Here is a 230,686-nt window from a genome sequence, read left to right on the forward strand (position 1 = left end):
GTCCGAGGGTTTCTGGAGACTCCGCAGGATGGCAGCGCGCCGGAGCGAATGCGGCCGGAACACTTCCGTGACCTGGATGCGGACGAACACCGCCCCGGGGAGCAGTACTGGCGATTCGAGGGCGATCCGCAGACGCGGGCCGAGAACGAGACGATGGCGCACGCACACGGTTTCGCGGGAGATTCGAAGCCGAGCCCACTGCCGCACGCCACTGCCGAGGCGATCGGCGGTCGGAGCGAGACGCGACCCTCCGGTGCCGAACCGGTGCCGATGGACGTGACAGCGGCCGGCGATCGCCTGATCGAACAGCTGCACGTCGATCGTGGCGCGGTGCGCGATCATTTGGCGGAAACCATTGCTGACCAGCGATATCGAACGCTACTGCGGGCCGGTGCGGTGGAGGCGCTCGACGCCGTCGTCGCGCGTCACGCCGCCGCGACCGATCCCGTGCATCGCGCTCAGATCGAGGAGGTCCGTGATATGTGGTCGAGCCTGCTCGACCTATCGGCCACCGACCTGACGCCGGATCGGCTGGCGGACACGATGACCCGGCTGCGGGCCGAAACCATGGACCGGGCGGTCGCTGTCACCGAACTCGCCGATACCGCGCAGCTGGCGCGCGGGGAATCGACTGCGCCCGGCGAGTCACCGCGTCCCGGCGCGTCGCGACGTTACGACATCGAGGTCGATGGGCAGCGGCTACCGGTACGGCTGGAGGCCGACGCGGCCGATGGCTGGCGAGTGTCGCACGCCGAACGTCTGCTCGCCCCCGACGTCGTCGTCGAACCCACATCGCGGCCCACTCACACCGAAACGAAGCCGGTGGGCGCTTGGAAATGGCTCAAAGAAGCGCTGCTCGACCACGAAGTCAACCCGCAGCATCCGCCGTCGCAGCTCGTCCCGGAGGGCCAGACCGCCGCGCTGCACGGCCTCGGTGCATGGACCCATAGCGACTATCTCGAGCACATATCCACGATCAGCCCCGCCTTCACGGTGCGCGAGGTGGTGAACCTGTGGCGCGCGCGACAACGATTCTTCGATTTCCTCCGCGGCCGGACGAACGCGATCGATGTGGCGACGCAGCAGGATCGGCACGGCCACGACTACCGGCCCTGGGTGACGGAAGTGGCCCCCGAAACGCTGGTGGAGATGCGTGAGCACTTCGAGCGCACCGGTCAGCTGGACCGGCTCGCCGAATTGGAGCAGGACGTCCGGCACCCGTTTGCCGCCGACGAGGCGCCGGTGCGCTCGCCACTGGAAGGCCGTGCCGGGGTCGAGCGTGATGTGGTCGCGCCGGTAGCGGACGCAGTCTCACACGAGTCGGCGGCAGCAACCCGAGATGCGCTGTCGGCGAAGGGAATAGAGCTCGGCGACGCCGCAGATCACCGGGAGGCGACCGGCAAGGCCCTGTACGAACTGGCCGACGAAATCGGCGTGACACTGCCGGATCTGAGCCCGGATTCGGTCCAGCGGGCCGCCGGCGAGCTGCGCTACCGGCTGGTGCGGCAGGCGGCGATCGCGGAAATGATCGTCGATGTGGGTCACCGGTTCAACGCCGAGGATGCGCATATCAAATTCAGCGAGCCGAATAAGTTCCGCGCGTCCGACCCGCTGGGAACCTTCGAACGAGAGGCGGCCGGGCGGGGGCCGCTCAATGCCCGCCTCCTGGGATGGGACGGGGTGAACAATAGGAGCGTGCCGGGTCATCCGTGGTGGGATTTGGCACATCGCGATACGCCGAATGGCCGCAAGTTCTTCGAGCACGCGTTGCGGCGCACCCAGCTCAGCGCCGAGCGGGCGGCGTGGTCGCACATGCTCGGCGAGGACCCGGCACTGCTGCATGCCGAGCAGCCGCATGCGCGGGTGATCGACGAGTTGTACGCCGGGGAACGCGAATCGGCCCGGCTGATCACGGAATTCGATGCTCGGGCCGAGGCATACCGCGCGGCCGATACGAGGTTCGGCGATATCGCGGCGGAAATGAAGGACCACGCCGCACAGGAATGGATTCGGTCCCAGGGCGGGCAGCCGGTGGCGGGTTCGCCGGGCCTCGCCCGGTTCGCGAATCCGTCGCGACTGGTCGTTGTCGATAGCGGCCACAATCACGATCGCCTGCTGGCGGACGCGCTGGCCGATCCCCGCAATGCCGAACTCGCGAAACGACTGACGCGCGGCGAAGTGGAACTCGAGTATCGCATCGGGTGGGCCGACCGGGCCGGACAGGTTCATGTCGCGGAGGTGGCGGCGCCGCAGGTACGGCACTTCTCGGGCGAGGTGAACGGCCGCAACCTGGAGGTGACCGCAGTGCGTGCCGGTGACGGTCCGTGGCGCGTGATCGCTGAATCTGCTGCGGCGGAACCTGCTGTGCAGCAGGCGAAAACGAATGAAATGGAGCTCACCCCGGCACAAATCGACGAGGCCATGCGCGAGTTGGCCGCCCATTTGGGGAGCTCGCCCGCGGACCTGGCGCCCGATCGGCTCGCTTCCGCCATTACCCGATTGCGGCTCGGGAACGGCTTGCGTTCGGCCAGGGTAGAGGCGCTGGCCGAATATCTGGGCACCATGCACGACATCGACGTCTACAACAGCGTGCAGAACCGGCTGAGCAAACTGGACCTCGATCGGGACGCGCTGCGGTCGGATCCGCAGCGAACCCTCGCGGACTACAAGCTGAAACATCCGGGCAAAGCCGTTGACGTCGACGCACTCGCCGGGCAATTCCGCGACCGGCCCGGACTGCTGGACTGGGATCCACGGGTAGTCGATCGGGAAATGCCGGTGCGAGACGGTGATTCGTGGCGACAAGTGGCGGACGTATTCGGAGACCTGCCGACGATCCACAATCTCGACCAGTTCCTCGACGCCATGCACGACTCCGCTCCCGACAACTACGGCGCGACCGAAGTTCCTGTCCCGGACCGTGATTGGTTACGGATGACAGGTGTCGAGCTCGACGCCGGCTCCCCAGCTGACTACAGGGACATCTACGAGGCATTCCGCGACGGAGACTACGACACACTGGTGGTACGCGAGCGCGCGCAACTCGAAGCCGTTCACGAACAGTTGCGAGCCGAGGTGCGCCAGGTTGCTTCCGAGATCTCCGTGCTGGAGGAACTCGGTGAAAGGCGCGATCGCAATAGCTCCGAAACACCCGGCATGCAGGCGAACGCCGGATACGGCGAGGCGCGTACGCCGCCCGACCCGTCGCACCGGAACACATCGACGCCGACCATCGGCGATGGGACCACTGAATCCTTTGGTGTGCACGGTGATTCGCCGCCCGAGGCGGCGCCGGTGAACAGGTGTGTCCCGGATTCGCTGGACCGGCTGAATTCGGCGCAGGGCGACGTGGTGTCGGTGCCGTCGCTGGATCCGAACAGCGCCTCGGGTGTGTCGTGGGGCCAGGTGCGTCCACATTTGCGTGGCGTCCAGTTGGAGGGGTTCGCCGCCGAGCGGGGTTCGGCCGGCGACAAGACGGTTGCCCGGGGGCTGATCGAAACGGGTGACGGTGCGAGTGCGTGGGTGCTGGAGCAGCGCGTCACAGTTGACGAGCAGGGCATCGGCTCGCATTCGTACACCGTGACCTACGAGGGCCGAAACCCGGACGGCTCACACCGTTTCGACGTCGATGGTGAGCAGGTGACCTACCACGAGGATGCCGCGCAGGGCCGCGAGTGGTTCACGACCGCTGCGGGCCGCGAGGTCTCCATCACCGAAATCGCCCGGGGGACAAGGGAAGAGACTGCGGTTACCTGGGCTGCGGTGTGGCGCGACGGACAGGTTGTCGAGGGCGTCGGTGATCGGGACGCGGTCGCGCCGTCCGACGACCTGCACATCGGCCAGGACCCGGAGCGCGACGGTGGTTCCGGGCGCGGCCCACAGGAGCCGTCGGTGCACGCGCCGCCGCAGATATCGGGCGGGGAGCATGGGCGATCGCCGAGTTCATCGCGTATCGCGAATCCGCTGGGTGAGGTCGAGCGGTTCTTCGGGGAAGCCCCGGAGTTGCGCACGGGCAGCGCGGATCCGCTCACCGTCGCCGAGCGCGATTACGTGCACGCTCTCGCCGACGCGCTCGGTGTCGGCGCCGAATTGAGCGGCCTGCGTGATCCGCTGCTCTCGCTATCGGATCTGGCGCAAATGGCCTGGGTAAGGGACTTCCTCGAGCCCGCTGCTGACGGTGCGCCGTCGCATATGCGGTATCCTGCCGATTTCCAGCCGCTCAGCGGCCCGGAACAACATCCGGGTGTGCAATATTGGCGCTTCGAGGGCGATCCGTTGACGCGTGCGCAAATCGAGGCCACCGAGCGTGCGCAAGGTCGTGCGGACCTCACCATGCCGGAGTCGCTGCGTCCGGCGAATACGGACGCGATCGGCAGGCGCACGGGCACTACGGCTTCCGGTCCGGAACCCGTGCCGCACTCCGCGGAGGCGGTCCGTGATCGACTGACGGCTCAGCTCAGGGTGGATCACGCCCAGTTGCGCGATCATCCGGCCGAAACCATTGCCGATCAACGGTATCGGACGCTTTTGCGCGCTGGCGCGGTGGAAGCGCTCGATACCGCCACGTACCGGCACGCCGACGTGATCGATCCCGTACACCGCGCGCAGCTCGAACAGGTGCGCGATAGCTGGGCACGCCTGCTTGATGTGCCCATTGCGGAATTGGCGCCGAATCGCCTGGCGGACACTATCACTCGGCTACGCGCCGAAACCGTGGCACGTGCGGTATCGGTGCGGGACCTCGCCGATACCGCACAGATCGCCCGGGCGGCGGAACAGGCCCGGACCGGCGGCGCGGTCGAACCCGTCGATTCGGTGCGTATCGATCTCGATATTCAGGGCGAGCGCGTGCCGGTGCGGCTGCTCGTCACCGAAGAAGGTGGGTGGCGGATCGTTGCCGCAGAGCGCCTACCCGCGCCGAAAGTGGTTGAACCGCAACAGATGTCTGTCGAGTCCGTCAGGTCGACCGGGTTCCGGCAGTGGCTGACCGACGCCCGACGCTTCCACAAGACCAACCCCGTGTATCCGCCGTCGGAGCTGGTGCCCGCCAGTCAGGCACACACCATCGAGTCTCTCGGCGAGATTCTCCACATAGAGACACTCCAGCACGAGAATTTGTATTCCGGCGATTCCAAGGCGTACAAAGCCAGCCCACTGATCACCGTGCGCGAGATCGTGACGTTGTGGAAGTCGCGGGAACGATTCATCGATTTCCTGCGCGGCCACGTAACCGCCTCGAATGCGTTGGTATTGCGGACAACCGACGGTGCCGAATATCGGTATTGGGAGATCGACGCCGATCCGGCGCTGGTACGGGCGGAGGTGGGCAGATCGGGCCTGGAGGATCGTTTCGATCCGAAGAGCATGCCGGATGCCACGACTCCGCATCCGCCGGGCGCGACGGGAGAGCGCCCCGGCGTCGAGCGCGATGTGGTCGATCCGGTTGAAGGTGCTGCGGCGCACCGGACTTCGGGCGAGACCGAGCAGGTACTCGCCGACTGGGGCCGGGAACTCGGTGCCGCCATCGAACAGCGTCGGGCCGCAGGGGAAACCCTGTACGAGCAGGCCGCCCGCCATGGCATCGAACTGCACGAGCTGAGCCCGGACTCGGTGCTGCGTGCGGTCGACGAGATGCACTACCGCGCGCTGCGGCGCGCTGCGGCGGTCGAGGAATTGGCCGGCGCGGTACGCCGCTTCGAGGCAGAGGACAGCCGCATCGGATTCCGTGAGCCGAACAACCTCCTCGGGGCCAACCCACTGGAGCGCTTCGAGAGGGAGGTTGCGCGTGCCTTCGGTCCGGGGCTGACCATCCTGAGCTGGGAGGGTGTCAATAACCGGAGCCAGCCGGGCCATTTCTGGTGGGATCTCGGACATCGGGACCATCCCACCGCGCGGCAATTCTTCGAGGACGCGTTGCGGCGTGAGCAACTGCGCGCCGAACGCGGTAGCTGGGCCGAAATCCTCGGTATCGACCCGACGGCTGTGCGTGCCGAGGACCTGGCGGAGCACCGTGCGCAGGCACGTGAAATAGCCCGCGTCGCAGACACATTCGAGGACATGGCCGCCGCGTATCGCGATGCGGACACGGCTTTCGGCGCGCATTCCGATGCCATGGCGGCCATGGTCGGCGAGGAGTGGGTCCGGTCGCAGGGCGGCGAGCCCATGACGGGTGCGCCCGGTCTGGCTCGGCTCGGTGAGTCCCGGTTGGTGGTGATCGATACTGGACTCAACCATGACCGAGTACTGGCGGACGCACTGGCCGATCCGCGTAATGCCGAGCTGGCACGGGAATTGACACACGGGGAGGTCGAGCTCGAATATCGGGTGGCCTGGGCGGATCGGGGCGGTCAGGTGCATGTGGCCGAACTGGAGTCCCCGCAGGTCAGGCACTACTCCGGTGTGGTGCAGGGTAAGTCGCTGCATGCGACGATGCTGCGCGAGGGTGACGGGCCGTGGCGGGTGGTCGATGATCCGGCGGCACCGGAATCGGCGCCACAGCCACCCCGGCCGAATGTCGAGAATATGCCACGCGATGAGGTCGAGTCGGGGCTCGATGCGCTGGCCGGGCAGCTGGGCGTGGCGCGTGCCGACCTGGAACCGGGACGCCTGGAAGCGACCGTCGAGAAGCTACGGCTGGAGAACGGCGTCCGTGCCGTCCGTGTCGAGGCGCTGCTCGATCAGGCCAGGACGGCGATTGATTTCGATGCCTTCGTGAAGTTCCACGACCTGGCCGACGCTCGAACCGCACTGTCGCGCAGCCTCGGCATCGAGGTCGAACACCTGACACCCGAGCGGCTGGCGGAGGCGATCGCCGCGCCGGCGCAGCGGAATTCGGCGCGCCTGGGAAAGATCGACGCGCTGGTCGAATACGCCAAGGAACTGCGTGGCATTGATGCCAGTGCGGTAGACGTGGCTCGCGACCGGCTGGCGAAGCGGCTCGGCGTCGATCCCGGCGAGCTCGCGCCGAAGAAGTACATCGTGGACAAGGTCAGCGGAAACCCTCGCTACCAGCTGGATCTGACGTCGGTCCACCCCGGCAAACTCAACCGTGCGATCGCGAATCTGGTGCATCGGAGCCATGCGCGAACCGGACTCTTCGACACGCTGACCGACTATGCGCGTGAGTTGAGTGCGGTGGACCCGTACACCGAGGAGTTGCGCGCCAATTCCGATGCCGCGCCGCGTGATCCGCGTATTGCCGACGGCGAACTATCGGTCCGGGAGGTGCCTGCGGACCTACGCGAAATCATCGGCGATCGAGACCGATTCCTCACCGACATCCAAGACCGAGGTGGCGAACACCTCGATCCGACCGATCTGCAAGAGCCAGGCGGTGATTGGCGCCGGGTCGCCAGTGTCGGACTCGAGGGCGCGACGCCGAAAGAGTACGCGACCGTGTTCAAACAATTCCGTACCGGAAACTTCGACAAACTGGGCGTGCGAACTCCCGGGCAACTCACCGCACTCCAGGAGCGGTTGCGCGACGAGGTGCGCGATACCGCAGCCGAAATCGGTAGCCTCGAAGAGTTGGCCGGCCACTACAACCGCACCTACCTCGAACCGTCCACGGATTCGGCGGCACCCGACGCCCGCCGCGATCGAGAAATTGGCCCCGAATCACGCACCGTGACCATATCCGAAGCCAATCGTGCCGACCCGCAGGAGCTCGCCGCGACGGAGGCGGGCGCGGCAGCATCGATCGAGACCGAAAAGGTGGAATCCACTGCCACAGAGTCGGCACGCGACAGGCAACCAGATCATCTGCCTCCGGAATCCGGTGCAACCGTTGCTGATTCAATGGCGCACTGGCCGGTCGAGGGGCACCGCGAGACAGCCGCCGAGCTGACGGCCGCATTCGAACGAACCGCAGGGGATCGGCCGGTGGTGGCGCACGACATCTCCGGTGCGCCGGGCGAACGCTGGGTGCGCGGCGCGGTGACCGATCGCAGTCGCGAGCTGCCGATGCGCGATGCGCCCGACAAGCAGACCGGGCGGGTCGAACCGACCGAACCGGGCCTGCTCACCGAACTTTTGGAGGCGAACGCCGGCAGCTGGGGCGTCGAATTCGGCAGTGACGGAACGAGAACCAGATGGTTCCAGTTATTCGAAGCGGCCGGGCCACACGACCCATCGAAGTTCGCGGCAGAACCGGTCATTGACCTGGCCATCCCACCCGACGCGTTCCACGAGGGCATTTCCGAGTTCAGACAGGCCGTCGTCGATGTGCTGATCGAAGCTGGGTGGCCGGAGCCCCGGCGCGAGGACGTCAGGCTGCTCGTATCCGAGTTGCTGACCAACGTCGATCGGTACGCACCGGAAGGCGATGCGCGGCTGCGGGTTTGGCTGACCACTGATGGCGCACGCGTCGAGGTCGGTGACTCGAGCCGGGCGCTGCCGACCTGGCGGCCGGAGAGCGAGTTCGCCACCTTCGATATCGATGCGATCGAAATCGACTTGAATGCATGGGATTTGGGCGAGTTGGTCGCCGGTTCGCACGGCCGGGGTATCGGGCTGATCTTCGAACTCGCCGATAGGTGGGGCATAGACCTGGAGCGGGTAGGCGGCAAGGGGATTTGGTTCGAAGTTCGCCGCGAGTAGCGGGCCGTGATTCTTTACCATCCCTTAAGGAGCGTTTCGCCTGGATCGGCCGAACCGACCGCTCGGGTCCGGGACAATCGGGCAACGGGGTATCGCATGGAGCACCGCATCATCTATGCCGAAGTGCAAGAGGATGATTCGCGGTCGGCATCGATTTGTGAGGAGTGTTTACAGTGAGCGACGAGGATCTGCCGAATCTGGGCCAGATACTGGGCGGTTATGCGTCGACCGACGGCGGGGGTGACCGGCTGACGCTGCCAGACGGGCAAGGAAACGCCTGCGCCGAGGTGGTGGCTAACGTGCTCGCGGCGGTCGAGTCGGTAAGGAAACAGGCGACCGACGCGAATCTCGCCACGGTGAAACCGGTCAGCAGCCTGCACTCCGGCCGGTTGCTTGCCGATAAATTCGCCCGACGTGGTGCCGAACTCGATGACATTCTGGCCGATCACGTCAAGATTCTCACTGATCTCGGCGAGGCATTTGTGTTGGCCGACAAGAAATACCACGGGCAGGACGACGACGCGGCAGAGCAGTTCAACGAGATCATGAAGAACGCGTCCGGGGACGACTACATGAGTCCCAAACCGGACCCCTACGCCTGGTTTGGCCCGGGTATCAATTGGAAATGGAGCGGGAACTTCGATACGGCCGATGAATTCAAAGACAAGCCGCCGACTTCCGAGCAATTGGACAGTAAAATCTATGAGGTAGACGGTCAGTACATTCCCATCGAACCCGGAATGTCGGTCGATTGGCGGACGGAATACGAAACCTTCGCCTCCGGCGAGTCGTTCAGTGGCCAAACCGAGCAATCTCAGACATGGTGCTGGTTATCGACGGAACTGCAGAGCGCATTCGGGGCGGTATCAGGTCAACTCAACTCGGTGAGCCACCAGTGGCAAGGGCGTGGGAAAGAAGCCGCGATGTCGGCAAGTACAACGTATGCGCAGGCTACCGAGCCCTTGACGAACCAGATGAACTGGTTGGGCGAGACGATGAATTTCATTGTCGGCCAGGTGGCCAAGGCAGGGGGCCAGATTCATGAATCGCTGGCTGGTATTGTCGACGGCAGTTCCACGCAGGCTTTAAACGATACTGCGGCTCGCAGCGAGGCTGCCGCGGCTATCGATACAACCTATAAATCGGCGTTGAATGACGTGACCAACGCAATCACCGTACTAGTAGGCCCGAAAAGCCCACTTGGCTCGAAGACCGACATCGGTCCCGACGGCCCACCGGCAACTGGTGGTCTGCCCGGCGGGTCAACTGTCGGCGGACCGGCAATCGCGGCCCAGCAGGCCGATTTCATGAAAGCGCAGCAGGATGCCATGCGGCAGCAGCGCGAACAGCAGCAACGCGCGGCCGCCGATCAAGCCGCCCAGCAACTACAGCAAGCAGCGCAGCAAGGCTTGCAATCCGCTCAGCAGGCCGTGGAGCAAGGTGCGCAGGCCGCCCAGCAGGCGGCACAGGACGCGATGGCCAAAAATATGGAGACAGCGGGCTTTTCGGGCCTGCCGTCGCTGTCGGAGTTGGGAAAGGACGCACTCACTCCGGGTGGCGGCGCTGGTAGAGGCGGCGGTGGAGGTGGCGGTCTCGGAGCCGGAGCCGGTCTCGGTGCCGCGCCGAACCCCAAGCTGTTCCCGCGTGCGGTGCTGCCGGATTCGATCGCTGCCGCCGTCGGCCGCGCGGGGCTGGCGACTTCGGGTGCCGGCACGCCGGGTTCGCCCGGTGGTATGGGGCCCGCCGGTCACGGTGCGGGCGGCCAGGGCGGGCAGAAGGGGCACAAGCGGGCCGCCTACCTGGACTCGACCGAACATCTGAAGGACGCGTTCGGCGACGCCCCCGCCACGGTGCGACCGGTCATCGACGATGAGTAGGGCCTGGAAGTTCACCGACCTCGAATTCCTCGTGCTGTGGGAGGGAATCGAGAAGGACTCGCTTCCGATGCCATTGTCGATCGCCAGCAATCTGAGCAACTGGGATGAGCTCAATGAAGCGAAGGCCGAGGCCAAGGATCGGGTGTGGCCGACACGTGACGGCGAGCTCGACGTGGCCATGGCGGCTATCGCGCGACCAGACATCCGGGTGGTGCTCGCTGCCCGAGCAGGCGACGACCCGGAGAAACCGGAAGGCAGTATCCGGATACTCGGCGTGCGCCGGGCCGGCCGTGGTTACGTGGTGAAGCAGCTGCCGGGCGAAACAGTCTGGCACAGTGCGGGATTCGTGATCACCGAATGTGACGCGATCAAGCTCGCCGATGCGGTTGTGCAGGAATTGCCCGAGGCCCCGGCGGGCACCGGGTCCGGCATTGTCTTGGTGCCGGACCGACGCGCGCCCGGCGACGCCACGGACTATTCGTATGGCCGCTCGCGGATATTCGACTCACCGGAGGAATCCGTCCGCAGCACGTCCGCGCAATTCCTCGACAGGCCCGCCTCGACCGTCGGCGCCATCGAAATCCGGCAGGGCGACTCCCGATTCGGTCCGCGCGGCGTGGTGCGCCGCCGATTGCACTGGCGTGACGTGATCGACGACGGCCGGTACGCGATCACCACGGACACCCCGCCGACGGCGTCGGGTGTGGACGCGCGGCGGCTCACCGCGATGATCAATATCGAGCTCGCCACCGTGGTTCGCGCGATCCGCGACGAACGCGCATGAGATCTGACCTGCGGATACTCACCTATACCGGAGTGTAAGAACACGATTCACGATCAATACACCGACTATTCACGCAACTCATGAATCATCGCCACCATTGGTGCGATTGAGGTGGGTGTTGTGGCAGCGATCTGGTGCGGTCCAGGCAGCAGTGCGATAGGCGGGAGTTGACCGATGGCCCCAGCAGATGGCAAGCCCAATCCGTGGCAACTCTCCGGAGACGACGTCGGTAAGGGCGACAAGCTGACCGTCAAACAGCAGGCGTTGCAGACGCTGGCGGATGACGCCGTCGACGTGTGGCGGATCCTCGACATCGTTTCGGGCTATACCTATTACCTGGAGAAGATCGACGGTTTCGGGAATCTGCCTTCCGGCATCGCGCTACAGGAGAAGTTCCGGCATGCGGGCCGTGACCTGACCGACCGGGTGAACAGGCATAAGGAAACCCTCACCGATTTGGGCGAGACCTTCATCGCCGCAGGCAAGCTGTACGCCAATTCCGAGGAGTCCTCGAAGGAGGCGTTCGAGCGAATCAAGGTCGACCGTTTCGTGCACCTGCCCGACATCAAGTCGGCGCCGAGGGACGGCGAGACAAAAGTACCGGATTGGGGCGGCAAAATCGGCCGCACCGACAAATACCCCGGTACCTCCGACAAGCTCAAAGCCCTCGCCGAACAGGACTCCGGGCGTTACACGGAGTCGGTGGGTGCCGAGCCCGCGGACATCTTGGATTACCCCACGGCCTACAGCCTGCACAACTCGCTCATCAACACAATGGGACATATCTCCGATGTCTCCGGAATGTGGCGCTGGATGGCCGATCTGATTATTCCGAGGCACACGAATCTGGGCAATCAGATGTCGACGGTTCAATCCTGCGGCGGATGGGACAGCGACGGGGCAGCCAAGGCGGGCAAGGCCGTCAGCGCCTATGTCGCCGGTCTGAAGAAGATGACCGACACCATGACCACGATCGCCGAGAACCTGTCGAATGCCGATGGTTGGGTGTACACAGTCCAGTCCAATACTCCGAACATCCCGCCGGACCAGGTCGGTACCGACTACGCCCGCCAGGAGGTCGCTACTGCGAAAAGGATCTATACGGACTGGTATATCCCGGGAATCAACGCATCAAGCGACGCGATTCCCGTCATACCCGAAGTGGTGAATCCCCTTGCCGCACCGGCATCTCCGCCGCCGGACAACAAAAAGACAACGACCGACCAGAATGGCGGCGGCGGTACGAATCAGGGCGGCGGTGGCGGCGGTGCTGGAACAGGTGGTGGCGGTGGTGGCGGCGGAGACACTTCCGCGGCCATGCGGCAGGCACAACTGAACGCCGCCAAACAGAACCAGGAACTGCGGAACGCGCAGCAGAGGGCGGAGCAGGAAGCCAACCAGCGCAGCGCCGTGTACGAAAAGCAACAGAGACAGGCCGAACTGCAAGCCAGGCAGCGGCAGGCCGAACAACAGCGTGCCGCCGCCCAGCAACAGACCCAGCAGACCGCGCAGCAATTGCAGCAGGCGGCTCAACAGGGCATGCAGTCCGTGCAGCAAGCGGTCGAGCAGAGCATGCAGTCCGCTCAGCGAGGCGCTCAGGAAGCGATGGCGAAAGGCATGCGGTCAGCGGGTCTTTCCGGGTTGCCCGGTGCGCTATCGGAATTGGGCAAGGACGCGCTCACGCCGGGTAGCGGACTCGGGAAGGGCGGCGGTGGCGGCGCGGGTGCGGGCGCCGGCTTCGGCAGTGCCGCCGCGCAGCACGCCAAGCTGTTCCCACGTGCCGCACTCTCCGATTCCATTGCCGCCGCGGCGAATCGGGCCGGGCTGGCCGCGCCGGGCGCCGGTACGCCCGGATCGCCCGGCGGTATGGGGCCCGCCGGTCATGGCGCGGGCGGTCAAGGTGGGCAGAAGGAACACAAGCGCGCCGACTACCTCGACTCCATCGAACACCTCGATGACGCGCTCGGCGACGCTCCGGTCGTCGCCATACCTCTTGTGGACCGATGAGCCGTACCTGGAAGTTCAGCGATCTGGAATTCATGGCGCAGTGGGAGACGCTGAAGCAGGACTATCTGCCGGATCCGTTCGTCTACACCTGCCGAACCTGGAGCAATGAGGACTACGTCCGTGAGAAGGCCGACGCGCTGGCTCGCGTTCGCCGCGCGCGCGACCGCTCCTTCGATGATGCGCTCGAGGCAGTGGCCTACCCGGATATCCGCATCGTCGCCGAAAGCTGGGACGAGTGCGAACCGCAGCGGCTCGACAGGCTGATTCGGTTGCACGGTGTGCGGCAGGGGGAGCGCGGGTATGTGGTCTCGGAACTGGCCGGGGAATCGTTCTGGCATTCCGGCGGATTCACCGTCACCGAGTGCGATGCGGTGGATCTCGCCGCAGCGGTGGTGCGCGCATTGCCCGAGGTTGCTGGCGGCTCTCGCGCCGAGGTCGTGTTGTCTACTCGTGACGAAGGCGCGGAACTCGACTACTTCTATGGCCGTTCGCATGTGCTCGAGTCGTTCGACAGATCCGGTGCCGATCACTCGACGAGCTTTCTGGATTTGCCGACCTCGCGCGTCGGGACGATCGACGTGATCCAGGGCAGGTCGCGTTTCGGGCCGCGCGGCATCACTCGACACCGGCTGGAATGGCGTGATGTGCGCGATGATGGCCGTTACGTGATCGATGATCGGACCCCACCGGTCGCGGTCGGCGCCGATGCGAGTCGCCTGATCGGGACCATCAATTCGCGGGTGGCCGCGGTGATCCGCGCCATCAAGGACGAATGGGTCTGACCCACACCGGTTTTGCTGACCCGACCTGCGAGTATTCGACGTATCTTCAAGAGCCTCTGGCCGGATTGCTCCAGGTGTGGATAATTGGCACCAGGGCGGTGTCGACAGCAACGCTCCGACAACCACCTATGCTAAAGAGCAAGACGATGATTCACGAATTGTGACACCGACTGTTCATGCGGCCCATGGGATGGGGCTTCATGTGCGGGGGTGAGTGCGGTACGAATTGTCGTGCGTCTCGCGGTGTCACTGTGTCGTGTCAGGCAGGAGTCGACCGATGGCTGGACCGAAGGATCCTTGGAAAGGGATCGCCGGCACCGACGTCAGGCTGGAACCGGGCGCTGCGCGGGCCGCCGCCGATCTGGCCGCCGCCGCGCTCGTCGCCGTCGAGCGGGTGCAAAGTCAGCAGACTTACATCAAAAAGCACACCGGGCTGGCAAACCATGCCGGGTCGGGTCAGCTGTTGGCGGACAAATTCGATGATGCCGCAGTCAAATTGGAGGAGATCCTCAGCGCGCAGGTGAAGATCCTCACCTCGATGGGCGAGACCTTCGTGTGGGCGGGCCACCTGCTCGAAAAGCAAGACAAGGATTCCGGTGCGGCTTTCACCCGCTATAAGCAAGCCGCGCAGGCCAGGGCCGATCTGCCGCCGGTCCCACCCGCCGGTTCGACGCAGGTGCCGAAATGGCCGGAGGAACGAGCGCCTGGTTTCGATGCCAAGTACAACCTGGACAAGCTGAGTGCGGCCTCCGGCTCCAAGCCTGGCGCGGACGGCAAACAGGGGTTGGACAAGCGGCCGACCAATCCGGAGAACCCGACCGGCCAGGCAGGCGAATGGTTCGCCGCCGTATCCAAGTCCATCGATACCGCGAAGGTTGCCGACCAGGGCGCCATGTGGAGTTGGATGTCCGGGGTGTTCGGCAGCGCGGTCGACAATCTGGTCACCAACCTGACACGGTTGAAGGACCGGAAAATGTGGCAGGGGCACGCCATAGATTCCGCCATCACGGCGACTGACTCCTATCGCGCCGACGTATCGCAGTTGAGTAATAACATGGACGTGCTCGGTAAGAATCTGAACTATGCGGCCGGTTGGCTTTCTATCACCAAGGGCATGCTGCCACCGGAGTGGTACGCGCAGACCTACAACGCGAATCCGCAGCGAAAGCAGCAAATTCTCAACTATGCGATCGACGGGTGGGAACGCTGGTACATCCCCGGCATGAACCACTCCAACACCGCTATCCCGTTCCTAGTGGACCCCGATGACCCGCTGAAGCCGAACGGGGATACACCTCGAACACCCGGGTCGCCGGGCCCGGTTACTACACCGAGCCGTGGCGGCCCGCAGTCTGACGCGCTGAAGCAGACGCAACTGGCCGCCGACGCGCAGAACAGGAAACTGCAGCAGGCACAGCAACAAGCCAACGCCGAATACCAGCGGCAGATGCAGCAAGCCGCGCTACGGCAAGCCGCGCAACAGCAAGCCGCGCAACAGCAAGCCGCGCAACAGCAAGCCGCGCAACAGCAGGCTGAGCAGCAGCAGGCGCAGCAGGTCGCCCAGCAGTTGCAGCAGGCGGCGCAGCAGGGTATGCAGACCGCGCAGCAGGCCGTCGAACAGGGCATGCGGTCGGCGCAACAGGCCGCGCAGGAGGCGATGGCGAAAGGCATACAGGCGGCCGGTCTTTCGGGTCTGCCCGACGCGCTGTCAGGATTGGGTCAGGACGCGCTCAAGCCAGGAGGCGGAAAGGGCGGCGGTGGTGCGGGAGCAGGCGCAGGGCCGGGTACGGGGCCAGGAAGTGCCGCCGCCCAGAATGCCAAGCTGTTCCCGCGTGCGACGCTGGGCGACTCCGCCGCCGCCGTCGGGCGAGCCGGTCTGGCCACATCGGGGCAGGGGACGCCGGGTTCTCCCGGTGGCATGGGACCGGCGGGTCACGGTGCGGGCGGGCAGGGGCAGAAGGAACACAAGCGCCCGGACTATCTCGACTCCGTCGAGTACCTCGAAGACGCGCTCGGTGACGCGCCGGTGGTATCTAAGCCGGTCGTGGAGAAATGAGCGGAACCTGGACGTTCGGTGATCTGGAATTCAAGGTCATGTGGGAGATCTTGGAGGAGGACTTCCTGCCGTGGCCGTTGGTGTTCACCAGCCGAACCGCATTGTGGGAGGACTACTTACAAGAGAAGGCCGAGGTCAAGGACCGGCTGCGCCGCACCCTTGACCCGGCTTTGCGTGAAGTGCTCGAAGCGATGCAGTTCCCCGACATTCGTCTGGTCGTATACGGATGGGACGACCGGGACGGACTGAACCCCGATTTCTGCCTGCGGGTGCTCGGTGTGCGGCGTGCCGATCGCGGACTGGTGGTGAAGCAGCGATGTGGTGAAACCATCTGGCACAGTGCAGGTTTCGAAGTGACTGAGTGTGGTGCACTGGAACTGGGCGAACGCATCGTGTCGGCCCTGCCGCCTGCCGCGGCCGGGCGGATGGCCGATGTCGTCCTGCTCACCGAGGCTGACGGCGATCTGGACTACACGTTCGGAGACTCGGCGGTGCGCGATTCCTTCGCGGACTCGGTCGTGCATCGCTCCGAGGCCTTTCTCGGTAAGTCCGCTGCGAGTATCGGGACCATCGAAATCATCCAGGGACACTCGGTATTCGGTCCGCGCGGCATAACCAAGCACGTTATCGGGTGGCGTGACCTGCAGGACGACGGGCGCTATGCGATCGAGGATCAGTATCCGAAGGTCGCGGTCCCAGCCGATCACAAACGAATGACCACCATGGTCAATACGAGGATCGCGGCCGTCATCCGCGCGATCAAGGATGAACCCGCCTGATCGGGCTACCGGCTACATTTGATTCGAAAGGGGTCAGACATGGACGAGCAACAGGTGCCGGCCGAATGGATGGCGACCTCGCGCACCGGTGCGATCTCGGTCCGCACCACCGAACAGGGGTTGCCGCTCGGGATTTCGGTGGAGCCCGCGGAACTGCGACGTGACCCGGCCGGTTTGGCGGCCGAGGTGCTGCGGTTGTGTAAACAGGCGGCCGGGCGGGCCGGACTGGCGCGGCGGGCGGAGCTGGAGGCGGCGGGGCTGTCCGCCGATATGCTGGCACTGATGGGGTTGCCGACCCCAGAAGAAGTGGCTCGCAATGAGATTGTCGAAGAGGAAGAATACGAGACGGAACCCCGGAGTTGGCTTCGACAGGTATAGACCTGGAGCGGGAGAGGACGGCGTTTCATGTACGAGACCATGGACGAGTTGATGGCCAGTGTGCAGCGCCGGCTGTACCGGATGCGAGATCTGGCCGACGACATGGCGGGGGTGCGGGCTCGCGAGACCGCACCGGACGGGTCGATCACCGCCGAAGTGGACGGTAATGGCGCGTTGCTGAATTTGGAGTTCTCTCAAGCGATTTCGCGAATGAGTCCGACCGAATTCGAGAGTACTCTGGTGGCTACGGCAGGCGCGGCCGCGCGGCGGGCGTTCGAGCAACGGGGGCAGGTTGTCATCGCATTCAACGAGGAAGTCGCCGAGTAGACATCCGGCGTTCAAGTTGGCCAGATAAAAATCTTGATAGGAACCTTAAGTTTCTGCAAACTTCCTTTCGGGCTATACCTATACCTAGGTATGTTCGATGAGTAGGTCAATTGCATTACCGGATGGGGGATTACGATGAGTGATGTCGTTGCTGCACCTGATGCGATCCGTCAGTACGGCGCCGCCTCGGCCGCGATGGCGACCGGTGTCGCCACGGCCGGTACCGTCGACCAGGCCGCGACCGTTGCGGCCGCTGTGCCGGTCTTCGGTCTGATCGGCCAGGACTTCTTGATGTCCTTCGCGTTTGCGCAGGGCAATCACATCGCATCGGTGCTCGAACTGGCAGGTGTGCACGCGGGTACCGCGCTGACGGCGCACGAGGGCGCCGCCGCTTACGAGGCGATCGAGGCGGCGTCCATCACCGAATTCGGTGCCGCCAGCCGATCGCAATGAATCCGCCCTTGGATCCGACGATCGTGGATCTGTTGCGCGGCAGTGCGATGGCCCCGCTGATCGATCGTCCGGTCAACGACATTCTGAAAGATATGGGGCTGCCGCCCCTTCCGGATATTTCCGGGCTGCCGCCGCTGCCCGAGCTGCCGCCGTTGCCGACCATCGACATTTCGGCGCTGGCACGTCCGCTCACCGACCTGGCGAGCAGCTTCGGCACCGGTGCGCTCAATACCGGTGCGGCAGGCGGCGTCGATCCGACGCAGATGCTCTCGGGCATCACCTCCGCCTTGCAGACCGCGATGTCGCTGGGCACCACGGCCGTTCAGACCGTCATGTCGATCTGGCAGGGCATGGCCGCGATGCAGGCGGCGGAAAAGGCCGGGCAGGCACAGCAGGATGGCGGAAAGGTAGCGGCCCAGGGAACCCAGGAGAAGGCGGTACTCGGCACCGCGGCGACCTCCGTCGCGACCGGCGGTGCGCTGCTGGCCACGATTATCGCGAAATACATCGCGAGCATGGTTGCCAGCGCGCCATTACTCGGTACGCCCGGCGGACAGCTGTTCATGGTGGCCGCGACCACCGAGGCGCTGACGGAGGCGACCGCCGTGGTGGCAAAGACCAGGGTCGAGATGACCGCGCATTCGGCGAACATGACACAGACCGGTCAGAAGGTGCCGATCACCAACGCGCCCAAGGGCGTCGACTCGATGCAGCAGATTTCGCAGATGATGCAGATGATCACGCCGCTGATGACGATGGCAACCACGGGCGTGCAGACCGCGACCCAGCTCGCCACCCAGGGTGCCGCGCTGTTGCCGAAGCCGGTTGATGCCGCAGCGAAAACGAAGGAAGACGAAGAGCGCAAGGCGCGCGAGGATGATGCCGCGAAAGCGGCCGGTGGCGGTGCCGGTGGCGGCGGTATCGGTGGCGGTGGCGGTATCGGTGGATTCACACCGGCCGCGACGCCGCTGAGCCCGTACGCCGGTGCTCGAATTCCGACCGTCGGCGCTGTACCGGGTGTGAATAGCCTCGGAACCGGTCCCGCGGCAACGGAAGCCGCAGGTGCGGTTCGTCCCACCGCCGCGTCTGGCAGCCCCGGCATGATGCCCTACGGCGGTGCGGCGGGGGCTGCGGCAGGCGCGCGCGGGGCGGGTGACGCGGGCAATGACCTGCCCGGGTTCCTGGTTTCCGGCCAGCACGGTGACGAAGTCGTCGGCAACATCGCTGGGGTCTCGCTGCCGGTGGTCGGCGCGGCCGAACAGGTGTCGGAACCACCGCCCGACAAGGAACTCACACTCTGACGCGTATGCGGCACGGTTAGATCTCAGGAGGGTTGCCATGGCAAGCAATGGTGCGGATTTCAACGGTGTGATGTTCGATCCGGTCGCGGCGCGTGACGCGGCCGTCCGGCTCGACGGGATGGCCGACCGGCTCGAACGCGAGTTGCGCGACAGCGAGGTGTCGCTGAGCGTACCGCCCGCCGGTACGGACGAGGTGTCGGCGCGGGCGGCGCAGACAATGAATGATGTTGCCGCCTCCTACACCCAGAGCGCGTCGGCCGGAATTCTGGAACTGCGCAAGCTGGCCGCGACGCTGCGCACGCAGGTCAATCAGTTCGGTCGCTCCGAGAGCGATAGTGTCGCCGATTTCGGCGGGCACGCGGGCATCGCCGGCTCGGCTTGAGCGTCGGTGCGAAACCACACGGAGCAGTGATGATCGAACCGCCGCAGCCCGGCTTCACCGGAGTGGTGTGGGAAGCGCGCGAGCCGGATCGTCTGGCACGCGAGATCTCCACCGGTCCGGGCGCGGTGCCGATGGCCGAGGCAGGCGCCGCGTGGGGAAGGCTGGCCGCCGGATTCGGTGCGGCGGTGGCCGAATACGAGTTTATCGTCGCGTCGATGCGCGGTGCGTGGCAGTCCAATACGAGCGGGCCGGTGCTGGACCGGGTTTCACAGCTGCGTGACTGGCTGACCGACGCGGCGACCGCGGCGGGCAATAACGCCGTGCACGCCGAAACCCAGGCCGCCGCCTACGAACTCGCCCGGCTGACCATGCCGCACACCGCGGAGATCGAGGCGATCCAGGCGGTGCAGCGCATGCTCGAGCAGATGACCGGTGCCCTCGGTGCGCCGCTGAAAGCGGTTGCCGCACAAAATGACGCGGACACCGACCTTGCCAAGGCGGCCGCGTCGCGAGTGATGCGCAGCTATGAGGCCGCCACCGAGCCGCTGGCAATGCCATGGATTCAGCAGGACCCACCGCAGATCGCGACCGCTGTGGCGCTGGAGGCCGAACAGGCCAGCGCATCGGCGGCGCAGGTGACCGCAGCAACGGCGGCTATACCCGCCGTTACGCCGGGGATGTTCCTGCCGGGTGGGTATGCGACCGCCGCTGCCCGGACGCTGACCGCCTACCGCGCACCGGCGCCCGCCCCGGTGGTAGAACCCGTGGAAACGACTGTGCCGCAGCCAGTTCCGGTGCCGAACTCCAGCACTAGTGCAATGCCGTTGGTGCCCGGAGCGATGGCGGCGGGTTCCGGTATGGCGCAGCAGGAGGACGAGGCGTATCAGCCGCGCGCCGGGGATGCCGGTGTAGACGCGCTCGGACCCGATCTCGGCATTGTCTCCGCACCCGCCGTGCTCGGCGCGCCGGAACCGCCACCGCAGGTCGCGGGCCGGGCGGTCACCGGGGGTGCGCCGTGACGGTCATGACCAACGACGGTGTGCTCGCGGTGGCCGAGCGATTGGGCGTGCAAACTCTCCCGCTCGTGCTTTCGGTCGGGCCGCGACAGGATTCGTTCGAGGAGTGGACCGCCGCGCAGCAGCGTGCCGTTTCGGTGTTGGTCGGGTCCGGTGTGATCGACGCCGACGGCGAGGTCGACCCCGACCTGGCCGTAGCGATGCACACGCTGGCGCAACCCGATGTCGAACTCGTGGCCCGGATCTTCACCGGCTCCGAGTCGATTCGGGTCTGCCTGGCTCGCCGTGTCGAACGGCACGCGCTCGCGGTACGTACCGGTGACAGCTTCGAGATTCGCCCGGTGTGGTCCGACGGTTCCGGCGCCGCCCTGGTACGGCCGCTGCTCGATCTGCTCGGCCAGGGAAAGCCAGCGGAGGTAGTGAACTTCAGTGCGCCCGCATCGGAGTTGAGTGAACGCTTCGCCGCGGCGAGGACGTCCGCGGACTACACCGATGCCGTCTACGCGCTCGGCGTCGCCGATCGGGACGCGGTCGCCTACGGGATGGCGTTGGCCTCCTGCCACAGCTTCGCCGAGATCGTGGCCTACGCCCATCTCGACGGCCAGACCACCCGACCGCCCGGCGCGGTCGCGGTGTACGACACCGGACGTGGCCGGATTGTGGCCGCGCCCGGGATCGCGTCGGACCAGCAGGTGTGGTCCACGGTTACACCGGGCACCGATCACCGGATCGGACAGGCGATTTCGGCTTTGATCGAATCGCTGCCTGGGGGAAGGTGGCTGCCGCAGTAGACCCGAAGGGCGCGCAGTAGCTCGCCAACCTTCCGGCGATGCCGACCGGCATCGTTTCCGGGCATTTCGAATCACGATACGAAAGGTTTGATCATGAGTGATGGTGTGTACGCCGATCATGCAACCGCGAAAGGCGCCCAAGGCGACATGGCGGACGCGGTGGCGGCCATGAAGTGGACGATCCAGCAGATCTCCGATGAGGTGCACTCGGCGTCCGGCTGGTCCGGCGACGCCCGTGGCGCGTTCATGGAGGCGACGGCCGCGTGGGACACCGAGGCGACCGAGCTGAACAGGAAGCTGGATGCGATCAGCCAGCAGGTCGGCACCGGCACCGTTGACTTCCAGCGCACGGATACCGAGGGCGAAGACGAGTTCAAGATGATCCGGCTCTGAGCCACTCAACAATTCATCATCTGATCCGAAGGAATTCATCATGTCGGAAATGGAATACAGCAAAGCCAAGATGATCAGCCTGTTCCAGGATCTGCAGGGCTTCAACAAAGCCCTCGCCGATCGTGCGCAGGACATGAGCGACGCGCGTGGCAACCTCAACAAGGCATGGAACGGCAACGAGGCGTTCGTTCAGTTCGATCTCAAGTACAACGACTGGCACGGTGAGCACGAGAAGATGCTGCACGTGCTGGACAAGGTCGCCGGTGCGGTGGAGAACTCACTGCACCGCGCGCTTGGCACCGACGGCAAGATCGGCGACGGCTTCGCAGGTATCTGAGCCACCGGGCAACGGCCGGTCGGAAGCGCATGCCTCCGCCCGGCCGTTGCGTGTTGTGTCATTACCTTGCGGCGGTGAGTGATTCGCCGATATAACGCATCTCGTCCGGTGTGGTGACCATATTGACAGTCGCGCTGGCGCTGGAGGTTCGCACCGTGATGAGGTTCGGCGCGGCCGGGTCCTGGCTGAGCACGACATCGGCGTTGAAGTGCTCGGCGGGCTGTTGCGGCGCGCGTACGTGCACGATGGTCGCGCCACCGGTGAGCGCGGTCGGTGCGATTCGGTCGAACACCACGACGGTCGCGGCGGGTATCGGCGTGCCGGTCGGCGCGGGCGGCGGTACCGGTGGATGGGCCGCGGTCGGGTAACGCGATGCGAGCGAAAGCAGGTGCGGCGCATTCACATTCACGACCATGGTGTGCCACGCTTCGGGGCGATCGGTATGCACGATGGTGTGCGCGCCGAGCGCGATGGCGCGCAGGATCACCTGCTGTGCCAGATCGAGCGCGCCGATGACCTCGAGATGCCGTGTCCCGGCGCCGATCAGCGGCACCGCGATACCCTGCCCGATGTTGTCGGCGCCGATCAGCTGTCCGCACCCGGCCGTGGGGACCGCGATTCCGTCGAGGGCTGACAGCGGCCCGCGATAGTCGCCGGCACCGTCGGTGCCGTGCCCGGCGCGGATCGGCAAGCAATCCACCAGCGCCCGAAACTGCTGACCCGACAGGGCACGAAGCCCTGGAACCGGTGGTTCGCCCGGAGCGAGGGCGGTGTCGAAACGAACAAGAGCGCCGAGCGTCACCGCGGGCGACGCATCGCCGCGCGCCCGGTCCGGCCGCGTCGCGCCGGGGCGCAACCGCACGGTCAGCGTGGTGTTCAGGCTCGGTGTCGCCCACAGGTCGGCGAATCCGTTCGACCCGATCAGCTCGGGACCGATTTCATAACTGGTGAGGTGAACACCCTCGTACACAAGCGATTTCGGTGTTTCGGTCAACTCCTCCAGCGTGGCGCCGCGACTGAGGGTGCGCATCGCGGCGTTCATTTCACCCGCGGTGAGCACGGAAATCGAGATGTCGCGCGCGGCCAGCCGGTTGGCCACCCGGCGGGTCGCGATGATCGCCGTGCGCAGGGCGCCCGCGCCAGCGCCGCCGCGATTGTCGACCGCCTGGGCGTTCACCAGCGGATCCAGCCGCAGCACCAACCACACCGTCCGGTGTGCGATGGCGGGCAGCGGGCCGAGGATGCGGTCATACAGCTGGGCGACCGCGCCGACGCTCGCGGTGCGCGCACCGGTGCTGATCACCTCGATCGATGCCAGGTTGATATCGAATTGTTCGAGGCAGCGCGCGATTTCGGTGAGTTCGACCACCTGATCGGTGGACAGTGATCCGCGCCGCAACAGGGTCATCGCGTCCGGCGGCGGATCGATGCGCAACATGGTGGTCAGCAGGTCGCCGTCCCAGTGCACGCCGTAGCTGCCGCCCTCGGGCAATGGCACGTCGAAGGCGGCGGGACCCTCGCCCGCGGGCCCCGGTCGGGAGCGCCGCCACCGATAGGCGAGTGCGCGCGCGAACATGCCCGCGAGATTGCGCGGATTCCGTTTACGGACCGGCGCCGCCCCCGCGACGATTACGACGACACCGATCGCGATCACCGCGGCGATCGGTGCGTTCAACGCGAGCGCGATCCACATCCCGGCGGCGGCAAGCAGTGCGAGCGGAACCATGAGTCGCAATGGAATTTGACGCAGCATCCAGAATTCGGGATCTCGCAGTGTTGTGTTCGTTACCTGCGATGTGTTCACCGTGTTTTCATTTCCGGTTTCTTTGCGCGCGTTCGCTCCGGAGTCGGTTTCCCGTTCGTTCACAGCCCCATCCACGATAATCGCCCCTGGCGTGCGGCGTTCGAACGTTCTTCCGCCCGAGCGCTTGTCGAATTACAGTACCTTGTAACGAGGGTGTTCGTGGCGGGTAGTTAGTTTGCCGCACTGTTGCCAGATTGACAGGACAGTCTCGGCGGATACTGTAATTTTCGTTGGAATCGAAACACTGTCCATGCCGTAGTTCGATGGAGACCATGTGCCGGCTCAGCTCACCACCAAGGCTCAGGTCAATGGATACCGATTCCTGTTGCGCCGCCTCGATCACGCGCTGGTACGCCGTGACGTCCGGATGCTGCACGACCCCATGCGTTCTCAGCTCCGATCGCTGCTCGTCGGCGCCGTCCTCGGCCTGCTGGTAGTGGCGGGCTGCGCGATCTTGGCCTTCCTGAAACCGCAGGGCTCGATCGGCAACGCCAATATCGTGATGGGCAAGGACAGCGGCGCACTGTATGTCGTTGTCACCGACGCCGAGAAGAAGCAGACCCTCAATCCGGTGCTCAACCTGGCCTCGGCCCGGCTGATCAGTGGCAGCGGCGAGTCGCCGACTTCGGTCAAAGACTCGAAACTCGCTGCCATGGCGCGTGGTCCGCTACTCGGCATTCCCGGCGCGCCCGCCGCGCTGCCCGGCTCGAAGCAGGGGGACCGGTCGGACTGGTCGCTGTGCGAGTCGGTCGAGCTGTCGATCACCGGCAGTGCGGCGTCGGCCTCCGGCGTGACCACCACGGTGTTCACGGGTGCGCCCCAGCTCGACGACCGCGTCCGCACCTCGGCCGCCGCGGATTCACTATTGGTGCGCCACGGCGCCAAGACCTACCTGATCTATGAAGGCAAGCGCGCGGAGGTCGATCCGGCCAATTCCGTGATGGCGCGGACGATGACATTGACCGGGCTTCGGCCGCGCCCGGTGGGCACCGGGCTGCTCGACGCCGTCACCGCGGTGCCCCCGCTGGTCGCTCCGGATATCCCGCAGAGCGGCCAGCCCGGGCCGGGCCGCCTGTCCGATGTGCCGGTCGGCGGCATCATCGCCGTCGGCGGCGGCCGCGACGATCACGCCGAGTTGTACGTGGTGCTCGGCGATGGCGTGCAGCCGATTTCGGAGTTCACCGCGCAGGTGTTGCGCGCCGCGAATTCGCAAGGCATGCGCGAGATCAAGTCGGTGCCACCGGATGTGCTGACGAACATGCCGGTGCTGCACCGGATTCCGGTCGACCACTTCCCGAAGACCACCCCGAAGATTGTGTCCGCCGAAGATGCCCCGATCGCCTGTGTCGCGTGGTCGAAGACCAAACAGGGCGGTGACGACGCCGTCGACGGCCCGGCCGATCGTTCGGCGGCCAGCCTGCTGCTCGGCACCAAACTGCCGCTGGCCGATTCCGCCGTGCCGGTGGAACTGGCCACCGCCGACGGCACCGGCGATCGGGTCGATGCCGTCTACGTTCCACCGTCATCGGGGGAGTTCGTGCAGGTCACCGGGACCGAAGCGGGTAGCCTGCGCCGTGGACCGCTGTTCTACGTGGCAGACAACGGAATCCGTTACGGCATCCCGGATATCGACACCGCGCAGGTGCTCGGTCTCGGCAAGGATCCACATCTGGCACCGGCGGCCATCGTGAGTCAACTCGTCGCCGGACCCACACTGTCCAAACAGGACGCATTGGTCAAACGCGACACCGTCGCCGCGTCGAAGTAAGCCGCGACGGGGCAAGGCCCACCGCAGTGGTCAGGAGACGCCGAGCGAGGAGAGCACCACCTCGAGGGCGGCCTCCATATCGGCGGCCTCGATGCGCATGAGGACGGACGCGTCGACCGCTGACAGATCAAGCGATTCGTCATTGGCCAGACGGAACTCGCGCTCTTCCTCGGCGGACTCGATTACGTTGCGGATGAACCGGCCGTTGCCTGCCAGGTCGATACCGCGACGCGGCTCACCGTTCTGGTCGGCGCGCTCGGAGTTGTAGAGCTGGTCGCAGGCGCGTTCCAGCAATTCCACTGCGCCTTCGGACAATTCGGAGTCGCGCGATTTCGCGATCAGCTGGCCGATCTGCCCCAGCTCGGATGGGGTGTAGGACGGGAATTGCAGCCGCTTGGCGAATCGTGACGCCAGACCGTCATTCGAGGAGAGTAGCCGGTCGATCTCGCCGTCGTAGCCCGCGATGATCACCACCAGCCGGTCGCGATCGTTCTCCATCCGGGCCAGCAGCGTGTCCACCGCCTCACGGCCGAAGGCGTCGCCGCCGGAAAGGCCGGTCTGGATGAGCGTGTATGCCTCGTCGATGAACAGCACGCCGTTCATCGCGGTGTCGATCAGCTTGTCGGTCTTGATCGCGGTGCTGCCGAGGTGCTGGCCGACGAAGTCCATGCGCTTGGCCTCGACCACCTTGTCGGTCTCGAGAAGGCCGACGCCGCAATAGATTTTGGCGACCACCCGAGCGATCGTCGTCTTACCGGTACCCGGTGGTCCGGTGAACACCAGATGGTTGCCACGGGCAATGCTGGCCATGCCCTTCTCGGCCCGGATCTTCGCTAGCTGCGCGGTCGCCTGTAGCTTGGCCACCTGAGTCTTCACCGAGGCCAGGCCGACCTGCTTGTCCAATTCTGCGCGTGCCTCCGACAGAATCCGCTTGGCTCGATCCTCAGCATCGGCGCTGCGCATCTGCTCGACCGACGGTGCGGTAGCCGGATCCCAACGGTCGGTGCGGATATCAATGGATTCCCTGGTGGTCACGGTGATCCGGTAGGTGCGATCACGCATGGCCGCGGTATTCGCGGCGAAATCTGGTGCCTGCGAATACACCTTCTCGAAGAGGGCCTGGGCTTCCTCCTCGTTCCCGGTCTCGCGCAAGCACAGACCACGACAGAACATAGCCGTGGTGCGCGCGAGCGGAATCGGCCCCGCCTCGGCCTGTTCCATGCGGCGGATGGCCTCGCCGAACAGCCCCAGTTGGGCGCACGCCGAACCAACCATCACGTGCGCGCCCGAGGCCAGATACGGGTCGTCCCACTCGGCCGAACCCGCGAGCACCGACATCACATCGGGCCATCGCTGGGTATTGAAATGGAGCACGCCACGGATGTATGCGCTGATCCGGTCGTCGATCTCGCGATCGGTGTCCGAGAGCATGGAGCGCCGATAGGCGGCGAGTTCATCGAGCACGCGCTCGGCCTCGTCGTATTCCTTCTCGGCGATCAGCTGCGCGGCCTGCGCCAGCCAGATCTCGGTGTAGCCGGCCAGCGGATAGTCGATGTACAGGCCGGCGAGGAAGCGACCGGCGAGCGCGCGCGGCTTCAGACCGAGCCTGCGCTGCTCTCGGAAAAGTGTTGTGCTGCTCGTTTTGTGGAGGTTGTAGAGCACCTCGGTGGTCACTTCGCCCGCCGCGGCGCGGCCGAGCCAGGCATCGCACATGGTGGGGTCCCATTCGGTGGCCCGCTGGAAGGCCAGCTTCGCGTACTCGAGGTCGCGGGCCGATTCCTGTCCGTCGATGGTCAGGCCCAGCGACAGGATTCCGGCGTCGAAGGCGCGTTGTGCTTGGCGGTTGCCGGTCATTGCTGTCAAACCCCGAAGTCTTGGTTGGAGCTACTCTTTTGTTGAACGATTGTCTACGTTCATCTTCCGGCCAGCTTAGCGATCGCGTGTGCACGATCCGTCCGATACATTAGGTTTTACGGCCGGTTGGTTGCAACGCGAAACGACAGCCGCTACCCGCCTTTGCATGACGAGTGCGCGTGCATGACGAGTGTGCGTGGTGGGTGGAGCAAACGTTCTGATTTGGTGGGACAGGTAGGTTGCTGAAGCAAGTGTCTGGGTCATTCGGAATAGAGTTGGGGTCGCGGGGCAATTGACCGAGTCGTTGAGTAGCGGCTCACGAGCCGCTGAACCCGAACTGTGCCGGGTGTCTGTCATCGGGGGAAATACCCAGCTCGATGTCGGCCTCCCCGCGACGGTCCCGATCGCCACTTTCATCGGCGATCTGGTCACCCTGATCGAATCCCGCAACCCGGACGTCGTGGAAAGCGATGACGGCGACACCCCGCTGCACACCGAGCACTGGACCCTGGCCCGCCTCGGTCGCGATGCCATCGCGCCGAGCCGCAGCCTCGCCGAGGCCGAGGTGTTCGACGGGGAACTGCTTGTCCTGCGGTCGGTTACCGCGAAAGAGACACCAGCGCTGTTCGATGACGTCATCGACGCCGTCTCCCGGCTCACCGCCGACGACTTCCGTGGCTGGTCGCCCGGCGCGGCGCGGTGGACCGGCCTGATCGCATCGACGGTGGCGGTGGTGCTCGCGCTGGCGTTGCTGGCCATGGGGCGGACGCATTCCGGCGGCTTGGCCGCGCCGTTCCTGGCGACGGGGGTGGCGATCATCGCCACCGTCGCGGCGGGATTCGCGGCACGCAAGTACGCCGACCAACTGACCGCCACCTGGCTTTCGCTGTGCGCGCTGCTGCTGTTCTTCGGCGGCGCGGCGCTGTTTGTGCCCGGTGAAATGGGCAGTCCCCATCTGCTGCTGGGCTTTTCGGTGACCATCGTGGCCGCCGCCGCCGTCTATCGCACCACCGCGACCGGAGCGACACTGTGCGCGGCGGCCATCACCGTCGCCTTGTTCGGCGGCATCTCCGCGCTGGTGCGAATGATCTGGGACCCGGCGCTGCCGAAGATCTCCGCCGGACTGCTCGTCGCCGCGATCACGCTGATCTCCGCGGTGCCGAGGCTGGCGGCCGTGCTGGCTCGGCTGCCGGTCCCGCCGGTGCCGACCGCGGGTGGCGCTATCGATCCGGCCGACCATGAACCGCGCCCGACCATCGAGGGTATCGGCGCGATCGGCGCCACCGCGCTGCCGTCGGCCGTCGGCCTCGGACAGCGGGCGCGTGCGGCCAACCATTATCAGACCGGCATGCTCGTCGGCTGCTCGATCGCGGGTGTCGTCGGTGCGCTCGGCGCGGCGGATCCCTTGGGACCGGCACCCTGGCAAGGCATTACGCTCGCCGCGATCGCGGCGGTGATTCTGTGCCTGCGCGGCCGCTCGTTCGCCGATCTCGCCCAGGCGGGTGTCCTGATCTCGGGCGGGTGCGTCATCGTGCTCGGCCTGGTGGCCGGCCTCGCACTCGGCGACGCCGATATGGCGCTGCGCTCGGGTCTGCTGTTGCTCGCTTTCGCTGCGGCGGCAGTGGTATTCGGCGTGATCGGACCGCATCTCGAGGTCACCCCGGTGACCAGACGGGCCATGGAGATCGTCGAATATCTGCTGATCGTCGCGTTGATACCGCTGGTGCTCTGGATTATGGACGTGTATTCGATGGCCCGGAACCTATGACCGCTCGGGCGCTCATCGGCCTGCCGAAGTCGGTATCGGTGCCCGGATGGCGATGCTGGGCTGGAATTGCCTGCACCGCAGCAATACTCGGCGTGTCCGCGTTCGGTGGGTCGGCGCGGGCCGGCGCCGTGCCACCGCCGAGTATCGACCCCGGCGCACTCGGTATCGCGCAGGCGCTCAGTGGCGTGGCGGCACCGCCGGAGCCGACCGAGCAGGCGCAGGTCTGCACCGAACCGATGAATTCTCATGGTGCGCCGGTCGATTCGCCGCTGGCACAACGGGTGCTCGACCTGCCGGCGGCCTGGCAGTTCAGTCGCGGGGCCGGCCAGAAGGTCGCGGTTATCGACACCGGAGTCAATCCGCATCCCCGCCTGCCCGCGTTGCGGCCGGGTGGCGATTACGTCTCCGACAGCGACGGCACCAAGGACTGCGACGCGCACGGCACGCTGGTCGCCGGGATCATCGCCGCCCGCCCGAGCCCGGACGACGCGTTCGCCGGGGTCGCACCCGACGCCGAAATTCTCACCATCCGTCAATACAGCCTCGCCTATCAGGCCAAGGAACGCAGCGGCGACAAGGCGCCGGGAACCCTGGCCAGCACCGGCTACGGCAACGTGCTCACCATGGCCGCCGCAGTGGTGCGCGCGGTCGACATGGGCGCGACTGTCATCAATATTTCCGAGGTCTCCTGTACGTCGGCGGGTGGCGACACCGCCGACGCAACCCTCGGAGCCGCAGTGAAATACGCCTACGATCACAATGTCGTCGTGGTCGCGGCGGCGGGCAATGTGACCCGCGACGGCGGCTGCGACAAACAGAATGACAACCCCGGCTGGTCCTCGGTGCAGACCGTCGCCAGCCCAGCCTGGTTCCACCCCTATGTGCTGTCGGTGGCCTCGATCGATCCCGATGGCATGCCTTCACAGATTTCGCTGCACGGGCCATGGGTCGGCGCGGCCGCCATCGGCAGGTCGATCGTGTCGCTCGACAGCAGGCCGGGTGGCACCGGGCTCGTGGACAGTCAGCAATATCAAGACGGCCCCGGGCCCATTGACGGAACGAGTTTCGCGACGCCGTACGTGTCCGGGCTGGCCGCACTGATTCGCGCCAGATTCCCGGAACTCACGGCTGGGCAGGTCATCGACCGGATTACCCGCACCGCGCAGGCACCGGGCTCGGGCCGCGACGACGCCATCGGCCACGGCCTGATCGATCCGGTGGCCGCGCTCACCGCAGAACTGCCGGATCGTCCGGTGAGCGAGGGCGGTGCTGTGCCGCGACCGATAGCCGCCCCGGTGCATCCGCCCGGACCCGATCCACTTCCGCGTCGGGTCGCGGTCATCGGTTCCATCACCTGCCTTGTCGTACTGGGACTCGGTGCGGCCGTGTCGGTTCCGTTCCGTAGACGCCGCGCCGACGCGGACCTCGATTCACCCGCAACAGAGGTATAGAACCCATGGTTACCGAAGGTTTCGTGCGCCGACCCCGCATTGCCCCGCCGCGCGCGCCCGGCGGTGAGGTCGCCCTGAACTCGCCGCCGGAGATCCAGCGGGCCATGCCTGGCCCACTGCTGATGAAACTGATGCCGGTCATCATGGTGGTCGCCGTCGTCGGCATGATCGCGATGATGGTGATGATGGGCCGCAACCTGCTCGCCAATCCGTTCATGATGATGTTCCCCGTGATGATGCTCATGTCGATGGGCGGCATGATGATGGGCATGCGGGGCCAAGGCCCCAAGGGCGCGGGCGAGCTCAACGAGGAACGCAAGGACTACTTCCGCTACCTGGACCAAATGCGCAGAGATGTCCGGCGCACCGGTGGCAAACAGCTGGAAGCCTTGGTCTGGAGTCACCCGGAGCCGATCGACCTGTCCTCGGTGGTCGGCACCCGGCGAATGTGGGAACGCCGCCCGGCCGACCCGGATTTCGGCCATGTGCGCGTCGGGGTGGGCAGCCATCGGCTCGCGACCAAGCTGGCCCGTCCGGAGACCGGACCGCTCGAAGACCTGGAGCCGGTCTCCACGGTGGCGTTGCGCCGGTTCGTGCGCACCCATTCGGTGGTGCACAAGCTGCCGACCGCCGTCTCGCTGCGCGCCTTCCCTGCCATCAATATCGGTGGCGTGCCGGAGGAGGCCAGGATGCTGGCCCGAGCGATGCTGATGGAACTCACCGCATTTCACGGTCCCGATCATCTCGCGGTCGCCATCGTCTGCGCCGATCCCGACGGCGCGGCCTGGGCGTGGGCCAAATGGATTCCACACCTGCAACATCCGACCGTGCGGGACGGAATCGGTTCCGCGCGAATGATGTACGGCTCGCTCGGGGAACTCGAGACGGCATTGTCCTCGGAACTGCTCGAACGCGGCCGGTTCATGCGCAACCCACAGCCGACTCAGGGCAGGCTGCACCTGGTGGTCATCATCGATGACGGCTATGTCAACGGCACCGAGCGGCTGATCAGTGAGTCCGGCCTGGACTCGGTCACCGTGCTGGACCTGACCGCGCCGGAGAATGGTCTTGCCGCCCGGCGCGGCCTGCAATTGGTCGTCGGCGGCGGCGAGGTGAGCGCCAAGAGTGCCAGTGGCACCGAGAAATTCGCCGTCGCCGACGCGGTGAGCGTCGCCGAGTCCGAGTCCTTCGCTCGCGATCTGGCCCGTTTCCGGATCGCCACGGCTGCCCAGATCGTCAGCCTGGGCGACGATACCCGCGCCGATCCCGGCCTGATGGCGCTGCTGAAGATCCCGGACGCCGCGCAGATCGACCCGGCCAAGGTGTGGCGGCCTCGTACCGCACGCGAACGGCTGCGGGTACCGATAGGCGTGACACCGGATGGCACACCCGTCGAGATCGACATCAAGGAATCCGCCGAGAACGGCATGGGCCCGCACGGATTGTGCATCGGCGCAACCGGTTCCGGTAAGTCGGAGTTCCTGCGCACCCTGGTGCTTTCGATGGTGACGACGCATTCGCCGGACGCGCTGAACCTGGTGCTTGTCGATTTCAAGGGTGGCGCGACCTTCCTCGGTCTCGACTCGCTACCGCATGTCGCCGCGGTCATCACCAACCTCGAGGAAGAACTCTCGATGGTCGACCGCATGAAGGACGCACTCGCCGGTGAGATGAACCGCCGCCAGGAATTGCTGCGTTCGGCCGGAAACTTCGCCAATGTCACCGATTACGAAAAGGCGCGCGCCGCGGGCGTGGCGCTCGATCCGCTGCCCGCGCTGTTCGTGATCGTCGACGAGTTCTCCGAATTGCTGTCGCAGAAGCCCGATTTCGCGGACCTGTTCGTGATGATCGGCCGACTCGGCCGCTCTCTGCACGTGCACCTGCTGCTTGCCTCGCAGCGACTGGAAGAGAACAAGCTGCGCGGCCTCGATTCGCACCTGTCCTACCGGATCGGCCTGCGCACCTTCTCCGCCAACGAATCCCGTGCGGTGCTCGGCATTACCGACGCCTACCACCTGCCGGGTATCCCCGGTTCCGGATATCTCAAGAGCGACGCCGACGATCCACTGCGGTTCAACGCGACCTACGTGTCGGGACCCTACGTATCACCGCGTGGTGCCAAGCAGGTCGACGGCCGGGCGATCGGTGGTCAGTCGCCGACGGTGTTCACCGCGGGGCCGGTCGAGGTGGCGGCCCGCCCCGAGCCCGAACCGGGCCAGACGCGGATGGGTTTGCCGGATCTGCCGCCGCCCCCGTCGGAAGTCGTTGAGGACGAAGGCATTCCGGAAACGCTGCTTCAGGTGGTCGTAAATCGTCTCAACGGACACGGCCGTCCGGCGCACGAGGTGTGGCTGCCTCCGTTGGATGAGTCGCCGACGGTGGATATGCTGCTGCCCGACCCGGATTGGCGTTCGCCGGTAAACCGGCACGGTCAGCTGTGGCTGCCGATCGGTGTCATCGACAAGCCCTACGAACAGCGCCGCGACGTGCTGACCGTCCAATTGGCAGGTGCCCAAGGCAATGTCGCGGTCGTTGGCGGCCCGCAGTCAGGCAAATCGACGACGCTGCGCACCATCATCATGGCCGCGGCCGCCACCCACACCCCCGAACAGGTGCAGTTCTACTGCCTGGACTTCGGTGGCGGCAGTATGGCGGGGCTTTCGGGGCTGCCGCACGTCGGTTCCGTGGCAGGCCGCCTCGACGGCGACCGGGTACGGCGCACCATCGCCGAGCTGACCAGCCTGCTGCGCCAGCGTGAGGAGCGCTTCAGCGAACTCGGCATCGAATCAATGGTGGAATTCCGTCGCCGCAAATACGCGCAGACCGAGGCCAGACTCATCAACGGGACGGCCGCGGCGCCCAACGACCCGCTCGCCTCCGATCAGTTCGGCGATGTCTTCCTGGTTGTCGACGGCTGGGCGGCATTGCGCGAAGAGTTCGATACGCTCGAACCGCTGATCGTCGCCATCGCGGCGCAGGGGCTTTCCTACGGCATCCACTTGATCCTCGGCGCATCGCGCTGGGCGGAGATCCGGCCGAACGTAAAGGATCAGATCGGCACCAGGCTGGAGCTGCGCCTCGGTGACCCGTCCGACTCCGAAATGGGCAGGCGCACCGCGGGTCTGGTGCCGGTCAGCAGGCCGGGCCGCGGCCTGACCCCCGACGAGTTGCACATGCTCATCGCGCTGCCACGCCTGGATTCCGATTCCGATCCGGCCACCGTGACCGATGGTGTCGTGCAGGCGAAGACACAGCTCGAGCAGCTCTACGGCGGCCGCCGCGCCCCCGAAGTGCGGATGCTGCCGCTCGAGATCAGCCGCGATCAGGTCCGCGAGATCGCCAAGGAGCACGAGGTCGAACTCGGCCCGACGAAGATCGTGGTCGGACTCGGCGAGAACGAATTGGACCCGCTGGTCCTGGATTTCGGTGCCGAACCGCATTTCATGGCGTTCGCCGACGTCGAATCCGGCAAGACCACACTGCTTCGCAATATCGTCATGGGCATCACCGAGAACGCGACGAGCGAGCAGGCGCGCATCATCATGATCGACTACCGCCGCACCATGCTCGGCGTTGTCGACGAAGACCAGCTGGCCGGCTACTCCACCTCATCGCAGACCTCCGGCCCGATGATCACCGAGCTGGCCCGCTACCTGTCGCGGCGCATCCCGGCCTCCGACATCACCCCGCAGCAACTGCGTGAGCGCAGTTGGTGGACCGGCCCCGAAATCTACATCGTGGTCGACGATTACGACATGATCGCGGGCGGCGGCATGAACAACCCGCTGCTGCCGTTGCTGGAATACCTGCCGCAGGCCCGCGATATCGGCATGCACCTGATCGTCACCCGCCGCACCGGTGGGGTGTCGCGGGCGCTGTATGACCATGTGCTCGGCGGTATGAAGAACCTGTCGGTCGACACGCTGATCATGAGTGGCCCGAAGGACGAGGGCAAGCTGATCGGCGATGTCCGCCCGACTAAACTGCCACCCGGTCGCGGCATCCTGGTCTCGCGCAGTCGCGGCCAGGAAATGGTCCAAATCGCCCATCTCCCACCGCTGTAGGCGAACCCGGCCTGCCACCTCGGCGATCCAGGTCTCGCCCGCGCCCAGCGCCCGCCCGACCGCCCTGGCGAAGATCTCGATGGGCAGCCCGCGCCCGGCCACCGTCTACTGATCGCAACCACGGGCGGTAAGCCACGAGGTGCGCTGAATACGCATGCGGCAGATCGCGCCGAGGTCGCCGAATGTCGCCGGGCGGATCGCGGCACTCAGGGCAACGAAACGCCCGGCCGATAAGGGATTCCGAGCGTATGCCGGATGACCGAGGTGCCCTCCTCGTCGCCGAGTTCGTAGGCGAGCCGGTTGCGGGTGGCGATCGAGCGGTGCCGGGTAGCCCTGGTGACCCGCTCGTGGTCAGCGCCGATGCGCAGGTGGTCGAGCAGGATGGTCCCGGTGGCGACACCGAGGACGATCGCTTCCTCCGTGCCGGCCGGTCGCGCGACCAAGGTGTCGCGATGCGCGGTCTCGGCGTGGCCGTGGTCGGCCAACCTGCGCGTAGTGCCCTCGGGGATATCGTGCGGCGAGTCGATGCCGATGGACTCGGCGAGGTCCCCCGGGTAAAAGCTCACCTCCCACGACCACGGCTCGTTATCAAGGTATTGGACGACCGTTCTGGCCAGCACCCAGGAGTTCGGCGGTACGCCGAGCCAGCAGGCGACCTCAGGGCTCGCCGGTTCCATTCGCGCGCTGAATTCCTTGGCGGGCGCCCGGTCGGCGGCGCGCGCGATCTCTTCGAAGATATCGTGCGCCGATTGTGGCCGGTCGGGGCGAATATGGTCGGTGACAACCGATTCCAGGGTTTCGTGGTTTCGAACGATGGTGCCGCGGGAAGTAGCTGTATAGACCAGATTTTCGGTCACAAGTACTTGAATAGCGTTGCGGGCGGTCGTGATCGAAACCTGCATTCGATCAGCCAGCTCGGTATGGCTGGGCAGTCTGTCACCCGGATTCCATTTGCCTGCGCGGATCTCCTCTCGGAGGAGGTCCGCGATCCGGTGATACCTAGGACCGTCCGCCATCTTGCTCCTCGGTTGGTCGGGTAGGTAACGAAGTGCATTCTTCGTGACTCCCTACGGCCCGGTAACGCTTGACAGGTGCCTTCAGAGGTTTATTGTAATGAACGTCCTGATCCGGTGTTGTGCGGCGACGAACGGCGAGGCAACGTGGCAGGTTCGGAGATTTCGACAGTCGTTATGGCTCTCCCCGGCACACCGCGGTGTGTCGATTCGGCAGTGCAGTCTTCAATCCCGGGACTACTGCCTTCCTCAGATGTACTTGTCCGGGCGTGTCGCGGTCACCGCGTTGTCGGCGGCCCGCTGCTCTGGTTCGCCCGCGATCTCGCGGTGTTACATGAGCGGCGGCTGGCCGGTCGCGGCGGCCCGGTCGCGATGGATCCGGCCGTGGTACTCGAAATCGATCGCCGCAGAACCGAATTGGTCATGGCGATCGACGACTGGGTGGCCCGCAGCGTGCCCCAGCATCGGCTCGGTGCCACCCTGCATACCGAGACCGTTGGCGCGGTCATCGACCGTCTCGCCGAATCGTCGGTGCGCGCTCACCACGCGCTGATGACCCTCGATGCGAACAATGACCAGTTGCACGGTGCCTGGCATCATCTCGCCGAGCTCGCCGACGCCTACGACGATCTGGTTCGTGACCTGGTCGCGGGACGAAGGCGTCTGCCGGAGTGGTGAATTCGCCACGCATGATCCCCACATCGTCATAAACCCCACCGCGCCGCGCACGACAGCACCGCAATATCCGGGTTCCGGTCGTCGCCCATCTCGGCCAGGACTCGGGCGCCAGCCCGGCCGGATGTCGATCCCGGTGGGCCCGGTTGGCCGATCAGTTGAAAGTCGGTGCGGCACAGATCCGTTCGTACGGCAAGCGGGCGCAGACGCACGCACCGGCTACCTGGACTGCTTCACCGACGCCACCGGAAAGCAAACCCGCACACCGGAACTCAAACGCAACCTGATCGCCGTGCTGCCTGGCGTACTCGACGAATCTGGGTTTGACCCGCATGACCGACGCGTGCGGGATCTCCTACGACATCCTCGCGTTGACGCCGGAATGGTATGTGCGGGAGGAGACGCTGCGGTCGGCGAACCTGGCGCTGATCCACAACACCAGAGACTTCCGCTCACCGCGGTATTCGGCGGTGGCAGCCTGTCCTCCTCGGACGGGCAGCGGTTCCCGACCCGCGGCAAGTCGCTCACCGCCCGGGCGATGAGCCGATACTTCGCCGAGGAAGGCCTGTCGACCGGCGAAAGAGAACCGCGTGTGCAGCGCTGAGGCGTTCGGCTTCGCTGCGTCTTGTGTAATTGCCGGATATCTGGTCGGCCCAGTCGAGCAGTCGGTGCACGTGGGGGCCGGTGGCGGCGGTCCCGATGGGTGGGCTTCCGACGGTGATCTCGCCGCCGGTTCCATCGATGGCGATGAGGGTGCCCTCGGGGATTGCGCGCCGACCGATTCGCATCGAGGTGGCGTCGACAGTCAGCTCAGCGACTCCCACGACAGCAGGTTTGCCCATCGCTCGCGCGACGACGGCGGCGTGGCAGGTGGGGCCGCCGTGGGCAGTGAGGACTCCGGCGGCTGCGGCCAGGCCGCGCATGTCCAGCGGAGAGGTGTCGGGCCGCACCAGTATGACCGGACCATGTACGGCCATGCGGACCGCCTTGTCGGAGGTGGTCGCTACGCGGCCGACCGCGACACCCGGGCAGGCGCCGTGGCCGCGGGCGAGGATGTCTGCCTCGCTGTCGAGGATCATTCGGGGTGTGCGGGTTTGTTGAAGGTGCTGTGCGGTGATTCGTAGCAGTGCCTCCTGGTGTTCGATCACGCCCTCGTCGGCGAGGTCGACGGCGACGCGTACGGCAGCGGCTGCGGCGACTTTGCCGCGGTGTACTTGCAGGATCCAGAACTCACCGGCTTCGAAAGTGAACTCGATGCAGCACGAGTCTCGGTAGTGTCCTTCGATGCGGTCCAGGGCCGCTACGAGGTGGGTCCATACGGTCGGCTCTCGGTCGGCCAGTTCGTGCAGCGGCAGCGTCGGCGATCTGCCGGACACGACGTCGTCGCCTTGGCTGCCGAACAGGATGTCGCCGAAGGGGACCCGTTCGCCGGTATTGGGGTTGCGGCTGAACGCGACGCCGGTCCCGCTGTGCTGGTCACGATGTCCGAAGACCATCGCCTGCACGGTCACGGCGGTCCCGAGGTCCTGCGGGATATCGTGGATCGCGCGGAACGTGCGTGCGCGCGGGGTGTCCCACGAGGAACACACGGCTGCGATCGCCAGCTCCAGCTGCCGGGACGGATCGTGCAGGACTTGCTGTCCGGCCTGTTGCGAGACGAGGGCCTCGACAACTCCGATCGCGTGATGGATGCCTGATTGCGCGCCACCGAGGTTCTGCTGGATCGCTTCGGCCACAACCGGTTCCGCGCTCGCTTCGCCGGTGTTGGTGATCGCGGACGCGAAGCTCGACAGGAATCGCAGCCGGGCGATGGACGCGAACTGCGGATTGCCTGTCTCGGTTACCAATCCGCGCGCGGTTGTGGCGGTGAGTCCGAGGTTGAGGACGGTGTTCATCATGCCGGGCATCGACACACCGGCCCCGGAGCGAACAGACACCGTCAGGGGCTTTTCGGAGTCGCCGAGGCTGCGATGCGTGGCAGTTTCGAGGTCACCGATAGCGGCTGTGAGTTCGGCGGCGAAGTCCTCGGGAAAGCGCCCGTCACGCAGGAAAGCGCGGCATACCTCGGTGCTGATGACGAAGCCGGCGGGCACGGGCAAGCCCAGGCGTCGCAGCACGATGAGCCCTTGCGCCTTGGCGCCCAGGACTTCCGCCGTCTCCTCGACCTCTGCTGAAAGTGGGTGAATGTATCGCATCTTCAGAATCTCGGGATGCCCAGAGTCGCGAGGAGATCTTCGTGAAGCTGAAACCACACCGTGTGGTACGACGAGGTGCTGGTCGCCACGTACTCCAACGCGCCGGACCGCGCTCGAATGAGCGCGTCGGCAAGACGGAGACCATACCGCCCGAACCTGGCAATCGCCGCGGACAGCTGTGCGCAGACGACCTGCGCGCGATGGTCGAAGTCGGTCAGCCGCTCGAGAATCCGGGCGTCGTAGCCGGGGTCGGTGTGGTCGTTCGTGGTCATGACACCATGGACGGACCGCATCTGCCATGCCGCGCACAGGTCGAGCAGTTCCGGGTTGAGCGCGAGAAATCTGTGGTAAGCATCGGTCACGGCGGTTCGAGCTGCTGCGTTCTTCAGTTCGTCGGTGATTCGTTCCGCATCCAGAGCGCGACCGGCGTCCGTGAGACCCCACCCTCCGAACTCCCCGGGCGTATGCGTGACATTTCCGCCCGCGGCGTGGGCGATCAGCTCGGATTCGACGACAGGCTCCGGCAGGCCCGTCGCTGCCGCCACTCGGGCGACGCTCGCGTGGCCGACGCAGCGAAGAGAATGCAGTACCTGCAAGTCGGCGTCGGCCGAGTTCCGCGAATCTGCCCAGGTCACGATCTCGTTCCTTCCAGTCATGAAGTTGCTGCCGCACGCCCCGCGACCCGAGCCGCGAATCGTTTCTGCGCGGCTTGCCTCGACACACCGAGGCGGGCACCGATTTCTGCCCAGGGCACGCCTGCTTGCCGTGCCTGGTCCACGAAATGGTCGAGCAGACGATCTGCCAGCTGCAACCAGTGTGCCGCAATGATCGCCGCTTCCGACAACTGATCCAGAGTGCTACCAGGATGTGCCAGCTCGACCGCGACGATCACGTCGCGTAGTGGCACCCGACGATCCATTCGTCAACTGTAGGTTGACGATCGCATTATCGTCAACTAATAGTTGACGATAGCGCGAGGGTGCAGTGCCTGGCTTTCGCTGACAACGGACCGATCCAGGAGTGGTAGTGATGGCAATCGACAACGCGGCGCCGGGTGCCGCTGGGACAGAGATGAAGCGGGTAATGGTCGTGGGCGCCGGTATCGCCGGCCTGGCCGCCGCGCTGCGGATGCATCAGCACGGCTGGGATGTCGTCGTGGTCGAGCGCGCGCAGGCCCGGCGCAGCAGCGGCTACCTGGTAAACCTGCACGGACCCGGATATGACGCCGCGGAGCGGCTCGGGCTGCTACCGACGCTGACTCCGCGCGATATCGGGTTCTTCACCTCGATCCTGGTTCACGCGGACGGCCGGGAAAAGTTCGCGATTCCGGCCGCCGTCGCACAAGCCGCTGTCGGGGATCGGGCACTGAGCCTCTTCCGCGGCGACCTGGAGTCGGCGCTGTACCACGCGGTGGCCGATCTCGCCGACATCCGTTTCGGCACCACCGTGCAGGCGGTCACCCAGAACGCCGGCGAAGTCGTCGTCACCCTCAGCGACGGCACCCGCATGCAGACCGAACTTCTCATCGGCGCCGACGGCGTGCACTCCCGAGTCCGTGAACTCGTATTCGGCCCCGAGACCGACTACCTGGTGGACCTGGGCCACATGGTGGGAGCATTCCCGCTCGAACGGATTCCCGAGCACATTCCGGAAGGCGTCGGCACGACATTCCTCGGGCCCCGGCGCACAGCCGCGGTGATGAACCTGGGGCCAGGTCGGTCCTCGGCGTTCTTCACCTACCGCTGCCCCGATCCGAACGCCGAATTGGCTCTCGGCCCCGCACCCGCGCTCACTCTGGCGTTCGGAGATCTCGGCCGAGGCGTCGCCGATGCCCTCCGCCAACTCGAGGCCGACCCTGCCCCCGCCTACTTCGACTCAGTCGGCCAAGTCGTCATGGACCGCTGGAGTTGCGGCCGAGTCGTTCTGCTCGGCGACGCGGCATGGTGCGTGACCGTATTCGCCGGCTACGGGGCGGCCCTCGCCCTCGACGGCGCCGACCGACTCGCCGCCGCCGTAGCAGCACACAGCGGCGACATTTCCACCGCACTCGACGCCTGGGAGGCGTCGTTGCGCCCCGAAGTCCGCAAACGACAGGCATTGGCCCGCAAAGGAATAAGTCGGTTTGCCCCGCCGTCACGCGCTCACGTCTGGGCCGGCGAACTCATGCTCCGCGCTATCCAGCTCCCCGGCATCCGTGGCCTGGTCCAACGCGCCATCCAACGCGCCAACAACTAGGCGGGGTGCCAACTGGCTTGGCAACCGTCATGCGTCCCGCCACACCACCACCAGCACCCGCCGACGCACTCGTCTGCCGCAAATCGCGCGGTTGATAGCACTGCCCGGTCAGTCCAAGGGCGCCAAGCTCTGCACCCGCCGGTGCCGCTCCTCAGTTGTGGTAGCGACGGTGGTCGATGCCGAACTCGTCGGCAACGGTCGCGGCGAGTTCCACATAGGCGCGCTTGGTGGTCTTGTGGAGGCGGTGCAGGTCGATCTCGGCGCCCTCGGATAGATGGTTGTCGAAGGGGATGATGTGCACCGCGCGGCAGCGCGACAGAAAGTATTCACGCAACTGCTGAATGCCGACGTTCGGTGATCCCTCACGTGGCAGATTGATGACCACTACCGCATTACGGACCAGATGATCATGGCCGTGCAGTGACAACCAGTCCAGAGTCGCCGCGGCACTACGGGCGCCATCGATCGCGGCCGAGGAGATCAGCACCAGCGAGTGCGCCAGATCGAGCACGCCGCCCATCGCCGAATGCATCAGGCCGGTACCGCAGTCGGTGAGGATGATGTTGTAGAACCGCTGCAGGATGCGCGCAACGGCCCGGTACTCGTCGTCGTTGAACGCCTCTGATGCGGCCGGATCACGCTCGCTGGCAAGAACTTCCAACCTGCTCGTGCCCTGCGAGGTATGCCTGCGCACATCCGAATACCGCTGGATGGCGTGATCGAGCAGCAGGTCCCGAACGGTCGAGCGGGTCTGCAGCGGCACCCGCTGCGAGAGCGTGCCGAAGTCGGGGTTGGCGTCCACCGCGATCACCCGGTCACCCCGGATGGATGCGAAGATCGAACCGAGACCCATTGTGGTGGTCGTCTTTCCGACGCCACCCTTCAGCGAGAGCACCGCGATTCGATAATCACCGCGCACCGGCTGCCTGATCCGCGCGACCAGTTCCTGTAGCCGCATCTCCTCCGCGGAAAGGCCGGGATTGATCGCACCGCCGGAGACATGGTGCACGGCCTTGCGCCACCCGCTACCCGGTGCCTTCTTCGCGCGCTTCAATGGAACGTTGTCGAGCGATGGTTGGATGGCGTGCTGGTTCGCCTGTCCCTGCTGGAATTGCGTCGCACCACCGTGCCCCTGCGGACCGGGCCAACCGCCCTGCTGCTGGTCGCCTGGCGCCTGCGGCATCGTCTGACCGCCGCCGGGCCCACGCTGGGGCTGCTGCCCGTATCCGGGTCCCTGCCACTGCTCGGCGCCCGGTGCTTGCGGCGCGGCCGGAGGTTGTTGTCCGAGTTCGGAATTGGGCCGCTCACCGTTGCCGGACGGGTATTGCCACTCGACTCCCGGCGTCCGCGAACCACCGGGCGCCTGTTGCCCATACCCGGCGCCCTGCCACTGACCGGGCGCGGCACCCTGGTCGCCGCCCGGCGCCTGGGTCGGCAGCTGCCCCGGGGCGGGAACTTGTGGCTGGTTGCTGGAGAGATAGGTCGGGTTGTCGCTGGGGGCCTGTGATCCGGCGTTGCCTGGCGCCTGCCACTGTCCAGGTGCGGCAGCGTGGTCGCCGCCCGGCGCTTGCGTCGGCAGCTGCCCGGGGGCAGGCGCCTGTTGCTGGTTGCCGGAGAGATAGGTCGGGTTGTCGCTCGGTGCCTGCGATCCGGCGTTGCCTGGCGGCTGCGCGGCCAGTGGCGTTCGTGGTTGTGCCGGGTCGCCGCCGAGTGATTGCTGCCCGTGGCCCGCCGTACTCTGCCATCCGTCGCCACCTGCCTGTTGTTGCGGGAGTTCAGGATTGGGCTGTTCGTGGTCGCCGGTCGAATATGGATGACCGCCGTAGCCGGCCTGCGGGCCAGTAGGGGGTTGCTGTCGGTAATCGGATCGCTGATCGCTTCCAGCCGGGTACTGCTGATCACCGCCGGGGGAGTGGGGGGCGTTCGCCGGTTGCTGGGCGTGGCCGGTCGGGCTCTGCCGCTGGTCGCCGCCGGTAGCCTGCGAGGCTGGGAGTCGTTGTCCGCCTTGGCCATGCCAGTTGTCGCTCGCCGGTGCCCGAATGGGCATCGGGGGTTGTGCGTAGCCGTTCGGTGCCTGCGGTCCCGTGGCGGGCTGCGCGAACGCCGAAGGGTTCTGCCGCTCACTCGGTCCGGGCTGGTCGTTAGGCGGTTGCTGGCCGGACGTCGGGGGCGGAGGTTGGTGGTCCTCACGTGTCGCGGCGATTTCCGCTGCGGCAATGTCCGACAGCAGACGGTGGCTGCCCGCGCCGGGGTCATCCGCGCTGCCCGGCTGTGTTGTCCGCGTGGACGTTTCGTCGCGATCGGCCGGCCGACCGGATTCTGATGCGTCCGGCCGTGGTCCGGAGGGCGGCGTCGCACTGCCGTTTGATTGCGGGGACCGGCCCGCGCCGCGCGAACCGTGTCCGGCGGCCTCGGGCGCCGGACGTTCGGGATTCGTCGGACCATCGGTGAATTCGCTGGGGCGCGGCGGGAGTTCGGGGCGGTCCGACCTGGGCGCGCCGGGTTCATCGGCGGCCCGCTGACGATCCTCGGCGGCGGGTCCGCTGAGCCATGGCGGCGGCGCGTCCTCGCCCCGTTGCGTCGATTGTGGTGGCTGCGGGGCGAATTCGCCGCCGGGGTGCTGCCCCTCCGCCGGATGTGCCGATCCGTCCGCAGTGCTCGGCGGCGCAGCGAGGGGTGCGGGCCGGTGTGGCTCGGCCTCGGATGCCGTTCGGCCGGAATCGGATCCGGGCCCCGCCAACCATGGGGGCGGCCCGTCGAGATCCGGTACCGGCGGCGTTACCGGAGGGTGGGCCCCGCCCGGCTGATCGGTGGTCGACTGTTCGGCGGCAGGACGCGACGGGGCGAGCGGTGTGTACCCATGTGCCGCAGCATGATCCGGAGTCTGGGTCTGCGGTGGCAGATCATTCTGCGTTTCGGGCGACCGGGCGCCCAACGGCTGGAATCCCGACGACGGCTGGCGCGGATTGCGGGTGGGCAACGGCGCGGCCTGCCACGAGCTGTCCTGGTGTGGCGGCACCTGACCGGCCGCGTCCGGCCACTGCTGCGGCGACCGGGAATCGTGCCCGGCGCCGGGCTGTGGTGAACCGTGCCCGCCCGGATCATGCTGCGGCTGGGAGCCGGGGCCGCGGTAAGCCTCCGGTCCGCTATCGGACTCGGGTGCCCGCGGTTGCGGCGCGGGCCCGCCGTGAGACTCGGGCCCTTGATAGTTGCCGGGTTCGCGATGGGCCGCGGGCCCCGGTTGCGATTCGGGTCCACCCGACCACGACAAATCCGGGCGCGGTCCCTGACCCTGGGAGACGGGCTGCTGTTCCTCGGCCGCTTCGTCCTTATCTCTGCGCCAGCCCTTGCGGCGCTTGTCTCGGCGCGACGGATTCGAGTCGGGGCGCTCGCCCTCGGAGGAGCGGGACTTGAAGCGGCCGCGGCGTGCGGGCGCCTCATCAATAAGGTCTTCTTGCGGCAGGTTCTGTACCGGGGCTTCGTAGCCGGCCTGCGTGACGTCGCTCTCCGACAGCCATGGTGGCAGCATGGGGAGGCCGTCGTTGTTACGGCTCACGGCACCTGTCCCCCTTGGATCTGCTGGAGCATTCCTGGACGGCGGCCAGTTTACGCGACGACCACTCGCCGCCGCGGGGCAGGGAGTGGCCCGTAAATACCACTTCACGAGGGGGGCATTTTTGCCGGATCCAGCACCTCCCGGTAAGCTTGAGCGACGGTGCACCTACGCGCCGACTGTTTGCATGCCGCCTGTCGGTTCGGCTGACGGGTACATACAAGCAGACACGAAGCAATCAAACCAGGTTTGAGCGTAAACCAGGATCGCGGAGGACATGGCGAAGAAAGACGGGGCCATCGAGGTCGAGGGTCGAGTAGTCGAGCCGCTGCCCAATGCGATGTTCCGGATCGAGCTCGAGAACGGTCACAAGGTTCTCGCGCACATCAGCGGGAAGATGCGGCAGCATTACATTCGTATCCTCCCCGAAGACCGTGTGGTCGTCGAGCTTTCGCCCTACGACCTGTCGCGCGGCCGCATCGTTTACCGCTACAAGTGATCGCGCCCGCCCTCTCATGGGTGCGGCGCGAACGCCGAGCCGCGAGGCTCACTACAGAGACTTCCCCAGCCGTCGGCTGGGGAAAAACTGTGTTCACACTCGTGTGAACCACAACAAGATTGGACGGACGTGAAGGTTCAGCCGAGCGTCAAGAAGATCTGCGAGAAGTGCAAGGTGATCCGCCGTCACGGTCGGGTCATGGTGATCTGCGACAACCTGCGCCACAAGCAGCGTCAGGGCTGATCGGACTCTCCGGAGTTGATCTCCAGGAGTCGATCACCAGCCGGGCACCGATCACTGATCGGCTTGGCCAATAAAAGAAGACCTCCCAGCTCCAGCCGCACACAGCGGTTTCCGGGTCCGCCCGGATGTGTGCGCGCCAACCACCGGTACGGAGGCCGGTGCCCCACAAGACGAGGGGACGGACGGGGAGCAGACCTCCGCAACAGTAAGGAACCTGCCACATGGCACGTCTCATGGGCGTCGATCTCCCGCGCGAAAAGCGCATGGAGATCGCGCTGACCTACATTTTCGGCATCGGCCGTACCCGCTCCAAGGAGATCCTCGCGGCCACCGGCGTCAGCCCGGACCTGCGCAGCAAGGACCTCAGCGACGACCAGGTGACGCAGCTGCGTGACTACATCGAGAGCTCGCCCGAGCTCAAGGTCGAAGGTGACCTGCGCCGTGAGGTGCAGGCCGATATCCGTCGCAAGATCGAGATCGGCTGCTACCAGGGTCTGCGCCACCGTCGTGGCCTGCCCGTGCATGGTCAGCGCACCAAGACCAACGCTCGTACCCGCAAGGGGCCGAAGCGCACCGTCGCCGGCAAGAAGAAGTAGGGATAACCGATGCCTCCGAAGTCACGGGCCTCCGGCCCGAAGAAGACCCAGAAGTCGCGTCGCCGGGAAAAGAAGAACGTCCCGCACGGCCACGCGCACATCAAGAGCACGTTCAACAACACCATCGTGTCGATCACCGACCCGGCCGGCAACGTCATCTCGTGGGCGTCCTCGGGCCACGTCGGCTTCAAGGGTTCGCGCAAGTCGACCCCGTTCGCCGCGCAGCTCGCCGCCGAGAACGCCGCCCGCAAGGCGCAGGAGAACGGCGTCAAGAAGGTCGACGTTTTCGTGAAGGGCCCGGGTTCGGGTCGCGAGACCGCGATCCGTTCGCTGCAGGCCGCAGGCCTCGAGGTCGGCACGATTTCCGATGTCACCCCGCAGCCGCACAACGGCTGCCGTCCGCCCAAGCGGCGTCGCGTCTAGCGGGAAAGGATTAGATAACAAATGGCTCGTTATACAGGCCCCATCACCCGCAAGTCGCGTCGTCTGCGTGTCGACCTCGTCGGAGGCGACCAGGCGTTCGAGCGTCGTCCCTACCCGCCCGGCCAGCACGGCCGCGCGCGGATCAAGGAGAGCGAGTACCTGCTCCAGCTGCAGGAGAAGCAGAAGGCTCGCTTCGCCTACGGCGTCATGGAGAAGCAGTTCAGCAGGTACTACAAGGAGGCCAATCGCCTCAAGGGCAAGACCGGTGACAACCTGCTGCGTCTGCTCGAGTGCCGTCTGGACAACGTCGTGTACCGCGCGGGTCTCGCGCGTACCCGTCGTCAGGCTCGCCAGCTGGTCAGCCACGGCCACTTCCTGGTGAACAACAAGAGTGTGAACGTTCCCAGCTTCCAGGTGACTCAGTACGACATCATCGATGTCAAGCAGAAGTCGCTGGGCACGCTGCCGTTCCAGGTCGCTCGCGAGACCGTCGGCGACCGTCCCGTTCCCGGTTGGCTCCAGGTGATCCCGGGCCGCCTGCGCATCCTGGTTCACCAGGTGCCCGAGCGCGCCCAGATCGATGTGCCGCTGCAGGAACAGCTGATCGTCGAGTACTACTCGAAGTAAGGCTTTAACGCCGCTGGTGGGTGATCGCCGTAGTGACTGCTTGCAGGTCGCTCGAAAAGGCCAGTCCGTAATGCGGGGCGATCACCCACAACCCCTAAAACGAGGCGTCAAATAGCGGGCGCCCAAACAGGAGGATGATCCATATGCTGATTTCACAGCGTCCGACACTCACCGAAGAGGTCGTCGCCGAGAACCGCTCGAAGTTCACCATCGAACCACTCGAGCCAGGTTTCGGTTACACCCTTGGCAATTCGCTGCGTCGTACCCTGCTGTCCTCGATTCCGGGGGCCGCGGTCACGAGCATCCGCATCGACGGCGTTCTGCACGAGTTCACCACCGTGCCCGGCGTGAAGGAAGATGTCACCGACATCATCCTGAACCTGAAGGGTCTGGTCGTGTCCTCGGAGGAGGACGAGCCGGTCACGATGTACGTGCGCAAGCAGGGTCCCGGCACCGTCACCGCCGGTGACATCGTGCCGCCCGCCGGTGTTGTCGTGCACAACCCGGACATGCACATCGCCACCCTGAACGACAAGGGCAAGCTGGAGATCGAGCTCGTTGTCGAGCGCGGTCGCGGTTACGTTCCCGCCGTTCAGAACAAGGCGTCCGGCGCGGAAATCGGCCGGATCCCGGTGGATTCGATCTACTCGCCGGTGCTGAAGGTGACCTACAAGGTCGAGGCAACCCGTGTCGAGCAGCGCACCGACTTCGACCGTCTGATCCTGGACGTGGAGACCAAGAACTCCATCAGCGCACGGGACGCGCTCGCTTCGGCGGGCAAGACCCTGGTCGAGCTCTTCGGCCTGGCCCGTGAGCTGAACGTCGAGGCCGAGGGCATCGAGATCGGCCCTTCGCCGGCCGAGGCGGATCACATCGCCTCCTTCGGTCTGCCGATCGAGGATCTGGACCTCACCGTCCGGTCCTACAACTGCCTCAAGCGCGAGGGTGTGCACACGGTCGGCGAGCTGGTCGGTCGCACCGAGTCGGATCTGCTGGACATCCGCAACTTCGGCCAGAAGTCCATCGACGAGGTCAAGGTCAAGCTGCACACGCTGGGCCTCTCGCTCAAGGACAGCCCGGCGTCGTTCGACCCGTCCAGCGTGGTGGGTTACGACGCGAGCACCGGAACGTGGAGCGACAGCGGCACTTTCGGTGACACCGACGGTGGCGAGCAGGACTACGCCGAGACCGAACAGCTCTAGGCCGGATGCGGGGTAGGCACCCCGGCCCGGCCTCGCACCCGTGGCGTGAGCGACGTGCCCGGAGGCGGTAGCGGAGCGTAACCACGCAGGGCGCCGGGAGCGCCGCAATAAGACACAGGAGAACAACAATGCCCAAGCCCAAGAAGGGTGCCCGCTTCGGCGGGTCGGCGTCGCACCAGAAGGCGATCTTCGCCAATCTGGCGACGGCGCTCTTCGAGCACGGTCGTATTTCGACCACCGAGGCCAAGGCCAAGGCGCTGCGCCCCTACGCGGAGAAGCTGGTCACCAAGGCGAAGGCCGGCACCCTTGCCGACCGTCGTGAGGTGCTCAAGGTGATCCGTAACAAGGACGTCGTGCATGAGCTCTTTGCCACGATCGGCCCCTCGTTCGAGGGTCGCGAGGGTGGCTACACCCGCATCACCAAGACGCTGCCCCGCAAGGGTGACAATGCGCCGATGGCGATCATTGAGCTGGTCCGGGAGAAGACCGTGACCAACGAGGCCGATCGCGCGCGCCGTGTCGCCGCTTCGCAGAAGGTCGAGGCGCCGGTCGCCGAGACCGTCGTCGAGGACGAGGCAGTCGCCGAGACCGTCGACGCCCCGGCAGCCGACGAGGCCGCTGAGGACAAGAAGGACGCCTGAGCTTCGCGTTGGAGTTCTGAATGAGCCCGCCGCCCCCCGTGGGTCGGCGGGTTCATTCGTTTCCGACCGAGATCGCTTCAATGGCAGCGGGTTTCGCCCGCATATCTGGCAGGAGAGCACTGTGACGGTGGAGCATTCGGCAGCTGAGGTCGCGCAGCCACAGCCCATCGAGTCAGCGACCGATGCGGTATCGGCGCCGACCCCCGCCGCGGCGCCGGAATCGGTGCGGGTTCGCCTCGATATCAGTTACGACGGTACGGATTTCACCGGTTGGGCGCGACAGCCCGGCCTGCGCACCGTGCAGGGCGTGCTAGAGGAAGCGCTGAGCAAGGTGTATCGCGAGCCGATTCAACTGACCGTCGCCGGCCGCACCGACGCGGGTGTGCACGCCGAAGGGCAGGTCGCGCATTTCGATACGACCGCCGAATTCGACTCGGGCAAGCTCGTGCATCGGATGGCGCGCTTTCTGCCAAAGGATGTGCGTATTAAGGACGCTCGCGTCGCACCGCCCGAATTCGACGCTCGTTTCTCGGCGATTCGTCGCCACTATGTCTACCGGCTCACGACCGCCCGCTACGGTGCCGAGCCGTTGCAGGCTCGCGGCGTGGTCGCCTGCCGCTGCGATGTCGATGTCGACGCCATGCGGGAGGCGTCACGAAAACTGCTCGGCCTGCATAACTTTGCCGCGTTCTGCCGTCGCCGCGATGGCGCTACGACGGTGCGCGAACTGCAGCGCTTCGACTGGGATCGCAACGGCGACGCGTTGATCGCGTATGTCAGCGCGGACGCTTTCTGCTGGTCGATGGTGCGCAGTCTGGTCGGCGCCGTGCTCGCGGTGGGGGAGGGTCGCCGCACCCCCGAATGGGTTGCCGGTCTGTTGAACGAAACCGAACGATCCAGTTCTGTCACGGTCGCTCCCGCGCATGGGCTGAGCCTGATCGCCGTGGACTATCCCGCCGACGCCGACCTCGCGGCCCGCAATTCCCAGACCCGTGAAATGCGAACCGTCCCAGCGGCGGGCGAGGGCTGCTGCGGCGGCTGAGCCGATTCACCGGGGAAATATTCTTCGCACCACACCGGTTCGTTCCAAGCATGGCAATCGAGCAGCTCGGACGGTTCGGAGTATGGCGCGGTTATACCGGGTTCACGCCGCAGCAGGCGCGGGAGTTGGAGGAGCTCGGCTACGGCACGTTGTGGCTGGGCGGATCGCCACCCGCCGAGCTGCCGGAGGTAGAGCCGCTGCTGGCGGCGACCGAGTCGCTCACCGTGGCCACCAGCATCGTCAATATCTGGTCGGCACCCGCGAAGCAGGTGGCGGAGTCGTTCCATCGGATCGAGGCGCGCTTTCCCGGCCGCTTCCTGCTCGGTATCGGCGCGGGTCATCCCGAACACGTCGGCGGCTATCGCAAGCCTTATGACGCCTTGGTCGAATACCTCGACGAGCTGGACCAGGCGGGGGTTCCGAAGGACCGGCGCGCGCTCGCCGCGCTCGGCCCACGGGTACTGAAGCTGTCCGCGGATCGCACCGCGGGGGCGTTGCCGTATCTGGTCACGCCCGCGCATACCGAGCGCGCGCGCCAGGTGCTCGGTCCGGACGCGATACTCGCGGTCGAGCACAAAGTGGTGCTGGACGCTGACCCGGTGCGGGCACGGGCGACGGCCCGTCCGCGCGTGGAGATGTATCTCGGTCTGCGGAACTATGTCGCGAATCTGCGCCGGCTCGGCTTCAGCGACGAAGACCTCGCCAAGCCGGGCAGCGACCGGCTGATCGACGCACTGGCGGCACACGGCACCGCCGATTCGGTTGCCGATCAGTTAGCGGCGCATCTGCGCGCCGGCGCCGATCACGTCGTCGTGCAGATACTGGACGACGACGCACCGGCCGTGCTGCGCGCACTCGCACCGAAGCTGGCCGCCCTGGCCTGAATCGGGCAATCCACACGTTCGTGTGGCCGGGAACATCGATGCGCACCGATTGTCGCCGTCGGGTAACCCGAAGCCCAGAGCAGCCCGCCGATTCTGCGCTTATGGGAGGATCGGCGCGTGCGGTTGGCGGTAGTCGAGGATGACGACGGCGTAGGTGACGCGCTGGTAGAGGCACTCAACGCGCGCGGCTTCCAGGCCGAACGTAAGCGCCGAGGCGCCGATCTGCTGGTCGCGCATCGTGGGTATGACGCGGTGATTCTCGACCTCGGCCTGCCCGATGCCGACGGGCTGCAGGTGCTTCGGCAATTGCGCGAGGTGAGTTCGGTCCCGGTATTGATCCTCACCGCGCGCAGTGACGAACGCTCGATCGTGCGCGGGCTGCGCGGCGGCGCCGACGACTACCTGGTGAAGCCGCCACGCATCGCGGAACTGATGGCCCGACTCGAGAACGTCATGCGCCGCGCGGCTGCGGCGGCCCAACCAGCACGCAAGGAAGTGGTCACCGGTGACGTGCGGGTGGATTTGGCGGCGCATGTCGTCGAAGTCGCCGGTCGGCCGATTGCCTTGACTCAGAAGGAGTTCGAGCTGGTCGAGGCGCTGGTGGAACGCCCGGGGGCGGCGGTGAGCCGCCAGCAACTGATGGACCGGATCTGGGGCGATGCGTTCGTCGCGGTATCCCGCTCGCTGGACGTGCATATGACCGGATTGCGCGCCAAGCTGGATCGGCCGGGTTTGATCACCACCATCCGCGGCTACGGATATCGGTGGGGGCAGTGAACCCGGCCCGAGGAACGGAGCTGCGATGCGGCGGCGGCTGCTGATCGCGCTGACCGTGTTCGCGGCGATCGCGGTATTCGCCTTCGCCGGTCCGTTGGCATTGACCTTTGCCACCAGCCGCACCCAGGAGTTGATGATTGGGCGCTCCGGTGACGCCGACCGCTTCGCGGCGCTCGCCGATGCGGCCGTGGCAGACGCGGACAGCCGGGCGCTGGCCGACGAGGTCGAGCGATACCACGACCTCTACGCGGAGAATGTGATGATCGTCGATGCCCGTGGCGCGACGACGGTCAACGCCGGGGTCGACACGATCGACCCAACCATTGTCGCCACGGTGGCCGCCGCACGCCGCAATCAGCGCCCGCATCCCGCCGATCGCCTCACTCCGTGGAGCGCGCCGACGGTTCTGGTCGCACGCCCGGTCGGAACCGGGGTGCAGGTCAACGGCGCCGTGGTGATCGAAGCGTCCACCGCGCGAGCCCGCACCGATATCGCCAGGGCATGGGCGGTGATCGTGGCGGGCGCGGTCGGCGCCATGGTGGTGTTCACTCTCTTGGCGCTGACGTTGAGCCGCTGGGTGTTGCGTCCATTGGCCGCGCTGTCGAACGCGGTCGCCGATGTGACCGCGACACTGCCGAAACCGCGCGCCGCGGCCACGCCGGCGTCGATCGCGCGTCACCATGGCGGGCCACCCGAAATGCGGGCGGTCGCGGAATCGTTCGACGCGATGGCGCTCGCGGTCGTCGATTCGGCCGATGCGCAACGTCAGCTCGTCGCCGACACCGCGCACGCCATGCGTAATCCATTGGCGGCATTGATGATTCGTATCGATTCGCTGGAGCCCGCGATTCCGGAGAGCGCGGCGGTGATCTTCCGACGCGCGGGTGCCGAGGTCGAGCGCCTGACCGCGCTGCTGGATGGTCTGCTCAGCCTGGCGGTCGCCGAGACTCCGGTCGCCTTCGAGGCCGCGCACACTCCGGCGGAGACCGAAAACCATTGCGACGCGGTGCCGGTGATTGCCGATCGGATCGACGCCTGGCACAGCGCCTTCGATGACGCGGGCGTGGAGCTGAGCGCAACCTCCGGCATCGCCCATGCCGACACCGCGGTTTCCGCTGACGTGCTCGCGCAAATACTTGATGTGCCTCTGAGCAATTCGTGCCGCTATGCCGGCCGGGGCGCCCGTACCGGAGTCACCGTCGCCATCGAACCGGGGTGGGTGACGGTCACCGTTCGCGACAACGGCGTCGGCGTCGGCTCGGAGGAGGTCGGCAAGCTCACCACCCGCTTCTATCGTGGTGCGGCGGCCCGGGCGGGCGGTTCCGGTCTCGGGCTGCCGATTGCCGCCGCCCTGGCACAGGCCCGCGGCGGCACCCTGATCGTCGAGTCGGTTGCCCCGACCGGCCTCGCGATTCATATCCGGTTGCCGGCGGTGCGACGATGATCGATCGGCGGAGGTTCTTGGCGCTCACAACTTTCGGTGCGGCTGCGGCGGCTTCGGGATGTTCCTCCGACGGCGGGCCCGTGGTCCGGCTGGCCTCTGGGGAGGTCGGCGGCTTCTACCACGCGTTCGCGCAGCTGCTCACCGCCGTCGCCGTGGAGTCGGGCGGGGTACGGATCGAACCCGTGGCCACCTCGGGGTCGCAGGAGAATCTGGAGCGGTTGGCCGACGGCGAGGTGGACGCCGCGCTGGCACTATCGGATTCGGTGACCGAGCGTCACCGGGTGCTCGCGCTCGGCCGGGTCTACGAGAACTACCTGCAGTTGGCGGTGCGCGCGGACGGCCCTATCCATCGGGTCGCGGACCTGCGCGGTACCCGGGTGAACCTCGGCGCCGCCGGCTCGGGCGCCGCGGTGACCGGCGAGCGGTTGCTGTGGGCCGCGGGCATCGATCCCACGGCCGACGTGGTTCTCGGGCACCGTCCGCTATTGGATGCGGTAGCCGCGGTGGTCGCCGACGACGTCGACGCGCTGCTGTGGGCCGGTGGCGTCCCCACCGGGGTGCTGGATGTGCCGCGACGAATGCGCCTGGTCGATCTCGGCGAACTGGCCGCGCCGATGCGCGACCGATTCGGCTACCTCTACGAAAGGGTCGAAATTCCGGCGGACGCCTATCCTGGCGGCCCGGCGGTGCACACGATCGGCGTCGCGAATCTCCTGCTCGCCGCGCCATCGCTGTCCGAAGCGGCTGCCGAAGCGATCGTCGATCTGCTGGTGACGCGCGCGGATGCGCTGGTGCCAGCCGAGGCGGCGGGAACACAATTCTTGGATACCCGGTCTCTGATCGGAACCGGGTTCGTGCCGCTACATCCCGGCGCGGCGGCGGTCTATCGGCGCAGCCACGGTTAGCGTCCGGTCAGGAACGGACCAGTCTGGCGATGGCGTCGGTGGCCTCTTTGATCTTGGCCTCGGCCTCGGGGCCGCCCGCGACCGCCGCGTCCACCACGCAGTGGCTGATGTGGTCCTCCAACAGGCCCATCGCGACCGCCTGCAGCGCCTTCGTCATCGCGGAGACCTGGGTGAGAATATCGATGCAGTACTTCTCGTCCTCGACCATCCGCTGTAGTCCGCGCGCCTGGCCTTCGATCCGGCGCAGCCGCTTGAGGTAATCGTCCTTGGCGGTGATGTAGCCGTGTCCGGCGTGGTCGTGTCCGGCGTTGGTTGTGGCCGCCGCGGTGTCGTCGTGCGACGTGGTGGATGCCACCGGCTGTCTCCTCGCTGCTCGCCGGATTTCCGGCCTGACCGATTAATACCCCCCTAGGGTACAACGGATCGGGTGGATTGTCAGGTTGGCACCCGTCTGGCCGCCGCCAGGGATGAGGCGGGAGAATCATCGGCATGAGTTCGCACGCACGGCCCGCGCTCGCCGTCATCGGCGGCAGTGGCTTCTACGACTTCTTCGACAACGAGGCGACCACCGTCGAGGTCGACACACCATACGGCAAGCCGAGCGCTCCGATCGCGATCGGCGAGGTAGACGGGCGGCCGTTGGCGTTCCTGCCGCGACACGGTAAGCAACACGAATTCGCCCCCCATACGCTGCCTTACCAGGCCAATATGTGGGCACTGCGTTCACTGGGCGTGCGACGGGTTTTCGCGCCGTGCGCGGTAGGCAGCCTGCGCGCTGACTGGGGGCCCGGCACCGTAGCGGTGCCGGATCAGCTCGTCGACCGCACCTCCGGCCGTCCCCAGACCTACTTCGACGGTGGTGGCGTGCACGTCTCCTTCGCCGACCCCTACTGCGACGAATTGCGCCGCGCCGCAATAAAGTCCGCGACCGACGCGCTGCCGATGAAGTCCACGGGAACCATGGTCGTGGTGCAGGGGCCGCGTTTCTCCACCAGGGCGGAGAGTCATTGGTTCGCAGCACAAGGCTGGGAGCTGGTGAATATGACCGGACATCCCGAGGCTGTGCTGGCCAGGGAATTGGAAATGTGCTACGCCGCAGTCGCTTTGGTGACCGATCTAGATGCCGGATTGGAGGAGGGCAGCGGCGTGCACGCGACCGATATCTTCGCCGAATTCAAGAAGAACCTCGAACCGTTCAAGCAGCTGATCCGCCGCGCGGTGTCGGCGGTCGACGGGACCGGAAACTGTGATCGGTGCCGGGTGCACGCGGGCGTGTCATTGCCCTTCGAATTGCCCTGATCCCGAATTGCCGTGGTCCGAGGTCAGTCGCGGTCGCCGACGTTCAACTGGACCAGAGCGAACTCTGGTGCCGTCGAGCCCAGCGTCCCGCCGGGCAGTGGGGAGATCTCGAGGTCGGAGATGATCCAGCCGCCGTGTTCGGTGGCCAAGCGCACTCCGGTCAGCGATTCGTGTGGCGCTCCGGCCAGAATCGCCTTGCGCGCGGCCATGATTCGGGTGCGGTCGGCCGGGTGCGGCACGGTGCGTTCGTCGGTGCCGCACCCCCAGCGGACCTCGGGAAGTGGCTCGGTGACCCATCGGATCAACCGGACCTGCGTCGTATCGACAATCGCCAGATAGAGATTCGGCTGCGTGCCGTGAAGTAGGTCGAGGGTGGTTGCCTCGAATGATTTGCGTTGCGGCGGCACGCTTTCGGTGACATCGACCGCCACGCCGAGCCAGCGCTGCCGGTCCGGGACGTGATCACCATTGCGGGTGCCCATCAGTAGTGAACGCGGGCCCCGCGTCGAGCGCACCGTCGCCGTGCCCAGCCAGCGAGTGCCGGGTTGCGAGTGGGCTATCAGGGCCATGAGATCCAGTGCGCCGTCGAATCGTTCGACCATCTCGAACGATTCCGCACCGGCCCAGTGCGTGCGGGGAGTCTCGAAATCCGGTCCGAGGCCGTCGGTGTTCGACTCGATCCGTCTGGTCTTGGCATCGGAAACGAACGGGGCGACCCCGACCTCGGGCGGCGGATCCCCATCGCCGACCCAGAGCTTGACGGCATGTACATTCTCGCCCGGTCCGACCACCGGCACGGCGTGTAAACGTCGGCCCGACCACCCCAGCCGAGAAAGCGGCAATGTCTGATCCAGTGCTGCTTTCGATGCGTGCACCTCGGCCACGAGCGGTTGCAACCGACCCGGCACCGCTCGCGGAAACGACTTCCACGCGCGTGGCTGCGTCCCGACCGCGAGAACCGACCAGGTGTCGGCGCGGCCGAGTGTCTCGATCAGTAGCCATCGCCCGATGATCACTCCATCCCCTCCCGACCTCGATCTGAGTCACCCGCACGGGCTGATAGCCAGTGAATATGGTGCATGAGCCGCGGTCGAGGAGGTCGGGGAGGGGGGTCGTCATCGCTATTCACCGAGGTCGCGGCTCGGCGGTGCCGCCAACCCGCGCGCCCACTTCGGCCGCGAGGTCGGCATCTCACCCAGCGAATACCGCCGCTCGCACCGCGCTTCCCAGCATGAGGCCATCACGGGACGAGCCGGCCACCGCGTTAGGCTCTGGTCGTGGATACCCCGCTGCGGCTAGAGGTCATTGTGGCCAGTGTGCGTCCGGAGCGGTTCGCTCCCGTGGTCGCAAATTGGTTCCTGCGGATGGCGCGGGCGAGTATCGAATTCGATATCGGCGTCATCGATCTCAGGGATACGCCGTTACCGGTCGAGCTGACCGAGACCGACGCGGTGGCGGACTACCGGGCCAGGCTGGCGGCGGCGGACGCCTTCGTCGCGGTCACCTCCGAGTACAACCACGGCTATCCGGCATCGCTGAAGACCGCGTTCGACTGCGCGAAGCACGAATGGCGGGCCAAACCGATCGGATTCGTCTCCTACGGTGGGCTTTCCGGTGGTCTGCGCGCGGTCGAACAGCTGCGACAGGTGGTAGCCGAGATCCATATGGTCTCGATTCGCGAGACGGTCAGCTTCCACCAGGCCAAGAGGCAGTTCGATGCCGAAGGGCAAACCCAGGACGGCGCCGCCATCGACTCCGCCGAACGGCTACTACGCCAACTCGCTTGGTGGGCAACAACATTGCGTGCCGCCCGCTCGGTCGCCCCTTATCCGGGCTGATCCGCCATGGCCCTTCGGCCACGCGGGTTACCGATGTAGGTGGCCTCACGGGGGATGGACACCAGCGTGAGGTCGACCTGTGCGGTGCCGGTGCGCAGTACCACGTGGTTGCCGATCGCGCCGGGCTGATGGATCGAGAGGTCCGGCCGCGTCGCGGGCCAGCCCATCGGATCACCGGTCACATAGATCGTTGTGACACCGGCGTGCGGTGCGGGCGCGAGCACCCCGTCCACCACGGTCGCGGTGAAACCCGCGTCGGACTGGTGCGTTTCGACCGCGATGGTCAGCCGCTCCGGATTCGAGATGGTGTTCACCAGGTTTTCCCAGGCGTGCGCGCGGTCGGTGCGCACCAGGATGCGCTCGCCGACCGCCAGCGCGCGGAACACCAACTGCTGTGCCAGATACAGCTCACCGGCCACGTACACCGTCGAGATGCCGGTGCCGACGATACGGACCGCGACACCCTGTCCCTCGTCATCCGAGCCGATCAGCTGACCGCAACCCGAGGACGGCAGATGCAGCGCACCGATCACATCGATCGGATATTCGGCCACCGGGACGGTGTTGTCCAGTGCCGGAATGGCAAGTGGCAGATGGGCGAGCAGCCCATCACGATGACGACCGTTCATCGAGATCAGGCCCTTGAGCTTGATCCGCTCGGTCAGTTCGCGCGCGGTCAGTCGCCAGGCCGCGCCGATGCTCACCGACTCGGCCGAGCTGCCCGGACGCAGCCGCACCGCGACCGTGGTGCCGCGCGAGGGCGCCACCCACAGCTGGGCGAGCAGGTCCGAGCCGAGCCGTTTCGGGTCGACCGCGCTGCCGATGTTCACATTCCTGCCGATTTCGGCAAAACGCCAGCGGTGCGTCAGCGTGCGCGGGTCGAAGCCCGCGGTGATCTGCAGGATGGCCTTACGGATTTCCGGCGCTGTGAGGATTCGAGCGCCGCAGTCGGCGTCTTCGAGGGTGCGCATAATCCGTTGCGTGGCAATGGTTACCGCGCGCGAGGCGCCTTCGCTGCCGCCGCCGCGCCTGGCCGCGGCGTCGGGGCAGGCGATGGCGTCGAAGCTGATGGCCAGCCACACGGTGCGATGCGCCGTGGCGGGCAGCGGCCCGAGCAGCGATTCGTAGATCTTGCCCGCGGGCGTACCCGAGCGGCTGCGGTGGCCGTGACTGATGATGTCGATGCCGCTGAGCAGGATGTCGTGCTGGTTGAGGCATTTCGCCAGTTCCGGCAGCGGCAGCAGGTGCGAGGCGTGCACGGTGGTGCGGGCGATGCGGGTCAGCCCGCCCTTGGGAGCGAGCACCTCGACGACGGTGACGACTCTGGTGCCGTCCCAGTACAGCCCGAGCGAGCGGCCATCGGTGCCGCGGAAATCGACGGTGTCGCCGATCTCGTAATCACGGTGAGTGATATAGCGCCACCAGGTCGCGATCCAGTCGAGCAGTGTGCGCTTGGCGATCGGAATCAGCGGGATCGCCGCGGCCGCCACGGCGACCGCGAGCGCGGGCCAGCCAGGGACACCGGCAACCAAGGCGATCACGCCGGCTACCAGCCCGATGATCTGCGCGACCAGCAGATTTCGCAGTGAGATGCGTCCGAGAAGCGGACGTGGTCCCGCGCCGGCTGATTCGGCCATCATCGTCCCCCAAGCACCCGATATCGGCCGCTTCCTACCGGCCGAGCTGAACAAGAGTCCTCGGGAACTGTACTGTGTTCCGCGAACGTGAGCACTGTTCGGGGGAGGAAACATGCCTTCAAAACCCACTACTCGCTGGCAGGTGAGCGGCTACCGCTTCCTGGTGCGGCGGATGGAGCACGCCCTGGTGCGCCGGGACGTGCGAATGCTGCACGACCCGATGCGATCTCAGTCGCGCGCGTACGCCGCCGGACTGGTGCTTGCCATCATCGTGCTGGCCGGTTGCGGCGTGCTCGCGCTGTTGCGCCCACAAGACAAGATCGGCGACAACAAGATCCTGGTGGGTAAGGAATCCGGCGGCGTCTACGTGGTCATCGACAATGTCGTGCACCCCGCGCTGAATCTGGCCTCGGCACGGCTGGCCGCGGGCGAAGCCGCCAAACCCGCCGTTGTCAAGGAGTCCGAGCTCGGTAAGAAGGCGCGCGGTCAGCTGATCGGCATTCCAGGCGCCCCCTCATCGCTGCGCTTCGGCACCGACGACAAGGGCCGCGTCTGGAGCGTGTGCGACCAGCTGAAGAACGACGGCAGTAAGGATCTCACCACCTCGGTGGTCGCCGGTGATCCCGAGCTCGGTGAGAAGGCGTCGGTCATGGGCAACGACAAAGCGTTGCTCGTGCAGGGTAAGGACTCGACATACCTGGTGTTCGGCAACAAGCGGGCCAAGGTGAAACTGACCGAACGCGCCGTCACCGACGCACTCGGCATCACCGGCGAAACCGCGCGGCCGATCGGGGAGGGGCTGCTCAACGCCATCCCCGAGGTGCCGGAGATCAAGGTGCCCGAAATCGACGATCCAGGTGGTTCGGTGAACTACTCGGTCGGCGGCCATCGAATCGGCGATGTGGTGGAGGTGCCGACCCAGCCCGATACCCATTACGTGGTGCTCTACGACGGCCTGCAGCAGATTTCACCGTTGACCGCCAACATCATTCGCAACCGCTACAAGCCGACGTCGGCGACCACCACCATCGATCAGGCCGATAAGACCGACGCGCCGGTCTCGCACGCCTTGCAGGTCGACTCCTACCCGCCGAGCGCGCCGAAGGTCATCGAGTCCAAGGATCAGCCGGTCAGCTGCCTGTCCTGGGAGCCGATCGCCGCCGCCGCGGACAACAAGGACGGCAACCGGGCCACGCTGTCGGTGATAACCGGTGTGGCGCTGCCGATTCCGGATAACGCCAAGACCGTGCCGCTGGCCCAGGCCGATGGTTCCGGCGGTAACGCGGACTCGGTGTACATTCCGCCGGGTACCGGAATGTACGTCCAGAGCACCGGCATCGAACCCGACAGTCGCCGCAAGGACAGCTCGTTCTACATCGCCGACACTGGCGTCCGTTACGGCATCAAGAACAATGAATCGGCAAAGGCACTCGGGATGGACTCGGAGAAGAATGTGAAGCCCGAGCCCGCGCCGTGGCCGATCGTCGGACTGCTCGCGCCCGGCCCGAGTATGGGCCGCGAAGAGGCGATGGTCGCGCACGACGGTGTCGCGGCGGATCCGTCACCGTCGAAACAGCCTGTCGCATCGGCGAAGTGAGCTCGTAGCGTCGCTCGATACGGTGATGGTGCGGGGGTGGGTGGCCGAGTAGGTCACCCTGCGGAATTCGCTTGCTGAAATCGTCCACTCGAGGTGAAACCGGTGCTGGACAGCGGTTTTCATTTTGACGTCGGGTCGGCGTCGGGTCGGTATGGTGCGCGCCGGGGTGGGGACGCGGCTCAGTATGCGGACGCGCGTCAGCGGCGCACGTAATGTCCGTACGCGCCGCTGAATTCACATGTCGTCGGAGGTCATTCCGAACCGGCGCCGTATCGGGAACGAGGCGAGATAGCCGAGAATCAGGGCCGTCACGATGACCCCGGTACCGATCAGCGCGACATTGCGGGCCCGGTGATCCGGTGCGGGCGCCGGTGCGGGCACCGCGAGCTGACTGCTCTTGGCCGGGCTCGGGCGCTTGGGTGGTAGCGGACCGGTTACCTCATTGGTCAGCGCCGCGGTCGGGTCGACCGCGCCGTATCCGATGTAGGGGTTCCAGCCCTCGGCGGGCGCGTGCGCGGTGGCCTGAATGCGCTTGATCACCTCCAGCGCGCTCAGCTCGGGGAAACGCGCGCGAACCAGCGCGACCACTCCCGACACGATCGGGGTGGCAAAGCTGGTGCCGTTCATTGTCTGTTGCTCGCCGCGCGCGTTGACCGAGCCCGTGGCGGTACCGCTCCCGCGCGGGTCCAGCGAGGTCATGTTCTCACCGGGTCCGGCAACGCCGAGCCATGGACCTGGCACGGTGAATGAGGACGGCGCGCCGTTGGCATCGATGGAACCGACCGCGAGCACGTAGTCGTCCCAGCGGGCCGGGACGACATTGACCTTGACCTTGCTCCATGGATCGCCGGTCGGATCGAGCGGATCGATGACCGGGTTGTCGGTCTTGCAGGTGCCATCCTGATTGCCCGCGGCGACCACCACGACCGCGTTCTTCTCCACTGTGGCGTACTGGACCGCGGCGCCGATCGATCCATCGACGTCACCCGATGTGCCACACCAGGTTTCGGAGATATTGATGACGCTGGCGCCGTGGTCGGCGGCGCGCCTGATCGCCGAGGCCATGGTCGGCAGGTTGCCGTAGCCCTCGGGAAGGTCGTCGGGATTGCGTTCTCGCGAGCGGCCTTCCTTCTGATACATCTTGCTCGTCTGCCGGATACTCATGATCCGCGCCTCGGGCGCAACTCCCGAAAAGCCTTGACCCTCAACCTGTGTCGCGGCGATCAGGCCCGCGACGAAGGTGCCGTGAGCGTCGCAGTCATCGGTGCCATCGCCCGAGTTCGCGACGAAATCGCCCCCGGCCTCGAGGGCGGGCAGCCGGGGATGAGGGGAAACACCGGTGTCGATGACAGCGACCAGCTGCCCCTGGCCCTTGGAGAACCGCCACGCGCTGTCCAGATCGAGCGACCGCTGTGCGGCCGGGATCGTGGGTCCCGCCCCGCCGGAGACGGTGGAGGAGCACACGGAGTTCGCCGGCACCTCGGTCTTCTCGGGCGGCGCGGCGGGGTCGCCCGCGGGCAGCAGGCTCGGGTCGACCGGCGGTGGCCGGTCGGCATGCGCTACACCCTCCCCGGCGCCGAGCCCGAAAGACGCACTCAGGCCGAGTGTTACGGCCACGGCCGCGACGCGCACGGCCGAGACACCCACTTTCACAGCCCGCGGACGAGAGAGTAGAGCGAGGCCACCCAGAAAACCAGCGGCAGCACGGCGGCGACGAAGGTGTACTCGAGCAGCTCCACGCCGCGACGCATCGGCGGCGTCGCCGACTGGTTCGGGACGATGATGCCGAGGATGAGCGCGGCGACCAGCATGACCATCGCCGCGCCGAAAACGGCCAGCGGCTGCTCCATATTGATTCCGGCGACCACCAGCATGACCAGCACGATCGCGGCACCGCCCGCGATCAGCACCACCGCCTGTTCGGCGCCGGCATAGGTGCGGCTGCGGAACATCAGCACCGTCGCGCAGACCAGGGCCAGTGCGATGCCCTGCCAGTACGGGCTGCTGTCGCCGGGGTCGGTCGCCGTCAGCGCGCCGACCACCGTGACCAGCGTCGTCGCCGCGACGAGGCCGCCGAGATACATCCGGGCCCGCTCCGACTTCACCCGCAGCGCGTCCATGGTCGGCAGCGCGCGGTGATCGTCGGGATCGTCCTCGGTCGGGTCGATCGGGGTGCCAGGTGAGGGCACCGGCGGCAGCGGCAGTTTCGCGAGCAGCATGGAAATACGGGGCGCCAGCGAAAGCCCGGCGAGTCCGAGCGCACCCGCGACCGCGCCGATCGCGCGCACCGGCTGGTCGGTGAGCAGACCGACAAGCGCGGCCGGAACCGCGTACACCGCAAGGGTGCTCGTGCCGATGAACAGGGCGAGGCCGACACCGGTCACGCGCCATGCCAGGATCGCGGTCGCGCCGAGCAGCGCCGAGCCGAGTAGCAGATGCGCACAACCGTAGTGATCGGGCACGAGCAGCATGCCCGCGGTGAACGCGGCCGGTAGCGCGCAGCCGCCGAGTACGAGTGCCGTCGAGGTGTCGCCGTACATGCGGCTGAGCACCATGCCCGCGACAACCAGCAGGATTGCCACGGCCAGCGCGATCGCTCCGGTTATGTACCCGGGCAGCGCGTCGTGTGAAAGCAGTAGGCCCGCACAGCCGACGATCATCGTGATGGCAGCCAGGACCGAGCCGGTTATCCGCGCGACCTTCGGGGTCCAGCTGCGGTAGTGATCGGTGTCAGCGATCGCGACGTTGTACATGATGTCGTCGAACAGCGGCGTCGGCGCGGTGTGCGAGGCGCTCTCCAACATGAGCAGCTCGCCGTCGCGTACGCCGTGCTCACCGAGGCTCAGCGAGTTGGAGAACGGGGGATGACCGATCCGGGCGAGTACCCATTCGGCGGGCTCGAAGCGTTCGCCCTCATTATCGAAGTCATTGGTGCGGCTGTGCTGAGCGACCATATCGACCACACTCGGGATCACAAGTGCGACCGGCACATCGACCGGGATCGCCATATCCACCTGGGTGTGCTTCGCCAAAATCGTCACGCGGGCGAGATCTGGCGCCCGGACGATCCCCCGCGAGGATTCCTCGTCGATGTGGTCAAGTCGCGCGTGTGTCAAGCTTCCCCCAACTCGGTCTTCTACCTCGTGTTTCCGCAACTGTCATACCCGGGGGGCGAGCTTGCGAACCCACGGTTCGGGCAGCAGAATGCTGGTCGAACTGTACGACATGTCAGCTGCCGGCTCTACACTGAGCCCGAAAGTGCAGTTGTGAAGAGGGGGGATTTTTCATCCGATGAGCACCGTCCGGTTCCAGCGCCGTGCGCGTCGTGAGATGCCGCGTACCCCCGGCGGCGAGGTCACGCTACAGCCGCCGCCCGAGATCCCCCGGGTGACGCCGGGCAGCTTGATCAGCAAGCTGATGCCCGTTGTCATGGTGGTCGGTATGGGCGGGATGATGGCCCTGATGTTCACCCAGGGTGGTGGCATCGCATCGAACCCGATGTCGATGATGTTCCCGATGATGATGGTCTTCTCCATGGTCGGCATGTTCGCAGGTCAGGGTGGTGGCAAGGGGGCGAAGGCCGCCGAGGCGAACGAGGACCGCAAAGACTATCTGCGCTATCTCGATCAGGTGCGCAAGGACGTCGACGAGACCGCCCAGCAGCAGCGCTCTTCGGTCGAGTGGAGTCATCCGGAGCCGGGTCTGATCTGGATGCTGGCGGGTACCAGCCGTATGTGGGAGCGTCGCGCGGGCGACAAGGACTTCTGCCACGCGCGCATCGGCATCGGCGGGCAGCGATTGGCCACCCGCCTGGTCGCGCCGGAAACCGGCCCGGTCGAAGAGCTGGAGCCGATCGCGGCGGTGTCGCTGCGCCGTTTCGTACGCGCGCACTCGACCGTCCCCGATCTGCCCACCGCGATCGCGGTGAAGGGCTTCGCGACCATCGCCCTGGACGGCGATCGCGGCGAGGCCAGGGAAATGACGCGCGCAATGCTGTTGCAGCTGTGCATGTTCCAGGCGCCGGACCAGGTGCTGGTCGCCGTCGTTTGCGGCCCGGACACCACCCGCGAGTGGGAATGGACCAAATGGCTGCCGCATACTCAGCACCCCGACGCGCAGGACGGCATCGGCACCCAGCGGATGTTCTACGGTTCCATTCGCGAGGCCATGGCAGGCCTGCATCCATTGCTGGCCAACCGCGTCCGGTACTCGCGTAACCAGCCGGCGAACGCCAACCTGGTCCATATCGTCATCGTGGTCGACGGCGGTCTACTCGAGGCCGAGGACGATCAGCTGCGCGAATCCGGTTACGAGGGTGTCACTCTCATCGACTTGTGCGGGTACGCCCCACGTTTAGCGGTCTCGCGCGGCATCAAGATGATCGTGGAGAACGGTGAATGCGTCGGCCGCGGCGCCACCGGCAACCAGGAACGTTTCGCGCTGATCGATCGGATCACCCCGCAACAGGCCCAGCAGGTCGCGCGGCGGCTGGCGCCCTATCGCGCGGCGACACAACGCAGTAGCGATGTCGAGGTCGACGACTCCGAGGTGATCTCGTCGTGGTCGCAGTTGATGAGCCTCGGTGATATCGGCACGTTCAACCCCGAACACGCCTGGCGGCCGCGCTACGGTCGTGAGCGGCTGCGCGTCCCGTTCGGTGTCGGCGCCGACGGCCTCCCCGTCGAACTCGACATCAAGGAAGCCGCCGAGAGCGGTATGGGTCCGCACGGATTGTGCATCGGCGCAACCGGTTCGGGTAAGTCCGAGTTCCTGCGCACCCTGGTGCTGAGTCTGCTCGCCACTCATTCGCCGGATCAGCTCAACCTGGTGCTCGTCGACTTCAAGGGTGGTGCGACGTTCCTCGGTCTCGACGGGGTGCCACACGTGGCGGCCGTCATCACCAACCTCGAGGACGAAGCGGACCTGGTCGATCGGATGCGTGACGCCCTGGCCGGTGAGATGAATCGGCGCCAGGAAGTGCTGCGTCAGGCGGGCAACTTCGCCAACGTCTCCGAGTATGAGAAGGCCCGCGCGGCGGGCGCCGACCTCGACCCGCTGCCCGCCCTGTTCGTCGTGCTCGACGAATTCTCCGAATTGCTCACCCAGCACCCGGATTTCGCCGAACTATTCGTAATGATCGGCCGCCTCGGCCGCTCGCTGCATGTGCACCTGCTGCTGGCTTCGCAGCGACTCGAAGAAGGCAAACTGAAGGGCCTGGAGAGTCACCTCTCCTACCGAATCGGTCTGAAAACCTTCTCCGCCAACGAATCTCGCCAGGTGCTCGGTGTCCCCGACGCCTACAACCTGCCCGGTGTGCCCGGTGGTGGTTATCTCAAGTCCGACTCCGGTGAGATCCAGCGCTTCCAAGCGTCCTACGTTTCGGGCCCCTACGTCGGTGGCGGTTCGCAGCGCGAGGTCACCAGCGCCGGGATCGCCGGTGGTGAAATCGACGTGAAGGCACGTCGATTCGCCGCAACCCATATCGATTTCCGGCCCGCCGACCGGATTCCATTGCCCGCGGTGCCGACCCACGAACCCGAGCAGCAGTCCGAAGACGGCGAGCAGGTCTCCAACCTGAATATGCTGGCTTCCCGCATCAGCGGTCACGGCCGCCCGGCGCACGAGATCTGGCTGCCACCACTGGACGAGGCGCCCACCCTCGATCAGCTGATTCCGCGCTCCATCCTCACCGGCGAATACGCCGCCGTCGCGACGCTGCGCGCGCCCATGGGAATTGTCGACCGGCCCTACGACCAGCGGCGCGATCCATTGGTGGTCGACCTGTCCGGCTCGCGCGGCAATGTCGCGATCGTCGGCGGCCCCCAGTCCGGCAAGTCGACGGCGTTGCGCACCATGATCATGGCGCTCTCGCTGACCCACACCGCCGAACAAGTGCAGTTCTACTGCCTCGACTTCGGTGGTGGCACCCTGGCCAGCCTGCAGGGCCTGCCGCATGTGGGTTCGGTGGCAAGCCGATTGGACGAAGACAAGGTCCGCCGCACCATCGCTGAGATGAACACCATTGTCCGTTCGCGTGAGGCCCGCTTCCGCCAGCTCGGCATCGAATCCATGGTGGAGTTCCGTCGCCTGCGGGCCATGGACCCCTCCAGCAGCCCGGCCGCGGCCGGCGCCCACGAGGACGCGTTCGGCGATGTATTCCTGGTGATCGACGGTTTCGGCTCCATTCGCCAGGACTTCGATCCACTCGAGCAGCCGATCATGAACCTTGCGGTGCAGGGCCTTTCCTATGGTGTACACGTCGTCATCGCCCTGGCGCGCTGGGCCGAGGCACGTCCGGCATTGAAGGACCAGATCGGGACCAGGATCGAGCTGCGGCTCGGTGATCCGATGGACTCCGACCTGGGTCGCAAGTTCGCCGCGCTGGTTCCGCAGGGTCGTCCCGGTCGCGGTATGACACCGGAGTGCCTGCACATGCTGACCGGTCTGCCGCGCATCGATGGCAGCTCCGACCCCGACAATCTCGGCGCGGCGGTGGGTGACGCGGTCGCGACGATCGCCCGCCTGACGCCGGGTAGGCACGCGCCAGCGGCGCGCATGCTGCCGGAGATGTTGCCTCGCGAGCAATTGCTGCAGCTGGCCGGGAACTGGCCCTCGCAGCTCGATCCGGAAACCAAGAACATGCGGATTCCGCTCGGTATCAACGAATCCGAACTCGCACCGGTCTATCTCGACTTCAACGAGAGCCCGCACTTCATCGTCTTCGGTGACACCGAGTCCGGTAAGACCACACTGTTGCGTTCGATCATCGAGGGCATCGCGGCGGCGAACACCCCGAACCAGGCTCGCTTCATTCTGGGTGACTATCGGCGCAGCATGCTCGGTCTGGTGCCCGATGGCTACCTCGCGGGTTATGGATCGACCGCACCCCAATTCACCCAGAACATGGCCGATCTCGCCGCTTATGTCAGCCAGCGGACACCGGGGCAGGATGTCACACCGCAGCAGTTGCGAGACCGTTCCTGGTGGAGCGGGCCGGAACTGTTCGTCATCGTGGACGACTACGACCTGGTCGCCACCTCGAGTGGTAACCCGGTCTCGGTTCTGGTCGAACACCTGCCGCACGCCCGTGACCTCGGTTTCCACCTGATCATCTGCCGCCGTTCCGGTGGCGCGAGCCGCGCCATGTACGAGGCCACGGTGGCACGTATGAAGGACCTCGGCTCGGCTGCACTGATCATGAGCTGCAACAAGGACGAGGGCGTACTTATCGGCACCACGCGTCCGGGCATCAAGCCGCCGGGCCGCGGCACCTACGTCACGCGCAACAGCGAGGATCTGATTCAGCTGGCGTGGATGTCGATGGAGGAATGATGCGTGCCGTTGACCTGGTAGTCACCGATACGCGTATCTGGGCGCGCGGTGCGGCGACGCATTGGGATGTGCCGCCGTCGGTGGTGCTCGGAAGTGATGGGGACCTGGTCGTGGGCGAGCCACTGACGCCGCCGACCCAGGTCAGCTCGGCCGTCGCGTTCATCGCGGGGGAGCGGATCGCGCTATTACCGCGCGTCCCAGCGGTTTCCGAGGCGATGACCTCGGTCATCGGCACGGTGCTGCGGAACCTGAACGTCGAGACCCCGTGCGACCGGGTCACGGTCGTGTGCCCGACCGAGTGGGGTGCACGCAAGCGCGGTGTGCTGGATGCCGCAATTCGCCGTTTCGCGGGCGATGTCGTATTCGAGGACATGGCGATTCGCGCGGTGGCGGTCGACGAGGGCACCGGTCGCAGCCGGCGCACCGTGGTGCTGGAATTCGGTTCGCTCTCCACCACCGCCACCGCCGTGGTGCGTGATCATCAGGGTGCGCATATCGAATCCTGTGAGTACGAACCGAGTCTCGCGCTCGCCGACCTCATTCCGGATTCCCGTGGCATCAATGAACTGGCTGCCCTTATCGGTCGGCTGCTCGCGGGCCAGCCCGCCGATGTCGTTCAGACGGTGGGTGTTTCGGATCCAGCGAAGCTCGATCTGATCCGCGCGGCGGTTCAGCCTTCCGGTGGGCCCGCCATCGAAGTGCGGCCGATCGCTGGCGCCGATCTGGTGCGTGGACCGCAGCCCCAACCCGGCTACCGGCCCGACGCCGCCCCGGCCCTGCCTGCCACGGAATGGATGCAGCCGCTGCGTCAGCGCGCGGCCGCCCAACAGGCGCCCGCCCGGCGCAGAAACATCTATATTGCCGCTGGTGCGGCGGCGGTGATCGTGGTGACCGCGGCGGCGATCGGTGTCGTCATCGCTACCGGCTCCGACGACAACCCCGCCGCGGTCGCCGCCACCTCGACGCCGGTACCCGCTACGCTCCGGCCGACGGCCGAGGCAAAGCCGTCACCGAGCATCGCGCCCAACTCGTCAACGGAAACCATTGGGCGAGTACGGTTCCAGATCCCACCGGGTTGGCGCACTGCCCAGGTGGCCGATCCGGGTAAGCCGCGTGTCGACCTGGTCCCCGAAGACGGCAGCCGCATGCGGATCACCGTCACCCAGACTCCGGTGGTCACGGGAACCGGCTACGAACAGGTCGCCGCGAACCTCGAGACGCAGCTGCGGCAGAAGCCGAACGGCACGCTGACCGACCTGAAACGAGACCAGGTTTTCGGCGGCAAGTCCGGACTGTCCTACATCGAACACCCCACCGACGGATCGACGGTGCGCTGGCATGTGCTCGTCGAACACGGTATGCAGGTCAGTACCGGGTGTCAGTACGTCGATAACTGGGAAGCGATCGCGCCGCCCTGCGAGCTGGTCGCGTCGTCGCTGATTGTCGCTCCGTAAACCGTTGTGCCAGTGGGACATTCAGATGTTCCGCCGGTTCGGGTCGCGTTGGTGATCGCAGGCTATACAAATAACTCGTGCCCCCGGCGTTTGCCGGGGGCACGAGTTGGTCCGAGTCTCGGCTCAGAAGATGTTCGACAGCGCGACGTCGGTGCCCTGCAGCTCCGAGTTGCCGCTGCTGACGAGCTGACCGGCACCCACCAGGGTGGCGTGCAGCTGCTCGGACATCTGGTTCCAGTTCGCCTGGAAGGCGGCGAATGCATCGTTCGCCGCACCCTGACCGTAGGTGTTGACGTACTCTTCGACCTTCTTGTTGAAGGACTGGAGTTCGGAGGAGATCCCCTCGGCGCGCTTGATGATCTGCCGAGCGCCGTCCTCGACGCCGTCGAAATGAGCGGAGATAGGCTTTGACATTATTCAGGCTCCTTATTCTGTGATTCTGGCGGACTAGACGGCAGGCAGGTCGAGGCTGGAAACCTGGGCTTGGACCTTGCGAGAGAACTCGTCATCCTGGCCCTCGAACGACGTCCCCATCTTGACGAGCTTCTCGCCGGTCTCCGCCAGCTTGTCGTTCATCTTGTCGGCCTGGTAGTAGTACCGCTCCATAAAGGCGTTGAACGCATCACGTGCCTGGCCCTGCCAGTTGGCGCCGTTGGTCACGTTGTCTTCGTCGGTCTTCAGCTGCCTGATGGCGAGCATCAGGTTGTTGTGCTGCTCTTGGAATTCCTTCGCCTTGGCGTCGATAATCGTCTTATCGGCTACGAGCTTGCCATTGCCGGACATTGTGGCTCCTCCTGCTCTTGGTCAACATCCCTGAGTGTCAGCTGACTCGTTCATATGGTTGGACGCGCCCAATACTCGATCGGTTCCATCCGGTTCGGAGGAATCTGCCGGATCTAGCGCGTCCCTATGGCCCTCAATGCGTTGTCGACTGCCTACGTCACGGTCGGAGGGTCTGATGAGATCCCCCGGACATCTCCGGACCGCGGTGTCGTCGCGTCGGTCGCTGCCAGCACACGGCTCCCCTCCTTCCCCCTGCTCGCTACCACCTGAACTGGCGAGTGGGCTGGCTGCGAACACCCTACCGAACCGTGAGCTGCCCCGTCTACCAGCGGAACACAATCGGCGTGGGCCGCGGCGGCCGGATCGAGCGCTACTTGACGACTTTCGCGATGACCGGAACCATCTTGTCGGCCAGCGTGTCGTTGGACTGTCCGGTCCACACCTGGAATGCCTGAATGGTGGATGGATCGTCGACCACAACGACCTTCGCCGAGCTGTTCAGAATGCTGCTCGGCAATCCGCGTAGACCGCCGTTCCCGGCCTCACTGTCGGTACGAAGCACGATGATGACCTCGGTGTCGTTGTCCGTCGAATAGCTGGTCGGCGACAGCGTGCGAGGCGATTTCTCGTCACCGACAGCTTTGTATTTCGGGTTGTAAACGAACCCGATGTTCTGCAGGAACTTGGCCTGCTCACTGGGATTCAGCACTGCCGACAGCGTGGAGTTACCGAAGTTGAAGGCAGTGACCGTCTTTCCCGAGAATTGCGGGTTCGCATTGCGAACCTGAGCCAGTTTGTCGCTGCCACCACCACCTCCGCCGGACCCATTGTTGGTGAAGAAGACCGTTCCTGCCGCGACGGCGATAGCGACGACGACGGCAACGATCGCTGGCACCAGAAACCGGCGCAGGGGTGAGCGCGGGTTGCCATTGCGCTGCGTCGTGACCAGCCGCTGGTCGCTGTCCGTGCGCGGCGGCTGCTGGTATCCGGCGACCGGGGTACGGGGATCGGTGCCGTACGCGGTGGCCGGAGTTGTGTGTGCGGTGTTGCCGTATCCGGCGACCGGGTTGTGCGCGGCGGTGCTGTACCCGGCGATCGGTGTGCGCGGGTCGGTCGAGTACCCGGTCTCGGGGGCCCGATACTGATTGCCGTGCAGCGCGGCCTCGGCCGCCTGGACGAACTCGCGGCAGGTGTTGTATCGATCGGCCGGATCCTTGGCCATGACCTTCTCGATCACACCATCGAGTGCGGCGGGCAGGCCGGGGCGAATCGCACTCAGCTTCGGCGGCGGCTCGTGGAGGTGACCCATCATGACCACGGCGGGCAGGGTCGACGGATAGGGGTTCTGGCCGGTGAGCAGTTTGAACAACGAGCAGCCGAGACTGTAGATGTCGGTGCGATGGTCGAGGCTGGTGCCGACCAGCTGCTCCGGTGAGGCATAGGCGACGGTCGCCATGAAATTGCCTGTGGCCGTGAGGTCTTGGCCGTCATCCGACGACTTGGCGACGCCGAAGTCGGTCAGCAGAATCCGTTCTTCGTCATCGTCGGCGTCGACGACCTGGATCAGGAAGTTGGCCGGCTTCACATCGCGATGCAACAGTCCGCGCCGATGGGCGTAGTCCAAGCCTTTGCCGACCTCGGACACGATGCGCAGCGCGCGCTGCGGCGTCATCGCCGTCGGCCCCTTCTTAGCCTCTTCGGCGGCGTCGGTGCCCTCGACGTACTGCATGGCGATCCACAGCTGACCGGTCTCTTCGCCACGGTTGTAGACCGCGACGATATTCGGGTGGTCGAGCCCGGCCGCCAGGTTCGCCTCGCGCTCGAATCGGGCGCGGTATTCGTCGTCGGTGGACAGATCGGCGCTGAGAACCTTCAGGGCGTCGCGACGCGGCAGAATCGGATTCTGGGCCAGATATACGGTGCCCATACCGCCCGCGCCGAGGACCTGTAGTACCCGGTAGCCGCCTACGATTGCGCCGGGCCGCAACGCCATTCGGTCCTCCTCAACGATGTCGAATGCCCGAGCAAGCGAGCCTTCCGGAAAAATCTAGCAAGTCACCGCGAGGTATTCGACTCGCGTCCGTCTCGCATCCGCCAGTGCGCGACCGGTGTTTCGCGCCCACGGATGAACGAGGTAGTTCAGCATCCTGCGGGCCTCGAGGTCCTGGATGTTCTGCACGCGATCGCCGTCAACGACTCTGGAGCAGTGCGTACTGCGCGGAGATCTTTTGGTGCAGGTCTTGGACCTGCTTGCCGAATGCCTGCACAACGTATCGGTCGACCTGGAAGATGCAGACATTCATAATTGTGGTGACGGTGTCTCCGGACTGGGATGTATCCGCGTAGCACTCGACATGATCACCGACCCCGGCCGGGACATCGACGGACTTCCTACCCGGCTTGGACCTTGTCGACGGCTGCCACTTCGCGTAGAGATCCTCCGCGCCTTTCGATGTCTTGCTGCGGAAGACCACCGCGTCGCCGAATGAAATCAGATCGACCCCGTGGTTCTCGATATTCGACAGCGTTTCCGGGCTGCTGTTGAGCAGTGTCAGTGCCCCGCGGCCGGTGAATACGCCATCGGGCTCGGCGCGAATGGGCTTCTCCGGATTGCTGGGGATGGTGCGCCCGAGCAGCCCCTGCGGGTCGAGCGGGACACGTGACAGTTCGCCGGCCGGTGTCGGCTGGAATTTGTCGAGCAGGGGCAGCTGCACGTCGATCATTCTTTCGACCTGGTTTGTCAACGCGGGCAGGTCGGGTGCGGAGGTATCGTCCACGACCTTGATGTAGATGACATAGCGATCGTGCACCGTCCACGCGCCGACCGAAGAGATGTCAGGGCGCCAATGTGCCGTGGTATTCGGCTTGTTGATCGGCACCGGCTGGTTGTCGTGGTTGTAGGTGAAGTCGTCATGTTCGAGGGTCGGGCCGACCTCGCCTGCGGTCTTCGCATCCGGAAACATCAACACCGCGATATTCAACGTGCGCCGCTTGGCATCCCGTTCGCCTCCGGTCTGCCAGGCGTTGACCCACCCCGCCACCAGGTCCTTGGCGACATCGTCGAAGGTGTCGTTGATGACCAGGCTGCCCAGGGTCTTCCGATTCAGCACGACGTGCGGACTGATCCCCCAGGCATCCTCGGCATATGACGGGTCGGCCTCATAGGGCAGGGCGACGAAGTCCGCGAGCCGCTGCGCTTCCCGGGCCCGAGCCTGCTTGTCGCTCTTGGCATTTCCCACTTCGCGTGGCTTGGTTTGATAGTTGCCGACGTCCAGCTTCGACACGTCGGGCTCCACCCGTGTCGCGGTGCCGGGCACCGCCGAGCCACAGGCGACGACGCCGAGCGTGAGCGCTCCGGCTGCGAGCAGGGCCGACGCGGCACGAATCGGTTTGAATTTCATGGCGAGCGTCATGCCCTCCCCTTTTGTTCGCATAGTGCTGCGGAATTCATTTCACCGCACGATCGAATTGGCGTCGGCCTATCTTCCGTAGGTCAGTAGTTTGTACTGCGCTGCCGTTTTCTGGTATAGCTCCTGAACGTTATTTCCGTGCACCCACGCGACGTATCTATCGTATGTTATGTAACACGCCGGGGGATAGTAGTAGGTGTCCGCCTTGGGGTCCGATCGATCGATGCACTTTACGCCGGGCATATTGGGTGGACTATCCATCGGCTTGAAGTTGTCGGTGTCCTGACTTGATAATGCGGCTGCCAATCTGATCGCGCTATTGGAATCCTGGGTGCGATACAATCGCGCCCCAGCGATTGCGACCGAATCGACGCCCGCATCGTCGAATGCGGCCTTCGCGAGGTTAGGATATTTCTCGGTGTGTATCGTTGCCTGTTTCGGTGCGGCCATCGACGGGTCGAAATTTCCACTGTACTTGTCTTTTTCTTCGATCGGCAGCGTGCGGGCGAGCAAGCCGTCGGCATCGATCGGCAGCGATCCGAGCTGATCTGCGGGCGTGGGTGAATAACCCTTCAGCATTTCGACCTGTTTGTTGAATGATTTTCGCGTCAATTCAATGAGTGGCGCCGTATCGACTGGCTCGCTGATCGGATCCGTGACGTGTACCAGCAGCAGCATTGTGTCGTGTACCAGCAGTGAATCCAGGTATTTCTTACTGATCGACCATTTTGCGAGAGCCTGCGGGAAGTCCGGGATCGTGACGGGTTCACCCGGTGTGTCCTGCGCCTGGCGATCGCCTATTTTGCGAGCTGCTGTCTCGGCTTGTGCGGCCGTCGAGAATCGCAATGATTGTAGGACCATCTCGGTGCCCAGGCCCGCTTGTCTACGGCGTTCACCGTTCGTTTCCCAGCCAGCGACGAATCCTTCGGCCAAGTCATCGAATTCACTTGCCTCGTTCAATGAGTAGACGTACGGCCGCATTCCGGGCATCACGCGACGTTCGGTCGATCTCAACCGCTGAAAAATGAACCGGCTGTCCACGTCGATAGGGAGCGGGCTGGCATTTCCTATGCGGATTGCTTCCAGTGCTGGACCAGAATATTGCGTCCTGACTTGTTCGGAATCGCGGGGTGTTGTCGGGAAGTTGCCGGAGTCGAGCTTTGAAACATCGATGGTGGGAGTTGTGACGTCCGGGTCTGAGTCGCCACATCCGGTCGTCATCGCAATTGCGGCAGCAACGACAATGCACAGGCTGTATCGGAATCGCATTTTGGACTCACTCGCTCTTCGCCAGGATCGCGTATTGGGCGGCGGCGCGCTGATACAGTGCCGAGTCCAACCGTGTTCCCAGTGGTGTTCTCGCCAATACCACGGCGACGTACCGTCCGTACACGACAGCGCAGAGTTCATTGAAACCTCTGGTGTCATCGTTCGCATCGAGATTTAAGCATTGGGCGTCTGGAATTCCCGGGGGTGATGAAATGGCTTCATCATTCTTTCCGGGCTTGGTCAAAGCGGTCTGTAGGCGGAATGCGGCTGCCAAATCGCGTGTGCGGTAGACGATCCCGCCGCGACGCCCGACCAGATCGACCCCGCTCTCCTCGAACGCTCGCTGGATCTCGATCGGGTTTCTTTCGAAATGCAGTTCCCCGGACGGCTCGAAGTAGCCGAAGTCGCTTTTGCTGACGAATGGGTCACTGTAGTCCAGTGCTGGGGGCAGTGCCCGCCGCATGATGTTGTCCGGATCGATCGGCAGGTCGAGCAGGTCGTCCAAGGGGATCGGTTTCTGCTGATCCAAGCGAGCGATCTGTAGGTCGAGTGTTTTGCGGATATTGCTCGCGAGACCGGCTTGGTTCGGTTGTGGGACACCGGTATTGGTCACGATCACGTACGGTCCGTGAGCGACGAACGATATGGCGGTAATGTCGTCGGCGGACGATGCTCTGGCATCCGGGTATCCCTCGACCGGAACCGGATGGCGTTCGGGTGTGCCCGTGATCCGATCGAATTGATCGGCAGCCTCTTTGCCTGCGGCGTCGGTCGGGAAGCGCAGGACCGAGATGATCAATTTCCTGCGGTTTCGCAGATCGTAGTTGAGACCGGAAACGTACACTCCGGCGAGTAAGTTGTTGTCCTGTGCGACAGGGCGGTACTTCTCCGGGAATTGCTCCTCGCCGATCATCGAGTCGACACCGGACATGAATTTCAGATTGCTGCTGGTGACGATTTCGCTATCGACCTCGAAAGGATGTACGAGGTAGTTGAGCATCCGACGGGCTTCGATCAGTCGTACATCGTCGTAGCTGTCGATGTCCGGGTCATAAGCACTCGGCTCAGGCGTATAAGCCCCCACTTTCAACGCCGCCAGATCCACCGGTGTCAACCCCGGCATCGCGGTGCCCGTCACACTCGTCGAGCAGCCGGCCACCGCGGTCGCGGTGAGTACCGCGACCAGCCCGCCTTTGAATCTCATTCTTCCCCCGTTCCGGCGGACCTTTCGCCATTGCCCGTTCGTGAGTGTCGGCGCGGGGCGGCAGGTCTCGTACCCACCCCGCTGTTTCCCACAGTTCTGGCGGGATCCTACTTCACCCCGATACCTGTGCCCGGTGTGTGCGGACCCCGCATTCCGGTAGCCTGCCGCGGTCACGACGGCAACCGAAGACTTCCGCCGGTTGTGCACCGGCCCCTCCCCGAGGTCGATCCGGTCCACGCGGATTCTATGTCACAGTGCCCAACCGCGCAGCCGCACACAGTCGTTCGACGCACGCGCCGAAGGTCGTGGCGTCACAGACTATTGGCTAACAGTGCGTACTGGGCCGCCACTTTCTGTCGCACGTCGGGTTCGGTGTCACTGGTGACAACGCCGACGTACTTCTTGTACGGCACATAACACCGGTATTTGTAGTCCTTATCCGGATTGCCGCTGCTATTGAGCTGCAAGCACTTCGAGTCCGGGACGTCATTGGGGGCGGTGATCGGGTCGAACGTGGCGCTTACGCTGCTGATGAGTCCGTCGATGAGTCGCCCGGCGGCGACGGAATCGCGCACGCGGGTAACGGAACTGGCGTCGACAATGGCGACTCGGTCGGCGCCGGTGTCTTGCAGCAGGCGTCGCCGGACGGTTTCATCGTCGGCGGCGTTGATCAGGTAGTTCGCGCCGTAGACGGCGAATCTGTCGCCATCGGGGGTGTGGTCGCTGCGGTCGGACACCGCGACACGGGCCAGCAATCCTTCGGGATCGACCTTCAGGCTGTCGATCTGGTTCTGCGCGGTGGCCTGGAATTTGTCCAGTTCGGGAACCTCGACGGCGAGCGTGCGATCGACCCAACTGAGCAGGTCGGCGTCGTCGGCCTTGGGGCGTTTGACGAAAAGCGAGATGACGAACTGCTTGTACGACATGAAGGTACCAATGGTGGGAATGCCTGGGCGCCAATGGTTGTAGGAGTCCGGGTACTTGTTCGATGCGACCTTGCGGTTGTCGGGGGAGACCGCCATGTCGGTGTCCTCGAGTTCCTTCGCGGCGAGTTTCGCTGTCGCCTCGTCGGGGAAACGCAGGACGACATTCGTGACCGAGGTGGCCTCCGCCGACGGACGGCTTTGGCCCGCCGGGTCCGGCCGGTCCGCGCCGATGGAGGCGAATCCGACGACCATCTTTCGGTTTTCCAGAACCGGTTTGGAGACGTTGGCGAGGAAGTCGATGGCATCGTCGGGTGTTGCGATCAGGGAGCTACCACGGCCGTAGGTGAGCGTCGGGTCGATCTGCACGGCGGGGGCCACCGCATCTGACATGCGCATACCTTCGAGTAATGGTCCGTGGGTGCCCGCATCCTGGTGGTACTGGTGGCGATCGACCTGATAGGTACCGACCTCGAGCATGCGCACATCCGGTTCGCCCGCGGTCGGTGCCCCCGGCACGCTGCAACCCGCCAACACTCCCACCAGTGCGACACCTGCCGCGGTAAAGCCGAGACGCGACATTCGAACCATGACAGGCCCCTCATTCCTCCCGTACGTGCACAGAAAGTTACCCCACGAGCGCCGCGATGGTTCGGCCGTTTCTGTTGCGGAATGCACTTGATGACAACAGACACAGAGTTGTCGCTGTGCAATACCCTGGTGTGCGTGCCGACGAACCTGTACCTTGTGCCCGCCGGGGGCCGATACCTTTGAAGGATCGTCAGGTCGAGGTTGTCGTCGGTGCTCACGTCGTCGCACGGGTCGCGGGTGCGGTGGTGGTCGTCGCGCATCGTGGGCCCGGTCGGCCGACCCCGCAATCACCCGCTGTAGTAGCCCTGCAATCGCTCGCCGAACTGATCCGCGAGACGTCCGAGCAAGAACCGAGCGGTCCCGGTGCGCTGATGGCGCGGCAGGCGACACGATGGTTGATGAAAGACGCGGAACAGATCAGCCCGGGTGAGCCGATCGACTTCGGGATCCTGTCCACGGCCCGTGGTGGCGGCACAGCGATCTTCCTGCACGGCTCGATTACCGCGGTGCTGGCCGGTGACGGCACCTATGAGCAGTATCGGGGCAGCGACGCCGCGTTCACTGTCGATCGTGTTGCGGCGGTGCCCGATACGGCGGTCGCATTGTTCGTCGACGACACCACGGGCCGCATTCCCGAGCTGCCAGGGGAACGGGGGATCGGCTGGCTGGTCGAGGGCATCGCGCTAGCGGGCGGGGCGATCGTCTGGTCCGACGAGGTGCGCAATCGGTCCGCGGCCGGTGGCCCAGGTGGCGCGCACTGGTCGCCGCCGCCGACCGCCCGCATCGATTCGGAGCCGGTGCGATCGGAGGAACCGGCGCGAACGGCGCAACCGGAAGATCCGTATCCGACCGGGACACAAGCCTCGACCGCGATGCTCGATGCCACCGGGAATCCATCCGATGACCTGCATCACGCGCCGACCCAACAGGGCGGCACCAATCCGGCCCCGGCGCCGGATCCGAGTTTGCAGCGCAGGCTGGAAGCGACCGCGAAGGCCACCACCATCGCAGTGAAGGTGATGGGATTCAAGTGTGCGCGAGCGCATCCCAGCGATCCGCGCTCGGCGTTCTGCACGGTTTGCGGTATGCCGGTGGACCAAACGCAGCCGCTGATCGAGGTGGTTCGCCCGCCGCTGGGCATGTTGATCCTCGATGACGGTATGACCTACATGCTGGCCGCGGACGCGGTGGTCGGTCGCGATCCGGAGCATTCCGAGCAGGCCAGGCGTGGGCTCATCCCGCTGAAGGTCGAAGACTCCTCCGGCGGCATGTCCCGTGCGCACGCCGAGGTTATCCTGGTGAATTGGGATGTGACCGTGGTGGATCGGGGATCCACCAATGGCACCCGAACCCGCCCGCCCGGCTATCGCGATTGGGTGCGGCTGACCCCCAATCAGCCGGTGCAGTTGGCCCCGGGTGCCGAGGTGATGATCGGCAACCGGGTGCTGCGATTCGAGCCCGCGGCTCCGCCACCATTCGGGTAACGGGCCCCATTCGGGTCAGCGGCGTCCGGCCGATCAGGAATACCGTGACGTGCAGGTGTTTTCGCCGTTGAGTACGCCCGCGCGAAATGCGTCGACGCGGGAGAATCCGCTCGGCACCGTCTTGCCCTGGACATCACTGGCGGCGAGTCCGTCGGTGAGCAGACCGGATACCGCCTCGTCCAGATCGCCGGGGGACAGTGTGATATCGCCTTGTGAGACGGGCCGATTCGGCTCAGCGAGTTTGCCGGTTGCCACGCCGGACAGGCACGCCGCGCGCAATCCGGTCTTCGCGCCGACCAGCGGTTGGCCGTGGCTCTGCTGGACGGCGAGGGTGTAGCGGGAGATGAATACGACGTAGCCGTTGTAGTCGCCGGTCACCTTCAACGGCAGCGGATCGTCGGCATCGGCATTCGAGAGGCCGCGCTGGGCCAACTCGGGAACATCGGTCGCGATGGTGTTCTTGTCGGGGCAGTAGGAGACGGGCTCGGTGGTTACGCCGTTGCGGCAGTCGATCTTTGCGCCGGAGTAGTTGTAGGACGGTGCGTTCCGGACCGGCAGGATCGCGGCCAGCGCCTTGCTGAGCTCGACCAGGTTGTCTTTGGTGATCGTGTATTCGCCGTGGCTCTGGTCGCCGGCGAAGCTCTGTGGCAGGTTGCCCCGCCGCTGCGCGATCTCATCGATGTTGATGCTCTTGCAGCCCTTTGGTCCATCGGTGAAACCGATCTGGACGGCGGTTACTCGTTCGAATGCCGAGCCGTGCACGCTCTCCGGGTCGTCGGGGTTGGAGTCGCGGATGGCGACGGTCGCGGCGAGCACGGAATTCAGGCCGTCGGAGGTGTTGATGGTGAAGTGCTCGGCATTGCCTTCGGCCACATGCCGAATGAACGCGCCCGCGAAGCAGTCGGCCTGCTGTTCCTTGACGATCACCGGGTCTTTGGTGCCGACGATCTTGGCCATGCTTTGGATGGCGTGTCCGTATTCGTGGGCGAGCACCATCACCACCGACATTTTGCCGAAGGTTTCTTCCATCGTCGGCAGCAGTACCGACCGGTCCCAGCCGATGGAGTTGTCCAGCCTGCAATAGGCGGCGTTCACCAAGCGGTAGGTGGATTCCTTGCAGAACTCGTGCGACTGGCTCTTCGGCGCCTTCGCACTCCATGACAGCAGCTTGTCGACCGGTTTGAACTCGCCCGGAAATTCCTTGCCGAACTCGGCACGCCAATAGGTCTGGATGTCGTCGACGGCGTTGAGCGCGAGCGTGTCGGTCGCGCTGCCATCGCCGTTGGTCGCGGTGAGGGTGGTGTCGGGGATATCCGAGCGCGGGCCACTCGGTCCGTTGGTGGTCGGCAGCCCCGCCACTTTGAACGGGTCGTCGTATACCGAAACCGCGCGCCCGTCCACCAATCTGGTACAACCCGCCAACAACGTCACAGCACACAGCACGGCCGTAATGACCGTGGTCGCTTGGAGTTTCGGCAAGGCTCCCCCTCGTCGGCCGGTAGCGCATTCATATCGGTCGCCGGATCGGGGCAAAGGCGCATCGGGGGCACCGCCTATGTCCGGGTGATGGAATAGTATCCGCTGCATGTCTTCACCGGGGGCGCAGACCATCACCGTGCGCCATGATGGAACTGAACGGGTATTCGAGGCGAATCAAAAGATCACCATGGGGCGCGCGCCCGAGGTGACGCTGTTCGTTGATAGTCCGCTCGTATCGCGGGTGCACGCGACACTGACCTGGCAGGGGAGTGCCTGGGTACTGGCCGACAATGGCAGCACCAACGGCGTTTTCGTCGACGCGCGCAGACTGAGTCAGCCCGTGCCGATCGATCGGCCGACTCAGGTGCGGCTCGGCGACGCGATCACCGGGCCGCTGCTGCATCTGCTGCCCGTGGTGCCGGTGGACCGCCAGGCGCGGACCCAGATGATGTCACCACAGACCGAGCTGCGGCAGGCGCCGATCCGGACAGGGCTTCGACCGCCGCCCCAACAGCCGGATGTGCCGCAGCAGCCCAATGTCAACATGACCACCAGAGCCGATAGTTCGTCATTGCCGCCGCTGCGGGCGCGGGCGTCCACCGCGCCACTGGCCAGGGCCGATCGCCTGCCACCCGGCGGGCTCGGAATCGGACGCACCAGCGACAACCAGATCGTCGTCAATGATCCGCTGGCTTCGCGCAAACATGCCCGCCTCGTCGCCGCCAATGGCGGCCTGACGATCGAGGACCTGGGTTCCGCGAACGGCACCTTCGTCAACGGTCGCCGCGAGCAGCGGGCGGCGCTGCGTGAACGCGACACCATCACCATCGGCAACATCGACTTCGTCGTCCAGCAGGGCACTTTGGTGCACCGGCAGAAGCCGGTTGCCGAACAGGGCCTGCACGTGCACGGGGTCGGGTTCACCGTCGAGGGCAACAAGCAACTGCTCGTCGATGTCAATATGCAGGCGGGGCGCGGCACACTCACCGCGTTGATCGGCCCCTCCGGCGCGGGCAAGTCGACGCTGTCGAGACTGATCGCGGGTTCGACGCAGCCCTCTGGTGGCGTGGTCACCTTCGAGGGACGCAACTTGCACGCGGAGTACGAGGCGTTGCGTTCCCGTATCGGCATGGTTCCACAGGATGACGTGCTGCACCGGCAGCTCACGGTGCGTCAGGCCCTCGGCTACGCGGCCGAGCTGCGACTGCCGCCAGATAACAGCAAGGAAGATCGCCAGCAGGTGATCGACGGTGTGCTGAAGGAGCTTTCCCTCACCGAGCACGCCGACACCAGGGTCGACCGGCTCTCCGGCGGTCAGCGTAAGCGCGCCTCGGTGGCGTTGGAACTGCTGACCGGTCCGTCGCTGCTTATCCTGGACGAACCCACCTCCGGCCTGGACCCGGCGCTGGATCGTCAGGTGATGGTGATGCTGCGCGAGCTCGCCGACGCGGGCCGTGTGGTCATCGTGGTCACCCACTCGGTGGCCTGTCTGGACATGTGCGATCAGGTGCTGTTGCTCGCGCCTGGCGGTAAGACCGCCTTTTGCGGTCACCCCGGCGGTGTCGGTGGCGCGCTCGGCACTACCGACTGGGCGGAGATCTTCGCCAAGGTGGCCGCCAATCCCGACCAGGCATTCGCCGCGTACCGATCCAGGCAGACCTTCATGCCGCCGCCGCCCGCACCGGCGCGGACCGGGCCGGTGGGCAGCCCACCACAATCCGGCGGCGGTAAACAGTTCTCCACCCTGACCCGACGGCAGGTGCGGTTGATCTTCGCCGATCGCGGCTATTTGGCGTTCCTGGTGCTCCTGCCGTTCATTCTCGGTGTGCTGTCACTGGTGGTGCCGGGGGCAAACGGGTTCCAGAGGGGCGCGTTGCAGGCGCTACCGGACGGCAGCTTCGTGCCGAGCGGCGGTGGTGAGACCCAGCAGCTGCTGGTGGTGCTGATCCTCGGCGCCTGCTTCATGGGTTCCACGCTGACGGTGCGTGACCTGGTCGGCGAGCGTACGATCTTCATCCGCGAGCGCGCGGTCGGACTCAAGCCGTCGGCATATCTGACCGCGAAGATCGCGGTCTTCAGCATCACGGCCTTCCTGCAATCGGCGGTGTTGGTCGGCATCACGCTTGCGGGCAAAAAAGCCCCCCGCGACGGTTCGGTGATTTCCAACGGCAGTATCGAGCTGTATATCGACATATCGCTGACTGCGGTGTGCTGTGTGGTCTTCGGCCTGTTGCTTTCGAGTGTGGCTAAATCCAATGAGCAGGTCATGCCGATGCTGGTGGTGATGATCATGGTTCAGCTGGTGATGGCGGGTGGTCTGATCCCGGTCACCGGCCGGGTGGTGCTCGCGCAGCTGTCCTGGTTGTTCCCGTCGCGTTGGGGTTACGGGGCAGGGGCGTCGACGGTGAATATTCGTGAGGTATTCGCCAGTGCGCAACCCGACACGTTGTGGAAACACGAGCCAGGAATCTGGGCATTGGACGTCGCGATGCTGTTGGTGATCACACTGATCCTGGCGGTATTCACCTGGCAGCGGTTGCGGTTGAAGAAGTCGGCGATATGAAATCCCGCGCTCTAGTCGGCTTGGACCGGGGAATCGATGGTGTCGTCCACATTCAGGGGGCCCGATGTCGAGCAGGTGTCCAACTCGATGCGCCGAGCATGTCGGACGCGTACCAGGCACACTTATGACTGTGACGGTGCGAGTAGGGGCAGTGCATCTGGGTTGGGATGTGGTGTCCGTGGCCGCGGGCGGCGGTGGCACACCGATACGCCCGGTGCAGGTGGAAGGTACATATACGCCGCCGGCGTATCTGCTGGCGGATGCGTCGGGGCGGCTACATACCGCGGGTGTGGAACGGCAACGGCCGGATCTCGGGATGGCGATCGCCGACGTGCGCGACATCCTCGGGCATCCGCAGATCGTGATCGCGGGCGCGACCTGGCCCGCGGAATTGGTGATGCGGGCGCGCATGTACAACCCACTCGCCGCGATCGGCAAATACCTGCGCGGGAAACCGGACGTGGTGGCCCTGCCGTTCCCGGACGGTTGGCCCGACGAGAAGGTCGAGGTGTACGCGGAGCTGGTCGAACAGCTCGATGTCACCGTCGAGCCGTTGCCGGAGAGCATCGCGCTGTCGGGCTACGTGCGCGCGCTCGGGCTGGTTCGTGCTCCCGATGAGCGCAATCCGCACGGCATCGGCGCGACCGGAGTGTATTCCGACGGCCGGACGATGCTGGTTGTCGCGGTGCACGGCGACGACGAGCAGCCGACCGAATCCGTCGATGTACCTGTCACCGCCGAGTCGATGCGTGACGCGCGATCGGCCGACAACGTGGTGATCGAGGTGATGGCCGCGGCCCGCTCGATCGGTGCGGACACCTCGACCGTGCTGCTGTCGGGCAATGTCTGCTTCAACGACGCGCTGCGGCTGGCCTTCCAGAACCACCTCGGGCACCGTTTGCAGGTCGCCGACCATCCGATGCACGCGCTGGTGCTCGGTGCCGCACATCTGCTGGCCACCGACAACGAGAACGGCGAACCGGAATCCGGCGGCAGGCATGCGGAACCGGCGCCCGCACGAACGCCTGCGCCGCCGCCACGACCGGCGCAGCGTCCGGTGGAAGCCGCCGAGTACCAGGCAGAACCGGCTCGGCAGCAAGGCATTCCAGCGCAGCGACCGGCCGAATCGGCACCGCGTCAGCCGGATCAGGCCCAGCGTCAGCCGGATCCCGCCCAGCGTCAGCCGGACCGGTCGCAACCCCAGTCGCCCGTCCAATACGGACCCGGTTACCCGACGGCAGGGCCCGAGCCGAGCCACGAACCAACCACCCGGATCTCCCGCGACAGTCTCCCACCCGGCCTCGCCGAGTTGGGTAGCCGCTTCACCAGACCACCTGGTCAGCAGCCCGACGAGCAGCGCGAACATCCACCGGGGCCGCCGCAGGCATCGCCTCCCGGCAGTCCCGCCGCGAGCTCTCCGGTGCCGTCCCTCGGCTCACGAACTCCGTACGGTGCGCCCCCGGCCGGTTCGCAACAGCAACAGCCGGGAGCCTGGCAGGAGCACGACTCGGAGGACGACGACGACAAGCCGCGCAAGGGCAAGCGGTGGAACAAGCTCAAGGACAACCTGTTCGGTGCGCACGTGGTGATCGGTGCGGTGGCGCTGGCCGTGTGCGCCATGCCGTCCGACGGTGATCGGACCCCGCCGGAGATCGCAGCGGTCGGGCTGGTGTCGATGTTCTGCGAACTGACCCCGCAGGTCACCAACGAGCACCGGCCGGGCATAGCCTCGGTCCGAGGATTCCCGGCGGGTTCGTTCGTGCGTGACGATTCGGCCCGGGACACCGATGCGGCGGATTGCGCGTCACCGAGCATCGACACCCTGCGCTATCGGGTTCCCGGCCCGGCCGGTGCCGTCGACCCGGGCCCCCCGATCGAAATCTGACCGGTTTCGGTTCGGCGCTGCCCGACTGGTATCGTTGCCCGCTGGCGTGTGGAACGTTCGTCGAGTCCCGGGTCTCCACCGGCCGCCGGGATCAACTCGACCGCACGCTTGGCCGGCAACACCGACTACAGACAGGGAAGCACTGTGCCTACGTACAGCCCCAAGGCAGGTGACGTGACCCGCAAGTGGTACGTCATCGACGCCACTGACGTAGTGCTCGGCCGTCTTTCGGTCCAGGCAGCGAATCTGCTGCGTGGCAAGAGCAAGCCGACCTACGCACCAAACTTCGATGGTGGCGACTTCGTCATCATTATCAACGCCGACAAGGTTGCCATCTCGGGCAACAAGAAGTCGGACAAGCTGATCCACCACCACTCCGGGCACCCGGGCGGCCTCAAGTCGCGCACTGTCGGTCAGGTGTTGGAGTCGCGTCCCGATCGCCTCGTCGAGAAGGCCATCAAGGGCATGATCCCGAAGAACAAGCTCGGCAATGCGATTGCGACCAAGCTGAAGGTCTACGCGGGCCCGACGCATCCGCATGCCGCCCAGCAGCCCATTCCATTCGAGATCAAGCAGGTGGCCCAGTGACCGCACCCGAGGAATACACCGAAGAATTCGTCGAGGAAGCTGTTGCCGAGGACGGCAATGCCGAGGTCGTGGAAGAGGAATACGGCTACGACGCCGAGCCCGCCACCTTTGCCCCAGTCCTGATCGACCGCCCGGTGCAGACCGTCGGCCGCCGCAAGGAAGCCGTCGTTCGCGTGCGCCTCGTGCCCGGCTCCGGCAACTTCGTGCTCAACGGCCGCACCATCGAGGATTACTTCCCGAACAAGGTGCACCAGCAGCTGGTCAAGTCGCCGCTGGTGACCGTCGAGCGCGGCGAGTCTTTCGACATCCACGCCCGCCTCGTCGGCGGTGGCCCCTCGGGCCAGGCCGGTGCGCTGCGCCTGGCCATCGCCCGTGCGCTGATCGAGGTCACCCCGGACGACCGTCCCGCCCTCAAGCGCGCCGGCTTCCTCACGCGTGACCCGCGTGCCGTCGAGCGCAAGAAGTACGGCCTGAAGAAGGCCCGTAAGGCGCCCCAGTACTCGAAGCGCTGATTTTGGCTACGTCGGCCGCCGTCTTTCAGTCATCCTGGTATGTCGAAGACGGTTCGGTCGGCGCGGCACCTGTGCGAGAGCAGGCTTCCAGCACGGCTGGGCGCCTGCTCTCGTGCTATATGAAACCTGCGGCGTTCGGCGGAGCCCTTTCGTGGTCACACAGGCTGTCGCCTCGGCCCGTTGCTCGCGCCGCGGATCAACCGATGAGGGGCGAGGTATGGGACGTTTGTTCGGCACCGACGGAGTCCGCGGGCTTGCGAATGATTCGCTGAGTCCGGAACTGGCGCTAAAGGTTTCAGGTGCGGCGGCACAGATTTTGAGCCGCGGTAAAAAGCGCGCGCTCGCGGTGGTCGGTCGCGATCCGCGCGCCAGCGGGGAGATGCTGGAGGCCGCGGTTGTCGCGGGCCTGACAGCGGCGGGCGTGAATGTCCTTTCGGTAGGCGTGCTTCCGACACCGGCCGTCGCCTACCTCACCAGCCTGTACGACGCATGCCTCGGCGTAATGATCTCCGCCTCGCACAATCCCATGCCGGACAACGGAATCAAGATCTTCGCTGCGGGCGGTCACAAGCTCGATGATGCGATCGAGGACCGGATCGAGGCGCTCATAGCGACCGGGTCGCTGCTGCGGCCGACCGGCGCCGGAATCGGGCGGGTGCTGAACGCGTCCGGCGCACGTGATCACGGGCTGGTCATACCCGATCAGTACAGCGTGGCCGGTACCCATGAACGGTATGTCGAGCATCTGGTCGAGGCGACCGGGCAGGACCTGTCCGGGCTGACCGTCGTCGTCGACTGCGCGCACGGTGCCGCCGCCGAGGTCGGCCCCGCCGCCTACCGTGAGGCGGGCGCGACGGTGATCGCTATCAATGCCGAACCCGACGGCCTCAATATCAACGACAATTGTGGATCGACACATCTCGATTCGGTGAGCCGCGCGGTTCGCGAGCACAGGGCCGACCTCGGAATCGCCCATGACGGTGACGCCGACCGGACCCTCGCTGTCGACGCCGATGGCACCGTCGTCGACGGTGACGCTATTCTCGCGATCATCGCCGTCGCCATGCACGAGGCCGGCGAGCTGGCGAAGGACACCCTGGTCGCCACCGTCATGAGCAACCTCGGTCTGCACATCGCCATGCGCGAGGCCGGAATCACCTTGCGCACCACCGCGGTTGGCGATCGCTATGTCCTGGAGGAGCTTCGGCGCGGTGGCTTCAACCTCGGTGGTGAACAGTCCGGCCACGTGGTCTTCCCCGACTTCGGCACCACCGGCGACGGCATCCTCACCGGCCTGAAACTCATGGCCCGCATGGCCCGCACACGGCGCACCCTCACCGATCTGGCCGGCGTCATACAGACTGTGCCCCAGGTCCTGATCAATGTTCCCGTTGCCGATAAAGCACTGGTCGCCACCGCCACCGTGGTCCGCGAGGCAGTCTTGGAAGCCGAACGAGTTCTCGGCGATTCCGGCCGAGTCCTGTTGCGCCCCAGCGGAACCGAGAGCCTGGTCCGGGTCATGGTGGAAGCCACAGATTCGGTCCGAGCCCAAGAGCTGGCCGAGGATCTCGCGAAGCGGGTCGCCTCGATCTAACGTCGCCCCAAACCGCCGCACCTAATAGGAGCCAAACCCCCTGGTGCCGCACCTACCCACATTCGCACCCACTGGGCGCAACACCAGTTTTGAGTCGAGCAGGACCAACTGGATCGCCAAATCCTGGGTGCCGCACGTCCCTCATAACGTGCCCACTGGGCGCAACACCAGTTTTGAGCCGAGCAGGACCAACTGGATCGCCAACCCCGGGTGCCGCACGTCCCTCATAACGTGCCCGCTAGGCACGACAACAGTTTTCGAGCGTAGCGAGATCGAGCACTAAAGTTCGCGGCCGGCTCGCGTCCGAGGGGCAAATACGATGCGACGAAGGAGCAAGTATTTGCCCCTCGGACGCGAGCCAGAGGGGGTCGCGAACACGCAGCGCCGCAGGCGCTGCCAAACAACACAGCCAAACAACACAGCTTATTCCTCGGTGAGGTGTCCGTTGGCTACGTGCCAGCGGCGGGTAGCGTGGACCGAGTCCAGCATGCGACGGTCATGGGTGACGAGAAGCAGTGTGCCGCTGAAGGATTCGACGGCTTGCTCCAGCTGTTCGATGGCGGGCAAGTCGAGATGGTTGGTCGGTTCGTCGAGGACGAGTAGGTTGACGCCGCGGGCTTGCAGTAGAGCGAGTGCGGCGCGGGTGCGTTCGCCGGGTGAGAGGGTTCCGCAGGCGCGCGTGACATGCGGGCCACGCAGGCCGAACTTGGCCAGCAGAGTGCGGACCTCGGCGTCCGGCCAATCCGGCATTTCGGTGCCGAAAGTGTCTGCCAGCGGGGCGTTTCCGCGAAACAGGCCACGAGCCTGATCAACCTCGCCGATCTCGACACCTGACCCGAGTGCCGCAGTTCCGTTGTCGGGAGCGATCTTTCCGAGCAGCAGTGCCAGCAACGTCGACTTGCCGGATCCGTTCGCGCCGGTGACGACGATCCGGTCGGCCCAATCCACCTGCGTGGTAATCGGTCCCAGGGTGAAATCACCGCGTGCGATGATCGCATTCGAGAGGGTGGCGACCACCGATCCACTGCGCGGTGCCGCCGCGATCTCCATCCGCAACTCCCACTCCTTGCGTGGTTCCTCCACCACGTCGAGCCGCTCGATCCGGCGTTGGGTCTGGCGGGCCTTGGCCGCCTGCTTCTCGGTGGACTCGGCGCGCATTTTGCGGCCCGCCTTGTCGGAGTCGACCTTCCTCGGGTCACGCGCCTTCCGGCGGGCGTTGCGAACCCCGTGCTCGAGCCAATTCCGCTGCATCTGCGCCCGCGCTTCGAGTCCGGATTTGGTGTCCGCGTAGTCCTCGTATGCCTCGCGTGCGTGCTGGCGGGCGATCTCGCGCTCCATCAGATATGACTCGTAGCCGCCGTCATACGCGCCGACCTGCTGCTGCGCGAGGTCGAGTTCGACAATTCGATTTACCGTGCGCGCCAGGAACTCCCGGTCGTGGCTGATCACCATCAATGGCTCGCGTACCCCGGTGACGAACTGTTCGAGCCTGGCGAGTCCATCCAGATCCAGATCGTTGGTCGGTTCGTCCAGCAGCAGAATGTCGAAGCGGGACAACAACACCGAGGCCAAACCGGCTCGTGCCGCCTGTCCGCCGGAGAGCCCGGTCATCGGCGTATCCAAGCCACTGGCAAGACTTTCGGCCAGACCGAGATCGGTGGCCACCTCCGCCGCGCGTTGATCCAGATCCGCGCCACCGAGCGCCAGCCACCGCTCCAAGGCGGGCGTGTAATCGTCGGGCCCGCCGTCGGCGAGCCGTTCGGCGGCGTCATCCATCGCCCGCTGTGCTGCGGTGACATCGGTTCGGCGGCCGAGGAATTCGAGCACGGTCTCCCCGGGAACCCGTTCCGGTTCCTGCGACAGATATCCGATGGTGGCATCGGGTGGACTCAACGTGATGGCGCCGGTGGCACTGTCGCGATCGGCCAGCATGCGCAGCAGCGTCGATTTGCCCGCGCCGTTCACGCCGACGAGCCCGATCACATCGCCGGGCGCCAGCGTGAGATCCAGGTCCTCGAAAAGGATGCGTTCGCCGTGACCTGCTGACAGTCCACGCGCATGAAGAGTGGTGCTCACCTACATAGTCTGCCGTGTCGAGTTTTCCGGGCGGCTCGGGGTTCGACCCTGATACTCGGCCAGTAGAAATCAGGGTGCGGATCGGTACCGTGACCGATGTGCCTGGCGGTGATCACGCGGAGAGTAGAGGGCATGAACGCACTGACTCGCCGCCTCACCCGCTCCACGTCCGACAGCTGGATCGCCGGCGTCTGTGGTGGCATCGCCGAATACTTCGGCTGGAACGCCAACGTCGTCCGACTCCTGTTCGTCGTGTCCTGTCTGCTCCCGGGCCCCCAGTTCATCATCTATCTGGTGCTGTGGCTCATCATCCCCAAGAAGTGACAAACCTCAACAAGAAGCAAAAGGGGGCTGCGTCGGGGACTCGCGGATGACAGGATGGAGCGGTACCCGTTGTCCGGGTGAAAAGCCGCACCAGCACGCGAGTTCCGATGAGGAGGAGTCATGGTCGGTTCAGGAGAATTCCCTGGTCTCGATCTACCCGGCATCGATGCGTCCTCCTCCCTGGAGGGCCTAGGCCCCGTAGACCTTCATCACCCCACCCAGGACATCGACGCCGACGGTACCCTCGACACCCTCACCACCACCGGCCCCGAAGCCATGCAGGTATGGACCGACTACGACCACGACGGCATCGCTGACCAGGTGTCCGTGGTCGAGAAGGACGGGGATTACGCCGCCTGGGAGTTCCATCACCATTCGGATGGAACTACCGAGTGGGTTCGTACCGATCAGGGCAAGATCGGCGAGTAGCGCATCCGCTGCGCACTGGCCGCGAGGAAATGCCAACGCCGCCGATCGGTTGAAGCCGATCAGCCCCACCAAGTAGATTTCTCCTGGATACGACGTGGGGTGGCGGAGCTGGATCCGATGGAACCGAACGCGGACCGCGTACGTCGAAGAAGATAAAGGGGCGGCACTGGGCGCGTTGCGAACCTGTGGCCGGTCATCGGATCGTAAACCCGGAGGGGCGTATGGCTCAGTCAGTGTCGGGCAGCATCGTGGTCGACCCGGCCGCGCTCGCGGAGGCCGCTAACGATCTTCGTCGATCCGCAGCCACCGTGCGGAACTACATCGGCGACGTTACGAACAATACGTTCGGCGCCGGGAGAAATGGCGCCGAGAGCGAAGCCGGTCGTCATTATGTCGAGCAGGGTAAGAAGGTCGGTGAGGCCATGGAGCGTATAGGTAATTGGCTCAATATATGGACCACCGCGACCGAGGACACGGCGGATGCCATGGGTAAGGCCAGTATCGAGCTGGCCAATGTAGACGAAAACAATGCTAGAAAAACGAATAAAGCCGGCTGATGTCCCGGTGGTGTACAAGCGAACTGCATGCCGGACATCAGAAGGGTAGAACATAATGGGAGTGCAGGATAGCTTCTCTCAGCAAATGAGTAACCAGTCGGTCGACGATATTCTGAAAGCGGGTAGCCCCGGCCTTCAGTATTGGGTTCAGCTCGCGCCCCGATACAAGCGGGCATTTGGCGGCGATGGCGGCAATACCGTCGAAGATCTGGAAGCTCGATATGACGAGCAACGGGGCATGAACCTGGCCAATCTGGAGGCTGCCGCGGACGGGCTCAACAAAATGTTGACCGCTGCTGATGAGCAATGGAATATCCAGGACCAGTCGACGAAGAAACTCGGATCACTATGGCAGGGCGCTGCTGCCGAGGCGGCCCTCCGGATGCTTGGTCAGCAGGTCACCCTCGCTGCGGACGATCGCAAGAAGGTGCGGGCCGCAATGGATGCGATGCGGGCATCGATCGGCCCGTTTCGAGATGCTGTGGTGAAGAAGGCGGAGTTGACCCTCAATCTTTTGAAGGGTGCGTCGGACGTGCGGGTCGACGGGAAGACTCCTGGGGATATTGACAACATTATTTCTGGAGCGCATTCCGGAGATTTGGCCAACCCGTTATTCGGAGGCGGCACTCTTATTGGTAAGCTTACTGAGATATTTCCGGATTTGTCGCCATCGAATAGTCCGGTTAATCTTATCCAGGCAGGGCTTGCGGGAAATTTTGTGGTTTCCCTGTTTCAGGGTGATGCCACCTGGCCGGGGTTGATGGGTGAAGACTCCGCTTATAATCATAAAATACAAACTCGTTGCCGGGATTGGCTGAATGACATATTCAAGGTCGAGTATGACGGGGCGTTGCAGAGTTACAAAGATCAGTGTGTGAGCGCAGACGCCAGCTTTCAGGCTCAATATACGATTCTTGAAGCTGCCATGAATCAGGTAGAAGACGACGCGTATCCGGCGCCGGCGGGCGAGCCCAAGAAGCCGACCGGCAATGATCCGAGCAACAACGATTCACCGGGCAACAACAATTCGCCGGGCAACAATAACTCGCCGGGCAACAATAACTCGCCGGGCAACAATAACTCGCCCGGCAACAACAACTCGCCCGGCAACAACAACGCCACCACGCCCGCAAGCAGCTCCACGCCATCCAGCTCGTTGAGCGGACTCAGCTCTCTCACGGACGTGGCGACACAATTGTCATCGCTGGTCAGCACGGTAACCCAGGCTGCCAACCAAGGGTTTACCTCACTGACCTCAGCCATCACCGAGGGCATCGAGAACTTCGAGAAGTCGATCGAAAGCAAGGCCGACGCGGACAAGACGGATGCGGACAAGAGCGGTGATGACCAGAAGGACGCAAAAACGGCGGAGTTCGATCTGGCTGGTAAACATCTGAAACTCGAGATGGGGGCGGACGGACAGCTGAAGCTGGTGGCGACAGACGCGGATGGTACGTCACACGACTACAGCATGAAGCTGGATGAGCACGGTGTTCCGATAATCTCCGACAACCAGCCCGGCGAGGAAAGCGAGCCCGACAAGGAGGCCGAGACACCAGGCGAGTCGCCCGCTGGCGAGTATGAGCCCCCCCAGGCATCCGATGACAACGCCGGTGGTTCCGCGGCAACCCCCGGCAAGCCGTCAGAAAGACAGCAGGAAGAGGATAACGAGCACATTCCTCGAATTGCGCCACCCGAGGATGCGGAGCATGAGGAGCCGTTCGATAGCGGCGCCCTGTTGGCCGAGGCTGGTCCGCTATGAGTCGGGTCGTGTGCGGTTACGTCGCTGTTGCCCAGGGAGGCGAATAAAAATGGTGAATTACGCGGCGGAAATCGAGCGCATCGCGGAGGAAGCCCGCCGTCGTTCGGCAATCCTGCTGGAAGAGCTCGACGATGTCCACCGTCGTACCGCCGAGCGTAGTCACGCGCTCGCGGAACAGTCCGCAACCGAAATGCGCCAATTCTGGGAGGAAAAGGCGGGGGAGTTGCAGAAAGCAGCGGCGGATGCCGAGGAGACAGAGCGTCGCGAAGCCGAAGCCCGTGCGGAAAGGGAACGGCTGGAGGCTGAAGCTCGAGAGCAGCGCGACGCGATCGTGCGGTCGATCGCCGCCCGGAAGGCCCACGGCTATGTCACTCCAGTGGATGAGGATGACGATCCGGAAGGCGAGTACTACCGCCGCAAGAGCTGGCTGATCTGATTCGCTGCCCGGTGTGGGCGTCGGCTACTTGCGGAGCAGTTTGGCGGCTTGGCCTACCGTCAGCTTCGGGTGTTCCTTCTCGCGGGGGAGGTCGGGGTCGATGAGGGTGGTGTGGGGGATGGCTGCTTCGGGGTCGGCGAAGGGGGCGTAGGTCTCGTCGGCCAAGAGGGTGGCGAGTAGGTACCCGGTGAGCAGGGCTCGGGTGGTGCGGGACGTTTTGGCCTCGTGTTTGCCGACGCCGAAAGCGGCCAGGGTGCGGCGGCCTTCGACTATGCCGTTGTGGGAGGCGCCGTCGATTTGGCGGAGGATTGTGGGGCCGTACCAGGCGGAAGCCAGTGGAACGGCGTTGGAGCTGACGGCGTCGATATCGGTCGAGCCGGCGAGGATCAGTGCGGGCGCATCGATGTCGGCGGCCAAGGGCTCGGCGGCTGGCGCGGTGGGGGCCGGGAAAAGGGCGATGACGGCGGCTACGCGACGCTGTGCGGCGGCGATGACCGCGGCGCCCGCCCCCATGCCGTGTCCGGCCAGGGCAAGCCGGTCGGGGTGCACGCTGATGGTGCCGTCGCCGAGGCGGACACCGGTGCAGATGTCGAGCGTGGTGAGCAGGTCGGTGGCCAGGTCGAGGTGTGACGGAATCGGTCCACGTTCGGTGTCGGGTGCGGCGGCCACGATTCCCCAGGACGCGAGGTGTTCGAGTAGCTCGCGATAGTTGGCGGCGCCGGTCAGCCAGCCGTGGCCGAACACGACGGCGGGCAGGCTCAGTCCCGATTCAGGGGTGTACACCACCCCGGGTTGACCGGCGATGGCCAGGTTGCCGCGCAGCACCCGATGCGGGCCTTTGCTGGTCAGGGTGCTCAGAAGTGATTTCACAGACGCCGACACGACGAGAACGTTATCCGATAAGTACTCTGGTGAGCCATGTGCGGAATCGTGGGGTACGTCGGATACCGGGACGCCCTCGGCGTTGTCGTCGACGCGTTGCGCCGCATGGAATATCGCGGATATGACTCCGCGGGTGTCGCGATCCTGGATGCGACAGGCGCGATCGCGGTGGAACGCAAGGCCGGGCGCCTGGCAAATCTCGAGGCGGAGCTGGCCGAAACCGGTGTTGCTCGCTTCGCCGGAACCGCCGGGATGGGTCATACCCGGTGGGCTACGCACGGGGCGCCGACCGACCGCAACGCGCATCCGCATCGGGATGACTCCGGCAAGGTCGCGGTGGTACACAACGGCATCATCGAAAACTTCGCGCCGCTGCGTCGCGAGCTGGAGGACGCCGGCGTCGAACTACGCAGCGATACCGACACCGAGGTCGCCGTGCACCTGGTTGCCCGCGCTTACGCGACAGGCTCGACCGCTGGTGATTTCGTGGCGAGCGCGCTCGCGGTGCTGCGCCGGCTCGAGGGTGCTTTCACGCTGGTCTTCACCCACGCCGACCATCCGGACAAGATCGTCGCCGCGCGGCGCTCCACCCCACTGGTTGTGGGTGTCGGCCAAGGGGAGATGTTCATCGCCTCCGATGTCACCGCGTTCATCGAGCACACCCGTGAGGCCGTCGAACTGGGGCAGGATCAGGCCGTGGTGATCACCGCGGACAGCTATCAGGTCACCGACTTCGATGGTGCGGACGTGAACGGCCGCACCCGCCCGTTCACCATCGACTGGGATCTGGCCGCCGCCGAGAAGGGTGGCCACGACTACTTCATGCTCAAGGAGATCGAGGAGCAGCCCACCGCCGTAGCGGACACTCTGATCGGTCATTTCACGCAGGACGAGACCGGTTCCGGTCGGATCGTGCTGGACGAGCAACGCCTCGCCGACCAGGAGTTGCGGGACTTCGACAAGGTTTTCGTCGTCGCCTGTGGCAGTTCCTACCACGCGGGTCTGCTGGCCAAATATGCGATCGAGCACTGGACCCGGCTACCCGTCGAGGTAGAGCTCGCGAGCGAATTCCGTTACCGCGACCCCGTTTTGGATCGTTCGACACTGGTGGTTGCCATCTCTCAATCGGGGGAGACCGCCGACACGCTGGAGGCGGTGCGGCACGCCAAGGACCAGAAGGCGCGCGTGCTCGCGATCTGCAATACCAACGGCGCGCAGATTCCACGTGAGTCCGATGCGGTGCTATACACCAGGACCGGCCCGGAGATCGGGGTCGCCTCGACCAAGGCGTTCCTGGCGCAGGTGGCCGCGAACTATCTGGTCGGTTTGGCCTTGGCGCAGGCGCGTGGCACCAAGTATCCGGACGAGGTGGCCCGCGAGTTCGCCGAGCTGGAGGCGATGCCGAAGCTGGTCGAGCGAGTGCTGGAGACGGGGCCGCAGGTCCGCGAGATCGCCAGGCAGTTGGCGGGCGAGTCGACGGTGCTGTTCCTCGGCCGCCACGTCGGTTACCCGGTAGCGCTAGAGGGTGCGCTCAAGCTCAAGGAATTGGCGTATATGCATGCCGAGGGCTTCGCGGCGGGTGAGCTCAAGCATGGCCCGATCGCGCTGATCGAGGAGGGGCTGCCGGTGATCGTGGTGATGCCCTCGCCGAAGGGCCGGGCGGTGCTGCATTCCAAGCTGCTCAGCAATATTCGTGAGATCCAGGCTCGTGGCGCCCGCACCATTGTGATCGCCGAGGAGGGCGACGAAACGGTCCGCCCGTTCGCCGACCATCTCATCGAGATCCCGTCGGCGCCAACGCTATTCCAGCCACTCCTGTCGACCGTCCCGCTGCAGATCTTCGCCGCGGAAATCGCGCAGGCCCGCGGCTACGACGTCGACAAGCCCCGTAACCTGGCCAAGTCGGTCACCGTCGAGTAAGCACCCGTGATGCGACGCACCGGATCGGCTTGTGCCGACGCGTTTCAGGCGCTGCCCGGTGCGACTATTCGACAGTGACGGAACCGCGCATCTGCGGGTGCAGCGAGCAAAGGTAGCGGTAGTTGCCAGGGGCGGTGAAGGTGTAGCTCCATTCGCCCTTGTCGAAGATCGGGCTGTTGATGCCCATGGCCCGGTCGCCGATGCCCTGCACGGTGTGCGGCACTTTGTCGCTGAATTTCCAGGTCACGGTGTCGCCGACCTTGATGGTTACGTCGGCGGGAGAGAACTTCATGTCGTCCACATCGACGGTTACCGCAGCGGATTTCTTATCCGCGGACGCGGACGCGCTCGAGGTAGCCGACGGCGCTGCTTTCGTCGTTGTCGCGGGGGCGGTGGTCGATTTGTCGGAGCCGCAACCGGTCAGCAATAACAGCGCGGCGAACGTGAATCCGGCTACGACACGGGTGGACCTCGCGCAGCTGACCATCGACATGACGGCCAAGCGTAGCCTTCCGGTTATTCGGCCTGTGTCTGCCATCGATGGTGAGCATTCAGCACCTCCTCCCGCAGCGACAGCGCGGCAGTTCGATGGCGCGTCGTCGCCTCGGCTGAGTGATGTCGTCGCATGGTGGGGTCAGTCGCATGGTGGGAGTTCAATAGAGCCGTCCGGTCCACAGCAGTTCCGATCAACGCGATGGAGGCGAGTTAATGTCGGACCAGCGGGGATACTTCACCGCCGACGAGGTGCGGGCGGCCGAAGCCGAGCTGTTCACCCGAGTCCCGGACGGGGTGCCGATGCAACGCGCCGCGTACGGTCTGGCCACGATCGTCGCGAGGGAATTGCGCGCGAGAACCGGTGGGATTGCCGGACGATCGGTCACACTGCTGGTCGGCTCGGGTGACAACGGAGGCGACACCCTGTGGGCCGGATCGATGCTGCGCCGCCGCGGCGTCACCGTCACCGCCGTGCTGTTGAATCCCGAACGCGCACACGCGGCAGGGCTCGCCGCGCTGCGAAACTCCGGTGGGCGAGTGCGATCCGAAATCGGCGATCCCGACCTGGTGGTGGATGGCATCGTCGGCATCTCCGGGCGCGGAGCGCTGCGACCCAATGCCGCCGAACTCGTTGCGACGGTCGATGTTCCGATTATCGCGGCGGATCTGCCCAGCGGCGTCGATCCGGATACCGGTGCGGTCGATGGCCCGGCCGTGCGAGCTGATGTCACTGTCGCATTCGGCGCCTACAAGCCGGTTCACGTCCTGGCCGCACCGCATTGCGGGCGAATCGAATTGGTACCCATCGGCTTACGCTTGCTGGAACCGAACCTGGCCGCGCTGGAACCCGCGTCGATCGGTGCGAGCTGGCCGGTGCCTGGTCCCGCCGACGATAAATACACCCAGGGTGTCACCGGTGTATGCGCGGGCAGCGCAACGTATCCGGGCGCCGCGGTCCTGTGCACCGGAGCCGCGGTCGCGGCGACCTCGGGCATGGTCCGCTACACCGGTGCCGGCGCGGCCAGCGTACTGGCACATTTCCCCGAGGTCATCGCCGCGCCGAGTTTCGCGCAGACCGGTCGAGTCCAGGCTTGGGTATTCGGCCCAGGGGCGGGCACCGACGCCGACGCACAGGCCCGGCTCGCCGAAGTCCTCGCCACCGATGTTCCGGTTGTCATCGACGCCGATGGTCTCACCATGCTCGGCGCCGATCCCAGCCTTGTCCGCGGCCGTTGCGCCGCGACCGTACTGACCCCGCACGCAGGGGAATTTGCCAGGCTGGCCGGACGCGACGCAGGTCAGGATCGAGTTGGCGCCGTCCGCGCGCTCGCGGACTCCTGGCAGGTCACCATCCTGCTGAAGGGCCGCGCCACCCTTGTCGCGGCCCCGGGCGCACCGGTACTCGTCAACGAAGCGGGCGGCTCCTGGGCCTCGACCGCGGGCGCGGGCGATGTCCTCGCCGGCCTCATCGGCGCCCTACTCGCCGCGGGGCACAACCCCGCCTGGTCCGCCGCTGCCGCCGCCCGCGTCCATTCCCTCGCCGCGAACCTCGCCGCCTACCAAAACCGCCCGGCCGCAGCCCCCATCTCGGCGACTCCACTACTCGAATACATCCGCTCCGCCATCGGCAACCTGCGAGCTCTCGCCGTCGACTGACCTGCGCCAGCCCCTCGTCGGTGGCACCTGCTTGCCGCATTACCGCAAACCGGTTTCAGTCAGAATTCGGCGCCCCCATTACACTCATGCCGAAGCCAACGCAACACATGGTTTCATAACGACATGGGCAACTCGCCGGGTACGCCCAAAACTTGGCCGAATACTGTCGGTCGCCAACGCTGACCATCTGGTACCCGGTCTGGCCAAAAAAACGCGGAGAGGCGGGATAGTGCAGGTTGAGACGGTCGTCGATCTGGACGCCATTGCTCACAATGTGCGCGTCCTGCGTGAGCATGCCGGTGACGCCGCCGTGATGGTGGTGGTGAAGGCCGACGGCTACAACCATGGTGCCGTCGAGGTCGGGCGGGCCGCGCTGGCGGCAGGGGCGGCCGAACTCGGTGTCACCACGATCGATGAAGCGGTCGCGTTGCGCGCCGCGGGCATCGAGGCACCGATCCTGTGCTGGCTGAACAACTCCGACGCGGACTTCGGCGCGGCTATTTCCGCCGATATCGAGATCGGCGTGTCTTCACTCGCACACCTTCGCGCCGTCGAGGCGGCCGCGCTCCGCGTCGGCCGCTGCGCGATCGTCACCCTCAAGGTCGATACCGGCCTCAACCGCAATGGCATATCGGCGACCGAATATCCGCAGGTGCTCGCGGCGCTGCGCGCCCTCGTCGACGATCATGTGGTGCGGTTCCGGGCGGTCTTCTCCCATCTCGCGCACGCCGACGAACCTGATCATCCGATGATCGATATGCAACGTGATCGCTTCCTCGAAGCCATCGCCACCGCCAAGGAATATGGCCTGGAGCCCGAATTGGTACACCTGGCGAATTCGGCGGCCACCCTGACCCGCCCCGATCTGGCGTTCGACATGGTGCGCCCCGGTATCGCCGCGTACGGACTGACCCCAGTTCCTGAGGTCTCCGATTTCGGATTGCGTCCGGCGATGACCTTCCAGGCCAGGGTGGTGCTGGTGAAGAAGGTCGCCGCGGGGGAGGGCGTGTCCTACGGTCACCAGTGGATCGCGCCACACGACACCACCGTCGCGCTCGTCCCGGCCGGATACGCCGACGGTGTATTCCGCAATCTGAGCGGTCGTTTCGAGGTGCTGCTCGGCGGGGCGCTGCGACCCAACGTCGGCCGGGTCTGTATGGACCAGTTCGTCGTCGATATGGGCGACAACGCGGCGGGCGTCGTGGAGGGTGATACCGCGGTCCTGTTCGGCGGCGCCGATGGCGAACCGCGCGCCCAGGACTGGGCCGACGCGCTCGGGACAATCCACTACGAGGTCGTATGTTCTCCGCGCGGCCGAGTGATTCGACGGCATATGGGTGGCATCGGATGAGTAGATCGAAACTGTTGGAATGTGGTGGTGCCATGCTGCGCGGCGGAATGGCGACCGCGGGCGCGGTCGGTGCGCTGGCCGGTGTACACGCGCTGCGGCGGGCGGGAGCACAGGTGCTGTGGCCTGCCCGCCGCGACGAATACCGTGACGAGAATTTCGCGCTGATCGACGAGGATCGCGGGAATGTGGTGCTCGCCGAGGACGGGGTGCGGCTGGCCACCAGGGAATGCGGTCCCGAGGACGCGCCGGTCACCGTGATTTTCGTGCACGGCCTCTGTAACAGCATGGCGTCGTTCCACTTTCAGCGACGCGACCTGGAAAAGCGTTGGGGCCCACTGGCTCGCCTGGTGTTCTTCGATCAGCGTGGCCACGGTGATTCCGGCACGCCGGCCACCAAGAGCTGCACGGTCGCCCAGCTCGGCCGCGATCTGGCCGCGGTAATCGAGTCGCGCGCACCGGCGGGACCGGTTGTGCTGGTTGGGCATTCGCTGGGTGGGATGGCTGTGCTCGCCGCGGCCGCGCAATTCCCGGATCTGTTCGCCGCGCGCGTTATCGGTATCGGTCTGCTCTCGACAGCGGCCGCGGAGGTCACCTCGACCGGGATCGCGCAACTACTCCGTCATCCGGCGGTCGATGGATTTCGGCTCGCCGTGCACACCGCACCGGCACTCGTCCAGGCGAGTCGTGTCATCGCACGGCATGTGATCACGCCGATTCTGCACGTCAGCTCCTATTGCGGACCGGTGAGCCCGACTCTGTCCCGATTCACCACCATGATGATCGATCGCACCCCGGTCGAAACGATCGTGAAATTCCTCAAAGCGATCGAGTTGCACGATGAATCGGCGGCCCTGCCGATCCTGGAGCGGCGCCCGGCGCTGGTCGTCGGTGGCACCCACGATCTGGTGATCCCGTTCCGCAACTCCCGCGCACTGGCGCGCGCGCTGCCCGAGAGCGAACTCATCCGTCTCGACGGCGCCGCGCATATGGCGCACCTGCAGTTCCCGGACATCGTCAACGACGCGCTGGATCGACTACTGGTGCGGGCCTGTGCGATCGAGCGCGCGGCTACCGCGTCGGAGGCACTCGGTGGCTGAGCGGCGACAGCGCATCCTGCCTAAGGTCGAGGACACCGAAGCGTTTGGGCGTGAACTCGCCACCGAACTGCGTGCCGGTGACCTGGTGGTGCTCGACGGTCCGCTCGGTGCGGGCAAGACAGCGCTGACGCGTGGCATTGCCGCCGGACTCGGCGTGCGGGGGCGGGTCAGTTCGCCGACGTTCATCATTGCCCGCCAGCACCGGGCCGGGCAGCGCGAAGGCGCAGAACCGGTGCCGCTGGTGCATGTGGACGCGTATCGGCTCGGCGGCGACCTCGACGAACTGGATGCCCTGGATCTAGACACGGATCTGCATCACGCGGTCGTGGTCGTGGAGTGGGGCAGCGGTGTGGTCGAGCATCTGGCCGAGCGTCACCTGTACGTGCTGTTGTCGCGGGAACCGGATTCCGAGGTGCGCACAGCCATCTGGGAATGGGTGCATTAGCTACTGCATAGCTCCGCGCCGGTCGCACCTACCAACCGGTATCGTTAGGCCAATCATGCTTGTACTAGCCGTCGACACCGCGACACCCGCCGTTACAGCGGGATTGGTGGAACTGGAGCAGGCCACCTCGGTGGGGTCGGCCGGGGTGGCCACCACGGCCGGCGTGCGTACCCTCGCGTCTCGCGTGCGGGTCGATCCCCGCGCGCACGCCGAGGTGCTCACTCCGCAAATCCTCGAATGTCTCACCGAGGCAGGCCGTTCCAGGTCCGATATCACCGCCGTTGTGGTCGGTATCGGCCCCGGCCCGTTTACCGGTCTTCGGGTCGGAATGGCCACCGCCGCCGCATTCGGTGATGCGCTGAACATTCCGGTGCACGGGGTGTGCAGTCTCGACACGATCGCCGCCGACGCCGCGGCCGATCTCGCCGCGGACAGCGAGCTACTCGTCGTCACCGACGCGCGCAGGCGCGAGGTGTACTGGGCGCGCTACCGCGACGGTGTGCGCGTCGCAGGGCCGGATGTGACCAAGCCCGCGGACCTGGACGCACCGCACGCCACCGTGATTGCCGGATCGGCCTCGCACGTCGACTTCTTCGATCTGCCGGTGCTGCCGGTGGAAACTCCTTCGCCCGCCGGGCTGGTGCGCGTCGCGGCTGATGAGTTACTCGTCGGTGCCGCGCCGCGACCGCTGGTCCCGATGTATCTGCGCAGGCCGGACGCGGTCGAACGCAGCTATCGCACCCTCGACCCGACGGGAGCGTGAGATCGATGACGATCCGAATCGAGCCGATGGACGGCGTGGACATCGAGCGCTGCGTCGAACTCGAGCAACTGCTGTTCCCCGAGGACGATCCGTGGCAGGCGGTGTCGTTCCGATCGGAGCTGGCCGCGCCGCATAACTGGTACATCGTCGCTCGCGACGATGACGGGCGAATGGTCGGTTACGCGGGCGCCGCCCTGCTCGGTGACGAGCAACACCCCGAGGCCGAGGTGCATACCATCGGTGTCGATCCGTGCTGCCATCGTGCTGGCGTCGGCACGCTGCTGCTGGAGGCGCTGCTCGCCGAGGCAGGCAAGCGTGGCGGGCCGGTATTTCTCGAGGTCCGTACCGACAACGCCCCGGCGATCGCGATGTACGCCAAGCACGGCTTCCACATCATCGGGCTGCGCAAGAACTATTACCACCCGAGCGGTGCCGACGCCTACACCATGCGCAGGCCGGCGCTGACCGGAGCGGCCGCGGCCTGGGATATGGCCAAGGAGGTGCTGTCGTGATTGTCATGGGCATCGAAAGCTCTTGTGACGAAACGGGAGTCGGCGTCGTGCGTAGGCTCCCCGATGGCAGCTGCGAACTGCTCGCCGACGAGGTTGCCTCCAGTGTCGAGCAGCACGCGCGTTTCGGCGGTGTGGTCCCGGAAATCGCCTCGCGCGCCCACCTGGAGGCCGTCGTGCCCGCGATGCGCAGGGCGCTTGCGACCGCGGGCATCGCCAAGCCCGACGCGCTGGCAGTGACCATCGGTCCGGGACTGGCCGGTGCGCTGCTGGTCGGGGTCGCCGCCGCGAAAGCCTATGCGGCAGCGTGGGATGTACCGTTCTACGCGCTGAATCATCTCGGCGGGCATGTCGCAGTGGACACCCTCGAACACGGGCCGATGCCGCCGTGCGTCGCGCTGCTGGTCTCCGGTGGGCACACCCATCTGTTGCACGTCACCGATCTGGCCGCGCCGATCATCGAGCTCGGCAGCACTGTCGATGACGCGGCGGGTGAGGCGTTCGACAAGGTCGCCCGCCTGCTCGGCCTGGGTTTTCCCGGTGGGCCCGCGCTCGACGCCGCGGCGCGCGGCGGTGATCCGAACGCGATCGCCTTCCCACGCGGCATGACCGGACCCCGCGATCCGCGCTACGACTTCTCCTTCTCCGGACTGAAAACGGCGGTGGCCCGCTACGTGGAGGCGGCCCAGCGCAATGGCTTCACCGCCGCCGAACTGCCGATCCGCGATATCGCGGCCTCTTTTCAGGAATCGGTCGCCGACGTGCTCACCATGAAAGCGGTGCGCGCGGCGCAGGATGTCGGGGTCGACACCCTTGTCCTCGGCGGCGGCGCCACGGCCAACTCCCGAATCCGCTCGCTGGCCGAAGAGCGCTGTGCGGCAGCGGGTTTGACACTTCGTGTGCCGAAACCCCGGCTGTGTACCGATAACGGCGTAATGATCGCGGCGCTCGCCGCGCATGTAATCGCGGGCGGCGCAATACCTTCCCCGTTGACGGTCGCGACGGATCCCGGACTGCCGGTCTCGGTCAGCCAGGTCCACTGACCCGGTCGTTGCTGTCCCTACGGTGACTGATTCGGCGGCTCGGCTGAGCCCGCGGAACCGGAATTCGCCTTGGGGATCAGGGGAACTCCCGATCTCGCGGGCGCTTGGGTCGGTTCGGCACTCGGTACCGGGGTCTCGGCGGCCCCGCTGTGCTCGGGTGTGGTTGAGGAGCTTGTGGGCGGCGCGGATGGATTGCCGAACAACGGGCCGAGCAATTCCGGGAACGGGATAGGTGGCAGGTTCGGGTCCGGGCGCAGCGTGGGCTGCGTCGGGGTCGTGGTCGGCCCGGTCGTCGGTGTGGGGGTCACGCTGGGGTGGGTGGTTGACTGGGGCCGGTCGTCGGTGACCGACGGGGAACCGCTGTCGGTTGGGCGATTGGTGCTTTCCTGATTCTGGCTGGTGGCCGTGCCCCCGCTGGTCGACGGCAGCACCGCCGAGGTCTGCGACGGAGGCAAATGGGTGCTGCTGGTGGTACCCGCGGGGGAGATATCGTCATCGGCGGTCGGCGCGAACGTCTTGACCCCGTAGCCGATGATCAGCCCGACCACGACCACCGCTCCGGTGAGCGTGCCGACGACCTTGGCGAAGGTGCCGCCCGGTGCGTCGGGACCGAGCGTGCCCACCGGGAAGGCCGATGGCTGCGCGGCGTCGGCGACCAGTGCGGCGCCCTTGGCTATCGCGGCCTCCGGATCGGGCACGGTGAGCACCGGCACATCGAGCTCGGCGCTGAGCCTGGTGACCACTGCGGGGATATGCGCGCCGCCGCCGATCACGGCGACCGCCTGCGGGAATTTGGGTGCCCGCGCGAACACCCCGGTGGCGAAGACCGCTGTCTCGCCGAGTAGTTCGGCGATCAGCTCCTCGAAATCGGCCCTGGTCAGCTTTAGCGGCTGCCCCGCGACGTGGTCGATGGTGACGGCGGGCGCAATGGACAGGTGTTCCTTCGCGGCACGGCCGCGATTGGTCAACATGCCACGATTCGGCCGGGTGCCACGGCGGGCGTAGTGCAGGTCGACGAGGTGGTGATAGATGAGCTCGTCGATGGTGTTGCCGCTGATCGCGGTCGTGCGCTCGGTATGCAGGACGGTGCCGTCGACCTGATCGGCGACCGTAACGGTCAGTCCGGACGCGCCGAGGTCGATGATCGCGACCGTCTCGTAGCGGTCCACCAGGCCGGTATGACGCAGGTATGCCAGCGCCGCGGTGCCCTCCGGGATCAGCTGCAGGTCGCGCTGTTTGCCGGTGGCCGAGCGGATCAGCTGAGCCTGTTCCTTACTGCGATAGGCGACCGCGACACTGGTCGGCGGCCAACTGGACGCCGATTCCAGCCCGATCGAATGCGCGCCCGCGAAACGAGCGCCGACCGGGTGCGCGACATCGCGCGGCGATTGTGTGGTCGGAAGCTGGGTCGTCATGAGCTCGATCGATGACGCCACCAGATCGCCGAGATCGGAGTGAGCGGCGTCGGCCGAGACGACGCGGTAGTCGAAAACCTGGGCGCCGTTGGACGCGGTGGAAACGAGCGCCGAGCAAACGACCTCGTTCCCGGCTGAGATGCCGAGTGAGGTTCGCATGTCACCTCCCTTCGAGCGGATGGTCATCGTGTTGCCGACCATCTCGAATGGACTGCCGAACTTCTCGCTTGGCTGGCGAGCGATTCGGCCTCGGGATCCGGCCGACCCGTTGTCCGGATGGGTCGCTGTGGACGGCCATGGATCACGTGTGGTCTTGCCCTCTGGTGAAGCTTGTTCGCTTGTACTGTGACTGCTCGGCAGTTGGCGTAGTGTCGGGACGCTTTGTGCCGCTGACTATTTGGTAACGCTCCGTTCGCCCCGGTGTCGCCGCCCCCATGACGAGGGCAGCGAGCTCAGAGCGCCCGTTGTCCATACTGTCACAATCCGTTATCCGAACGTTACAGATTTGCTGATCTCTTGGGAAGCTCTCAGAGATGTGGGTATGGCGTGATACGAGCCACCGATATTCGGACCGGGCGGCAAATTGGCACAACCCAACCTTGAGCGCTGGCACTCTCATGTATAGAGTGCTAGTCGGCACTGAAAGTAGTGCTTGTGCCAATTTGACCACTGGCAGGGGTCCCGGCACCCGCGACGACGGGGCTATGCGCAGGGTCAGCATCGTGACCACTGGCGACTGCTTGCGGTCGCTCGATACAACACGACACCGATGGTCCGGGACAACAGTTCCGGACGACCGTATATCCCCTGAAAGTGGAGGGCTCAACGTGGCGAGCGTGAACATCAAGCCGCTCGAGGACAAGATCCTCGTCCAGGCCAACGAGGCCGAGACGACGACGGCCTCCGGCCTGGTCATCCCCGACACGGCGAAGGAGAAGCCGCAGGAGGGCACCGTCATCGCCGTCGGACAGGGTCGCGTCACCGATAAGGGTGACCGTATCCCGGTCGACGTCAAGGAGGGTGACACCGTCATCTACAGCAAGTACGGCGGCACCGAGATCAAGTACCAGGGCGAGGAATACCTCATCCTGTCGGCGCGCGACGTGCTGGCCGTCGTCACCAAGTGACCGAGCTCCGCACGGTCGGCTGACCGTGCTGCCCGGCCATTGCCGGGATCGAGTCGTCACGACACTGCCCCGGTTCCCCTGAGCGGGGCCGGGGCAGTTGTCGTTTCAGCACTGGAACCCTTAAGGAATAGGACTTATGGCAAAGCAGATCGAGTTCGACGAGAAGGCTCGCCGGGCTCTGGAACGCGGTGTCGACAAGCTTGCCGACGCCGTGAAGGTCACCCTCGGGCCGCGTGGCCGCCACGTTGTGCTCGCGAAGGCCTTCGGCGGCCCCACCGTCACCAACGACGGTGTCACCATCGCGCGCGAGATCGACCTCGAGGACCCCTTCGAGAATCTCGGCGCACAGCTGGTCAAGAGCGTCGCCACCAAGACCAACGATGTCGCCGGTGATGGCACCACCACCGCGACCGTGCTCGCGCAGGCGCTGGTGCGCGCCGGCCTGAAGAACATTGCCGCGGGCGCCAACCCGATCGCGCTCGGCTCCGGCATCAGCAAGGCCGCCGACGCCGTGTCGGCGGCGCTGCTCGCGGTGGCCACTCCGGTCTCCGGTGCGCAGGCCATCGCTCAGGTCGCCACCGTCTCCTCGCGCGACGAGGAAATCGGCGAAATGGTCGGCAAGGCACTGACCACTGTCGGCGCCGACGGCGTTGTCACCGTCGAGGAATCCTCGACGTTGCAGACCGAACTCGTTGTCACCGAGGGTGTTCAGTTCGACAAGGGCTACCTCTCGCCGTACTTCGTCACCGACGCCGACAGTCAGCAGGCCGTGCTCGAGGACGCCTTCATCCTGCTGAACCGGGAGAAGATCAGCTCGCTGCCGGATCTGCTTCCGCTGCTGGAGAAGATCGCCGAATCCGGCAAGCCGGTGCTGATCATCGCCGAGGATGTCGACGGCGAGGCGCTGTCCACCCTGGTCGTCAACTCCATCCGCAAGACCATCAAGGCCGTCGCGGTGAAGGCTCCGTTCTTCGGTGATCGCCGCAAGGCGTTCCTCGACGACCTCGCCGTTGTCACCGCGGGCACCGTGGTGAACCCGGATCTGGGTATCACGCTGCGCGAGGCGGGCATCGAGGTACTCGGCAAGGCGCGTCGTGTAGTCGTCTCCAAGGACGACACCACCATCATCGACGGTGCGGGCACCGCCGAGGACATCGCGGCCCGCGGCGCCCAGCTGCGTCGCGAGATCGAGGCCACCGACTCCGATTGGGACCGCGAGAAGCTCGAGGAGCGGCTGGCGAAACTGTCCGGTGGCGTCGCGGTCATCAAGGTCGGCGCGGCTACCGAGACCGCGCTCAAGGAGCGCAAGTACCGGGTCGAGGATGCGGTCAGCGCGGCGAAGGCCGCAGTCGACGAGGGTATTGTGCCCGGTGGCGGCAGTGCGCTTGTGCACGCGAGCGCCAAGCTCGTCGAACTGCGTGACTCGCTCTCCGGCGACGAGGCCGTCGGTGTCGAGGTGGTGCGGGCCGCACTGTCGGCACCGCTTTTCTGGATCGCGACCAACGCGGGCGTTGACGGTGCCGTGGTTGTCAGCAAGGTCGTCGAGGGCAAGGAAGGCTTCAACGCCGCCACCCTCAGCTACGGCGACCTGCTGACCGACGGTGTCGTCGATCCGGTGAAGGTGACCCGTTCGGCCGTTGTCAATGCGGCATCGGTGGCTCGCATGGTGCTCACCACCGAGAGCGCCGTGGTGGAGAAGCCTGCGGAAGAGGAAGACAACCACGGTCACGGTCACGGTCACGGTCACTCGCACTGAGCGCACCAACCGAAATGCGAAGGCCCCCCGGGACTGTTTCCCGGGGGGCCTTCGTTTCGAATAGGACTTATGAACGTTATGAACACAACTACGAAATCTGTAAGTTAAGTGCAGGGAACATTCAAGAGGCGACCGGTGGCTCTTCGGCGGCGATTGCGGCAAGCAATCGACCGCGGAGTGCCGGCGGAGGCGGCGCCTCGGTCACCTCCGCCAAAGCGGCAAGCACCTCTTTGGTCTGATGTACTTTCGCGATGAATTCCGCGCATAGCGCGGGGTCCTTGCTGAGCAGGGCTTCTATCGCGTGATGGTCTTCGTCGTCGATCGATCCGAGCGCGACGGTGTGCGCGAGATCGATCTGGGCTTTGTTCATCTCACGTCACCCCCAAACTTTTCTTCAGTCGTGTCAGTCCGTCCCGAATACGGGACTTGACGGTCGGTAACCCTACGCCGAGGTAGGTGGCTACTTCTGAGTAGGTTCGCCCGCCGTAATAGGCGAGCGAGATGGCTTCCCGTTGAGTCTGCGTCAATGTCGCGAGACCCGCCAGGACTTCCTGTTGTTCGAGCCTGCGCTCGACCTCTTCGGTGACTTCGTCGAATTCGTTGCCGAGAACCCTTATCCCGTAAGCGGCTTCGCGCTGGGTATGGGCCTGCTCGGCACGGACCCGGTCGACGGCCCGCCGGTGGGCCAGTGTCATCAACCATGTCACCGCCGACCCTTTCGTCGAGTCGAAACTGGCTGCGGCCCGCCAGATCTGGAGGAATACCTCCTGGGTGATCTCCTCCGCGTATCCGGGGTCATGGATAACCCGCAGCACCAGACCGAAAACGCGCGAACACGTCCGGTCGTATAGCTCGGCGAAAGCTTCTTGGTCGGACCGGCCGCATCGTTCGAGTAGGGCGGCAAGCTCGATACTTTCAGCTGCGCGTGCCGAGACCGCAGAATCCACGCTTGGTGGGATGGCTTCTCTTCGGAACGAGTCGCCCTCTGCGGCTGACGGCCGCGTTGTCACAACGCTCCATATTGTGTCATCAGTCACCACCGTAGCGTGGTGCTATGACCTCCCTTCCGGTGGGGTGCCCGAGGAAACCGCCTGTCGCCCAGCCGCTTTACGGAAGTCTCGACACGCTGGAGCTTCCATAGGGAACACGCCGCGACACGCCGATGGCTACCGTGAAACGCAGGGCTGGCGGCTTGTGGCCGTCGCCGGTGCGGGCATATCGGTGGTGACCGCGTTGAGCCCGCATTCCTTGTCTCGGATCCGAATGGAAGGCTCGGCCGTAGACGACTCCGGCCGGTGTGTTCCATGGTCGGTTGTTTGCTAGGGATTCGGCGCCCCGTGCCATGCGGATGGGAAGAGATTCGTTCAGACGGCCATTCTGCGGCGGTTACGCCGCGCGTGCATCTCGCGTTCGGTCTCCGACATTCCGCCCCAGATGCCGTAAGGCTCGCTAACTTTCAGTGCGTGGCTGCGGCACTGCATCAGCACCGGGCAGCTCCGGCAGATCTCTTTGGCGCGCATCTCGCGCGCGGTGCGGGCGCGGCCGCGTTCGCCGTCGGGATGAAAGAACACTGCGGAGTCCTGCCCGCGGCAGGACCCTCGCATCTGCCAGTCCCAGACATCGGCGTTCGGTCCGGGAAGGTGGGTCGGCATGGGCATGGTGAACTCCTCGTGGTGCGAGCTCGTCAGCGATGTCGAGCAGTTTGTTCTGCAACAGTTGTGGCCACGGCGCTGGGTCGGCGGCGGGCCGGAACCCGCCCTTGATGGTCGCTGCAATTTCGCGCGGCGCCGACCGTGGCGGTGAGCTACGTTAGGTCCAGCCGCGAAATTCCGTCAATAGTTCGACGCAGCAGTTTTCCAAATCTTAGGCTGCGAAATTTAACCTCCACGGTGTTTACATATTGCATTGCTTCTGGTGATACTGATCGGTTGATCCGTGGCCCGTATCAACTCGTATCGTCGGATTTGCGAGTGTATCCGCAGGTGGGTGTGTTTTGACGGTCGGCTTCCCATGTCTGGGTGGTTGATGGCGACGTGGGGGCCGTCACAGTGTCGATCCGGCTGTGGTAATGAGGCCGGATCGGAGATGGCGGAAACGGGACCGTGAGGTTAATTGCGCGAGGCGCATGTGAATTCTCGGGAACGGTGCTGTGGGATTGCCGATATGAGATTTACCTGATGGAAACATGGCGACGGTATTGGAAATGCTGTGCGGTTGCCGGTGTTGGTCATAGATGTTTCTTGTCGCACCGCCGGTTGTGGAACGCAGGATAGAGTTTGCCCGTGTTCGCGCCAGCTCTCCCTATATATACCGAGTCCCTCGTGCTCGCCGACGCGGCGTTCGGTAGCCACCCCGGCCTCGGCGCTGCCGAGTTGCCGGAACCTCGAAACCCCCTGGATTCCTGGCATCGGGCCGTGATACTCGGCGGCCGGGGTGACTATGCCGCGGCCCGTACCGAACTGCGACGGCTGCGGCGTAGCAGCGCCGACCCGGTGCTGCTATCGCTGGCAGCGAGCACCGAGGCATCGCTACTGCGTCAGCTCGGCTGGCATGCCCGTGCCTCGGCCGCCGACGGGCGGGCGGCCGCCTTGATCGTCCCTATTCACCTCGATGCCCCAGGACGCGACGGTCCGGATCGTCTCGATGCCAGCTGCGACGCACTGACCGGTCTCGCCGCAGACGCACTCGGCACCGGGAGGCTCGCGCTGGCCACCCGGCTACTGTCGCGCGCCCAGGATGCGATCGGTGCCGACGGCGCGCTCGGTCCTGACGGTGCGCTCGATATCGACCAGCCTCGCTGGCGGGCTCGGGTGCGTTGGCATTGGGTCTGCGCCGAGACCGCCCTCGCGTCGGGGGAGGCCGGGCCCGCGACCGTGCACGCCGAAACCGCGCTGCGGTTGGCGCGGCGGAGTCCGTCCATCCGGCATCGGGTCAAGTCCCTGCTGTTGGTGGCGGCGGCGTCGGCGGCCGTCGGCGAGACCACACGCGCGCTGTCTCTCGCCGAAACGGTCACCGCCGAGTGCCGTGCGTACGGACTGCTGCCGTTGCGCTGGGCGAGCGCCATGTTGCGCGCGGGAGTGTCGGTCGGGTCCGCGGCGGCCGACGCCACGGCCGAAGCCGCCGCGTGCGCCGCGACCATCGGCAGGCGTGGCGGACGATTCCGATAGCCCGCGCTCGGCCCTGTGCGCAGCCACGGCTGAGCCGCCGTGCAAGCCGCGCGCAGTGCCAGGGGGGCAGGGCTCGAGCGTCGTAGGTTGACCGTGTTGTCCGGTGCTCGCCGTCGTATCGCTATTGTTAGATCCGTTCCGCCACAACGGCGGAAGCACTGGTCATCACCGACCGTGCCACTTGTAACGCCAGGAAATTCTCTGACGATGACGAACATGGGCGAAGAGTTGGACCTCGCCGTCACTGCTGCTGCGCAGGGCGACAGATCCGCTTTAGCTCAGGTACTCGAACTGGTCCGCCCGTTGGTGGTGCGCTATTGCCGCGCGCGGATCGGCGCCGCGGAGCGAGGACAACTTTCTGCGGACGACGTTGCGCAGGAGGTGTGTCTGGCTGTGATGACCGCCTTGCCCAGGTATCAAGACCAGGGCAGGCCCTTCATGGCCTTCGTATACGGAATCGCTTCGCACAAGGTCGCTGATGCTCATCGCAATGCCGCCCGTAACAAGGCGGAGGCGATGGCCGAAGTACCAGATGTCATATCCACCGACCATGGTCCGGAACAACGAGCTCTCGAATCGGAAACGAGTCGGCAGATGAACAGTCTGCTCGCGACGCTTCCTGAGAAGCATCGGGAAATCTTGATCCTGCGATTGGTCATGGGTTTGTCAGCGGAAGAAACTGCGGTCGCCGTGGGCAGTACGGCGGGCGCTATACGAGTAGCCCAGCACAGGGCACTCGCGAAACTGAAGTCACAAGTGGCGAGGGCAGGTGAAATGTATGGCTAGGGATGGCAAGCGCGGTCGGGGCGATTGGAAAGCGCGGCTCGGATCGCGGAGCGACGGTCCCTACGCCGAGGGCGCCGGCGACACCGGTCCGGTGGACATTGCCGCGGTTCGTCGCGACGATGCGCTGATCGATGCCATAGCCGGCGACGAGCAGGTCCAGACCGACAGCGCGGAGGAGCTCCAGCTCGCGGCGCTATTGGCCAATTGGCGGGCCGAACTCGTCGCCGAGGCGATGCCGGAAGAACCGATCCTCGATGAGATCGTGGCGGCGGTAAACCAGGAGATCGGTGCTCGGCAGGTTCGTGTCGGTGCACAGACCGGCGGGCGTTTGAGGCTGCTTCGTCCCATCATGGGCACGGCGGCCGCGGTAGCGCTGGTTATCGGCGGTATGACAGCGTTCTCCTATAACGCCGAACCGGGCGATCCGCTCTGGCGGGTCAAGGAGGTCGTGTTCAGCGAGCAGGCCCAGACGACGGTGGTGCAGCGCGCCAGCGACGATCTGACCTCGGCCGAGCAGCTGATCGTCGCGGGCAATCCAGAGCTGGCCAAGGCCAAGCTCGATGGTGCGCGGCAAAACGTCTCCCAGATCGACGACACCAAGAAGCAGGACGATCTATCGGCCCGCTGGACCGCCGTGGTCGATCAGCTACGCAAGGTCGCCCCCGATATCGCGAGCTCGATCACGCAGACTCCGCCTCGGACCACCGAGCCGAAGCCCTCGGGTTCGTCGGAGGGCAACGCCCCGGTGACGCCGAAGCCGGGTGGCGACAGCAGCACGGTGCCGACCGTCATGGGCGTGCCTGGCGTGCCGTCGACCACGCCGCCGCCCGGGGAAACCACGACACCGGGTAAGCCGACCACCACTGAACCGCCGACAACGCCGGGCACCAGTGAGCCGACCACTCCGTCGCAACATCCGACCACAACGGCGACGCCGACCACCGTGGCCTCGCCCACGGTGGTCGAGCCGACCGGGGATACCGGTCTGCCAACGGAGCCGGTGACCCGTCCGTCCGTGCCGGAGAGCAATCCCGGATCCATCGTTCCAACCGGATCGGTCCCTGGTACCTAGAGCGTCACGCTACCGAGATATCAGTCCAGACACCGATCGCCTAGGACGGCGGTCGGCTTTCTTCGTGCGGCTACGAATTCAGCTGCCCAACCCGTATCAGCTGTCGAACCCGTCGAACCCGTCGCCGTGGAATGCCTCGTTCATCGAAGCGTCCGCGTAGCCACGGCAATAGTCCCAGGTGACATACGCTTCCGGCGTCGGGTCGTAGGCGGGCTCGTGCGGACGCACGGTGCCGTCGACCAGCAGCTGAAGCAGGTTGGCGCGCAGCATGTCCCAGTCGTGGTAGTGATCTTGCCTGCAGTCTTCGCAGCTGACGACCAGCCCTCGGATACCACGGTGCGCAAGTAGCGCCTCATACACCGCGAGGTCGGCGAGATCTTCCTCGACCGCAAGGCGCTCATGGGGATCCAGCGGCTCACCGGGCTCGATGGCGTCGAGCGCGGCGGACGGGTCGGAGGGGTCTCCGGCAAATGGATCCGGCGGCAAGCCAGGTGGTAGATGGTCACGCACATCCCCACGGTACGCAGAACAGGGCGGTCTGCGCCAGCTATGTGGCACGCCAGTTTCGTCGCCCGCGCTCATACGAGGCAGCCGAGTGCGAGTGAGGCGCGGTCGTTGGCGAGTTTGCGGGACAGATATCATAGGTGTCAGGCACCGGCCGGTCCCGACATCATTCCGGCGCCACCAACGTCCAATCCATCAGTTCGCGCGATGCCGATCGATCGATCGGCATCCGTCGCATTCGACGTCCAGGAGGGGTCGATCCGAATGAGTAATCCCGTACCGGGCGAACGAGACACCGTCCGCCCTCATACGGGTGGTGACGATCCGAACAAGGTCGCCATGCTCGGTCTCACGTTCGATGATGTGCTGCTGCTACCGGCCGCTTCGGATCTCATCCCCAGCTCGGTGGAAACCTCGAGCCAGTTGACCAGGGAGATCCGGCTGCGGACCCCGCTGGTCAGTTCGGCGATGGATACCGTCACCGAGGCCAGGATGGCGATCTCCATGGCCAGGGCGGGCGGCATGGGTGTGCTGCACCGCAACCTGGCGGTCGCCGATCAGGCCGCGCAGGTGGAAACCGTGAAACGGTCCGAGGCGGGCATGGTGACCGATCCGGTGACCTGTCGTCCGACCGACACCCTCGCCGAGGTCGACGCGATGTGCGCTCGATTCCGCATCTCCGGCCTGCCGGTGGTGGATGAGACCGGCGAACTTGTGGGCATCATCACCAATCGCGATATGCGTTTCGAGGTGGACCAGAACCGCCAGGTCGCCGATGTGATGACCAGAGCGCCGCTGATCACCGCGCAGGAGGGCGTCACCGCCGAGGCCGCGCTCGGACTGCTGCGCAGGCACAAGATCGAGAAGCTGCCGATCGTCGATGGTGGCGGCAGGCTGCGCGGGCTCATCACCGTCAAAGACTTCGTCAAGACCGATCAGTACCCCGACGCCACCAAAGACCGCGATGGCCGACTGCTGGTCGGTGCCGCGATCGGTGTCGGCGACGACTCGTGGTCGCGTGCCATGACGCTGGCCGACGCCGGTGTGGACGTGCTGATCGTCGATACCGCCCACGGTCACCAGGTGCAGGTGCTGCAGATGGTGACCAAGGTCAAGGCCGAGGTCGGCGACCGCATCCAGATCGTCGGCGGCAATGTGGCTACCAGGGCCGGTGCGGCCGCGCTCGTCGAGGCAGGCGCGGACGCGGTGAAGGTCGGTGTCGGTCCCGGCTCGATCTGCACGACGCGCGTGGTCGCCGGTGTCGGCGCGCCACAGATCACCGCCATCCTCGAGGCCGTCGCGGCCTGCAAGCCACATGGCGTGCCGGTGATCGCGGACGGTGGCATCCAGTTCTCCGGCGATATCGCCAAGGCGATCGCGGCGGGCGCGTCCACCGTCATGCTCGGCTCGGTGCTCGCGGGTACCGCCGAATCGCCCGGCGAGCTGATCCTGGTGGGCGGCAAGCAGTTCAAGAGCTACCGCGGTATGGGATCGCTCGGCGCCATGCAGGGCCGTGGTCAGGCGAAGTCCTACTCGAAGGACCGTTATTTCCAGGACGATGTGCTGGCCGAGGACAAACTGGTGCCCGAAGGCATCGAAGGCCGGGTGCCGTTCCGTGGATCGGTCAGTCCGGTGATCCACCAGCTCGTCGGCGGCCTGCGTGCCGCCATGGGCTACACCGGATCGCAGTCGATCGCGCACCTGCAGGAAGCTCAATTCGTGCAGATCACCGCGGCGGGCCTCAAGGAGAGCCACCCGCATGACATCACGATGACCGTCGAGGCCCCGAACTACACTGGTCGCGGCTAGTCGGTCGGCGGTTTTGTACTGACCGGTCTGTCTGTGCTGCATGATGGACCTGGTTCACGTGCCATTGCGGTACCGAGCCGGCAGTCGAGCGAGCGGTGGGTCAGGACGAACAGGTCGGGCCCACCGCCGACAAGTAGCCAACAGCGTTGCGACTCTTAACTACCGACGCCCCGACTCGGCACAACATCGTTTTTCGAGCGATACCAAGGGGGCCGCGAACACGCAGCGCCGCAGGCGCCGCAAATCAAACAAGGAGAAGAAGTGCGCGACATGGTCGAGATCGGCATGGGCCGTACCGCCCGGCGTACCTACGAGCTGGATGATGTCGACATCGTCCCTTCACGGCGGACTCGTTCGTCGAAACAGGTGTCGCTGGCTTGGCAGTTGGACGCCTATCGGTTCGAGATCCCGCTTCTCGCGCATCCGACCGACGCTTTGGTGTCGCCGGAGTTCGCCATCGAGCTGGGGCGTCTCGGCGGTCTCGGTGTCATCAATGGTGAGGGCCTGTGGGCTCGGCATGCCGATGTGGCGACGAAGATCGATCAGCTGGTCGATCTGGTGAGCAAGGGCGGCTATGAGCGCGCTGTGGCGTTGTTGCAGGAGTTGCATGCCGCGCCGATGCAGCCGGATCTGCTGGCGGCGGCGGTTGCGCAGGTGCGTGCGGCCGGTGTGACGGTGGCGGTGCGGGTGAGCCCGCAGAATGCTCGGGCGTTGACGCCCGCGCTGGTGCAGGCGGGGATCGACCTGCTTGTCGTGCACGGCACCATTATTTCCGCGGAGCATGTGGGGGATGGCGAACCACTGAATCTCAAGACGTTTATCGCCGAGCTCGACGTGCCGGTGGTGGCGGGCGGTGTGAGCGATCACCGGACCGCGCTGCACCTGATGCGAACCGGCGCCGCCGGGGTGATCGTCGGTTACGGATCCTTCCCCGGTGCGACGACCACGGGTGAGGTGCTCGGTATCGGGGTGCCGATGGCGACGGCGATCGCCGACGCGGCCGCGGCGCGCCGGGACTATCTGGATGAGACCGGTGGCCGGTACGTGCATGTCATCGCCGATGGTGATGTGGAGACCTCGGGGCAGTTGGCCAAGGCGATCGCGTGTGGCGCCGATGCGGCGATGCTCGGTGTGCCGTTGTCGGTCGCCGCGGAGGCGCCGGGGCGTGGCTGGTATTGGCCGTCGGCGGCTGCGCATCCTTCGGTGCCGCGTGGTGCGTTGTTGCCTGTTGATGAGAGCTGGATCGACAGCGAGGACGGCGATGTGGTGCGCCCGAGCCTGGAGCGGGTGCTCTACGGCCCTTCGGACGATCCGTTCGGTTCGTTGAATCTTGTTGGTGGCCTGCGTCGTTCGATGGCGAAGGCCGGCTACTCCGATCTCAAGGAGTTTCAGCGGGTCGGGCTCAGCGTTCGCGCTTGATCGCCGCGCGTATCCGTCGGTGTTGGTTCGCGTCAGCGGCTCGGCGCGGTCGGTATGTGCGTCGGTGTGGGGCGTTCACGTAAGAGCGTGGTTCACCGGTTCGGGGTGGGGCATGGTGACACCCGTTCGGGCGCGATGAGCGCGGTTCGCGGCGCTGTGAAGCCCCCTTGCGCAGTGCCGCCGACCACGGCGCGTTCGGTGCCGAGGTGATCGAGCACTGTCAGCGCGTGGCGTGCGGCGGGCCTGTAGGTGAACGGCAGCCCTCGTCTCTGGTGCCTTCATGGCCCGGGCATCCCAGGACACGATCCGGAATTCCGGTGCCAGCGCGGCCATTTGCGATGCGAACATCGTTCGGTCCATGAAGAATTCGTGTGCGAGTAGGACCACCGGACCGTTGCCGCCACTGTCTTCGTAGTGGATGTCGGCGTCGATCGCACGGGCGAACGGCACGACCATGAGGATAACCAGCGGTGCGGGGGTGCGCGGGAGGATTTGGGACTCATTAAACTGTGCCGGTGGCAGATACTCAGAGACCGGTCCTTGTTGTCGACTTCGGTGCACAGTACGCCCAGCTGATTGCCCGGCGGGTCCGCGAATCGAGTGTCTTCTCCGAGGTGATTCCGCATACCACCACGGTGGCGGAGATCGCCGAGAAGCAGCCCCTCGCGGTGATCCTGTCGGGCGGTCCCTCCAGCGTGTACGCCGAAGGCGCACCGAAGCTGGATGCGCGGCTGTTCGAGCTGGGTATTCCGGTTTTCGGCATCTGCTACGGCTTTCAGGCCATGGCGCAGGCGCTCGGCGGCACGGTCGCGCATACCGGCACCCGCGAATACGGACGTACTGAGCTGAGTATCGATGGTGGTGTGCTGCACGGCGGCCTGCCCACCGTCCAGCCGGTCTGGATGAGCCACGGCGACGCCGTCACCGACGCGCCGGAGGGCTTCGATGTCACCGGCACTACGGCGGGCGCTCCTGTTGCCGCGTTCGAGGATCGGGCGCGGCGTCTCGCGGGTGTGCAGTATCACCCCGAGGTGCTGCATTCGCCGCACGGTCAGCAGGTGCTCAGCAGGTTCCTGCACGAGATCGCGGGCATCCCGGCCACGTGGACACCGGCCAATATCGCCGAGTCCCTGATCGCCTCAGTGCGTGAGCAGATCGGCGACGGTCATGCCATCTGCGCCCTGTCCGGTGGTGTGGACAGCGCGGTGGCGGGCGCGCTGGTGCAGCGGGCCATCGGTGACCGGCTGACTTGCGTCTTCGTCGACCACGGTCTGTTGCGAGCTGGCGAGCGCGAGCAGGTACAGCAGGACTTCACCGCCGCGACCGGCGCGAGGCTGGTGACGGTTGACGCGGTCGAGAAGTTCCTCGGCGAGTTGCAGGGTGTCACCGACCCAGAGGAGAAGCGCAAGATCATCGGCCGGGAGTTCATCCGGTCGTTCGAGGCCGCGGTCGGTGAGGTTGTCGCGGGACATGGCACCGGCGCCGCGGCGGACGGTTCCGCCCCCAAGGTCGAATTCCTCGTGCAGGGCACGCTGTATCCGGATGTCGTGGAGTCCGGTGGTGGTACCGGCACCGCGAATATCAAGAGTCACCATAATGTCGGTGGGCTGCCCGACGACCTCGAATTCGAGCTTGTCGAACCGTTGCGGTTGCTGTTCAAGGACGAGGTGCGCGCGGTCGGCCGCGAGCTCGGGCTACCGGAGGATATCGTTGGGCGCCAGCCCTTCCCGGGGCCAGGGCTGGCGATTCGTATCGTCGGCGAGGTCACCGCGGACCGTCTGGATACGTTGCGCCAAGCCGATGCCATTGCCCGCGAAGAACTGACCGCCGCGGGCCTGGATCGCCAGATCTGGCAGTGCCCGGTGGTGCTGCTCGCCGATGTCCGCAGCGTTGGTGTGCAGGGCGATGGTCGCACCTACGGTCACCCGATCGTGCTGCGTCCGGTCTCCAGCGAAGACGCGATGACCGCCGACTGGACCCGGCTGCCCTACGAGGTGCTCGAGCGGATCTCCACCCGCATCACGAATGAGGTGGCGGAGATCAACCGGGTGGTCCTCGACGTGACGAGCAAGCCGCCGGGCACCATCGAGTGGGAGTGACGCGTGCCGAGTTTTCTGTGGTCATCGGAATCTTCTGTCGCCCAATGAAAATGGCCCGTCGCTGGGACGGGCCATAGGCTTCGATCGGGTGGTTCAACGGCGGGGTCTACGTGGGTAGAGCACCAGCAGAATGCCGATGACGATGGCGGCGATCACCAGAATCCAGCCGAAGGGCATGGTGCCGGTTGCGGGCATCGAGGCCGGGCCGATGAAGGCCCAGATGCTGACCCCGAGTGCGAGCAGGCCGACGATCAGCAGCGAGATGGACGGGCCCGTCCTCTTGGCCGGCGAGCCGTTGGTTTCGGTTTTCTCAGCCACGATGCACCTCCGCGTTTCCGGCCCTGACTTTGACTTTCAGATCGAGTACCGGTGCACCGGGGGTGTTCGGTCCGGTGATTCCGGTGGGGCAGGTGGCGTCGCCCACGTTGACCTTGCATTCGGTACGCACGGTCATCCCCTCGGGCAGCAGCACCTGGGCGTCGCCCATGCGGACCGAAAGATCGACGGCGCGATTCTCGGTGAGGTTGAGCGAACGCAGATCCAGCGTGCCCGTCCCCATGGTCACCTCGTAGCTCGACTGCAAATCTGCCACGTTGGGTGGGGTCCAGGTGCGCTCACCCAGGGTGGCTTTGTCGAACTCGATCGGACCGACCATCGACGCGAGCACCACGAAACCGGCGAGCGGAGCGGTCAGCACCAGCAGGCCGTATCCGCGCCGTAGGAAGGCGCCGAGCACCAGCCCGAGTCCGATCACCGTCAGCGCTACCGCGGCGATCCGGCCGGGTGTCATCCACTCGGCGCCGGAGGCCGCCAGCGCGCCCGCGCCTGCCGCGGCGAGGATGGCCAGGCCGATTACCACCGGGGTGAGTCGGGAGCGAGGGCGCTTCTGGGGTGGGTGGACGATGGTGCGGGCGGGGGTCGGTTCGGGGAGGTCCCATGCCATCGGTGCGACGCCGAGCGGGTCCCAGGATGGTGGGGTGCGGTCGTTGGCGGCCGGTGTCGTCGGGGTGCTCGTCTGCCGTGGCAGTGACGGTGTCACCGGATCGGAAGTGTTTGCGCTGGAATCGGATTCGTTCGTCAGGTCGGTGCCGGACGGCGCGGTGTTCTTGTCGAGCGAGGGGGCAGTGCCTTCACCCGGGAGCGGGGTGTCCGTGTCGGTCGGCGTGGGGACCGGATCGGGCACCGCCGTATTACCCGCGTGTGGCGACAAGGTGCTGTCGTCGGCTGGTGTGGTCGCGCGCTCGATCGGCGCATCGGTCTTGTGCGGCAGCGCGGTGTCGGCATCGGGCTGCGGCGCGCTGCCCGGGATCGGTGTGGTGGTCGCCTCGTGTCGGCCGGATGTCACCGAATCGACCGATGCGTCCGGGATGTATGCGTCCGGCAGTTTGGTGTACGGGGTGTAGACGTTGGTCGGCGGGGCATCGGGGGCGTAGAACTCGCCGGTGGTGCGCATCGGGGACCCCGGCGGGAACATCGTGCCGGGATAGCCGGTCGCGGCGCCGCCACCGTCGGTGGCCGGGCCACCGAAGACGCTCGTGCCGGGCGGTGGCTGTGGGTTGCGCATGTGCAGCATCCACCAACCCGCCAGCATCAGTGCCATGCTGATCAGGCCGGAGCCGGCCAGTCCGACACCGATCGGTCCCATGCTGGTAACCGCGATGGCGAGCGCGACGATCAGGACGATGGTCTTGGTCTGCGACTGCGAGCTTTGCCCCTTGCCTAGCAGCGACTCCGCCGCCGACGCCTCGTCGCCCTGCTCGTTGAACATCAACCAGCCCAGCAGGTAGAGCACGATCCCGGCCCCGCCGAAAATCGTCGACACCACCAATGCGACCCGCACCAGCACCGGGTCGACGCTATAGCGCTGTCCGAACCCCGCCGCGACGCCCGCGATGGGGCCTTGCCGCGGCAACCGGACGGGACGCGTGCGCCACATCTGCTGGAGTTGATCGCCGAAGCTCGTTTTCGTCATGTTTCCCATGGTGGCCTGACCAGCACTTCGGCACATCGGGGGGAACCCTGAATATTCTGCTGATCATTTTGGACCATCCGGTCGGTACCGGGTGTGACCGGGCGCACGGCCGCATCGCCGAACTGTGGGGCTTATCGTCGCTGCGGCATGATGTCCGAAGCTCGCTGAACCTGTCGTCGCGGCTGGTGAAGATCAGGGTGATTCCTGATGGTCGGTGTCGGTGGGGCGTGCGAGTATCGGAGGCATGTATCCGTCCATGCCCGCGTTCGATGCTGCTTGGGGGTTGGATGGCACGCGGGGGGGTGCCGCGTTGGATTCGGCGCCGCCGGCCTATCCACGGATGGTGCGGCGCTCGGGTGGGCGGATTGTCGGTGGGGTGGCCGGTGGGGTGGCCGATCACTTCGGCGTCGATGTGTTCAAGGTGCGGATGGCGTTCGTGTTGCTGTCCGCGCTGGCGGGGGCGGGCATCGTCGCCTACGGGATGTTGTGGATCTTCACCTCGGGCGGCGCCGATGCGGCGCGGCCCACCGGTGCGGAGCGGCGGCAGGGGATCGGGCTGACTTTGCTCGGGGGCGGTCTGTCGATCGCGGTGGGGTGGCTGCTGAGCGGGACCGCGGCGAAGGTGATCCTGCCTATTGTCGTGGTGGCGATCGGTGCGGCGCTGGTATGGCGCGAATACGACGCCGACGGCCCTCGGTCGTTGCTCGGGCTGCCCGCGCGCCCTTCGGTGGTGACCTGGTCGCGCATTGTCGCCGGGGCGACGTTGATCGTGATCGGGCTCGGTGTGGTGGTGCTGGCCAAGATCGATCTGAGCTCGCTCGGTTCCGCACTGGTCGCGGTGGCGGTCACGCTGGTCGGGGCCGGTCTGCTGACCGTGCCGCTATGGCTGCGCATGATGCGGGCGCTGAATTCCGAACGCGCGGCCCGCATTCGGAACGAGGAACGCGAGGAGATCGCGTCACATCTGCATGATTCGGTATTGCAGACATTGGCGTTGATCCAGCGGCAGGCCGACGACCCGCAGGAAGTAGCCAGGCTGGCCCGTGGGCAGGAACGGGAACTGCGGAAATGGCTCTTCGAGGATTCCGGGCCCGCGCAGTCGAGTTTGGCCGCGGCGCTTCGCACCATCGCCGGTGAGGTGGAGGATCAGCACGGCGTCAAGGTCACCCCGGTGACCGTCGGAGATGTGTCGATGGATGTCGCCGAGACCGGTGCGGGCCTGCCGAAGGAACATTTCACCGCACTGCTGGGCGCCAGCAGGGAGGCATTGGTGAACGCCGCCAAGCATGCCGGAGTGCCGGACATCGACCTGTTCGCCGAGACCGAATCGCACCAGGTGAGCGTGTTCGTACGCGATCGCGGCGCCGGCTTCGACGTCACGGCCATACCGCAGGACCGGCAGGGCGTGGCGAAGTCCATTCGCGGCCGCGTCGAACGCCGCGGCGGTCAGGTGGAGATCCTGTCCAACCCAGGGCGCGGTACCGAGGTGCGGATCATCATGCCGCGCAACGATTCCGGTGGTCAGGAAGATACCGGCCCAGACCTTGCCGACGATGTGCCGATGGATGCTCCGGCCGATCCCGGACCGGCCGTGGAACAACCGGTCCGCCAAGGAAGGTGATCGGCTCCTATCGGCCGCGCATGTGCTGGGAAAGCGCGGTTCGGCGTGTCTTGTGGTACCGATGATATGCGGGCGGCCCTCGGGTTGTCGGCGCAGTCAGGGTGGGGCGATCCACCGACAGGTGAGGAGAAGTAGGTGGCCGTGCGGGTCTTTCTCGTCGATGATCACGCCGTATTCCGGTCGGGTGTGCGGGCGGAACTCAGCCGGGAGCCGGATATGGAAGTGGTCGGGGAGGCCGGTGCCGTGGCGGCGGCGGTCGCGGGGATCAAGGACTCTCGGCCCGATGTCGTGCTGCTCGATGTGCATATGCCCGACGGTGGCGGAGTGGCGGTGCTCGCGGGTATCGAGGATGGTCCAGTGTGCTTGGCGCTGAGCGTGTCCGACGCCGCCGAGGATGTGATAGCGGTGATCCGCGCGGGCGCCCGCGGCTATGTGACCAAGACGATCTCGGGATCCGAACTGGCCGACGGCATTCGGCGCGTCGCAGGCGGGGACGCGGTATTCAGTCCGCGGCTGGCGGGGTTCGTGCTTGACTCGTTCACCGGTAAATCGCAGGTGCCGGAGCCACCGCTGGACCCCGAACTGGATTCGCTGACCCCACGCGAATTGGAGGTGCTGCGCCTACTCGCGCGTGGCTACACTTACCGCGAAATCGCCGAAAAACTGTACATTTCGGTGAAAACCGTTGAGACACATGCCTCGAACGTGCTCCGCAAGACCCAGCAGTCCAACCGCAACGCACTTACCCGTTGGGCCCACCGCCGGCGAATTGATTGAGTAGCCGTGTGGGGATCTACTAGATCATCGCCACGATGATGGCGATGATGATGATCAGGCCGATCAAGAGTCCGATGGCGATGGCGAGGGGGGCGTTGCTCGGCTGAGGGGGTTTGGCGCCTGCGCGTTGTGGTGCGGAGGCCGGCGCTACCACCTTTGCGGTGCGGTGCGGGCGTGGCAGCGGAGCCGAGTGTGGGCTGCGCAGGCCGGAGGCCGAATTCCGTGCGGCCCATGCCGGAATGGTGCCGTCCTCGGTGCGCACCGGCGCGCCGAGAATATAAGGGCCGGTTCCGGGACCGAAGGCGGCGGTGAGGATTTCGTCCCTGGCCTCGGCCATGGTCGGGCGGCGCTGCGGGGCGGGCTCCATCATGTGCAGCAGCGTGTTGGTGAGCATGCCGCTGCGGCTGGGCGGGATGATCTGCGCCATGGCCGCGCGCTCGACCAGGACATCGCTGTCCTCGTCGAGGCCGAACGGCGGCTGCCCTTCGAGTGCGGTATAGAGGGTGGCGCCGAGGGAGAACACATCACTGGCCTCGGTCGGCTGCGCGCCACGGGCCACCTCGGGAGGAAGGTAGGCGGGGGTGCCGGTGATCACGTCCGGGGTGTCGGAGTGTTCGCCCGCACCGCGCGAGATGCCGAAATCGCTGAGCTTGGCCATCCCGACGATCGGTCCCCGGTCCGCGACGAGGATATTGCCCGGTTTGATATCGCGGTGCACGATGCCCACCGCGTGTGCGGCGGCCAGCGCGTCGGCGACCTGCGCGCCGATCTGCGCGACCTCGATCGGTGGCAGGGCTTCGGTCAGCGCTATTGCCTTCGCAACACTGCGTGAGGGCAGGTGTTCCATCACCAGCCAGGGTTCGCCTGCCTCCAGTACCACGTCGTAGACGGCGATGGCGTGCTCATGGGAGAGCTTCGCCGCGACCCGGCCCTCATGCATGATCTGGTTGCGGATCGCGGTGGCCTCTGCTTCGTCGAGGCCGACGGTGGTGAGGACCTGCTTGATGGCGACATCCCGATTCATCAGTCGATCGGTCGCGAGCCAGACCGCACCCATGCCGCCGCCGCCGAGTTTCGATTGCAGGCGGTAACGACCGGCAACCAGATAGTCCGGGCCGACATTGGGGCGGGGGCGATCGATCATGGGTGCAGGGTATCCGAATTCGGTGGTAGTAGGCCTGATTCGTGCCGAGAGTTCCCGGGCTCGAATGCGGCGTCCCGGCTCGCGGTGCGTGCGACGACACCCGACTGGCCGGAATCCGAAATGCTGGGCCATTGCCACTGCCTCCGGGATGTTTTCGGCGAGCGCTGCGCCGAACAGGGGTATCGACGCCGAATGTGACCGCGCGCCCCTCTTCGATGGCGGATACGCCCGCGTCGCCACGGGTCCTTGACGTATCACGGGGGCAGGTCTCTACTGAGAAAGTATCGAACGTATATTCGATATAGATCGATAGCTGGATCGGTGCTGACTCTCGCTTCGTTAGATGCGAAGACGGTCGCTCCGCATGATTCGCCGTCGGGTCCATCGTGGGAAGTAGGTGGTAGAGATGGGTTCGGATGCGGAATCCCGAGTGGAAGATGGGCGGGAACGCGCACAGCGGGCGGCGGAGCGAGCCGTGCCGACGGTGGAAGAATTGCGCAGGCGAATGGCGGCGATACCGGGCCGCGGCGAGACGGCGGCCGAGCGAATTCCGGTGGCGGGTGAACTACGCCGCGAGCCGCTGGCGGTGCCACCCGCTCTTGCGGCTCTATTGCCGGAGGGGGGCCTGGTCAAGGGCTCGGTCGTGGCTTACAGCGGGGCGAGTTCGTTGTTGGCCGGACTATTGGCCTCGGTGACCGAGGACGGTGGGCATGCCGCCGTGGTCGGAGTGCCTCGGCTCGGCTTGCTCGCCGCGGTCGAGATGGGCGCTCAGCTGGAACGCCTCGCGGTCATCGCCGATCCCGGAGCGGATCCGGTGGAGGTGGCCGCGGTGTTACTCGACGGCCTCGATCTGGTGGTGCTCGGCCTCGATGGCGTCGCCGTCCCACCTGCTCGGGCTCGCGTGATCGCCGCGCGCGCCCGCAATAGGGGCGCCACCCTGGTGGTCGCCAACGGGGGCTGGAACAACCCGTCACTGCGGCTGGATACCCGCATCGCCGGATACGCCGGGCTCGGCGCGGGCCGTGGCCGGCTTCGCTCGGTCTGCCTCGAGGTGGATGTGCGCGGTAAAGCGGGCCCGCCCAGCCACGGCCGAATAGCGATGCGCGCCACCGCGGGGCGAGTGGAATGGGTGCCACTGGGAGCGCCCGTCTCGGTGAGCGAATCAACCGATGCCCGAGGTGCGGCGTCATGAGGCGGCCGGGGCTTTCGTGGGCGGTGCGCGCGCGATGGATCCGACAGAGACCGTGGGGTGCGCGGTGATTGAGCCGGGTCGGACGCGGAGCGGGTCTCGGGTGCTGGCGCTGTGGTGTCCGGACTGGCCCGCGGTCGCGGCTGCCGCGGTCGCGGGGGTTGCGGCGACCGTCCCGGTGGCGGTGTTCGCGGCGAACAGGGTCATCACATGTTCGGCAATCGCGCGGGCCGAGGGGGTGCGGCGCGGATTGCGGCGCCGCGAAGCGCAGGCCCGATGTCCGAATCTGTTTATCGCGCAGGCGGATCCGGACCGGGACGCGCGACTGTTCGAGCCGGTGGTCGCGGCCGTCGACGCGACGGTGCCCGGTATCGAGGTATTGCGCCCGGGGTTGCTGGTACTGAGTGCGCGTGGTGCGGCCCGGTTCTTCGGGTCCGAGGAGGCGTCCGCCGAGCGACTTGTCGACGCGGTGGCCGCCGTCGGGGTGGAGGCCCAGATCGGGATCGCCGATGAATTGTCCACGGCGGTGGTCGCGGCCCGCCGTGCCGCGATCGTGCCGCCCGGCGACGGTGCGCGATTCCTTGCGCCGATGCCGATAGCGGAGCTCGCCGTCGAGCCCAGCCTGTCCGCGCCGGAGCGGGCCGATCTCGTCGATCTATTGCACCGCTTGGGTTTACGACGGATAGGTGACTTCGCCGCGTTGACCCCGACCGAGGTCGGCTCGCGTTTCGGCACCGATGCCGTCCTCGCGCATCGCAGTGCCCGCGCGGTGCCGGAGCGGCCGCCGTCGGTCCGCCGCCCGCCACCGGAGCTGACGGTGGAGTATCGCTGCGACCCGCCGATCGATCGGGTCGATGCCGCCGCGTTCGCGGGCCGTATGCTCGCCACTCGATTACACGGCAGGCTGTCGGCCGCCTCGGTGTCCTGCACCAGGCTGTCGGTTTTCGCGGAAACCGAAGCAGGTGAACAACTCTCGCGGATCTGGCGGTGTGCGCAACCGCTGACCCCTGAGGACACCGCGGATCGGGTGCGCTGGCAGTTGGATGGTTGGCTCACCCGCCGCGACGGCGCCAGGCCGACCGCGCCGATCATCGCGTTGCGGCTGGAACCCGTCGAAGTGGCTGCGACAGGGGCACTTCAGCTCGGCCTGTGGGGTGGCGTCGGCGCGGAACACGAACAAGCCCGCCGCGCCCTGATTCGAGTGCAGGGCCTGCTCGGCGGTGAGGCGGTGCGCGTCGGTGTGCTCAGTGGCGGTCGCGGACCGCAGGAGCGCATCACCATGGTCGCGTTGGGTGACGAACCGGTGCCCGCCGCTGACCCCGCCCTGCCGTGGCCGGGTCGACTACCTCAGCCCGCGCCCGCGCTCATCCTGTTGACGCGTCCCCTGGTGCGGTTGGAAGCAGACGACGGTAGCCCGGTGCTGGTCACCGCGCGTGGTCTGTTCACCGCGGACCCGGTCCGGCTGAGTTGGGGCAGTAGACAGTGGCGCCTGGCGGGCTGGGCGGGCCCGTGGCCGGTGGACGAGCACTGGTGGATTCCGGAATCTCTCGACGCCGCCGCCGGAGTCGCGGCCAGAGCCCAGGTGCAACTCGACGGTGAACCCGCCGACATCCGCGTGCTGCTGCTCATCTTCTATTCCGAAACCTGGCGTGCGGAGGGTCTTTACGACTGACACCTGGTGTGTGCGGAGTGGGTGTGGCTGATGATGCGGCTGGGAATCCGCGCGCGGTGCTCGCCTTCGACCGGGCCATGACGCGAACCGCGCTGGAACGGTGCCTTTCCTGAACCGCTGACGGCGACGGATCGGGCCCTGTCTATCGGGGTGGCGTCGCGGATCTAGAGTGAACCTGTGTCCACTATCGACCGTCCGGTCTTGTTTTTCGCCCGAGCGCGGCGCATCGATAGGTTCGTGCGGAAGTTCGCCGACGACCAGAAGTCGGGTTGATGTCGATGGGCGGTTTCGAGGGGATGTTGTGTTCGGCGGCGGCCGTCGATGTTCCATTGCCGGGCACCGCCACTCGGGTGACCGGCTGGTTGTGTGTCGAGCAGTCCGGCGCGTGGGGGCGTGACGTGATCGCCGACGAGGTGCTCGGACCGGAGATCACCGCCGAACTGGCGGCTCGCACCAAGGCCGCGCACGTCCGGCCGACGTTGATCCGCAAGCCCGGCCGCAGCGAATTCACCGGCACCCGAACGGTTTTGCTCGCCAGTTCGCGTCCGGAAGGCTCCTGGTGCGAACGCTTCGAGATCACCGATCTGAAACAACTGCTCGATTTGGATCTGCACCTGCTGAACGGTCCGCCGCCGAAAATCGGTGCACCCGTTACTGATCCGCTGGTTCTGGTGTGCGCCCACGGAAAACGCGATCAGTGTTGCGCACTGCTCGGTCGTCCGATCGCCGCCGACCTGGCCGCGAGATGGCCCGGCCAGGTTTGGGAATGCTCGCACACCGGCGGCCACCGCTTCGCCCCCGCCATGGTGCTATTGCCCTCCGGCCTGACCTACGGTCGCATCGACGCGGCGGCCGCGACGGATGCGGTGGCCGCCACCCATCGAGGAGCCGTATCGATGACCGGCCTGCGCGGACGTAGTTGCTACAACCCTGTCGAGCAGGTCGCGGAACTTGCTGTGCGCGAACAGATTTCCGCCGGTGTCGATGATCTGACCGTGCGCATCCAGCCCGATATCGCAACCGACCCGACCCTTGCGGGCACCGCGATAGTGACCCACCGAGACGGCCGCCGTTGGCAGGTAACCGCCCACGCTGTCGCCCTGCCCCCTCGTCAAGCCAGCTGTGGTGCCACCCCGAAACCTGTCACCGCGCTCGTCGCCGACAAGATCGAGCCGCTGACCGCTGGTTGACGATGCCGCACCTGTACCAGTTCGTGCGCGCGGGTCATGACGTTGGTGGCAGCCACCGCCTTGGTTGACCTTCAGGTAGGTCGAAGCCGAATGATGTCGGGGTGACGGATTTCGGGTTGATGTCGATCGGGTCGTTCGCGCGGCGGAGCGGTCTGACGGCGAGCGCGTTGCGTTTCTACGCTGATGCGGGACTGTTACTGCCTACGGAGGTCGACCCAGTCTCCGGATACCGGTTCTACCGGGAAGGCCAGCTCGAGCGGGCTGTTCTGCTCCGACAACTACGCGAGATCGGTATGCCGCTCGCAACGGCGAAATCCGTCCTCAGTGCTGGACGCGACGACGCAGTTCGCCTGGTCGACGAGCATGTCGACGCAGTGGTCAGCGGTGCCGAGGCCGCACGGCAGCAGGCCGCCGTCATCAAGGCAGTGTTGGCCACGGAGCCCACAGTAGTGATCGTTGCGCTGAGCGGGCCGGTGTTGGCGGCGGCGATCGAGCAGGTTCTGACTGCCACCATCGATGAACCGGACATCGCCGTTCTCGGCGGTGTGCGCTTCGAGGCCGATTCCGGCGCGGTGACTGTGACCGCCACTGATCGCTACCGTCTGTCCACTCGCACCCTTGTGACCGCCGATTCGACTGCTGTGACGTGGGCGGCGACGGTGAACGGCGACGATCTACGCAGTTGCCTCGCTGACCTGCGGCGCACCCCTCTGGCTCGGATCGAAGCTACCGAGCACGGGTTTTGGATACGGTTGCCGGACCGGGGTGACCGACATTGCCGGCTATTGCCCGAGCCATTTCCCGACTACCGGTCGATGCTCGACGCGCTGCCAGCGGTGACGACCCGGGTCGAGGCTTCGAAGGCAATGCTCCTGCGGGCGCTCGAGGAGCGACCAGCTGACCTGATCTCGATGCACGTCACCGAGGCTGCGGTCACCGTGTTGGATAACCGCAGCGGACCGGACACGGGCGTACACCTAACGGCCCGCGTGAGCGGAACCTCGATCGAGGTCTGGTTCGAGATGACCACGCTCTATCCCGCGATCAGCACCGCGATCGGCGCGGATGTGCTGCTCGACCTCAGAGGACCCGCACAGCCGGCCACTATCCGCTCTGCCGACCACGGCGATCTCATCACCCTTGTCATGCCCACCAAGCCCCAAGCGGGAGAAAACACCACAAAACCGGAGGAGAAGGACAAATGACAGAACCCACCAATGCGGACCCGACGATGGACGCGATCGGCAAGGCCATCACCGAGGGCCGCAGCGGAAACACGGTCAGGGCCCGCGGCCGACTCCTGGACTTGTGGAAGGTGATCGGAGTCAGCGGCGATCCCTTGCACCGCTGCACACTCGCGCATTACCTTGCCGACCTCTGCGGCGATCCGGCGCAGGCGCTGGCTTGGGATGTGCGCGCACTCGATGCCGCCGACGCCGTCACCGAGCAGCGCGTCCAAGAACATCACGCCAGCCTGCACATCGCTGGCTTCTATCCCTCGCTTCACCTCAACCTCGCCGACAACTATCGCCGACTGGGATCCTTTGAAGCCGCCCGCGAACACCTCGACGCCGCCCGGGAGCACTTGCCTGCGCTGCCTCCCGATTCATATGGGGAACTCATTCGTGCGGCGATCGACGAGGTGACCACGGCCGTCGAGAATCAGGACACCGCGGTCCGCGCTTCGGCACCGAGCGCGACCGCGTGACACAGACGCGCTCGGCGTGTGGAACGTGCACTACAACTATCACCGCCGCCGACAATCGTCCGCCGACTTCGAAGCTTCACGCCGGTGTCACCAACGTCCTGGCCTCATACAGCTGGCCTTTCGCGTCTGGTTGGCATCTCGACGCGAGAGCCATATCGTAAACCGATATCGAACTTCGATAGGAGATGCGAGTACGCCATCGCCAATGCCGCGGCCTGGACGTTGCGCTCTGGCGAGGGCCGTCCGGCGCGCATCGTTGTGGTGGTCGGGTTGGTCGGCTGCCTGGTCCTGGTCTTCGCGCTGCCGCTGTCGTCGGTGCTGGCCGGGGCGTTGGTGCTGGCGATCGGCGCCGCCTTCTACCTGCTGCGCGCCGCGCAGACACCCGCCGACCGCGTCGACAACCAGTAGTAGCCCTGTCGACGCCCTGATCAGAGAGGCGTTCCCGTGTCACAGCTCGATACCTGGCTGGCCCGGCTGGCGGCGACCACCGCTCCTGGTTCGGTGATCCTCATCCGTTTCTACGTCGGTGTGGTGTTCTTCTTCGAAGGGATCCAGAAATTCCTCGACCCCGACACTCTGGGCACCGGACGGTTCGATAAGGCCGGGATCCCAGCCCCGGGTTTCTTCGGTCCCCTTGACGGGGTCTTCGAAATCGCCTGTGGTGCACTCATTCTCGTGGGGCTCCTGACTCGCCTCGCCGCTGTTCCGATGATCATCGACATGGTGGGCGCGCTGCTGATCACCAAGGTGGCGATCCTGTGGGGTGACGCACCACTGTTGCCCGGCAAGTCCGGCTGGTGGAACTTCATCCACGAATCCCGCATCGACCTCGCCCAACTGTGCGGCAGCCTGTTCCTGCTCATCGTCGGCGCGGGCGCCTGGTCTCTCGACGCTCGCCTCAACCTGCACCGTGTTCACACCGAGCAGACATGAGCAGTCCGCAACTGTTGTCCGCGCTCATGAGCGTCGTGCGGGTGGGTCGAGCGCGATAGTGCTGCCGGCGGTGTCGAATTCGGTGATGGCGCCGAGGTCGATCGCATGCGGGCCTGGTCGATGGCCGAATTCGAGGCCGCCGAGGCGACTGCCCGGCCATCCGCACCGCCCCCTACGCAATGCGGATGGCCGGGGTCACCAGTGGGTACCTGGTACCCAGCGAGCGGCACGCCGCAGCGCGGTGCCGGTGACGCGGCGGACTGCTGAGCGTCGGCGTGGATTATGTTGGGGAGTAAGGGGTTCCGTTGTTTCGGGGGCTGTGGTGTCTACTTCTTCGCCCCGGGCGGCGGGGGAGTCGGGTAGGGCGCGGTAGTAGCGGTGCAGGATGCGGTCGTGGATCTTCGGGGTGATCAGGGCGCCGTATTCGGCGAAGGTGCCCAGTGGGATGTCGATGCGTCTCGGTCGTTCGGTCAGGGCGCGCACGACGGTGGCGGCGGCCCATTCGGGGGATTCGGATGGGCCCTGATACCCGCTGGGGGCGATCATGGGCGTGCGAATCAGCGGCATGTGGATCGTGGTGAAAGTGACGCCGTCGGCCATGGTTTCGACCGCCGCCACCTCGGTGAACTTGTCCAGCGCCGCCTTGCTGGCGAGGTAGGCGGAGAACCGTGGGGTGGCGACCTGCACGCCCGCGCTGCTGATGTTGACGATATGGCCGAACCGGCGCTCCCGCATTTGCGGCAGCAGGGCCAATGTCAGCCGCAGCGCGCCGAAGTAGTTGACCGCCATGGTGCGTTCGAAGTCGTGCAGCCGATCGGTGGAGCGGTGGATGGCGCGGCGGATGGAGCGGCCCGCGTTGTTCACCAGCATGTCGACGTGGCCGTGCTCGTCCAGGATGGTCTTGACGGCGTGGTCGACGGATTCGGAATCGGTGACGTCGCATTGGTATCCGTAGGCGGTGCCGCCCTCGGCCCGGATCTCTTCGACCACGGCCGCGAGTTCGTCGTCACGGCGCGCGAGCAGGAACACGATGGCGCCCTTGTCCGCGACGGCCAGCGCCGCCGCCCGGCCGATGCCGGAGGAAGCGCCGGTGATGAGGACATGGCGGCCGGTGATGTCGCGGCGGTTGCGCCGGCTCTGCCCGCGCGGGGCGTTGTCAGCGGAGGTCATCGCTGCTCCTTTGCAGGTTGATTCGGGCATGAACTTACTCCGAAGTAAGTTTACTTGCCAGTGGGTCTCGTCACCTCGCGACTCGGATTCGAACGACTCTCGAAACCTTCGAACATATGTGCGATACTTGCGCGCATGGCGGACGATCGGATGGCGGAAGTATTTGCCGCGGTGCGGCTCGGCGGTGGGGATCCGGCGGCGGCCCGGCGGCTGCTCGAGGAACTGTGGAACGAGATCGGTGTGGGTGGAGATCCGTTGCACCGCTGCGTCATCGCGCACCACCTTGCCGAGTTGCAGGACACGGCCGAGGGGGCGCTGCTGTGGGATCAACGTGCGCTCGCGGCGGTATTCGGGCCCGGCGTTCCACTTGATGAGGGTCTGCGCGGTTTTCTGCCTTCGCTCTATCTCAGCCTGGCCGACAGCCACCGCCGCGTCGGCGATTTCGACGCGACCCGAATGCAATTGGCCATCGCCCGTGGGCATCTCGACATCCTCGCCAATGACGCATACGGCGCGGTGATCCACACCAAGCTCGACAATATCGAGGCCGCGCTGGCTGTCGCGTCGAAAGAGCCGCTATCGGCCGGTTGACCCCGGATGGGCGGCGTTGTCAGGCCAGGGTCGCCGATTCAGGGGTGATGCCGTTGGCGCGCGCGTTGGCGTCGATGATGTCGCGAAGCCAGGTCGTCAGGCCGGTCTCGATGTCATCGTAGAAAAGCGGCGAATCCTGGATCTTCGGCGTACCCGTGTCCAACGCAGACATGCATCGAGTGCGTGCAGTCGAAGTAGGAGCCGAAGAGTCCGGATCGTGACGCCCGCGAGCAACGCGACAGGCGCCGACGGTGTGTCCGGCGCCTGTCGCGGTGTGGTCGGAGGCTCGATTCGTCACACCGTTCAGTCTGTGGTCGCCGTGCGAGTCCCCGGCGACCACAGACTGCTCACTGGTCGGGTGCCCCGATTCCGATATCCCGCAGATACTCGGCCGCGGCGCTGTTCGGATCGTAGGGGCGTGCCGCCGTCATGATCACTCGGGTGTGCTCCGGTGTGACGATCTCCAATTCCACCGAGTTCCAAGGCATCTCACGTGGTCCTGTCGTGCAGCCGGGGATCAACTCCGCGCACGCGGTCGCGATCTCGTCGATCTGGCTCAGCACGCAGGAGAAGCTCACGCTCAGCGCCGATGTCCCGGCAGGGCGTTCGTCCGGCACGAGCAAGACGTCCTGAAACGCCCAGCGGCGCAGGTGCGTGATCCGGCCGGGAACTGAGAACAGATCGAAGAACCCGAGTCCACGGCTCCAGAAGTCCGCCGACGCGGCCAGATCGGGCGTCGGCACCGTGACGAACATTGGCATCCCATAGATACCACGAAAAAGCTCGGGCGCGGCGGCGTCGGGCGCGGGAGTGGGGACGGGACTGATGTCGAACGCGTGGAAGGTTTCGGTCATAACGACATCGTCGAGCCTTACTCGACGTGAGGGTCAAGTAGCGGCGCGGGCCATGAACTGCTCAGCTCGCCTGAGCGACGATCATGATGAACTCGAGGGCAAGTGCGATGACCGACAGGATCAATCCCGTGACTGCCAGGCCCCGGCGTCCAGACCCGCAGGGTTACGTGCACGTTCGGTTCATCGTCGATGATCGCGACGTATTCGGTGCCGGGCGGCAGTTCCGCCGGCCATCCGGCGTCATCGGTCGGCTCGGTTACGAGCAGTTTTCCGGTGATGCCGGCGAGTTCTGTCTGATCGACGCTCAGCGGTGTCCATTCGGCGTTATCGCGCTCCGGTAGTGCCCGGAGAATGCGCACGCGGTATGACCGAAATCGGTATCCAGGCGCTCGCGAATCACATGATGCCGCAGCCGATCCAGGCAAAGCCGCTGGTACCGGCTCCCATCACCTCGATCCGCGTAGTACAAACCGGTGCGCGACCTAAGTCAGACCCTGTCGAAATCTTGACGCGAACGACTCTTAGAATTCGAATGTATGTTCGATTGTTGAGGAGGTGGTGTCATGGGTTGGAGCAACGGTCCACCGACCTGGGCTGAGCTGGAACGCGTGTTGTCCGGGCGTCCCGGCCGGACGAACCCGGAGGCGATGTATCCCGGCGACGGCGGTGACAGTCCGGCGTGGTCGCGCAAGCGTGGGGCGTATCGAGCCGAGCCGGTCGAGCCGGTCGGTGGGCCGCTGGTGCCCTATGCGGAGCTGCACGCGCATTCGGCCTACAGCTTCCTGGACGGGGCGAGCCAGCCGGAGGAGTTGGTAGAGGAGGCGGTGCGGCTGGGGCTGGAAGCGATCGCCCTCACCGACCACGACGGCTTCTACGGCACCGTGCGCTTCGCGGAGGCGGCCAAGGAATGGGGCATACCGACGGTCTTCGGTGCGGAACTCTCGCTGGCGTCGGCGCCCGCGACGAAAACCGGGGACGCGAATTCCGCGCCTCGCACGGGTGCGCCGGATCCCGCGGGCCCGCATCTGCTGGTACTGGCTCGCGGGCGAGAAGGGTACCGGCGGCTCTCGCGGGAGATCGCGGCCGCGCACCTGGCCGCGGGGGAGAAGGGGATTCTCCGCTACGACCTGGATGTGCTCGCCGCCGCGGCCGGCGGACACTGGCATATTTTGACCGGTTGCCGGAAAAGCCATGTCCGGCAGGCACTCCAACACGATATGGACGCGGGCGATGCCGGTCTGGGGCGAGCGGAAGCGGCGCTGCGTGAGCTGATGGAGCGATTCGGCGCCGAGCGGGTGAGCGTGGAACTCACCCACCATGGCATCCCGGAGGACGACGAACGCAACGCCCATCTTCTCGCCCTGGCGCAGCGCCTCGGGCTGCCCGTAGTCGCCACCACCGGAGCGCATTTCGCCGATCCCCGGCAGCGTCGGCGTGCTATGGCGCTCGCGGCGATCAGGTCACGGCAGAGTTTGGACGAGATCGCGGGCTGGTTGGCCCCGGCCGGTGGCGCGCACCTGCGTTCCGGCGCGGAGATGGCGCAATTGTTCGTCGCCTGCCCGCAGGCGGTGGCGAACGCGGCGGCCCTGGCCCGCGAGTGTGTCTTCGACCTACAGCTGATCGCGCCGAAATTGCCACCGTTCGATGTGCCCACCGGACACGATGAACAGTCGTGGTTACGTGCGCTGTCGCTCGCCGGCGCCGCCGACAGGTACGGCCCGCCAGAGGGAAACCCGCAGGCGTACAAGCAGATCGAGCACGAACTCGCGGTGATCGAGAAGCTGGAATTCCCCGGCTACTTCCTGGTGGTGCACGACATCGTCACCTTCTGCAAGGACAACGACATCCTGTGCCAGGGCCGAGGCTCGGCGGCCAACTCGGCGGTCTGCTACGCGATCGGCATCACCAATGTCGACCCGGTCGCTACCGACCTGCTGTTCGAACGATTCCTCTCCCCGGCCCGCGATGGCCCACCCGATATCGACGTCGATATCGAATCCGATCGCCGCGAGGAGGCCATCCAGCACGTCTACGCTAAATACGGTCGCGAGTACGCCGCCCAGGTAGCCAATGTGATCACCTATCGCGGCAAGTCCGCGGTGCGGGATGCCGCACGCGCACTTGGGTTTTCGCCCGGACAGCAGGATGCGTGGAGCAAGCGGGTGAGCCGGTGGACGGGCGTCGGTAGCGAGACCCGCACCGACATACCTGCCGAAGTGCTCGAGCTGGCCACCGAAATCGAAGGGCTGCCGAGGCATCTCGGTATCCACTCGGGCGGCATGGTGATCTGCGATCGCCCCATCGCCGATGTCTGCCCGGTGGAGTGGGCGCGCATGCCCGGCCGCAGCGTGCTGCAGTGGGACAAAGACGATTGCGCCGCAGTCAATTTGGTGAAATTCGATCTACTCGGACTCGGCATGCTCTCCGCGCTGCATTACATGATCGATATGGTTCGCGAACACGAAGGGAAAACCGTCGAGCTGCACCGGCTCGATCTGAAGGAAACCGCTGTCTACGAGATGCTTTCGCGCGCCGACTCGGTGGGCGTCTTCCAGGTGGAGTCACGTGCGCAGATGGCCACCCTGCCCCGATTGAAGCCGAGGAACTTCTACGACCTGGTCGTCGAGGTCGCGCTGATCCGGCCCGGCCCGATCCAGGGTGGTTCTGTGCACCCCTACATCCGCCGCCGCAACGGGCTCGAAGAGCCGAGTTACGACCATGAGTGCCTGCGTAATTCGCTAGAGCGCACCCTCGGTGTGCCGCTGTTCCAGGAACAACTCATGCAGATGGCCGTCGATGTCGCCGGGTTCACCGCCGCCGAGGCCGATCAATTGCGCCGCGCGATGGGTTCCAAACGTTCCCCGCAACGCATGGAACGTCTCAGGGGCCGGCTCTACCAGGGCATGCGCGAGCTGCACGGCATCACCGGCGAGGTCGCCGACCGTATCTACGAAAAGCTCTATGCCTTCGCGAATTTCGGATTCCCGGAAAGCCATTCACAGAGCTTCGCCTCGATCGTGTTCTACTCGGCGTGGTTCAAGCTGCACCATCCCGCGGCCTTCTGCGCCGGCCTGCTGCGCGCCCAGCCGATGGGCTTCTACCCTCCGCAATCGTTGGTCGCCGACGCGCGCAGGCACGGCGTGCTCGTACACGGCCCCGACATCAATGCCAGTCGCGCCGAGCCGACCCTCGAAAACGGCGGCGCCGAGGTTCGCCTCGGACTCGCCGCGATCCGCCACATCGGTGCCACTCTCGCCGATCGCATTGTCGACGCCCGTGCGCAAGGTCCCTACATCTCCTTCATCGACCTGACCGGACGTGTGGAACTCACCGTCACCCAGGCCGAATCCCTCGCCACCGCAGGCGCATTCGGCTGCCTCGGGATAACTCGGCGCGAAGCGCTGTGGGCAGCGGGCGCTGCGGCGGGGGAGCGCCGAGACCGCCTGCCCGGCACCGGCGCCGCCACTGTAGCGCCCGCCCTGCCAGGCATGAGTGAACTCGAACTGGCCGCCGCCGACGTTTGGGCCACCGGCGTATCCCCGGGTAGCTATCCCACCGAATTCCTGCGCCCACGACTCGATGCCCTCGGCGTCATCCCCGCCGACGGACTGCTCGCCGTCCCCGATGGCTCCCGCGTCCTGGTCGGCGGCGCTGTCACCCATCGTCAACGCCCCGCTACCGCCGCGGGTGTCACCTTCCTCAACCTGGAAGACGAAACCGGCATGGTGAACATTGTCTGCTCAGTAGGTCTGTGGACCCGCTACCGCCGCCTGGCCCAGAGCGCACCCGCCCTGCTCATCCGTGGCCGCGTCCAAAACGCCGAAGGCGCGGTAAGTGTCGTCGCCGAACACCTTCAGCGCCTGGACCTGCGCATCACCGCGAAATCCCGCGACTTCCGCTGAGGTCGGAACATCCCGTTCCCGTTGACGGCCTGCTCCGAACGTAATCACCCTCTGCCACAATGCGTTTCACTTCGGCGCGAAGCTCTGGGAAGCTTTTCCTTCAGGCCGGTGAGCCGGGCCGGCAGCCGTCGAACCCATCGGCGATTTCCGGATCGTGCTGGATGTAGTGCGGCTCAATGAACTCGGCCGGTCCTGGCCCGGGCTTCGTGACCGAATTCACCGCAACGGCTACCCTGCGTCCATGCGAAAGCTTGCGGTGTTGTTGACCGGCGTACTGGGTTTGACGTTGCTCGTCGGATGTGGTGACGACCGCAGCGATAAGTCCGTGGCGAATCAGTCGAGCGTGGCCACCGCCGCGCCCAGCATCGTGGCGCCGGGGCTGCGTGCGCAGAGTCCGGCGCCGCAGGACAACAACTCAGGTGCTCAGTCGACCGCGACGCGCAAAGAGGTCATCACCGGCAGTGTCGATCTCACCACGGGTGATCCGGTGGGTGCGGCCGGGCGGATCGCCGACCAGGTGCGCGATATCGGCGGGCGGGTCGACAGCCGGACCGAGCAACCGGGGGCAGGCGATACCGATCCGAGCGCCACACTCACCGTGCGGGTGCCCGCGGACAAGACTGACGCCTTCATCGACGGCCTCGGCGGGATCGGCAGCCTCACCCGAGTGAGCACCAATCGCGACGACGTGACGATGCAGTGGGAGGACCTGGACGCCAAGATCACGGCGTTGCAGGCTTCGGTGGACCGGTTGCGCGCGCTCATGGCCACAGCCACCAGCACCGCGGATCTCATTGCCGCCGAAGGCGCTCTGTCGAGCCGACAGGGGCAACTCGACAGCCTGACCGCGCAGAAACGACGCCTCGACGACCAGGTCGCACTGTCCTCGTTGACCATCGATATCACCACCGAGACGAAGAAATCCGATGCGGGGCCAACCAACTTCTGGGACGGGATCGTCTCCGGATGGCACTCGATGGTGGACTGGCTGAAGGACGCGATCGTGTTCAGCGGCAAGGCAATTCCGTGGCTCGGGTTGGTTGTCGTGATCGCCGCCGTGGTGTGGGGAATCGTGCGAGCGGTGCGACGGCCGGGACGGAAGAACACCGGTTCGCCGACCCAGGAACAGTCGACTGCTTCGAAAGAAGCGGCGGCACAGGAAGAATCGACGCCCGAACCGGCGAACGTCGGTGTCTCGAACGGTGTCGAAACCGGCCCCGGGACAGGAGAAGCAGGTGCCGACAGTGCGGGCGACAATCAAACCGAACAGCCGTAAGGGCCCGCTCGTGGAAACCCTCGGCGACGGATCACTACAGCTGTATGTGCGCCCGCCCGCCGTCGAAGGCAAGGCGAACAAGGCCGCCATCGAACTGCTTGCCGAGCACTATGGCGTACCCAAGAGTGCGGTTCGCCTCGTCGCGGGCGCCACCTCCCGCTTCAAACGCTTCGAGGTCGACCTCTGATGTCCAGTCGCGCTGCTACACCCCGCCCGGGAAGCCGAGTTGGCGCCATGCCTCGTAGACGGTCACGGCGGCGGCATTGGAGAGGTTCATCGAGCGCCGTCCCGGCAGCATTGGGATGCGCAGTTGCGTGGTGACGTGCGAGTCGTCGAGAACCGCCGCAGGTAAACCGGTCGGCTCGGTTCCGAACAGCAGCACGTCACCTTCGCGATAGGCCACTTCGGTGTAATGAGTGTCGGCATGGGTGGTGAACGCGAATACCCGCTCGGGTCGCAACGCCGCCCACGCCGCCGCAAGATTCGCGTGCACCGTCACCGACGCCAAATCGTGGTAATCCAATCCCGCGCGCCGCAACTTCGACTCCGAGAGGTCGAACCCCAATGGTTCGACCAGGTGCAACTCACACCCGGTCCCGGCGACCAGGCGAATCGCATTACCGGTATTTCCCGCTATGGCCGGCTCGTGGAACATCAATCGGAACACAACGCACCAGCTTGTCATGGTGGTGATCGGGCGGGCACGACACCCGGGGCGGGTGTCTGTCAGAATCGGGGGGTGACCGATGTCGATTCGTCTGCCGCCGACCGGCAGTCCGGCCCGAACAGCCCGGTGGAGCAATTTATGCGCTCGCACCTGCCGATGCTGGTCGTGGCCGTGGTCATCCTGTTGGCGGTTGTTTTCGTCGCCTCGGACCGTTGGCGGCGCGGCGCACTGTTCTTCGGTGGCGCAACCCTCGTGGCGGCAGCCTTCCGGCTGTGTCTGCCCACCGCCCGAGTCGGCCTGCTGGCAGTCCGCAGCAGGCCATTCGACGTCACCACCCTCACCCTTCTCGGCACCACGATCGTCTTGATCGCCGCCACCATCAACACCCTCGGTGTCGCCTGACGGACACAGGATGCCCTTCGGGGTGGCGTTCGACCAGGCCGCGTCTGGGACGGAATTGCGGGGCATTCACGACAGGTCAATGCGCTAGGATCCGGATCGGCAGCAATACCGGGGATACACCATGTGCTGATCCCTCCGGCGCGCGGGGAGGAACGTGATGGGCGTGTCTTGCAGACGGGCCGGACTGATAGCGGCTATGTCGGTCTTGGGGTTGACGGCGTGTTCGCAATCCCCGAACACTTCGACTCCGGCCACCATACGGGCCTCGACCGAGCCCGGAGCAGCAGCGTCCACTGCGGCGTCAAGCAGGTGGAATCCATGTGACAGTAAGGATCTCCCGGACGCCGCCATTACAGCGGCCGGGCTGGATCCGAAGTCCAAAGAGAAAGGCGTCGTGCAGTTCACGACGTACCACATCTGCGACTGGGGCGGCAGTTGGTACATCGCCGATGTCGGTGCCGGTGACATCGCTTTCGATCAGGAATTGAACAACAACAAGTACACCGGTCGGGAGAACCTCGTCATCGAGGGCCGTCAGGCGGTGCGGATGCGTAACAACGTGATTGATGGCGAGTGCGACATGCTGTTCGCGATTCCGGGCGGGAGCGCCCTTTTCGCAGTCGGCCCGAAGCTTGACGCGGGAATGGCCACAAGCGGGCGAGGGGATTCCTGTCTCGAGGTGACCCGAGTGGCGACCGCGCTGGCCAAGTATCTCCCCCCGACCTGATCGGCTTCGATTTCGAAAGCGACGTGGGCGCGCACCGAGCCGCTGGAACACGCTGCGCGTGCTCAGGGCGCTCGAGTGGTGGAACGGCTCGCGTCAAGCCACCGGCGGCGCCTGCCGCACCTTGCACTGTTCTTCGGTGGCGCAACCCTCGTGGCGGCAGCCTTCCGGCTGTGTCTGCCCACCGCCCGAGTCGGCCTGCTGGCAGTCCGCAGACGTTGACGCCGTAGTCGCGGCAGCCCGCCCCTAACGGCCACAGAAACAGCCGGTGCCGCACCAACCCCCATACGCACCCACTCGCCACGACAACAGCTTCCGAGCGCAGCGAGACCGAGCCCTAAAGTTCGCGGCCGGCTCGCGTCCGAGGGGCAAATACGATGCGACGAAGGAGCAAGTATTTGCCCCTCGGACGCGAGCCATAGGGGGCCGCGAACACGCAGCGCCGCAGGCGCTGCCAAACAACTCAGCGCAGGCGAGCCAGCCGCATGGTCTCGGTCAGCAGCTTCGATATCGCGGCGGCCTCGGTGAGGAATCCGTCGTGCCCATCGCGGGAATGGACGATCTCCAGGCCGTCGCATCCGGGTAGGCCATCGGCGATTTCCTGCTGTGTGTGTAGTGGATACAGTCGATCGGAGTCGACGCCGCCGACCACGCACGGCACCGGTGTTGAGGCGAGCGCCGCCGCGATGCCGCCGCGCCCGCGCCCGATGTCGTGCCGACACATCGCCTGGGTGAGCAATACGTACGTGGCCGGATCGAAACGGTTGCAAAGCTTTTCGGCCTGATATTCCAGGTAGCTCTGCACCGCGTAACGGCCGCCGCGCCAGGGATCCTCATCGCCCTGCGGGAGGTTCTCGAAGCGGTGGTCCAGCTCGCCCTCGGTGCGGTAGGTCAGGTGCGCGATGCGCCGGGCGATCCCCATGCCTGCTTTCGGAGCGCGGCCGGTGTCGTGGTAGTTACCGCCCTGCCAGTCGGGATCGGCCTTGATGGCGGCGATTTGCGTTGTCTGGGTGCCGATCTGGTCGGCGGTGGCGCGCGCGCCGACCGCGAGTACCAGCGCCGCCGTCACCCGCTGTGGTGCGGTGACCATCCACTCCAGCACTCGCATGCCGCCCATCGAGCCGCCGACCACAGCGGCGAGCCGGTCGATGCCGAGCAGGTCGAGCAGTGCCGCTTCCGCGGTTACCTGATCCCGGATGGAGATCTCCGGAAACCGTGTGCCCCATGGCTTTCCGTCGGGTGCGAGCGAGGCCGGTCCGGTGCTGCCCTGGCAGCCGCCCAACACGTTCGTCGCGACGACACACCACTCGTCGGTGTCCAAAGGCGCGCCCGGACCGACCATGCCGTCCCACCAGCCGGGCATCGAATGGATGTCATCGGGCTGACCGACGACATGCGAGTCGCCGGTCAACGCGTGTTCGACGAGCACCACATTGTCCAGCGCCGGAGAGAGCTCACCCCAGCGCTGTAGGGCCAAGTGGACGTCGGGGACGACGGCGCCGTTCTCCAGCCGCACATCCCCGATGGCGATCATGCCGAGCTGCCCATCCGGCGGTGGCAGGGCCACTGCCGTGACGGGACGAGCAGTACTCGGTTCGGCGCCCACGGTCACGTCGCCGCCGCGGCGAATCCGGTTCGTAGATCGGCCAGAATGTCGTCGATTCCTTCGATGCCCACTGCCAGCCGGACCAATCCGGGTGTGACGCCGGAAGCCAACTGCTCCTGCGGTGTGAGCTGCGCGTGCGTTGTCGATGCTGGATGGATTACGAGAGAACGCACATCACCGATGTTAGCCACATGGCTGTGCAGGACTAATGCGTCCACGAACTTCTTGCCGGCATCGACCCCGCCGCGCAGCTCGAACGCGACGATCGCGCCCGCACCCTTTGGTGCGAGTTGCCCGGCGCGCTCGTGCCACGGCGAGGACGGCAGGCCCGCGTAGGCTACCGACTCGACGCCGGGTTGGTCGGTCAGGAACTCGGCCACCGCCTGCGCGTTGGCGACGTGTCGTTCGATGCGCAGGCTCAGCGTTTCGATGCCCTGACTGATCAGGAACGCGTTGAACGGTGATACTGCGGCGCCCAGATCACGCAGCAACTGCACGCGAGCCTTCAATGCGTAGGCCGCAGCGCCGAGATCGGCGAACACCGCACCGTGGTAGCTGGGGTCGGGCGTGGTGAAACCGGGGAAACGTGCCCGGCCCTGTTCGTCGCGGACGGTCCAGTCGAAGGTGCCGCCGTCGACGATCACACCGGCGACGGCGGTACCGTGCCCGCCCAGGTACTTGGTCGCCGAGTGCACGATGATGTCGGCACCGTGCGCGAGTGGCTGGATCAGGTACGGGGTGGCCACCGTGTTGTCCACGATCAGCGGCACGCCGGCGGCATGCGCGACAGCGGAGATGCCGGGCAGGTCGAAGATGGCGCCGCTCGGGTTGGCGATGGTCTCGCCGAAGAACGCCTTGGTGTTCGGGCGGACCGCGGCGCGCCACTGCTCGAGGTTGTCGGGATCCTCGACGAAGGAGACCTCGATGCCGAGCTTGGGCAGCGAGTAGCGGAAGAGGTTGTAGGTGCCGCCGTACAGGTGCGGGCTGGACACGATGTGGTCGCCCGCCGAAGCCAGATTCAGGATCGCGAGGGTTTCCGCGGCCTGCCCGGAGGCCAGCAGCAGTGCGGCCACGCCACCCTCGAGCGCGGCGACGCGTTGCTCCACGACGTCATGGGTGGGGTTCATGATCCGGGTGTAGATATTGCCGGGCTCGGCCAGACCGAACAGCGCGGCGGCGTGATCGGTGTCACGGAAGGCGTAAGAGGTGGTCTGGTAGATCGGGAGGGCGCGTGCGCCGGTGGCCTTGTCGGGGGCCTGTCCCGCATGGACCTGCTTGGTCTCGAAGGACCACTGCGCGGGGTCGGATGTCTGGTCGAGATCGGACGCGGACGCGTTGGGGTCACTCATGTCGTGCTCCAAAGGGGTTGTTCGCCAGAATTACTTGGTTATCGGGGTGTGGGCGACGGACAACAACACATAGGGGTTACCTCCTGAATGGCGCGCTTGCTCTCGGCTTTCGAGAGCCCGGTCATCACCCGGAGCACCCCACCGCTGCTGGAGGGTTGCCGTCCAGCGAGCCGGGGCTTGGCGCTGGCACTCATGACCTGTCGGCATCATAGCGGGCGGGCGGCCGCGATCGAAACTCGTTGGCGATTTCGGGCCGATTCGCCGGGTGGGGTGCTTGGTATACCTGCATGAATTCGCGATATGACGTGGCTAACCCGTTGTGGGCTGATCGACCGAAACGGCCGACTGTCGACAATCTGATGGTCCGCGGCTCGAATCCCCGTCGGAGTCTGCGCTTTTCGCCCCATCGCCGCGCGATTGCGAGTATCGGATTGCGGTACGTGGACTCGCTTTTGTGATGCCGAGGGCCGGTTGTGGTGACGGCGACTACACGGCGGTGGCCGGCCCCCGAAAAGTGGTCGGTACCACTCATTGCCTACCGGTCGGTAACTATTTCGAGCATGTCGACTCGGGGGGCTGCCCACAGGGGTAGATCGTTAGCAGCAGTACGCTTGTCTTGTTTACACCACACGTCTCGCGGACAACGCGAGACATATACGTTGTCTGTTGGAACAGCTGGGGTCCGCTCACAAGCGTGATTGCGGCATGAGCGTCAGGCCGGAGGCGGCAGCTTGCCTCACCATGAAGGCCGAGTGAATGCCGCCTGTCGAGCACAGCCTGGCCGTGCAATGAGGGCACCATCCTAGGAGGACGCGAAGATCCATGTCCAAGATCAAGGTTGAAGGCACCGTCGTCGAACTCGATGGCGACGAGATGACCCGGATCATCTGGCAGTTCATCAAGGACAAGCTGATTCACCCGTATCTCGATCTGAACCTCGAGTATTACGACCTGGGCATCGAGTACCGGGACAAAACAGACGACCAGGTGACCATCGACGCCGCCAATGCCATCAAGGAGCATGGTGTCGGTGTGAAATGCGCCACTATCACCCCGGATGAGGCGCGGGTCGAGGAGTTCGGCCTGAAGAAGATGTGGCGCTCGCCCAACGGCACTATTCGCAACATCCTCGGCGGCACCATTTTCCGTGCCCCGATCATCATCTCCAACGTCCCGCGACTGGTGCCGGGCTGGACCAAGCCGATCATCATCGGCCGTCACGCGTTCGGTGACCAGTACCGCGCCACCGATTTCAAGGTGCATCAGGCCGGAACCGTCACCCTCACCTTCACCCCGGAGGACGGTAGCGAGCCGATCCAGCACGAAGTGGTGAAGATGCCCGAGGACGGCGGCGTCGTCATGGGGATGTACAACTTCAAGAAGTCGATCGAGGACTTCGCGCGGGCCTCGCTCAATTACGGTCTGCAGCAGAACTATCCGGTGTACTTGTCCACCAAGAACACCATCCTCAAGGCTTACGACGGCATGTTCAAGGACACCTTCCAGGAGGTGTTCGACGCCGAGTTCAAGACCCAGTACGACGCGGCCGGCCTGACCTACGAGCACCGGCTGATCGACGATATGGTCGCCTCCTCCATGAAGTGGGAGGGCGGCTACGTCTGGGCCTGCAAGAACTATGACGGCGATGTGCAGTCCGATACCGTCGCGCAGGGCTTCGGCTCGCTCGGCCTGATGACCTCGGTGCTGCTGACCCCGGACGGCCGTACCTGTGAGGCCGAGGCCGCGCATGGCACGGTCACCCGGCACTACCGTCAACACCAGCAGGGCAAGCCGACCTCGACCAACCCGATCGCGTCGATCTTCGCGTGGACCCGTGGCCTCGAGCATCGCGGCAAGCTGGACAACGCCCCCGAGGTCATCGGTTTCTCGCAGACCCTCGAGGATGTCGTCATCAAGACCGTCGAAGGCGGCCAGATGACCAAGGACCTGGCCGCGCTCGTCGGCGGCGACCAGGGCTATCTGACGACCGAGGAGTTCCTCGGCGCACTTGATGCGAACCTGGCTCGCGCCCTGCGCTGATCGGCATAGGCGCTCGAGGCAGGAAATCGGGCACCCGGCCCCACAGACCGTGGGACGGGTGCCCGATTTGTTTTCCGGAGGTCCCGGTCGGTCAGTGATTGACGCTCGGCTCGATCATCGAGAACCAGTGCGGCCGTGGCTCGTTCGCGGACGGACGCGCCGAGCCATCGGGATTTGCCATGCTGACCTGCGCGATTTCCCGGCTTCACGGTGGCCGATGTCACCTCATCGCGGGGGAGCGAATCCGATGCCTCGCCGGTTACATGAAGACGTGACAAGTCCCGTAGCCGCACCGCTGTCCGCACCTGTCGAGACCGAGCGGACGGATTGGCATATCCCGGCGATGCTGGCCCTGGCGCTCGGCGGGTTCGGGATCGGGACCACCGAATTCGTCACGATGGGGCTACTGCCCGATATCGCGAGCACCATGAACGTATCGGAGCCGACCGCCGGACACGCGGTGTCGGCCTATGCGCTCGGTGTGGTCGTCGGTGCGCCGTTGATCACGGCGTTGTGTGCGCGGGTCCCGCGTAAACGCCTGCTCGTTGTGCTGATGGTCGCGTTCACGATCGGAAATGTCGCGACGGTCATCGCACCCACCTTCGACACTCTCGTACTCGCCCGATTCCTCGCCGGACTGCCGCATGGCGCCTACTTCGGCGTGGCCTCGCTGGCCGCCGCGACACTCGCGCCGACCGGGCAGCGAGCCAGGGCCGTTGCCGCGGTTATGCTCGGCCTGAGCGCCGCCAACGTTGTCGGTGTTCCTGGCGCCACCTGGCTCGGTCAACATCTCGGCTGGCGCGCCGCCTTCGTGATTGTCGCCGTGATCGGCCTGGCGACCGTGGCCGCGCTACTGCGCTTCGTACCGGAACTCACCGGCATTCGTACCACCAACCCGATGACCGAACTCGGCGCTTTGCGGCGTTCACAAGTCCTGCTGACCCTGCTGGTCGGCGCGATCGGGTTCGGCGGCATGTTCGCCGTCTACACCTACATCGCCACTACCCTCACCGACGTCTCCGGCCTGCGTGCCGGTCTGGTTCCGGTGGTTCTCATGCTCTTCGGCCTCGGCATGGTGACGGGCAACATCATCGGCGGTGTGCTGGCCGACCGTGGCGTCGATCTCTCGATCTTCGCCGCGCTCGCCGCGATGGTCGTCATCCTCGCGGGTTTCGTTGCCGCCGCGCACAATTCGTACACCGCCGCGTTCGGCGCTTTTCTCATCGGCGCCTCCGGTGCCGCCCTGGCTCCGGGCTTACAGACCCGCCTGATGGACGTGGCCGCTGACGCCCAAACCCTCGCCGCCGCCCTGAACCACGCCGCGCTGAATATCGCCAATGCCGCAGGCGCGTGGCTCGGCGGGCTGGTCATCGCCGCGGGCCTCGGCTACACCGCGCCCGCCGCGGTCGGTGCGGGCCTGGCCGTGCTCGGTGTACTTCTGTTCACCTGCACGGTCTGGACTGCCCGGCGCGGCCGTTTCGGCGCTGACTCAGGTGCCGCCGGTGGCGTCGAGCCACTTCTCGTAGGTCCTCACCGGGCCCAGCCGAGCCGCGACTTCGGCCGCGACGTCTCCGCTGGCGTCGATCTTCGCCGGCAAGAGGTTGCCGTCGAGGATCGTTGATGCCAGCACCCTCGAGTAGCCGTATTGGTCGTCGGGGTCGTCGCGCCCGAGGTTCGCTCGATGCGGATCCTCGGGTTGGAGATTGAAGAATTCGCTCATGACCTCGTTGGGTGCGGACGGGTCGTGCTGCTGCGAGATGGCGTCGAATCGGGCGCGCTGCGAGTCCGTCAGCAGCTCGGTATGTAGGTGGAACGGCGTTCCGGGACGGTCGGCGAGGCTGCCGGTCAACACGACGACGTTCGGTTCGTTCTGCCGCGCGGCCCATTCTTGCAGGCTCAACGGCCGCGTCGGGTCGTAGGTGGGGTCGATGACCCCTATCGTTTCTCGCCCGTCAGCGGTGCGCATTCGGATGGTCGGCGCGGTGTGGTTGCAGAAGGGTTGTTCCCCTCCCGGTGCCTTGATGCGCCATTCCATATCGCCCTGTGCTGAGCGCACGGTGACCTCCTTGTGGTGGCGGCCTTCGGCTTCGGTGAAATGGACGCCCTCGAATTCGACCGTCCTGGCGGCCGGATCCACCCGCCCGATGTCGGCGTGCATTCGTTGCGCGAACGTGGGATCGGCGTGCCAGTCCTTTTTCATGACCGCGCTGGTGGCGTAGGCCCGTTCCAGACCGTCGGCCGACAGATCGGGTACGAACGATCGCGCGATTCCGAGAGCGTCCGCGGGCACGCCGAGATGGCGCAACTCGGACAGAATTGCTTCGGCCCGCTGCCCGCACGCTGTGTTGACGTGAAAGGGAAGTGGCAGCCCAGCGGCATGCCGCGTCAGCTGACCGGCGCCGACCGGGCCGTAGCTCCTACCCGCGTTCCGCACCGATACGGGATCGTCGAGTCCGGAACGATCGGCGGAACTGTCGCGTCCGGCGGAACTTGCCGTCACATACCTTCCGGATTGTGCGTCGAGGTTTTCCTCTTGCCGAGTCCCTTGGCGGACTTCATGACTCAGGCCGTGGAGCGGACGAACAAACGCTTGGGTCGTGTCGTGGATCTTGCTGGCCAGCGTGTGGGTGAACCGACACAGCAGTCTACTGATTTCGCCGCTCACACCTCCTCACCGATGGCCGTCGAGTGATTGCGGCCAGGGGCCGAAAGCGGCCAGATGTGTTGTGCCGGTGCGGTAGTCGCCGATCGAACACGGGGTGTCGTTCGGCGACGGCTTCAGCAAGGCCACGTGTGTGAGAGCGAAATGCGTACTGGGTGTAAGGGGGCGGGTGTCGACGCCGGGTTTCGTCCTCGAGTTCCCACGGGTCGATCATCGCATTGGTCGCATCGATCTACGAAACTCGGGCGTGGTTGGGGTGAGGGCGAAATGGCTTGCTATGCAATCGTTCTGGCGGCTTGGTAGCATGCGGCACCCGGAGCGTGGTGGTCCAGCGGCGGTTGGGCCCGGGCGATGGTTTATCGGAGGGCTGGGGGTTGGCCGATCATTTGTACTGTTGAACCGTCCCAGTGGAAGGACACAGGGGTGTAGGTGCCGTCGGGGCAGGCGTTGCAGCTGCCGGGGGTCTTGTAGGTGAGTCCCACGGTGTCGTCGGTGGTGTGGGTGGGGTCGAGGCTGATGAAGGCGCCGGCATCGGGGGTTGCGGGGCCGAGGTAGGTGCCCTTGTTGAACAGCAGGATTTGCTGGGGAGAGCTGGCGGTCGCGCCTTCGATGGTGACGATTGCGGCTGACAGGGTGGCGCAGGGGTCGAAGTTGCCCTCGTAGGTCGCGGGGTTCTTGGCCCACTGCCAGGTGGTGCCCGGGCTGCCCGATGGTTGGTAGGGGGGTAGGCCGGCGACGGCGGACTGCACTTGCGCGCCGCCCAGGTCGACTCCGCACACCGCGGCCTGCGTGGTCGTGGTCGCAGCTGAACCGCCGGGCCGGCTGGTACCGGGCGGGGTGGTCACCGCGGTCGTCTCCGGGGCGGAGGTTGCTACTTCGCTCGCGGATGTGGCATGTGCCGGTGCCGAGTCGGTGCTGTTGGATCCGCAGCCGATCAACGAGAACGCCACTGCGACAGTGGCTCCAGTGCAAAGGATCGTATTGCGCATGATCGGCAGTGTCGCAGGGATGGCGGGCGATCGCGCGCAGACACCACGATCTGACGCTGGTGTCGAGTCGAATCGGCCATCGGGCGGTAGCTCCCAGGCCTGTCAGACCGCGCGCAGGCGTGTTCGGCTGGCGTAGATGTGTTCGGCGATGAGCGTGGCGATGCGGTCGGGCGCCTCCAACATCGGCACGTGGCCGACGCCGTTGACCAGGATGCGGTCGGCGGAGTCGGGGAGTTCTTCCAGGAACCGGCGGGCATAGACGCGATTCGGCATGATCCGGTCATATTCGGCCATCAGCAGGCGCACCGGAGTCGTGAGGGTCGAGAGGTCCTCGAGTGCGGGGGCGCGCCCGCTGCCGAGGATCATCGGCAGCATGACATCGCAGTGCAGCGCGGCGGCGACCATGGCCGCGGCATCGCGACGCGCGACGGCCGCCGCGTTCTTGCTGAGCAGCAGCAGCGCGAAGCGTTGCGCCAGCGGGTTATTCACGGCGAATCCGCCGAGGCGTTTGCCGATTTCGACGATCGGGACCAGCGAGAGGAACTTCATGCCGATCCGGAACTCGGTGAGCGACGGCGAATTCCAGCCGCCCGCTGGGGCGATCGCGGTGAGTGTGCGGGCCCGGCCACGGCGGGCCAATTCGAAGCCGACCCAGCCGCCGAGTGAGTTGCCCGCGATATGGCATGTGCGCCAGCCGAGTTCGTCGAGTTGATCCTCGATCCGATCGGCAAGGGCGTGGACATCGACCGACCAGCCGTCTATGGCCTCGCCACCCCAATGCCCCGCGAGCGCCGGGGCGAATACTTCGCAATGCGATGACAACCGGACGGCCACCTGTTCCCAGCAATGCGGCGAGAGCATGAATCCGTGCAGCAGCAGGACGGGATAACCGGACCCCGAATGCAGTGCCTTTATCGGCTGCGGAGTGGTCGCGGACTTGGCGACAGCGGACTTTGCTGTGTTGGAGGTCATCGTCGACACCCCTTCCTGGACGGCGGTGTCCGGGCAGATCATCTGACCAGCATTGTACGGTCGTCACGTGACTTACATCGTCTCAACGGTCAACGTCAACGGCGTTCGCGCTGCTGCGGGCAAGGGCATGCTCGCGTGGCTCGCGGCCACCGAGGCCGACTTCGTCTGTGTGCAAGAGACCCGTGCAACCAACGAGCAAACCCGGGCGGCACTCGCGCCCGCCCTGGATGCCGGATGGTGGCTGACGCTCGCCGAGCCCGAATCCAAGGGCCGGGCGGGGGTCGGAATTCTGTCCCGCCGCGCGCCGCGCGAGGTGCGGATCGGCTTCGGCAGCACGGAGTTCGGTGCGTCGGGCCGTTATGTGGAGGCCGATTTCGAGGATGTCAGCGTGGCCAGCGTGTACGTGCACTCCGGCGACGTCGGCACTGCGCGTCAGGATGAGAAGTACCGGTTCATGGCCGAGCTCGGGGCATATCTCACCGCTCGTACCGGCGAATTCGTGGTGAGCGGTGACTGGAATATCGCGCCTTCGGAGCTCGATATCAAGAATTGGAAGGGCAATGTGAAGGCGGCAGGTTTCTTGCCCGAAGAACGGGCCTGGATCGCGGAACTGCTCGCGGCCGGTTATGTCGACGTGGTGCGTGAACTACATCCGGGGGTCGATGGTCCATATAGTTGGTGGTCCTATCGCGGCCGCGCATTCGATAATGATTCGGGCTGGCGCATCGACTACCAGCTGGCCCGCGGCGAGTTGGCGGCCCGCGCCAAACAGGCGGTCGTCGAACGCGCCGCTTCCTACGATCAGCGCTGGTCCGACCATGCGCCAGTGACGGTGCAGTACCGATGAAACTCTCACCGAAGACGATGCGTGTCCTGGCCGCGCTCGGCGCTCTTATCGTCGCTCTGGTTGTCGCGGGGTTCGAGCTGGGCGGCGGTGATACCGATCCGGCCGCGAGTTCGAGCACTTCCACTGTTCGCGCTACCGCCGCGGTGGCGGCACCGGGCGCGACCAAGGCGTCGGATCCGACGCGCGTGGCCGGTGTGCCGGATCGCGCGTATACGACACTGACCGAGATCGACGCGGGTCGCTGGCCGGGCTCGGCGAACGCGCCGGGCACCAAGGGCGGTGACAGGTGGATGAATCGTGGCGGTGATTTACCGGCCAAGGATGCCGCGGGCAAGGCAGTCACCTATCAGGAATGGGATGTCAATCCCAAGCAGCCCAGCCATTCTCGCGATGCCGAACGTATCGTCACCGGCAGCGACGACTCCGTCTGGTACACCGGCGACCACTACAAGACCTTCACAAGGATGCGTTGATGACCGCGCCGATTCCGTTGTCGCGCTTTCTTGCCCGGCCCACGGCGGCCGAACCATCCGGCTCGTTCCGTTCCGTCTCGGCGTCGCAACCCGCGCTCGGCGCGCTCGCCGTCGACGCCGCCGAGTTGAGCGCGGTGCGTTTCCAGTCACCGTCCGGTTACGTGGTGCGTGAACTACGCGGCCCGAAGATGCGTGCGACCCTCGGCATTTTCGACGAGTTCGCCGCCGCGTTCCAGTTCCCGTACTACTTCGGTGAGAACAAGGATGCCTTCGACGAATGCCTGCGTGATCTCGACGATTTCGTCGGGGAAGCCGCCGGATACGTTGCGGTGATCCGTGATTCGGTCCAGCTACTCGCTGATCAGCGCGAGGACCGGGCCTGGTTCAGCGCGGCGATCGGTGACGCCGCCGCGCACTGGTCGCGTAAGGACATCGCTTTCCGTGTGGTCCTACAGGGACAGCCGCAGGTCCCGGGCGTCGTCGCATTGGCTCCGTGAACCCTTAGCTCAGCTTTCGCGCCAGATCCTCGCCGAGCAGCACGAATACGTCGACGGTGTGTTCGATGAGTTCGTCGCGGGTCAGCGGCAGGTCGTTTTGTAACCAGGCGGTCAGGGTCTGCACCAGGCCACCGACCAGGTAGGTGGCGCGGAAGTCGATGGCCGGGTCCGGCGGGTCGGCGATGCCATAGAAGTCGATCCCCTCGGCGGCGACCATTCGGGCGAACGCGCGCACCGTCTGATTCACGCGGGCCCGCAGTTCCGGTGTCGCCATACCCGCGATCAAGGCGACGTGCGCCTTGCGTGGGTCGTCGGTGAGCAGATGGATGCCCGCGGTGACCGCGGCGTGCGCCTTGGCGTGGGGGTCTTGCGGCGCGGCGTGCAAAGCCGCGACGATCGTGCCCGCCAGTTCCTCGGCGATGCCATCGACCAGGGCGGCTAGTACGGCCTCGCGGCTATCGAAGCTCTCGTAGTAGTACCGCTCGTTGAGGCCGGCCCGCGCGCACAGCCCGGCGACAGTGAGTTTGGCCAGGCCATCGGTACCGATGATTTCCAGCGCGGCGTCCAGCAGCGCCGTGCGCCGCTGGGCTCGGCGCTGTTGCGCGGAGATCCCGCCGTAGGTCCGTTGCGCTGCCACAGCTCGATTCTGACAGACTCGGCGCGGCGCAAGCTGGTCTCCCAGCGTGAGCGCCAGTTGACGCGCACCGGACGCCCGAGCATGCCCGCGTGGATCCGCGCGACTGGGCGGCGCGAAATTCCGCTTGAACCTCATGCGAAGATCGACGCATGTCCAGTCCTGCTCAGACGTCCCCGGCCGCTGAAAACAAGCAGCGTGTGCTGTCCGGGATCCAGCCAACCAGCGACTCCTTCCACCTCGGCAACTACCTTGGGGCGCTGCAGTACTGGGTGGCCATGCAGGACGACTACGACGCGCTGTATTTCATCCCGAACATGCACGCGATCACGGTGCCGCAGGACCCGAAACAACTGCGTGCGCGGACCAAGGTCGCCGCGGCCCAATTGCTCGCGCTCGGCATCGACCCGAAGCGTTCCACCCTTTTCGTGCAGAGTCAGGTGCCCGAGCACGCCGAGCTGACCTGGGTCCTCAGCTGCATCACCGGCTTCGGTGAGGCCAGCCGGATGACCCAGTTCAAGGACAAGTCGGTGAAGCAGGGATCGGACAACGCGTCCGCTGGACTGTTCACCTACCCGATGCTGATGGCCGCGGACATTCTGCTCTACCGCGCGCATCAGGTGCCGGTCGGCGAGGATCAGCGGCAGCATCTCGAGTTGACCCGAAACCTGGCGCAGCGTTTCAACACTCGATTCAAGAAGACGTTCGTGGTCCCGGAGGCGCACATCGTCAAGGGCACCGCGAAGATCTACGACCTACAGGACCCGACGGCCAAAATGAGTAAGTCGGCGTCGAGTGACGCGGGCCTGATCAACCTACTCGACGACCCGAAGGTCACCGCGAAGAAGATTCGGTCCGCGGTCACCGACACCGAACGCGAGATCCGCTATGACCCGGAGCGGAAGCCGGGGGTCAGCAATCTTCTGGTGATCCTGCACTCGCTCACCGATACCCCCATCGTCACGCTCGAGCAGGATTATCAGGGCAAAGGCTACGGCGACCTGAAATCCGATGTCGCCGACGCGCTGACCGGATTTGTCACGCCTTTACGGGCGAAGGTGGAAGAGTATCTGGCGGATCAGGGCGAACTCGATCGCATCCTCGCCGCCGGCGCTGAGCGTGCGCGAGAGATCGCCGGCAACACCCTCGCACAGGTATACGACCGGGTGGGCTTCTTGGCCCGGTAGCGACTGCTCGCAGCTCGCTAGAGGACCAGCGAGACTCTGCGAAGGGCGATACAGGTGCAGGCGATCGACAACGTCAAGGCGTGGATCGAGCGACGGGTTCAGCGGCGTCCGTGGCTGGACCATATGGTTCGGGCCGGTGGGCGCTACCAGCAGCAGCGCGGCGACTACTACGCGGCGGGGATCACGTATTTCACGGTGCTGTCATTGTTTCCGCTGTTGATGGTTGCCTTCGCGGTCGCGGGTTTCGTGCTGTCCAGTCAGCCGGATCTGCTCACTGAGCTGCAAGACAAGATCGTGGCGAACATACCGGGTTCGCTCGGCACTCAGCTCAACGATCTGATCGATCAGGCGATCCGCTCCCGGGGGGCTGTCGGCACGCTCGGTCTGCTCACCGGTGTTTATTCCGGTCTCGGCTGGATGGCCAACCTACGTGCGGCACTCACCGAGCAGTGGGATCAGAAGACCCCGGATGGCAATTGGTTGCTGACCAAGCTGTCGGACCTCGGTGCACTGATCGGGCTCGGCCTGGCCTTCGTGGTGTCGCTCGGTCTTTCGGCGCTCGGCTCGAGCGGTCTGGGGCCTCAACTGCTCACCAGCCTCGGGATTTCCCATCTGATGGGCGGGCGCCTGCTGCTCGCCCTGCTGTCGACCCTGCTCGGGTTCCTGGCGTCCTGGGCGGTGTTCGCCTGGATGATCGCGCGGTTACCGCGTGAGGCGGTGACGCTGAAAAGCGCGGCCAAGGCGGCGGCGCTGGCCGCGGTGGTTTTCGAGCTGTTCAAATTCGTCGCGGCCGTTTATCTGCAAGCCGTATTGAGCAGCCCCGCTGGTGCGGCGTTCGGCTCGATCATCGGCCTGATGGTGTTCAGTTACATCACCTACCGCATTGTCCTGTTCGCAACAGCCTGGGCCGCAACAGCTTCCGACAATCACCGGGAGGCGCCGATCGCCCCGCCCGGTGCCGCGGTGATCGCGCCGCACGTGCGGGGCGCCGGCCCTTCGATGACAGCGGGCGCCGCCTACTTCGGTGCGGGTGCCGTAGCCGCCCTCGCGCTTTCGGAATTGCGTCGGTTGCCGAGCCGTCGTCGCTGATCGTTCGAGGGGAATCGGCGCGCACGCCGACGCCAACGGACCGATCGCTGGGCAGCGGGTGATCGCCGCGACGCTGAACTACGGTGGGAAATTCGGTCCGCATCGGCCCGGCTGAGGGAAGCTACCTCCGCTGTCACACGGCGGTTTGGGTCAGACGGGTGATCTCGCGACGTATTTCGGCCTGGCCGTAGGGCACGATGTGAAAGTCGTTGTGCTCGCGATGGTAGAGATAGCGACCGTCGCCGTCGATGTCGAACCAGTTCAGGAATTCCGGCGCGGGCGGTCGCGTACCGCGCGGGTTGCGGAGGCACTCCACGGTTCCGGCACCTGATCGTGGGGCACGTAACAGGCGATAGACGCGGTCGGCCGTGGTTTCCTTTGTGCCGGTCCAGGATTCGAGGCCGGTACGCAGGCGATCGACATCTTCGGCGATAGCGGGATGACGTCCCGGGGGAACGTTGCCGAGCACTGCCGTGAACACCTTGGGCACCATCGCGGCGGTACCGACCTCGACGAGGATATTGCTACCGAAATCGGGTGTGGGGCCGGGCCGTTGGACCAGCGTGACACCGATGTCGGTGTCGATCGCGCCGTAGGCGCGCAGCGGTCGTTTCAGAGATCCGGTGAGCGCCAACGATGTCGCGGGATCGGCCGCCACCCGCAGTACGGCGGAGAGGTCGGGATCTGCGTGCAGCGGCAGACTTCGGTCGAGTTGCCGGGTGAGTTGTTCGTATTCGTCTTCCCACCGCACCGACGCGATCAGGCGCAGCGGGAACGGATACCGGTCCACGCCCGTCTCTCGCCAGATGTGCATGAACTCGTCGGGCGTGAACTCCCACCTCATTAGTAGTAATCCTCGCTGTTCGCGCGTCGCGACGGATTCTGCTGCGATGAATGCTGCTCGGGCGCACTCGGCCGGGTCGCTGCCGCGTCGTCTCCGATCGTCGGCGGCACTGTCGGGCGCCATGGGCCGAGTAGTTCTTCTTCATGATTTCCGATGAGGTAATCGGGGGTTTCGCGTTTCGACTCGGAATCTTCTTGCTTCTTGCCCGGAGCGGACCCCGGCATACCGGACATGCCGGACCGTCCGGCCGCCGCGCGGTTCGCTGCGGCGGGAGCCGTTGTCGCGGCGGAACTTCCACCGGCGGGCATGCCGCTGACGGTGCGTCCGGGGCTCGGTGTGCTGATTCCACCGGGCGCGGGTGTGCTGCCGCTGCCGCCGGGGGTGCCGCTGCCGCCGGGTGCGGGTGTACTGCCGCCGGGTGTGCCGCTGCCGCTGGGCTGCCCCGAATCGATCGCGCCCGCGCCGGGAACGCTCGCCCCTGCGGTCATGGTGTCGTCACCGGGGGTGGCGGAGGATTGCTCCGATTGCTGCCCGGTGCTCGAATTTTCGCCGGACCCTTCGGGTTCCACCGGGGTCGGGTCGGGACCCGATGTCGGTTGTTTGCCTGTCTGGTCGCCACCCGTACCGTCGCCGCTCGTGCCGTCGCCGCCGGCGTTGTTGCCGCCGGGAGGACCGTCGCCGCCACCGCCCTCGCCCGGCAGCGCGACCGGCACGAAGGTCGGGACTCCGGTACCTGCCGGCCCGTAAGTCGGTTTGTAGCTGTTGTTCATGGTGTCGATCGCAGTGCGGTACAGCGCCTCGACTCCGCGCTGGTAGGCGACTTCCGCACTGTCTCCGTCACCCGCGAGCCCCGCGCCCACCGCGGAGATGATCACCTGCGCCGGGTCCAGCGTGCTCGGCGAGCCCGTCTGTCCGTTCGCCGCGCTGGGCGGCGGCACCGACATCTTGACGACCTCGGCGGCGTGCGCGACCCCCTTGACCCGATGCCCGCACGTACTGATCACCTGCTGCACATCGCTGGCCTGCTGATAGAACTTCTGCGCGGCGGCGACGGCCGCATCGGCCATCTTCCCCTCGATACCGTCCGCGAGCGCTTTCTGAATCGCGACGTGCATACCGAGCAGCCCGCCGCTCAATGTGTCGGCAATGCTGATCCAGGTATCGGCCTGCTGATGCATGACACCCGGACTCATCTGCGTGACGTTGCGGTAGATCTCCTCGTGCGTATGGCCTTCGAACAGTTCCATCTGGGCGATATAAGCCGGATCGGCACCGTTATCGGCAACCGACTGCTGCGCCCCCTCCGCCCCCTGCTGCTGGGCACGCGATCGGGAACTCGGTTGTGCGACATCAGGTTTCGCGCCCGCGCCGAAGGTGCTCAGTGCTGCGGGATTGTCATTGATATTGATGTAGCTGGGTCCGGTCATCGCTAGTTGTCCTTGCCGATTTCCGGTTCGATGGTGGAGGCGATGTCGGAGACGCCGTCGCAGGGGTCGAGGTCTCGTGGGGCGCGGTCGGTGAGATAGACGTCGGTCTGTACGAACCCAACCTTCGTCCGTAAGTCGATCTGACAGTTGCGACTGACCTGTGGATCGCGGACAAGCAGGGCTTCGCGGCCGTTCACGGTAATCGGCTTGCTGTAAGAGCCGACCTTAACGAGGTTCTCTGCCCAAGTTGCGTTCCCCGAGTTCAGCATCAGGGTTCGTGCAACTGAGTGGAAATCGCAGGTGAGGAAGCTGTACTCGGCCACGAGGTCGTCGCCACGTTTACGAGATGCGGGATCGAATCCAGCTCGCTGGACTGCGTCGTCGCTGATCCAGGTGCATGGGTCGAATACGACCTTGGGGCGTCCTGTGCTCGCGGTGTACTGGTTGTCCTGCGTGGGCGGCTGGAGCTTCGGGTTCGTGAGCGTCGGATGAGCCGATTGCGTCCCAGCAGACGATGCGGTGGCCTGGCTCGAGTCGGCCGGGTGCTGTGCCGTATCGCTGCCGGATGAACAGCTCGCAGCCAGTGAAGTGGCCGATGCCGCGAGCAGCGCCAGTACGGTATTGCGAATTCTCGTCATGACTGCACCTCTGACTCGGCGGTGGTGATCGATTGCGCAAACATCGCGTCGGCTTCCTCCACCAACTGACCAGCTCGTAGATAGGCCGCCGCCATCTTCTGTGCTGCTTCCTTCATTCCCGTGAAGGCGTCTGTCATCTTCACTGCCTTGCCGGAGAATCCGTCTTGAAGCTGCTTGGCAGACTCGAATCCCCCGAATCCCTCAAGCTTGTGCAAGCGCTGGGATCGGTCGATCTGTGGATCGAGCGTCGTTTCAACGAATCTGGTGTAGACCTCGGCACACCGTCGTGCGGCGTCGGCTTCCATCCGGAACGTTCCCCCTGTGGCCTGCTGGTACAGAGCGTTCGCCGCTGACTGCCCCACTTCCATGACTGGCCCTCCCTCGGCATATGCCCGGTCACTTTACTGGACGCATGAAACAGGCGATCGGTTCCATCGAGACGCGGGGGCGCTCCGGATGGGTTCGATCCTGCGGGTTTGTCGCGTGTCGTGGCTTGGTGCGCCGAGGCGAACTCCGCGTGCGTGCGATGAGGCGGTCCAGGGTGGATCGGACCCGCGCATCGAACGAGACTGTGCCGGTGTCCAATTGCGCTGCGAGATCGCCCCGAAATGCAACTTATCCTGGGGTTATGTGCTGATTGCATGAGAATCCGCGATGTAGTCGCCATGCGAGATTCTTGCGTGATCTGCTGGCGCGAACGGATGAAACCTGATGGGAGGCGGGCATGTCGGAGGACGGATCGACGCTGGCGCGGCGACAGCTGGGGAAGTATCTGCGCAACGGGCGCGAGGAGTGTGGGCTGACGCTGCGGCAGGCGGCCGAGCTGATCGATCGCAGCGGCAGCACACTACAGCGAATCGAGAAGGGCACGGTGGCGCATTTGCGCGATGTGGATCTCGAGGCGCTGTGCAAGATTTACGAGTTCGACCCCAACCACACTGCTGCGATGAAAGGGCTTGCGGCGCAAGGTAATGAGCTTAGTTGGTGGTATGAGTACGGCGACGTGATGCCAGCGAACTTCGACTTCTTTGTCGGGCTGGAGGCGTCGGCACGGCGGCTGACGACCTACGAGTTCGAACTCGTGCCGGGGTTGTTGCAGACACCGGCGTATGCGAGTGTGCTCATCCGATCCGGGTATCCGGATGATAATGCTGAGGAGCACGCACGCCGAGTGCAGTTGCGGATGCGTCGGCAAACGAGAATCACCCGCAAGCATCATCCGGCGACGCTCGACGTTATCCTGCGCGAGCCAGTACTGCGGGGGATGGTTGGCGGATCGAAGGTCATGGCAACCCAACTGAGGCATCTCGCCGACATGAGTATCCGCTCCAACGTGCGGTTGCAGATTCTCCCATTCAGCGCGGGATTCCCCCTGGGGGACGCGGTCGGTCCATTCGTCATCGTGGAGTTCGGCACGGATAGGCAGGGACAGACGGTCGAGCCGCCGGTGGTCTTCACCGAGAATTTCACGGGGGACTTGTATCTTGCGAAACCAGCTACCGTTCGGCGATATCATGAGGCGTACGAGGGCCTCCGGCGAAGCGCGATGGATCCCATCGACAGCCGTGCTCTACTCACGCGAATGGCGAAGGAGTACGCGTGAACATTGATCTGACCGGTGCCGACTGGTTCAAGAGCAGCCGCAGCGGTGCCAGCTCGAACTGCGTCGAAGTCGCCTTCCTCCCGAATCACATTGTCGGCGTACGTGATTCGAAGAACCCCACCGGCCCGGCACTGACATTCACCTCCGCCGAATGGTCGGCCTTCACGAGTGCGGCGACTCGCGGCGAGTTCAACAGCTAACGGCGGCGTCCGTGCCCAAGTGTAGGGTCTCAGAAGTCGTGGCCAAATCTCAGAATGATTGGCCACGGCTTGGCCAATTGGCCACGGTTTTGAGCTTCTGCTCCCTCTGCTGACCAGTTGGTGGGATGATTTCCGCCATTTGCGGTCCACAGCAGGAGGATTCGGTTGGCGAGTTCGGTTCCGCACGCTTCGCTGGGTGGATTGGCATGCTCAGCCGGTGCAGTGATCGCAGCAACCCTCCGCCGACTGACTGGCCGTTCATCGGCATTCCTTCTTGGCGATCGGCTCGAAGCGTGGTGGTCCGACTGTCCTGTAATGGACTGATCCTGGCCGGGATCACGTCCTACCACCAGTCTTAAGTAGCCGATTACAGGTTCGCATCGATGTGGTTCAGCGACGGCCGGGAGCTAAGCCAGTGGATCGGCATGGTCGTAGGTTTCCTCGTTACCCCACAGCTCGGCCGATGAGTTTTTGGCTCCCGACCGGTCAAAGCTCATGACACCTAGGAAAGGACACCGCCATGTCGGAGCTTCTCGTCGACTTCATCACCTCCCTCGACGGCCACGCATCGGGAGAGGGATGGCCCGGTTTCTGGGGCCTCGAGGGCCCGGAGTACCTCGCATGGCTCGGCGAGCAGCCCGAGGCCACCCACCTGATGGGAGCGAACACCTACCGCCTGATGTCGGGCTTCGCCGCCGGCGAGGTCCCCGATGGCCAAGACGAGTTCAGGCCTGAAGAAGAGGCGTCCGTCGACGGGCTCACAAAAGCGTCCAAGGTGGTGTTCTCCTCCTCACTCGAGGAGCCACTGACGTGGGCCAACTCCACGCTTGTCCGCGACGACGCCATCGAGGCGGTCCGCGCCATGAAATCGAGTGGTTCGGGGCTCCTCACCACGATCGGCAGCCTGAGCTTGTGCCGGTCCCTGCTACGAGCCGGACTCGTCGACCGATTCCGGGTCGTGATGTTCCCGGTCATCACCGGTGCCACGGGCGCAGAACGTATCTACGACGGCTATCCGGACGTTGCCCTCGAGATGATCGAGCACCGCACCTTCGATGGCCGCATCCAGCTGGTCGAGTACAAGCCCCGCGTCCTCGAGCACCCCCCGCTCGGTGCCCCTGCGTGACGTCGCCTGTCCACCGGTCCGGACCGCCGCCAGGTCTGGCATCCAGTCCGGCATTCCAGGTATCGGCGGTGGCTGGACCGAAGAAATGCCATCGAACTGAGACGGAACCCGCTGGCCACAGCGTGAGACAAACCAGAAAGGCCCAGGTCGATCAATCGACAGATGCCACGACTTTCGGGACCCTACACCAGCTGTGGGTCATGAGACATTGAGCCGCCATCGGCGTCGCGCCTGGCCGCGACGGCTCTCGGGGGCGACAAGGTGGCCGCGTTGGTCGAGTTCTTGGCGCGGCAGCGTGTTGTCGTGGTACAACGCGGCTATCGCACCGGCTGCCGCGTCAAGCCGATTCGAAAGTCGTTTGCATTCAAGGGTTTTGGGCTCGGACACCAGCCTCATGAGGACAGTTACCAGGGCGACCGCGACCATTCGAAACCGACGATGGTCTCGAATTTCTGTCGTTCGTCGAGATGGTCGAACAGCTCGGGCGCATCCATCACGCGGGAGAGATCGAAGGTAGTGGCGCACAGTGCTCGACCGTGCTTCCGCAGCGCATCCGACACGCCCCCGGCAGACCACGCCGACGAGTACTGAAGCCCGCTCACGGATCGCGACAACACGCCATCAAGCCCGAAGAGCCCCATCAACCGCCTCGGTCATCGAAGCGAGCGCGGCAGTGATCTCGTCTGCGTTGAAGCCCGTACGATAGCGTGCTTCCAGACTTCCCAGTAGTTCCCAGGTAGTAGCGAGAAGAGTCGGCCATAGTTCGCAAATATATGTCGGGGCATATCGCACAGCTTCGCCGTCCAACCTGAGGGCGTCTGTCTGCGATTCGGATCGGTCGATGCTCTGGTCGCTGACAACAATTCTGACCCAAGCCTGCGGTTCTATATCTCTGGGAATAGATTTAACAAATTCATACAGGAACGTGTTTATCTCGCGAGTCCAGCCTTGTTCGACCATCGACTCCCTCTGGACATTTGCCATTTGACGTGTCAGCTGCCTGATGATTTCGAAATATTCACCCACATATTTGCCGATATCCCGGACGCTATCAGGGATGACCGTCAACGACTGTCCTTCTCCCCCAACCATATTCATGACGCCAAACTACCGGCCTACTCACCGACCGTCCAGACTCGAACGAACTGACAACGCCTAGCGATAGTCGCCGAGCATGGGTGATGACGCACTCAACTCGACGACCGCTCGGCGGCATTACCGTGTGTTCGGGTGGCTCTACACTGCCGTGACCCGGCGCCGGAGCAGGCAGAATTCGTTCCCCTCCGGGTCGGCCAGTACGTGCCACGTCGCGGCGCCGGTCTGGCCGATGTCGACCTTCCGCGCACCCACGGCGAGCAGCCGTTCCAGTTCCGCGTCCTGATCACGGTCGGTGGGGTTCACGTCGAGGTGCAGCGGCAGTTTCCCGCCCTTCGGCTCGGTGCCGCGACTGAACACCAGTGTGGGCTGGGGCCCGCCGAAGCCGGTTGCGGGCGGGCCGATCTCCAGATCGTCGCCCTCCCAGCCGAGTTCGACGTAGCCGAGGACTTCGCACCAGAAGTCCGCCAGCCGTTGTGGGTCGGCACAGTCGATGACCAGTTCGGTGATCCTGCAAGACATGCGCGCGACACTACGCGCGCGAGACCGCTCCGAGCAGCGGTTTTCCTGGTCGGTACGACGCAGCGAACGCATTGATACCCAACGCTCTTCCAGCTGAAGCCCGCTGAGTGCACGTCGGCATTGCGTGTACGTGCCTGCGCGACCCGATAAGTACGGTCATGTGGCCTGCGGTTGCAACACATAGGGTGGACAAGATCATTTGTCGGGATCTGATGCTTCTGATATCGAAAGGTCTTACATGTCCATCGGTTCGTTATCACGTGTCCTGTCGTGCGTGTGTGCCAGTGCGGCACCGCTACTGCTGTTCGCGCCTGCCGCTGTTGCCGCCCCGGATAGCCCTTACAGCTGCTCGGGCGTATATCTGTCGAGCGATGGCTCCGCAGAAGTAGAGTCGTGCATTTACGCCGAGAACGGGGTACCCAGGGCATTCGGCGGCCTCACGATCAAATCTGACGACATCACGCCCGAATCCGACTGCACCATGGTCGTGACCATCGTGGATTACAACGCGTATGAGACCGGGGCGGACGAGCAGGTCGCGACCAGCGGCCCATTTCAGTGCTTGAACGGCAAGTATCCCTCCCCGCCGTTGACGGTGGACACGGCGCTGGCGAAGCCCGGGCATCGCTACCGCAGTTTCACCGAAGTCACCAAAGACGGCCAGGGGATCGCTCGTATCTACAGCCCGGACTTGAATCTGTAGACCGGATTTGATGGTCAGCTCCGGTCGCCGGTGCTCGAGTCGGGCCGTCGGCGACCGGAGTGGTTCGATTCGAACGACCCGTACCGGTCCACAGCGTGGGTGAGCTCGACCGGTTCAGTCGATCAGGTCGCGCACCGCACCGATGACGATGTCGGGCTGTTCCTCCGGCAGGAAGTGACCACATTGCACCGTGGTGGTGCGCAGGTCCGGTGCCCATGCGGACCAGATCGCTTGCGGGTCGAATGGCAGGACGAGCTCGCCGGGGTCTTGCCAGAGCGCGGCCACGGGCATGGTCAGCCGCCTGCCGGCGCGGCGATCGGCTTCGTCATGGATGTTGTCGACGTAGGCGCTGGCGCGGTAGTCGGCGCAGACGGCACGGATGGAGTCAGGGGCGCGAGCAGCGGTCAGGTATTCGGTGCGGATGTCGCCCGGAATCGCCTCGGGAACCTGGGTCCAGCTGTCAAGGAAATGCCCGAAGAACAGATCGGGGTCAGCTCCGATCATGCGCTCGGCGAGATCGCTCGGCTGTGCGAGCAGATAGAGGTGGAACGCGAAGATACCGTCGGTTCCGTGCAGCGTGGCCCACATGTCCGCGGCCGGGAGCACATCGCTTTACAGCTCCACCGTGAGATCACCGAACTCGGCTACCCCGGCAGCTATGCACTGGTGCGCGCCTACCTGGAACAACACCGCACCAAGCCAGACCGCATCGCCCCGTCGCCACCGACCGTCCGGCAGTTCACACGGTGGCTCACCCGCCACCCCGACAAACTCGGTGAGGACGATCAGCTACGACTCGAAGCCGTGCTGGACAGTGTCCGTAGTTACAGGCCGCCGCCGGACATGTCCGTGCCTTCGGCGAGATGCTCACCACGCTGCAGGGCCAGCATCTACTCGGATGGATCGCCGCCGTCCGTGCCGATGACCTGCCCGGCCTGACCTCTTTCGTCAACGGGCTCAAGTCTGGCTTGAACGCTGTCACCGCCGGTCTGACCGTGCGCTGGAACTCCGGTCCCGTCGAGGGGCGCGTCAATCACATCAAGATGATCAAGAGGCAGATGTTCGGCAGGGCTGGCCTTCCACTGCTACGCAAACGCGTACTTCTCACAGCCGCACGACGATGACGTCGCGAACCTACGGCACAACCTTCGTCACGGAAAGTGGGCCAGATCCCATTTCCGACAGCGGTTGTTCACGAATCTCGACGGCACCATCGGTCGGGAGAAAGTGGTGTTCACGAACAACGACAGCACTTGGCGGGCTCCGGCGAACGCCCGCCCAGCGGCTATGAGCGGACACCCCGTGAGGCTGTCAGGAACCGGCCAGTTCGTAACCGGCAGAGTCGACAGCTGCGTGGACATCGGCGCGGTCGAGGTTGCCCGTGCTGATCACGGTGACGGAGTCGGTATCGACGTCGACCGCGATCGACGTGACGCCGGGTAAATGTTCGAGTGCCTCGGCAATGGATGCGGCGCAGTGGTCGCAGGCCATTCCGAGGACGGTGTAGCGGTGTTCGGTCATGACCGCTCGCTCTGCTGGTGCCGGCCGTCGGCGGCTACGTTTCGAGTGAGCATGTGTGCCTGCCGCATCCGTCCGTCCGGTGTGAACTGGCCGAAGAAGCAGACTTCGATGGCGAGTTCTCTGCCACGCCGCGTGACGTGGAGGGTGTATCGGGCGGCGATCCGATCGTCGTCGGCAATGGCTTCGTGTACGTCGATACGGCCGCTGGGGCGGTTCTTTCGCACTGGGCGGGTGTGCGCGATCAGCTTGTCGCGATCCATCCGGTGCCCATCGGCGACCTGCACGATATCGGGGGTGTGGAACCGGTCCACCACGGCCGCCGCATCTGTGTCCTCGGCGAGCAGGTGTTCGTTGAAGGAGGTGAAGAACTCGGCGATGAACCGCGCGGGGTCGGTATCGGCGAAGGCGGGCATGAGTCTCCTGACAGGCGAAACCTGATTAATTCTTACGAAGTGTAAGATATAGGCGACAGAGTATTTTGACAAGGCGTAAGAGATAATGAGGACGACCGATGGCTCGTAAGCAACGTGCCGACGCGCACCGCAGCAGGGCGGCGATCCTCGACGCCGCCGCGCGGATCCTGAACGAACAACCCGAGGCCAGCGTCGAAACCATCGCCACCGATGCGGGGGTAACCCGCCAGACGGTGTATGCGCACTTCCCCTCTCGTGAGCAGCTACTGGTGGCAGTCCTGGACAGGCTCACCGAGCTGACGGTCGCGGCGATGGATGCCGCGGACCCGGACGAGGGCCCCGCCGACGAGGCATTGCTGCGCGTATTCGACGCGGCGGCACAAGAATCCGATCGCTATCCCACCCTCCTGCAGCGGATCAGCGCGTTGCCGATCTCCGCACGCGAAGACCATGGTCGGCACGCACCGATCACGGACCGCATCGAAAGGGTGATCCGACGCGGACAAGACACAGGCGAATTCGACGTTCACCTCCCCGCCAGCTGGCTGGCCACCGTCGCGATCCATCTCGCCCACACCGCAGCTCACGAGCGCAGCACCGACCGAATGACCGCCCCGGACGCCCACCGAGCATTCACCACGAGCCTGATGCGCATCCTCGCGCCCGCCACGGAACCCCATGGAGACACACCTGCCCCTCGTGTGGTCCGGGAAACCCCGACCACATGATCGCGCGTGGTGCCGCTGAGCACGCTGCGCGAACCTCCCGACGGGCTCCTCGTTCTGGGGCTGCGGGGTTGGCCGATCGGCCGGCTGAGGCCCGGTGACGCGAAGGCAGTCGCGGTGGTGAGCCACGCAGCGCTCAACGGCCTTGGCCAGGTTCTGCCAGAGGTGAAACCTGTCCGCGACCTGCATCGCGTCGGGGGCGCCGATACGAGCTCCCTCCGCGTACGACCCTGAGCGGTCTCGGCATACCACCTCCACCCCAGGGTGTGCGGCCAGCCAATTCGCCAGGGTCTGAGCGTCCCTGCCTGGCAACAACTCCAGCGGTGCGCCCGTCTCGCAGTCGATCAGCACGGTGCCGTAGTTCTGACCGCGCAGCAACGCGAAGTCGTCCACCCCCCAACACCCGTGGCGTTTCCGCCACGGGATCCGGCAACGTCTGCAGCAGCCGCAGCAGAGTAGACCGGCTTGCCGATGCACGGAGCGCGGTGGCCAGTCGCGCACCGGCCCGGCCGGCCAGCGCAACCGCGATATCCTCCAGCAGCGCCCGCAGCAGCGGCGTTCGCCGCCCATGCCGCACCGTCACCCCCTCGACCTGTTCCGCGAAAGTCCTTACCCCGCAGACCGGTTGATCGCAGAACCACCGCCGCACCCGCAGTCGGACCATCAACCGCTGTCCGCCCACCGGCGCGTCGGCCAGGTAGCGCTCGTACCGACTGTGCACGATCCCAAGACCCCAGTCACCTGCCGCACTCAGGCCACGCCCATCACGGAAAGTGGGCCAGATCCCGGAATTCCGACGTCGTTGGTCAGTGATTTCTGACGTCGGTCCGGGCTCGGCGGAGGCGTTCGTGCCGGTGATGGCGGACTTCCCGCGCGAAGGCCGCGCCTGGACGGCCTTCGCGCGCCGGACATCTCGTAAGCGCTGCCGGTGTCGCCACATACGATGGCTGGCGTCACGAAACGCAGTGCTTCGTCACATTGTTAGAGGACCGACGGCAATTTGATCGAAGGCCCATTCACCAAAGTGTCCTGATACGGTTTCAACGGCGAGGCCGTGCCTACGACTTCCCCGCTACAGCCTGACGCATTATCGTACACAGCGACGGACTCCGAACCGGTAACGGAGATAGTGAAAGCAATACCGATGTTTGGGGGCTTATTCGGTTTAGGTACAAAGCAAGCATCTGGCAGCAGCTCGGCATAATGCGCCGTGTAGACAAGGCGGCCCAAATATCTTCCCGTGACGGATATAAGCGGGCTGTCGGCCGAGGCGGGCGCGGCGTAGGCCGTGGCAGCAGCTGCCACACCCACAACCGTCAAAAGTTGTATGCCCAGCTTGCCGATGAACCGGGAGCGCCTCGCATACGAAACATTTTTCTGCATGTTCCCGTCCCTTCCGTCTGTTCACATTGTTCCGCCACAAATATGCACTTCCGATGCAGATTTGCTGACGACACCCTGATGCCCGGTGCGTATCGTTACTCACGACTACCAACGGGTGATTCCCGAACCGGCCCGGTCGGTCGTTACCTGCAATCATCTGCGCTGTAGCGACGAAACGTTCGGCGACGTCCTCGGAGTTGTATCCGGCAGCCAGGAACCGGCAACGACTCGTCGGCACCGGGGCATGACACCGCCCCTACGACCGGTCCGGCTGCCGGGTGAGAGTGAGCGCTCGCGCCGATGAACGTGCGTCCAGGTGTTCGATCTTCGCAGGTAATATGACGAATCCCACACTCGCTGACACTGTGTCTAGTTAGATTACTTAATGTCAAACATGGTGCCGGAGGTAGCGCCACGCAACCACAAGCACAGGACTCGTCATGAGATATTCCCTTGTCATAGCCAATGGGACGATTGTCGACGGGACGGGAGGTGAACCGTTTCCCGCGGATATCGCGATAGCCGACGGGTGGATCGCTGCCGTCGGGAAACCCGGCGAGTTCACCGAGGTCGTGGCCGAAACGGTGATAGACGCGACGGGCCTGGTAGTGACGCCGGGATTCGTCGACATTCACACGCACTACGACGGGCAGATCACCTGGGACCCGATGCTGACGCCCAGTTGCTGGCACGGGGTGACCACCGTAGTCATGGGGAACTGCGGCGTGGGGTTCGCGCCCGTCACCGCGGCGAAGCGGGAGTGGCTCATCGGTTTGATGGAGGGGGTGGAGGATGTTCCGGGAGCGGCGCTCTCGGCCGGGATTCGTTGGGACTGGCAGTCTTTCCCCGAGTATCTGGACGCGCTCGAAAAACTGCCATTGGCGGTGGATGTGGGGACCCAGGTGCCGCACGGAGCGGTGCGGGCCTACGTCATGGGTGAGCGGGGAGCCAAGAACGAAGCCGCCACCCCCGAGGATATCGACCTGATGGCGAAGTTGGTCCAAGCGGGGATCGAAGCTGGAGCGCTGGGGTTTTCGACTTCACGCACACTCGTGCACCGGGCAGTGGACGGGGAGCCGGTACCAGGAACATTCGCCGCCGAAGAGGAACTGTTCGCGATCGGAAAGGCCTTGGCCGCCGCGGGGACCGGCGTTTTCGAGCTGGCACCCGCCGGAATCATGGGCGAGGATCTCGCCGCACCGGATCGAGAACTGGACTGGATGCTACGTCTGGCCGAATTGACCGGGCGGACAGTGAGTTTCGGACTGTTGCAGCACGACGGCGCACCCGATGACTGGCAGCGACTCCTTGATCTGGCGGGCACCGCGCACGCGGCCGGGGTTCCGATTCGACCCCAGGTGTCCGCGCGACCCCTGGGGCTGTTGATCGGATTGCAGACTTTCCATCCGTTCTCCTTCCGCCCTGCCTTCATCGAGGCCGCCGAACGCGCGGGCGAGGATCTGGACGCGCTGGTGGCGGAACTGCGAGATCCCTCGCTGCGCAAAACCATTCTCCAGCAGGAGGATCTGCCGGGCAATCCGATGGCGTTCATCAGCCTCGGATTGGACCGCACCTTCGAACTCGGGGATCCGCCGGAGTACGAGCCCGCGCCCGACACCAGCCTCGCGCATGCGGCCGAACGAGCCGGACGGGAGCCGTTCGACTATCTCTACGACCTGCTGCTGTCCAGCGAGGGGCGGGCGCTGTTCTTCCGGCCGCTGCTGAACTACACCCGATTCACCCATGATCCGATTCGGGACATGCTCATGCATCCGGCGTCGGCGGTCGGCCTCGGTGACGGCGGCGCGCATGTGGGCGCCATCTGCGACGCCTCGAACACCACCTACATGCTCACCCACTGGGTGCGCGATCGCACACGCGGAGAACGGATTCCGCTGGCCACCGCAGTCCGCAAAATGACCAAGGACACCGCCGACATGTACGGCCTCACCGATCGCGGTGTGATCGAGGTCGGCAAGAAGGCCGACCTCAACGTGATCGACCTGGAGAATCTGCGTCTGCTGCCGCCCGCCATGGCCTACGACCTGCCCGGTGGGGCACGGCGGCTACTGCAGCGAGCCGAGGGCTACCGCGCCACCATCGTCGCCGGCGAAGTGGTCCTGCGCGACGGCGAGGACACCGGAGCGCGGCCCGGAGCACTGGTGCGCGGCGCACGCTGACCAGCGGCGGTCCGCCGACGTGATATCCAGGCGGGGTGGGTGTCGACGCCGATGACGAGTTCGTACTGTTCTGAGACGATAGGCACTGCAGCGGTTGTCCTTCCGATGGGCGACGTCGTTGGTCGGCGTCGGCCCGGAAGGAGAACTTCGAGGCAGGCCTGTAATGGGCCACGATCCCGCGCCAACGGGGTCGGGCAGGCTTCTGATCAAGCCACCGAAGCGGACCGGGCCGGCGTCGCCGCCACAACGTTCACTTGCCCCCTCTGCGGAACCGTCGAGCAGCCAGCGGTAGATAGGCCGCAGTGAGGAGTAGCGGCCATAGCACCGCCAACGTCAGCGCGTGGTCGCCGACAAAGCTCTGCGTGGGCCACGATGTGCTGCCCAGCAGTTCACGAACGGCTGTGGCTGTCGTGGAGATCGGGTTGAGTTCCGCCAAGGTGCCGAGCCAGCCCGGCATAGTCGCGGGGTTGACGAAAGCGCTGGAAAGGAACGCGATGGGCCAGGTGAGGATCTGGATGTAGGCGACCGATTCCACCGACTTCGCGCCGTATCCGATGAAGATCCCGATCCACAGCAGGGCAAACCGCAGAGCGACCAGCAGGACCAATACAAGGACGACGTTCGCGATGTGCAGGTCGGGGCGCCAGCCCACCGCAAGGGCGAAGCCGACCATGAGCGCCAGGCTGATCAGTGAGCTGAGCAGGTCGGCGGCGGCCCGCCCGAGCACGATCGCGGTGCTGTTGATCGGGAAGGACCGCAACCGGTCGTTGATGCCGTGGGTGGCGTCGGCCGCCGCTGACAGCGTAGTGGTCTCCAAGCCGAAGAGCATCGTGACAGCGAGCATTCCGGGGATCAAGAAGTCGGTGTAGGTCGATTCGGCTGGTACATCGAGGGCTCCACCGAACAGACCCAAGAAGAGCAGCGTGGTGAAGACCGGGAACAGCCATACGGTCGCCATCGCACCGATCTGCTGACGCCATGAGCTGACGGTGCGGCGGGCGATGATCGCCGAAGCGGAGAGCAGGCTGGGTGCTGAGATGGTCGGTGTCATCGTGGTCACGCGGTCTCCTTGGTGGCAGCAGCATCGCCGGTCAGAGTCAAGAACACTTCGTCCAAGGACGGCTTGCGCAAGGTCACCTCGGTTGCAGCGATCCCCGCCGCGGCCAACAGCTCCACGGTGCGGCTGAGTGCGCCGTTCGAAGCAGCGGGCAAGGTCACCCTCATGCCAGAGCTGTCGAGGTTCGCCCCGCCGTCGATACGCCCAAGCGTGGGGAGCGCGGCATCCGCATCGGTGCCGGTCGCGAACCGAATCTGGATGACCGAGGGGCCGACCATGGCCTTGAGGTCGTCGGATGACCCTTGCGCGACAACGACTCCGCGAGCCAGGAGCACGATCTGGTCAGCAAGTTCATCGGCCTCTTCGAGGTACTGCGTGGTCAGGAGAATGGTCGTGCCACTGCGAACGAGATCGCGCAGGGATTGCCAGAGGTCACGGCGGGCCGCCGGATCAAGCCCGGTGGTCGGCTCATCGACGAAGAGGACCTGGGGGGAGACGATCAGGCTGGCGGCGAGGTCCAGCCGCCTGCGCATCCCACCGGAGTAACCGCTCACCGCCCGGTTCTGCGCCTCGCCGAGACCGAACTGCTCCACCAATGCCCCGGCGCGCTCTGTCGAGGCCTCGCGACTCAAGCCCCGCAGGCGCCCGAAGAACCGTAGGTTCTGCCGCGCCGTGAGCTGCTCGTCCACGGCCGCGTGCTGACCGACCAGACCGATGCGCTCGCGAACCTTCGCCGCGTCTCGTCGCACGTCATAACCGGCAATCCGGGCGCTGCCGCGATCGAACTGCAACAGCGTCGACAGTCCTCGAATCGCCGTGGTCTTGCCCGCCCCGTTCGGGCCCAGTAGGGCAAGCACCTGTCCCTGCTCGACGTGCAGGCTCAGGTCACGCAGCCCCACCTCGCCGTCCTTCAACGAGTACATCTTCCCGACGTGCTCGGCCTCAATCGCTGACGACATCATGCCACTCCTATTCGTACGCCATACCGTACGGCGTACGGTATGGCATACCGTAACGTGGCATGGGTGGAGATTATTCCCTTAACGGCAGGAGTGGGTTGAGGTGGCCGAGCACACCGGTACAGGCGATCCACTGCAGAGCATTGCGCTGCTGTGGCGCACAAACCCTAAGACCGGACGTTCTGGCCTCACACTCGATGCGGTCGTAGAAGCCGCGATCACGGTGGCATCGGGGGTCGGGATCGAGAAACTCTCGATGCGCAAGATCGCCGATCGACTCAGCGTGGGGGTCATGTCGCTCTACGCGCACGTGCCTGGCAAGGGCGAGCTGATTGACCTGATGGTCGACCACGTCTACGGCACGCTTTACCGATCGCCAGGCGTAATCCCGCTGGAGTCAGGATGGCGACCGGCACTGGAGGCCATCGCTGAGCACAACTGGAACCTTCTCGCACAGCACCGATGGTTGCTGGGAATCGACGTTACGAGGCCACCTCTGGGCCCAGGCACCACGGGGAAGTACGACACCGAACTGCAACCGCTCGTCGGAATCGGCCTCAACGATGTTGAGATCGACCAAGTGCTCACCCTCGTTCTCGATCACGTCAAATCAACAGCACGGCTATCGCTGGGCGTCGCAGAAACTGCACAGGCCACCGGCCACGACGATCGCGAGTGGTGGGCCACCGCCGGCCCGCTACTCGCTGCGCTCATCGATCCTGGCCGGTTCCCCAATGCCTCCCGGATAGGACGCGCGGCCGGCCAAGAGAACGACTCAGCAGTAGACGTCGGCCGGGCATACAGCTTTGGTCTGCGCATGATCCTCGACGGTGTCGAACAACTCGTAGAGAGCAAACGGGTGTGACGACAGCCGGAACCCGAACAATCTCATACAGGTAACCAAGCTGATCTGTGTGACGAACTGGTGACCGCATATGTCCGCCCAGCGAAACCTGCGTACCGCGTCATCGCATCCTCTCCTGTCTACTCGACCGGCACCGCGGTTGTGGTTCTCCGAGTCGCCTGCGCCCCTTGCTGTGCGGTCTCGCGAATCCGGTCGCACGACTCCGGCATGTCGGCGAGACAGCAGTGGCAACCACAACCTATTGCGGCACAACAGAATCAGGTGCGATTGTTACGAATAGCCAGGGGGTCGGGCGGCGACCGCTGTGCGTGCTCTTGGGTGCATGGCCGAATGAGCGCCTCGGCGCTTGCGGCGTCAGCAGGCGACGACCCTCATCGAGGCGTTCACCGCGAACAACGCCGCGATGAGCAGCCACTGGCGCCCGGCGGGCCATTCCGGTCCAGCGCAACCATGATGAGGCACCAGCCAACAATGCCGACAGCGACACCGGCCACCATCATGGCGGCGAACTCGGATATCACACCAAGTGCCACCACAACGACGGAACAGCAGGCCGCGCCCACCAGCAGTCTGTCCTGCGCAATGCCTTCCGACAGTGTGAGGATCGCCATGGCGACCTGCCGCACGAAACCGCCTCGGGAGTCAGGCGTCCGGTTGTCGTTCTCGCGATTCGGCAGGGCATTGTGGTTACGGCCAGCGGTCATCCGCGATCCTCTTCTGGTCCTCGGGTCTGCGTATTCCGCGCTGAATATTCTTCGATGAAACCATTTGCCGCACAATGAAATTGCGGATATTCACAATATGGTCTGTTATCATCCAAATGCAAAAAGGCGTGACCAGCAATATTTTTCGCGATAGAATTCGAACATGCCTTCGATTAACGCCACAATTGCCGACCCGTCAGTCGAGGCGGCGTTATGCACTTTGGAGGCCGGTCTTTCGCAGGTGATGAAAGTTGGTACCGGGCGGCTGTCGAATCGGGATCGGCTGCGGGTGTTGCAGCGGGTCGAGGTGGTTATTCGGGCGTTGCCGGGTTTGGGTTCGGGGTTGATCGCCCAGATCGATACCGAGTGGAGTAACGACGATTTCGCGACCAGAAATGTGTCCGACACCCTCACCGAAGGGCTACGGATCAGCCCCGCGGAGGCGCGTGCCCGATGTCGGTCGGCGCGAGAGTTGGCGCACCGCAACATGTTCGACGGTGAGGTTCTCGAACCAGAGTTGCCTGCGACCGCCGCCGCGCAATGCGATGGCGTAATCGGGCCTGCTCATGTGCAGGTGATACAGGAGTTCTTCCGGCACCTTCCCGCGTGTGTCGACACCCCCACCCGCACCCGGGCCGAAGTGGAATTGGCTGGGCACGCCAGGGTGTTGCGGCCGGACCAGTTGCGGAAAGTCGCGCAAAGGGTAGAGGCGTTCATCAACCCCGATGGGGTTTTCGATGACACCGATCGTGCGCGGCGTCGCAGCTTCACGATGGGCCGGCAAGGCCCGGATTTGATGAGCAAATGCACCCTGATCGCCGACCCGGAACTCCGGGCATATTTGGATGCATGTTTCGCGAAGCTGGCCGAACCCGGTGCATGCAACCCCGATGAAAACGTCCCGGCCCGCATGGGAGGCAGTTCTGAACGTGAAGCGGCAGAGCCTGGTTCGGCGGAACTCGATGACCGTAGTGGTGGGCAGCGTCAACACGATGCGTTGAAGGCGATCATGCGGGCGATGCTGGCATCAGGGGAACTCGGCCAGCATCGGGGTTTGCCGGTCACAGTTATCGCCACTACAACCGTGCAAGAGTTGGAAGAAGCTGTCGAACAAACAGACTCAGGACGCATGGTCGTGTCCGGTTCACCGGTCGTGACCGGTGGCGGAAACCTGCTGCCGATGCATGACCTGATCAGAATGGCCGCCCACGCCCACCACTACTTGGCGATCTTCGATGACGCCGATGGTCGGCCCTTGTATTTAGGTCGCAGTAAACGGATCGCGTCACGCGATCAGCGAATCATGTTGCACGCCCGCGACATCGGGTGCACCCACCCCGGCTGCGGGAAGCCCGGCTACCTATGCGAAACCCATCACGTCGACGAGTGGGCCAACGGCGGCGGTACCAACGCCGATCAACTCACCTTCGCCTGCGAACCACACCACCGCATGGTCGGCCACAACGACAACCAATGGGGCACCCTCGCGGCACCCGCAGGACACCCGACTCCCGGACGCACCCAATGGATTCCGCCCACAATCAGCGACCCCAACCGAACACCTCGAACCAACCACTTCCATCACCCGAACGAATACCTCGCCGCCCCATCATCATTCACCCGAACCACAACCACTCACTACGGTTACCGGGGTAAACGCTACGCGCGCCAACATCATTCACCGGATATCAGCCCCACACGCGCGAGAAATGCTCCGGAAATCCCGGATAAACCACTTCAGTCATCGGACTGAATGTCATCCGTCCGACGGATCCCGCAAGCTGATATCGCGGGTCACCCGTCGCCGCAGGTGACATGGATCAGGAATACATTTGCGGATCCGTCCTTCATGCTGGCGGTCTGCTCCTCCGTCATTGTCCACGTAGTGCTCCGGTGAATTATTCGGAGCTTCGCCGTGAGGTCGAATAGCCCTTTCGTGGCGTTGTAACTGCCGGTGTGCGGGTCCGTGACTTTGTGGTCGAGTTCCGCGAGGTGATCGCGCAGGAACCCGGCCAGACCGGACAGTCTGGAGACGATCTGGTCGAGATGATCGAGGTCGACATGGAATTCGTAGGTCATAGGTTCAGGCTCGACGTCCTCGACGCGGCCGTGGTGTCCTGGGTCTGATAGTTCTCCGGGGTGGCTGACCCGCTGCGCGAGATGAGGTTGTCGCGGTCGGGGTTGGGTGGGACTGCGCCGCCTGCCTCCGCTGATGAAACCGGCCTTGTAACGTGCCGATACATATGTCGCGACATATGTATCGTATGCATCCCATGCTTCCAACGATCGGAGCTCCCTTTGAAAATCTCGGCTCGAGCAGTATCGATGTGCCTGGCGGCTCCCGTTATGGCAGTCGCCCTGACGGGGATAACCGCCGGAACAGCCGCCGCCGCGCCCGGCTGCAATGGGTCGATGAACGGCCAATGGGCCTACAACGGTGTGTGTGGGGGTGAGGAGGGGAGCTATCGGCTCGAAATCGATTGCATCGGATTCAACTTTGGCGCCAATCCGCCGATCGGCCAGTTCACAATGCGCGAAGACTTGCCTGTCGGGCGAGCGGGCACGGTGAGTTGCTTCGGCCCGAACTGGTCCAGCGCCGGTGTGGGTGTAGGCGCACGGATCTTCCGGCTCTGATCAGCGGTAGTTGTTCGGCGGATATGCCTGTGGGGGGGAAAGCCGTTCGGCTGATTGGTGACAGATGCGCATCCACGGCAATTCCGGTGGGGTGCTGATGATTCCGGGTTCGGTGGCAGATGTTCGAGGTAAAGAGCTCGACTGAGGCGTGGTTCGCTACCTGAGGTGCCCGAGCAGGGTGCGCAGGATCGTTTCAGCGTGTGTCCACAAGACCGCGCCCCCGATGCCGGGCACGATATGCCGCCGCGCTTCGGGAATGCGGTCAGCGAGCGAACTTCCGAGGTCTGGGGAGTGGCTGGTGTCCTGTTCGCCGTACCAGAGATCCACGGGTACACCGATCGTCGTCAGATCGAACGGCCAGCGGCCCATGGCTAGGACCGTGTCACGGGCGTAGCCGGCAGGACCGGGGGCGAACGCCTCCCTCAAACAGCGACGGTAGCTGCGCTCGAACGTGGGGTCACGGTAGACGGCAAGGTCGGATGCGGGGCTCGATTCGATGACCATCTGCCACATGGTGTCTGGGGCCAACGTCGCGAAGAAGCTCTCCGCGTCGTCCGGGTCCGATGCGGTCAGGTCGACCAGTCCGCGGAGTTGATCCGGCAGGGCGTCCGCGAACCACGGGGCCGCCACCTCGTCTGCGCCCGACACGATCGCGAGCGCGCCACTGATACCCGTCGCGGCGCAGGCAAGCGCAAAGGGCGCGCCCTGAGAGTTGCCGACCATCGCGGGCCTGCCCAACCCACGCAGCGCTGCGAACTCGTCGACATCTGCTGCGAAGTCGCGAAACGACTTGCCGGGCTGCGGTGTCGACACTCCCAAGCCTGGACGGTCGAGCGAGATGAGACGCACGCCGAGTGCCTCCAGTGCGCCCGCGCCGAAACCGAGTGATCGGGTGGTGGCGGCGCCCGGGCACAGCAACACGGGAATCCCGTCTTGGTGACCCCATTCGGCCCACCCGATTACCCGCCCGCTTGCCAAATGCACTTCACCCAACCGGGCTGGCTCCGAGATGTCGACAGTCATGGTCGCAATTGTCGCCGACCGTGGTCGCGGCCCGCCACCGATTATGGCGGCGCCCTGCCGCACCCGATGGCGGTTACCAGAGGGCGATACAGTTCCTCAACATTCACGGGCCGCCGCAAGACCTCCAACGGCCACGAATTGCGTTCGCGCAAACTCTGATTCGCACGAATTCGTGGACTGACAAGGTCAATATCCGTAACTACTCCGGCGCTTTCGTACGCTGGTGCAATACGGCGGCCGGTATCCGGACCGCCTCGCCCGCATCGCGCAACTCGCCGGGCCCCACCGCCCCGCAGCCCCGGGCGCGCCCGGGGCGGCGATCGATCAGCCCACGCTGGATTTCCCGCCCGAACCCACGGCGCCGAAGTGATGGCGAAATTCGCCTGGAAACACCTGGCCATAGCGGTGCCGGATGCCGGGGATTGCGGCAAGTTATCCACTCGAATAATATTATCCGAGTGGATAACAAATCCTTCCGTGATGGTTGCGGTCACGGTGCGCCGCAGCGCCATCCACCGGTAAACCCGCCCGACCACAGGCAAGCCCGTGCGGTGGCGATGACCACCCGCGAGGCGGCGACCGCGGCTCGTAAAGACCAGATCACCGGCGCCGCGATCGCGTTGCTGGGTGAGCACGGCTACCAGGCCACCACCCTGGAGGCCATCTGCAAGGAGGCCGGGCTCAGCAGTAAACGGCTGATCACCTACCACTTCTCCAGCAAGGACGAGCTGTTCGCGGCCGTTGCCGATCAGATCGCCGCCGACGCCGAGGCTTCCATACAGTCCGCCCTCGCAGCTGCGACCATCGCCCGCGAACTGCTCGCCACCGTCATTCGGGCAAACGTGGCGTTCATCGCCGGCCACTTACCGCAGGTGCGAGCGCTTCAGCAGATCCTTCTCAACGGCGGTCACGGCGTCTGGGAGCGACACCACATCGAATCGCTGGACGGGCTGGCCCGCCTGTTCGCCCAGGGGCAGCGCACCGGAGCGTTCCGGCCTTTCGACCCGCACGTCATGGCTGCGGCGCTGAGAGCCTCCATCGACAGCGTCGTCCCTCTGCTAGCCGCTGGACTCGACCCCGGCCCGTGTGGAAACGAACTGGTCGAACTCTTCGACCGAGCCACGAGACAACAGACCTGACCCGACCGCACGGCCGGCCCACACGAAGGACCCAGCAATGACATACACAGGGGTTGCCAGACGGACGTACGTCGTGACCGGCTCCGCATCGGGCATCGGCGCCGCGACCACGAAAATACTGCGTGAGCGCGGCGCCGAGGTCATCGCGTGCGACCTCGGCGACGCCGATATCCAGGCAGATCTGTCCACGCCCGAAGGGCGGCAGTCGCTGGTCGACCAGGTAACCGAGCGTGGGCACATCGACGCCGTGCTCGCCATCGCGGGAGGCGGCAAAACCGGCCTCATCGAGACGAACTACTTCGGTGCTGTCTCGACGCTGGAAGGGCTACGGCCGCTGCTGGCGCAGAGCGAGGCACCCCGAGCCGTGGTCGTTTCGTCGACGTCGTCGCTGGCGCCCGCAGACGAGCGCGTGGTGCAGGCATGTCTCGACGGCGACGAAGCCGCCGCCCTCGCCTACCTCGACGCGGACCCATCCCTCGGTGGCGCTACCGGCGCCTATGGCATTGCAAAGCGTGCGCTGAATCGCTGGGTACGCAAGGTCGCCGCAACACCGGACTGGGCAGGAGCCGGCATCGCACTCAACGTCGTCGCACCCGGCGTCGTCGACACACCCGCCGCCTCCTGGATCTTCGCAAGCGAGGCGACACGTACCGCCGTGGAGGCCGCAGCGCCACAGCCGTTCGGCGGCTTTCCCGGGCGACCGGAGTGGGTAGGCGAACTCATCTGCTGGCTCGCCGGTGCGCACAACCGATTCGTGACCGGTCAAGTCATCTTCGCCGACGGCGGCGCGGAGACAGCGCTGATCGGAGACGTCCACTGGCGCTGACCGCCACCGATTCGGTCGGTGCGGACTATCGCGAACCTGCACACTGCACGGGCTGACCATCTGCCGGTCAGCCACACAGCAAACCCCAGGAGCAGCACTATCAGATGCCCGACAACAACGCCGACGCAGCAGAACTCGCCGAGATGCTCTAATTCCTCAACAACTGGCTCGCCGCCGACCAGGACGCACGCATCGCCCTCGACCGATACATCGGCCGCGCCCACGCCTCGCGCAGCGTCCGCGACGACCTCTACAGATTCAGCATCCTGCTTGGAGGCACCTACGAAACCCACGCCGGCACAGACAACTCGACAGCATCCTGACTTGCCGAGAACCCACAAGACACAGCTCCACCGCACTCCCACAGCCGCCACCCCGAAACCGACACCGCGGTCTCCGAAGTGACGTCACTTTTCGTCTGCACAAATCGCCGTTCGACGCGGCGAGTGACGCCCAAATTCACCAGGAACTGACGTCAGATTTCACCGGTCTAATCAGACGGCGAGATGGAACGTGTCGGAGGTGCGGGTGTAACGTCCAGCGACTGCTTCGGACATATCGTCGCTCGCCCGTATGAGGTTGGCAGTGAGCTGTTTGAGAAGCATGGCCCCCTTTGAAGCGAGATCAGCCATGGGTGAACTCCGCTGGACCGGCATCCAGGTGAGTGCGGTGTCCAGCGATGGACTCGTTGGCCCAGACGGTTCTTAATCGCTTCGGCACGGTGAGAGAGGTCCGCAATTGCACCGCCTTAGCAACAAACTCGAGATAGTTCGCGATATGACTTTCGTCTAGCTGAAACTTAACATCCGTTGCGGCAGGTTCCCAAGGTTGTGGATAGGACTTGGCAGCTGCTGCATCTTATCCGCCAGGTATAGCACGCATCGCGTCGCGAAAGCCTGGGTGAGCTTGTACGAATACGAACTTTTCATCATCGATCGGACGGAACGTCACCGGCTGTGTGGTCTTTCTGAAAAATAACATGGCTACCAAAAGCCCGATTGGAATCGTGCCCGGAAATACTGCCAAAGCCAGCGGGATAACCACTATCTCACCTATATTCCTTGCCCATTCAGGCGTTATCTCTGCCCAGCCCGCGGCGCACACGACCACGAAGTTAATCAGGATTGCGCCCATCACGTACGCGAGAATGGCGGCGATACGGCGACACCACCGATTGGAACGTTCGCACTGATCGCAGATCGGCCAATCTCCGACCAGGAGCGTCGATGCCGGCGCGGCCCTGTCATCAAACCGGGAGGACGTAGGTTTGCCAGGGTGCCTGGGATGGTCGAGCGTGTTGTAGAAGGTGGTTCTGAACCGCATTTTCGATACTGCCGGGCGCCCGTGCCGGCTGCATACGTCCGGAATTTCTTGGGCGATCTCCAATTCCAGCGGTTCGACGGTCCTCAGCCGGCTCTCCATGTAGAGAATTGTGGATGACGGTAGGGGCTCCTGGCATCGGCGCAAGCGGACCGCCACGTCACCCATGCCGATCCACCGATAGTTGTTCATCGGAGTCAGCCGAAACGTAGGCGGCCGGTCGGCCGATGGTGCCGACAACAATGGCGAGCCATGTGCAATCTCCCGTTCATACCAGCCACCCGCGTTGGCGTCGGTCTTGGTAGTAGAGGTCGTCATCATCTGGTTCGTCCGGCATGACGACCCGATCACGGTTGGGTTTGCGAGTTCCGGGAATTACATTGCGCGCCGGTCCGGGATCATTGCCGTGTGACACGTCGGGTGCCGGATTTGGCGGTGTCGTGGGTGTCGGAATCGATTGGGCTCGAATAGTCGACGTGTTTTGGTGGCTCTCGGCGCTGGGCGGTGTATCGGGTACCTCGTTGCGGTAATTCTCGAGTATCTTCTCCCCGGCTTCGGCTAGCCGCCGCATCTCCTCGGGTGTCTTGCCGGCCATATCGGCTGCGATCTTCGGCATCGCGGCGTCGCTGAAGCGCAGGAACGACTCGCTCTGTGCGAGGTCGCGCAAGCTTCCCTTGCCATTCATGATGTCTCGGAGTTGCTGTTTCAGATCGTTGTCGATACCAGGATTTTCGGCAAGAATCTTCAACGCCTTCGAAAGGTGGCGTGACATACCGATATCGCCATTGACCGTATCGAGCATCGGTTCATTTTCACGTTTCATTACGAAACCCCAGGATGATCGTAGGGGGAGCTCGGAAGTGCCGGGATCTGCGAGGCTTCCACAGCCGAACTGATTCCCGCGGACATCAGTCCGACCACGGCCTCGGAGGCATTAACCATATGACCGAGATTGCCTATAATCGTGGCAACCTTCAACCCCATTAATGCGGCGATGGCCGCTGCGACCGCCTTCAGTGCAACCCCGACCTCAACGCCTACAATGGTAGAATCCGCTGACAAAGCTGCCACCCAGGTTACGAACCACTCGATTGCCAAGTCGCCGAGGTATTGCACCAGATCGGCGATCCCGTTGGCCATTCCATAGGAAGCCAGTGCAAAGGCGGAAATCTCGTCAGCGACCTTGCTCAAGGGTTCGGTCTGGCCGTCGAGGGCGGCGGTCAGTGATGAGAAATAGGACCGCGCGCTCTCGGCCGCATTTCCCTGCCAGGATTTCTCCACGTTGCTCATGGCGGAATCTATCGCTTCGTGGTATGCGCTGTTGTATTCGGAAAGTTTGCGGATTGCGTCGGCGGATTTCTGTAGGGCAACCCAATCTCCGGAGAGATTGTTGGTAATGGTACCGATGCAGTTGAATCCGCTGCTGCCGGTAAAGCCGACGGTCGCCATAGCGATGAGGTTGTTCAAATGGTACGACATGCTGGTGCCGTTACCGCTGATGACGAGTTCGACGTAGTCGTGGACCGGATCCGAGGGTTCCGGCTCGGATAGCTTTTCGACGGGATATTCGGTAGCTGTTGTCACTTACCTATTCTCCCGTAGTAGTTATCCATGTCTTTAGCTCGCTCGAATTCGGTCGTTCGATACATCCTTGATGCATTCGTCAACTCCGTGGATGAATTGTCGGTTACAGTTCCTAGGCGTTCGTAATTAGATTTCAGTTGTTCACAGACTTCTTGTAGTTGATCGAGTAGAGGCGTGAGTACGAGACCGCCACTGCTTTGCACTTCGAGCCATTCCTTGGCGTACGTCACGGCCTGAGTATTGTCTTCAGCTATCTTCCATAATCCACGTGCCGCCAAGTCGATATCGTCTGGACTGACTTTGAACTGTTCGGTCAATCTATGCCCTGCCGTTCCTGTGATCGTCGCTCTCGAAGTAGAGCAGGTCGGTGCCTCTATATATCTGACGCAGCACAGTGTGCTGCGGTTCCATCGACTCGGCGCAGAGCTCTTGCTTGGTCTCGCCGACCTTGGCGTTGTGTGCTCCGGTGGGGAGTTGTCCGGCGGTTCCGCATCTTTGGCGACGTGGTCGTGCGCGGGAGGAGTGGGTGGTCAGGTCAGCGAGGCGCTGCTTGTGCGCCCGCCGAGCTCATCGGCGGTAGGTGTTCGGTGGGTAGGACTGTGGGGGAAAACTGTTGGGGTGGTAGGTGTTCGGTGGTGCGGCGGGCGGTAGGGGGTGTGCGCGTAGTGCGGCGAAGTCGCGGCGGCGGACTGCGACGAGGTTGCGACCGTATTCGGCTTGCCATGGGTCTTCGTCGTCGAAGATCATGCCGCCGATCGTCAGGAAGACGCGCAGGAAATACCACTCGAGCAGTCGGCCGAACGACGGCCGGTCTCCGTCACTGCCACGGATGAGGACCAGTCCGACAACGGCTTTGCCGAGGGTGGCGTGGGTTATGCGCTGAATCACCGTGGTGTGTATGAACGAGGCCGCCGCGTATACGACCACCAGCAGCGCTGCCCAGACCAGTCCGGTGTCCCTGCCGACGACGGCGAGCGCGACACCGGCGTGCAACAGCATATCGACGAGAACCGCTACATGGGAACGCAATTCGCGCGGCGAGGGGTATCGGGGGTCGTTTGTGTCGCCGTGAAATTTGGCCTGATGCATCCCCAGCGACGACAAGAAGTCCACGCCGAAGATCCTCGCATGCCACGGAATCCGGAGCGTCGAGGTGAACCTCGGCGCGGGCTAGCGCTTGCGGCGCAGTCCGCGCGCGCCGAGGAGTATCACCACGATCAAGGCGATTCCGCCGATTGTCAGGAAGGTTCGCATTATGGTGCGGTCGACGTCGTCGGTGGTGGTACCGGACTGCCGACCGGCGTCCTTCGGTGGCGGGGAGGCAAGTGCCGCACCGGTTTTCGACGATTCGGAGGTGGCGTCGGAGAGGTTTCCGACAGCGGTGCCGCTTGGGAGGGCGAAGCCATAGTCGAGGAGACGGGCGGCTTGCTGAAAGGGGCGCAGCGGCAGTACGTCGGCTTTGAGCAGCGTTACCGCGAGCCTGCGTCCATCGCGCTCGGCGGCGGCCACAAAGGTCTGCCTGGCGTCGTCGGTGAAGCCGGTCTTGCCGCCGATCGCACCTTCGTATTCATAGAGCAGGTGGTTGTCATTGGCGATGGGGAAGCCGGGGTGATCGGTGTCGTCCGGGTTGTTCGGGTCTTTGGGGAACCCGGGGAAGTCGACCTGCTCGGTGTGGATGAGTTCGGCGAACAGCGGGATCGTCATGGCCTCGCGGAACAGTACCGACAAGTCGTAGGCCGAGGTGCTCATGCCGGGGCCGTCCAGGCCCGACGGGCTGGCCGCGCGAGTATCCAAGGCGTGCAATGACTTCGCGAGCTCGTTCATTTTCGCCACGGCAGCCGCGTCGCCGCCGAGCTGGGCGGCGATGGCGTGCGCGGCGTCATTGCCCGACGTCATGATCAGCCCCTGCATCAGTTGCCTGTTGGTGTACTGGCCGCCGGGCCCGATGCCGACGCGGGTGCCGTCGGCGTCGCCGTCCTCCTGCGTGCCGGTGACCACCTTGTCCAGATCGAGGGTGCGCAGGGCGACCGTCGCGAGCAGCACCTTGATGGTGCTGGCCGGACGATAGCGGCCGTGTGGATCCTTGGCGGCGAGCACCTCACCGGTATCCAGATCCGACACCATCCAGGCCGTCGCCGAAATGTCTTGCGGCACCGGCGGTGCGCCCTTCGGCACGACCACACCGCATTCACCCATCCGCGTCCCGCCCACCGGTGCTGACGGAACCGGCAGCGCGGTCGGTGTCGGCTCGCCCGGCAACGGAACTTCGGACTCGTCGATCGGTGCGGGCGGATTGGTCTTCTGGGGGCACCCATCGGTGTTCGGCGTCGAGAACGGCGTCGTCGTGGTGCTCGGCGTTGCGATGCCGGTGGGCGTGGCGAGTGACGCGGGCGCGGCAACGCCCGCGGTCACGGCCGCGGCAGCGACCACCGCGCCAAGGCACAGCGTGGCGCGGTGGCGAATATCCCGGATGCTCATCGGCTCAAAGCCTAATGCGCGCCGCCGGAGGAGGCCCGTCTCGGGCTCGCGTCGAGCGGAGTCGAAGCAGCTGCTCTTGGGCGCGGACGCCGGAACGTCCACGGCTGCCGCCGCAACTATTGACAGAGCCTAGGAAATGACAGTTACTATCAAAAAAGTCTAACTACCATTTACTGGAGAGATGATGAAAACGGACTCGACCCGCCGCTGGCTGGCGCTCGGCGCGCTGGCGATCGCGATGTTGACGATCGGCCTCGACATGACCGTGCTGACGGTCGCGCTCCCCACTCTCGCCGTTGACCTGAACGCGAATAGCGGTGCGCTGCAATGGTTCAGCACCGCATACACGCTCGCGCTGGCTGCGGTGATGCTGCCCGCGGGCGCGCTGGGTGACCGCTACGGACGCAAGAAGATCCTGCTCGGCGCACTGGTGCTGTTCGGCGCAGCCTCGCTGGCATGCACGTTTGCCACCTCCGCGGGGGAGTTGATCGCGGCACGGGTGGTGCTCGGCGTCGCGGCGGCGGCAATGATGCCGTTGTCGATGGCGGTGCTGCCGGTGCTGTTCGGGAACCCCGCTGAACGAGCCAGGGCCATGAATATCTGGATCACCTCGTCGGCGCTCGGGTTACCGCTCGGCCCGATCCTCGGCGGCTGGCTGATCGATAATTTCTGGTGGGGCTCGGTCTTCCTCATCAATGTGCCGATGGTGGTGATCGGTGTGGTCGCCGTCGCGGCCCTTGTCCCGGAATCACGCAACCCGGACCAGCGCCCACCGGATCTGCCGGGCACCGTGCTCTCGGTGGTCGGAATGCTTGGTGTGACTTACGGATTTATCCGTCTCGGCGACGAGGGCTGGGGTGATGGCATCAGCTGGGCCGTGCTGGCCGCCGGTGCCGTGGTGCTCGCATTGTTCGTTGGGTGGCAGCGTCGGGCGGCCATGCCGCTGATCGACCTCGGGCTGTTCAGCAGTCGTGGCTTCCGCTGGGGTGCGGTATTCGCGGTGCTCATCACCTTCGGCATGTTCGGGCTGTTCTTCACCGTGCCGCAGTACTACCAGGCGGTGCTCGGCACCGACGCCCTCGGCAGTGGTCTGCGCCTGCTACCCATGATCGGTGGGCTGCTTGTCGGATCGCGCCTGAGCGACCGGCTGCTTCCGAAGCTCGGGGTCCGCACGATGGTGGCTTCGGCGCTGGTCGTGCTCGCGGTCGGCCTCGGTTTGGGCGCGCTGACCACCGCCGATGGGGCGTACTGGTTCACCGCGATCTGGATCGCCCTGGTCGGCGCGGGTATGGGGTTGGGGCTGCCGGTCAGCATGGCGGCCGCGATGAACGATCTCGAGGTGGCGCGCGCGGGCATGGGATCGGCGCTGCTGCAGGCGCTGCGACAGGCTGCGGGCACGATCGCGGTGGCGTTGCTCGGCACCGTGCTAGCCACCGTCTACCGCGGCGAACTCGGTGATCTGAATGTCGGTCCGGTCGGTGACAGCGTTAATTCCGGTGTGGCCGTTGCGAAGTCGACCGGAGATTCTGACCTGCTCGGGCACGTCCAGTCAGCGTTCGTCGGTGGGATGGACGCCATGCTGTGGGTGTGTACGGCGATCTGTGTCCTCGCGTTCGGGCTGGCGCTCTGGGCGTTGCCGCGCCGGTCGCCGAAGGACCTCGAAGCGACACCTGCGGCGGGCCTGGCCGTGGATGCGTCAGAATCGACACATGTCGGTTGATTCACCTGGCGACGGGACCGTAGTGCAGGGCCTGCGCGAGCGGAAGAAGGAACGGACTCGCCGGACGATCCGTATGGAAGCGTTCCGGCTGTTCCGTGAGCAGGGTTACGCCGATACCACCGTGGAGCAGATTGCCGCTGCCGCGGAGGTCTCGCCGAGCACCTTCTTCCGCTACTTCCCAGCCAAGGAGCAGCTGGTGCTCGCCGACGACATCGATCCGCTGATGATCGAGGCACTGCGGGCACAGCCGCGAGACATTTCGCCGTTGGCCGCCTTCCGCGATGCCACCGTCGCCGTCTTCTCGAAACTTTCCCCGGCCGAGCTGGCCTTCGAGCAGGAGCGCCAAGCCCTGGTCTATCACGTTCCCGAGCTGCGATCGGCGATCGGCCTGGAGTTCCGGCGCAGCATCGATCTGGTCGCGGAACTCCTGGCGGATCACATCGGTCGGGACCCGGACGATTTCGAGGTTCGGGTTACCGCGGGCGCACTAGTCGGCGGTGCGCTCGGCGTCGCCGCCCACGGCCCGGTCAATGGCGACAATTTCGTCCGTGCGATAAATTTCCTCGAGGCCGGATTGCCGCTCGGCAAACAGTGAGCTACTGAATGGCGCTGAGCGCACATGCCGTGACTTGCCCGGGGGGTGAGCGGGCTTGCCCCGGCGCTCAGCCGGTCTCGGCGGCCGCGCGCAACGGGGTGTCGTCGTTCATGGTCGCGAAGAATCCGCCGATCACATCCTCGATCTCGGAAACCGATTCGGCGCAATACAATTCGGGCTGATAGTGCGTGATGTCGTAGGTGGCGGTGCCCATCGCGACCACGTCCAGCGGGCGCAACCGCGCGTGCCGGAACTCCTCGATCTCCCCATAGGACGACAGCAATCCGGCGCCGTAGCAACGGACCTCGCCGTGCTCGCGGACTACACCGAACTCCAGTGAGAACCAGAAGACGTCGGCGAGGAACTTCAGCGCGGTATCGGTGTGGAGCCTGGCGACCGCGTCGCCGACCGTCTGGTAGATCGCGGCGAAGCGGGGGCTCGCGATCTGGTTGGCGTGACCGATGATCTCGTGAATAGCATCGGGTTCCGGTGTGTACAGCGGCGCCGAGTGATGCCGGATGTACTGGGTGGAGTGGAAGATTCGGTCGGCGAAGGACCCGAAGAACTCACGCAACGGCACCAAGCCTGCGGCCGGGACGTAGCTGAACCCGGTCAGCGGGGTCAGCGCCGCGGAGACCTCGTCCAATTGCGGGATGTGATCCTCCGGCAGGGCGAGCCGTGCCGACGCCTCGAGTACCTCGGTGCAGGCATGCTGCTGGTGTTTGCGGGCGAGCTCGGCGGACACGATTTGCCACACCCGCTGCTCCTCGTCGGTGTACTCGACGCGTGGCACTGGGTTGCCAGGGGTGTAATCCAATGCCTGCGCGGCGATGGCATTGCGGCGGGTCCGGTAGTCCGGGTCGTGGACGCCGGGATGCTCGTCGCTCAGGTGCACGGTGACATCGCCTTCGCCACTGCGCGTCACCGGCGAATACAGCTGAGCCTCAGTAAACATGCTTCCAGGCAAGCACTGCTCGGGGTCGCCGACAACAAAAGCCGGCATAGCTGCACAAACTGACTAGCTGAGTCGGCGATCTCGCGTATCAACCGGCGCTGCGGGCGGATACAGCGCGACGATCTGATCATCCGTCGGCGGATCGAACCGGCGCCGGTCCCGCCGAGGCGACTGCGGGGACCGAGGGGACTGTCGACGATTTGCCAGACATGAGCCAGTTCATGGCGCAAGATGGCGGCTGTATGAAGGAGGACGGATGAGAACCGTGCGGATCGATCTCGACCAGAAACTGTTGGCGGCGGCCGCGTCCATCATGGGCACCGCGTCCAGTAACGCCACCATCAACGAGGCATTGCGTCGAATCGTGGTGCACGAGCGGCAACTTCGTCACCTGGAGAGGCTGGCCGCCAATATGTTGCGCGTGCTGCCCGGGCCGGAAGTCGTCACCGCCGCCGACCGCTAGTTACCGTCGGATCGGTAGCAGTGTCGGTGGGCGCTGGCATGATGCGGGGATCGCACCGCATTCGAGGGGGATTCCGATGTCGGTACCCATTGCCAACCTGCCATTCGGTCAACGGCCACGTGAGCGCCTGCTCGCACTCGGCCCGCACGCGCTCAGCGATGGGGAGCTGCTGGCATTGCTGCTGCGTCAGGGGCGTCGCGGCGAGAGCGCGCTGGAAATGGCCATCGAACTGCTCGCCGAATACGGGGGACCGGCGGGGTTGGCCTGCGCGCGACCCGAGGAGTTGTCCCGGCGCAGCGGAGTCGGCGCCGCCAAGGCCGCCACGGTCATCGCCGCTTTCCAACTCGGTGCGCGAGCGCGCAACGGCCCCGAGCGCCTATTGCGGCTGGACGGCGCGGCCGACGTTGTCCGCGTCGCCCGCCCCATGTTCGCGGGAGCACGCGTCGAACGGCTGCTCATCCTCGTCTGCGATGCGCAGAATCAATTGCGGCAGAAGGTATTCGTGGCCGAGGGCGCAATCGATCAGGTCGCGCTGCCGGTCCGCGAAATCCTCAACACCGTGCTACGGCACGATGGGCGGGCCTTCGCCGTCGTCCACAATCACCCCTCCGGTGATCCGACGCCGAGTATCGACGACCATCGCGCCACCACGTTGCTCATCGAAGCCGCGCATACCGTCGGTCTCCGCTTTCTCGACCATGTGGTGATCGCGGGGGAGCACTGGGCCAGCGCTACACCCCTCGCCGGAACACCCTGAATTCGCGGTGTTCAATGGCTTGGTGGACGACGTGACCTTCGACGAGTCTCATCATCCGGTGCCCGCGCTGCCACGGCGGCGTTCGATGCTGTTCGGGGCGGCGCCGGTGGGGTGGCGATGGGCGGTCGCCATGCGTTCCGCCCTCGCCTTCGGCATTCCCGCCCTCATTGTGCTGGCCATCAGCGGTCCGGAGCACGCGATGGTCGTCGCGCTCGGTTCGTTCGCGGTCTTCTATGGCGAGGGACGCGCCTACCGAATGCGGTGGCGCGCTGTGTTACTGGCCGGTGCCGGGCTGCTGACGGCCGCGGTGATCGGTGCCGAGGTCGGGGCGGGCGCTCTCGATCCGTGGCAGGCAGGCACGGCGTCGGCTGGGTTCGCGGATGTGGTGGTGCTGGCCGTAGTCGCCGTGATCACGACGTTCGTCATGGTCGCGAATAGGGCGGGACCCCCTGGCGTGCTGTTCTTCGCTTTGGCCTGTGCGGTCGCGATGCGAATGGCCATGGTGGGGGTGTCGGTGGCGACGATCGCCGGATACGCGGTCATCGGCGTCGCGAGTGCGGTGATCGTCTCGATGACGCCGATGCTGCGCGACCCGCACGCGCCGGAAAAGCAGGCCGTGGCAGCGGCGGCGCGGGCCGTCGAGACCTACGCCGAGCACCGTGAACGGGCTCGACCGGCCGCCGCCGCCAGGCATTCGGCGGGCACGGCGATACACGCGGCCTGGTCGGTGCTCCACGATGCCGGTCTGCCCGCACGCGAACCGGATTCGACGATCGTCCGGACGCTGCTTGCCGCACATCATCGCTTCGTCGGGTTGGCGGAAACGAAGTCCACGACCGGCGACGGTTCCGAGGTGATCCTCGATTCGTCCATACCGATGACGTGGCCGACCATCGGCTTTCGACTGCGACGCTCGCTCACGATTCGTTCGCACGCGGTGATGTCGGCGCTGCGCACGCTGGTCGCGGCCCTGGTGGCCGGCGGTGTCAGCGTGGTGATCGACCTCGGCCGACCGGACTGGGCCGTGATCGCCGCGGTACTGGTGCTGAACCTCGGTCCCGACCGAATCGTCGGCACCGTCCGGGCGTTGCACCGCGTCGGCGGCACGGTCATCGGCCTCGCGCTGTTCGCGGCGCTGTATGCGCTGGCACCGTCCGGGCTGGTATTGGTGCTGCTGCTCATAGCGCTGATGTTTCTCGTGGATATGCTCGTCGCCCGCAACTACGGCGTCGCCGTCATCTTCATTACCCCGTTGGCCCTGCTCATCAGTGGCTCACTCGGCGGTCCGATAGCGGTGCCGATCCGCGAAAGGTTCATCGAGACACTGCTCGGCGCGGCGGTGGCCGTCGCGACCATGTGGGTGATCGTGCCCCGAGCGCACCGTCACGACCTGAGCTGGAACGAATCGCGGGTCCGGCGGGTGACGACGGACCTGATCGAGGTGCTGCGTACACAACCGCCGACCACGCCGGAGGCCATGCGACTGCGCCGAGATCTACAGTTCGAACTCGTCGGCAACGACCTCAGCGGCGTCGCCGCCATCCGCGACGAGCCGGACTGGGGCCGCCGCCAGTGGGCGCAGCACGCACAGACAGGACGGACCGCCTACGACCTGCTCGCCGAATGCTGGGCAACCCCACCAGCCGAATTACTCGACGATCCTGACCGATGGGTGCGGCAGATCGAGGCCCTGGCGCACGCCGAGCGGGCCGCCGATCGGAGGTAGTCGCAGGGGTATACGGTCCGGGCGTCGGCCGAACAGTTCGGCGTCGCCCCGCGCTGCCGCACCAGCGCGGTTGATCAGAGCTCAGCGCCAGAGTTATGTGGTGCCACCGGTTTTCGCACATCTCGTCGTCGCACGGCTGGCATGCAGTAGTCCTCGAGCCGATCCGGGCCGGGGCCATCGCCTAAGGCGGAAATGAAGAGGAACAGATCGACCACCCACACTTTCAACAGTCGGCCGAACGAAGGGTGGGTGCCATCGTCGGGCCGGATGATGGTCAAGCCGAAGATCGCTTTGCCCACTGTTGTGTGGAAGACGGACTGGATGACGACTCGGTCGACAACGGATGCCGCCGCCCAGAAACCGGCAATCGCCAACGGATTGACCCCGAGGTGCTGCCAGTCGTGCCGTGCGATCGCATCCGGCGAAAGTTCAGGGCTCACCGCGATCGCGGCACCGAGGCCGCAACCGAGGTGCAGAATCCAATCGAGGAGCAAGGCGCAAGCACGACGAAGTCGACGTGGTGACGGATACCGGGGATCATCCCTCGCGCCATGCGATTTCGGTTCGTCGTCCACCGGCCGCATGAACACCCCACCCTCCCGCGTTAGTTGGTACGCGGGAGTCGACGACCCATCTTGGTCGAGCCGACTATTCGCCTTTCCCGACTGGTCCGTGACTTGCGGTGCCGGTCGGGAAGCCGACCGGTAGGCGTAACGGAGATCGCCACCGCCGGGGCGGGAGATCACACCGTATTTCGTCGGGTCACCGGCGAACCAGATCTCGGAAGTATCGTGATTGACCAGCTTGCCCCGCTCGGTCGGCCAGGTACTGAGCAGGAGTCCGTAGTCCGGTGCGCCATGCGGGCCGAGGAGTTCCACCCATTCGTACGAGTCCGATGAAAGGTATCGGATAGGCCATGCGGTCCAGGGAAAGCGCCGCAGCGCCTTTCGTTTCCGATGCCCGATCCATGCGAACGGCAGGCCGACGACGGTGCCGATGACGAATACCGTGAAAGCCACGCCGGCACCATTGTCGCCCGCAATCTTCGCCGCGTGGTTCATCCCGGGTTGATCGAACACTCGGTGCAGGAGGACGGCTACTGGCCCGCAAGCGATTACGGCGAGGAACAGCGGCCATCGGACAGCTGTGGTTCGGCGCAGCGCCGATCTGGTCGCGGGAAGAGTAGCGGCTGGAGGCGGTGGTGATGGGTCGATGACAGAATCCTCACAGGTCGAGCGACGACGTTCGGGCCATTACTTACAGAAGATATGGACGCGGCGACGACCGTGTCGGTTCCATCGGGGCGCAGACGAGTTTCGATGCACGGCACCGCAGTTCGGCCGGACGTCGGCTTTCAGAAGGGTGACGACGAGCCTGCGGCCGTCGCGTTCGGCATCCGCGACGAAGGTCTGGCGTGCGTCGTCGGTGACGCCGGTCTTGCCGCCGATCGCGCCCTCGTAGTTGTGGAGCAGCACGACGGCCGCGCTTTCGCTACGTGCACAACCACCCCGCAGGCAACCTGGACCCCAGCCTCGAATGACGAAGGCCGCCTCCATCTTTCGATGGAGACGGCCTTCGTGTGACTGAACCGAGGTTCGGTAGGTCAGCGGGCGAACAGCAACGCGCGCTTGACTTCCTGGATGGCCTTGGTGACCTCGATGCCTCGGGGGCAGGCGTCGGTGCAGTTGAAGGTGGTGCGGCAGCGCCAGACACCTTCGACGTCATTGAGGATGTCGAGGCGCTCGCGGGCGGCTTCGTCACGGCTGTCGAAGATGAAGCGGTGGGCGTTCACGATCGCGGCCGGGCCGAAGTAGCTGCCATCGGTCCAGTACACGGGGCACGAGGTGGTGCAGCAGGCGCAGAGGATGCACTTGGTGGTGTCGTCGAACCGGGCGCGGTCGGCCTGGCTCTGGATGCGTTCGCGGGTGGGCTCGTTACCCGAGGTGATCAGGTAGGGCTTCACCGCGCGGAACGCGTCGAAGAACGGCTCCATGTCCACCAGGAGGTCCTTCTCCACGGGCAGGCCGCGGATCGGCTCGACGGTGATGGTGATGGACTTGCCGTCCTTGGGCAGCATGTCCTTCATCAGCACCTTGCAGGCCAGCCGGTTGACACCGTTGATCCGCATGGCGTCGGAGCCACACACACCATGCGCACAGGAGCGCCGGAAGGTGAGAGTGCCGTCGAGGTAGGACTTGATGTACAGCAGCACGTTCAGGAAGCGGTCGGTCGGCAGGACCGGCACCTGGAAGGACTCCCAGTGCGCGCCCTTATCGTCCTCCGGGTTGAACCGGGCGATCTTGACGGTGACCATGACCGAACCGTCGGGGATCGGCGCCGGTTTCTGCGGTGCGGGTGCGTCGGCTACAGCAGTCATCAGTACTTACGCTCCATCGGCTCGTAACGGGTCTGCACCACCGGCTTGAAGTCGAGGCGGATATCCGAGATGAGATCCGGGCTCTCCTTGTAGGCCATCGTGTGACGCATGAAGTTCACGTCGTCGCGGTCCGGGTAGTCCTCGCGTGCGTGGCCGCCACGTGATTCCTTGCGGTTGAGCGCGCCGACCACGGTGACCTCGGCCAGCTCGAGCAGGAAGCCGAGCTCGACGGCCTCGAGCAGGTCGCTGTTGTAGCGCTTGCCCTTGTCCTGCACCGTGATCCGCGAGTAACGCTCCTTGAGCGCGTGGATATCGGTGAGGGCCTGCTTGAGGGTGTCCTCGGTGCGGAACACGGCGGCGTTCATGTCCATCGTGTACTGCAATTCGGTGCGAATGTCGGCGACGCGCTCATTGCCATGATCGGACAGGATCAGCGCGAGCCAGTCCTGCACCATCCGCGCCGGGTTCTCCGGTAGCTCGACGAACTCCGAGCGGTGCGCGTGCGCGGCGGCCTCGATGCCCGCGCGCCGGCCGAACACGTTGATGTCCAGCAGCGAGTTGGTGCCGAGACGGTTGGAGCCGTGCACCGAAACGCACGCGCATTCACCCGCGGCGTACAGGCCGGGCACCACGTCAGTGTTGTTGCGCAGCACCTCGCCGTGGATGCGGGTCGGGATGCCACCCATCACGTAGTGACAGGTCGGCATGACCGGCACCAGTTCCTTCACCGGGTCCACACCCAGGTAGGTGCGCGCGAACTCGGTGATGTCGGGAAGCTTCTCCTCGAGCACGTCCTCGCCGAGGTGGGTCACGTCGATGTAGACGTAGTCCTTGTTCGGTCCGGCGCCGCGACCCTCCAGCACCTCGAGCACCATCGAGCGGGCGACGATATCGCGCGGCGCGAGGTCCTTGATGGTGGGTGCGTAGCGTTCCATGAAGCGCTCGCCGCTGGCGTTGCGCAGGATGCCGCCCTCACCGCGGACGGCCTCGGAGATCAGGATGCCGAGACCGGCGAGACCTGTCGGATGGAACTGGTGGAACTCCATGTCCTCCAACGGCAGACCCTTGCGGAACACGATCGCCATGCCGTCACCGGTCAGCGTGTGCGCGTTCGAGGTGGTCTTGTACATCCGGCCCGAGCCGCCGGTGGCGAAGATGATCGACTTGGCGTGGAAGACGTGGATTTCGCCGGTGGCAAGTTCGTAGGCGACGACACCGGTCGCGACCTGGCCGCGCTCGCTATCGCTCAGCACCAGGTCGAGCACATAGAACTCGTTGTAGAACTCCACGTCGTGCTTGACGCAGTTCTGGTACAGCGTCTGCAGGATCATGTGACCGGTGCGGTCGGCGGCGTAGCACGCGCGGCGGACCGGGGCCTTGCCGTGATCGCGGGTGTGCCCACCGAAGCGGCGCTGGTCGATCTTGCCCTCAGGGGTGCGGTTGAACGGCAGACCCATCTTCTCCAGGTCCATCACCGCGTCGATGGCCTCCTTGGCCATGATCTCCGCGGCATCCTGGTCGACCAGATAGTCGCCACCCTTGACGGTGTCGAAGGTATGCCATTCCCAGTTGTCTTCTTCGACGTTGGCCAGCGCGGCACACATGCCGCCCTGGGCCGCGCCGGTGTGGCTGCGGGTCGGGTAGAGCTTGGTCAGGACGGCGGTGCGCGCCCGCGGCCCGGCCTCGATCGCCGCACGCATTCCGGCGCCACCGGCACCGACGATCACGACGTCGTAGCGGTGCTCCTGAACAGGACGATATTCACCGCTGATTCGTTCGCTGCGCTCACTCATGCGAGGTGGCCTGTTCCTAACTGATGTTGGGGTCGAAGGTGAAGATGACGTACGTGCCGACGGCCACGATCAGGATCATCGAGACGGCCAGGGCGGTGTTCAGCCAGAAGCGGGTCGAGTCCTTGCGGGAGTAGTCCGCGATCACCGTGCGCAGGCCGTTGCCGCCGTGCAACTGGGCCAGCCACAGCATGCTCAGGTCCCAGATCTGCCAGAACGGGCTCGACCAGCGGCCCGCGACGAAGGCGAAGTTCAGACGCTTCACGCCGCCGTCGAGCAGCAGCATGATCGCCATGTGGCCGAGTACGAGCACGATCAGCAGCAGGCCGGAGAAACGCATGAAAATCCACGCGTACTTCTCGAAGTTGTTGGTCGACCGAGCACGCGGCGAGCGGGGCAGATCCAGGCTGGCCGGACGGTCGTAGGACTTACCGATAACGGGCGCGCTCATGCCTCCACCTCGCTGGCGCTCGGCTCCGACATAACCGCACTTGCGGCTGTGTTCATTGTTCGTTCGCTTCGCTCACTCATGCCTCCACCTCGCTGGCGCTCGGCTCCGACATAACCGCACTTGCGGCTGTGTTCATTGTTCGTTCGCTTCGCTCACTCATGATCAGTGCTCCGTGAACAGGTAGAAGAACTGGCGACCGATCGCGGGGACGACCAGCACGAACCAGACGGCGAGGATGATCCAGAGCATCAGCTTCTGGTACTTCGGGCCCTTGGACCAGAAGTCGACCAGGATCACGCGGACGCCGTTGAGTGCGTGGAACAGCACGCAGACGACAAGACCCATCTCCATCAGGGCGACGATGGGGCTCTTGTAGGTCTCGATGGCCTGGTTGTAGGTGTCGGGACTGACCCGAACCAGTGCGGTATCCAAGACGTGCACGAAGAGGAAGAAGAAGATGGTGACACCGGTGATCCGGTGCAGCGCCCAGGACCACATTCCCGGGTCGCCTCGGTACAGCGTCTTCCGCTTCGGCTGTGCCGGAGCTTCTATCGTGGTCATAGAGTGCGGTGCCTCCAACGTCGTTGATGGACCCGGTCACAGATCCGACGCCGGCATGCGTTGGGGGGCGTTTGCCCAGGTGGGTGCGCTCCGGCCCGCCGCCGGGAACCTGAACCGATCTGTTGTGGACTCTAATCCTCTCCGATTGCCGGAACTAATTCGGCGTGCCGTGCGTTGCGCTGAAGGCGGCCGAATTAGGTTTACCTTTCTTGATGGGTGCGAGGTTGCGCGGTGGCCTTTGCGTGGCCTGATTCGGGCTGGTTCACAGGAGGTGGCCTATGTCGGAAATCGACTGGAATATATTGCGCGACAACGCTATTCGCGTTATGCATAATGCCTATGCGCCATACTCGCGATTCTCGGTCGGCGCCGCGGCTCTCAGTGTTGACGGCCGAATTGTGCGCGGCTGCAATGTGGAAAATGTCTCATATGGATTGGCCCTTTGCGCCGAATGTGTACTGGTCGGTAACTTAATTTCGGGCGGTGGCGGACGTCTGCGCGCCGTCTCCGTCACCGATTCCCGTGGCGAAATTCTGATGCCATGCGGCCGCTGCCGTCAGCTCCTCTACGAACACGGCGGACCCGATCTCCTGATCGACCACACGACCGGTCCCATCGCGCTGCGGGTTTTGCTGCCGGACGCCTTCGGTCCCGACGACTTGGTTGCCGGCCAGGCGTAGCGGTAGTGGTGGCGGCGAGCTGATCGGGAGCGGCGACGACAACCCAGGGTTCGTGATCGCCCATGCCAGACTGGCCGGTGTGACGGCATTGGACGCGGTTTCGATCATCACGACCAAGCGCGATGGCGGCGAACTCTCGGACGCGCAGATCAACTGGGTGATCGACGGATTCACCAGGGGTGCGGTGGCCGACGAGCAAATGGCGGCGTTGGCGATGGCGGTGGTGTGGCGCGGGATGACCCGGCGCGAAACCGCGCGATGGACCGCCGCGATGATCGCGTCGGGCCGGCGAATGGACTTCACCGATCTGCCGCGCCCGACCGTGGACAAGCACTCGACCGGGGGAGTGGGCGACAAGATCACGCTGCCGTTGGCGCCATTGGTCGCGGCCTGCGGCGCGGCCGTGCCGCAACTGTCCGGGCGCGGGCTCGGGCACACCGGCGGGACGCTGGACAAACTGGAATCGATCGCGGGGTGGCAGGCCGACATGCCGGTGCCGCGGATGCGGGAGATCTTGGCGGACCCCGCCATCGGTGTGGTCGTATGCGCGGCGGGCGCCGACCTGGCCCCGGCCGATAAGCGGCTCTACGCACTGCGCGATGTCACCGGGACCGTCGAATCCATTCCGCTGATCGCCAGCTCGATCATGAGCAAGAAGGTCGCGGAGGGGACCGCCGCGCTGGTGCTCGATGTGAAGGTCGGCTCCGGTGCCTTCCTGAAGACGATCGAGGGTGCGCGCGAATTGGCCACGGCGATGGTCGAACTCGGCACCGACGCCGGTGTGCGGACGGTCGCGTTGCTGACCGCCATGGACACACCGCTCGGCCGAACCGCGGGCAATGCGCTGGAGGTCGCGGAGTCGGTAGAAGTGCTCGCCGGTGGCGGTCCCGCCGATGTCGTCGAGCTGACCCTCGCCCTTGCTCATGAAATGGTCGCGCAGGCCGGTCTCGATATCGACCCCGCAGCCGTGCTCGCGGACGGCCGCGCCATGGACCACTGGCGCGCCATGATCGAAGCTCAGGGCGGCAATCCGCACGCGCCGCTGCCGCGCGCGAAACACACCGAGACCGTGCGCGCCGAACGTGCCGGTGTGCTCACCCGACTCGATGCGATGGGTGTCGGGATCGCCGCCTGGCGGCTCGGTGCCGGCCGGGCCAGGCAGGGTGACCCGGTGCAGCCGGGTGCGGGCATCGAAATGCACGCCAAGCCAGGCGATTCCGTTTCCGCGGGCGATCCGCTGCTCACACTGCACACCGATACACCGGAGGCATTCGAGGGCGCGCTTGCCGCGCTAGGCGATGCCGTAACCATCGACGGCCCCGGTTGGCGACCCGGCGCCCCGCTGATCCTCGACCGGATCGAATCCTGAGGTGTCGCACTCGTCCGGCAGGCATCTGTCAACGTAGGACGGCGGGCGTCTGCGGCGCGTCGCCGCATCCGCTCTGTTCCGGTCTGCTCGGTCGGTCGCAGGAGCTGGTCCGCCGGGAACATCGAGTGGTCGAAAATGGTGAGCCGACGCGCCCGAGAGGGCAATCACAGGTGACGGTGCGCACCAAGTGCACTGCCGGAGTGGGGGCACACGGCTACCGTGTGGTCATGACTGGACCGATGCCTTTGACCCTTGCCTCGATCCGCCAAGCTCCCAAAGCGCTGCTACATGATCACCTCGATGGTGGCTTGCGGCCCGCGACGGTGTTGGAGCTCGCCGCCGATTGCGGTTACGACGAACTTCCCGCCGGGGACGTGGCGGCGTTGGCCGCCTGGTTCCGCGACGCGGCCGACAGCGGCTCGCTGGAGCGTTATCTGGAGACCTTTGTCCACACCGTCGCGGTGATGCAGACACCCGAGGGTTTACGCCGGGTCGCTCGCGAATGCGCGGAAGACCTCGCCGCCGACGGCGTCGTGTACGCCGAGGTGCGCTTCGCGCCCGAACAACATCTCGAACGTGGTTTGACACTGGACGAGGTCGTCGAGCACACGCTCGCGGGCTTCCGCGAGGGCGAGGCTGCCGCAGCCGCGGCGGGCAACCCGATCGTGGTGATCTGCTTGCTCACCGCCATGCGGCATGCCGCGCGTTCGCGGGAGATCGCGGAACTGACCGTGCGTTTCCGCGATCGCGGCGTCGGCGGGTTCGATATCGCGGGTGCGGAGGCGGGGTACCCGCCCAGTCGTCACCTCGACGCGTTCGAATACATGCGAGCCAACAGCGCGCACTTCACCATTCACGCGGGTGAGGCATTCGGCCTGCCGTCCATCCATGAGGCGCTGGCCTTCTGCGGTTGCGATCGGCTCGGCCATGGCGTGCGGATCACCGACGACATCACCGTCCCCGACGCGATCGAGGACGCTCGCCTCGGGCTGGTCGCGAACTATGTGCGTGACATGCGCATTCCGCTCGAGCTGTGTCCGTCGTCGAACGTGCAGACCGGCGCGGTCCCTTCGCTGGACAAGCACCCATTCGACCTGCTGGCTAGGCTGCGATTCCGCGTCACCGTCAATACCGACAACCGTTTGATGAGCGACACCAGCATGAGCAAGGAAATGGCGAAGCTGGTCGACACCTTCGGCTACGGCTGGAGCGACATGGAGCGGTTCACCATCAATGCCATGAAGTCGGCATTCATTCCGTTCCCTGAGCGTCTTCGGATCATCGACAACATCATCAAGCCGGGATACGCGGTCCTGCTCGGATAGTGCACGGCAGCAACAGTGTTCGTGTGTCCGGCCGGCCGGTGGGCACACGAACACGCCCCCGACGTCCTCGGCGCCGCGTGCCCGGCCTAGTTCAGCCGAATCCAGATCTGTTCGGCCCGGCCGAGCAGCCGATCATCCGCACCATAGATCGCCGTCGACGCGAACGCCTTTCGACCTTGCTCGCCGTGGCCTTCGCCGATAACCACGCACGGCTCGCCGACCTCGGGAAGCTCGTGGACCGCGGCGGTCATCGAGCCCAGCAACGCGGGGCGTTCGGACATCGAGGGCAGTGACCAGCCACCAGGACAGTCCATCGCCGCCCACAACACGGCGGTGCCGAGCGGCAGCGATTCGTCGGGAATCCACGGTGCGGCGACCACCCCGTCACCGACGGCACCCGGCTCGATCCGCAGACCGTCGGCACGGGTACTGCCGCATACGAAGCAGTTCGAGAACAGGTCGTCGTTCTGATACAAGTCGGCCGCGGACTCGGCCGTGGCGAACGAAATGCGCTGTGGCGCATCGCGTTCGAATGTGCCCGGCCGTGACTCGGCGACCAGGGTGTCGCCGTCGAACAGCCGTCCGTCCGAGACCCGCAGCGCAACGTCCAGGGGTGGCGGGCTGCGCAGGACGACCGTCACCGCGAGGTCACTGTGCTGTTCGGCGAGCAGCCCACCCACATAGCCGCCGTTGCCGGAGTCGGGCGGGCCGTTGAACCGAGCGGGAATCCGGAGCATTCGTGGACTCACTGCGGTGCGAGGCGGCTCTCGAAGTTACGTTCCAGATCCCGCCAGCTCTGCGCCTCGGCGGCGAACGGCGGGTTGGGAGCCATTCGGTTCGGATCCGGGTTCAGCAGGTAGGAGACATACCAGCCCAGCGGGTTGGACTGGGCCAGCGCCTGCTCCACCGCGTCGTCGTCGGCATAGTCGGCGGCGTCGGTGAGCAGTTCGACCGCCAGATCCAGCTGCTCGATATCCACCGCCTCCGGCCCTTCGGCCAGATCGTCGGCGAGGCCGGGCAGCACATAGACGTTCTCGTCGGTGACCTCGACCTCGAGCGAACCGTCGACGGCGGCGGTCTGGACGCCGATGTAGGTGCTCACCCGCGCCAGATCGTGTTCGTGGTCGTCGGCCAGGTAGCGGGCCAGAGCCCGCTCGGAGCCGAATACCGTGATCGAGCCGTCCTTGCCAAGGAAGATCGGCTCGTCGTCGAGGTAACAGCGCAGGGTGAAATAGGTGCCGTCGGCGGTGATGATCTTGACCGGGTCGATGCCGACCTCATTCCAGAACGACTCCTCGGCTTCTTCGTCGTCCTCGTTCTCGTCGTCCGCGTCGAGGTCGATGGTCTCGAACTCTTCCTCGTCCTCGCTGTCGGCGGCATCGTCGGCGTCGACGACATTCTCCTCGGCGGCCAGCAACTCGGCCTCCGCGACGGCGACCGCCGCCGCGTCGACATCCGGAGTCTGCACCACCGAGTCGATGGCATCGAGCACGTTGTCCCACCCCTTGGCGATGGCGGCGCCGATCTGGTCCCAGAGCTCTTCACCGTCACGTCCGAAGAACGCGCTGACCCCACCCGGGAGCGCGCCGAGCACGGGATGCGAGCCGAAGAACTTGGTCACCGTCTCGAGTTCGCACACCTCGCCGATATTGCGAACCATGGCGAGGGTGTCCTCGAGCTCCGCGATGGAGTCCACGTCGGGATCGCCCGCGGCCAGCTCCGGCACCGCGACCAGATCGAAGGAGAAGTTTTCCTCCGGCTCCAATTCCACCGCGGACAGCGCCGCGACGACCTTCCACGCCGGGTGGTCGATCAGATCGTTGTCGGAGTTGGTCCGTATGAATGCGGCCAGCTCGGCGACGGATTCGAAACCGTAGAGGGAGTCCTCGTGGCCGAGGAATGCCTCCCACTCGTCGTCACCGTCTCGCCAGCGCGGTGCCCATAGGGTGACGAGATCGCCGTCGGTCAGGCCGAGCTCGATCGGGACGATGTCTCCAGAAGCCATGTCCGGAAGCCTAACGACCTTCCAAGTCAGGCACTATTCGGCCTGCCCCCAATGCTTCCGGCAGCGCCCTCCTGCGCCGGGACGAACGACTCGTTCAGTGTCGCAACGACCTTCGAGCGCTGGGTACCCGCGTCCTCGGCGGCCTGCCTGCACGCCCACACGATCAGCTGTCCGACCTCGGCGGGCGGCAGTGTGGTAACCGACTCTGACAACGTCAGCGCGACCAGAGCACCGTCGCTGTCGACCTCGGCGCCGACCGCGCCGTCCTCGGTGCGGAACCGGCCGCGCACCTGCTCGAGGCCATACAGCGCGGCCTCGAGCGCTTCCAGCTTCTGCGTCGCGTTGGCGACCAGAGCGTCCATTTCCGCACTCATACCGGCCTCATCCAGCTCGTGGGTCCCGTGTCAGCGTCGTCGATCCGGTCCAGCTCATCCACCGCGTCCTGCCGGGTCGGCAGCTTGAGCCGGTCGAGGATGTCGGCGGGCATGCCCGCCTCGGCGAGCAGCTCGCGTCTGCGGGCGCGGGCGGCGACGGCGGAACGCTTGGTCAGGCGGAGGATCTCGTCCGCGAGAGTCTGTGCGCCGTAACGGTATTCGCTGCGCTCGAACTTGATCTCCACCGGCATTCCCTGGTCGGTGGCGCGGACCGAAATGGTGCCCGACCGATTGGAGCTGGCGGCCACCGTCACATTGGGGACGGCCGGCGGCTGGGGCTGTTCGGTCATGAGGTCGGCCTGTAGAAGCCGTAGAAGTCCATACCGCTGTTCTCCGTTCGAATCGCGCCGACCTGGACCGGGTCACCGGCCTCAACGAGTTGTCCATTACCGATAACCATGGCGACGTGCCCATCCCAGACGGCCAGATCGCCGGGCATCAGGTCACCGGGGGAGACCGACATGTGCCCGCTGCCCTGTTCCTGGGCCAGCCGGGGTAGGTCGACGCCCGCTTCGCCATACGCGTACTTGGTCAGCCCGCTGCAGTCGATGCCGCTGCCAGGCGTATTGCCGCCCCACGCATACGGGGTGCCGACGGCGCCGAGTGCCGACCTGACCGCCGTCGCCGCCTTCTCGTTCGGCGCCTCCACAATGCTGCCGTCGGGCAGAGTCACCTTCACGCCCTTGCCGCTGTCGGCTCCGCTCGCGTTATTGCTCGACTGTGACGCGCCGGAATTGCTGGGGGAGGACGAACTGGATTTGGACGGACTGGAGCTGGCAGCGGGTGTGGTCGCCATGCTGGTGAGCATTTGGCCCGCCGCACTGCCGACGCTGGACAACGCCGACATCGCCGGTTGCGCGATCGAACTCGCGCTGCTGGCGATACCGGTTGCCGCCGATGCGGGTGCGGTCGATGGGGGCGGGGTCAGCTCGGTCATCGACGCGGTCTGGGTGTCGAGTTCGTTCTGCACCCGGCCGACCACGTTCATCGCCTGGCCGAAGTGGTCGATCGCGGAGCCGACGATGACCGTGAGGCCCGCAGGAGTCGCGATCGCGGGACCCATCGTCGTCGCGGTGTCGACGAACGACTGGACGATCGCGGTGAGCTCCTTCTGGCCCGTCTCGACCTGAGCGGCAGCCTGATCGACCACGGTAGCCATCTCGTTGCCACGGTCGGAGATGGTGGCCGCGGAGGTCTGCACGCGCAGCGCCTTCGAGGTCGCGGAATCGGCCGCCTGACCGTCCCACGCCGAGTTCATGCTGTTGATGCTGTTACGGCCGAAAGCGTGGATCTGGTCGATGATGCTCGAGGTGGACGTCAACTGATTGGACGGCCCGCCGCTGGGTAAGACCCCCGTGCCGAAGCTGCTGAGCAGGTCGAACAACGGCTTGGCGAGCACGTTGATATCGATCACCGGGTCACGCGTCCAATCCGGAATTCAGCGCGGTGGCATTGGTCTGATCCGTCTCGCCGAGGACAACGGCCGCGCCGGTCGCGGCGCCCCCCATGCTGGTCAGCACCGCCGAGAGCTGGCCGATCGCCGCCACGTGCCCGGCATGAGCGGCGGCATAGGCCGCCATGAAGTCACCACCGATCAAGCCCATGATCGGACCGAGGAGCGCGGGACTCGCGCCCGCCGCGCCCGCGCCCGCCGCCGCCATTTCACCGGCCATGACATGGGCGCTCGCGCCATAGGCGGCGATGCCCTCGGTGTCTGCCGACATCTTTCGCATCGTGCTTTCCCCCATCTGTTTGTTCCCAGGCAGAGTACGTCATCCACCTAGTTCGACGCGCTGCCTTCCGAATCGGTTCCAGCCCCGCCGAAAAATTCTGGCCGCAGCGGCGACATCGAACTCGAGATCGACCCTATCGTTCCTTCATGCACACGCATACCGTGGACCACCCACTGGCCGCCGCCCTACTGACCACCATGCGGGACACGCGCACGCCCAACCCGGCTTTTCGTGCGGCACTGCGGGATCTGACCGGAATCCTGATCTACGAAGCCTTGCGCGAAGCGCCGGTGACACGGTTCGAGGTCGCCACGCCGGTGGCGTTTGCCGAAGGTGTGCGGCTTGCCCAGCCGCCGCTGCTGGTGCCCGTGCTGCGGGCGGGGCTGGGCATGATCGATGCCGCCGCCGAACTGATTCCGAATGCCAGGGTCGGCTTCGTCGGCATCGCCCGTGATGAGCGGACTCATCAACCGGTGCCGTACATGGAGTCACTGCCGGACGATCTGTCCGCCTCGCCGGTCTTCGTGCTCGACCCGATGCTGGCCACCGGCGGCTCCATGCGTCATACCCTGCAGTTGCTGGTCACCCGCGGGGCTACCGATATCACCGCCGTGTGTGTGGTCGCGGCTCCCGAAGGTGTTGCCGCGCTGGCCGATTCGGGTCTGCCGGTCCGGCTGGTCACCACGGCTGTGGATGCGGGCTTGAACTCCGACGCCTACATCGTCCCCGGCCTCGGCGACGCGGGCGATCGCCAGTTCGGCCCGCGCTGAACTCAGCGCGGGCGGGCGAACAGCTCCAGATGCGAGCACCGTCTGCACCGGTAGGCATCGACCAGCCACCGTGTTCGCCCCATCCGTTTGGCCCCTCCGAAGATGCCGAGTTCGAGCGGTCCTGCGATCCAGCTCGTATAGCCTCGGGCGGCCTGGCCGGAATCCTCGATGAAGCCCGGCTCCAGGTCCGTTGCCGCGCAATGCGTGCAGCGCATGTTGCTCATCTATCGATGATGCCCGCAGACCCCCGGTTCACAGGTGTAAACAGAAGTCGCGCAGGGCTGCCAGGCGTTCCTCGGCCGCCGTGGTGGCGTTGCCGAGCGCCACCTCGGTGGCGACCGGTTCGACCACTTCCAGATAGCACTTGAGCTTCGGCTCGGTGCCCGATGGGCGAACGACGACGCGGGAGGTGCTGCCCTGGAAAATCAGTGCGTCGGTACGCATTCGGCCACGCACCCGGAGCATATCGGTGTACTCCATCGGCTCGCCGGCGATCTCGTGCGGCGGGGCCGCGCGCAGGCGGTCTACCACGGCAGCGGCGGCGGCCTGGTCGGCCAGTCGCAACGACACCTGGTCGCAGGCGTGCAGACCGAATTCGATCGCGTAGTCATCGAGTTCGTCGGCGAGTGTGCGACCAACGGACTTCAGCCGAGCAACCAGATCGGCGGTGAGAACGGCCGCGGAGATGCCGTCCTTGTCCCGCACAGTCGCGGGGTCCACGCAGTGGCCGATGGCCTCCTCGTAGGCATAGACCAGGCCGTCACCCGCGCGGGCCAGCCATTTGAAGCCGGTCAGCGTCTCCGCGTAACGCGCGCCACGGGCCGCCGCGAGCTTCGACAGCAGTCGCGACGACACGATGGTGGTGGCCACCAGCGAATCCGGCGGCGCGGTCCGCAGTACGCAATCACCAAGCAGCACACCGGTTTCGTCGCCGCGCAACATGCGCCAACCGCCGGACCCATCAGGTATGCCGACCGCACACCGATCGGCATCCGGGTCGAGGGCGATGGCGAGATCCGCGCCGATGTGTTCGGCCGTGGCGAGTAGAAGATCGGTCGCGCCGGGTTCCTCGGGGTTGGGGAACGCGACAGTGGGGAAGTCCGCGTCGGGCGCGAATTGCTCGCCGACCACGTGCACATGGGCGAATCCGGCAGCGGTCAGGGCGGCGACAGCCGTATCGCCGCCGACGCCGTGCAGCGGGGTCAATGCGATTCGAATATCGGAACGCGCACCGGGCCCGCCGATCAGTTCGGGTAACCGGGCCACCCTGGCGAGATATCGGCGCACCAGTTCGTCGTCGGCCGCGGTGACCGGCGTTCGGGCGATCGGTTCGGTGACCGCCTCGATACACCCTTCGATTTCGGTGTCGGCGGGCGCGATCAGCTGCGAGCCGCCATCCAGATACACCTTGTAGCCGTTGTCGCTCGCGGGGTTGTGCGACGCGGTGATCTGAACTCCGGCAACGGCTCCCAGCGCCCGCACCGCGTACGCGACGACCGGCGTCGGCAGTGGGCGTGGCAGCAGCGTCACCGTAAAACCCGCGGCCGCGAAGATTTCCGCGGTGGCAATGGCGAATTCGGCCGAGCCGTGCCTGGCGTCGCGGCCGACCACCACCGCCCCGCCGCCCAGGCAGCGTTCGCGTAACCAGTCGCCGAGCCCCGCGCTCGCCCGGCTCACGGTGGTCGGATTCATGCCGTCGGGACCGTCTTGCAGTGGCCCACGCAACCCGGCGGTGCCGAAGCGCAGCATCTACAGCCGTTCCAGCACGCCGCGCAGGAGTTTGCCGAGACGTGGTGCCGCGGCGGCACCTTCGGCGAGCACCTCGGCGTGCGAAAGGTGCGCGCCGGTGACACCCGCGCCCAGATTGGTGACCAGCGAGATTCCCAGTACTCGAGCCCCGAGCGCGCGGGAGGCGATGGCCTCCAGCACCGTCGACATGCCGACCAGATCGGCTCCGATGGTGCGCAGCATCCGAATCTCGGCGGGTGTCTCGTATTGCGGTCCGGTCAGGCCCGCGTACACGCCCTCGGCCAGACTCGGGTCGATTTCCCTTGCCAACGCACGCAATTCGGGATCCCAGGCGTTCACGAGATCGACGAAGGTCGCGCCGGTCAACGGGGTGCGACCGGTGAGGTTGAGATGGTCGCCGATCAGCACCGGCTCACCCACCCGCAAGCCTTCCCGGATGCCCCCGGCCGCATTGGTGAGCACGACGATCTCGGCGCCCGCCGCGATCGCCGCGGTCACCGGATGCACCACCTCTGCGGGCTGATAGCCCTCATACAGATGCTGACGGCCCATCAACAGCAACACCGGGTTTTCCCTGACGGTGACCGAATGAACCATGCCCACATGTCCCTGCGCGCTCGGTGTCCCGAACCCGGGCAGTTCCGGCATCGGCACCGACGCGGTCGGTGTCCCGATCTCCGCGGCCGCCTCCTGCCAGCCCGACCCGAGCACCACCGCAACTCGATGACGCTGCACTCCCGTACGTTCGGCGATCGCCTCGGCGGCCTCTTCGGCAAGCATCAGCACATGGTATTTGATTTGCGTCGCATGCGGCGAGTGGGCGCGTAGGGCGTTTGCTACCCGCCAGTAGGCTTTGGCTCGCGTACCCGTTACGCTGCACGCATGCCGTATCTGGAACGTGATGGGGATGTGTTCGTCGTCTACCTCGGGAACGAGGGGCAGACCGACAGCGAGAACCGCTTCCACCCGGATTGGATCGACGAACTCCACGGGGTGCTCGACGAGGTCGAGGCATCCGAGGGGCCCGCGGCCCTGGTTACGGTCGCGACCGGGAAGTTCTACAGCAACGGCCTCGATACCGACTGGCTGTTCAGCAACGTGGACCAGATGCACGGCTACCTGGACCGGGTGCATTCCCTCTTCACCAGGCTGCTCGCCTTTCCGCTGCCGACGGTGGCCGCGCTCAATGGCCATGCCTTCGGCGCGGGTGCCATGCTCGCCACCTCGCACGACTTCCGGCTGATGCGCGCCGATCGCGGCTTCTATTGCCTGCCCGAGGTGCATTTGGGCATGCCGTTCACGGTGGGTATGAACGCCCTGCTGACCGAACGACTGTCCAATCAGGTCGCGTTGCAGGCCATGACAACCGGGCACCGCTACCCGGCCGACCAGGCGATCGCGGCAGGCATCGTCGACGACAAGGCCGATGCCGAGGCATTGCTCGGCGCCGCCGTCGAGCGGGCAGGGGCACTGGCGGGCAACCGCAAGCCGAATCTGCCGGTGATCAAGCGTGCCCTGCACGCCAAGGCGCTGGCGGGTCTCGCGGTTGTGACCACACCGGAGAATCTGGCGTTCGCGGCCGGATAACCCGCGAGATCCTCGCGTGTAACACTGTGTGCCATGCCACCACCGCGTAGCGGGCACCATGATTCGCGCAGCGACGAACGGGCTGCGACAAGGCCCCTTGACGCCGTGGCGGACGCGGCGATCAAGTCCGCGGCCGTCGATCTGATCGGCCTGTCGCACGCGATTCACGCCGAACCGGAACTGGCTTTCGAGGAGACCCGCAGCGTCGCCAAAACCGTCGCGCCGCTGGCCGAGCGGGGCTTCGAGATCGAGCTCGGCGTCGCCGAGCTGCCCACCGCGTTTCGCGCCTGCTATGGCAGCGGCGAGCTCACCGTCGGCATCTGCGCGGAATACGATGCGCTCCCGGAGATCGGACATGCCTGCGGGCACAACATCATCGCCGCCTCGGCCGTCGGTGCCGCGCTCGGCCTCGCCGAGGTGGCCGACGCACTCGGCATCAGGGTTGTCGTATTCGGCACGCCGGCCGAGGAGAGCGGTGGCGGCAAAGTGCTGATGCTCGAGCGCGGTGTCTTCGACGATGTCGCGATGGCGATGATGGTGCATCCCGGTCCGATCGACATCGTCGACGCGCGCTCGCTGGCACTGGCGGATCTGGCAGTGGTGTTCCACGGGCGCGAGGCGCATGCGAGCGCCGCGCCGGAACTGGGTCGCAACGCCGGTGACGCGGTAACGATCGCGCAGGTAGCTCTGGGATTGCTGCGACAGCATCTCCGCCCCGGACAGCAACTGCACGGTATAGTCAGCGACGGTGGCATAGCCCCCAACATTGTGCCCGGACGTGCGGAACTGCTGTATTACCTACGCGCAGTCGATTCCGAGTCTCTCGACGATCTGATGCGACGAGCGTCGGCTTGTTTCGAGGCGGGTGCCCTCGCGACCGGCTGTACTCACCAGGTGAGGACGGTTGCGCCGACATATACCGAGCTGACCCCCGATCCGGGACTACTGTTTGCCTATCGCGAGCAGATCATCGACCTGGGCCGGGTGCCGATCGCACCGGAACTCGAGGCGCAGCAGCCGCTCGGAAGCACGGATATGGGAAATGTCACCAACGTCATCCCGGGCATCCATCCGGTCATCGGTATAGACGCCGATGGGGCGGTGACACATCAGCCCGGCTTCGCTGCGGCGAGTATCAACGCTTCGGCGGATCGCGCGGTTGTCGACGGTGCGATAGCGCTCGCGCGTACCGCGATAGCCGTCGCCCGCGATGAAGTGCATAGAGACAGGTTGTTGCAACGGCTCGTTCAACGACAGGAGGACATTCGGTGAGCAGTACCGGCCGTTCGGCGGCGGGCTCGGAAGCAGGTGTGGGCGTGACCACGGAGGGACTCGTCGCGTTGACGGGCACCGTTCGCGCCGGGCAGGAAGCGGTCGAGGGGTGGCTGGCCGAGCACACGGTCGATCTCGTCCAGTGGCGCAGGCATATTCACGCCAACCCAGAGCTTTCCCGCACCGAGTTCGCCACCACCGAATTCGTCTCGTCCTGGCTGACCAAGGCCGGATTGTCGTGGGAGCCGCTGCCCGGAGGTACCGGATTGATCTGTGACATCGGGCCGGACGGGCCACGGATCGGATTGCGCGCCGATATGGACGCGCTCCCGTTACAGGAGTTCACCGGACTCAGCTTCGCCTCGACCGTGCCCGGCGTCTCGCATGCCTGCGGGCACGACGCGCACACGGCGATGCTGCTCGGCACCGCGCTGGCACTGGCCGACGTTGATCTGCCGGTAGGGGTGCGACTGGTGTTCCAGCCCGCCGAAGAGGTTATGCCCGGCGGTGCCATCGACGTGGTGGCCACCGGCGCCATGGAGGGTGTGGAGCGGATCTTCGCGCTGCACTGCGATCCTCGGCTGGAAGTCGGGCGGGTCGGTGTGCGCGTCGGGGCGATCACCTCGGCCGCCGACACCGTCGAGTTGGTACTCGATTCCCCCGGTGGACACACCTCACGACCGCATCTGACCAGCGACCTGGTCTACGCCATCGGTACCGTCATCACCGGGCTGCCCGGGCTGCTCAGCCGTCGCATCGATCCGCGCACCAGCACCGTGATGGTGTGGGGCGCGGTCAGCGCGGGCAAGGCGCCCAACGCGATTCCGCAGACCGGCATGCTCACCGGCACCGTCCGCACCGGCGATCACGCGACCTGGTCACTATTGGAGCCGATGGTCCGGGAGATCGTGGACGGCCTGCTCGCCCCCACCGGCGTGCGCTACCAGTTGAACTACAAACGCGGAGTGCCGCCGGTAGTCAACGATGAGCAATCGACCCGGATGTTCGAAGACGCCATCCGCACCACCGGACCAGACGCCCTCGCGGACACCCTCCAATCCGGAGGCGGCGAGGACTTCTCCTGGTACCTGGAGGAAATCCCCGGCGCTATGGCCCGGCTCGGCGTCTGGTCGGGCGTCGGCGAACAACTCGATATACATCAGCCGACATTCGACCTCGACGAGCGAGCCCTGGCTGTCGGCGTTCGAGTCCTGAGCAACATCGTCCTGCAAGCGGGCCGATAGGCGTCGCGGGCGGATCAGGCGGAGAAATTCCCTGGCCCGACATTGCGGCTGTTACGGGTGCGGAGGGCGTGGACGTATTCCTCGGGGGCGCCCGCCTTCTCGGCGGCGTCGGCGATCACACCGATGTAGCGCGCCGATGGCAGCCCGCCTTCGTAGGCGTCGAGGACGTAGAGCCAGGCGAGGATCGGTTTCGCGCCGCTGTCCGGGCTCGGGTTGACCCTGAGCCTGACCTTGCGGTGGATACCGAAGTCGGAGCCCTCCCACCGGTCGAGGCGCTGCTCGTCTTCGGTGGAGACGTCGTAGAGGACGACGAAGACCCGCGAGCCGGGTTCCTCGACGACGGTGGCAAGCGGCCCCTCCCAGCCGATGTCGTCGCCACTGAAGGTGAGTCGCCAGCCCTCTAACCAGCCCGTCCCGGACATGGGAGAGTGCGGACAGCGATCGAGCATCTGGGACGAGTCCATGTTCGACCCGTAGGCGGCGTAGATCGGCACCTGCAAAGGGTATCCAATAACCTTCGCCGTATCCGTCTCTATCCCCGCGAGATGACCGTGTGTTCGCCAGCTAACGTTGGTTCCCGGTACCGGAGATCCCGGTCGAAAGGCTCGAGCGGAGGTATCCATGGCCCGCATAGCGATCATCGGCGGCGGTCCGGCCGGCTACGAAGCGGCGTTGGTCGCGGCCCAGCATGGAGCCTCGGTCACCTTGATCGATTGCGATGGCATCGGTGGGGCGTGCGTCCTGTGGGATTGCGTGCCGTCGAAGACCTTCATCGCCTCCACCGGCGTGCGCACGGACCTGCGTCGCGCTCGTGACCTGGGGATCACCCTCGATCCGAGTCAGGCGACGATCCAGTTGCCCGAGGTTAACGCGCGAGTGAAGGCGCTCGCGCTGGCGCAGTCCTCCGATATTCGATCCAAGTTGCAGACCGTCGGTGTGACGGTATTGCAGGGGCGCGCGCAACTCGACGATCCCGGGACGGGGCTTGCCGCGCACCGGGTGCGGGCGCGTTTGGCCGACGGTACCGAGGAACTCCTAGAGGCCGAGGTTGTGCTGATCGCCACGGGTGCGAGCCCGCGCGTGTTGCCGGGAGCCGAGCCGGACGGCGAACGGATCCTGAACTGGCGTCAGCTCTATGACTTGGGGGAGTTGCCGGAGACGCTGGTGGTGGTCGGATCGGGTGTCACGGGTGCGGAATTCGTGTCGGCGTACACCGAGATGGGTGTGCGGGTGAAGCTGGTGTCCAGTCGCGACCGAGTGTTGCCGGGCGAGGACGCGGACGCCGCCTTGGTACTCGAGGACGCGCTGGCCGAGCGTGGCGTCGAATTGGTCAAGCACGCGCGTGCCGATGCGGTGGAGCGCACCGCCGATGGCATTGTGGTCAAGCTGTCGGATGGCAGGACCGTTACGGGCAGTCATGCTCTGATGACCGTCGGCTCGACGCCCAACACCGATGGTCTCGGCCTGGATCGGGTCGGTATCGAAGTCGATCGCGGCGGCTATCTGCGGGTGGATCGAGTGTCGCGGACTGCGGTGCCGGGTATTTATGCCGCCGGCGACTGCACCGGTCTGCTGCCGTTGGCTTCGGTGGCGGCAATGCAGGGCCGTATCGCGATGTATCACGCGCTGGGTGAGGGCGTGAGCCCGATCCGGTTGAAGACGGTCGCGTCGGCGGTCTTCACTCGCCCGGAGATCGCGACCGTCGGTGTCAGCCAGACGGCGATCGATGACGGTGAAGTACCCGCCCGAACGGTAATGCTGCCGCTCAATACCAACCCGCGCGCCAAGATGTCGGGCCTGCGACGGGGTTTCGTCAAGATCTTCTGCCGCCCGGCGACCGGTGTGGTCATCGGTGGCGTGGTGGTGGCGCCGATCGCCTCGGAGCTCATTCTGCCGATTGCCCTCGCGGTGCAGAACAATCTGACAGTGAACGACCTTGCTCAGACCTTCTCGGTGTATCCGTCGTTGACGGGTTCGGTCACCGAGGCCGCGCGTCTGCTCATGCGGCACGACGATCTGGACTGATCGCGGGTCGACGCGCCGGCGCTCACGGCCGCTTCGAGTGTTCTTGTCGTTGGGCATATTTCGTCACGTTGCCTGACTGCGCGACTTGTGGTTCACTTCCCGCAGAGATGCGATCGGCGGGCGATCGCGTGTTGTGTGGGGGGATTGTTCCTTTCCAAACATCGAACGGCGAAGGCCCCATGGGCCGTTCGGCGGCCAAGCGTCTCACCAGGGACAACTGTGTGCGGCCGTTCGGTCACACCCGGGAAGGGATTGCGAAAAGTGAAACATCGTAAGCCGAGTCGGGCGCAGCGAGCGATGGCGAGCACATCGTTGCCGCTGGCCACTGCGGCCGCTGTGGCCACTCTCTTCGCGGCGCCGGCGGGGGCAGTTCCGGATCAGCCGACCACACCTGCGACCCCGACCCCGGCGCCCAGCCAGCCGGGTGCCACCGATGCGCCCGAGGATCAGGGGCAGCCGGAGACCACCAAACCGGAATCGGAAAAGCCGGAATCGGACACCCCTGAGTCGGACACCCCGGAGTCGACCAAACCTGAGTCGACCAAGCCTGAGTCGACCAAACCTGAGTCGGGTAAGCCGACACCGAGTCAGCCGGGTGTCACGACCCCGGATCCGAATCAGGTGATGCCGAATCCGCTGAAGGACCCGAAGCTCGCCTCGCCGACGCAGCCCGGTGTGACCACGCCGCGCGTTGCGCCGCTTCCGGTTCCGGGCCAGCAGCCCGGCACCGTGCAGCCTGCCGTCGTTCCGGATCCGCCGGTGCCCGGTGCCACCCCGAAGCCTGCTCAGCCGGATGCCCAGGTCGCTCCCGGAACCCCGGGCGAGAACTCGAATGCCCAAGGCGCACAGCCGGAAGCGGACACGCTGGTTCAGCAGCCGCGGTGGGAAGCCCCGCGCTTGCAGGCCGCGCCCGCCGCGCCGGTCGTCGAGATGGAGGGTCCGCACCAGGAGGTCGGTGCGAACATCGACGGCGGCACCCTGATCCCCGGCTATGTCGCCAACACCCACCACTTCAACAATGCGGCGGGTTACGTCGGCACCATCGGGTATCGGACCCCGACCGGTGCCGGTGAGGCCGGTGTGTCGGTCGAGTACGTCGGCGCCAATAGCGTCAAGCTCACCAGCTACACCGGTGGTGAGGGGCTGCCGGACAACAAGACCGACGTGGTCTTTGACACCACCCAGGCGAACCTGGCGAAGGCGGCCGTCGAGCATTGGATTGCGGCGCAGCCGGGTGGACAAGCTGCCCTCGATGCCGCGGCGCAAGTTAAACTTCCGCTGCCGGGCGAACTGGCGCAGACAGCCAACGTGGCTGGTGTCACCACCCAGTGGGGCGGTTCGCTCCAGTACTGACACGAGGTGATTCGACGGGTGGGGTGGTCGTTCGCGGCCACCCCACACGTGTGTCCTGGGGAAAGGATTTGGTGTGGGCTCCGAGGGCGATGGCAGGGACAACGAATCCGATCAATCCGGGTCGCAGTTCGGTCCGCCGGTGGGTGATTTCGGTCCACCAGTGGGTGATTTCGGTCCGCCGGTGGGTGATTTCGGTCCACCGATGGATGACTTCGGTCCACCGACTGCCGGGCGACAACAACCGTGGCAGGTGCCCGAGCCCGCTACCGACCATCCGGAGTTGGCCTGGCGTCCCGCGGACGAACCACCGACGGCGCCACCACCCGCGCAGTATCGCGCCCCCGAAACGACAGTGTTTCCCGATGGGCCGCCACCACCCGCCCCGACTGTCCGGCATCCGCAACTTCCGGTCGATTCCGATGACGATCTCACTGTTCGGCATCCGGTCGCACCGCAGACCGGCCAGCGCGATGAGTGGTGGAATCGTCCGACCGATTCGGGGGGCGTGCCGACGCCCCCGGAACCGTCGCCTCGGTCCGAATCGGAGAGCCTGTCGTGGGCGGATGATCCGATCGCGAAGCGTCTCGCACCGAGCAAGGCGATCCCGACGCCGGATTCGGCTCCAGCACGCCAGAGCGCTACGCGCGGCCGGTGGATTGTGCTCGGCGGCGTTGGCGCGGTTGTGGTCGTTGTCGCGCTCGTCGTGTCGATCGTCGCGGTGAATCGAGGCGGCGGTAGTGGCTCGGACAAAGCCGCACCGCCGCCGGTGCCTTTGACCACGACCACTCCCGAACTGAGCTGCCCGGCCGGCCACGACGGCAAGATCACCGTGGGCAATGGTGTGGGCGACACCGCTACCGGGCCGGGTGCGATTCTGGGGTTCCAGCACGCGTTCTACGTCGAGCGCAATGGGGAGCGGGCCAGGCAGTTCGTGGCCCCGGACGCGGAAAATGTGTCGGCTGCCGAGGTTATCCAGCAGGCGATCAACGACCAGATCCCGACCGGTACCACGCATTGTCTGCGCATCACCGAACTCGGGCCCGAGCACTTCGAGGTGGATCTCACCGAAAACCGCCCCGATGGCTCACGGCTTGTCTACCGGCAGAGCGTGACCACGGCGAACCGGGACGGCAGTACGTTGGTGTTTTCCATCAAGGAACGTACTTGACCAGTTCAGGCCAGGATACGGCCATGCGTGTCCATAATATGGGATTTTGATTTCATATTATGGTCATACTGTGAGACAGTGGGATTTCGCGTACCCATGGCGTTTCCTCGGAGGTTTCCATGTCGCCGACCATTCCACCGCTCGCGGCCAAACTCGACGGACTGCGGAGCTCGGCGATTCGTGACCTGCTCAAACTGACCGGCCGCACCGAGATCATCAGCCTGGCCGGTGGCCTGCCGGACGCCGAACTGATGCCGCGCGCACGCCTGGCCGAGGCCGCCGAGGCCGCGCTGAGCGGTAACGGCTGCCTGCAATACACCGAGTCGCCGGGGTGGGGCCCATTGCGCGAGGTGCTGGTGCGCCGGGAGTCGCAGCGGCTCGGCCGTGCCGTCGAACTCGACGAGGTGTTCGTGACACACGGTTCGCAGCAGGCGCTTTCGCTGCTGGCCGAGGTGCTGCTGGATCCGGGTGCGCTGGTGATCGTGGAGGACCCGGCATATGTGGGTGCGCTGCAGGTGTTTCGGGCCGCGGGCGCGCGGATCGTCGGGGTGCCGCTCGATGCCGAGGGTATGCGTCTTGACGTGCTGACCGAGCTGCTGGCGCGTGGCGAGCGTCCGGCGCTCGTGCACACCGTGAGCAACTTTCACAACCCGGGCGGTGTGACGATGAGTTCACGGCGTCGCCGTGAGATCGCGGAACTCGCTGACGCACACGGCTTTTGGGTGATCGAGGACGATCCCTACGGCGAGTTGTGGTTCGACAGTCCGGCGCCGGCGCCGGTGGCGGCATACTCGCGAAACGTGATTCGGTTGTCGAGTGCGTCGAAGATCCTCTCGCCGAGCCTGCGGGTCGGCTGGATGGTCGCGCCAGATCGTGTCTGCCGTGCGGTGGAAATGCTGAAACAGGGTGCGGACCTGTGCGGTTCGGCGCTGACCCAGCAGATCGCGACCGACCTGCTTTCCGACGAGTCCTGGCTAGCCGGCCATACCGACACCGTGCGCACTACCTACGGCGACCGCGCGAAGTCGTTGGTGAACGCCGTGCGCACCCGCTTCGGTGACCGGGTGAGCTGTTCCGATGCGGCCGGCGGCATGTTCGTCTGGGCGGAGTTCACCGACGGTACCGACACCAAGCAGTTGCTGCCGCGCGCCCTCGATGCCGGTGTCGCGTTCGTGCCGGGTTCGGCTTTCGCGGTCGACACCGATTACGGCCACGCGATGCGGATGTGTTTCACCACGTCGGACGCGGCAACGCTGGACGAGGCGATCGCGCGTCTGGCCCGCGCGGCCACGTAGCTTCGCCGGTCCCGCGGGCCTATTCCACCCAGTTGTAGGTGCGTTCCACGGCCTTGTTCCAATCGGCCAGCAGGGTGCTGCGCTCGTCGGCGGGCATATCGGGTTCCCAGGTCTTGCCGACGGCCCAGTTGGCGCGGATCTCGTCGGTGCCGGCCCAGAAGCCGACCGCGAGTCCGGCCGCGTAAGCCGCGCCGAGGGCGGTGGTTTCATTGACCACCGGGCGGACCACGGGAACGTCGAGGATATCGGCTTGGAATTGCATGAGCAGGTCGTTGCCGACCATGCCGCCGTCGACCTTGAGGGTGGTCAGTTCGAGACCGAGTTGCTCTGATTCGGCGTCCGCACGCATGGCGTCGACGACCTCGCGGGTCTGAAATGCGGTGGACTCCAATACCGCTCGGGCCAGGTGGCCCTTGTTCACGAAGCGAGTGAGCCCGGTGATCACGCCACGCGCGTCCGGGCGCCAGCGCGGGGCGAACAGGCCGGAAAAGGCGGGCACGATGTAGGCGCCGCCATTGTCGTCGACGCTGCGGGCCAGCGGTTCGATCTCCGCCGCGTCGGAGATGATGCCGAGGTTGTCGCGAAACCATTGCACCAGCGAGCCGGTGACCGCGATGGAGCCTTCGAGCGCGTAGACGGCTTGCTGCGCACCGAGCCGGTAACACACGGTGGTGAGCAGCCCGTGCTTGCTCGGGATCGGCGTGGTTCCGGTGTTGAGGAGCATGAAATTGCCTGTGCCGTAGGTATTCTTGGCCTCGCCGGGCAGCAGGCACGCCTGCCCGAAGGTGGCGGCCTGCTGATCACCGAGGATGCCCGCCACCGGAATGCCTGCGAGCGGACCGGCCGTGATCCGCGCGTACACCTCCGACGAACTGCGAATCTCCGGCAACATCACCTCTGGTACCCCGAATTCCGCGCAGATCTGCGAGTCCCATCGCAGTGTGCGCAGATCCATCAGCATGGTGCGTGAGGCGTTGGTGACATCCGTGATGTGCTCACCGGTCAGTTTCCACAGCACCCAGCTGTCCATGGTGCCGAAGCACAGCTCGCCCGATGCGGCCCGCTCGGCGGCGCCCTCGACGTGATCGAGGATCCAGCGCAGCTTCGGCCCGGCGAAATAGGTCGACAGCGGTAGGCCGGTGCGGTCCTGGTAGCGGGCCGGGCCGAGGTCGCCGCCCAGCTCCGTGCACAGCTGGTCGGTGCGGGTGTCCTGCCAGACGATCGCATTGTGAATCGGCTTGCCGGTGGCACGTTCCCACACCACCGTCGTCTCGCGCTGGTTGGTGATGCCGACCGCGGCGATATCGCTCGCGGCGACGCCGCTGGTTTTCAGTACCTCGCCCAGCACGAATTCGGTGTTGCGCCAGATGGTTTCCGGATCGTGCTCGACCCAGCCCGGGCGTGGGAAGAGCTGTTCGTGTTCGCGCTGGGCGATCCCGGCGACGCGGCCCCGCTGGTCGAATACGATGCACCGACTCGAGGTCGTGCCTTGATCAATGGCGGCCACATAGCGACGCATTCGTGCAGGCTACTAAACGCTGGACGCGCCGCGCATCACATCGCGGGGAGCGCGCGGCTGGGTTAGTGTTAACTTTTGTTACCAGCGGGTAGCTTCGGTTGGGCAGGGTCGGCGAAACGACCAGGGCCACGGCTCGGGATCGGTACCGGCTCGCCTAGCCTGTAGGTGAGCAGCACGAGCGCGTACCCGTGAAGACAAGATCACTGCGTCGTCTACACCCGACGCCGGCGTCGGCTGGAGGAGTCGAGCATGACCAAGAAACCGGAATCGCAGTTCCTCGGCCCCGAGCAGCGCAGGGCGGCATGGGAGCGTTTCGGCAAGGACCATTTCGACATGGTCGTCATCGGTGGCGGCGTGGTCGGTGCCGGGATCGCGCTCGACGCGGCCACCCGCGGCTTGAATGTCGCACTGGTCGAGGCGCGCGATCTCGCCTCGGGGACTTCCAGTCGATCGTCGAAGATGTTCCATGGCGGGCTGCGATATCTCGAGCAGTTGGAGTTCGGCCTGGTACGGGAGGCGTTGCGGGAGCGTGAACTCGCCCTGTCCACGCTGGCGCCGCATTTGGTGAAACCGCTGCGGTTTCTCTATCCGCTGACCAGGCGTGGCTGGGAGCGCCCCTATGTGGCGGCCGGGCTGGTGCTCTACGACACCATGGGTGGCGCCAAATCCGTTCCCGGCCAACATCATCTGTCCCGACAAGGTGCTCTCAGGCTGGCTCCGGGCTTACGTCGTGACTCGCTGATCGGCGGCGTCAGCTACTACGACACCGTCGTCGACGACGCGCGGCACACCATGACCGTCGCTCGCACCGCCGCCCACTACGGCGCGGTGATCCGCACCTCCACCCAGGTGGTCGGCTTCCTGCGGGAGGCCGATCGGGTGGTCGGGGTGAAGGTACGTGACAGCGACGACGGGCGCACCGGCGAGGTGCGCGCGCATGTGGTGATCAACGCGGCGGGGGTGTGGACCGACGAGGTGCAGGCGCTGTCGCATCAGCGGGGCCGCTTCCATGTCCGCGCCTCCAAGGGCGTGCACATCGTGGTGCCGCGTGACCGCATCGTCAGCGATACCGCGATCATCCTGCGCACCGCGACCTCGGTGCTGTTCGTGATCCCATGGGGAGCGCACTGGATTGTCGGAACCACCGACACCGACTGGAATCTGGATCTCGCGCATCCCGCCGCGACCAAGGCCGATATCGACTATCTGCTCGATCAGGTGAATCAGGTGCTGGTCGCCCCACTCACCCACGACGATATCGATGGCGTCTACGCCGGTCTGCGGCCTTTGCTTGCGGGAGAAAGCGATTCGACCTCCAAGCTGTCACGCGAACACGCTGTCGCTCGGGTCGCGCCGGGACTGGTCGGCATCGCGGGCGGCAAGTACACCACCTATCGAGTGATGGCCTACGACGCGGTCGATGAAGCGGCGCAGGATATTCCGGCGCGGGTGTCGCCGTCGATCACCGAGAAGGTGCCGCTGCTCGGCGCGGACGGATATTTCGCGTTGGTCAACCAGACGGTGCAACTGGCCGAGGCTTACGGCGTGCATCCCTACCGGATCAAGCACCTGCTGGATCGCTACGGCTCGCTCATCGACGAGGTGCTCGGCTTGGCTGACGGCAAACCCGAACTGCTGCAACCGATTACCGATGCACCCTCTTACCTCCAGGTGGAGGCGGTGTACGCGGCGGCGGCCGAGGGCGCGCTGCACCTGGACGACATCCTGGCCCGCCGCACCCGGATCTCCATCGAGTACTCCCATCGTGGCGCGGACTGCGCCGAACAGGTGGCGCAGCTCGTCGCGCCGGTCCTCGGCTGGGATCAGGATGAAATCGACTGGGAGATCAGCACATACCAGGCGCGCGTCGCGGCCGAGATTCGCTCGCAGACTCAGCCCGACGACGCCTCCGCCGATGCGCTGCGCATCTCCGCCCCCGAGCCTCGCCCGCAGATTCTGGAGCCGGTTCCACTGGAGAGGTGAGCGCCACGCGGGGCCGTCGCATTGGCATGCAAGTAGATACTTGCCTGTTCTACACCGAGGTGCTCGGCGCGGTGACCACCGCCGTATTCGACGACACCTGCGGCAATCTTGTCCAGATCGCCAGCGCCTGAAAGGTATCGGCGCGGATCAGCGGTTGGGTGAGCCGGGCGGCAGCATGAGGCGCACGATGGCGCCGCCGCCCGCGGCCGGTTCCATGGTCGCGGTGCCGCCATGCAACTGCGCGATCCACGCGACCAGCGCGAGACCGATGCCGCTGCCGCGTCCTGCGGTCACGCCCCGCTGGAACGGGCTGCTCGACAGCTGAGGATTCAGCCCGGGGCCGTGATCGCGGACGCTGACCCTGCCGTCGGCCACATGCACCTCGATCGGCGCGTCGCGGTTCGCCGCGCCGTGGGTGATCGCGTTCTCGATCAGGTTGCGCACGGCGAGGCCGAGCAGATTCGGATCACCCTGTACCACCGTCGGACTGGTGCGCACCACGATGTCGGCCCGCTGAAATTCCTCGACCACTGATTCGGTGAGCTGATCGAGCAGCAGCTGCACCCGCTCCATCGTGGTGACGCCCGCCTGCATCCGCGCCCGGGCGAGCAGGTCGTCGACGAGCCGTTCCATCCGATTGCCCAACGCCCGGGAATCGGTCAACGCGCGCTCGAGCTCATGCGGATCGCGCCGATGCGCTTCTGTGACCAGCCGCAGCGTCGCCAGCGGCGTGCGCAGCTCATGCGCCGCGTCGCCGAGGAATCGCTCCTGTTCCTCCAGCAGCGCCACGGCCTGACGCATGCTCCGGCCGGACAGCACATGCCCGGCGACCGAGGACAACGCGACGAGCGCCGAACCGCCGACGACGAGCGCCCACAGCAGTAGCGCCCGATCACGGTCGAACGCACCGGGATTGGTGCCGACGATGATCACCGTCTGAACGGTCGGATCGTCCCAGGACACCGACATTGCAGCCAGCCGCACCGGGCGTCCGGCGCGGTCGGTCGCGTCGCGATAGACGGTGTCATCGGCGATGCTCGCCGCGTCGGTGACGGCGGTGAGTCCCGCGTCGCCGGGCAGCCAGGAGGGCAGATGGCTGTAGAGCTGGACCCACTGGCCGTCGCTTTCCGAACCGAACACCATCACCGCGGTTTCGCCGCGGGCCAGATTGTCGTCGCGGATCTCGGTAACGTCGAAGCCGCCGTCCTCGGGGTAGTACTCGACACCGCGGTACACCCCGGCGACCACGCGGTCGAGCGCGTTGTCGACCGCGGTCGCACGCGAACGGGCATCGATGGTCGCCGCGACCAGGCCGAGCAAGATCAGACACAGCGCGGTGATCGCGGTGATCAGAGCGGTCAGCAGCCAGCGGGTGCGGCGCAGCCGGGCCACTGCCGGGCGTGCGTCCGCCGTGGCGATCACGGTACGAACGGTTCCGCTCCCATCAGGAAACCGGTGCCGCGAACGGTCTCGATCACCGGTGGTCCGCCGAGCTTGCGGCGCAGCTGCGCGATCACCGCGTCGACCACATTCGATGCGGGTTCGGCCATTTCATCCCAGCAGCATTCGATGAGTTCGGTGCGTGAGACCACGTGGCCTGCGCGGGTGGAGAGCAATTCGAGGACGGCGAATTCCTTGGGTGTGAGTGATCGCAGGATGCCGCCGCGCTGGACGCGTCGCCGCGGCAGGTCGATGTCGATGTCGCCGAGCACGATTCGTGCCGACACCGGATGTTCCCGGCGACGGCACAGGGCGCGGACGCGAGCGGCCAACTCGGACAACGCGAATGGCTTCACCAGGTAGTCGTCGGCCCCGTGTTCGAAGCCCGCGATGCGGTCGGCGAGACCATCCCGCGCGGTGAGCATCAACACCGGCACCCGCTGGCCCCCGGCCCGATGCGCCGCCACCAGCTGTAGCCCGTCGCCGTCGGGCATGCCGCGGTCGACGACCAGGCAATCGTAGATATTGACGGAGATCTTCAGATCCGCGTCCGCGAGCCGGTGCGCGAGGTCGACTGCGAATCCCGCCGCGCGCAGACCCGCCGCGACCTCATTGCCCAGCCCTTCATCGTCTTCGATCACCAGTACTCGCACGGGTTTCGACGATAGAACACCGCCCGCAGAGTCCGCAGCGCCAGGACCGAGTGGCCGACCCCCCGTCGGCCACCCGGATCGTGCGGCCGATCAGTAGGTGTGCAGGTCCCAGCCGTCAGCGACCTGGATGCATTCCCATTGCGTGCCACCGGTTCTCGGCGAATTCCCGTCGGCGGCGCACGCCTCGTAGCTGGCGTAGTTGCCGATGAATTCGGTGAGCATCGGGGCGGGTGCGGCGGCGGCGATGCCCACGCCTGCGGCGACCGTGCCGATGGCGAACACTCCGGCGGCGATTGCGGACTGGATCTTCATGATTGGTACTCCTCTCGATGTGGCGCGGAACTTTCCGCGTCGAGAAGAAGGAAATCAATCCGTCCATGAGAATTTCGTGAAGATTCGGGCGGCACCCGCCGCGGCGGACCGGCGCCGCCATCGATCAGGCCGCCACTGAGGGGCGTAGGGTGCCGCAGTCGAGGTGGCTGACGCGCATCGGGGCCATTCCAGCGCGGTCACCTCGAATATGACGATTCACTACAACCGGCTTGTCGGAGGTGTGACAGTGCGGGTGTTCGGTGTTGACGGGCTACCGGTCGGCGAATGCTGTTGCAGCAGTAAATAGGCGAACACGGCGGTCGCCGTCATGGCCAGCGCGGCGATGAGCAGGCGTGCGACGATCGCGCAACGGCGCTGCCAGCGCGTTGCTGCTGCTGCCGTCATATGCCTTCCCTCGTCGCTCGGTTCGTGGCTGTCACAGTGATGTCGTCGATTCGGTGACGATCATTAGCAACTGAGAGGCAAATGGCACATTCGCAAGGTCGGGCGCTCAGCCCCCCGGGGGTGGTTGGCACCGCGGGCAGTAGTAGATGCCGCGTTCGCGCTGGGTGATTCGGTCGACGTACGCCGTTTCGCCGAGCAGGCCGGCCACGATCGGCGTACCGCAGCGTTGGCACGGTCGCCGGGTGCGGCCGTAGGCGAGGGGCCGCCACGGTGGTTCGGTGGCGGCCTTGGTGAGCACTCGATGCGATTCGTGCACCAAGGCGAGTAGATCGGGGACCTCGGCGACCGAGGTGGCCGGATGCACGCGGCGCAGAAAGCAGATCTCGCTGCGATAGATATTGCCGATGCCTGCCAGGTTTCGCTGATCGAGCAGCGCGAGCCCGATCGGTTGCGCGGAATGGGCGAGCAGCCGCCGAATCACCTCGCTGATGTCCCAGTTCGCGCCGAGTAGATCGGGACCGAGGTGCTCGGTCGCGATGTGCTCGTCCGCACGTCGTAGCACCGCCACGGTGCCGAGCGAAAAGCCCACCGCCTCGGTATCGTCGGTGGCGAGTACCACGCGTGCGGCCACCCGAGGGCGCGTCCATCGCTCACCCGCGCAGTAGGTGCGCCACTCACCCTCCATTTTCAGATGGGTGTGCACGCTGACCTGCGGTGTTCGGATGAACAGGTGTTTGCCGTAGCTGCTGACACCCTCGATCCGTTGTCCGACCAGATCCACCGTGGCGTAGCGGGGCACTCGGAAATCGCTGCGCGTCAGCGTCTTTCCTTCCAGGGCCAGCCGTAGCCTGCTGGCCGTCAGGAACACCGTGTCGCCTTCAGGCATGATGTGACTGTAGATCCGCAGCGGTGCGAGAGGTCACGGTTGCCTCCGCAGCCGGAGTCCACGCGGGGTGGCGGAGAAGCCCGCAGCGCCGAGAAAATCGGCAAAGGTATTGCCGTGCACGGACTCTCCATCGACCTTGTCGATTACCAGCGAGTCCACCTGGCGGTTGCGGACCAGATCGGCCAATGCGACGGCCGCCGCGCGACGGGCATCCGGGTCCTCGGTGAAGGTGAGCAGTGTCTTGCCGCCGCGTTCCAGGTAGAGGGTCAGTTCGCCGTCGATCAGCACGACGATCGCGCCCGCCTTGCGCCCCGGGCGATGCCCAGCACCCTCCAGCGAGCCCTTCGGCCACGGCAATGCCGCTCCGTATGGGTTCGCGGGATCGCTGGCCGCGAGTGCGAACGCGGCGGCGGTGCGTGCTCGGTCATCGACGGCGGGGGAGCGATCGGAATCGAAGGAGCGCAGCCGATCGACCACATCGGTGGTGGAGAACTGCGCGCCACCCAGCGAATCGATGAAATATCCACGACGACACCGGCCACGATCCTCGAACTCGGTGAGGACGCGATACATCAGTGCGAATCCGCCGGGCACGCCTTCGTTTTGGACCGAGCCACGGGTCAACACGCCATACCGCTCCAACAGCGCGTCCGCGGTGGCATGGGCCCGAACGGTGTTGTCCGATACCCGATCCGGAAGCACTGACCAGCGGCCGGTTACTGCGGGCGGACCGGACCGGGTCGGCATGCTCGGACGCGGGAGATAGGCGCGTCCTCGCGGTGCGCGTCGCGGGGTGCGATGCGCGGTTGCGGTCCGCGCGGTACCGGACAGTAGGGCGCGGACAGGCGCGAAGGTATCGCCGGAGACCACACCCGCCCACACCAGATCCCACAGCGCGGACGAGACTTTCGCGTCGTCGAGTAATCCGGTCGCGTCGGAGAGCTGACGGAAGAAATACGCGCCGCCACCCTGCGATACCGGTGGCGGGCGGTATGGGGTGTGGCTGGGAGCGGCCGGTGGTGCGGCCGCGTCGTCCGGTGTCGAATCACCTTCCAACGAAACAATATTGGCGGCGTTGGATCGAAGTTGCGCGGGGGAGTCGTCTGCTTCGGGTGTCCACGCCGGAATCGAGGCGCCGAGGGCGGTGAGCAGGCGCAGATGTGGTTCGGACAGTTCGATCTCGTCCGACGGTGCCAGCGTGAACGGTGCCTGATCGGCAAGATGCAGGGCAATCCAGCCGTCCTTCGCGGTAATGGCGCCGTGACCGGACCAGACCACTTCGCCGGTGGCCATGAGCTCGTCGAGCATGGCGGGGGCATAATCGCGCACGCGGGCGGGCAGGACCAGTGACTCCAACGCCGAGGCGGGGATAGGCACTCCCGCAAGCTGTTCCACGACGGTGGCGACACCGTCGACGCCGCGAAGCTCGCCGGTGCCGACATGCTGCCACACGGGCAGGAAGCGGCCGAACGCGGCGACGGCGACCGGCTCGACCTCATGGCGTGCCGCCGCGAGCGAGCGCCGCCGCAGGCGACGCAAAACCTGGGTGTCGCACCATTCGGAGCCCCTGGCGCCGGGTGTGAATTCGCCTTCGGCTAACCGCTTTTCGGCGATCAACCGATCCAGTGCGGTCGCGACAACGGCGGTGCCGAGGCCGAACCTGGCCGCGACCGCCTCGGTGCTGAACGGCGCGTGCGTACGGGCGTATCGCCCGACCAGATCCCCGAGTGGGTCGGTGACCGGCTCGATGAAGGCCGCGGGGACACCGATCGGCAGTGGCACGCCGAGCGCGTCCCGTAGCCGTGACGCGTCTTCCACCGCCACCCACCAGGTGCGTCCCGCGAACGAAACCTCCAGTGCGCGTCGGGATTTCAGCAGATAGGCGAACCATTCGGCAGCCGATTGGGTATCGGCCGACACATCGGTGCCGACTTGCTTACTTCCGTCGATTGTCTGCTCGGGGTCGGGCTCGTCGTGGCTGGTTCGACGCGTACACCGCCGACCCGCCTCGTCGGCGGTGAGCGGTCCAAGCAGGCGCAACAGGTCGGCCAGACCTTCGGCGTCGCGAGCGTGGCGCTCGGGGGTCAGCCGCTGTAGCTCCAGCTCGGTCTGCTCGAGCACCGCCGCGTCCAACAGCTCGCGCAGCTCCACCCGCCCGAGTAGTTCGGCGAGCAGACTGGAATCCAATGACAGTGCGGCGGCGCGACGCTCGGCCAGCGGGCTGTCTCCGTCGTACATGAACTGCCCGATGTAATCGAAGAGCAGGGCGTTTGCGAACGGCGACGGCGTCGCGGTCTCCACCTCCACCAGGCGCAACTGACGCCGGGCCACCCGTGCGAGTAGGTCACGCAGCGACGGCAGATCGTAGACATCGCGCAGACATTCGCGCACCGTCTCCAGCAGAATCGGAAAGTCCGGAAACTTCCGCGCCACGTCCAGCAACTGTGCCGAGCGTTGCCGCTGCTGCCACAGCGGCGCTCGCTTGCCCGGGTCGCGACGCGGCAGCAACAGCGCGCGTGCGGCGCACTCTCGGAAGCGGGAGGCGAACAGGGCCGAACCGCCGACCTGTTCAGTAACGATCTCGTCGATCTCATCCGGTTCGAAGACGAAAAGCTCCGCGCCGGGTGGGTCGTCGGTGGTATCGGGCAATCGCACCACGATGCCGTCATCGGAGGAGGTCGGCGCGGCATCGACACCGAACCGTTCGCGCAGTCTGGCGCCGATCGCCAGCGCCCATGGCGCGTGCACCGGCTGGCCGTAGGGCGAGTGCAGCACCAGCCGCCAGTCGCCGAGTTCATCGCGAAAGCGCTCCACGATCAACGTGCGATCGGTCGGCAACTGCCCGGTGGCGGTGCGCTGTTCATCGAGCAGCGCCACCAGGTTCGTGGTCGCGTTGTCATCCAGTCCGGCCGTCCGCGCGATCTTCGCGATGCCATCTGTCGGCGCACCATTGGCGGCCGCGTCGGGGTTCGTCGCGGAAGTCATTGGTGCAGTAGATTTTCGGGATTTTGCCCGAGTGCGCGGCGCGTCGGTTTCCGGACCGGTCGCACGTATCGGCGCGGTGGTTTCCTGTCCGGCTTCGCGGATGAATTCGCCCAGCGCCGCGCCGAGTTCGGCCGGACGACCCAACCCGTCACCGTGCCAGAACGGGAGTCGGCCGGGCTGCCCGAACGCGGGTGAGACCAGCACCCGGTCGAAGGTGATCTCCTCGATTCGCCAGCTGGTCGCGCCGAGGGCGAAGATATCGCCCACTCGGGACTCGTAGACCATCTCCTCATCGAGTTCGCCTACCCGCGAGGCTTTTTCACCGACCATGTACACCGCGAACATACCGCGATCCGGGATGGCGCCGCCCGAGGTCACCGCCAGCCGCTGCGCACCGGGCCTGCCGATGAGGGTGCCGGCGTCGCGGTCCCATACCAAACGTGGCCGCAGCTCGGCGAATTCGTCGGAGGGGTAACGGCCCGACAGCAAATCCAGCACCGACTCATAGGCCGATCGCGGTAGCGACGCGTAACTGCCGGTGCCGCGCACTGTTTCGAACCACGCGTCGACGTCGATGGACTCCAGCGCGCACGCGGCGACCGTCTGCTGCGCCAGAATGTCCAGCGGATGCGCGGGGATCTGGATGGCCTCGATCTGGCCGTTCGTCATGCGCTGCGAGGCGACCGCGCAATGGATGACATCGGTGCGATGCTTCGGGAACAGCACACCGCGTGAAATCTCACCCACCTGGTGCCCGGCTCGCCCGATCCGTTGCAGACCGCTGGCCACCGATGGCGGCGCCTCCACCTGCACCACCAAATCGACTGCGCCCATGTCGATTCCGAGCTCCAGGCTGCTTGTGGCCACTACACAGCGCAGCCGTCCGCTCTTGAGATCGTCCTCGATGAGTGCGCGCTGCTCCTTGCTCACCGAACCGTGGTGTGCCCGCGCGAGCAGCGGCCCGGCACCGTGAATGACCTCGGTCGAGGGGCCCAACTGTGCGGGCGGTTTGTGTTCGGTGTCGACCGGCTCACCGATCCGTGCGGCATACGTCTCGTTGAGCCGTGCGGTCAAACGCTCGGCCAGCCGGCGTGAGTTCGCGAACACGATCGACGAGTGGTGCTCGAGCACCAGATCCACGATCGCCTCGTCGACATGCGGCCATATCGAACCGGGTTGATCCGAGTCGCCCGGTTCGGTCATATCCGGCACCGGCACCCGCACCGACAGGTCGAAGGTCTTCGGCGCGGGCGGGGACACAATGCTGATCGGCGCGTTACCGACCAGAAAACGACCCACCTCCTCGGGAGGGCGCACCGTCGCCGAAAGCCCGATCCGTTGGGCGGGCCGCTCGGTCAGTAAATCCAACCGGGCCAGCGACAGCGCCAGATGCGCGCCGCGCTTCCCACCCGCGATGGCGTGTACCTCGTCGACGATCACGGTTTTCACGCCACGCAACGTTTCCCGAGCCGCCGAAGTGAGGATGAGGAACAGCGATTCCGGTGTGGTGATCAGGATGTCCGGTGGTGTGCGCTGCATCGAACGCCGGTCCGCGGCACTGGTGTCACCCGAGCGCACGCCAACGGTGATCTCCGGCGGATCGAGATCCAGACGTTTGGCGGTCTGCGTGACGCCGACCAGCGGTGCCCGCAGATTCCGCTCGACGTCGACCGCCAGCGCCTTGAGCGGCGAAATATAGAGCACCGAGGTACCGCCGTGTCCCGGCTTCCCGGTCTCGGGTTTCGGCTGGTTCGCCAGCTGATCGATCGCCCACAGAAACGCCGACAGCGTCTTGCCCGAACCGGTCGGCGCGACGACCAATGTGTGATCACCCGCCGCAATGGCCCGCCAGGCACCCAGTTGGGCGGTGGTTGGTGCCGGGAAGGCGCCGTCGAACCATTCCTGGGTCGCGGGGGAGAACTGGGCCATGGGATCAGTTTGCACCTGGGGACCGACAAACCATTCGAATAACGGCCGCCACTGCCGCGCCGTACGCTTCCATCCGTGCAAAAGGTGCTAAGACTCGACCTGGTCAGCCACGGCATGACCGAGGCGATGCGAAAGGCACGATTTCCAGTCGATGAGTCGCTGACCGAGGCGGGACGCCGGGCTATCGCCGCGTGCGGACCGCTGACCGCCGCCCGAGTCCTCACCGGTCCCGAACGCCGAGCGGTGGAAACCGCCGCTCTGATGGGACTGCCCGGGGACGAGGACACACGGCTGCGCGATCTCGACGCGGGGGCGTGGCGTGGCGGGGAGTTGATGTCGGTGCCGCAGGACGAGTTATACGCCTGGCTGACCAACCCGCAGTTCCGTGGTCATGGTGGCGAGTCCGTGGTGGACGTGGTCGAAAGGACCCGGTACTGGATGGCAGAGATCGCCTCGGAGGGCATGTCCACCATCGCGGTCACCCATCCCGCGGTAATACGCGCGGCGCTGCTGGTAACACTGGACGCGCCGCCGAAATCGTTCTGGCGGATCGACATTCCGCCGGGCAGCGTCACGCGGCTGCACTATCGCGGTGAATGGACCTTGCACTTCACGGCGTAGTCGCACCGGCCGAGGAACAGGTTCGCTCGATCACCGAATAGTCATCGGTATCAATGAGTGCGATGAAAATGGCTCCGGGAGAATTCTCCCGGAGCCATTTCTATGCTGCCAACCGTCAGGGCAGGACCTGCGGAACGACGTCGGGCGCAATGGTTCCCACGACGGCGCCGATAACCGCACCGAAGATGCCGCTGGTGATCGCACCGAGCGGCACCGTGATCGGAATAGCGATCAGCCCGGCCAGGCCGGTGATTGCGCCGACGACCGCGCCGATGGCGCCGCCCGCCGCCGCGCCGTTCAGAACCGGGTCCGGGTACTGCGCGTTGGGGTTGGTGGCGATTTCCCCTGCCACCTGCGGTGTGGTAGTCGACGCGGCGACGAACTCGGGCTCGGCGGCAGCCGGTGCGACCGGCTCCGCCTCGGCAGGAGCAACCGGCGCGGCGACGGCCTGTGCGACGGCAACCGGCTGCGCTGCGGCCTGAGCGTCCGCGGACGCCGCCCCCGCTCCCATGAAAGTCGCCGCGACAGCCAGCGGCAGTGCTCCCACGACGAACTTACGACCTGCATTCATGACAGTCCGACGGACCATAATTGGTTTTCCCTCCCGAGCCACGATCCCCCATGGCGAATCTCCCCGAAGGGGAATCGTTGTCTACGAATATGATTCGAACGCAAATAGTATTATCCGACCGGACAGCGGAATGGCAAACGGTGTGTCGATCGTCACAATTTTATTGGTAGCGTTGTGCGGCAACGCATCTGACGAGCGCGCGGGCTACCGGGATTCTCGGGCCGCTGTTTCGGCAATGAAAAACGGGCCCGGAACAAGAGGCGGGTTCACGTAGTAGTGCTCCTCGGGGTCAGTTGTCCACGTTCCGGATTCGCTGGTGTCCAGCGACGAGTGGTGAGTGGTTAGGTGTGGGCGGCACCGTCGATGCGGATTTCGGTACCGCTGATGAAGCGGCCGTCGTCGGAGACGAGCATGGCGATGACACCGGCGACATTTTCGGGACCTGCCAACTCTTCCGGGTTGTCCTGCGGGACAACGGCGATCAGGCGGCCGAGAAACGACCAGTCGGGGTCCCCATCATCGCGGCCCGCACCGGCCGTTCCCTCAACGACTTGGACGTCGCTCTCGCCGCCGCCATGGCCAATACGGCCGTGCGTCTGGGCACCGAACGGTGGGCCGCCGAAGCGGGGCCCGACTCGGCCGCCGACGTCGTCGACACCTGCCTGGCCCGCCTCGCCGCACACACACTCCTGTAGCCGATGGCATAACGACGCAACCACGCCCGAAACGCATGGCCGCCAATGATTCCCATTGCCCCACCGTCGAGGATCGTCCGGACGTGGCCGATCTGGACGAAGCGATAACCATGCTGGCCGAGGCACACATCGCCGGGCATCCCTACGCCACCGTCGTGCTCGGATCATCGACCTATGCGGGACTCAGATTGCGTTCCGAGCGACTACTGCGCGCCGTGGGCGACGTCTCCCCCACAACAAACGTCGTGCTCGACGACGCGTGGGCCGGTATCCACAACTTCCACCAACTGACTCGCGCGTTGTCACCCACGTCGGTCGGTGCGCGGCTCCGCGATGAGGGCGAATTCATCGGTGCGATCTGGGTGACCCACTCAGCGCATAAGACGATGTATGCGATGCGCCAGGCCGCGATGGTGCATGTCCTAGGCAACGAACGGGCAGTCGAAGCGACTGCGGCGGCGATCTATCGGCACCACACCTCGTCGCCCTCCTGGCCGATCATGGCGTCGCTGGACCTGGCCAGGGCGCATGCCGAGCTGGAAGGGAGTGCGTCGCGTATCCGCCCGGCGTCCCCATGGCCAGTCCGGGCGGTGACCAGCTCGATCCGGACCGGGTTGCGGCGGAACTGGCCGGTGGCGCGTCGATTCACCGAGTTCGAAGCGGTCGCCGGAACCCTCCCTGAGCGCAGGGCCGACCGCCTGATCCGTGCCGCAAGGCGTCAAGGCCCAGTACTATCAAACTAGAACGTGTTCTAATCGTGTGATGAGGTCTGCACCGAGGCAGGCCGCGAAGGAGGTACTTGTGATCCCACCGTCCATTCCCGCAGGATTCGACTTCACCGACCCCGCCGTGCTGGCTGAACGCCTGCCGGTCGAAGAGTTCGCCGAGCTGCGTCGCGCTGCGCCGGTCTGGTGGTGCGAGCAGGAGAAGGGAGTCAGCGGTTTCGACGACGGCGGATACTGGGTCGTAACCAAGATGGATCACATCAAGGAGATGTCCAAGACTCCTGAGGTGTTCTCGTCGGAGGAGAACACCGCCATCATTCGCTTCAACGGAGACATCGCCCGTGACGAGGTGGAGATGCTTCGGGGGCTCATGCTCAACATGGATCCGCCGAGGCACACCAAGAGCCGACGGATCGTGTCCAAGGGCTTCACTCCCCGAGCTGTCAACTCGCTGCGCGATGCACTCACCGAGCGTGCCGAACGGATCGTGCACGAGGCGAAGAAGGAGGGGCGGGGTGACTTCGTCCAGCAGATCGCCTGCGAACTGCCGCTGCAGGCCATCGCGGAGCTGATCGGTGTCCCCCAGGAGGATCGCAAGAAGATCTTCGACTGGACGAACCAGATGATCTCCTACGACGACCCCGACTTCGAGGGCGACCACAAGATGGCCACCGCCGAAGTCATGGGTTACGCATGGAATCTGGCCGAGGAGAAGCGCAAGTGTCCGATGGACGACATCGTCACCACGTTGGTGAACGCGGATGTCGACGGCGAGGCGCTCGGGTCGGATGAGTTCGCCTGGTTCGTCATCCTGCTCGCGGTTGCGGGTAACGAGACCACCCGCAATGCCATCACCCACGGCATGAAGGCGTTCGTCGATCACCCCGAGCAGTGGGAGCTCTACAAGGAGCACCGCCCGCGCACCGCACCTGACGAGATCGTCCGCTGGGCAACGCCGGTGACAGCCTTCCAACGAACCGCGTTGACCGATACCGAGCTCGGTGGCCAGCTGATCAAGAAGGGCCAGCGCATCGGCATGTTCTACAGCGCGGCCAACTTCGATCCGGAGTCGTTCGACAACCCGTTCACGTTCGACATCTTCCGAAACCCGAACCCCCATGTCGGTTTCGGCGGCACCGGCACGCACTTCTGCGTCGGCGCCAACCTCGCCCGACTGGAAATCGACC

207 protein-coding genes, 5 pseudogenes and 1 riboswitch (2 of these 213 cut by a window edge) are annotated in these 230,686 nt (G+C 65.5%); of the genes and pseudogenes, 123 read left to right on the forward strand and 89 right to left on the reverse strand.

Annotation, left to right across the window (positions count from 1 at the left end; genetic code table 11):
- The 16 genes from LKE06_RS11115 to LKE06_RS11190 all read left to right on the forward strand — a co-directional run.
- Positions 1-8,598, forward strand: the 3' portion of a protein-coding gene (locus tag LKE06_RS11115) for an ATP-binding protein (protein WP_227998539.1). It extends 2,544 nt beyond the left edge of the window; only the last 8,598 of its 11,142 coding nucleotides appear in the window; its start codon lies beyond the left edge, outside the window; the stop codon is at positions 8,596-8,598.
- Positions 8,599-8,771: 173 nt separating this feature from the next.
- The gene (locus LKE06_RS11120) at positions 8,772-10,475 is read left to right on the forward strand and encodes a hypothetical protein (protein WP_227998540.1); all 1,704 of its coding nucleotides are present in this window, start codon (positions 8,772-8,774) and stop codon (positions 10,473-10,475) included.
- Entirely contained in the window at positions 10,468-11,259 is a 792-nt protein-coding gene (locus LKE06_RS11125; RefSeq protein ID WP_227998541.1) for an ESX secretion-associated protein EspG, read from the forward strand. The genes LKE06_RS11120 and LKE06_RS11125 overlap by 8 nt, the downstream gene beginning before the upstream one ends.
- A 174-nt stretch (positions 11,260-11,433) precedes the next feature.
- A complete protein-coding gene (locus LKE06_RS11130) occupies positions 11,434-13,266 on the forward strand; it encodes a hypothetical protein (RefSeq protein ID WP_227998542.1) in 1,833 nt (610 codons plus the stop codon).
- Positions 13,263-14,048: an ESX secretion-associated protein EspG gene (locus LKE06_RS11135; protein ID WP_227998543.1), complete on the forward strand. Its 786-nt coding sequence runs from the start codon at positions 13,263-13,265 to the stop codon at positions 14,046-14,048. Before LKE06_RS11130 ends, LKE06_RS11135 begins: the two co-directional genes overlap by 4 nt.
- Positions 14,049-14,325: 277 nt before the next feature.
- Entirely contained in the window at positions 14,326-16,104 is a 1,779-nt protein-coding gene (locus LKE06_RS11140; protein ID WP_227998544.1) for a hypothetical protein, read from the forward strand.
- A complete protein-coding gene (locus LKE06_RS11145; RefSeq protein WP_227998545.1) occupies positions 16,101-16,883 on the forward strand; it encodes an ESX secretion-associated protein EspG in 783 nt (260 codons plus the stop codon). The genes LKE06_RS11140 and LKE06_RS11145 overlap by 4 nt, the downstream gene beginning before the upstream one ends.
- A gap of 39 nt (positions 16,884-16,922) precedes the next feature.
- On the forward strand, positions 16,923-17,261 hold the full coding sequence (locus LKE06_RS11150; RefSeq protein ID WP_227998546.1) for a hypothetical protein: 339 nt from the start codon (positions 16,923-16,925) through the stop codon (positions 17,259-17,261).
- A gap of 27 nt (positions 17,262-17,288) precedes the next feature.
- Positions 17,289-17,588 (forward strand): YbaB/EbfC family nucleoid-associated protein, encoded by a 300-nt coding sequence (locus LKE06_RS11155; RefSeq protein ID WP_227998547.1) that lies wholly within the window; start codon positions 17,289-17,291, stop codon positions 17,586-17,588.
- A gap of 135 nt (positions 17,589-17,723) precedes the next feature.
- Positions 17,724-18,041 (forward strand): hypothetical protein, encoded by a 318-nt coding sequence (locus LKE06_RS11160; RefSeq protein WP_227998548.1) that lies wholly within the window; start codon positions 17,724-17,726, stop codon positions 18,039-18,041.
- An 8-nt stretch (positions 18,042-18,049) separates the two neighbouring features.
- Positions 18,050-19,342, forward strand: coding sequence for a hypothetical protein (locus LKE06_RS11165; protein ID WP_227999452.1), 1,293 nt, complete (start codon positions 18,050-18,052; stop codon positions 19,340-19,342).
- A gap of 37 nt (positions 19,343-19,379) precedes the next feature.
- The gene (locus tag LKE06_RS11170) at positions 19,380-19,724 is read left to right on the forward strand and encodes a PE family protein (RefSeq protein WP_227998549.1); all 345 of its coding nucleotides are present in this window, start codon (positions 19,380-19,382) and stop codon (positions 19,722-19,724) included.
- 29 nt (positions 19,725-19,753) lie between these two features.
- Positions 19,754-20,743 carry a PPE family protein gene (locus LKE06_RS11175; RefSeq protein WP_227998550.1) on the forward strand — a complete coding sequence of 330 codons (990 nt, stop codon included), beginning with the start codon at positions 19,754-19,756 and terminating at the stop codon, positions 20,741-20,743.
- Positions 20,744-20,748: 5 nt separating this feature from the next.
- Positions 20,749-21,531, forward strand: coding sequence for an ESX secretion-associated protein EspG (locus LKE06_RS11180; RefSeq protein WP_255648527.1), 783 nt, complete (start codon positions 20,749-20,751; stop codon positions 21,529-21,531).
- Between the two features lie 93 nt (positions 21,532-21,624).
- Positions 21,625-21,924 (forward strand): WXG100 family type VII secretion target, encoded by a 300-nt coding sequence (locus tag LKE06_RS11185; RefSeq protein WP_227998552.1) that lies wholly within the window; start codon positions 21,625-21,627, stop codon positions 21,922-21,924.
- A 40-nt stretch (positions 21,925-21,964) separates the two neighbouring features.
- Entirely contained in the window at positions 21,965-22,261 is a 297-nt protein-coding gene (locus LKE06_RS11190; RefSeq protein WP_227998553.1) for a WXG100 family type VII secretion target, read from the forward strand.
- Between the two features lie 61 nt (positions 22,262-22,322).
- Here the strand turns inward: LKE06_RS11190 and eccE (LKE06_RS11195) are convergent, their stop codons facing one another.
- The gene (gene eccE / locus LKE06_RS11195) at positions 22,323-24,065 is read right to left on the reverse strand and encodes a type VII secretion protein EccE (protein ID WP_227998554.1); all 1,743 of its coding nucleotides are present in this window, start codon (positions 24,063-24,065) and stop codon (positions 22,323-22,325) included.
- Between the two features lie 274 nt (positions 24,066-24,339).
- Here eccE (LKE06_RS11195) and eccB (LKE06_RS11200) point away from each other — a divergent pair, with 274 nt between their 5' ends.
- The gene (gene eccB, locus LKE06_RS11200; RefSeq protein WP_227998555.1) at positions 24,340-25,833 is read left to right on the forward strand and encodes a type VII secretion protein EccB; all 1,494 of its coding nucleotides are present in this window, start codon (positions 24,340-24,342) and stop codon (positions 25,831-25,833) included.
- A gap of 30 nt (positions 25,834-25,863) precedes the next feature.
- On the opposite strand, the gene eccA is transcribed toward eccB (LKE06_RS11200), so the two are convergent.
- Positions 25,864-27,687 carry a type VII secretion AAA-ATPase EccA gene (eccA, locus tag LKE06_RS11205; protein WP_227999404.1) on the reverse strand — a complete coding sequence of 608 codons (1,824 nt, stop codon included), beginning with the start codon at positions 27,685-27,687 and terminating at the stop codon, positions 25,864-25,866.
- A gap of 346 nt (positions 27,688-28,033) precedes the next feature.
- Between eccA and eccD (LKE06_RS11210) the strand changes: the two genes are divergently transcribed.
- The 3 genes from eccD (LKE06_RS11210) to eccCa (LKE06_RS11220) are packed head-to-tail and all read left to right on the forward strand — an operon-like array spanning position 28,034 to position 34,970.
- Positions 28,034-29,455, forward strand: a complete 1,422-nt coding sequence (gene eccD, locus LKE06_RS11210; RefSeq protein WP_227998556.1) for a type VII secretion integral membrane protein EccD — start codon at positions 28,034-28,036, stop codon at positions 29,453-29,455.
- Positions 29,452-30,906 carry a type VII secretion-associated serine protease mycosin gene (gene mycP / locus LKE06_RS11215; protein WP_227998557.1) on the forward strand — a complete coding sequence of 485 codons (1,455 nt, stop codon included), beginning with the start codon at positions 29,452-29,454 and terminating at the stop codon, positions 30,904-30,906. Before eccD (LKE06_RS11210) ends, mycP (LKE06_RS11215) begins: the two co-directional genes overlap by 4 nt.
- A gap of 5 nt (positions 30,907-30,911) precedes the next feature.
- On the forward strand, positions 30,912-34,970 hold the full coding sequence (gene eccCa / locus LKE06_RS11220) for a type VII secretion protein EccCa (RefSeq protein WP_227998558.1): 4,059 nt from the start codon (positions 30,912-30,914) through the stop codon (positions 34,968-34,970).
- A 206-nt stretch (positions 34,971-35,176) separates the two neighbouring features.
- Here the strand turns inward: eccCa (LKE06_RS11220) and LKE06_RS11225 are convergent, their stop codons facing one another.
- Entirely contained in the window at positions 35,177-35,986 is an 810-nt protein-coding gene (locus tag LKE06_RS11225) for a GntR family transcriptional regulator (protein ID WP_227998559.1), read from the reverse strand.
- A 213-nt stretch (positions 35,987-36,199) separates the two neighbouring features.
- Between LKE06_RS11225 and LKE06_RS11230 the strand changes: the two genes are divergently transcribed.
- Positions 36,200-36,661 carry a DUF4254 domain-containing protein gene (locus LKE06_RS11230; protein WP_227998560.1) on the forward strand — a complete coding sequence of 154 codons (462 nt, stop codon included), beginning with the start codon at positions 36,200-36,202 and terminating at the stop codon, positions 36,659-36,661.
- 202 nt (positions 36,662-36,863) lie between these two features.
- Positions 36,864-37,232: pseudogene (locus LKE06_RS11235) on the forward strand (Tn3 family transposase); the annotation flags it as partial.
- Here the strand turns inward: LKE06_RS11235 and LKE06_RS11240 are convergent.
- Genes LKE06_RS11240 through LKE06_RS11250 form a run of 3 tightly spaced genes read right to left on the reverse strand, consistent with a single transcriptional unit; the run spans position 37,183 to position 39,772 of the window.
- Positions 37,183-38,853: a pyruvate, phosphate dikinase gene (locus LKE06_RS11240; RefSeq protein ID WP_227998561.1), complete on the reverse strand. Its 1,671-nt coding sequence runs from the start codon at positions 38,851-38,853 to the stop codon at positions 37,183-37,185. The pseudogene LKE06_RS11235 and the gene LKE06_RS11240 sit on opposite strands and share 50 nt — an antisense overlap.
- 2 nt (positions 38,854-38,855) lie before the next feature.
- The gene (locus LKE06_RS11245) at positions 38,856-39,488 is read right to left on the reverse strand and encodes a hypothetical protein (protein WP_227998562.1); all 633 of its coding nucleotides are present in this window, start codon (positions 39,486-39,488) and stop codon (positions 38,856-38,858) included.
- A 17-nt stretch (positions 39,489-39,505) separates the two neighbouring features.
- Positions 39,506-39,772, reverse strand: coding sequence for a hypothetical protein (locus LKE06_RS11250; RefSeq protein WP_227998563.1), 267 nt, complete (start codon positions 39,770-39,772; stop codon positions 39,506-39,508).
- Positions 39,773-39,882: 110 nt separating this feature from the next.
- Between LKE06_RS11250 and LKE06_RS11255 the strand changes: the two genes are divergently transcribed.
- The gene (locus LKE06_RS11255) at positions 39,883-41,088 is read left to right on the forward strand and encodes an FAD-dependent oxidoreductase (RefSeq protein ID WP_227998564.1); all 1,206 of its coding nucleotides are present in this window, start codon (positions 39,883-39,885) and stop codon (positions 41,086-41,088) included.
- A 151-nt stretch (positions 41,089-41,239) separates the two neighbouring features.
- Here LKE06_RS11255 and LKE06_RS33130 read toward each other — a convergent pair whose 3' ends face one another.
- On the reverse strand, positions 41,240-44,644 hold the full coding sequence (locus LKE06_RS33130) for a MinD/ParA family ATP-binding protein (protein ID WP_372477325.1): 3,405 nt from the start codon (positions 44,642-44,644) through the stop codon (positions 41,240-41,242).
- Between the two features lie 274 nt (positions 44,645-44,918).
- Between LKE06_RS33130 and infA the strand changes: the two genes are divergently transcribed.
- From infA to LKE06_RS11320, 12 genes are all read left to right on the forward strand, one after another.
- Positions 44,919-45,140, forward strand: coding sequence for a translation initiation factor IF-1 (gene infA / locus LKE06_RS11265; RefSeq protein ID WP_003418601.1), 222 nt, complete (start codon positions 44,919-44,921; stop codon positions 45,138-45,140).
- 129 nt (positions 45,141-45,269) lie between these two features.
- On the forward strand, positions 45,270-45,383 hold the full coding sequence (gene rpmJ, locus LKE06_RS11270) for a 50S ribosomal protein L36 (RefSeq protein ID WP_011207363.1): 114 nt from the start codon (positions 45,270-45,272) through the stop codon (positions 45,381-45,383).
- A 221-nt stretch (positions 45,384-45,604) separates the two neighbouring features.
- On the forward strand, positions 45,605-45,979 hold the full coding sequence (rpsM, locus tag LKE06_RS11275) for a 30S ribosomal protein S13 (protein ID WP_227998565.1): 375 nt from the start codon (positions 45,605-45,607) through the stop codon (positions 45,977-45,979).
- A gap of 9 nt (positions 45,980-45,988) precedes the next feature.
- Positions 45,989-46,402, forward strand: a complete 414-nt coding sequence (gene rpsK, locus LKE06_RS11280; RefSeq protein ID WP_040731638.1) for a 30S ribosomal protein S11 — start codon at positions 45,989-45,991, stop codon at positions 46,400-46,402.
- Between the two features lie 21 nt (positions 46,403-46,423).
- Positions 46,424-47,029 carry a 30S ribosomal protein S4 gene (gene rpsD / locus LKE06_RS11285; RefSeq protein WP_227998566.1) on the forward strand — a complete coding sequence of 202 codons (606 nt, stop codon included), beginning with the start codon at positions 46,424-46,426 and terminating at the stop codon, positions 47,027-47,029.
- Between the two features lie 143 nt (positions 47,030-47,172).
- Complete coding sequence (locus tag LKE06_RS11290) at positions 47,173-48,231, forward strand: DNA-directed RNA polymerase subunit alpha (protein ID WP_227998567.1); 1,059 nt, start codon at positions 47,173-47,175, stop codon at positions 48,229-48,231.
- Positions 48,232-48,359: 128 nt separating this feature from the next.
- Entirely contained in the window at positions 48,360-48,872 is a 513-nt protein-coding gene (gene rplQ / locus LKE06_RS11295) for a 50S ribosomal protein L17 (protein ID WP_227998568.1), read from the forward strand.
- 166 nt (positions 48,873-49,038) lie between these two features.
- Positions 49,039-49,914, forward strand: a complete 876-nt coding sequence (gene truA / locus LKE06_RS11300; RefSeq protein ID WP_227999406.1) for a tRNA pseudouridine(38-40) synthase TruA — start codon at positions 49,039-49,041, stop codon at positions 49,912-49,914.
- Positions 49,915-49,964: 50 nt separating this feature from the next.
- A complete protein-coding gene (locus LKE06_RS11305; RefSeq protein ID WP_227998569.1) occupies positions 49,965-50,798 on the forward strand; it encodes an LLM class F420-dependent oxidoreductase in 834 nt (277 codons plus the stop codon).
- Positions 50,799-50,915: 117 nt separating this feature from the next.
- Positions 50,916-51,575: a response regulator transcription factor gene (locus LKE06_RS11310; RefSeq protein WP_227998570.1), complete on the forward strand. Its 660-nt coding sequence runs from the start codon at positions 50,916-50,918 to the stop codon at positions 51,573-51,575.
- Between the two features lie 25 nt (positions 51,576-51,600).
- Complete coding sequence (locus tag LKE06_RS11315; protein WP_227998571.1) at positions 51,601-53,019, forward strand: sensor histidine kinase; 1,419 nt, start codon at positions 51,601-51,603, stop codon at positions 53,017-53,019.
- Positions 53,016-53,924: a TAXI family TRAP transporter solute-binding subunit gene (locus LKE06_RS11320; protein WP_227998572.1), complete on the forward strand. Its 909-nt coding sequence runs from the start codon at positions 53,016-53,018 to the stop codon at positions 53,922-53,924. The genes LKE06_RS11315 and LKE06_RS11320 overlap by 4 nt, the downstream gene beginning before the upstream one ends.
- 7 nt (positions 53,925-53,931) lie before the next feature.
- Here LKE06_RS11320 and LKE06_RS11325 read toward each other — a convergent pair whose 3' ends face one another.
- The gene (locus LKE06_RS11325) at positions 53,932-54,279 is read right to left on the reverse strand and encodes a metal-sensitive transcriptional regulator (RefSeq protein WP_308188344.1); all 348 of its coding nucleotides are present in this window, start codon (positions 54,277-54,279) and stop codon (positions 53,932-53,934) included.
- Between the two features lie 134 nt (positions 54,280-54,413).
- Here LKE06_RS11325 and LKE06_RS11330 point away from each other — a divergent pair, with 134 nt between their 5' ends.
- A complete protein-coding gene (locus LKE06_RS11330; RefSeq protein ID WP_227998573.1) occupies positions 54,414-55,223 on the forward strand; it encodes an S-methyl-5'-thioadenosine phosphorylase in 810 nt (269 codons plus the stop codon).
- Positions 55,224-55,246: 23 nt separating this feature from the next.
- Here LKE06_RS11330 and LKE06_RS11335 read toward each other — a convergent pair whose 3' ends face one another.
- Positions 55,247-56,239, reverse strand: coding sequence for a GAF domain-containing protein (locus tag LKE06_RS11335; RefSeq protein ID WP_227998574.1), 993 nt, complete (start codon positions 56,237-56,239; stop codon positions 55,247-55,249).
- Positions 56,240-56,494: 255 nt separating this feature from the next.
- Between LKE06_RS11335 and LKE06_RS11340 the strand changes: the two genes are divergently transcribed.
- On the forward strand, positions 56,495-57,061 hold the full coding sequence (locus LKE06_RS11340) for an NADPH-dependent FMN reductase (RefSeq protein ID WP_227999408.1): 567 nt from the start codon (positions 56,495-56,497) through the stop codon (positions 57,059-57,061).
- Here LKE06_RS11340 and eccE (LKE06_RS11345) read toward each other — a convergent pair.
- Positions 57,049-58,698, reverse strand: a complete 1,650-nt coding sequence (eccE, locus tag LKE06_RS11345) for a type VII secretion protein EccE (protein WP_227998575.1) — start codon at positions 58,696-58,698, stop codon at positions 57,049-57,051. The genes LKE06_RS11340 and eccE (LKE06_RS11345) overlap by 13 nt on opposite strands.
- 112 nt (positions 58,699-58,810) lie before the next feature.
- On the opposite strand from eccE (LKE06_RS11345), the gene eccB (LKE06_RS11350) reads away from it, so the two are divergent.
- Positions 58,811-60,295: a type VII secretion protein EccB gene (gene eccB, locus LKE06_RS11350; protein ID WP_227998576.1), complete on the forward strand. Its 1,485-nt coding sequence runs from the start codon at positions 58,811-58,813 to the stop codon at positions 60,293-60,295.
- Between the two features lie 234 nt (positions 60,296-60,529).
- Here eccB (LKE06_RS11350) and mycP (LKE06_RS11355) read toward each other — a convergent pair whose 3' ends face one another.
- Both mycP (LKE06_RS11355) and eccD (LKE06_RS11360) read right to left on the reverse strand, forming a co-directional pair.
- Complete coding sequence (gene mycP / locus LKE06_RS11355; protein ID WP_227998577.1) at positions 60,530-61,942, reverse strand: type VII secretion-associated serine protease mycosin; 1,413 nt, start codon at positions 61,940-61,942, stop codon at positions 60,530-60,532.
- A 2-nt stretch (positions 61,943-61,944) separates the two neighbouring features.
- Positions 61,945-63,411, reverse strand: a complete 1,467-nt coding sequence (gene eccD / locus LKE06_RS11360; RefSeq protein WP_227998578.1) for a type VII secretion integral membrane protein EccD — start codon at positions 63,409-63,411, stop codon at positions 61,945-61,947.
- Between the two features lie 175 nt (positions 63,412-63,586).
- Between eccD (LKE06_RS11360) and eccCa (LKE06_RS11365) the strand changes: the two genes are divergently transcribed.
- Together eccCa (LKE06_RS11365) and LKE06_RS11370 are read left to right on the forward strand one after the other, a co-directional pair.
- A complete protein-coding gene (eccCa, locus tag LKE06_RS11365; protein ID WP_227998579.1) occupies positions 63,587-67,627 on the forward strand; it encodes a type VII secretion protein EccCa in 4,041 nt (1,346 codons plus the stop codon).
- Positions 67,627-69,081 carry a type VII secretion-associated protein gene (locus LKE06_RS11370; RefSeq protein ID WP_227998580.1) on the forward strand — a complete coding sequence of 485 codons (1,455 nt, stop codon included), beginning with the start codon at positions 67,627-67,629 and terminating at the stop codon, positions 69,079-69,081. The genes eccCa (LKE06_RS11365) and LKE06_RS11370 overlap by 1 nt, the downstream gene beginning before the upstream one ends.
- Positions 69,082-69,204: 123 nt before the next feature.
- Here LKE06_RS11370 and LKE06_RS11375 read toward each other — a convergent pair whose 3' ends face one another.
- From LKE06_RS11375 to LKE06_RS11405, 7 genes are all read right to left on the reverse strand, one after another.
- Positions 69,205-69,495: a WXG100 family type VII secretion target gene (locus tag LKE06_RS11375; RefSeq protein ID WP_227998581.1), complete on the reverse strand. Its 291-nt coding sequence runs from the start codon at positions 69,493-69,495 to the stop codon at positions 69,205-69,207.
- Positions 69,496-69,528: 33 nt separating this feature from the next.
- Complete coding sequence (locus LKE06_RS11380; RefSeq protein WP_227998582.1) at positions 69,529-69,864, reverse strand: WXG100 family type VII secretion target; 336 nt, start codon at positions 69,862-69,864, stop codon at positions 69,529-69,531.
- A 370-nt stretch (positions 69,865-70,234) separates the two neighbouring features.
- The gene (locus LKE06_RS11385; protein WP_227998583.1) at positions 70,235-71,857 is read right to left on the reverse strand and encodes a serine/threonine-protein kinase; all 1,623 of its coding nucleotides are present in this window, start codon (positions 71,855-71,857) and stop codon (positions 70,235-70,237) included.
- Positions 71,858-72,053: 196 nt separating this feature from the next.
- Positions 72,054-73,277 carry a DUF7373 family lipoprotein gene (locus LKE06_RS11390; RefSeq protein WP_227998584.1) on the reverse strand — a complete coding sequence of 408 codons (1,224 nt, stop codon included), beginning with the start codon at positions 73,275-73,277 and terminating at the stop codon, positions 72,054-72,056.
- A 66-nt stretch (positions 73,278-73,343) separates the two neighbouring features.
- Entirely contained in the window at positions 73,344-74,543 is a 1,200-nt protein-coding gene (locus LKE06_RS11395; protein WP_227998585.1) for a DUF7373 family lipoprotein, read from the reverse strand.
- Positions 74,544-74,550: 7 nt separating this feature from the next.
- Positions 74,551-75,747 (reverse strand): DUF7373 family lipoprotein, encoded by a 1,197-nt coding sequence (locus LKE06_RS11400; protein ID WP_227998586.1) that lies wholly within the window; start codon positions 75,745-75,747, stop codon positions 74,551-74,553.
- Between the two features lie 311 nt (positions 75,748-76,058).
- Complete coding sequence (locus LKE06_RS11405) at positions 76,059-77,261, reverse strand: DUF7373 family lipoprotein (protein ID WP_227998587.1); 1,203 nt, start codon at positions 77,259-77,261, stop codon at positions 76,059-76,061.
- Positions 77,262-77,440: 179 nt separating this feature from the next.
- Here LKE06_RS11405 and LKE06_RS11410 point away from each other — a divergent pair, with 179 nt between their 5' ends.
- Positions 77,441-78,745: an FHA domain-containing protein gene (locus LKE06_RS11410; RefSeq protein WP_227998588.1), complete on the forward strand. Its 1,305-nt coding sequence runs from the start codon at positions 77,441-77,443 to the stop codon at positions 78,743-78,745.
- Positions 78,746-78,778: 33 nt separating this feature from the next.
- Here the strand turns inward: LKE06_RS11410 and LKE06_RS11415 are convergent, their stop codons facing one another.
- Positions 78,779-80,224, reverse strand: coding sequence for a neutral zinc metallopeptidase (locus LKE06_RS11415; RefSeq protein WP_227998589.1), 1,446 nt, complete (start codon positions 80,222-80,224; stop codon positions 78,779-78,781).
- Positions 80,225-80,330: 106 nt separating this feature from the next.
- On the opposite strand from LKE06_RS11415, the gene LKE06_RS11420 reads away from it, so the two are divergent.
- The 5 genes from LKE06_RS11420 to glmM all read left to right on the forward strand — a co-directional run bounded on the left by LKE06_RS11420 (position 80,331) and on the right by glmM (position 87,366).
- Entirely contained in the window at positions 80,331-82,787 is a 2,457-nt protein-coding gene (locus LKE06_RS11420) for an FHA domain-containing protein (RefSeq protein WP_227998590.1), read from the forward strand.
- A gap of 124 nt (positions 82,788-82,911) precedes the next feature.
- Positions 82,912-84,672 (forward strand): hypothetical protein, encoded by a 1,761-nt coding sequence (locus LKE06_RS11425; protein WP_227998591.1) that lies wholly within the window; start codon positions 82,912-82,914, stop codon positions 84,670-84,672.
- Positions 84,673-84,816: 144 nt separating this feature from the next.
- Complete coding sequence (gene rplM / locus LKE06_RS11430) at positions 84,817-85,260, forward strand: 50S ribosomal protein L13 (RefSeq protein WP_227998592.1); 444 nt, start codon at positions 84,817-84,819, stop codon at positions 85,258-85,260.
- The gene (gene rpsI, locus LKE06_RS11435) at positions 85,257-85,772 is read left to right on the forward strand and encodes a 30S ribosomal protein S9 (protein ID WP_372477326.1); all 516 of its coding nucleotides are present in this window, start codon (positions 85,257-85,259) and stop codon (positions 85,770-85,772) included. The genes rplM and rpsI overlap by 4 nt, the downstream gene beginning before the upstream one ends.
- A gap of 217 nt (positions 85,773-85,989) precedes the next feature.
- The gene (glmM, locus tag LKE06_RS11440; protein WP_227998593.1) at positions 85,990-87,366 is read left to right on the forward strand and encodes a phosphoglucosamine mutase; all 1,377 of its coding nucleotides are present in this window, start codon (positions 85,990-85,992) and stop codon (positions 87,364-87,366) included.
- A 423-nt stretch (positions 87,367-87,789) separates the two neighbouring features.
- On the opposite strand, the gene LKE06_RS11445 is transcribed toward glmM, so the two are convergent.
- Positions 87,790-89,442, reverse strand: coding sequence for an ABC-F family ATP-binding cassette domain-containing protein (locus tag LKE06_RS11445; RefSeq protein WP_227998594.1), 1,653 nt, complete (start codon positions 89,440-89,442; stop codon positions 87,790-87,792).
- Positions 89,443-89,574: 132 nt separating this feature from the next.
- On the opposite strand from LKE06_RS11445, the gene LKE06_RS11450 reads away from it, so the two are divergent.
- The 5 genes from LKE06_RS11450 to LKE06_RS11470 all read left to right on the forward strand — a co-directional run bounded on the left by LKE06_RS11450 (position 89,575) and on the right by LKE06_RS11470 (position 92,950).
- Positions 89,575-89,766, forward strand: coding sequence for a PspC domain-containing protein (locus LKE06_RS11450; protein WP_227998595.1), 192 nt, complete (start codon positions 89,575-89,577; stop codon positions 89,764-89,766).
- A 120-nt stretch (positions 89,767-89,886) separates the two neighbouring features.
- Positions 89,887-90,195 (forward strand): DUF6802 family protein, encoded by a 309-nt coding sequence (locus LKE06_RS11455; RefSeq protein ID WP_227998596.1) that lies wholly within the window; start codon positions 89,887-89,889, stop codon positions 90,193-90,195.
- A 221-nt stretch (positions 90,196-90,416) separates the two neighbouring features.
- Entirely contained in the window at positions 90,417-90,752 is a 336-nt protein-coding gene (locus tag LKE06_RS11460) for a hypothetical protein (RefSeq protein ID WP_227998597.1), read from the forward strand.
- Between the two features lie 55 nt (positions 90,753-90,807).
- Entirely contained in the window at positions 90,808-92,514 is a 1,707-nt protein-coding gene (locus LKE06_RS11465) for a prolipoprotein diacylglyceryl transferase (RefSeq protein ID WP_227998598.1), read from the forward strand.
- 49 nt (positions 92,515-92,563) lie between these two features.
- Positions 92,564-92,950 carry a hypothetical protein gene (locus LKE06_RS11470; RefSeq protein ID WP_227998599.1) on the forward strand — a complete coding sequence of 129 codons (387 nt, stop codon included), beginning with the start codon at positions 92,564-92,566 and terminating at the stop codon, positions 92,948-92,950.
- 24 nt (positions 92,951-92,974) lie between these two features.
- Here the strand turns inward: LKE06_RS11470 and LKE06_RS11475 are convergent, their stop codons facing one another.
- Positions 92,975-93,832 carry an alpha/beta hydrolase gene (locus LKE06_RS11475; RefSeq protein WP_227998600.1) on the reverse strand — a complete coding sequence of 286 codons (858 nt, stop codon included), beginning with the start codon at positions 93,830-93,832 and terminating at the stop codon, positions 92,975-92,977.
- Positions 93,833-93,868: 36 nt separating this feature from the next.
- Between LKE06_RS11475 and glmS the strand changes: the two genes are divergently transcribed.
- A complete protein-coding gene (glmS, locus tag LKE06_RS11480) occupies positions 93,869-95,752 on the forward strand; it encodes a glutamine--fructose-6-phosphate transaminase (isomerizing) (RefSeq protein WP_227998601.1) in 1,884 nt (627 codons plus the stop codon).
- A 64-nt stretch (positions 95,753-95,816) separates the two neighbouring features.
- Here the strand turns inward: glmS and LKE06_RS11485 are convergent, their stop codons facing one another.
- Positions 95,817-96,245, reverse strand: coding sequence for a cupredoxin domain-containing protein (locus LKE06_RS11485; RefSeq protein ID WP_227998602.1), 429 nt, complete (start codon positions 96,243-96,245; stop codon positions 95,817-95,819).
- A 215-nt stretch (positions 96,246-96,460) separates the two neighbouring features.
- Between LKE06_RS11485 and LKE06_RS11490 the strand changes: the two genes are divergently transcribed.
- The 7 genes from LKE06_RS11490 (at position 96,461) to tsaD (ending at position 103,111) form a co-directional block, all read left to right on the forward strand.
- Positions 96,461-97,903 carry an NAD(P)H-hydrate dehydratase gene (locus LKE06_RS11490; RefSeq protein WP_227998603.1) on the forward strand — a complete coding sequence of 481 codons (1,443 nt, stop codon included), beginning with the start codon at positions 96,461-96,463 and terminating at the stop codon, positions 97,901-97,903.
- A gap of 226 nt (positions 97,904-98,129) precedes the next feature.
- On the forward strand, positions 98,130-99,254 hold the full coding sequence (gene alr / locus LKE06_RS11495; RefSeq protein ID WP_372477362.1) for an alanine racemase: 1,125 nt from the start codon (positions 98,130-98,132) through the stop codon (positions 99,252-99,254).
- A complete protein-coding gene (locus LKE06_RS11500; protein ID WP_227998605.1) occupies positions 99,251-100,351 on the forward strand; it encodes an alpha/beta fold hydrolase in 1,101 nt (366 codons plus the stop codon). The genes alr and LKE06_RS11500 overlap by 4 nt, the downstream gene beginning before the upstream one ends.
- A complete protein-coding gene (tsaE, locus tag LKE06_RS11505) occupies positions 100,344-100,796 on the forward strand; it encodes a tRNA (adenosine(37)-N6)-threonylcarbamoyltransferase complex ATPase subunit type 1 TsaE (protein ID WP_227998606.1) in 453 nt (150 codons plus the stop codon). The genes LKE06_RS11500 and tsaE overlap by 8 nt, the downstream gene beginning before the upstream one ends.
- Before the next feature lie 55 nt (positions 100,797-100,851).
- Positions 100,852-101,559: a tRNA (adenosine(37)-N6)-threonylcarbamoyltransferase complex dimerization subunit type 1 TsaB gene (gene tsaB, locus LKE06_RS11510; RefSeq protein WP_227998607.1), complete on the forward strand. Its 708-nt coding sequence runs from the start codon at positions 100,852-100,854 to the stop codon at positions 101,557-101,559.
- 5 nt (positions 101,560-101,564) lie between these two features.
- On the forward strand, positions 101,565-102,071 hold the full coding sequence (rimI, locus tag LKE06_RS11515; RefSeq protein ID WP_227998608.1) for a ribosomal protein S18-alanine N-acetyltransferase: 507 nt from the start codon (positions 101,565-101,567) through the stop codon (positions 102,069-102,071).
- On the forward strand, positions 102,068-103,111 hold the full coding sequence (gene tsaD, locus LKE06_RS11520; RefSeq protein ID WP_227998609.1) for a tRNA (adenosine(37)-N6)-threonylcarbamoyltransferase complex transferase subunit TsaD: 1,044 nt from the start codon (positions 102,068-102,070) through the stop codon (positions 103,109-103,111). Before rimI ends, tsaD begins: the two co-directional genes overlap by 4 nt.
- Positions 103,112-103,128: 17 nt before the next feature.
- Here the strand turns inward: tsaD and LKE06_RS11525 are convergent, their stop codons facing one another.
- Positions 103,129-104,685 carry a DUF7159 family protein gene (locus LKE06_RS11525; RefSeq protein ID WP_227998610.1) on the reverse strand — a complete coding sequence of 519 codons (1,557 nt, stop codon included), beginning with the start codon at positions 104,683-104,685 and terminating at the stop codon, positions 103,129-103,131.
- Between the two features lie 668 nt (positions 104,686-105,353).
- On the opposite strand from LKE06_RS11525, the gene groES reads away from it, so the two are divergent.
- Entirely contained in the window at positions 105,354-105,653 is a 300-nt protein-coding gene (gene groES / locus LKE06_RS11530) for a co-chaperone GroES (protein WP_194817442.1), read from the forward strand.
- Between the two features lie 136 nt (positions 105,654-105,789).
- The gene (gene groL / locus LKE06_RS11535) at positions 105,790-107,409 is read left to right on the forward strand and encodes a chaperonin GroEL (protein WP_227998611.1); all 1,620 of its coding nucleotides are present in this window, start codon (positions 105,790-105,792) and stop codon (positions 107,407-107,409) included.
- A 121-nt stretch (positions 107,410-107,530) separates the two neighbouring features.
- Here the strand turns inward: groL and LKE06_RS11540 are convergent, their stop codons facing one another.
- The 3 genes from LKE06_RS11540 to LKE06_RS11550 form a co-directional block, all read right to left on the reverse strand.
- On the reverse strand, positions 107,531-107,779 hold the full coding sequence (locus LKE06_RS11540) for an RskA family anti-sigma factor (protein WP_227998612.1): 249 nt from the start codon (positions 107,777-107,779) through the stop codon (positions 107,531-107,533).
- Between the two features lies 1 nt (position 107,780).
- The gene (locus LKE06_RS11545; RefSeq protein WP_227998613.1) at positions 107,781-108,356 is read right to left on the reverse strand and encodes a sigma-70 family RNA polymerase sigma factor; all 576 of its coding nucleotides are present in this window, start codon (positions 108,354-108,356) and stop codon (positions 107,781-107,783) included.
- Positions 108,357-108,773: 417 nt separating this feature from the next.
- On the reverse strand, positions 108,774-109,067 hold the full coding sequence (locus LKE06_RS11550; protein ID WP_040704593.1) for a WhiB family transcriptional regulator: 294 nt from the start codon (positions 109,065-109,067) through the stop codon (positions 108,774-108,776).
- A gap of 624 nt (positions 109,068-109,691) precedes the next feature.
- Here LKE06_RS11550 and LKE06_RS11555 point away from each other — a divergent pair.
- The 3 genes from LKE06_RS11555 (at position 109,692) to LKE06_RS11565 (ending at position 112,434) form a co-directional block, all read left to right on the forward strand.
- The gene (locus tag LKE06_RS11555) at positions 109,692-110,576 is read left to right on the forward strand and encodes a hypothetical protein (protein WP_227998614.1); all 885 of its coding nucleotides are present in this window, start codon (positions 109,692-109,694) and stop codon (positions 110,574-110,576) included.
- Positions 110,577-110,783: 207 nt separating this feature from the next.
- Positions 110,784-111,362, forward strand: coding sequence for a sigma-70 family RNA polymerase sigma factor (locus LKE06_RS11560; RefSeq protein ID WP_227998615.1), 579 nt, complete (start codon positions 110,784-110,786; stop codon positions 111,360-111,362).
- A complete protein-coding gene (locus tag LKE06_RS11565; protein ID WP_227998616.1) occupies positions 111,355-112,434 on the forward strand; it encodes an anti-sigma-D factor RsdA in 1,080 nt (359 codons plus the stop codon). The genes LKE06_RS11560 and LKE06_RS11565 overlap by 8 nt, the downstream gene beginning before the upstream one ends.
- 96 nt (positions 112,435-112,530) lie before the next feature.
- Here the strand turns inward: LKE06_RS11565 and LKE06_RS11570 are convergent, their stop codons facing one another.
- Positions 112,531-112,944 (reverse strand): DUF5319 domain-containing protein, encoded by a 414-nt coding sequence (locus LKE06_RS11570; RefSeq protein WP_011207424.1) that lies wholly within the window; start codon positions 112,942-112,944, stop codon positions 112,531-112,533.
- A gap of 258 nt (positions 112,945-113,202) precedes the next feature.
- Between LKE06_RS11570 and guaB the strand changes: the two genes are divergently transcribed.
- The 3 genes from guaB to guaA all read left to right on the forward strand — a co-directional run bounded on the left by guaB (position 113,203) and on the right by guaA (position 118,265).
- Positions 113,203-114,747 (forward strand): IMP dehydrogenase, encoded by a 1,545-nt coding sequence (gene guaB, locus LKE06_RS11575; RefSeq protein WP_305082797.1) that lies wholly within the window; start codon positions 113,203-113,205, stop codon positions 114,745-114,747.
- Between the two features lie 261 nt (positions 114,748-115,008).
- Complete coding sequence (locus tag LKE06_RS11580; protein WP_227998617.1) at positions 115,009-116,166, forward strand: GuaB3 family IMP dehydrogenase-related protein; 1,158 nt, start codon at positions 115,009-115,011, stop codon at positions 116,164-116,166.
- 515 nt (positions 116,167-116,681) lie between these two features.
- Positions 116,682-118,265, forward strand: coding sequence for a glutamine-hydrolyzing GMP synthase (guaA, locus tag LKE06_RS11590; protein WP_227998618.1), 1,584 nt, complete (start codon positions 116,682-116,684; stop codon positions 118,263-118,265).
- A gap of 93 nt (positions 118,266-118,358) precedes the next feature.
- On the opposite strand, the gene LKE06_RS11595 is transcribed toward guaA, so the two are convergent.
- Both LKE06_RS11595 and LKE06_RS11600 read right to left on the reverse strand, forming a co-directional pair.
- Positions 118,359-118,583, reverse strand: coding sequence for a hypothetical protein (locus LKE06_RS11595; protein ID WP_227998619.1), 225 nt, complete (start codon positions 118,581-118,583; stop codon positions 118,359-118,361).
- A complete protein-coding gene (locus tag LKE06_RS11600; protein ID WP_308188351.1) occupies positions 118,576-120,237 on the reverse strand; it encodes a PspC domain-containing protein in 1,662 nt (553 codons plus the stop codon). Before LKE06_RS11600 ends, LKE06_RS11595 begins: the two co-directional genes overlap by 8 nt.
- Positions 120,238-120,577: 340 nt before the next feature.
- Between LKE06_RS11600 and LKE06_RS11605 the strand changes: the two genes are divergently transcribed.
- On the forward strand, positions 120,578-121,858 hold the full coding sequence (locus LKE06_RS11605; protein ID WP_227999411.1) for an ATP-binding protein: 1,281 nt from the start codon (positions 120,578-120,580) through the stop codon (positions 121,856-121,858).
- Positions 121,859-121,999: 141 nt separating this feature from the next.
- Positions 122,000-122,635, forward strand: coding sequence for a response regulator (locus tag LKE06_RS11610; RefSeq protein ID WP_227999412.1), 636 nt, complete (start codon positions 122,000-122,002; stop codon positions 122,633-122,635).
- A 19-nt stretch (positions 122,636-122,654) separates the two neighbouring features.
- On the opposite strand, the gene LKE06_RS11615 is transcribed toward LKE06_RS11610, so the two are convergent.
- Positions 122,655-123,779, reverse strand: coding sequence for a serine/threonine-protein kinase (locus LKE06_RS11615; protein ID WP_227998621.1), 1,125 nt, complete (start codon positions 123,777-123,779; stop codon positions 122,655-122,657).
- Between the two features lie 406 nt (positions 123,780-124,185).
- Between LKE06_RS11615 and imuA' the strand changes: the two genes are divergently transcribed.
- The 7 genes from imuA' to LKE06_RS11650 all read left to right on the forward strand — a co-directional run bounded on the left by imuA' (position 124,186) and on the right by LKE06_RS11650 (position 130,471).
- Positions 124,186-124,971, forward strand: coding sequence for a DnaE2-dependent mutagenesis accessory factor ImuA' (gene imuA' / locus LKE06_RS11620; RefSeq protein WP_227998622.1), 786 nt, complete (start codon positions 124,186-124,188; stop codon positions 124,969-124,971).
- A 34-nt stretch (positions 124,972-125,005) separates the two neighbouring features.
- Positions 125,006-126,640 (forward strand): DNA polymerase Y family protein, encoded by a 1,635-nt coding sequence (locus LKE06_RS11625; protein ID WP_227999413.1) that lies wholly within the window; start codon positions 125,006-125,008, stop codon positions 126,638-126,640.
- 278 nt (positions 126,641-126,918) lie between these two features.
- On the forward strand, positions 126,919-127,830 hold the full coding sequence (locus tag LKE06_RS11630; protein ID WP_227998623.1) for a ferredoxin family protein: 912 nt from the start codon (positions 126,919-126,921) through the stop codon (positions 127,828-127,830).
- Between the two features lie 101 nt (positions 127,831-127,931).
- Positions 127,932-129,035, forward strand: coding sequence for a DNA polymerase III subunit beta family protein (locus LKE06_RS11635; RefSeq protein ID WP_227998624.1), 1,104 nt, complete (start codon positions 127,932-127,934; stop codon positions 129,033-129,035).
- Positions 129,032-129,538, forward strand: a complete 507-nt coding sequence (locus LKE06_RS11640) for a hypothetical protein (RefSeq protein ID WP_227998625.1) — start codon at positions 129,032-129,034, stop codon at positions 129,536-129,538. Before LKE06_RS11635 ends, LKE06_RS11640 begins: the two co-directional genes overlap by 4 nt.
- A gap of 222 nt (positions 129,539-129,760) precedes the next feature.
- The gene (locus tag LKE06_RS11645) at positions 129,761-129,946 is read left to right on the forward strand and encodes a hypothetical protein (RefSeq protein ID WP_372477327.1); all 186 of its coding nucleotides are present in this window, start codon (positions 129,761-129,763) and stop codon (positions 129,944-129,946) included.
- Between the two features lie 36 nt (positions 129,947-129,982).
- Positions 129,983-130,471 carry a DoxX family protein gene (locus LKE06_RS11650; RefSeq protein ID WP_227998626.1) on the forward strand — a complete coding sequence of 163 codons (489 nt, stop codon included), beginning with the start codon at positions 129,983-129,985 and terminating at the stop codon, positions 130,469-130,471.
- 195 nt (positions 130,472-130,666) lie between these two features.
- Here LKE06_RS11650 and LKE06_RS11655 read toward each other — a convergent pair.
- Positions 130,667-131,587 (reverse strand): annotated as a pseudogene (locus tag LKE06_RS11655) (SDR family NAD(P)-dependent oxidoreductase); the annotation flags it as partial.
- Between the two features lie 189 nt (positions 131,588-131,776).
- Here LKE06_RS11655 and LKE06_RS11660 point away from each other — a divergent pair.
- A complete protein-coding gene (locus LKE06_RS11660) occupies positions 131,777-132,232 on the forward strand; it encodes a hypothetical protein (protein WP_227998628.1) in 456 nt (151 codons plus the stop codon).
- Between the two features lie 19 nt (positions 132,233-132,251).
- Here the strand turns inward: LKE06_RS11660 and LKE06_RS11665 are convergent, their stop codons facing one another.
- From LKE06_RS11665 to LKE06_RS33440, 3 genes are all read right to left on the reverse strand, one after another.
- Entirely contained in the window at positions 132,252-132,404 is a 153-nt protein-coding gene (locus LKE06_RS11665; protein ID WP_227998629.1) for a hypothetical protein, read from the reverse strand.
- A gap of 175 nt (positions 132,405-132,579) precedes the next feature.
- Positions 132,580-133,086, reverse strand: a complete 507-nt coding sequence (locus LKE06_RS11670; protein ID WP_227998630.1) for a VOC family protein — start codon at positions 133,084-133,086, stop codon at positions 132,580-132,582.
- Between the two features lie 17 nt (positions 133,087-133,103).
- The gene (locus LKE06_RS33440; protein ID WP_443678127.1) at positions 133,104-133,445 is read right to left on the reverse strand and encodes a DUF7161 family protein; all 342 of its coding nucleotides are present in this window, start codon (positions 133,443-133,445) and stop codon (positions 133,104-133,106) included.
- Positions 133,446-133,649: 204 nt separating this feature from the next.
- Between LKE06_RS33440 and LKE06_RS11680 the strand changes: the two genes are divergently transcribed.
- The 3 genes from LKE06_RS11680 to LKE06_RS11690 all read left to right on the forward strand — a co-directional run bounded on the left by LKE06_RS11680 (position 133,650) and on the right by LKE06_RS11690 (position 138,451).
- Complete coding sequence (locus tag LKE06_RS11680) at positions 133,650-136,988, forward strand: error-prone DNA polymerase (protein WP_227998632.1); 3,339 nt, start codon at positions 133,650-133,652, stop codon at positions 136,986-136,988.
- A gap of 241 nt (positions 136,989-137,229) precedes the next feature.
- Positions 137,230-138,264 carry a DUF4349 domain-containing protein gene (locus tag LKE06_RS11685; RefSeq protein ID WP_227998633.1) on the forward strand — a complete coding sequence of 345 codons (1,035 nt, stop codon included), beginning with the start codon at positions 137,230-137,232 and terminating at the stop codon, positions 138,262-138,264.
- Positions 138,224-138,451: a DUF167 domain-containing protein gene (locus LKE06_RS11690; RefSeq protein ID WP_227998634.1), complete on the forward strand. Its 228-nt coding sequence runs from the start codon at positions 138,224-138,226 to the stop codon at positions 138,449-138,451. Before LKE06_RS11685 ends, LKE06_RS11690 begins: the two co-directional genes overlap by 41 nt.
- A gap of 15 nt (positions 138,452-138,466) precedes the next feature.
- On the opposite strand, the gene LKE06_RS11695 is transcribed toward LKE06_RS11690, so the two are convergent.
- Positions 138,467-138,931 carry a tRNA (cytidine(34)-2'-O)-methyltransferase gene (locus LKE06_RS11695; RefSeq protein WP_227998635.1) on the reverse strand — a complete coding sequence of 155 codons (465 nt, stop codon included), beginning with the start codon at positions 138,929-138,931 and terminating at the stop codon, positions 138,467-138,469.
- Between the two features lie 138 nt (positions 138,932-139,069).
- Here LKE06_RS11695 and LKE06_RS11700 point away from each other — a divergent pair, with 138 nt between their 5' ends.
- The 3 genes from LKE06_RS11700 to LKE06_RS11710 all read left to right on the forward strand — a co-directional run bounded on the left by LKE06_RS11700 (position 139,070) and on the right by LKE06_RS11710 (position 140,279).
- Entirely contained in the window at positions 139,070-139,333 is a 264-nt protein-coding gene (locus LKE06_RS11700; RefSeq protein ID WP_227999414.1) for a DUF3017 domain-containing protein, read from the forward strand.
- A 196-nt stretch (positions 139,334-139,529) separates the two neighbouring features.
- Positions 139,530-140,060: a DUF3558 domain-containing protein gene (locus LKE06_RS11705; RefSeq protein ID WP_227998636.1), complete on the forward strand. Its 531-nt coding sequence runs from the start codon at positions 139,530-139,532 to the stop codon at positions 140,058-140,060.
- Between the two features lie 78 nt (positions 140,061-140,138).
- On the forward strand, positions 140,139-140,279 hold the full coding sequence (locus LKE06_RS11710) for a DUF3017 domain-containing protein (RefSeq protein WP_227999415.1): 141 nt from the start codon (positions 140,139-140,141) through the stop codon (positions 140,277-140,279).
- A 241-nt stretch (positions 140,280-140,520) separates the two neighbouring features.
- On the opposite strand, the gene metX is transcribed toward LKE06_RS11710, so the two are convergent.
- Complete coding sequence (gene metX / locus LKE06_RS11715) at positions 140,521-141,669, reverse strand: homoserine O-acetyltransferase MetX (protein ID WP_372477328.1); 1,149 nt, start codon at positions 141,667-141,669, stop codon at positions 140,521-140,523.
- Entirely contained in the window at positions 141,666-143,012 is a 1,347-nt protein-coding gene (locus LKE06_RS11720) for a bifunctional o-acetylhomoserine/o-acetylserine sulfhydrylase (RefSeq protein ID WP_227998637.1), read from the reverse strand. Before LKE06_RS11720 ends, metX begins: the two co-directional genes overlap by 4 nt.
- A gap of 87 nt (positions 143,013-143,099) precedes the next feature.
- Positions 143,100-143,210, reverse strand: a riboswitch (SAM riboswitch).
- 624 nt (positions 143,211-143,834) lie between these two features.
- On the opposite strand from LKE06_RS11720, the gene LKE06_RS11725 reads away from it, so the two are divergent.
- Positions 143,835-145,052 carry an NADP-dependent isocitrate dehydrogenase gene (locus LKE06_RS11725; RefSeq protein ID WP_227998638.1) on the forward strand — a complete coding sequence of 406 codons (1,218 nt, stop codon included), beginning with the start codon at positions 143,835-143,837 and terminating at the stop codon, positions 145,050-145,052.
- Between the two features lie 343 nt (positions 145,053-145,395).
- Positions 145,396-146,673: an MFS transporter gene (locus tag LKE06_RS11730; RefSeq protein ID WP_227999417.1), complete on the forward strand. Its 1,278-nt coding sequence runs from the start codon at positions 145,396-145,398 to the stop codon at positions 146,671-146,673.
- Between the two features lie 1,397 nt (positions 146,674-148,070).
- On the opposite strand, the gene LKE06_RS11735 is transcribed toward LKE06_RS11730, so the two are convergent.
- Both LKE06_RS11735 and ephH read right to left on the reverse strand, forming a co-directional pair.
- The gene (locus LKE06_RS11735) at positions 148,071-148,703 is read right to left on the reverse strand and encodes an LppP/LprE family lipoprotein (RefSeq protein WP_227998639.1); all 633 of its coding nucleotides are present in this window, start codon (positions 148,701-148,703) and stop codon (positions 148,071-148,073) included.
- A gap of 102 nt (positions 148,704-148,805) precedes the next feature.
- Positions 148,806-149,717: an epoxide hydrolase EphH gene (gene ephH, locus LKE06_RS11740; protein WP_227998640.1), complete on the reverse strand. Its 912-nt coding sequence runs from the start codon at positions 149,715-149,717 to the stop codon at positions 148,806-148,808.
- Positions 149,718-149,742: 25 nt separating this feature from the next.
- On the opposite strand from ephH, the gene LKE06_RS11745 reads away from it, so the two are divergent.
- Genes LKE06_RS11745 through LKE06_RS11755 form a run of 3 tightly spaced genes read left to right on the forward strand, consistent with a single transcriptional unit; the run spans position 149,743 to position 151,492 of the window.
- A complete protein-coding gene (locus LKE06_RS11745; protein WP_227998641.1) occupies positions 149,743-150,522 on the forward strand; it encodes an exodeoxyribonuclease III in 780 nt (259 codons plus the stop codon).
- On the forward strand, positions 150,519-150,995 hold the full coding sequence (locus LKE06_RS11750; protein ID WP_227998642.1) for a guanyl-specific ribonuclease: 477 nt from the start codon (positions 150,519-150,521) through the stop codon (positions 150,993-150,995). Before LKE06_RS11745 ends, LKE06_RS11750 begins: the two co-directional genes overlap by 4 nt.
- Complete coding sequence (locus tag LKE06_RS11755; protein WP_227998643.1) at positions 150,995-151,492, forward strand: barstar family protein; 498 nt, start codon at positions 150,995-150,997, stop codon at positions 151,490-151,492. The genes LKE06_RS11750 and LKE06_RS11755 overlap by 1 nt, the downstream gene beginning before the upstream one ends.
- A gap of 4 nt (positions 151,493-151,496) precedes the next feature.
- Here the strand turns inward: LKE06_RS11755 and LKE06_RS11760 are convergent, their stop codons facing one another.
- Positions 151,497-152,129, reverse strand: a complete 633-nt coding sequence (locus LKE06_RS11760; protein WP_227998644.1) for a TetR/AcrR family transcriptional regulator — start codon at positions 152,127-152,129, stop codon at positions 151,497-151,499.
- Between the two features lie 149 nt (positions 152,130-152,278).
- Between LKE06_RS11760 and trpS the strand changes: the two genes are divergently transcribed.
- Both trpS and yhjD read left to right on the forward strand, forming a co-directional pair.
- Positions 152,279-153,313 carry a tryptophan--tRNA ligase gene (trpS, locus tag LKE06_RS11765; RefSeq protein ID WP_227998645.1) on the forward strand — a complete coding sequence of 345 codons (1,035 nt, stop codon included), beginning with the start codon at positions 152,279-152,281 and terminating at the stop codon, positions 153,311-153,313.
- A gap of 54 nt (positions 153,314-153,367) precedes the next feature.
- Positions 153,368-154,402, forward strand: coding sequence for an inner membrane protein YhjD (gene yhjD, locus LKE06_RS11770; RefSeq protein ID WP_227998646.1), 1,035 nt, complete (start codon positions 153,368-153,370; stop codon positions 154,400-154,402).
- A 133-nt stretch (positions 154,403-154,535) separates the two neighbouring features.
- On the opposite strand, the gene LKE06_RS11775 is transcribed toward yhjD, so the two are convergent.
- Genes LKE06_RS11775 through LKE06_RS11790 form a run of 4 tightly spaced genes read right to left on the reverse strand, consistent with a single transcriptional unit; the run spans position 154,536 to position 157,679 of the window.
- Positions 154,536-155,246 carry an ESX secretion-associated protein EspG gene (locus tag LKE06_RS11775; protein WP_227998647.1) on the reverse strand — a complete coding sequence of 237 codons (711 nt, stop codon included), beginning with the start codon at positions 155,244-155,246 and terminating at the stop codon, positions 154,536-154,538.
- A complete protein-coding gene (locus LKE06_RS11780; RefSeq protein ID WP_227998648.1) occupies positions 155,246-156,673 on the reverse strand; it encodes a hypothetical protein in 1,428 nt (475 codons plus the stop codon). Before LKE06_RS11780 ends, LKE06_RS11775 begins: the two co-directional genes overlap by 1 nt.
- Positions 156,674-156,675: 2 nt before the next feature.
- Complete coding sequence (locus LKE06_RS11785; protein WP_227998649.1) at positions 156,676-157,311, reverse strand: DUF3558 domain-containing protein; 636 nt, start codon at positions 157,309-157,311, stop codon at positions 156,676-156,678.
- Positions 157,308-157,679 (reverse strand): hypothetical protein, encoded by a 372-nt coding sequence (locus LKE06_RS11790; protein ID WP_227998650.1) that lies wholly within the window; start codon positions 157,677-157,679, stop codon positions 157,308-157,310. Before LKE06_RS11790 ends, LKE06_RS11785 begins: the two co-directional genes overlap by 4 nt.
- A gap of 356 nt (positions 157,680-158,035) precedes the next feature.
- Here LKE06_RS11790 and LKE06_RS11795 point away from each other — a divergent pair, with 356 nt between their 5' ends.
- From LKE06_RS11795 to LKE06_RS11805, 3 genes are all read left to right on the forward strand, one after another.
- Positions 158,036-158,914 (forward strand): helix-turn-helix domain-containing protein, encoded by an 879-nt coding sequence (locus LKE06_RS11795; RefSeq protein ID WP_227998651.1) that lies wholly within the window; start codon positions 158,036-158,038, stop codon positions 158,912-158,914.
- The gene (locus LKE06_RS11800) at positions 158,911-159,114 is read left to right on the forward strand and encodes a DUF397 domain-containing protein (RefSeq protein WP_227998652.1); all 204 of its coding nucleotides are present in this window, start codon (positions 158,911-158,913) and stop codon (positions 159,112-159,114) included. Before LKE06_RS11795 ends, LKE06_RS11800 begins: the two co-directional genes overlap by 4 nt.
- A gap of 520 nt (positions 159,115-159,634) precedes the next feature.
- Entirely contained in the window at positions 159,635-160,240 is a 606-nt protein-coding gene (locus tag LKE06_RS11805; RefSeq protein ID WP_227998653.1) for a dihydrofolate reductase family protein, read from the forward strand.
- A gap of 404 nt (positions 160,241-160,644) precedes the next feature.
- On the opposite strand, the gene LKE06_RS11810 is transcribed toward LKE06_RS11805, so the two are convergent.
- From LKE06_RS11810 to LKE06_RS11820, 3 genes are all read right to left on the reverse strand, one after another.
- A complete protein-coding gene (locus tag LKE06_RS11810; RefSeq protein WP_227998654.1) occupies positions 160,645-160,881 on the reverse strand; it encodes a hypothetical protein in 237 nt (78 codons plus the stop codon).
- Positions 160,862-161,338 carry a hypothetical protein gene (locus tag LKE06_RS11815; RefSeq protein WP_227998655.1) on the reverse strand — a complete coding sequence of 159 codons (477 nt, stop codon included), beginning with the start codon at positions 161,336-161,338 and terminating at the stop codon, positions 160,862-160,864. The genes LKE06_RS11810 and LKE06_RS11815 overlap by 20 nt, the downstream gene beginning before the upstream one ends.
- A 138-nt stretch (positions 161,339-161,476) precedes the next feature.
- A complete protein-coding gene (locus tag LKE06_RS11820) occupies positions 161,477-161,857 on the reverse strand; it encodes a VOC family protein (RefSeq protein WP_227998656.1) in 381 nt (126 codons plus the stop codon).
- Positions 161,858-162,131: 274 nt separating this feature from the next.
- Between LKE06_RS11820 and LKE06_RS11825 the strand changes: the two genes are divergently transcribed.
- Positions 162,132-162,560: a hypothetical protein gene (locus LKE06_RS11825; RefSeq protein WP_227998657.1), complete on the forward strand. Its 429-nt coding sequence runs from the start codon at positions 162,132-162,134 to the stop codon at positions 162,558-162,560.
- Positions 162,561-162,674: 114 nt separating this feature from the next.
- On the opposite strand, the gene LKE06_RS11830 is transcribed toward LKE06_RS11825, so the two are convergent.
- On the reverse strand, positions 162,675-163,166 hold the full coding sequence (locus LKE06_RS11830; RefSeq protein WP_227998658.1) for an alpha/beta fold hydrolase: 492 nt from the start codon (positions 163,164-163,166) through the stop codon (positions 162,675-162,677).
- Positions 163,167-163,423: 257 nt separating this feature from the next.
- Here LKE06_RS11830 and LKE06_RS11835 point away from each other — a divergent pair, with 257 nt between their 5' ends.
- Positions 163,424-163,684, forward strand: coding sequence for a transposase (locus tag LKE06_RS11835; protein ID WP_227998659.1), 261 nt, complete (start codon positions 163,424-163,426; stop codon positions 163,682-163,684).
- A gap of 187 nt (positions 163,685-163,871) precedes the next feature.
- Here LKE06_RS11835 and LKE06_RS11840 read toward each other — a convergent pair whose 3' ends face one another.
- Together LKE06_RS11840 and LKE06_RS11845 are read right to left on the reverse strand one after the other, a co-directional pair.
- Positions 163,872-164,081, reverse strand: a complete 210-nt coding sequence (locus LKE06_RS11840; protein ID WP_227998660.1) for a heavy-metal-associated domain-containing protein — start codon at positions 164,079-164,081, stop codon at positions 163,872-163,874.
- A complete protein-coding gene (locus LKE06_RS11845) occupies positions 164,078-164,494 on the reverse strand; it encodes a nuclear transport factor 2 family protein (RefSeq protein WP_227998661.1) in 417 nt (138 codons plus the stop codon). Before LKE06_RS11845 ends, LKE06_RS11840 begins: the two co-directional genes overlap by 4 nt.
- Before the next feature lie 98 nt (positions 164,495-164,592).
- On the opposite strand from LKE06_RS11845, the gene LKE06_RS11850 reads away from it, so the two are divergent.
- The gene (locus LKE06_RS11850; protein ID WP_227998662.1) at positions 164,593-165,222 is read left to right on the forward strand and encodes a TetR/AcrR family transcriptional regulator; all 630 of its coding nucleotides are present in this window, start codon (positions 164,593-164,595) and stop codon (positions 165,220-165,222) included.
- 123 nt (positions 165,223-165,345) lie between these two features.
- Here LKE06_RS11850 and LKE06_RS33135 read toward each other — a convergent pair.
- A pseudogene (locus tag LKE06_RS33135) lies at positions 165,346-165,789 on the reverse strand (ISL3 family transposase); the annotation flags it as partial.
- Between the two features lie 1,253 nt (positions 165,790-167,042).
- On the opposite strand from LKE06_RS33135, the gene LKE06_RS11860 reads away from it, so the two are divergent.
- Complete coding sequence (locus tag LKE06_RS11860; protein WP_227998663.1) at positions 167,043-168,782, forward strand: N-acyl-D-amino-acid deacylase family protein; 1,740 nt, start codon at positions 167,043-167,045, stop codon at positions 168,780-168,782.
- 250 nt (positions 168,783-169,032) lie between these two features.
- Here the strand turns inward: LKE06_RS11860 and LKE06_RS11865 are convergent, their stop codons facing one another.
- Both LKE06_RS11865 and LKE06_RS11870 read right to left on the reverse strand, forming a co-directional pair.
- Positions 169,033-169,833 (reverse strand): ABC transporter permease, encoded by an 801-nt coding sequence (locus LKE06_RS11865; RefSeq protein ID WP_227999418.1) that lies wholly within the window; start codon positions 169,831-169,833, stop codon positions 169,033-169,035.
- Positions 169,834-169,838: 5 nt separating this feature from the next.
- Complete coding sequence (locus tag LKE06_RS11870) at positions 169,839-170,798, reverse strand: ATP-binding cassette domain-containing protein (RefSeq protein WP_227998664.1); 960 nt, start codon at positions 170,796-170,798, stop codon at positions 169,839-169,841.
- Between the two features lie 103 nt (positions 170,799-170,901).
- Here LKE06_RS11870 and LKE06_RS11875 point away from each other — a divergent pair, with 103 nt between their 5' ends.
- Positions 170,902-171,663, forward strand: coding sequence for a TetR/AcrR family transcriptional regulator (locus LKE06_RS11875; protein ID WP_227998665.1), 762 nt, complete (start codon positions 170,902-170,904; stop codon positions 171,661-171,663).
- 383 nt (positions 171,664-172,046) lie between these two features.
- Here LKE06_RS11875 and LKE06_RS11880 read toward each other — a convergent pair whose 3' ends face one another.
- Positions 172,047-172,289, reverse strand: coding sequence for a hypothetical protein (locus LKE06_RS11880; RefSeq protein WP_227998666.1), 243 nt, complete (start codon positions 172,287-172,289; stop codon positions 172,047-172,049).
- Between the two features lie 241 nt (positions 172,290-172,530).
- Between LKE06_RS11880 and LKE06_RS11885 the strand changes: the two genes are divergently transcribed.
- The gene (locus tag LKE06_RS11885; protein ID WP_227998667.1) at positions 172,531-174,120 is read left to right on the forward strand and encodes an HNH endonuclease signature motif containing protein; all 1,590 of its coding nucleotides are present in this window, start codon (positions 172,531-172,533) and stop codon (positions 174,118-174,120) included.
- A gap of 41 nt (positions 174,121-174,161) precedes the next feature.
- Here LKE06_RS11885 and LKE06_RS11890 read toward each other — a convergent pair whose 3' ends face one another.
- Positions 174,162-174,446: a hypothetical protein gene (locus LKE06_RS11890; RefSeq protein ID WP_227998668.1), complete on the reverse strand. Its 285-nt coding sequence runs from the start codon at positions 174,444-174,446 to the stop codon at positions 174,162-174,164.
- Positions 174,447-174,713: 267 nt separating this feature from the next.
- On the opposite strand from LKE06_RS11890, the gene LKE06_RS11895 reads away from it, so the two are divergent.
- Positions 174,714-175,001, forward strand: coding sequence for a hypothetical protein (locus tag LKE06_RS11895; protein WP_227998669.1), 288 nt, complete (start codon positions 174,714-174,716; stop codon positions 174,999-175,001).
- Positions 175,002-175,157: 156 nt separating this feature from the next.
- Here the strand turns inward: LKE06_RS11895 and LKE06_RS11900 are convergent, their stop codons facing one another.
- Positions 175,158-176,024, reverse strand: a complete 867-nt coding sequence (locus LKE06_RS11900; RefSeq protein ID WP_227998670.1) for an alpha/beta fold hydrolase — start codon at positions 176,022-176,024, stop codon at positions 175,158-175,160.
- A 458-nt stretch (positions 176,025-176,482) separates the two neighbouring features.
- On the opposite strand from LKE06_RS11900, the gene LKE06_RS11905 reads away from it, so the two are divergent.
- A complete protein-coding gene (locus LKE06_RS11905; protein ID WP_227998671.1) occupies positions 176,483-177,163 on the forward strand; it encodes a TetR/AcrR family transcriptional regulator in 681 nt (226 codons plus the stop codon).
- A gap of 37 nt (positions 177,164-177,200) precedes the next feature.
- Positions 177,201-177,989, forward strand: a complete 789-nt coding sequence (locus LKE06_RS11910; protein WP_227998672.1) for an SDR family oxidoreductase — start codon at positions 177,201-177,203, stop codon at positions 177,987-177,989.
- 858 nt (positions 177,990-178,847) lie between these two features.
- Here the strand turns inward: LKE06_RS11910 and LKE06_RS11915 are convergent.
- The 6 genes from LKE06_RS11915 to LKE06_RS11940 form a co-directional block, all read right to left on the reverse strand.
- On the reverse strand, positions 178,848-179,411 hold the full coding sequence (locus tag LKE06_RS11915) for a hypothetical protein (protein ID WP_227998673.1): 564 nt from the start codon (positions 179,409-179,411) through the stop codon (positions 178,848-178,850).
- Between the two features lie 166 nt (positions 179,412-179,577).
- The gene (locus LKE06_RS11920) at positions 179,578-180,132 is read right to left on the reverse strand and encodes a hypothetical protein (protein ID WP_227998674.1); all 555 of its coding nucleotides are present in this window, start codon (positions 180,130-180,132) and stop codon (positions 179,578-179,580) included.
- Positions 180,132-180,893: an LXG domain-containing protein gene (locus LKE06_RS11925; RefSeq protein WP_227998675.1), complete on the reverse strand. Its 762-nt coding sequence runs from the start codon at positions 180,891-180,893 to the stop codon at positions 180,132-180,134. Before LKE06_RS11925 ends, LKE06_RS11920 begins: the two co-directional genes overlap by 1 nt.
- Positions 180,890-181,210, reverse strand: coding sequence for a type VII secretion target (locus tag LKE06_RS11930; RefSeq protein WP_227998676.1), 321 nt, complete (start codon positions 181,208-181,210; stop codon positions 180,890-180,892). Before LKE06_RS11930 ends, LKE06_RS11925 begins: the two co-directional genes overlap by 4 nt.
- Before the next feature lie 250 nt (positions 181,211-181,460).
- Positions 181,461-182,006 carry an RDD family protein gene (locus LKE06_RS11935; protein ID WP_227998677.1) on the reverse strand — a complete coding sequence of 182 codons (546 nt, stop codon included), beginning with the start codon at positions 182,004-182,006 and terminating at the stop codon, positions 181,461-181,463.
- 57 nt (positions 182,007-182,063) lie between these two features.
- A complete protein-coding gene (locus LKE06_RS11940) occupies positions 182,064-183,371 on the reverse strand; it encodes a D-alanyl-D-alanine carboxypeptidase family protein (RefSeq protein ID WP_227998678.1) in 1,308 nt (435 codons plus the stop codon).
- 184 nt (positions 183,372-183,555) lie between these two features.
- On the opposite strand from LKE06_RS11940, the gene LKE06_RS11945 reads away from it, so the two are divergent.
- Positions 183,556-185,091 carry an MFS transporter gene (locus tag LKE06_RS11945; RefSeq protein ID WP_227998679.1) on the forward strand — a complete coding sequence of 512 codons (1,536 nt, stop codon included), beginning with the start codon at positions 183,556-183,558 and terminating at the stop codon, positions 185,089-185,091.
- The gene (locus tag LKE06_RS11950) at positions 185,081-185,686 is read left to right on the forward strand and encodes an acyl-CoA-like ligand-binding transcription factor (RefSeq protein ID WP_227998680.1); all 606 of its coding nucleotides are present in this window, start codon (positions 185,081-185,083) and stop codon (positions 185,684-185,686) included. Before LKE06_RS11945 ends, LKE06_RS11950 begins: the two co-directional genes overlap by 11 nt.
- Before the next feature lie 67 nt (positions 185,687-185,753).
- On the opposite strand, the gene LKE06_RS11955 is transcribed toward LKE06_RS11950, so the two are convergent.
- Positions 185,754-186,641, reverse strand: coding sequence for a phenylalanine 4-monooxygenase (locus LKE06_RS11955; RefSeq protein ID WP_227998681.1), 888 nt, complete (start codon positions 186,639-186,641; stop codon positions 185,754-185,756).
- Positions 186,642-186,897: 256 nt separating this feature from the next.
- On the opposite strand from LKE06_RS11955, the gene LKE06_RS11960 reads away from it, so the two are divergent.
- From LKE06_RS11960 to LKE06_RS32875, 3 genes are all read left to right on the forward strand, one after another.
- The gene (locus LKE06_RS11960; protein WP_227998682.1) at positions 186,898-187,104 is read left to right on the forward strand and encodes a type II toxin-antitoxin system VapB family antitoxin; all 207 of its coding nucleotides are present in this window, start codon (positions 186,898-186,900) and stop codon (positions 187,102-187,104) included.
- 76 nt (positions 187,105-187,180) lie between these two features.
- Positions 187,181-187,861: a JAB domain-containing protein gene (locus tag LKE06_RS11965; RefSeq protein ID WP_227998683.1), complete on the forward strand. Its 681-nt coding sequence runs from the start codon at positions 187,181-187,183 to the stop codon at positions 187,859-187,861.
- A gap of 22 nt (positions 187,862-187,883) precedes the next feature.
- Complete coding sequence (locus tag LKE06_RS32875) at positions 187,884-189,587, forward strand: FUSC family protein (protein WP_227998684.1); 1,704 nt, start codon at positions 187,884-187,886, stop codon at positions 189,585-189,587.
- Between the two features lie 74 nt (positions 189,588-189,661).
- Here LKE06_RS32875 and LKE06_RS32880 read toward each other — a convergent pair whose 3' ends face one another.
- The 6 genes and pseudogenes from LKE06_RS32880 to sdhC all read right to left on the reverse strand — a co-directional run bounded on the left by LKE06_RS32880 (position 189,662) and on the right by sdhC (position 194,766).
- Positions 189,662-190,666: an RDD family protein gene (locus tag LKE06_RS32880; protein ID WP_227998685.1), complete on the reverse strand. Its 1,005-nt coding sequence runs from the start codon at positions 190,664-190,666 to the stop codon at positions 189,662-189,664.
- 258 nt (positions 190,667-190,924) lie between these two features.
- Positions 190,925-191,059: pseudogene (locus tag LKE06_RS11980) on the reverse strand (D-alanyl-D-alanine carboxypeptidase family protein); the annotation flags it as partial.
- Positions 191,060-191,190: 131 nt separating this feature from the next.
- On the reverse strand, positions 191,191-191,964 hold the full coding sequence (locus LKE06_RS11985; protein ID WP_227998686.1) for a succinate dehydrogenase iron-sulfur subunit: 774 nt from the start codon (positions 191,962-191,964) through the stop codon (positions 191,191-191,193).
- Positions 191,964-193,757, reverse strand: a complete 1,794-nt coding sequence (gene sdhA, locus LKE06_RS11990) for a succinate dehydrogenase flavoprotein subunit (RefSeq protein WP_227998687.1) — start codon at positions 193,755-193,757, stop codon at positions 191,964-191,966. The genes LKE06_RS11985 and sdhA overlap by 1 nt, the downstream gene beginning before the upstream one ends.
- A 16-nt stretch (positions 193,758-193,773) precedes the next feature.
- Positions 193,774-194,205, reverse strand: coding sequence for a succinate dehydrogenase hydrophobic membrane anchor subunit (locus LKE06_RS11995; protein ID WP_227998688.1), 432 nt, complete (start codon positions 194,203-194,205; stop codon positions 193,774-193,776).
- Positions 194,206-194,367: 162 nt separating this feature from the next.
- Positions 194,368-194,766, reverse strand: coding sequence for a succinate dehydrogenase, cytochrome b556 subunit (gene sdhC / locus LKE06_RS12000; RefSeq protein ID WP_227998689.1), 399 nt, complete (start codon positions 194,764-194,766; stop codon positions 194,368-194,370).
- 278 nt (positions 194,767-195,044) lie between these two features.
- Here sdhC and LKE06_RS12005 point away from each other — a divergent pair, with 278 nt between their 5' ends.
- From LKE06_RS12005 to LKE06_RS12015, 3 genes are all read left to right on the forward strand, one after another.
- On the forward strand, positions 195,045-195,446 hold the full coding sequence (locus LKE06_RS12005; RefSeq protein ID WP_227998690.1) for a cytidine deaminase: 402 nt from the start codon (positions 195,045-195,047) through the stop codon (positions 195,444-195,446).
- Between the two features lie 79 nt (positions 195,447-195,525).
- On the forward strand, positions 195,526-196,815 hold the full coding sequence (locus tag LKE06_RS12010) for a thymidine phosphorylase (RefSeq protein ID WP_227998691.1): 1,290 nt from the start codon (positions 195,526-195,528) through the stop codon (positions 196,813-196,815).
- Positions 196,816-197,042: 227 nt separating this feature from the next.
- Positions 197,043-198,140 (forward strand): adenosine deaminase, encoded by a 1,098-nt coding sequence (locus LKE06_RS12015; RefSeq protein WP_227998692.1) that lies wholly within the window; start codon positions 197,043-197,045, stop codon positions 198,138-198,140.
- Between the two features lie 86 nt (positions 198,141-198,226).
- Here LKE06_RS12015 and LKE06_RS12020 read toward each other — a convergent pair whose 3' ends face one another.
- From LKE06_RS12020 to LKE06_RS12045, 6 genes are read right to left on the reverse strand one after another with little or no spacing between them, the layout of a single operon-like run.
- On the reverse strand, positions 198,227-198,877 hold the full coding sequence (locus LKE06_RS12020; RefSeq protein ID WP_227998693.1) for a hypothetical protein: 651 nt from the start codon (positions 198,875-198,877) through the stop codon (positions 198,227-198,229).
- Between the two features lie 8 nt (positions 198,878-198,885).
- Complete coding sequence (locus LKE06_RS12025; RefSeq protein ID WP_227998694.1) at positions 198,886-200,145, reverse strand: SatS C-terminal domain-containing protein; 1,260 nt, start codon at positions 200,143-200,145, stop codon at positions 198,886-198,888.
- 26 nt (positions 200,146-200,171) lie between these two features.
- Complete coding sequence (locus LKE06_RS12030; RefSeq protein ID WP_227998695.1) at positions 200,172-200,519, reverse strand: YbaB/EbfC family nucleoid-associated protein; 348 nt, start codon at positions 200,517-200,519, stop codon at positions 200,172-200,174.
- A complete protein-coding gene (locus LKE06_RS12035; RefSeq protein ID WP_227998696.1) occupies positions 200,516-200,869 on the reverse strand; it encodes a hypothetical protein in 354 nt (117 codons plus the stop codon). Before LKE06_RS12035 ends, LKE06_RS12030 begins: the two co-directional genes overlap by 4 nt.
- The gene (locus tag LKE06_RS12040; RefSeq protein WP_227998697.1) at positions 200,866-201,993 is read right to left on the reverse strand and encodes a bifunctional WXG100 family type VII secretion target/C40 family peptidase; all 1,128 of its coding nucleotides are present in this window, start codon (positions 201,991-201,993) and stop codon (positions 200,866-200,868) included. Before LKE06_RS12040 ends, LKE06_RS12035 begins: the two co-directional genes overlap by 4 nt.
- A gap of 4 nt (positions 201,994-201,997) precedes the next feature.
- On the reverse strand, positions 201,998-202,303 hold the full coding sequence (locus LKE06_RS12045; RefSeq protein ID WP_255648541.1) for a hypothetical protein: 306 nt from the start codon (positions 202,301-202,303) through the stop codon (positions 201,998-202,000).
- Positions 202,304-202,458: 155 nt separating this feature from the next.
- Between LKE06_RS12045 and upp the strand changes: the two genes are divergently transcribed.
- Positions 202,459-203,082, forward strand: coding sequence for a uracil phosphoribosyltransferase (gene upp, locus LKE06_RS12050; protein WP_227998699.1), 624 nt, complete (start codon positions 202,459-202,461; stop codon positions 203,080-203,082).
- Positions 203,083-203,084: 2 nt separating this feature from the next.
- Here the strand turns inward: upp and LKE06_RS12055 are convergent, their stop codons facing one another.
- From LKE06_RS12055 to LKE06_RS12065, 3 genes are read right to left on the reverse strand one after another with little or no spacing between them, the layout of a single operon-like run.
- Positions 203,085-203,306, reverse strand: coding sequence for a hypothetical protein (locus LKE06_RS12055; RefSeq protein ID WP_227998700.1), 222 nt, complete (start codon positions 203,304-203,306; stop codon positions 203,085-203,087).
- 28 nt (positions 203,307-203,334) lie between these two features.
- Positions 203,335-204,831, reverse strand: coding sequence for a phospho-sugar mutase (locus LKE06_RS12060; protein ID WP_227998701.1), 1,497 nt, complete (start codon positions 204,829-204,831; stop codon positions 203,335-203,337).
- Positions 204,832-205,611: a purine-nucleoside phosphorylase gene (locus LKE06_RS12065; RefSeq protein WP_227998702.1), complete on the reverse strand. Its 780-nt coding sequence runs from the start codon at positions 205,609-205,611 to the stop codon at positions 204,832-204,834.
- Positions 205,612-205,713: 102 nt separating this feature from the next.
- Here LKE06_RS12065 and LKE06_RS12070 point away from each other — a divergent pair, with 102 nt between their 5' ends.
- The 3 genes from LKE06_RS12070 (at position 205,714) to LKE06_RS12080 (ending at position 208,934) form a co-directional block, all read left to right on the forward strand.
- On the forward strand, positions 205,714-206,418 hold the full coding sequence (locus tag LKE06_RS12070; protein ID WP_227998703.1) for an enoyl-CoA hydratase-related protein: 705 nt from the start codon (positions 205,714-205,716) through the stop codon (positions 206,416-206,418).
- A 33-nt stretch (positions 206,419-206,451) separates the two neighbouring features.
- Complete coding sequence (locus tag LKE06_RS12075) at positions 206,452-207,690, forward strand: M20 family metallopeptidase (RefSeq protein ID WP_227998704.1); 1,239 nt, start codon at positions 206,452-206,454, stop codon at positions 207,688-207,690.
- 68 nt (positions 207,691-207,758) lie between these two features.
- Positions 207,759-208,934 carry a M20 family metallopeptidase gene (locus tag LKE06_RS12080; protein WP_255649081.1) on the forward strand — a complete coding sequence of 392 codons (1,176 nt, stop codon included), beginning with the start codon at positions 207,759-207,761 and terminating at the stop codon, positions 208,932-208,934.
- Positions 208,935-208,948: 14 nt separating this feature from the next.
- Here the strand turns inward: LKE06_RS12080 and LKE06_RS12085 are convergent, their stop codons facing one another.
- Positions 208,949-209,428 (reverse strand): gamma-glutamylcyclotransferase family protein, encoded by a 480-nt coding sequence (locus tag LKE06_RS12085; RefSeq protein ID WP_227998705.1) that lies wholly within the window; start codon positions 209,426-209,428, stop codon positions 208,949-208,951.
- A 127-nt stretch (positions 209,429-209,555) separates the two neighbouring features.
- Between LKE06_RS12085 and LKE06_RS12090 the strand changes: the two genes are divergently transcribed.
- The 4 genes from LKE06_RS12090 (at position 209,556) to LKE06_RS12105 (ending at position 214,775) form a co-directional block, all read left to right on the forward strand.
- The gene (locus tag LKE06_RS12090) at positions 209,556-210,959 is read left to right on the forward strand and encodes an NAD(P)H-quinone dehydrogenase (RefSeq protein WP_227998706.1); all 1,404 of its coding nucleotides are present in this window, start codon (positions 209,556-209,558) and stop codon (positions 210,957-210,959) included.
- Positions 210,960-211,256: 297 nt separating this feature from the next.
- The gene (locus LKE06_RS12095) at positions 211,257-212,312 is read left to right on the forward strand and encodes a hypothetical protein (RefSeq protein ID WP_227998707.1); all 1,056 of its coding nucleotides are present in this window, start codon (positions 211,257-211,259) and stop codon (positions 212,310-212,312) included.
- Positions 212,313-212,385: 73 nt separating this feature from the next.
- Positions 212,386-213,480: a DUF8176 domain-containing protein gene (locus LKE06_RS12100; protein ID WP_227998708.1), complete on the forward strand. Its 1,095-nt coding sequence runs from the start codon at positions 212,386-212,388 to the stop codon at positions 213,478-213,480.
- Positions 213,481-213,599: 119 nt separating this feature from the next.
- Positions 213,600-214,775, forward strand: a complete 1,176-nt coding sequence (locus LKE06_RS12105; protein ID WP_227998709.1) for an aminotransferase-like domain-containing protein — start codon at positions 213,600-213,602, stop codon at positions 214,773-214,775.
- Between the two features lie 19 nt (positions 214,776-214,794).
- Here the strand turns inward: LKE06_RS12105 and glpK are convergent, their stop codons facing one another.
- Complete coding sequence (gene glpK, locus LKE06_RS12110; RefSeq protein ID WP_227998710.1) at positions 214,795-216,294, reverse strand: glycerol kinase GlpK; 1,500 nt, start codon at positions 216,292-216,294, stop codon at positions 214,795-214,797.
- A 249-nt stretch (positions 216,295-216,543) separates the two neighbouring features.
- Here glpK and LKE06_RS12115 point away from each other — a divergent pair, with 249 nt between their 5' ends.
- Positions 216,544-218,277, forward strand: coding sequence for a glycerol-3-phosphate dehydrogenase/oxidase (locus LKE06_RS12115; protein ID WP_227998711.1), 1,734 nt, complete (start codon positions 216,544-216,546; stop codon positions 218,275-218,277).
- Positions 218,274-218,408: a hypothetical protein gene (locus LKE06_RS32500; protein ID WP_255648542.1), complete on the forward strand. Its 135-nt coding sequence runs from the start codon at positions 218,274-218,276 to the stop codon at positions 218,406-218,408. Before LKE06_RS12115 ends, LKE06_RS32500 begins: the two co-directional genes overlap by 4 nt.
- Positions 218,409-218,424: 16 nt before the next feature.
- On the opposite strand, the gene LKE06_RS32885 is transcribed toward LKE06_RS32500, so the two are convergent.
- The 6 genes from LKE06_RS32885 to LKE06_RS12145 all read right to left on the reverse strand — a co-directional run bounded on the left by LKE06_RS32885 (position 218,425) and on the right by LKE06_RS12145 (position 226,887).
- Positions 218,425-219,699: a sensor histidine kinase gene (locus LKE06_RS32885; RefSeq protein ID WP_227998712.1), complete on the reverse strand. Its 1,275-nt coding sequence runs from the start codon at positions 219,697-219,699 to the stop codon at positions 218,425-218,427.
- Complete coding sequence (locus tag LKE06_RS12125; protein ID WP_227998713.1) at positions 219,696-220,370, reverse strand: response regulator transcription factor; 675 nt, start codon at positions 220,368-220,370, stop codon at positions 219,696-219,698. Before LKE06_RS12125 ends, LKE06_RS32885 begins: the two co-directional genes overlap by 4 nt.
- A 90-nt stretch (positions 220,371-220,460) precedes the next feature.
- Positions 220,461-220,682, reverse strand: coding sequence for a hypothetical protein (locus LKE06_RS12130; RefSeq protein WP_227998714.1), 222 nt, complete (start codon positions 220,680-220,682; stop codon positions 220,461-220,463).
- Between the two features lie 219 nt (positions 220,683-220,901).
- Complete coding sequence (locus LKE06_RS12135) at positions 220,902-221,087, reverse strand: hypothetical protein (protein WP_227998715.1); 186 nt, start codon at positions 221,085-221,087, stop codon at positions 220,902-220,904.
- Positions 221,088-221,193: 106 nt separating this feature from the next.
- The gene (locus LKE06_RS12140) at positions 221,194-221,973 is read right to left on the reverse strand and encodes a DNA-formamidopyrimidine glycosylase family protein (RefSeq protein WP_227998716.1); all 780 of its coding nucleotides are present in this window, start codon (positions 221,971-221,973) and stop codon (positions 221,194-221,196) included.
- 33 nt (positions 221,974-222,006) lie between these two features.
- Positions 222,007-226,887 carry an ATP-dependent helicase gene (locus LKE06_RS12145; RefSeq protein ID WP_227998717.1) on the reverse strand — a complete coding sequence of 1,627 codons (4,881 nt, stop codon included), beginning with the start codon at positions 226,885-226,887 and terminating at the stop codon, positions 222,007-222,009.
- Between the two features lie 75 nt (positions 226,888-226,962).
- Here LKE06_RS12145 and LKE06_RS12150 point away from each other — a divergent pair, with 75 nt between their 5' ends.
- Positions 226,963-227,508 (forward strand): histidine phosphatase family protein, encoded by a 546-nt coding sequence (locus tag LKE06_RS12150; protein ID WP_227998718.1) that lies wholly within the window; start codon positions 226,963-226,965, stop codon positions 227,506-227,508.
- 115 nt (positions 227,509-227,623) lie between these two features.
- On the opposite strand, the gene LKE06_RS12155 is transcribed toward LKE06_RS12150, so the two are convergent.
- Entirely contained in the window at positions 227,624-228,079 is a 456-nt protein-coding gene (locus LKE06_RS12155; RefSeq protein ID WP_227998719.1) for a hypothetical protein, read from the reverse strand.
- A 341-nt stretch (positions 228,080-228,420) separates the two neighbouring features.
- A pseudogene (locus LKE06_RS12160) lies at positions 228,421-228,519 on the reverse strand (short-chain dehydrogenase); the annotation flags it as partial.
- A gap of 290 nt (positions 228,520-228,809) precedes the next feature.
- Between LKE06_RS12160 and LKE06_RS12165 the strand changes: the two are divergent.
- Both LKE06_RS12165 and LKE06_RS12170 read left to right on the forward strand, forming a co-directional pair.
- Positions 228,810-229,517: a PLP-dependent aminotransferase family protein gene (locus LKE06_RS12165; RefSeq protein ID WP_227998720.1), complete on the forward strand. Its 708-nt coding sequence runs from the start codon at positions 228,810-228,812 to the stop codon at positions 229,515-229,517.
- A gap of 58 nt (positions 229,518-229,575) precedes the next feature.
- Positions 229,576-230,686 carry the 5' portion of a cytochrome P450 gene (locus tag LKE06_RS12170; protein ID WP_227998721.1) on the forward strand. It continues 116 nt past the right edge of the window, so only the first 1,111 of its 1,227 coding nucleotides appear in the window; its start codon is at positions 229,576-229,578; its stop codon lies off the right edge, out of view.

This window comes from Nocardia australiensis, from assembly GCF_020733705.1.
GTDB classification, from domain to species: Bacteria; Actinomycetota; Actinomycetes; order Mycobacteriales; family Mycobacteriaceae; genus Nocardia; species Nocardia australiensis.

What these genes read in the sequence shown, in the direction of transcription:
- LKE06_RS11125 (WP_227998541.1), top strand. Translation starts at nt 10,468, where the DNA reads ATGAGTAGGGCCTGGAAGTTCACCGACCTCGAATTCCTCGTGCTGTGG.
- LKE06_RS11130 (WP_227998542.1), top strand. Translation starts at nt 11,434, where the DNA reads ATGGCCCCAGCAGATGGCAAGCCCAATCCGTGGCAACTCTCCGGAGAC.
- LKE06_RS11135 (WP_227998543.1), top strand. Translation starts at nt 13,263, where the DNA reads ATGAGCCGTACCTGGAAGTTCAGCGATCTGGAATTCATGGCGCAGTGG.
- LKE06_RS11140 (WP_227998544.1), top strand. Translation starts at nt 14,326, where the DNA reads ATGGCTGGACCGAAGGATCCTTGGAAAGGGATCGCCGGCACCGACGTC.
- LKE06_RS11145 (WP_227998545.1), top strand. Translation starts at nt 16,101, where the DNA reads ATGAGCGGAACCTGGACGTTCGGTGATCTGGAATTCAAGGTCATGTGG.
- LKE06_RS11150 (WP_227998546.1), top strand. Translation starts at nt 16,923, where the DNA reads ATGGACGAGCAACAGGTGCCGGCCGAATGGATGGCGACCTCGCGCACC.
- LKE06_RS11155 (WP_227998547.1), top strand. Translation starts at nt 17,289, where the DNA reads ATGTACGAGACCATGGACGAGTTGATGGCCAGTGTGCAGCGCCGGCTG.
- LKE06_RS11160 (WP_227998548.1), top strand. Translation starts at nt 17,724, where the DNA reads ATGAGTGATGTCGTTGCTGCACCTGATGCGATCCGTCAGTACGGCGCC.
- LKE06_RS11170 (WP_227998549.1), top strand. Translation starts at nt 19,380, where the DNA reads ATGGCAAGCAATGGTGCGGATTTCAACGGTGTGATGTTCGATCCGGTC.
- LKE06_RS11175 (WP_227998550.1), top strand. Translation starts at nt 19,754, where the DNA reads ATGATCGAACCGCCGCAGCCCGGCTTCACCGGAGTGGTGTGGGAAGCG.
- LKE06_RS11180 (WP_255648527.1), top strand. Translation starts at nt 20,749, where the DNA reads ATGACCAACGACGGTGTGCTCGCGGTGGCCGAGCGATTGGGCGTGCAA.
- LKE06_RS11185 (WP_227998552.1), top strand. Translation starts at nt 21,625, where the DNA reads ATGAGTGATGGTGTGTACGCCGATCATGCAACCGCGAAAGGCGCCCAA.
- LKE06_RS11190 (WP_227998553.1), top strand. Translation starts at nt 21,965, where the DNA reads ATGTCGGAAATGGAATACAGCAAAGCCAAGATGATCAGCCTGTTCCAG.
- eccA (WP_227999404.1), bottom strand. Translation starts at nt 27,687, where the DNA reads ATGACCGGCAACCGCCAAGCACAACGCGCCTTCGACGCCGGAATCCTG.
- mycP (WP_227998557.1), top strand. Translation starts at nt 29,452, where the DNA reads ATGACCGCTCGGGCGCTCATCGGCCTGCCGAAGTCGGTATCGGTGCCC.
- eccCa (WP_227998558.1), top strand. Translation starts at nt 30,912, where the DNA reads ATGGTTACCGAAGGTTTCGTGCGCCGACCCCGCATTGCCCCGCCGCGC.
- LKE06_RS11225 (WP_227998559.1), bottom strand. Translation starts at nt 35,986, where the DNA reads ATGGCGGACGGTCCTAGGTATCACCGGATCGCGGACCTCCTCCGAGAG.
- LKE06_RS11240 (WP_227998561.1), bottom strand. Translation starts at nt 38,853, where the DNA reads ATGCGATACATTCACCCACTTTCAGCAGAGGTCGAGGAGACGGCGGAA.
- LKE06_RS11250 (WP_227998563.1), bottom strand. Translation starts at nt 39,772, where the DNA reads ATGGATCGTCGGGTGCCACTACGCGACGTGATCGTCGCGGTCGAGCTG.
- LKE06_RS11255 (WP_227998564.1), top strand. Translation starts at nt 39,883, where the DNA reads ATGGCAATCGACAACGCGGCGCCGGGTGCCGCTGGGACAGAGATGAAG.
- infA (WP_003418601.1), top strand. Translation starts at nt 44,919, where the DNA reads ATGGCGAAGAAAGACGGGGCCATCGAGGTCGAGGGTCGAGTAGTCGAG.
- rpsM (WP_227998565.1), top strand. Translation starts at nt 45,605, where the DNA reads ATGGCACGTCTCATGGGCGTCGATCTCCCGCGCGAAAAGCGCATGGAG.
- rpsK (WP_040731638.1), top strand. Translation starts at nt 45,989, where the DNA reads ATGCCTCCGAAGTCACGGGCCTCCGGCCCGAAGAAGACCCAGAAGTCG.
- rpsD (WP_227998566.1), top strand. Translation starts at nt 46,424, where the DNA reads ATGGCTCGTTATACAGGCCCCATCACCCGCAAGTCGCGTCGTCTGCGT.
- LKE06_RS11290 (WP_227998567.1), top strand. Translation starts at nt 47,173, where the DNA reads ATGCTGATTTCACAGCGTCCGACACTCACCGAAGAGGTCGTCGCCGAG.
- rplQ (WP_227998568.1), top strand. Translation starts at nt 48,360, where the DNA reads ATGCCCAAGCCCAAGAAGGGTGCCCGCTTCGGCGGGTCGGCGTCGCAC.
- LKE06_RS11305 (WP_227998569.1), top strand. Translation starts at nt 49,965, where the DNA reads ATGGCAATCGAGCAGCTCGGACGGTTCGGAGTATGGCGCGGTTATACC.
- LKE06_RS11315 (WP_227998571.1), top strand. Translation starts at nt 51,601, where the DNA reads ATGCGGCGGCGGCTGCTGATCGCGCTGACCGTGTTCGCGGCGATCGCG.
- LKE06_RS11320 (WP_227998572.1), top strand. Translation starts at nt 53,016, where the DNA reads ATGATCGATCGGCGGAGGTTCTTGGCGCTCACAACTTTCGGTGCGGCT.
- LKE06_RS11330 (WP_227998573.1), top strand. Translation starts at nt 54,414, where the DNA reads ATGAGTTCGCACGCACGGCCCGCGCTCGCCGTCATCGGCGGCAGTGGC.
- eccE (WP_227998575.1), bottom strand. Translation starts at nt 58,698, where the DNA reads ATGGCCGAATCAGCCGGCGCGGGACCACGTCCGCTTCTCGGACGCATC.
- eccB (WP_227998576.1), top strand. Translation starts at nt 58,811, where the DNA reads ATGCCTTCAAAACCCACTACTCGCTGGCAGGTGAGCGGCTACCGCTTC.
- eccCa (WP_227998579.1), top strand. Translation starts at nt 63,587, where the DNA reads ATGAGCACCGTCCGGTTCCAGCGCCGTGCGCGTCGTGAGATGCCGCGT.
- LKE06_RS11370 (WP_227998580.1), top strand. Translation starts at nt 67,627, where the DNA reads ATGCGTGCCGTTGACCTGGTAGTCACCGATACGCGTATCTGGGCGCGC.
- LKE06_RS11375 (WP_227998581.1), bottom strand. Translation starts at nt 69,495, where the DNA reads ATGTCAAAGCCTATCTCCGCTCATTTCGACGGCGTCGAGGACGGCGCT.
- LKE06_RS11380 (WP_227998582.1), bottom strand. Translation starts at nt 69,864, where the DNA reads ATGTCCGGCAATGGCAAGCTCGTAGCCGATAAGACGATTATCGACGCC.
- LKE06_RS11385 (WP_227998583.1), bottom strand. Translation starts at nt 71,857, where the DNA reads ATGGCGTTGCGGCCCGGCGCAATCGTAGGCGGCTACCGGGTACTACAG.
- LKE06_RS11390 (WP_227998584.1), bottom strand. Translation starts at nt 73,277, where the DNA reads ATGACGCTCGCCATGAAATTCAAACCGATTCGTGCCGCGTCGGCCCTG.
- LKE06_RS11395 (WP_227998585.1), bottom strand. Translation starts at nt 74,543, where the DNA reads ATGCGATTCCGATACAGCCTGTGCATTGTCGTTGCTGCCGCAATTGCG.
- LKE06_RS11400 (WP_227998586.1), bottom strand. Translation starts at nt 75,747, where the DNA reads ATGAGATTCAAAGGCGGGCTGGTCGCGGTACTCACCGCGACCGCGGTG.
- LKE06_RS11405 (WP_227998587.1), bottom strand. Translation starts at nt 77,261, where the DNA reads ATGGTTCGAATGTCGCGTCTCGGCTTTACCGCGGCAGGTGTCGCACTG.
- LKE06_RS11420 (WP_227998590.1), top strand. Translation starts at nt 80,331, where the DNA reads ATGTCTTCACCGGGGGCGCAGACCATCACCGTGCGCCATGATGGAACT.
- LKE06_RS11425 (WP_227998591.1), top strand. Translation starts at nt 82,912, where the DNA reads ATGACTGTGACGGTGCGAGTAGGGGCAGTGCATCTGGGTTGGGATGTG.
- glmM (WP_227998593.1), top strand. Translation starts at nt 85,990, where the DNA reads ATGGGACGTTTGTTCGGCACCGACGGAGTCCGCGGGCTTGCGAATGAT.
- LKE06_RS11450 (WP_227998595.1), top strand. Translation starts at nt 89,575, where the DNA reads ATGAACGCACTGACTCGCCGCCTCACCCGCTCCACGTCCGACAGCTGG.
- LKE06_RS11455 (WP_227998596.1), top strand. Translation starts at nt 89,887, where the DNA reads ATGGTCGGTTCAGGAGAATTCCCTGGTCTCGATCTACCCGGCATCGAT.
- LKE06_RS11460 (WP_227998597.1), top strand. Translation starts at nt 90,417, where the DNA reads ATGGCTCAGTCAGTGTCGGGCAGCATCGTGGTCGACCCGGCCGCGCTC.
- LKE06_RS11465 (WP_227998598.1), top strand. Translation starts at nt 90,808, where the DNA reads ATGGGAGTGCAGGATAGCTTCTCTCAGCAAATGAGTAACCAGTCGGTC.
- LKE06_RS11470 (WP_227998599.1), top strand. Translation starts at nt 92,564, where the DNA reads ATGGTGAATTACGCGGCGGAAATCGAGCGCATCGCGGAGGAAGCCCGC.
- glmS (WP_227998601.1), top strand. Translation starts at nt 93,869, where the DNA reads ATGTGCGGAATCGTGGGGTACGTCGGATACCGGGACGCCCTCGGCGTT.
- LKE06_RS11485 (WP_227998602.1), bottom strand. Translation starts at nt 96,245, where the DNA reads ATGTCGATGGTCAGCTGCGCGAGGTCCACCCGTGTCGTAGCCGGATTC.
- LKE06_RS11490 (WP_227998603.1), top strand. Translation starts at nt 96,461, where the DNA reads ATGTCGGACCAGCGGGGATACTTCACCGCCGACGAGGTGCGGGCGGCC.
- LKE06_RS11500 (WP_227998605.1), top strand. Translation starts at nt 99,251, where the DNA reads ATGAGTAGATCGAAACTGTTGGAATGTGGTGGTGCCATGCTGCGCGGC.
- tsaB (WP_227998607.1), top strand. Translation starts at nt 100,852, where the DNA reads ATGCTTGTACTAGCCGTCGACACCGCGACACCCGCCGTTACAGCGGGA.
- rimI (WP_227998608.1), top strand. Translation starts at nt 101,565, where the DNA reads ATGACGATCCGAATCGAGCCGATGGACGGCGTGGACATCGAGCGCTGC.
- LKE06_RS11525 (WP_227998610.1), bottom strand. Translation starts at nt 104,685, where the DNA reads ATGCGAACCTCACTCGGCATCTCAGCCGGGAACGAGGTCGTTTGCTCG.
- groL (WP_227998611.1), top strand. Translation starts at nt 105,790, where the DNA reads ATGGCAAAGCAGATCGAGTTCGACGAGAAGGCTCGCCGGGCTCTGGAA.
- LKE06_RS11540 (WP_227998612.1), bottom strand. Translation starts at nt 107,779, where the DNA reads ATGAACAAAGCCCAGATCGATCTCGCGCACACCGTCGCGCTCGGATCG.
- LKE06_RS11550 (WP_040704593.1), bottom strand. Translation starts at nt 109,067, where the DNA reads ATGCCCATGCCGACCCACCTTCCCGGACCGAACGCCGATGTCTGGGAC.
- LKE06_RS11560 (WP_227998615.1), top strand. Translation starts at nt 110,784, where the DNA reads ATGACGAACATGGGCGAAGAGTTGGACCTCGCCGTCACTGCTGCTGCG.
- LKE06_RS11565 (WP_227998616.1), top strand. Translation starts at nt 111,355, where the DNA reads ATGGCTAGGGATGGCAAGCGCGGTCGGGGCGATTGGAAAGCGCGGCTC.
- guaB (WP_305082797.1), top strand. Translation starts at nt 113,203, where the DNA reads ATGAGTAATCCCGTACCGGGCGAACGAGACACCGTCCGCCCTCATACG.
- LKE06_RS11600 (WP_308188351.1), bottom strand. Translation starts at nt 120,237, where the DNA reads ATGACGAAAACGAGCTTCGGCGATCAACTCCAGCAGATGTGGCGCACG.
- LKE06_RS11605 (WP_227999411.1), top strand. Translation starts at nt 120,578, where the DNA reads ATGGTGCGGCGCTCGGGTGGGCGGATTGTCGGTGGGGTGGCCGGTGGG.
- LKE06_RS11615 (WP_227998621.1), bottom strand. Translation starts at nt 123,779, where the DNA reads ATGATCGATCGCCCCCGCCCCAATGTCGGCCCGGACTATCTGGTTGCC.
- imuA' (WP_227998622.1), top strand. Translation starts at nt 124,186, where the DNA reads ATGGGTTCGGATGCGGAATCCCGAGTGGAAGATGGGCGGGAACGCGCA.
- LKE06_RS11625 (WP_227999413.1), top strand. Translation starts at nt 125,006, where the DNA reads ATGGATCCGACAGAGACCGTGGGGTGCGCGGTGATTGAGCCGGGTCGG.
- LKE06_RS11630 (WP_227998623.1), top strand. Translation starts at nt 126,919, where the DNA reads ATGGGCGGTTTCGAGGGGATGTTGTGTTCGGCGGCGGCCGTCGATGTT.
- LKE06_RS11640 (WP_227998625.1), top strand. Translation starts at nt 129,032, where the DNA reads ATGACAGAACCCACCAATGCGGACCCGACGATGGACGCGATCGGCAAG.
- LKE06_RS11660 (WP_227998628.1), top strand. Translation starts at nt 131,777, where the DNA reads ATGGCGGACGATCGGATGGCGGAAGTATTTGCCGCGGTGCGGCTCGGC.
- LKE06_RS11665 (WP_227998629.1), bottom strand. Translation starts at nt 132,404, where the DNA reads ATGTCTGCGTTGGACACGGGTACGCCGAAGATCCAGGATTCGCCGCTT.
- LKE06_RS11670 (WP_227998630.1), bottom strand. Translation starts at nt 133,086, where the DNA reads ATGACCGAAACCTTCCACGCGTTCGACATCAGTCCCGTCCCCACTCCC.
- LKE06_RS11680 (WP_227998632.1), top strand. Translation starts at nt 133,650, where the DNA reads ATGGGTTGGAGCAACGGTCCACCGACCTGGGCTGAGCTGGAACGCGTG.
- LKE06_RS11685 (WP_227998633.1), top strand. Translation starts at nt 137,230, where the DNA reads ATGCGAAAGCTTGCGGTGTTGTTGACCGGCGTACTGGGTTTGACGTTG.
- LKE06_RS11700 (WP_227999414.1), top strand. Translation starts at nt 139,070, where the DNA reads ATGCGCTCGCACCTGCCGATGCTGGTCGTGGCCGTGGTCATCCTGTTG.
- LKE06_RS11705 (WP_227998636.1), top strand. Translation starts at nt 139,530, where the DNA reads ATGTCGGTCTTGGGGTTGACGGCGTGTTCGCAATCCCCGAACACTTCG.
- LKE06_RS11720 (WP_227998637.1), bottom strand. Translation starts at nt 143,012, where the DNA reads ATGAGTGACCCCAACGCGTCCGCGTCCGATCTCGACCAGACATCCGAC.
- LKE06_RS11725 (WP_227998638.1), top strand. Translation starts at nt 143,835, where the DNA reads ATGTCCAAGATCAAGGTTGAAGGCACCGTCGTCGAACTCGATGGCGAC.
- LKE06_RS11730 (WP_227999417.1), top strand. Translation starts at nt 145,396, where the DNA reads ATGCTGGCCCTGGCGCTCGGCGGGTTCGGGATCGGGACCACCGAATTC.
- LKE06_RS11735 (WP_227998639.1), bottom strand. Translation starts at nt 148,703, where the DNA reads ATGCGCAATACGATCCTTTGCACTGGAGCCACTGTCGCAGTGGCGTTC.
- ephH (WP_227998640.1), bottom strand. Translation starts at nt 149,717, where the DNA reads ATGATCTGCCCGGACACCGCCGTCCAGGAAGGGGTGTCGACGATGACC.
- LKE06_RS11750 (WP_227998642.1), top strand. Translation starts at nt 150,519, where the DNA reads ATGAAACTCTCACCGAAGACGATGCGTGTCCTGGCCGCGCTCGGCGCT.
- LKE06_RS11755 (WP_227998643.1), top strand. Translation starts at nt 150,995, where the DNA reads ATGACCGCGCCGATTCCGTTGTCGCGCTTTCTTGCCCGGCCCACGGCG.
- trpS (WP_227998645.1), top strand. Translation starts at nt 152,279, where the DNA reads ATGTCCAGTCCTGCTCAGACGTCCCCGGCCGCTGAAAACAAGCAGCGT.
- LKE06_RS11775 (WP_227998647.1), bottom strand. Translation starts at nt 155,246, where the DNA reads ATGAGGTGGGAGTTCACGCCCGACGAGTTCATGCACATCTGGCGAGAG.
- LKE06_RS11780 (WP_227998648.1), bottom strand. Translation starts at nt 156,673, where the DNA reads ATGACCGGACCCAGCTACATCAATATCAATGACAATCCCGCAGCACTG.
- LKE06_RS11785 (WP_227998649.1), bottom strand. Translation starts at nt 157,311, where the DNA reads ATGACGAGAATTCGCAATACCGTACTGGCGCTGCTCGCGGCATCGGCC.
- LKE06_RS11790 (WP_227998650.1), bottom strand. Translation starts at nt 157,679, where the DNA reads ATGGAAGTGGGGCAGTCAGCGGCGAACGCTCTGTACCAGCAGGCCACA.
- LKE06_RS11795 (WP_227998651.1), top strand. Translation starts at nt 158,036, where the DNA reads ATGTCGGAGGACGGATCGACGCTGGCGCGGCGACAGCTGGGGAAGTAT.
- LKE06_RS11805 (WP_227998653.1), top strand. Translation starts at nt 159,635, where the DNA reads ATGTCGGAGCTTCTCGTCGACTTCATCACCTCCCTCGACGGCCACGCA.
- LKE06_RS11810 (WP_227998654.1), bottom strand. Translation starts at nt 160,881, where the DNA reads ATGGGGCTCTTCGGGCTTGATGGCGTGTTGTCGCGATCCGTGAGCGGG.
- LKE06_RS11815 (WP_227998655.1), bottom strand. Translation starts at nt 161,338, where the DNA reads ATGAATATGGTTGGGGGAGAAGGACAGTCGTTGACGGTCATCCCTGAT.
- LKE06_RS11820 (WP_227998656.1), bottom strand. Translation starts at nt 161,857, where the DNA reads ATGTCTTGCAGGATCACCGAACTGGTCATCGACTGTGCCGACCCACAA.
- LKE06_RS11835 (WP_227998659.1), top strand. Translation starts at nt 163,424, where the DNA reads ATGCTCACCACGCTGCAGGGCCAGCATCTACTCGGATGGATCGCCGCC.
- LKE06_RS11840 (WP_227998660.1), bottom strand. Translation starts at nt 164,081, where the DNA reads ATGACCGAACACCGCTACACCGTCCTCGGAATGGCCTGCGACCACTGC.
- LKE06_RS11845 (WP_227998661.1), bottom strand. Translation starts at nt 164,494, where the DNA reads ATGCCCGCCTTCGCCGATACCGACCCCGCGCGGTTCATCGCCGAGTTC.
- LKE06_RS11850 (WP_227998662.1), top strand. Translation starts at nt 164,593, where the DNA reads ATGGCTCGTAAGCAACGTGCCGACGCGCACCGCAGCAGGGCGGCGATC.
- LKE06_RS11860 (WP_227998663.1), top strand. Translation starts at nt 167,043, where the DNA reads ATGAGATATTCCCTTGTCATAGCCAATGGGACGATTGTCGACGGGACG.
- LKE06_RS11865 (WP_227999418.1), bottom strand. Translation starts at nt 169,833, where the DNA reads ATGACACCGACCATCTCAGCACCCAGCCTGCTCTCCGCTTCGGCGATC.
- LKE06_RS11870 (WP_227998664.1), bottom strand. Translation starts at nt 170,798, where the DNA reads ATGTCGTCAGCGATTGAGGCCGAGCACGTCGGGAAGATGTACTCGTTG.
- LKE06_RS11885 (WP_227998667.1), top strand. Translation starts at nt 172,531, where the DNA reads ATGCCTTCGATTAACGCCACAATTGCCGACCCGTCAGTCGAGGCGGCG.
- LKE06_RS11890 (WP_227998668.1), bottom strand. Translation starts at nt 174,446, where the DNA reads ATGACCTACGAATTCCATGTCGACCTCGATCATCTCGACCAGATCGTC.
- LKE06_RS11895 (WP_227998669.1), top strand. Translation starts at nt 174,714, where the DNA reads ATGGCAGTCGCCCTGACGGGGATAACCGCCGGAACAGCCGCCGCCGCG.
- LKE06_RS11900 (WP_227998670.1), bottom strand. Translation starts at nt 176,024, where the DNA reads ATGACTGTCGACATCTCGGAGCCAGCCCGGTTGGGTGAAGTGCATTTG.
- LKE06_RS11910 (WP_227998672.1), top strand. Translation starts at nt 177,201, where the DNA reads ATGACATACACAGGGGTTGCCAGACGGACGTACGTCGTGACCGGCTCC.
- LKE06_RS11915 (WP_227998673.1), bottom strand. Translation starts at nt 179,411, where the DNA reads ATGGAGAGCCGGCTGAGGACCGTCGAACCGCTGGAATTGGAGATCGCC.
- LKE06_RS11920 (WP_227998674.1), bottom strand. Translation starts at nt 180,132, where the DNA reads ATGAAACGTGAAAATGAACCGATGCTCGATACGGTCAATGGCGATATC.
- LKE06_RS11940 (WP_227998678.1), bottom strand. Translation starts at nt 183,371, where the DNA reads ATGAGCATCCGGGATATTCGCCACCGCGCCACGCTGTGCCTTGGCGCG.
- LKE06_RS11945 (WP_227998679.1), top strand. Translation starts at nt 183,556, where the DNA reads ATGAAAACGGACTCGACCCGCCGCTGGCTGGCGCTCGGCGCGCTGGCG.
- LKE06_RS11950 (WP_227998680.1), top strand. Translation starts at nt 185,081, where the DNA reads ATGTCGGTTGATTCACCTGGCGACGGGACCGTAGTGCAGGGCCTGCGC.
- LKE06_RS11955 (WP_227998681.1), bottom strand. Translation starts at nt 186,641, where the DNA reads ATGTTTACTGAGGCTCAGCTGTATTCGCCGGTGACGCGCAGTGGCGAA.
- LKE06_RS11960 (WP_227998682.1), top strand. Translation starts at nt 186,898, where the DNA reads ATGAGAACCGTGCGGATCGATCTCGACCAGAAACTGTTGGCGGCGGCC.
- LKE06_RS11965 (WP_227998683.1), top strand. Translation starts at nt 187,181, where the DNA reads ATGTCGGTACCCATTGCCAACCTGCCATTCGGTCAACGGCCACGTGAG.
- LKE06_RS11985 (WP_227998686.1), bottom strand. Translation starts at nt 191,964, where the DNA reads ATGACTGCTGTAGCCGACGCACCCGCACCGCAGAAACCGGCGCCGATC.
- sdhA (WP_227998687.1), bottom strand. Translation starts at nt 193,757, where the DNA reads ATGAGTGAGCGCAGCGAACGAATCAGCGGTGAATATCGTCCTGTTCAG.
- LKE06_RS11995 (WP_227998688.1), bottom strand. Translation starts at nt 194,205, where the DNA reads ATGAGCGCGCCCGTTATCGGTAAGTCCTACGACCGTCCGGCCAGCCTG.
- sdhC (WP_227998689.1), bottom strand. Translation starts at nt 194,766, where the DNA reads ATGACCACGATAGAAGCTCCGGCACAGCCGAAGCGGAAGACGCTGTAC.
- LKE06_RS12005 (WP_227998690.1), top strand. Translation starts at nt 195,045, where the DNA reads ATGTCGGAAATCGACTGGAATATATTGCGCGACAACGCTATTCGCGTT.
- LKE06_RS12015 (WP_227998692.1), top strand. Translation starts at nt 197,043, where the DNA reads ATGACTGGACCGATGCCTTTGACCCTTGCCTCGATCCGCCAAGCTCCC.
- LKE06_RS12020 (WP_227998693.1), bottom strand. Translation starts at nt 198,877, where the DNA reads ATGCTCCGGATTCCCGCTCGGTTCAACGGCCCGCCCGACTCCGGCAAC.
- LKE06_RS12025 (WP_227998694.1), bottom strand. Translation starts at nt 200,145, where the DNA reads ATGGCTTCTGGAGACATCGTCCCGATCGAGCTCGGCCTGACCGACGGC.
- LKE06_RS12030 (WP_227998695.1), bottom strand. Translation starts at nt 200,519, where the DNA reads ATGAGTGCGGAAATGGACGCTCTGGTCGCCAACGCGACGCAGAAGCTG.
- LKE06_RS12035 (WP_227998696.1), bottom strand. Translation starts at nt 200,869, where the DNA reads ATGACCGAACAGCCCCAGCCGCCGGCCGTCCCCAATGTGACGGTGGCC.
- LKE06_RS12045 (WP_255648541.1), bottom strand. Translation starts at nt 202,303, where the DNA reads ATGTCGGCAGACACCGAGGGCATCGCCGCCTATGGCGCGAGCGCCCAT.
- upp (WP_227998699.1), top strand. Translation starts at nt 202,459, where the DNA reads ATGCACACGCATACCGTGGACCACCCACTGGCCGCCGCCCTACTGACC.
- LKE06_RS12055 (WP_227998700.1), bottom strand. Translation starts at nt 203,306, where the DNA reads ATGAGCAACATGCGCTGCACGCATTGCGCGGCAACGGACCTGGAGCCG.
- LKE06_RS12060 (WP_227998701.1), bottom strand. Translation starts at nt 204,831, where the DNA reads ATGCTGCGCTTCGGCACCGCCGGGTTGCGTGGGCCACTGCAAGACGGT.
- LKE06_RS12065 (WP_227998702.1), bottom strand. Translation starts at nt 205,611, where the DNA reads ATGCTTGCCGAAGAGGCCGCCGAGGCGATCGCCGAACGTACGGGAGTG.
- LKE06_RS12070 (WP_227998703.1), top strand. Translation starts at nt 205,714, where the DNA reads ATGCCGTATCTGGAACGTGATGGGGATGTGTTCGTCGTCTACCTCGGG.
- LKE06_RS12075 (WP_227998704.1), top strand. Translation starts at nt 206,452, where the DNA reads ATGCCACCACCGCGTAGCGGGCACCATGATTCGCGCAGCGACGAACGG.
- LKE06_RS12090 (WP_227998706.1), top strand. Translation starts at nt 209,556, where the DNA reads ATGGCCCGCATAGCGATCATCGGCGGCGGTCCGGCCGGCTACGAAGCG.
- LKE06_RS12095 (WP_227998707.1), top strand. Translation starts at nt 211,257, where the DNA reads ATGGCGAGCACATCGTTGCCGCTGGCCACTGCGGCCGCTGTGGCCACT.
- LKE06_RS12105 (WP_227998709.1), top strand. Translation starts at nt 213,600, where the DNA reads ATGTCGCCGACCATTCCACCGCTCGCGGCCAAACTCGACGGACTGCGG.
- glpK (WP_227998710.1), bottom strand. Translation starts at nt 216,294, where the DNA reads ATGCGTCGCTATGTGGCCGCCATTGATCAAGGCACGACCTCGAGTCGG.
- LKE06_RS12115 (WP_227998711.1), top strand. Translation starts at nt 216,544, where the DNA reads ATGACCAAGAAACCGGAATCGCAGTTCCTCGGCCCCGAGCAGCGCAGG.
- LKE06_RS12130 (WP_227998714.1), bottom strand. Translation starts at nt 220,682, where the DNA reads ATGAAGATCCAGTCCGCAATCGCCGCCGGAGTGTTCGCCATCGGCACG.
- LKE06_RS12135 (WP_227998715.1), bottom strand. Translation starts at nt 221,087, where the DNA reads ATGACGGCAGCAGCAGCAACGCGCTGGCAGCGCCGTTGCGCGATCGTC.
- LKE06_RS12140 (WP_227998716.1), bottom strand. Translation starts at nt 221,973, where the DNA reads ATGCCTGAAGGCGACACGGTGTTCCTGACGGCCAGCAGGCTACGGCTG.
- LKE06_RS12145 (WP_227998717.1), bottom strand. Translation starts at nt 226,887, where the DNA reads ATGGCCCAGTTCTCCCCCGCGACCCAGGAATGGTTCGACGGCGCCTTC.
- LKE06_RS12155 (WP_227998719.1), bottom strand. Translation starts at nt 228,079, where the DNA reads ATGAATGCAGGTCGTAAGTTCGTCGTGGGAGCACTGCCGCTGGCTGTC.
- LKE06_RS12165 (WP_227998720.1), top strand. Translation starts at nt 228,810, where the DNA reads ATGGCCGCCAATGATTCCCATTGCCCCACCGTCGAGGATCGTCCGGAC.